A 227,641-nucleotide genomic window follows, 5' to 3' on the forward strand; every position below is an offset into this window, starting at 1 on the left:
CTCATAACCCAGAGGTCGCAGGTTCAAATCCTGTCCCCGCTACTCAGTAGCCCGAAGGCCCGGATCCGGAAACGGATCCGGGCCTTCGGCGTTCCCCCCTCCGTTGCGGGAGTACAGCGAGAAAGGCCCCCGCCGGAGCGGGGGCCCTTCTCGACGTGTCAGGCCGTCGAGCCGTCAGGCGGTCGTCGCGCAGCCCGGGCACAGCCCCCGGTACGTGACCTCCACTCCGGAGATCGTGAAGCCGAAGCGCTCCGTGTCGGGCAGGTCCGCCAGCGGGTCGCCCGCCGGGTGGACGTCCCGGATCGTGCCGCAGCGGCCGCAGACCAGGTGCTGGTGCGGGCGGTGGGCGTTCGGGTCGTACCGCTTGGCGCGCCCGTCGGTGGCGACCTCGATCACCTCGCCGAGCGTCACCATCTCGCCCAGCGTGTTGTAGACGGTCGCGCGCGAGATCTCGGGCAGCTTCGCCACGGCGCGGGCGTGCACCTCGTCGGCGGTCAGGTGTACGTGGTCCCCGTCGAGGACCTCGGCCACGACGCGTCGCTGCGCGGTCATCCGCCAGCCGCGTCCGCGCAGTCGTTCCAACAGGTCACTCATGCGCACCAGCCTAACAGTCGGGGGAGCGTGTTCCCGAACGGGTGTGACTTTGGAAGCTCACTTGACTTAGACAATGTCTATTGTAGGATCGAACCCGGCATTGGCCAAGGCCCCGAACTGGAGCCGGCCGAAGGACAGGACCGCAGGACATGACGCAGGAGGCGCACGTGACGCAGGGACCGCTCACCACGGAGGCCGGAGCGCCGGTCGCCGACAACCAGAACAGCGAGACGGCGGGCGTCGGCGGTCCGGTCCTCGTCCAGGACCAGCTGCTCCTGGAGAAGCTCGCCCACTTCAACCGCGAGCGCATCCCGGAGCGCGTGGTCCACGCGCGCGGTGCGGGCGCCTACGGCACCTTCACGGTGACCGCCGACGTCACGCGCTGGACGCGGGCGAAGTTCCTCTCCGAGGTCGGCAAGCAGACCGAGACCTTCCTGCGCTTCTCCACCGTCGCGGGCAACCTCGGCGCGGCCGACGCCGTCCGTGACCCGCGGGGCTGGGCGCTGAAGTTCTACACCGAAGAGGGCAACTACGACCTCGTCGGCAACAACACCCCGGTCTTCTTCATCAGGGACGCCATCAAGTTCCCCGACTTCATCCACACCCAGAAGCGCGACCCGTACACCGGCTCGCAGGAGGCGGACAACGTCTGGGACTTCTGGAGCCTCTCCCCGGAGTCGACCCACCAGGTCACCTGGCTCTTCGGCGACCGCGGCATCCCCGCCTCGTACCGCCACATGGACGGCTTCGGCTCGCACACGTTCCAGTGGAACAACGAGGCCGGCGAGGTCTTCTGGGTCAAGTACCACTTCAAGACCGACCAGGGCATCAAGAACCTCACCCAGGAGGAGGCCAACCGCCTCGCGGGCGAGGACCCGGACAGCCACCAGCGCGACCTGCGCGAGGCCATCGAGCGCGGCGACTTCCCGACCTGGACCGTGCAGGTCCAGATCATGCCCGCGGCCGACGCGGCGACGTACCGCTTCAACCCGTTCGACCTCACCAAGGTGTGGCCGCACGCGGACTACCCGCCGATCGAGATCGGCAAGCTGGAGCTCAACCGCAACCCGGAGAACATCTTCGCCGAGGTCGAGCAGTCCATCTTCAGCCCCGCGCACTTCGTGCCCGGCATCGGCCCGTCCCCGGACAAGATGCTCCAGGGCCGCCTCTTCGCCTACGGCGACGCGCACCGCTACCGCGTCGGCATCAACGCCGACCACCTGCCGGTGAACCGCCCGCACGCCACCGAGGCGCGCACCCACTCGCGTGACGGCTTCCTCTACGACGGCCGCCACAAGGGCGCGAAGAACTACGAGCCGAACAGCTTCGGCGGCCCGCACCAGATCGACCGGCCGCTCTGGGTCGGCTCCGCCGTCACCGGTGTGACCGGCGACCACGCCGCCCCCGTGCACGCCGAGGACAACGACTTCGTGCAGGCGGGCAACCTCTACCGCCTGATGTCGGAGGACGAGAAGGGCCGGCTGGTCGACAACCTGGCGGGCTTCATCGCCAAGGTGTCGCGCGACGACATCGCCGACCGGGCCATCAACAACTTCCGCCAGGCGGACGGTGACTTCGGCAAGCGGCTGGAGGCCGCGGTCCAGGCCCTGCGCGGCTGACGGCGCTTGTCGTAGGAAAGAGGGCGGGCCGGACCTCCGTGAGGGGGTCCGGCCCGCCCCCGTCGTTCCCGGGCCGGGTGCTACGCGGCCACGCTGTGCCGCGGGACCCAGCAGCGGATGATGTCCCGTACGGAGACCACCCCGACCGGCCCGTGGTCGTCGAGCACGATGAGATGACGGAACCCGCCGCGGGTCATCGCCTCGGCCGCCTCCTCCAGGGACCAGGTGGGCGCCGCGAAGACGACGTCGTGGGTGGTGTGGGCGTCGGCGGTCTCGTGGTCGGGGTTCTGGTCCCTGGCCAGCGAGTTGAGGATGTCGCGCTCGGTCAGGATGCCGAGCCCGGCATCGCTGTCGAGGACGACCGCCGCACCGACGCGCCGCGCCGACATCAGCCGGGCGGCCTGACGGAGTGTGTGGGCGGGGCCGATGGTGAGGACCACCGTGCTCATGGCGTCACGGACGAGCATGGACGGAGCCACCTCCTTGGTGAGCCGCTCAAGGCGAACCGTTCAACGAGAAGCGATTCACAAGTGCACAAGCGGGGGGATCCTCAGCGTGGCACCGCGCCCCGGCGCCCGGCAAGAGGCGTGCGGGGCGCCGTCGGGGGCGCGAGGGGAGCCGCGGAGCGCTCAGGCCCGCGCGTCCTCCTGGTTGAGATAGCTCAGCAGTTCGCCGTGGAGCAGGCCGTTCGAGGCCGCCGCGTTGCCGCTGTGCGGACCGTGCCGACCGTCGAGACCGGTGTACGTTCCGCCCGCCTCCTGCACCACGATCGCCACCGCCGCCATGTCCCACAGCGACAGCTCCGGCTCCGCGCAGATGTCCACCGCACCCTCGGCGACCATCATGTACGGCCAGAAGTCGCCGTACGCCCGGGTCCGCCAACACGCGCGCGTGAGGTCGAGGAACCCCTCCAGCCGGCCCCGCTCCTCCCAGCCGCTCAGCGAGGAGTACGCGAAGGACGCGTCCGCGAGCGAGGCCACCTTCGAGACGCCGATCCGGCGCGCCGAGGCCAGGCTGCGGCCGGTGAACGCGCCGAGCCCCTTCGCCGCCCACCAGCGGCGGCCGAGCGCCGGGGCCGACACCACGCCCACCACCGGCTGGAACCCGGTCTCCCCTGCTTCCATCAGCGCGATCAGGGTCGCCCACACCGGCACCCCGCGCACGTAGTTCTTGGTCCCGTCGATCGGGTCGATCACCCAGCGGCGCGGGCCCGAGCCCTCCACGCCGTACTCCTCGCCCAGGATCGCGTCCCGCGGCCTCGCGCGCTGGAGCTGACCCCTGATCAGCTCCTCCGCGGCCTTGTCGGCCTCGCTCACCGGGGTCATGTCCGGCTTCGTCTCGACCTTCAGGTCCAGCGCCTGGAAGCGGTCCATCGTGGCCGCGTCCGCGGCATCCGCGAGGACATGGGCGAGACGCAGATCATCGTGGTAATCGGCCATGCCCGGCACTCTATCCCCGCCGGGCGGACGCGCCGTCCCGGCCCCTTGACAGTGCGTGTCCGGCTGCCGACGCTGGGCGCTGAACCGTTCCGGCCCGGGAGGCGACCATGCCGACTGCCCGCGAGGCCCTGCTCGACGCCGCGCTCACCGCGCTCGCGCACCGGCCGTGGTCCGCCGTGCGGATGGTGGACGTCGCCGCCGCCGCCCGCGTCTCCCGGCAGACCCTCTACAACGAGTTCGGCAGCAAGGAGGGCCTCGCCCGCGCCCTCGTACGGGCAGAGGCCGACGCCTATCTCCAGGGCGCTCGACGGCTCCTCGCCGCCTCCGCGCCGCCCGAGCGGAACCTCGTCGCCCTCGCCGAGTGGACCGTCGCCCGCGCCGCGGACCGGCCGCTGCTGCGGGCGCTGTTCACCGGCGCCTGGGACGAGCGGCTGCCGCGGCCGCGCCCCGTGCGGCCGGGCGCCAGGCCGGCCCCCGTCCCCGCCCAGCGGCGTGCCGACGAGGGACCGCCCGCACCGGGCGAACTCGTCGCCGCCACCGCCGCCTGCGTGGGGGAGCGCTGGGCCGCGGGGTGCGAGCTCGCCGTACGCCTCGCCCTCAGCCACGTCGTGGCACCGGCGCTGCCGCCGACGGGGGGTCAGTGGGCGGAACCGGAGAGCTGGAGTCCGATGACCCCGGCGATCACCAGGCTGATCGAGACGATCTTGAGCGTGGAGACCACGTCGCCGAGGAAGACCATGCCGTAGATCGCCGTCCCGGTCGCCCCGATCCCGGTCCACACCGCGTACGCCGGACCCACGTCCAGCTTCCGCAGCGCCAGCGTCAGCAGACCGAAGCTGCCCAGCGCGAAGACGGCGAAGGCGATCGTCGGCCAGAGCCGGGTGAAACCGTGCGACAGCTTCAGACAGACCGCGAAGCCGGTCTCCAGCACCCCGGCCACCACCACCAGCAGCCACGCCATCGTCAGTGCCTCCCACGCCCTCGGTGACTGCTTCGTCGCACTTGGTGCGATTATGCCCTTGCCGACCGTGAGCGGGCGTGCACACCGCCGGGCTCAGTCGCCCTCGCGCCGCTCCCGGGTCGCGAGCAGCCGCCGCAGCGAGTACAGCCGCGCGGGATCGGCGTGCCCCTCCGCCACCCAGGCGTCGAGCGCGCACTCCGGCTCGTCGTGGCCGCAGGCGCGCGGACACTTCTCCGTGCCCGGCTCCAGGTCGGGGAAGGCGTGGATGACCCGCGACGGGTCGACGTGGTGGAGCCCGAACGAGCGCACGCCCGGCGTGTCGATGACCCAGCCGTCGACCTCGTCCAGCGGCAGCGCGAGCGCCGAGGTCGTGGTGTGCCGGCCGCGGCCCGTCACCGCGTTCACATGGCCGGTGATCCGGCGCTTGTCCTCCGGCACTAGGGCGTTGACCAGCGTCGTCTTGCCGACGCCCGAGTGCCCGACGAACGCGGTGACCCGCCCGTCCAGGTGCTCCCGCACCCGGTCCGCGGCCCCGCCGTCGTACAGCTCCTCGCGGTTCACCACCACGTGCGGGATGTCCAGGTCGCCGTAGAGCTCCAGGAGCGACGACGACGGCGCCAGGTCCGACTTCGTCATCACCAGGAAGGGTTCGAGACCGCCGTCGTACGCCGCCACGAGGCAGCGGTCGATCAGCCGGGGCCGCGGCTCCGGGTCCGCGAGGGCCGTGACGATCGCCAGTTGGTCGGCGTTGGCCACCACGACCCGCTCGAACGGGTCGTCGTCGTCCGCCGTGCGGCGCAGCACCGAGCTGCGCTCACCGATCCGCACGATCCGCGCCAGCGTGTCCTTCTCGCCCGACAGGTCGCCCACCAGGGAGACCCGGTCACCGACCACGGCGGCCTTGCGGCCCAGCTCCCGCGCCTTCATCGCCATGACGATCCGGTCGTCGACCAGACAGGTCAGCCGGCCCCGGTCCACGGTCAGGACCATGCCCTCGACGGCGTCCTCGTGCTTGGGGCGGATCGTGGTGCGGGGACGGGTGCCCTTGCGGTTGGGCCGCTGGCGGATGTCGTCCTCGTCGGTGTGCTTGCCGTAACGCCGCATGACTCAGACCCCGAGCATTTCGGTCCACATCGTCGGGAAGTCCGGCAAGGTCTTCGCCGTCGTGGCCACGTCCTCGATCTCCACGCCCTCGACCGCGAGCCCGATGATCGCGCCCGCCGTCGCCATCCGGTGGTCGTGGTACGTGTGGAAGACGCCGGCGTGCAGCGGGCGCGGGCGGATGTGGAGACCGTCCTCGGTCTCGGTGACGTCGCCACCCAGCTCGTTGATCTCCTTGGTGAGCGCCGCCAGCCGGTCCGTCTCGTGCAGCCGCAGATGGGCGACGCCGCGCAGGGTCGACGGGGAGTCCGCGAGCGCCGCGACCGCCGCGATGCCCGGGGTCAGCTCGCCGACCTCGCCCAGGTCCACGTCGATGCCGTGGATCCGGCCCGTACCGGTGAAGGTGAGCCCCTCCGCCGTCAGCTCGCAGGAACCACCCATCTCGGTGAAGATCCTCCGCAGCTCGTCACCGGGCTGGGTGGTGCGCTCGGGCCAGTCCGGGACCGTCACCCGGCCGCCGGTCACCAGCGCCGCCGCGAGGAACGGCTGCGCGTTGGACAGGTCCGGCTCCACGACCAGGTCCCGGCCGCGCAGCGCCGAGGAGGCGACCCGCCACACGTCGGGGGCGCCGCCGTGCTCCGGCTCGTCGACCTGCGCGCCGACCGAGCGCAGCATGTCGACGGTCATCCGGATGTGCGGCAGCGAGGGCAGCCTGCCCCCCACGTGCCGCACCTCCACGCCCTGGTTGAAGCGCGGCGCCGAGAGCAGCAGGGCGCTGACGAACTGGGAGGACGAGGAGGCGTCGAGCTCGACCGTGCCGCCGTCCAGACCGCCGGCGCCGTACACGGTCATGGGCAGCGCGCCCCGGTTGTCGTCCTCGACGCGGGCGCCCAGCGCGCGCAGCGCGTCGATCACGCCGCCCAGCGGCCGCTCGTGCGAGCGCGGGTCGCCGTCGAAGCGGACGGGACCGTCGGCGAGGGCGGCGACCGGCGGCAGGAAGCGCATGACCGTGCCCGCGTTGCCGACGTCGACGGAGGCCGGGCCGCGCAGCGGCGACGGGATGATCCGCCAGGCCTCGCCGGTCCCGTCGGGGCCCACGCCCTCCTCGATCCTGACGCCGAGGGTACGGAGCGCCTCGGCCATCAGGAGGGTGTCCCGGGAGCGCAGCGGGCGGCGCAGCCAGCCCGGCTCGCTCGCCAGCGCGGCGAGCACGAGCCCGCGGTTGGTGACCGACTTCGAACCGGGCACGGTGACCGTCGCGTCGACGGCGCCGCGGGCGTACGGGGCGGGCCAGAGGTCGGCGGAGGGGCCGGAGTGCGACGGGTCGGGGTGCGCGGAAGCTGCAGCGGTCATGCCCCTCACTGTACGGGGGCCCCGGAACCGTGGGAGCCAGCGGCGTACGGGGGTGTCAGAACCCCAGGAGCCACCGGGAGCCGCCGATCAGACAGCAGAGCGAGACCGTGTGGAAGAAGGCGAGCCACATCGCCGCGGGCACGTGCGTGAGCCGCGTGAGCTGGTCGGCGTCCGAGTCGGGGGTGTCGCCGTGACGCCGCTTGCCCTGGAGCTCGAAGGGCGGCCGCACCCCGCCGAGCAGCAGGAACCACACCACCGCGTAGGCGAAGACGGCCTGCACCTCGGGGCCGGTCAGCCAGGAGACCAGCAGGAACAGCGCGCCGGTCAGGACGACGGTGAGGACCCCGTACGCGTTGCGGACCATCACCAGCATCGCGAGCAGCAGGCCCGTGGCGACCCACAGCAGCAGGGTCACCAGGCCCGCGCCGAGCAGGGCGGCGCCGCCGAGGCCCAGGAGCGGGGCGGCGGTGTAGCCGGCGGCCAGGGTGAGGACCACGCCGAGACCGGTGGGGCGGCCCCGGGTGACGGTGAGACCGCTGGTGTCCGAGTGCAGCCGGATCGCCTCCAGCCGGCGGCCGCAGACGAGCGCGACCAGTCCGTGGCCGCCCTCGTGGGCGATGGTGATCGCGTTGCGGGCGACGAGCCAGGTGCGGCGGGGCACGGTGACGGCGAGGGCGGCGACCGCGGTGGCGATCACCAGCCACTCGGCCGGTGCGGCCTGCGGGCTGAAGAGGTCCATCGTTCGGGCCGCTCCTCGGGAGGTCGGGGATCGTGGCAGTGTGGCACGTATGTGCGGACGGTATGCAGCGAGTCGGCGCCCCGAGGACCTCGTCGGCCTCTTCGGGGTGGAGAAGTGGGAACCGGAGGAGACCCTGGCCCCGGACTGGAACGTGGCCCCGACGAAGGAGGTCTGGGCGATCCTCGAACGCCCTGTGAAGGACGCGGAATCACGGCGGCCGGTTCGCCAGCTGCGGCCGCTGAAGTGGGGACTCGTCCCCTCCTGGTCCAAGACGCCGGAGGGCGCGGCCCGGATGATCAACGCGCGGGCCGAGACCCTGCACGAGAAGCCCTCCTTCAAGCGCGCCTTCCAGGCCCGCCGCTGCATCCTGCCCGCCGACGGCTACTACGAGTGGGTGACCGGCGCCGCCGAGCGCGACCTGGAGGTCGAGGGCAAGAAGAAGCGGCCCCGCAAGCAGCCGTACTTCGTGACCCCGGCGGACGGCTCCGTCTTCGCGATGGCCGGGATCTACGAGTTCTGGCGCGACCCGAACCTGCCGGACGGGGAACCCGGCGCCTGGTGGGTGACCTGCTCGGTGGTCACCACCGAGGCGGAGGCCGGCCCCCTCGGCGTGGCCCCGGCGGAGGGCCCGCACTCGCTGGCCGACATCCACCCCCGGATGCCGCTGATGCTGACGGAGGACCGCTGGGACGCCTGGCTCGACCCGGCGCGCACCGGCCTCGACGAGCTGCGCGGACTGCTCGCCCCGCCGCCGGGCGGCCTGATGCGGGCCTACCCGGTGCCGACGGCGGTCAGCAACGTACGGAACAACGGCCCCGAGCTGCTGACGGAGCTGTCGGGCCCCGAGGTCGGCACGCTCTTCTGACGCGGCCCGCCGCGACGGCACCCCCCCGGCCGCCGCGACGGCACCCCCCGGCCGCCGCCGCGCGGCCGCTCCGGGCCCGGCGGGCGGCAGGATGGGGACGTGACACAGTACGAGACCGTTCCCACCGACGCCGGTGAGGCCCGCATCACCTGGCACCCCGGCACCACCGCCCGGCCGTGGGCCGTCCTCGCGCTCGGCCACGGCGCGGGCGGCGGCGTCGAGGCCCGCGACCTGAAGGCCCTCGCGGCGGCGCTGCCCGCCCACGGGGTGACCGTGGCGCTCGTCGAACAGCCGTGGCGGGTGGCCGGCAAGAAGGTCGCCCCGGCCCCGAAGACCCTCGACACCGGGTGGCGCGGCCTCTGGCCGGCCCTCGCCCGGCAGGGCCTCCCGGTGATCGCGGGCGGCCGCAGCGCCGGCGCCCGGGTCGCCTGCCGCACCGGCCGCGAGCTGGGCGCCCACGCCGTCCTCGCGCTGAGCTTCCCGCTGCACCCGCCGGGCCGGCCGGAGAAGTCCCGCGCCGACGAGCTGCTCTCGACCGGGCTGCCGACCCTCGTCGTCCAGGGCGGCAACGACCCCTTCGGGCGGCCGGAGGAGTTCCCCGACGGACCCCACGACCTCGTGGAGATCCCGTACGGCGACCACGGCTTCGCCCTTCCCAAGCGGGCCCCGCTCGGCGGCGAGGAGGCGCTCGCGCTGCTCGTCGCGGGCGTCACCGGCTGGCTCGCCGGGCTGCGTTGAGGCGGGCCGCGCCGACGCGGCCGGCCCCGTCGGAGAGGCCGTCCCACCCGGGCGCGGACGCCGTGCGCCGGGTGGGAATGCGGAGCACGGGACCACTGTTGTTCCGAGCGTCGGTGCGAGACCAGAGGAAGCCAAAGGAAGAGGGAGCCGTCGCATGGGTTCGACCATCTGCCCGGAGCGCGCGCAGGGCGCTGACCTCGACTGGACAGTGCTGTCCGCGCCCAAGGCCGCCCGGATTCGGGGGGCGGGCGGAGCGGTTCCTCGTCTATCCTCCGAAACGAGCGGGTCCGCGTTCGGGCCCGCCGCCACGCTGGAGGAGGTGGGTCCGGTCACTGGGACCGACACAGGGACCGACGACGGCCCGCAGGAGACGACCGAGGAGCGCAACGCGCGCTTCGAGCGGGACGCCCTCGGCTACCTCGACCAGATGTACTCGGCCGCGCTGCGCATGACGCGCAACCCCGCGGACGCGGAGGACCTGGTCCAGGAGACCTACGCGAAGGCGTACGGCTCCTTCCACCAGTTCCGTGAGGGCACCAACCTCAAGGCGTGGCTGTACCGCATCCTCACGAACACCTTCATCAACTCGTACCGCAAGAAGCAGCGTGAGCCCCAGCGGAGCGCTGCCGAGGAGATCGAGGACTGGCAGCTCGCCCGCGCCGAGTCGCACATGTCGACCGGCCTGCGCTCCGCCGAGTCCCAGGCGCTCGACCACCTCCCGGACTCCGACGTGAAGGAAGCGCTGCAGGCGATCCCCGAGGAGTTCCGCATCGCCGTCTATCTCGCCGATGTCGAGGGCTTTGCGTACAAGGAGATCGCGGACATCATGGGTACGCCCATCGGTACGGTGATGTCCCGGCTGCACCGGGGCCGCCGCCAGCTGCGCGGCATGCTCGAGGACTACGCCCGCGACCGCGGGCTCGTACCCGCGGGCGCCGGAGAGTCGTCGAACGATCTGAAAGGCTCGGGCTCATGAGCTGCGGAGAGCCGCACGAGACGGACTGCTCGGAGGTCCTGGACCATCTCTACGAGTTCCTCGACCGTGAGATGCCCGACAGCGACTGCACGAAGTTCGAGGTGCACTTCGAGGAGTGCTCCCCGTGCCTGGAGAAGTACGGCCTCGAACAGGCGGTGAAGAAGCTCGTCAAGCGCTGCTGCGGCAGCGACGACGTGCCCACCGACCTGAGGGCCAAGGTCATGGGCCGGATCGACCTGATCCGCTCCGGACACCTGGTGCCGGAGCAGGACCTCACGGCGCCGGAGACCCAGACCCCCGCCACCCAGGAGTAGGCACCCCGGACCCGTCCGGAACACGAGGGCCGTCGCGGCACGACCGCGGCGGCCCCGCGCATTTGTCGGCTTGTATCACCCGATGGTGCGAATCAGCGCCACGCCGCCGCCCGGGACCGCCCCACTCGCTACCGTGACCGGAGTGATGGGCGTCCAGGTCATTCCGCGCGCGGCCCGCGTGTACATCGGCTGCGCCCTGCTCGGCGCCTGCGCGTGCGCGCTGCCCGCGTTACGCCCCGGCGCGCACACCCCCTGGGCGACCGTCGCCCTCCTCGCCGCCCTGTACGCGCTCTGCGAGCTGCCGGCCCGCTGCCCGCTCGTCGGCCGCGCGCTCGGCGGCGCCGTACCCCCGGGCACCGGCTCCTTCTTCCCCGTCCTGCTCGCCGCCGCGCTGCTCCTCGACCCCGCCGCCGCCGCGCTCACCGCCCTGCCCGGCAGCCTCCTCGCCCGCGTCGAGGAACCCCCGGCCGCCCCGCGCCGGGCCTGGCGCGCCGCCGCCACCGCGCTCGCCGTCTGGGCCGCGGCCGCCACCGCCGCCCCGCTGGGCGCCCCCGCCGCCCTCGGCCACGACGGGGCCGCCCCCGACCTGCCGTACGCGCTCCTCCCCGCCGCCGCCTCCGCCCTCGCCTTCTGCCTCGTCCTCACCGCCCTCGACGCGGGCGTCCGCGCCACCGCCGAAGGGCTGCCGCGCGGGGCCGCCCGGCACGGACTCCTCGGCCGCGCCCTCGCCCCGTACGCCGTCCACGGTCTCGCCGGGCTGATGATGGCCGTGCTCTGGCGCAGCTCGTACGGGCCGGTCGCCGCCCTCTTCGTGCTGCTGCCCATGTACATCTCCTGCTGGGTCTTCGCCCAGTACCACCGCGAGCGCGCCGCCCACCAGGCCACCATCCGCGCCCTCGTCCAGGCCGTCGACATCAAGGACCGGTACACCCGCGGCCACAGCGAACGCGTCGGCCACGCCTCCGTCCTGATCGCCCGTGAGCTCGGCATGGCGGAGGAGCGCCTCGACGTCGCCCGCTTCGCCGGGATCCTCCACGACGTCGGCAAACTCGGCGTGCCCACCCGCGTGCTCACCAAGGACGGGCCGCTCACCCCGGAGGAGCGCCGGATCATCGAGCTGCACCCGGAGTACGGCCACGAGATGGTCCGGGGCATCGGCTTCCTCGGCGAGGCCCGCACCGCGATCCTCCACCACCACGAGCGCATGGACGGCAGCGGCTACCCCTACGGGCTGCGCGGCGAGGAGATCCCCGAGTTCGCCCGCGTGGTGGCCGTCGCCGACGCCTTCGACGCCATGACCTCCACCCGCTCCTACAGCCGCGCCCGGCCCGTGCCGACCGCCGTCGCCGAGCTGGAGCGGTGCGCGGGCAGCCAGTTCGACCCCCGGATGGTCGACGCCCTCGTCCGGGCCCTCGACCGCCACGGCTGGCACCCCGCCGTCACCGCCGACGAGACGACCGCGCCGCCCCCGGACCAGGTGCCCCCGCCGCGCGGGCCCCTGCCGTCGGGCCCGCCCCCGGCGAACGCCCCCGCGCCCCCCGGCCCCACCTCCTCGCGGAAGCGCACATGAGGCCCGGCTCCGTCACCGTCGGCGGCCTGTACGCGGCGGCCCTGCTCCTCGGCGCCGCCGCGTTCGGCACCACCCTCTGGCAGGGAGTCGCCGAACCCGGCACCGCCCTCGCCTTCGGCACCCTCGTCGCCCTCGGCGAGCTGTCCCGCTGGTGCACCGCGCCCGACGCCGGATCCCCGCCCGCGCCGGACGGGCCCGGCGACCGGGAACCCGCGCCGCTCGCCGCCGCGGGCGCCCTCGCGTACGCGCTCCTCGGCGCCGACGCGGGCAGCGCCACCACCCACGGCGTCCTGCAGACGGTCGCCGTCGCCGTCGCGGGCGGCCTCGCCGGGATCGTCCCGCACCTCGCCCGCGGCCGGTGGCCCGCCCCCGACCACCTCGCCCGCCGCGTCCTCACCGTCGGCTTCGCCGCCCTCTGCTTCCAGCCCCTCTACAACTCCGGCACCCTCGCCGAACACCTCGGCCGGGGCGCGCTCCACGCCCTCTTCCTGCTGCTCCTGCTCGTCCTCACCGCCCTCTGCGACGCCGTCCTCGCCGCCCTCGTCCTGCGCGCCCGCTCCGGCTACCCGTACGGCCCCCTCCTCCGCGACGAACTGCGCTCCCTGATCGGCATCGGCTCCGCCGTCTGCGCCACCGGCGCCGTCATGGCCCTCGGCGTGGCCGCCGCCGGACTGTGGGCGCTGCCCGTCCTCGCCGTACCGCTCCTGCTCACCCAGGTCTCCTTCCGGCGGTACGCGGCCGTGCGCACCGTCAACCGGCAGACCATCGCCTCCCTCGCCCGGGCCACCGAGATCGCGGGCTGCACCCCGCCCGGCCACGCCCACCGGGTCGCCGCCCTCAGCACCGCCGTCGGCCGCGAGCTCGGCCTCTCAGGGCCCGACCTCACCGTCCTCGAACACGCGGCGCTCATGCACGACATCGGACAGCTCTCCCTCGTCGACCCGGTCGCGGGGGGCGCCACCTCGCTCCTGTCCGCCGAGGAGCAGCGCAGGATCGCCCTCCTCGGCGGCGAGGTCGTCCGCAGGACCGGCGTCCCCGTCGCCGTCGCCGTCGTCGTCGAGCGCCAGGCCGACCCGTACCGCGAGCAGCCGCTGCCCGCCCGGATCGTCCGCGCCGTCAACGCCTACGACGACCTCGCGGGCGCGGGCGAGGGAGCGGGGGCCGCCCTGGCCGCACTCGAACAGCTCCGGCTCGGCACCGCCCGCGACTACCACCCCGAGGTCGTCGAGGGCCTGGCCCGGGTCCTCGCCCGGGGCGGAGCGCCTGGGGTGACCTCGGCCGCCGCTGGGTAACCCATGGGTAATGAGCGCGCGTCCGACCGGGCATGGTTGGATGCGAACAAGAGGGTGAAGCGACCGGCAGGCGGGAATCGTGAGGATCTTCGGGAAGGTACGGCATCGGCCCTCCGCCTCGTGGCGGCAGGCCACCGACCGCGCGTTCACGCTGATCGGCGACGGCCGGTACGAGGACGCGGGCGCGCTGCTGACACGCGCGGCGGATCTGGAGCCCTGGCTCTCGGAGTCCTGGTTCAACCTGGCGCTGCTGCACAAGTTCCGGCACGACTGGGAGCAGGCCAGGGCCGCGGGGCTGCGCGCCGTGGCGCTCCTGGACAAGGAGACCGGCGCCCCCGACTGGTGGAACGTCGGCATCGCCGCCACCGCGCTCCAGGACTGGCCCCTGGCCCGTCGCGCCTGGCAGGCGTACGGCCTGAAGGTCCCCGGGGCCTCCGCGGGCACCGGCGAGCCCGCCGGCATGGAGCTGGGCAGCGCCGCCGTGCGGCTCTCGCCCGAGGGCGAGGCCGAGGTCGTCTGGGGCCGACGGCTCGATCCGGCCAGGATCGAGGTCCTCTCCATCCCGCTGCCGTCCTCCGGCCGCCGCTGGGGCGAGGTCGTCCTCCACGACGGCGTGCCGAACGGCGAGCGGACCACCACGGCCGGCCCCTCCTACCCGGTCTTCGACGAGATCGAGCTGTGGGCCCCGTCGCCCGTCCCCACCTGGGTGGTGCTCCTGGAGGCCGCCACCGAGGCCGACCGGGACGCCCTGGAGCAGCTCGCCGCCGACGCGGGCTTCGCCGCCGAGGACTGGTCGTCCTCCGTGCGGCTGCTCTGCCGCGCCTGCTCGGAGTCGACGATGCCGAGCGCCGAGGGCGAGGGCGAGCACTCCGACCCGCACGACCACAGCGAGCCGGGGCACCCCGGGCCGCTCGGCCACCGCTCGCCCGGCGAGCTGTGGGTGCCGGAGCGGGAGTGCGGGATCGCCGCGCCGGCCGGGCTGGTGCGCGGGCTCCTCGACGGCTGGGTGGCGGACAGCCCCGACAGCCGTGAGTGGCGGGATCTGGAGGAAGTCTGCTGACCGGTGCCCGTAGGCTGTGATCCGACGGAATCGGGTTTTCAGGAAGGCGCGGCCGGACATGGCGCAGCAGGAGACGGACGAGCAGACGCAGATCAACGACGGCTTCGTCGTGGACACGGAGGACTGCGAGGCGCGCGAGCTCGCCCACCGCGAGCGCGGCACCGCGCGTCCGATCACGGTGGTCGGCAACCCGGTCCTGCACCGGGAGTGCAAGGACGTCACCGAGTTCGACGACAAGCTCGCGGCCCTGATCGACGACATGTTCGCCAGCCAGAAGGCCGCCGAGGGCGTGGGCCTCGCCGCCAACCAGATCGGCGTCGACCTCAAGGTCTTCGTCTACGACTGCCCCGACGACGAGGGCGTCCGCCACACCGGCGTCGTGATCAACCCGGTCCTCCAGGAGCTGCCGGCCGACCGCCGCTTCCTCGACGACTCCAACGAGGGCTGCCTCTCGGTCCCCACCGCGTACGCCTCCCTCGCCCGCCCGGACTACGCCGAGGTGCACGGCGTGGACGCCCAGGGCAAGCCGATCAAGGTGCGCGGCACCGGCTACTTCGCCCGCTGCCTCCAGCACGAGACGGACCACCTGTACGGCACGCTGTACATCGACAAGCTCTCCAAGCGCGAGCGCAAGGACGCCCTGCGCCAGATGGAGGAGGGCACCCCGCGCTACGAGACGGTCCCGAACGACTGATCTCCCGCCGGTCCCGGGCGCTCGCTCCCCGGGCGCACGCACGCGGAAGGGCCCCGCACTCCCCCCGGAGCGCGGGGCCCTTCGCCGTACGGTCTAGAAGTCCTCGTCGAGGTCGACCGAACCCTCCACCGCCACCTGGTAGGCGGACGGGCGGCGCTCGAAGAAGTTGGTCAGCTCCTGGACGCCCTGGAGCTCCATGAACGCGAACGGGTTCTCCGAGCCGTAGACGGGCGCGAAGCCCAGCCGCTGGAGGCGCTGGTCGGCGACGCACTGCAGATACGCGCGCATCGACTCGGTGTTCATGCCCGGCAGTCCGTCGCCGCACAGGTCCCGGCCGAACTGGAGCTCCGCCTCGACGGCCTCCTCCAGCATGGCGGTGACCTGCTGCCGCAGCTCGTCGTCGAAGAGCTCGGGCTCCTCCTTGCGGACGGTGTCCACGACCTCGAAGGCGAAGTTCATGTGCATCGTCTCGTCGCGGAACACCCAGTTGGTGCCCGTCGCGAGGCCGTGCAGCAGGCCCCGGGACCGGAACCAGTACACGTACGCGAAGGCGCCGTAGAAGAACAGGCCCTCGATGCAGGCCGCGAAGCAGATCAGGTTCAGCAGGAAGCGGCGGCGGTCGGCCCGCGTCTCCAGGCGGTCGATCTTCTCGACCGAGTCCATCCAGCGGAAGCAGAACTGCGCCTTGTCGCGGATCGAGGGGATGTTCTCGACCGCCGCGAACGCGGCCGCGCGCTCCTCCGGATCGGGCAGGTAGGTGTCGAGCAGCGTCAGGTAGAACTGGACGTGCACGGCCTCCTCGAACAGCTGGCGGCTCAGGTAGAGCCGGGCCTCGGGGGAGTTGATGTGCTTGTAGAGCGTCAGCACGAGGTTGTTCGCCACGATCGAGTCGCCGGTCGCGAAGAACGCGACGAGCCGGCCGATCATGTGCTGCTCACCGGGGGTGAGCCTGGCGAGGTCGGCGACGTCCGAGTGGAGGTCGACCTCCTCCACCGTCCACGTGTTCTTGATCGCGTCCCGGTAGCGCTCGTAGAAGTCCGGGTAGCGCATCGGACGCAGGGTCAGTTCGAACCCCGGGTCGAGGAGGTTCTTGGTCTCGGTGCTCACTGGCAGGCCTCGCAGGACTCGGGGTTCTCAAGGGAGCAGGCGACGGCGTCGGGGTCGGCGGCCTGCTGGGCGGGGACGGGCACGGGGACCGTGGCGGCGCGGGCCGCGCGGGCGATCCGGGTCGCCGGGCGCGAGCGCAGGTAGTACGTCGTCTTCAGGCCCTGCTTCCAGGCGTACGCGTACATCGACGACAGCTTGCCGATCGTCGGCGTCTCCAGGAACAGGTTCAGGGACTGCGACTGGTCGAGGAACGGGGTGCGCGCCGCCGCCATGTCGATCAGGCCGCGCTGCGGGATCTCCCACGCCGTCCGGTACAGCTCCCGCACCTCGGCCGGGACCCAGGTGAAGTCCGCCACCGAGCCGTTGGAGTCGCGCAGCGCCTCCCGGGTCTGCGCGTCCCAGACGCCGAGCCGCTTCAGCTCGTCCACCAGGTACGAGTTGACCTGGAGGAACTCGCCGGAGAGCGTCTCGCGCTTGAACAGGTTGGAGACCTGCGGCTCGATGCACTCGTACACGCCCGCGATCGAGGCGATCGTCGCCGTCGGGGCGATGGCGAGCAGCAGGCTGTTGCGCATGCCGACGGCGGCGATCCGCTCGCGCAGCGCGGCCCAGCGCTCGGGCCAGTTCAGCTCGACGTCGTAGTGGTCGGGGTGCAGCACGCCCCGGGCGGTGCGCGTCTTCTCCCAGGCGGGCAGCGGCCCGTTGCGCTCGGCGAGGTCGGCGGAGGCCTCGTACGCGGCGAGCATGATCCGCTCGGCGATCCGGGTCGACAGGGCGCGCGCCTCGGCCGAGTCGAACGGCAGCCTCAGCCGGAAGAAGACGTCCTGGAGGCCCATCGCGCCCAGACCGACCGGCCGCCAGCGGGCGTTGGAGCGGCCGGCCTGCTCGGTCGGGTAGAAGTTGATGTCGACGACCCGGTCGAGGAAGGTGACGGCGGTCCGGACGGTCTCGTCGAGCCGCTGCCAGTCGATGTCGCCGGTGGCGGTGTCGACGAAGGCACCGAGGTTGACCGAGCCCAGGTTGCACACGGCGGTCTCGCCGTCGTCCGTGACCTCCAGGATCTCCGTGCAGAGGTTGGAGGAGTGGACGGTGTGACCGGGCTCCGCCGTCTGGTTGGCCGTGCGGTTCGAGGCGTCCTTGAAGGTCATCCAGCCGTTGCCGGTCTGGGCCAGGGTCCGCATCATCCGGCCGTACAGGTCCCGGGCCGGCATCGTCCGGCGGGCCAGGCCAGCGGCCTCGGCGGCGCGGTAGGCGGCGTCGAACTCCTCGCCCCACAGGTCGACGAGCTCGGGCACGTCGGCGGGGGAGAACAGCGACCACTCGGCGTCGGCGTTGACCCGGCGCATGAACTCGTCCGGGACCCAGTGCGCCAGGTTGAGGTTGTGGGTGCGCCGCTGGTCCTCGCCCGTGTTGTCGCGCAGCTCCAGGAACTCCTCGATGTCCGCGTGCCAGGTCTCCAGGTAGACGGCGGCCGCGCCCTTGCGGCGGCCGCCCTGGTTCACGGCGGCGACGGAGGCGTCGAGCGTCTTCAGGAACGGCACGATGCCGTTGGAGTGGCCGTTGGTGCCGCGGATCAGCGAACCGCGCGAGCGGATCCGGGAGTAGGACAGGCCGATGCCGCCCGCGTGCTTCGACAGGCGCGCCACCTGGTGGTAGCGGTCGTAGATCGAGTCCAGCTCGTCCAGCGGGGAGTCGAGCAGGTAGCAGGAGGACATCTGCGGGTGGCGGGTGCCCGAGTTGAAGAGCGTGGGGGAGGAGGGCAGGTAGTCGAGCCGGCTCATCAGGCCGTACAGCGCCGTCACCTCCTCCAGGGCCCGCGCGCTGTCGTCCTCCGAGAGACCGGCGGCGACGCGCAGCATGAAGTGCTGCGGGGTCTCGATCACCTTCCGGGTGATCGGGTGGCGCAGCAGGTAGCGCGAGTAGAGGGTGCGCAGTCCGAAGTAGCCGAAGCGGTCGTCGGCGGCCGGGTCGATCGTGGCGTCGAGCCGCTCGGCGTGCCGGACGACGAAGTCGGCGGTGCGGTCGGCGATCAGGCCCTCGCGGTGGCCGACGGCGACGGAGGCGGAGAAGGAGACGGCGCCCTGACCTGCCGCCTCCTCGGCGATGGTGAGGGTGAGGAGCCGGGCGGCGAGCCGGGAGTAGGCGGGGTCCTCGGCGATCAGGCCCGCGGCGGCCTCGGTGGCCAGCTCGCGCAGCTCCGCCGCGTCCGAGGCGGAACTGCGGCCGCGCAGGGCGGCGGCGGCGACCTTGCCGGGGTCGGTGTCGGGGAGATCGGCGGTGAGGTCGGTCAGGGTCCGCAGCAGCGCGGTCCCGGGGCCGTCGCTCTCGATCGCGGTGGCCTCGGCTGCTGCCGGATCGGCGGGCGCGATGGTCACGTGGGGGGCTCTCCCTCGCTCGGCTCGGGGCCGCTGCGGGAGGGAGGCGGGCAGGCGGGCGGGCCGTGGTGCACGGCGGTGCCCGCGTCCACCGGCCCACTCCGCGAGGCCCGGACGTCTGTGGCACCCGGAACGGACGGACCGGGTGCGCCGTCGGCAGGTCCTCGGACTCACTGCGTACGAAAGCGTACGAAGCACACCGTTGCGGGACAGTTCCGGATTCGCGCCGGATTCCCCTGCGTCGACAGCGAGGACGAGCATACATGTGGGGGGCGCCGATCTCGGCACCCCCCACATGTTGTGTCCACGCCCGGCCCGCGGCGCGGCGCGGTCAGTGCGTGTCGGCGCCGATCTTCGGCAGCTCGGTGCTGACCCCGGCGTCACCGGCGTCCGCCGTGTAGTCGGCGGGGGAGGTCTCGTCGACGCCCTCGGGGGCCTTGACGGCCTTGAGGACGAAGGTCAGGACGACCGTGACGAGGACGTTGAGCACGAAGGCGGTGAGACCGATGTAGCCGATCTCGCCGATGCCCGGGATCTCGGCCGAGGAGCCGCCGAAGTGCTTCTGGGTCGGGCTGGCCACGCCGTACGCGGCGGCCGTTCCGTAGATCATGCCGACGGCCCAGCCGGCGAGCAGCGCCCAGCGGTGGAACCAGCGGGTGAAGAGACCGCCGACGAGGGCCGGGAAGGTCTGCAGGATCCAGATGCCGCCGAGCAGCTGGAAGTTGATGGCGACCGTCTTGTCCATGGTGAGGACGAAGGCGAGGGCGCCGACCTTCACCAGGAGCGAGACCAGCTTGGAGACCTTGGTCTCCTGGGCCGGGGTGGCGTCCTTCCTGATGAAGTCCTTGTAGATGTTGCGGGTGAAGAGGTTGGCCGCGGCGATCGACATGATCGCGGCCGGGACGAGGGCGCCGATGCCGATGGCGGCGAAGGCGACGCCCGCGAACCAGTCCGGGAACATGGTCTCGAACAGCTGCGGGATGGCGAGCTGGCCATTCTTCACCTGGATGCCCGCGGCGATGGCCATGAACCCGAGGATCGCGAGGAGCCCGAGCATCAGCGAGTACAGCGGCAGGATCGTGGTGTTGCGGCGGATCACCTCGCGGCTCCTGGAGGACAGGGTGGCCGTGATGGAGTGCGGGTACATGAAGAGCGCGAGCGCGGAGCCGAGCGCCAGCGTCGCGTACGTCCACTGGCTCGCCTCGCCGGGCACCATCGCGCCGCGCGGCTTGCCGGTGGCCTCGTTGGTCTGGGCGAACGCCTCGCCCGCCCGGGAGAAGATCTCGTCGAAGCCGCCGAGCTTGATCGGGATGTAGATGATCGCCACCGCGATGACGATGTAGATCAGCGTGTCCTTGACGAAGGCGATGAGCGCGGGGGCGCGCAGGCCGGAGGAGTACGTGTAGGCCGCGAGGACGCCGAAGGCGATCAGCAGCGGCAGGTCCTTGATGAACCAGTGGGTGTTCTCGCCGCCGCCGACGCCCATCACGTCCAGGACGGCCTGGATGCCGACGAGCTGGAGCGCGATGTAGGGCATGGTGGCGAGGATGCCGGTGAGGGCGACCGCCAGCGACAGGCCCTTGGAGCCGAAGCGGCCCCGGACGAAGTCGGAGGTGGTGACGTACCCGTGCTTGTGCGAGACCGACCACAGGCGCGGCAGGAAGGTGAAGATCAGCGGGTAGACGAGGATCGTGTACGGCACGGCGAAGAAGCCGGCCGCGCCCGCCGCGTAGACGGCCGCCGGGACGGCGACGAAGGTGTACGCGGTGTAGAGGTCGCCGCCGAGCAGGAACCAGGTCACCCAGGTGCCGAACGAACGGCCGCCGAGGCCCCATTCGTCGAGGCTGTGCTCGTTCTCGGCCTTGCGCCAGCGCGAGGCGAGGAAGCCCATGACCGTGACGGCCAGGAAGAAGAAGATGAAGACGGCGAGTGCGACGCCGTTCACGCCGTCCTTCATCGGGCGTCACCGCCCTTGCGGGCGCGCTGGTCGAGCTGCCACAGCTTGTACGCGACCATCGTCAGCGCGGTGGAGATGACGACCCAGAGCATCTGGTACCAGTAGAAGAAGGGAATGCCCGCGAAAAGCGGTTCGACCTTCGCGTAGGAACTCACCCAGAGCATCGCGACGAACGGGGCGAAGAGGCAGAGCGCGATCACGAACCGTATCGGGGTGATCGTGGGCTGCTTTCCTCCTGTCGCTTCTCGTGGCGATTCTTGTGCCGATTCAGACATGGCGGATCCGTCCCCTCGGTGATCACCTCGTAATGCGGAGGAAATCTAGGGGACGGTTCCGCTCTATGGAACCCCCGTCCGGATATCGGACGGCGCGTGTGGTCTTTTGTCGGTGAATGGCGGAGCGGGGTCGGGGCGTTGGATCGACCTGGCCGTCGGGGTGCTCAGCCGTTGGGCCGCTGCAGGCGCGCCACGAACTTGTACCGGTCGCCGCGGTAGACGGACCGCACCCATTCGACCGGCTCGCCCTGGGCGTCCAGCGAGTGACGGGAGAGCATGAGCATCGGCAGGCCCACGTCCGTACCGAGCAGCCCGGCCTCGCGCGGGGTGGCGAGGGAGGTCTCGATGGTCTCCTCGGCCTCCGCGAGGTGGACGTCGTACACCTCGGCGAGCGCCGTGTAGAGGGAGGTGTACTTCACCAGCGAACGGCGCAGCGCGGGGAAGCGCTTGGCCGACAGGTGGGTGGTCTCGATCGCCATCGGCTCGCCGCTGGCGAGGCGCAGCCGCTCGATCCGCAGGACGCGTCCGCCGGTGGTGATGTCGAGCAGTCCCGCGAGGGTGTCGTCGGCGGTGACGTAGCCGATGTCGAGGAGCTGCGAGGTCGGCTCCAGCCCCTGGGCCCGCATGTCCTCGGTGTACGAGGTGAGTTGGAGGGCCTGCGAGACCTTGGGCTTCGCCACGAAGGTGCCCTTGCCCTGGATCCGCTCCAGTCGGCCCTCGACGACCAGCTCCTGGAGCGCCTGGCGCACGGTGGTGCGCGAGGTGTCGAACTCGGCGGCGAGGGTCCGCTCCGGGGGCACCGGGGTGCCGGGCGGCAGGGTCTCCGTCATGTCGAGGAGGTGGCGCTTCAGCCGGTAGTACTTGGGCACGCGCGCGGTGCGGGTGACCGCCCCGCCCTCTGTCTCGCTACCGCCCGCGTCCGTGGCCATGGCCTGCCTTCCCGACTCCTGTGCTGCTGCCGTCACCGGCTCCTCCGTCTGTCGCGGCTCACATGGTGGCACGGACCGGTAACGGGTCGTCGGCCTCCCTCAGGTGTCGGTCCGATAACGGACGCGACAGCCCTTCTTATACACCCTTGACACCCCTAAAGGTCTAGGCCAAGCTCCGGGTACTGGTCTAAACCATTAAAGATCAGGTCCCAGCCCCACGAGCACTACCTGACGTATGTCTTCGCGCGGTGGGCAGGGGTTGCAGGCATCCCTGAGGAGGGTGGCGTGAAGCGCAAGCTCATCGCGGCGATCGGCGTCGCGGGCATGATGGTCTCTATCGCTGCGTGCGGTTCGGACAGCGGCGACAAGGGCGACGGGGGCAAGGCCGAGGGCGGCAGCAAGACGCTGACCGTCTGGGTCATGGACGGATCCGCTCCCGACGCCTGGATGGAGGGCGTCAACAAGGAGTTCGAGGCCAAGCACCCGGGCGTCAAGGTCAAGGTCGAGAAGCAGGTCTGGAACGGCATCCAGGAGAAGGTCACCACCGCCCTCTCCGAGGACACCCCGCCGGACGTCCTGGAGCTCGGCAACACCCAGACCGCGGGCTACGCCGTGACCGGCGGCCTCGCCGACCTCTCCGGCGACAAGGACAAGCTCGGCTACGCCGGCTGGAACAAGGGCATGGTCGCCTCGGCCGAGCTCGACGGCAAGCTCTACTCCGCCCCGTGGTACGCCGCCAACCGCGTCGTCATCTACGACAAGGCCGCCTTCAAGAAGGCCGGCGTCTCCGCCCCGAAGACCCGCGCCGAGTGGATCGACGGCCTGAAGAAGCTCAAGGCCTCCGACCCCAAGTCGCAGCCGATCTACCTGCCCGGCCAGAGCTGGTACGTCCTCGCCGGCTTCATCTGGGACGAGGGCAGCGACCTCGCGGTCAAGGACGGCGACAAGTGGAAGGGCAACCTGTCCTCCCCCGAGGCCGTCAACGCCATGAACTTCTACAAGGAGCTGGCGTCCTACTCCACCGCTCCGAAGGACAAGGACGAGGCGACCCCGCAGCAGTCCACCGACATCATCCCCAAGGGCGGTGTCGCGTCCTGGATCGGTCTCGGCTGGGAGGCCGGCGGCGCGATCGACGCCATCAAGAAGGCCGGCAAGACCGCCGACTTCGGCTACTTCCCGATCCCGGGCAAGACGGCCGACAAGCCGGGCTCCGTCTTCTTCGGCGGCTCCAACCTCGCCATCTCCGAGCGCTCCCAGAACAAGGAGCTCGCCAAGGAGTGGCTGGCCCTCGCCGCTGGCAAGGACCAGATGACCAAGTACGCCGTCGCCACCGAGGGCGCCCTGCTCCCGAACAACGACGCCGCGCAGTTCAAGCCCGCCGCGGGCTCCTTCGCCGAGGCCATGGCCGCGTCCGCCGTCTCCGGCAAGATCACCCCGGTCACCCCGGGCTGGGCGAACGTCGAGACCGCCCCGAACCCGATCAAGGACTACATGACCAAGGTCCTGAAGGGCGAGGACACCAAGGCCGCCGCCGAGGCCGCCGACAAGGTCATCAACGAGCGCATCAACCAGCAGTAGGACCCACAGCCCGGCGGTGCGGCCCGGTCGCACCGGACCGCACCGCCGGCTCCTCAGTTTTCAGCGGCCCGCTCCCCCCGGGCCGCGCTCGGTGGGCGCGGGAGCCCCAGAACCGCGAGGAAGAAGACCATGACCGTGGACTCCCAGGGGACGGCGAACGCCGCTCCTCAGGACGCGCCCGGGAGGGCGGCAGGGACGTCTCAGACCCCCGTGCCGGCCCCTTCCGGAACGAAGGAAGTCCGGCCGAAGGAAGCCCCTCGGCCCTCGCGCGGCAGACGCTCCCTGCCCGGCGGACTGCTGCCGTACCTGCTCGTCGCCCCGGCCCTGCTGTCGATGGCGGTGCTGCTGCTCTACCCGCTGATCCGCAACGTGATCCTCTCCTTCCAGGAACTCAACCGGAAGGAGTTCATCACCCGCGAGACGGTCTGGACCGGCTTCGACAACTACACCGAGCTGCTCGGCGACTCCGAGTTCTGGACCGTCGTCGTCCGCTCCGTCGTCTTCACCGCGGTCAACGTCATCCTGATCATGGCCATCGGCGCCGGCATCGGCCTGCTCCTCGACCGCCTCGGCACGAAGATGCGGCTGCTGCTCTCGCTGGCCCTCGTCTTCGCCTGGGCCATGCCGATCGTCGCCTCCGTGACCGTCTTCCGCTGGCTCTTCGACGAGCAGTTCGGCGTCATGAACTGGGTGATGCGCACGCTCGGCTTCGCCGGCTACGAGCAGCACAACTGGTTCGAGACCGGCTTCTCGACCCTCGTCATCTCGCTGATCCTGCTGGTCTGGGGCTCCGTCCCGTTCGTCGCCCTCAACATGTACGCCGGCCTGACCACCATCGGCACCGAGCTGTACGAGGCGGCCAAGATGGACGGCGCCGGCGGCTGGCGCACCTTCTGGGCCGTGGTCTTCCCGAACCTCAAGCCCTTCTTCATGATCACCACGTTCCTGGAGATCATCTGGATCTTCAAGGCGTTCACGCAGGTCTACGCGATGAACCTCGGCGGCCCCGACCGCGCCTCGGAGACCCTCCCCGTCTTCGCCTACATCGAGGGCGTCGGCCAGTTCCACTACGGCGTCGCCGCGGCCATCTCCGTCCTCACGATCGTGATGCTCGTCGCGATCATGTCCTTCTACTTCCGCCTGATCCTGAAGCAGGAGGATGAGCTGTGAGCAGCACCATCGCCCCCGCCCCGCAGAAGCTGCGCACCCGCAAGAAGCTCACGGCCGGCGCCGTCGTCAAGAACGCCTCCGCGCTCGTCATCGCCGCCGTGTTCGTCTTCCCCGTCTACTGGATGTTCTCGTCCTCGCTGAAGCCGCAGCACGAGATCATGACGAAGGACCCGGTCTTCTTCTTCTCGCCGACCTTCGAGAACTACGGCACCGCCACCGGCGTCGACCTGTTCTGGACCTACGTCCGCAACAGCCTCACCGTCACCGTCGGCGCCGTCCTCCTCGCCCTGCTGGTCGCGCTGGCGGCGAGCTTCGCCCTCGCCCGCATCCGCTTCAAGGGCCGCAAGGGCATGATCCTCGTCGTGATGATGGCCCAGATGGCCCCCTGGGAGGTCATGGTCATCGCGATGTACATGATCTCGCGGGACAACGACATGCTGAACAGCATCCCGATGCTCACCGCGATCTACTTCGTCATGGTCCTGCCCTTCACCATCTGGACCCTGCGCGGCTTCATCGCCGCCGTCCCGGTCGAGCTGGAGGAGGCCGCCCAGATCGACGGCTGCACCCGCGGCCAGGCCTTCCGCAAGGTCATCTTCCCGCTGCTCGCCCCCGGCCTGATGTCGACGTCGATCTTCGGCTTCATCACGGCCTGGAACGAGTTCGCGATGATCCTGATGCTCAACAAGGAGCGGGAGTCGCAGACCCTGACCGTCTGGCTGACGCAGTTCCAGACCGCCTTCGGCAGCGACTGGGGCGCCACCATGGCCGCCTCGACCCTCTTCGCGCTCCCCGTGCTGATCGTCTTCATCTTCGTCCAGCGCAAGGCCGTCGGCGGCATGACCGCCGGCGCGGTGAAGGGATAACGGCGCCCCATGACCACTCTCGTACACGCCTCGGACACGCTCACCCGCGACGCGCTCACGGTCCTCCAGCCCGGCTTCGTCGGCACCACCGCCCCCGACTGGCTGCTCCGCCGCATCGGCGAGGGGCTCTCGTCCGTCGGCCTCTTCGGCCGGAACGTCGTCGGCCCCGACCAGCTCGCCGCGCTCACCGCCCGGCTGCGGGCCGAGCGGGACGACGTCCTCGTCGCCATCGACGAGGAGGGCGGCGACGTCACCCGCCTGGAGGTCCGGGAGGGCTCCTCCTTCCCCGGCAACTACGCGCTGGGCAGCGTCGACGACGTCGAGCTCACCCGGGCCGTCGCCCGCGAGCTGGGCCGCCGCCTGGCCGCCTGCGGGATCGACCTCAACTGGGCCCCCTCGGCCGACGTGAACTCCAACGCCGAGAACCCGGTCATCGGCGTCCGCTCCTTCGGGCCGGACCCGGACCTGGTCGCCCGGCACACCGTGGCGTACGTCGACGGCCTCCAGGGCGTCGGGGTCGCGGCCTGCACCAAGCACTTCCCCGGGCACGGCGACACCAACGTGGACTCCCACGACGCCCTGCCCCGGATCGATGTGGACCTCGCCACACTGCACGCCCGTGAGCTGGTGCCTTTCCGCGCGGCCGTCGCCGCGGGTACCAAAGCGGTCATGAGCGCGCATATTCTTCTCTCCGCGCTCGACCCCCACCGTCCGGCCACCCTGAGCCCGCAGATCCTCACCGGTCTGCTCCGCCAGGAGCTGGGCTTCGAGGGGCTCATCGTCACCGACGGCATGGAGATGCGGGCCGTCGCCGCGACGTACGGCATCGAGCGCGGATCCGTCCTCGCGATCGCCGCGGGCGCCGACGCCATCTGCGTCGGCGGCGGGCTGGCCGACGAGGGCACCGTACTGCGCCTGCGCGACGCGCTGGTCACGGCGGTACGGGCCGGTGAACTGCCCGAGGAGCGGCTGGCGGACGCGGCGGCGCGCGTGCGCGCCCTGGCGTCCTGGACCCAGGCGCACCGGGCCAGGGGGGCCATGACGGTGCCGGGCGTGGCATCACAGGAGGGGACCGCGCCCGGCACCGACATCGGACTCGTCGCCGCCCGCAGGGCCCTCACGGTGACCCGCGGCACGCACCCGCACGAGCCGGTGACCGAGGCCCCCTACGTCGCCTCCTTCACGCCCGTCGCCAACTTCGCCGTCGGCGACGAGACTCCCTGGGGCATCGCCGCCGAGCTGGAGCGGCTGCTGCCCGGCACGGAGACCGGCTCGTACGCCGGGGCATCGGTGAGCGAGGTCCTCGCCGCCGCGGGGGAGCGGCGGATCGTCGCGGTCGTACGGGACGCCCACCGGCACCCGTGGATGGGCGAGGCCCTCGACGGCCTGCTCGCCGCCCGCCCCGACACCGTCGTGGTCGAGATGGGCCTCAACGAGTCGGAGCCCCGCGGCGCCCTGCACATCGCGACGCACGGGGCGGCCCGGGTCTGCGGCCGCGCCGCCGCCGAGGCCGTGGTGGGCACGGCCGGCTGACGACGGGGGCACGGCGGCGGCGCGGCCGACGCCTCCCCGCGGAGCCCGTACCGCCGCTCCCGTACGCGAAGGGGCCCGGCACCTGGATCAGGTGCCGGGCCCCTTCGCCGTCCGCGGGGCGACCGGGAGGATCAGATGCCCTGCCAGGCCGGCTTGTTCGCGTACGTGTGGCGGAAGTAGTCGGCCAGCTTCAGCTTGGACGCGGCGGCCTCGTCGACGACGACCGTGGCGTGCGGGTGCAGCTGGAGCGCGGAGGCCGGCACGAGCGCCGCGACCGGGCCCTCGACGGTCTGGGCGACGGCCTCGGCCTTGCCCTCGCCGGTCGCGAGGAGCACCAGGTGGCGGGCCTCCAGGATGGTGCCGATGCCCTGGGTGATGACGTGGTGCGGCACCTGCTCGATGTCGTCGTCGAAGAAGCGCGCGTTGTCCACGCGGGTCTGCTCGGTGAGCGTCTTGATGCGGGTGCGGGAGGCGAGCGAGGAGCACGGCTCGTTGAAGCCGATGTGCCCGTCGGTGCCGATGCCGAGGATCTGGAGGTCCACGCCTCCGGCGTCGCGCAGCGCCGCGTCGTACGCCTCGCAGGCCGCCTGGACGTCCTCGGCGGAGCCGTCGGGCCCCATGAAGGCTTCCTCGGAGAGCCCGAGGGGCTCCACGACCTGGCGCAGGACGGTGGAGCGGTACGACTCCGGGTGCCCGGCGGGCAGACCCACGTACTCGTCCAGCTGGGCGATGCGGGCCCGGGACGGGTCCACCTCACCGGCGGCGACCTTGGCGACCAGTGCGTCGTAGACGGGGATCGGAGTGGAGCCCGTGGCCACGCCGAGCAGCGCGTCGGGCTTGCGGCGCAGGAGGTCGGCGATGCCGTCCGCGATGAGCTCGCCGCCGGCCCTGGCGTCCTTGACGATGACAACTTCCACGCTGTGCCTGCCGATCTGGTGAGGGGCTGCTGAGTCCGTGGTATAGACCAATCTAAGGGCAAATCTAGCAGAGGAGAGACCCTCGTCCCATGTCGTTCCGCGGTGCGGGACGGCGTCCCGTCCATCGTCGGCCGCCCCTGCCCCACCAGCCACTCGGACCCCTGCGGCCCCTCGGCGGTCGTCTTCCCCGGCATGTCCCCGCCCTGTCCGGCAGGCGTGCGGCGGGGGAGGAAAAGCCCCCGGAAACACCCGCGGGCCGCGGCGCCCGACGGGACCCTCAACCCGTCCGGCACCGCAGCCCGGAGTTGCTCGGCCGGGGGTGTGCGGTCCCACGGCCGTGTGGGAGGTCTCGGCGCAGTCAGGGCAGAGAGCGCCGGGTACCTCGTCCGTCCTCCTGTGCGGGGAGGACGGAGGTTCTGGTGCGTTTCATTGTGGACTAGACCATTCTTGTCTGTCCATCCACAGGAAACGCGCTGTTCCCGGTCCATCCTCCAACACGCAGCCCCGGAGATCCAGGTTCACCGCCCTCGAATTCCGCGGGTACGCTCGCACCGTGCCCTCCATGAACGACCTCGTGCGCCAGCACACCGCCCTGAGCGACTCCGACCTCGAGTGGCTCCACCTGCTGGTTTCGGAGTGGCAGCTGCTCTCCGACCTCTCCTTCGCCGACCTCGTCCTCTGGGTCCCCACCCTCGACGGCACGCGGTACGTCTCCGTCGCCCAGATGCGCCCCAACACCGGGCCGACCTCCTACCAGGACGACATGGTCGGCCATCTGGTCCCGCGCGGCCGCCGGCCGCTCCTCGACGCCGCCCTCGACGAGGGCCGGATCGTCCGGGAGGGCGACCCGGAGTGGCGCGAGGAGGTCCCGGTGCGCGTCGAGTCCATTCCCGTGCGCCGCGAGGGCCGCGTCCTGGGCGTGATCGCCCGGAACACCAACCTGCTCACCGTGCGCACGCCCTCCCGGCTCGAACTGACCTACCTCCAGTCGGCCTCCGACCTCGCCCAGATGATCGCGGCGGGGACGTTCCCCTTCCCGGGCGAGCAGGTCGACATGGACTCCTCGCCGCGCGCCGGCGACGGCCTGGTCCGCCTGGACGCGGAGGGCGTCGTCCAGTACGCCTCGCCCAACGCCCTCTCCGCGTACCACCGCCTCGGCCTCGCCGCCGACCTCGTCGGCCAGCACCTCGGCCAGATCACCGCCGAACTCGCGCCCTCCCGCGGCCCGGTGGACGAGGCCCTGGTCAAGCTGGCCTCCGGCTACGCGCCCCGCGAGTTCGAGGTCGAGGGCAACGGCGGCGTGATCCAGCTGCGCGCCATCCCGCTCAAGCCCAAGGGCACCCGGATCGGCTCCCTGGTCCTGCTCCGCGACGTCACCGAACTGCGTCGGCGCGAGCGCGAGTTGATCACCAAGGACGCCACCATCCGGGAAATCCACCACCGGGTGAAGAACAACCTCCAGACGGTGGCGGCCCTGTTGCGCCTCCAGGCGCGGCGGATGGACTCGGACCGGGGCCGCGAGGCGCTCAACGAGGCGGTGCGACGCGTCGGTTCGATCGCGATCGTGCACGAGACACTCTCGCAGAACCTCGACGAGCGCGTGGAGTTCGACGAGATCGCCGACCGGGTCATCGCGATGGTCGCGGAGATCTCCCCGGGCAAGGTCACCTGCCGCCGCAACGGCCGCTTCGGCATCCTCGACGCCGAGGTCGCCACCCCGCTCTCCATGGTCCTGACCGAGGTGCTGCAGAACGCGCTTGAGCACGCCTTCGCCCCGGCCGAGCACGGCACCGTCGAGGTCACCGCCGTCCGCGGCGAGCCCCGCGCCGACGCCCGGCTCCTCATCACGGTCCAGGACGACGGCTGCGGCCTGCCCGAGGGCTTCGACCCGAAGCGGGCCGGAAACCTCGGCCTCCAGATCGTACGGACGCTGGTGGAGGGGGAGTTGGGCGGCACCTTCGACATGGTGCCGGGCGCCGAGCGCGGGACGAAGGCCGTCCTCGACATTCCCGTACAGCCGCAGAAGTAGCGACGCTCGAGGGGGGCGGGACCCGCCCGGCCCCCCTCGCAGCAGCGAGCCCCGGACCGAAGTGGATCGGTCCGGGGCTCGAATGCTGTGGGTTACTGCTGCGCGCTGCGGCTCGGGGGGCGGTGAGTGCGTACACGGTGTACGCGCCGCGTGCCTCAGGCTGTGCAGGTGGCTCAGGCGCTGGCGTTGCGCGCCCGGTTGCGAGCGGCGCGGCGCTTCATGGCGCGGCGCTCGTCCTCGCTGAGGCCACCCCAGACGCCGGAGTCCTGGCCGGACTCGAGCGCCCACTGCAGGCACTGCTCCATGACGGGGCAGCGGCGGCAGACGGCCTTGGCTTCCTCGATCTGCAGCAGCGCAGGACCGGTGTTGCCGATGGGGAAGAACAGCTCGGGGTCTTCCTCACGACAAACGGCGTTGTGACGCCAGTCCATGGCTGCTACCTCTCTTGGTATTTCGTGCGGGTTGCTTGTGAATGTGAACGCTTTCACGAATCCCCCCGCAAGTGAAGGGCCGACTGCCAGATGAACTGGTGTGGTCCTTGGATTGAGGAGGGGTTCTGGCTCTCAGTGGAGGCCGGTGTTGCGGGCCGTCCCGATCGCCAAGAAGAGACTCGCAAACCTCGGCAGCGGATACAACCCCTTCCGGAAAGTTTTTTTTGATTCCTCGGTGTCGGCTAGGTCACAGCCGTACTTCTAAGGGGTGGATGCCAGCCTAAACGTTCGAGTGAAAGGACTTTGGGCCCTTCCACTCACACAATCACACGCAGTGCACGGCGTACGCCTGTGAACGTCACGCTCGTACGCAGTCCGAGGTGGTCTCCGTCCATCTGCAGCGGGAGGGGAACCTTCGAATGCAAGGTGAAGTCGGTGAGGTCGTGCAGGGACACCGCGTGCTTCCCCCGCGGACCCCGTTCCGGGGTCGAGGTGAGCAGCTGCGTGCCGTACAGGGCCACCGCCGACGTCGAGAGACGGCGCAGCCCGAGCACGTCGAGGGCGGTGTCGAAGGAGGCCTCCGGGGACGCGTACACCGGGCGATTGCCCAGGTAGGTCCAGGGGGAGGTGTTGCAGATTATGGAGAGGACCAGGTCCTCGACCGGCTCGGCGCCGGGGCGCTTCAGGGTGATCGTGCCGTGTCTGCGGTGCGGGTCCCCGAGGAATTGGCGCACCACCTGGCGCAGATAGAGCGCGTGGGTGGATCTCTTGCCGCGCTCCCGCTGCTGTTCGACCCGTCCGATCACGCTCGCGTCGAATCCCAGGCCCGCGCAGAACGTGAACCAGCGCTCCGGGACGGCCTCGTCCTCGGTGCCCGGCGTCCCCGACGCGAGCCCGAGGCTCACTGTCCGTGTCCGTCGTTCACGCAGCGCGTCGAGGAGTGCGCCGGTGGCCTCGACGGCGTCGTTGGGCAGCCCGAGGGCCCGCGCGAAGACGTTCGTCGAGCCGCCGGGGACCACCGCGAGGCCCGGCAGCCGCTCCGGATCGGGGCCCTCGTGCAGCAGCCCGTTGACCACCTCGTTGACCGTGCCGTCCCCGCCGAGGGCGACGACCAGGTCGATGTTGCCCGCCTCGGCGGCCCGCCGCCCCAGGTCGCGGGCGTGCCCCCGGTACTCGGTGGTGACGGCCTCCAGCTTCATCTCGCTCGCGAGGGCGTGGATGAGCACGTCACGGGTGCGGGCACTCGTGGTGGTGGCTGCCGGGTTGACCACGAGAAGTGCGCGCATGAGCGCCAGCGTACCTACCCGGCGGTACCGATCCCAGTCCAGCCCTGCCCGATACCGGCCCGCCACCGGGCCGCCGGGGCCGGGGGCGCCCCGGTTACCCTGCCTCTATGAGCGGTACGGAGCAGACGAGTACGGAACACGGCGGCGGTACGGAGCGGGGGCCCCGCCCCACGCGCCTCGCCGCGGCGGCCGCCGTGGCCGGCACCGAGGCCCTCGGCCTCCTCGCCGGAGGCGCGTACATGCTGGTGAGCAGCCTCACGGACGGCGGCGGCGACCTCACCAGCGGCCTGACCGGCGCGGTGACCCTGCTCGCGCTCGGCCTGATCCCGCTGGCCGCCGCCCGCGGGCTGTGGCGCCGCCGCTCCTGGAGCCGCGGGCCGGCCGTGATCACGCAGATCCTGGCGCTGCCGGTCGCCTGGCAGATGCTCCAGGCGAACAGCGCGATGATCCCGGCGGGCGTCGCCCTCGGTGTCCTCGCCCTCACCGGGCTCGTCCTCCTCGTGAGCCCGGCCACGACCGAGGCGCTCGGCATCCGGCGCCCCGGCCAGGAGGCCTGACCAGGCCGGACGGACCGGACGGACCGGACGGGGCCCGACGGCCGGGGGTTACTCCTCCACCAGGAGCTTCTCCCGCAGCTGCGCGAGCGTCCGGGCGAGCAGCCGGGAGACGTGCATCTGGGAGATGCCGACCTCCTGGGCGATCTGCGACTGGGTCATGTTCCCGAAGAACCGCAGCAGCAGGATGCGCTTCTCGCGCGGCGGCAGGTCCTCCAGGAGCGGCTTGAGGGACTCGCGGTACTCGACCCCCTCCAGCGCCTCGTCCTCCGCGCCCAGCGTGTCCGCGACGGCGGGCGACTCGTCGTCCGTGTCCGGCACGTCCAGGGAGAGCGTCGAGTAGGCGTTGGCTGACTCCAGTCCCTCCAGGACCTCCTCCTCCGAGATCCCGAGCCGCTCGGCCAGCTCGTGGACCGTCGGCGAGCGGCCGTGCTGCTGGGACAGCTCCGCGGTGGCCGTGGTCAGCGAGAGCCGCAGCTCCTGGAGGCGGCGCGGCACCCGGACCGCCCAGCCCTTGTCACGGAAGTGGCGCTTGATCTCGCCGACCACCGTCGGGGTCGCGTACGTCGAGAACTCGACGCCCCGCTCCGGGTCGAAGCGGTCGACCGACTTGATCAGACCGATCGTCGCGACCTGGGTCAGGTCGTCGAGCGGCTCGCCGCGGTTGCGGAAGCGCCGGGCCAGGTGCTCCACGAGCGGCAGGTGCATCCGCACCAGGCGGTTGCGCAGCTCCGCCTTCTCCGGCGAGCCCTCCGGCAGCGCGCGCAGCTCGACGAAGAGCGCGCGGGCACCGCTCCTGTCCTGCGGACCGGCCACGTGCGGCCCGGGGACGGGGCCGCCGTCAGCCCCCTCGCCGGAGCCGGAGTCGGAGTCGGAGTCGGACCGGGGGCCGGAGTCGGAGTGAGAGCCGGAGTCGCGGGAGCCGCCGACGGCGTCCACGACGACCTGGGCCTCGGCGACCGACGTGCCGTCCGGGGCCTCGGGGGCCTGGGTGAGGCCGGGGGTCCCGGCACCCTCGTGGTGCTGCTCGTGCTCGCTCATCTGGTCCGCCTGCTGCTCCGTGGCCACCTCGTGCGGCCGCGCCTGCTGCTCAGGGATGCCGGCCGTCGCGTCCCCGCTCCTCACGCCGGGCCTGGCCCCGCGCCGCGCTGTTTGTACAGGCTGATCGAGACCGTACGGTCGTCCGCCACGGACGACTCCACCTTCCCGGCCAGCGCCGACAGCACCGTCCAGGCGAAGGTGTCCCGTTCGGGCGCCCGGCCGTCGGTCGTCGGGGCGGAGACGGTCACGTCGAGCGAGTCGTCCACCAGCCGGAACACGCAGCTGAGGACGGAGCCCGGCACGGCCTGCTGGAGCAGGATGGCGCAGGCCTCGTCGACCGCGATCCGCAAGTCCTCGATCTCGTCGAGGGTGAAGTCCAAGCGCGCCGCGAGGCCGGCCGTGGCCGTACGCAGCACGGACAGATAGGCACCCGCAGCGGGCAGCCGGACTTCCACGAAGTCCTGGGTCCCGGGCTCGCCTGCGATCTGGGACACCCTCACCTCCAAGGTGGCACAAGCTCAATCGGGGCCCGGGGGACAGGGCCCCCGAACCGGGCGGTACGCAGGGGGTTGCGCGCCGCCGTGACGCTATCGCGATCCATCCTGCCGTGTCGCCGCGATGCCCCCGGCCCCCGGACCGGCCCGTCACCCATGGTAGGCCCATGGGTACGGACAGTGGCCAGGGGTGTGCGGGGACCAAAACCGAGCGACCGGCGGAGGGGTGACGTACCCAACCGTCACGCGCTCGAACCGTCACGCGCTCGAACCGTCACGTGCTCGAACCGTCACGGGCGGGAACCGTCCCCCAGCCGTCAACGCCCGGCCGCGCGCCCCGGGTCAGACGATCGAGCCGTCGACGAAGCACCACCGCCAGGCCTCGCCCGGCTCGAAGGTCCGCATCACCGGGTGCCCGGTCGCGTCGAAGTGCCCGGTCGCGTGCCGCCCCGCCGACGAGTCGCAGCAGCCCACGTGCCCGCAGCTCAGACAGAGCCGCAGCTGGACGGGGTGCGTCCCGTCGGCCAGGCACTCCGGGCAGGTGGCGTTCAGCGGCGCCGGTTCGGGGCGCGGCATTTCGGCAACGTGCGGGCACTCGCTCATGATGGCCAGGTTACGTGGCGGCGGAGGACGGGGACGGGCATGGACGCACTGCAACTGGTGGCACTGGTGGCGGCGAGCGCCGCCGTCGCGGGCCTCGCCCGGAGGACCCCGGTGCCCGCCCCGCTCCTGCTCGTCGCCGTGGGCCTCGTCGCCTCCTCCGTACCCGGCGTGCCCGACTACACGCTCGACCCGCACATCGTGCTGCCGCTGGTCCTGCCGCCGCTCCTCTACACGGCGGCCGTCGAGTCCTCGTACCTCGACCTGCGGGCCAACATCCGGCCGGTCGCCCTGCTCTCCGTCGGGTACGTCCTCTTCGCCACGGTCGCCGTCGGCTGGCTCGCGTACGTCCTCGTCCCCGACCTGCCGCTCACCGCCGCCCTCGTGCTCGGCGCGGTGATCGCCCCGCCGGACGCGGTCGCGGCCACCGCCATCGCCCGCAAGCTCGGCCTCCCCCACCGGATCACCACGATCCTCCAGGGCGAGTCCCTGGTGAACGACGCCACCGCCATCACCGCCTTCAAGGTGGCCCTCGCGGCCGCCGTCGGCGCGGGGGTCAGCTGGGCGGGCGGCATCGGCGAGTTCGCGCTCGCGGCGGTCGGCGGGATCGGCGTCGGCCTGGTCCTCATGCTCCCCATCCACTGGCTCCGCACCCACCTGCGCGACTCGCTCCTCCAGAACACCCTGTCGCTCCTGATCCCCTTCATCGCCTACGCGGCCGCCGAGGAGGTGCACGCCTCCGGTGTCCTCGCCGTCGTCGTGGTCGGACTCTTCCTCGGCCACCGGGCCTGGCAGGTCGACTTCGCGACCCGGCTCCAGGAGGAGGCCGTGTGGAAGATGGTCGCCTTCGTCCTGGAGTCCGCCGTCTTCGCGCTGATCGGCCTCCAACTGCCGTACGTCGTGCAGGGCCTCGGCCAGTACGGCGTCGGCGAGGCCGTCTGGTACGCGTGCGGGGTCTTCGTCGCCGTGGTCGTCGTCCGGTTCGTCTGGGTCTACCCGGCGACCTTCCTGCCCCGCCGGCTCTCCGCGGGCGTCCGCGAGCGCGAGCCCGGCGTGGACTGGCGGGCCCCGCTCGTCGTGGGCTGGGCCGGCATGCGCGGGGTCGTCTCCCTCGCCATCGCCTTCTCCATCCCCGTCGTCACGGACGGCGTGGAGTTCCCGGCCCGCAACCTCGTCCTCTTCCTCACCTTCACCACCGTGATCGGCACCCTCGTCGTCCAGGGCCTCACGCTGCCCCCGCTGATCCGGCGGCTGGGGCTCCCGGGCCGCGACCGGTACGCCGAGACCCTCGCCGAGGCCCAGGCGCAGAGCGAGGCCTCCCGGGCCGCCGAGGAACGCCTCGACGCCCTCCTCGCCGACGAGCGCACCACCCTGCCCCAGCCCCTCGCCGACCGGCTGCGCACGGTGCTCGAACGCCGCCGCAACGCCGTCTGGGAGCGGCTCGGGTCGGTGAACGAGATCACCGGCGAGACCGCCGACGACACCTACCGGCGCCTCGCGCGCGAGATGATCGCAGCGGAGCGCGAGGTCTTCGTACGGCTGCGCGACGAGCGCCGCATCGACGACGAGATGATGCGGACCCTGCTCCGGCGGCTCGACCTGGAGGAGGCCGCGGCCTACCGCGAGTCGGAGGACTGAGCGCGGGGGAGGGGAGTCGGGGCGTCCGGGGCGGGTGCGTCCGGAGCCGGGGCGTCCGGAGCCGGGGCGTCCGGGGCGCCGGTGATCACGGCCGCGATCCGGGTACCCGCCGGGTACGCGCCCTCCTGCGCCAGGTTCACCACTCCGTAGAGCAATTTGGCGACATACAGACGCTCGATGGCGAGTCCGTGCCGCTCCTCGAAGTCCTGTGCGAACGCCTCCAGTTCCGGGGTCGTCCGGGCGTACCCGCCGCAGTGGAACCGCTCGTCCAGGGACCAGTCGCCGCGCGGGCCGCCGAACGCCGCCTCCTGGAGCGCGCGGACCTCGCCGCCGAGGAAGCCGCCCCTGAGCACCGGGATCCCGAGGGCCCGGGCGTCCGTCGGGAGACCGGCCGCGAGGCCCGCCAGGGTGCCGCCGGTGCCGCAGGCGACGGCCACCACGTCCGCCGCCCCCGCGAGTTCCCGCCCGAGCTCCACGCACCCCCGGACGGCGAGGGCGTTGCTGCCGCCCTCGGGGACGACGTACGTCCCCTCGGGGGCCCGCTCCAGGAGTGCGGCCAGCGTGACCGGGTCGTTCTTCGCCCGGTACGTGGCCCGGTCCACGAACTCCAGCCGCATCCCGTCCGCCGCGCACTGCGCCAGGGAGTCGTTGAGCGGGCGCCCGGCCAGTTCGTCGCCGCGCACCACGCCGATCGTGGGGAAGCCGAGCAGCCGGCCCGCGGCGGCGGTGGCCCGCAGGTGGTTGGAGTACGCCCCGCCGAAGGTGAGCACCGGACGCCCCGCCGCCGCCCGGAGGTTGAGGGAGAGCTTGCGCCACTTGTTGCCCGGCAGGTCCGGGTGGATGAGGTCCTCGCGCTTCAGGAACAGCGTGAGCCCGAGCCGGGCGAAGCGCTCGTCCTCCACCGGCTCCAGGGGCGAGGGGAGCCGGGGCCGCAGGCGGGAGAGGTCGAACGCGTTCACCCGGACATTGTGCTGGTCACGCCGGCTTTCAGCGCAGCCGGTCGGCGATCCGGTCGCGCATGGACGCCATGGTGAAGCCCCGCGGGTCCACCTTCCCCGGCTGCCACTCCAGGTGCCCGATGACCGAGCGGTGGGTCCAGCCGTGCGCCCGGCACACGGCCGCCGCGGCCTTGGCGATGGCGTCCAGCTGGACCTTGGGCCACGGGTCCTCGCCGTCGCCGAGGTTCTCGCACTCGAAGCCGTAGAAGTGCCGGTTGCCGTCGGTCGTGGACTCGTTGTCCGGTGGCAGGCGGTGCTCGGCGACGACCGCCCGGAGGACCTCGTCGTCCCCGAGCCCGGCGTGGTTGGCGCGGCCGTAGCCGACGAGGTGGACCGTGCCGTCCTTGGCGATCACGCCGTGGCAGAGGGGCCCGGGCAGCCCCGCGTAGCCGTCCCGGCAGATCTGGACCGTGCGGGCGGTGCCCCGGGTCACGGTGTGGTGGATCATCACGCCGTGCACGGGGCCCCAGGGGCCCTTGTGGTTGCGGTTGTGGGTGGACCAGTCGCCGACCTGGACGACCGAGAGGCCCTCGTCGCGCAGCGCGTCGAGGAACCTGCTCGCCGACATGGGTGTGGCCATGACCGACTCCCTTCGGAGGGGGTGAACCCCCGGAGTGCCGACGGCATCCGGAGTACCTGCTTCCGAGGTACCGGAAGCAGCCGCTCCGCCGCTACGCGTTCGATCCGAGTGCGAGCCGATCCGGACAGCGCCGCGCATGCGCCCCCTGCGGCTCGGCTGTTCGGGGGGAAAGCGGGTGACATGCCCCGAAGATCGTCGAACAGTCCCACCCGATTGTGTAATGGCGCGAGCACTCTCCGTGCTGAAAGGCTTCGTGCACCACGCAGTCCACACGAGGTCCGTACGAGAGGGAGTTCCATGTCCGTTGGCTCGGTTGGCGACGAGGTACTCGCGGAGCGCCGGGCTCCGCGACAGAGTCTCGGCACCGCCGCCGCGCGGAACCTCGCCACGACCACCAAGTCGGCCCCGCAGATGCAGGAGATCACCTCCCGGTGGCTGCTGCGGATGCTGCCGTGGGTCGAGGTGCGGGGCGGCACCTACCGGGTGAACCGCAGGCTCAGCCACTCCGTGGGCGACGGTCGCGTCACCTTCGTCCAGACCGGACAGCGGGTCGCCGTCGTCCCGGCGGAGCTGCGTGAACTCCCCGCCCTGCGCGGGTACGAGGACGAGGGCGCCCTCACGGAACTCGCGGCCCGCTGCACCCAGCGGGAGTACGCCGTCGGTGAGCTCATCACCGCCGCCGGCGAGCCCGCGGACCGCGTCCACCTGCTGGCGCACGGCCGCGTCGAGCAGATCGGCGAGGGGCCGTACGGCGACGAGGCCGTCCTCGGCGTCCTCGCCGACGGCGCCTACTTCGGCGACGCCGCCCTGGTCGGCGCCGATGCCACCTGGGAGTGGAGTGCGCGGGCCGCCACGGCCTGCACGGTCCTGGAACTCACCCGCGCCGACGTGCGCGGCCTCGCCGACCGCGCGGACTCCCTCGCGACCCACCTGGCCGCCGTCGCCGCCCGGCCCGAGCGGCGCACCAACCGCCACGGCGAGGCGGCGATCGACCTCTCCGCGGGGCACGAGGGCGAGGCCGTCGTCCCCCACACGTACGTCGACTACGACGCCTCACCCCGCGAGTACGAGCTGAGCGTCGCCCAGACCGTGCTGAAGGTCCACAGCCGGGTCGCCGACCTCTACAACCAGCCCATGAACCAGACCGAGCAGCAGGTGCGGCTGACGGTCGAGGCGCTCCGCGAGCGCCAGGAGCACGAGCTCGTCAACAACAAGGAGTTCGGCCTCCTCGCCAACTGCGACTACGGCCAGCGGATCCAGCCCCACGACGGCGTCCCCGCCCCGGACGACCTGGACGAGCTGCTCTCCCGCCGCCGGGGGTCCAAGATGCTCCTCGCCCACCCGCGCGCCATCGCCGCCTTCGGGCGCGAGCTGAACAGGCGCGGCCTGGTGCCGGAGACGATCGAGCTCCACGGCACCCGCATCCAGACCTGGCGCGGGGTCCCGATCTTCCCGTGCGACAAGATCCCGGTCTCCGACGCCCGCACCACCTCGATCATCTGCATGCGCACGGGCGAGTCCGACCAGGGCGTGATCGGCCTGCACCAGACCGGCCTGCCGGACGAGATCGAGCCGGGCCTCTCCGTCCGCTTCATGGGCATCGACGAGCAGGCGATCATCTCCTACCTCGTCACGGCCTACTACTCGGCCGCGGTCCTCGTCCCGGACGCCCTCGGCGTCCTGGAGAACGTCGAGGTCAGCCGCTGGAGCTGACCCGAAGCGCCGGGGGTGGGGCCCGAACCCCCCGCTGCCCCCGGCACCCCGGACCGGCCGCCCGGACCGGCCGCCCGGGCCCCGGTCCGCCCGGACCCCGGTCCACCCGACCCCGATCCACCCGGCCCGGCCCGCGCCCGCCCCACACGGCCGCGGGCCGGGCCGGGCCCCACACCCGAAGGACGACACCGTGACCACGACCAGCGCGGACCCCGCCACCGGCAGCCGGGGCGCCGTGACCCTCCTCGACCGCACGCGGACCGCCGTCACCCCCCAACTGCGCGCCACGGTGGAGTCCTTGCCCGCCTCCATACGGCGGGTCGCCATGTACCACTTCGGCTGGGAGGACGCCGACGGCTCCCCGTCCGTCGGGCCGCCCGGCAAGGCCATCCGGCCGGCCCTCGTGCTCGCCGCCACGCGGGCGCTCGGCGCCGACCCGGAGCAGGCCGTCAAGGCGGCCGCCGCCGTCGAACTCGCCCACAACTTCACCCTCCTCCACGACGACATCGTCGACGAGGACCCGACCCGCCGGCACCGGCCCACCGCCTGGACCGTCTTCGGTATCCCGGACGCCCTGATGGCCGGGGACGCGATGAGCGCCCTCGCGCTGCGCATCCTCGCCGAGGACCCGCACCCCGCCTCGGCGGCGGCCGCGGCGCGGCTGGCCGCCTGCGTCATCGAGCTCTGCGCGGGCCAGCAGGCCGACTGCGCCTTCGAACAGCGCGCCCCCGGCGAGGTCTCCCTCGACGAGTGCGTGGCGATGGCCACGGCCAAGACCGGGGCCCTGCTCGGTTGCTCCTGCGCCATCGGCGCGCTCTACGCGGGCGCGGGGGACGAGGAGGTCGCGGCGCTCGACGCGTTCGGCCGGGAGGCGGGGCTCGCCTTCCAGCTCATCGACGACCTGATCGGCATCTGGGGCGACCCGGAGCGGACCGGCAAGCCCGCCGGGGCCGACCTGGCCGCCCGCAAGAAGTCCCTGCCCGTGGTGGCCGCCCTCGCCTCCGGGACCGCGGCCGGGGAGGAGCTGGCCGAGCTCTACTCCCGTACGACGCTGGACGCGCGGGCCGTACGGGCGGCGGCCGACGCGGTCGAGCGGGCCGGGGGCCGGGACTGGGCGCAGGCCCGGGCGGCCGAGCACATGGGCCGGGCCGTCGAGCACCTGGCGCGGGCCGTTCCCGACCTGTCGGCGGCGGAGGACCTGCTCGCGCTCGCCGAGTTCGTGACGCGACGCACCCGCTGAGCGCTGAGCGGCCGCCGTCGACGGCACAGGCGTCACCGGCGTCGCGTCCTCGCGGCGCCGGCCGCACGGTCGCGCGCCTCAGGATTCCGGGACGATCCGCCGGACGACGGTCTCGATGAGCGCGTCCAGGTCCCGTTCGTCGTGCAGCCCGGGCACGGTGAAGTGGTCGAGCAGCAACCCGTTGAGGGCGAAGTAGAGCAGGCGGACCGTGTCGGCGTCGCCCGGCATGTGCGCCTCCAGGTGCAGCCGGATGTTCAGGTCCAGATCGGCCTTGAGCACCTCGGTGAAACGGCTCCGCAGCTCGGGCCGCCGCGTGGCCTCCAGGCGCAGCTCGAAGAGGCCGAGGTAGCAGGCGCGCTGGGCGGCCATGCGGCGCGCGAGCCAGCGCATCAGCTCGACGACCAGCTCGCGGCTGGGCTCCGGCAGCAGGGCGGCGTCGACGGCGCCGGGCTCCGGCGTCAGCCGTACGAAGATCCGGTCGGCGACCTGGGAGAGCAGCCGGTCCCGGTCGCTGAAGTAGTTGGACGAGGTGCCCGTGGGGACCCCCGCCCGGGCGTCGACCGCCCGGAAGGTCAGCCCGCGGGCACCTTCGTCCGCCAGCACCTCGATCGCGGCGTCGAGCAGCGCCGTGCGGCGTTCCGGGTTCCTCGCCACGTGGGCTCCTTCCGTGCTGTACGCGTTCTCCGAAAACTCTTCGAACATAGGCCTTGCGCAACCACTACAACTGAAGCACTATAACTGTCGTGGTTGCGATCGCGGCCACGCCCCGAGACGAAGAGGACCGGTTTGCGCAAGCTCACGTACTACATCGCCTGCTCCATCGACGGCTTCATCGGCGACCCCGACGGCGACGCCACCTCCATGTACAAGTACCTCGACGCCCCGTACATGGAGTACATGAAGGACGAGTACCCCGAGACCGTCCCCACGCAGGGGCGCGAGACCTTCGGGATCGACGGTGCGAACAAGCACTTCGACACCGTGGTGCAGGGGATGAGGTCGTACCAGCTCGCCCTCGACATCGGCGTCACCAGCCCGTACAACCACCTGCGGGAGTTCGTCGCCACCCGTTCGCTGGCCGAGTCGCCCCACCCCAACGTCGAACTGATCGCCGACGACCTCGTCGGCCGGATCCGCGCGCTCAAGGCCGAGGACAGCCCCCTCGGCATCTACCTCTGCGGCGGCTCCCTCGTCGCCGGGGAGCTCATCGAGGAGATCGACGAGCTGGTCATCAAGACCTACCCGCAGGTGTACGGCTCCGGCATGCCGATGTTCGGCGCCGGCTTCGAGCCCCGGGACTTCGAGCTCGGTGCCGTCCGCACCTTCGACAACGGCGTCCTCGTCCGCACGTACACCAGGAAGCGGTGACGAGGGGCGCCCGTGCGCCGGGCGGCCTACCCTGGAGGCATGGGTGACGAGGTGCCCCGCACGCTGCGCGACCCCCGGGCCGAGCCCCACTGCCCGGACTGCGGGCAGCGGCGCGAACTGACCGCCACCCGGCACAAGGTCCTCGGGGCCTGGGTGCCGGAGTGGAAGGTCCAGCCCTGCCACAACCCGGAGTGCGGGCTCTACGAGGGCGGCCACGGCGCGGAAGCCGCCACCTCGCACGCGGAAGCCGCCACCCCGCGCCCGGAGGCGTCTGCCGCGGAGGCCGCCGGCCCGCACACGGAAGCCGCTACCACGCATGTGACCGGCAAGAACGGCGAGAACGGGAGAAGTCCGGCCACAGGGTGACCGGACGCGCGCCGGAGCCGGTCATACCGCTACAGTCCGCGCATGTCATCGGAGTCGACAGAAGTCTGGACCGGCTGGTACCGGGACCGCAGCGGCGCGGAAGCGATCGTCATCACGGCCGACGGGCGGCGCGTGACCACCCGGATCAGGGGGGTCGAGTACGCGGGCACCGGCTTCGCCGCGCTCACCGCGACCGCCCCCGACACAAGCGCCGGCGAGGGCGGCCGGGCCCTCACCGGATGCGTCCTCGAATGGGACCTGCCGCTCCCCGTCGTCCTCGACGGGGACGCCCAGCAGGCCACGCTCAGCTGCCTGCTGACGCTCGGCGAGCGCGCCGACCTCAGCCTCACCCTCCACTACGGGGGCGCCGCCTTCGAGGCCGTCGTCGCCGGGGGCGACTTCGACGAGGCGCTCGCACGGGTGCGGCGCCAGCTGCCGGACGGCGCCGACTTCGGCCGGAGGCTGCTCCAGACCGCCTGACCGTCGGCGCCGCCCGGCATGGTGCCGGGCGGCTCAGCCCTTGAACGCCGAGGCGAGCCCGTACTGCCACAACTGGTCGACACGGGCCCGCTCCCGGGCGTCCGGCTGCGCGTTCTGGCAGGACGTGCCGGGGCCGCCGCCCGACATCAGCTCGCTGCACGGACCGCTGTAGTGGTCCGGCAGGCCCAGCACGTGCCCGGTCTCGTGGGCCGTCACCCGGGTCGAGTTGTAGAGCTGGTTCTGCCGGTAGTCGAGGAAGATGTAGCCGTTGCCGTGCCCGTCCGTGCTCGCGTACGAACCGCGCGAGTCATTGCCCTCGTAGTACCGGAAGTCCGGGTTGCTGCCCTCCACCAGCCGGACGTTCACCACCGAGCTGTTCCATATCTGGGTGGAGCGCGCGATCTGGGTGCGGAAGCTCGGCGCGTTGGCGGCGCTGTAGACGACGGTGACGGCGGTGGCGCCGGGGGTGGCGGCCCGCTTCTTCGCCACCGACTTCACGACGGCCTCGAAGAACGCGCGGTTCGCCTGCGCCTCCTCGGCCGAACCGGCGTACGCCACGGTGGCTTCGGCGCGGGCCACGGCGCCGGTCCCGGCGGACGCGGGCGCCGCGCCGAGGGTGGCGGCGAGACCGAGGCCGAGGGTGGCGGCCAGGGCGGCGGTGAGGACCTTGGGGTGTCGCATGGGGGGCTCCTCCTGTAGGGGTCGGAGAGAGTGTCGGGGGAGCCGGGGCGCGTGGGGATGATGTCACCTGGCGATAGCCCCACCGCATCACCCCTCCGCGAGACCCTCCGCATCCTCCTCGCGCCCCTCCAACTCCCTTGGGAAACAAGGCGAACGGCCCCGTCCGGATGTCTGGTGTGCCACCCGGGCGCCCCCCTACCCTCGGGGCATGGAACTGGAGGTGAGACACCTGCGCGCGCTCTGCGCCATCGCGGACACGGGCAGCCTGCACAAGGCGGCACGCCAACTCGGCATGAGCCAGCCCTCGTTGACCACCCAGCTCCGCCGCATCGAGAACTCGATCGGCGCCCCCCTCTTCTCCCGCGGCCGCACCGGCTGCCTGCCGACGCCCCTCGGCCGCAGCGTGCTCAGCCGGGCCCGCCCCCTGGTCGCCGACATGGCCGCCCTCGTCACCGAGACCCGGGCCGCGGCCACCCGCGCCGGCGGGCCGTCCCTGCGGGTCGGCTCCACCGCCAGCAGGGCGCTCCCCGGCTGGCTGCGCCGCCTGCGCCGACGGCTCCCCGGCACGGACGTCGGGCTGCGCGTGGACGTCTCCGCCCACGCCCTGCTGCGCACGGTCGCCGACGGGCAGCTCGACGTGGCGTTCGTCCACGAGGTGGAGGGCTGCCCCTTACGGGTCCCGGACGGCCTCCAGGAGCGCGTCCTCGTCGCCCGCGAACCGCAGTTCATCTCCCTGGCCCGTCACCACCCGGCCGCGGCCCGCGCCGTCGTGGACCTCGCCGACCTCGCCCGCGACCACTGGATGGTCGACCCCACCGTGGACGGCGAATGGGACGGCCTGCGCCGGGTCCTCGACGCGGCGGGCATCGACCCGCCCGTCCTCCACGGCGACTACCTCACCGCCGCCTCGCTCGTCGCCCTCGGCGAGGCCGTCGCCCCCTGCCAGCCGACCTCCGGCCCGCGGGACGACATGGCCATCCGCCCCCTGCGCGGCGACCCCCTCGCCGTACGGCTCCTGCTGTACGCCCGCCAGGGAGCGCCCCTGGACCGCCTCTACGCGGACCTGGCCGACGCCTACCGCGAGGCGGCCCTGCGCGCGGCCCCGTACCGCGCCTGGCTCCGGAGCCGCGGCCTGGCGGTGCCGTGCATCATGACCCCATGACCACCCCCGAGCCCCCCACCCGCGCCGCCTCCACCGGCACCGATGCGGCCCGCGCCGCCTCCGCCCGCGTCCGTCACGCCCACCCCGAGGACCTGCCGCGCGTCGCCGAACTGGCCGCCGAGCACGCCGCGTACGAGAAGGCGGCGCCCCCGGCACCCGGACTCGCCGCCCGCCTGGAAGCCCTTCTCTTCGGCCCCGCGCCCACGCGCCTGCGCTGCCTGGTCGCCGAGCTCCCCGACGGCCGCCTGGTGGGCTACGCAACCTGCGCCCCCGAACTCTCCACCTGGGACGCCGCCGAGTACCTCCACATGGACTGCCTCTATCTGACCGACCCGGCCCGCGGCCACGGCCTCGGCCCCCTCCTCATGGCCGCGGTCCGCGAGGAGGCCCGGGCACTCGGCCTCACCGAGATCCAGTGGCAGACGCCCACCTGGAACGAGGGCGCCATCCGCTTCTACGACCGCCTGGGCGCCACCTCCAAGGAAAAGCGCCGCTTCAGCCTGCCGTCCCGCCCCGCTCCCCACTGACCGGCCCCGCCCGGCGATCCCGGAAACGGCAACGGCCCGCCCCGGGGTGACCGGGCGGGCCGTGCCGTCGTCCTCAGTCCTGCCGTGGGGCAGGGGGAGAGGGAAGCCTGGGTCAGGCCTTCTTCGTCTCCCAGAAGATGCGGTCGATCTCGGCGATGAGCTCCAGCGCCTTCTCGCCCGTCTTCGGGTCCGTCGACGCCTTGGCGGCCGACAGGGCCTTCAGGGTGTCGTTCACCAGCTGGTTGAGCTCGGGGTACTTCTCGAAGTGCGGGGCCTTGAAGTAGTCGCTCCAGAGCACCGAGACGTGGTGCTTGGCGAGCTCGGCGCGCTGCTCCTTGATGACCGTGGCGCGGGCCCGGAAGTGCGGGTCCTCGTTGGCCTGGTACTTCTCCTGGACAGCCTTGACCGACTCGGCCTCGATGCGGGCCTGGGCGGGGTCGTACACGCCGCAGGGGAGGTCGCAGTGGGCGCTGACCTTGACCTTGGGGGCAAACAGGCGGGAGAGCATTGAGCCGTCCTTCCTCGTGATCGTCTTCTCAAGTGGGAGATTACTCGGTGAGAAGGGTGTTTTCGCGAGCGCCCCCTGGGGCTTAGGCCAAAAGTCCAGGGTCACCATGGGACTCGTGTACGAGTGGACGAAGGGCCGGGAGGTGCCGGAGATGACGGACGCGCGGCGGGCGCGGGTGGCGGAGGGCGGGGCGCCGTTCGGGATCGCCGAGGTGACGGGGGTGTCGATGGTGCCCACGCTGCTGCACGGCGACCGGCTGCTGGTGCACTACGGGGCGCGGCTGCGGGCCGGTTGTGTGGCCGTGCTGCGGCATCCGTTGCAGCAGGACCTGCTCATCGTGAAGCGGCTGGTGGAGCGGCGGGACGGCGGCTGGTGGGTGCTGGGGGACAATCCGGACGCCGAGGGGGACAGCCGGGTCTTCGGGGCCGTACCGCCCGAGCTGGTGCTGGGGCGGGTGCGGGCGCGGTACCGGCCGGTGACGCCCGGGCGTCAGCGGTCGGCCGGGGTGGTGCTCTCCTGGCTGGTCTCGGCCGTCAGGCCCGTGTGGTCCGTCCGCTCGGCCTCCTGGCGCTTGCGGGCGCGGTAGGCGGCGACGTTGGCGCGGGTGGCGCAGCGGTCGGAGCAGTAGCGGCGCGAGCGGTTGGTGGAGGTGTCGAGGTAGGCGTTGCGGCAGGGCGGCGCCTGGCAGAGGCCCAGCCGGTCCGCGCCGTACTCCGTCAGGTGGAAGGCGAGGCCCATCGCCGAGATGGCGGCGTAGCCGGCGGTGGCGTTGGAGGCGTGGTCGGCGAGGTGCATGTGCCAGCGGGGGCGGCCCTCGTCGTCGAGGGTGTCGTGGCCGGAGATCTGGGGGCTGACGGGGAACTCAAGGAGGAGCGAGTTCAGCAGGTCGACGGCGGTGGTGTGGTCGCCCTCGTCGGCGGCGGCGAAGACCGCGCGCAGCCGCGCCCGGACCGAGCGGAAGCGGCTCAGGTCGGCATCGGTCACCCGGCGGGCCATCTGGGAGGCGGAGCCGAAGAGTTCCCTGATCACCTCGACGGAGGTGAGGGAGTCCTTCTTGCGGGCAGGCTCCTCGGTGTTGACCAGACGCACGGCGTAATCCGAGTAATGGGCCAGTTCCACTTGTAGTCCTTACGGCGGCGGGCTAGGGTCGGGCGCGAGGGGGGTAACGGCTGTTCTCCCCCCGAGGGTATTACGAAGAGGGGTAGGTGCACGGCGTTGTACGGAACCGACTGGGCGGCCTGGCAGGAGAGCTGGGACCGTCAGCAGGAGTGGTACATGCCGGACCGCGAGGAGCGGTTCCGCGTGATGCTCGACATGGTCGAGGCGCTCGTCGGACCGAAGCCCCGCGTCCTCGACCTCGCCTGCGGTACGGGAAGTATCACGGACCGGCTCCTCAAGCGGTTCCCGGAGGCCACGAGCACCGGCGTCGACCTCGACCCGGCGCTCCTCGCGATCGCCCGCGGCACCTTCGCGGACGACGAGCGCGTCAGCTTCGTGGCGGCCGACCTCAAGGACCCCGCCTGGCCGGCGCTGCTGCCCCACGACTCGTACGACGCCGTGCTCACGGCCACCGCCCTCCACTGGCTGCACAGCGAACCCCTCGCGGCCCTCTACGGGCAGCTCGGCGGGCTCGTCCGGGAGGGCGGCGTCTTCATGAACGCCGACCACATGATCGACGAGACCACCCCCAGGATCAACGCGGCCGAGCGGGCGCAGCGGCACCTCCGCATGGACCGCGGGAAGGCGGAGGGGGTCCTCGACTGGGCCGACTGGTGGGACCTCGCCGCCAAGGACCCGGTCCTCGCCGAGCCGACCGCCCGCCGCTTCGAGATCTACGGCGAGCACGCCGACGGCGACACGCCCTCGCCGCGCTGGCACGCGGAGACCCTGCGGGCGGCGGGCTTCGGGGAGGCCAGGGCCGTCTGGGCGTCGCCCTCCGACACGCTCCTGCTCGCCGTGAAGTAACCCGGCCCGCCGGTCGTCCGCACGACGCGCGAAGGGGCGGTACGGGCCCGTGCCCGTACCGCCCCTTCCATACGTCCTACAGCACCTTCGAGAGGAACGCCTTCGTCCGGTCGTGCTGCGGGTTGGTGAGGACCTCCCGCGGGTTGCCGGACTCGACGACCACGCCGCCGTCCATGAAGACCAGCGAGTCGCCGACCTCCCGGGCGAAGCCCATCTCGTGCGTCACGACGATCATCGTCATGCCCGACTCGGCCAGGTCGCGCATGACGTCGAGGACGTCGCCGACCAGCTCCGGGTCGAGGGCCGACGTCGGCTCGTCGAAGAGCATCAGCTTCGGCTCCATCGCCAGCGCGCGGGCGATGGCGACGCGCTGCTGCTGGCCGCCGGAGAGCTGCGAGGGGTAGTTCCCCATCTTGTCCCGCAGGCCGACCCGGTCGAGCAGGCGCTCGGCGCGCTCGCGGGCCACGGCCTTCGACTCGCCCTTCACCTGGATCGGCGCCTCCATGACGTTGCCGAGGGCCGTCATGTGGGGGAAGAGGTTGAAGCGCTGGAAGACCATGCCGATGTCCCGGCGCTGGACCGCGACCTCGCTGTCCTTCAGCTCGTAGAGCTTGTCGCCCTTCTGTCGGTAGCCGACCAGCTCGCCGTCGACCGAGAGCCGGCCGCCGTCGATCCGCTCCAGGTGGTTGATGCACCGGAGGAAGGTGGACTTGCCGGAGCCGGACGGGCCGACGAGGCAGAAGACCTCGCCGTTCTGGACCTCGAGGTCGATGCCGCGGAGGATGTGTGCGGCGCCGTACGACTTGTGGACGCCCTCCGCCTTGACCATGGGCTGGCCGGTCATGCCGTTGCCTCCGGGGAACGCTTGAACGTGGTGAGGTTCGTCTTGACCCGCTGCCACGGGGTGGGCGGCAGGTTGCGGGTCGAACCGCGGGCGAAACGGCGCTCCAGGTAGTACTGGCCGACGCTGAAGACGCTGGTCAGGGCCAGGTACCAGAAGGAGGCGACGAAGAGCATCTCCATCACGGCGCCGGCCGTGACGCCGATGTTCGAGGAGGCCCGGAGGAGCTCGGAGTACTGCACGGCCGAGACCAGGGAGGAGGTCTTCAGCATGTTGATGAACTCGTTGCCGGTCGGCGGGACGATCACGCGCATCGCCTGCGGGAGCACGATCCGGCCCATCGTCTTCGTCTGGGACATGCCCAGCGCGTGCGCCGCCTCGGTCTGGCCCTCGTCGACCGACTGGATGCCGGCGCGGACGATCTCCGCCATGTAGGCGCCCTCGTTGAGGCCGAGGCCGAGCAGGGCCACCATGAACGGCGTCATGACGTCCACGGTCTCGTTCTTGTAGATCGGTCCCAGGTCGATGTACTGGAAGATCAGCGACAGGTTGAACCAGACGAGCAGCTGGACGTAGACCGGCGTGCCGCGGAAGAACCAGATGTAGAGCCAGGCGACGGCGCCGGTGACCGGGTTCTTCGAGAGCCGCATGACGGCGAAGAGGATGCCGAGCACGAGGCCGAGCGCCATGGCGGCGACGCTGATGACGATCGTGTTCCACAGACCGCTCAGGACCGAGGTGTCGAACAGCTTGTCCCACACCGTGTCCCAGATGATGTTGCCCTGGGAGAAGGCGTAGAGAAGCCATGCGAGGAGGGCCACGACCACGACGGCGCTGACCCAGCGGCCGTAGTGGCGTACGGGGATCGCCTTGATCGCCTCGTACGGGTTGCCCGAGGGGCCGGACCCGGCCGGAGCGGCGGCCGAGTCCTTGCTGATCTTGTCAGTCATCACGACTGCCCTTCAGTGGTACGAGGAGAGGTCACTTGCCGGCGTTGATCGTGGCCGACTTGACCGCGCTGTCCTCGACGTCCCACTTCTTCAGGACCTCGGCGTAGGTGCCGTCCTTGATGATCGCGTCGAGGGCTTCCTTGACGGCGTCGCGGAGCTGGGTGTTCTCCTTGGAGACGCCGATGCCGAAGAGGCCGACGTCGCTCTGGCTGCCGACGACCTCGAAGTCGTTGCCGCCGCCCGAGGTCTTCGCGATGTACGCGGCGACCGGGTAGTCGTTCAGGTCGGCGACCGCGCCGCCGGCCTTCACGCGGGTCTGGGCCTCGGCGTCCGTGTCGAAGGCCTGGATGGTGAGCTTCTTGGCGCCGCACTTGGCGGCCTGGGCCTTGAAGGTGTCCTCGTAGATCGTGCCGCGCTGGACGGCGACGGTCTTGCCGCAGAGGTCGTCGAGGGAGTTGACGCCCTGCGGGTTGCCCTTCTTGACGAGCAGCGAGACGCCGGAGCTGAAGTAGTCGACGAAGTCGATGCCCTTGCCGATCTTCTTGCCGTTGTCGTCCAGGCCTTCCTGACGCTTCTTGTTGTCCGTCATCGAGGACATGATCAGGTCCTGGCGGCCGGTGTAGATCGAGGTGATCAGACCGTCGAAGGTGCCCGAGACGAACTCGAACTTCACGCCGAGCTGCTTGCCGAGCGCGGCGGCGATGTCGGGGTCCACACCGACGATCTTGCCGCCCTCGGTGAACTCCATCGGGGCGTACGAGGCGTCGGTGCCGACCTTGATGACGCCGGCCTTCTGGATGTCGGCGGGCAGCTTCGAGAACAGCGGGGCGGAGTTGGCGGGGGTGCCGCTCTCCTTGGTCGAGCCGCCCTCCGTCTGGTCGCCACAGGCGGTCAGCAGCATGGAGCCGGCGACCGCGATGGCGGCGACCGCGGCAAGACGGGACGTGCGGGTCTTGGCGACGGTCGTGCAGCGCGCGGAGCGTGCGGTCATGGTCGGGTTCCTCCGGCTTGTGAGGGAGTTGCCAAAGATCGCGTACGCATCTTCGAGTGTCGCGACCTCGTGTGATTACGGCATCTTGCCATTCGGACCGACTCAAACCGACGGCCACGGATGTCAAAATCGGGTAACGGGTGACCCCCGAAACCCGACAGGCCGGTACATCAGGGCAGGATCTTCTTCGGAATCACTTCCCCGCCACCGCAAGATCTGCGGTTGATCTCGCCATTCGGACGAGCGGAACGCGGCCATTCGGGCGCTCCGTGGATCTGTCAGGACATCGATTGACGTGTCGTCCTCCGTCCGAGTCCGCACGCACTGCGTATGAGTCGTGTCACCGAGCGGTTATGGACTCGTCTGCGGTGCCGTCCGTCCGGTAAGAAGGATCCTTACACCCCTCATCCGGGGCTCAGGGCGCGTTGTGCGGCGTGCCCGCGCGGCTGCCAGACACGGCGGCCGCGGGACCCACCCACCCCTCCTCAACCGGGAGCGGCAACCCTCAATGAAGCAGACTTAAGGGGTCAACCCAATGGCAGCGGAGATCGTCAACCCTCACAGCGAGACCGGGACGGAAGGGGCTCCCGAGGAGCCCTTCGATCCTGCCTTCGCCCTCCACCGGGGCGGCAAGATGGCCATTCAGGCCACCGTTCCCCTCCGGGACAAGGACGACCTTTCCCTCGCGTACACGCCCGGCGTCGCCAAGGTGTGCACCGCTATCGCCGAGCAGCCCGAGCTGGTCCACGACTACACCTGGAAGTCCCAGGTCGTCGCGGTCGTCACCGACGGCACGGCCGTCCTCGGCCTCGGCGACATCGGCCCGGAGGCCTCCCTCCCGGTCATGGAGGGGAAGGCCATCCTCTTCAAGCAGTTCGGCGGCGTCGACGCGGTCCCGATCGCGCTCGCGACCACGGACACCGATGAGATCGTCGAGACCGTCGTCCGGCTCGCCCCGTCCTTCGGAGGGGTGAACCTGGAGGACATCTCGGCCCCGCGGTGCTTCGAGATCGAGCGCAAGCTCCAGGAGCGCCTCGACATCCCGGTCTTCCACGACGACCAGCACGGCACCGCCATCGTCACCCTGGCCGCCCTGCGGAACGCGGCGAAGCTGACCGGCCGGACCCTCGGCGACCTGCGCGCGGTCATCTCCGGCGCCGGCGCGGCCGGGGTCGCGATCGCCAAGTTCCTCCTGGAGGCCGGGCTCGGCGACGTCGCCGTCGCCGACCGCAAGGGCATCGTCAGCCGTGACCGCGAGGACCTCACGGACGTCAAGCGCGAGATCGCCGAGCTCACGAACAAGGCGGGCCTCAGCGGCTCCCTGGAGACCGCCCTGGCGGGCGCCGACGTGTTCATCGGCGTCTCCGGCGGCACGGTCCCCGAGGCGGCCGTCGCGGCCATGGCCCCGAACGCCTTCGTGTTCGCCATGGCCAACCCGAACCCGGAGGTCCACCCCGACGTCGCGCACAAGTACGCGGCCGTCGTGGCGACCGGGCGTTCGGACTACCCGAACCAGATCAACAACGTCCTCGCGTTCCCCGGCATCTTCGCCGGTGCGCTCCAGGTCCGGGCCTCCCGGATCACCGAGGGCATGAAGATCGCCGCGGCCAACGCGATCGCGGACGTCGTCGGCGACGAGCTGTCCGCCGACTGCGTGATCCCGTCGCCGTTCGACGAGCGGGTCGCCCCGGCCGTCGCGGCCGCGGTCGCCGCCGCCGCCCGCGCGGAGGGTGTGGCGCGCCGCTGACGCGCCCGAAGCACCGCGAGGGGCCCCGCCCGGCCGCACGGCCCGGGCGGGGCCCCTCGCGTGTGCGGGGGTTTGCGGGTACGAGGGGCGGGGGCGCCGCGCCGGTGGCGGTGGGCGTACGGGGCGGAGGCGCGGGGCCCGGTGCGGCGGTACGTGGACGGGGGCGGGCGCGGAGCCGGTGTGGCGGTAGGTGGACGGCGGCGGGGCGCCGGGTGGGTGGGGCGCGCGTCACAGTGAGGTGTGGTTCCGTCACCGGCCCGCGGGCCCCTAGGGTCGGGGCCATGTTCGCTGCCTATGCCGCCCGAATCGACCGCGACCAGCCCCTGAACGGACTCGAGCTCGGCGAACGCCCCGAGCCCGAGGCGCGTCCCGGCTGGACCACCGTCACCGTCAAGGCCGCCTCGCTGAACCACCACGACCTGTGGTCGCTGCGCGGGGTCGGACTGCCCGAGGAGAAGCTGCCGATGATCCTCGGCTGCGACGCGGCGGGGATCGACGAGGACGGCAACGAGGTCGTGCTGCACTCCGTCATCGGCCAGTCGGGTCACGGCGTCGGGCCGAAGGAGCCCCGCTCGATCCTCACCGAGCACTACCAGGGCACCTTCGCCGAGCGCGTGACCGTCCCGTCCTGGAACGTGCTGCGCAAGCCCAAGGAGCTCTCCTTCGAGGAGGCCGCCTGCCTGCCGACCGCCTGGCTCACCGCGTACCGCATGCTCTTCACCAACGCCGGGGTCCGCCCCGGGGACTCGGTCCTCGTCCAGGGGGCGGGCGGCGGCGTGGCCACCGCCGCGATCGCCCTCGGCCGGGCGGCCGGCCTGCGGGTCTATGCCACGAGCCGCGACGAGGCCAAGCGCAAGCGGGCCGTGGAGCTGGGCGCCGTGGAGGCGTTCGAGCCGGGCGCGCGGCTGCCCCGGCGGGTGGACGCCGTCATTGAGACCGTCGGCGCCGCGACCTGGTCGCACTCGGTGAAGTCCCTGCGGCCCGGCGGCACGCTCGTCATCTCGGGCGCCACGAGCGGCGACCGGCCCTCGCACGCCGAGCTGACCCGGATCTTCTTCCTGGAGCTGAAGGTCGTCGGCTCGACGATGGGCTCCAAGGACGAGCTGGAGGACCTGCTCTCCTTCTGCGCGACCACCGGGCTGCGGCCGGTCATCGACGAGGTGCTGCCGCTGGACCGGGCGCGCGAGGGCTTCGAGAAGATGGCCTCCGGCGAACTCTTCGGGAAGATCGTCCTGAAGACCACCTGACCCACCTCTTGATGACGCATCAGAAGTACTGATGGGATCTCCGGCACGCGAAACGTGAACATCGCTCACCTCGTCGTGCCGGAGGTCTTCCTTGTTGCGAACCACCCTCGCGGCGGCCGCGGTCGCCGCCGCGCTGCTCGCCCCGAACGCCGCCGTCGCCCGCGCGGAGAGCGGCGGCGACGCGATACCCGCCCTCACCGACGCGCGGGGCCGCACGCTCACCCTGCGCGGCTGGAACGTCGAGGACAAGGCCCACCGCGGCGACGCGGCCCTCACCGCGATCACCGAGAAGCACTTCCGTGACATGCGGGCCAGGGGCTTCAACTTCGCACGCCTCCTCGTCTTCTGGGACGACCTCGAACCGGAGCCCGGCCGCTACAGCCAGGAGTACCTGCGGAAGATTGGCCGGATCCTCGACTGGGCCGAGAAGCACGAGGTCATGGTGGTCATCGACGCCCACCAGGACGTGTTCGGCCCCGCCTTCGGCCACCGGGGCGTCCCCGCCTGGGCGACCAGGACCGACGGCCTGCCCTTCACCCCCCGGCCCGACGACTGGTTCTCCGAGTACTTCGAGCCCGCCGTGCAGCGCGCCTTCACCCACCTCTACGAGGACGAGGACCTCCGGCGCGCCCAGGCCCGCATGTGGCGGGTGCTCGCCGAGCGCTTCGACGACCACCCGGCGGTCCTCGGCTACGACCTGATCAACGAGCCCATGGGTGAACTGCGGGAGGGCGAGGACCTCGCCACCGCGGCCCGCCGCATCGAACGGGACCAGCTGACCCCGATGTACAACCGGCTGGCCGACGCCGTCCGCGCGGCCGACCGGGACGCCTGGGTCTTCGTCGAGCCCACCCCGATCGTCGGCGAGGGGGTGCCCACGGGGCTCGGCCGGATCGACGACCCGAAGGTGGTCTACGCCCCGCACTTCTACAACACCGGCATGGAGGCGGGCGCCGACTACGACCCGGCCGCCGGCTGGATCGAGAGCTACGAGCGGGCCGTCACCCAGTACCCGAAGGAGTACGGGGTGCCCGTGGTGGTGGGGGAGTGGGGTCCTCTGAACAACTCCCTTCCGAACATGAACCGCTTCTACCGCGAGGCGATGGCCTCGCTGGGCCGCTACGGCTCCGGCTGGGCCGGGTACGTGTGGTGCTACGGCGGCGGCTACTGCGCGGTCGACGGCTCGGGCGCCTTCCGTACGAACAAGGAGCTCACCGCCGAGCCGTACGCGGAGGCGGTCGCGGGCACGGTCCGCTCCGCCGCGTACGACTCCGGCGCTGGCGTCTACCGCCTCGTGTACGACTCCGCGGGCCGGCGCGGTCCCCGGGTCACCGAGCTCTCCCTGCCGCCCGGCTCCTGGCGCGTGACCGCCCGGGGCCCCGCCCTCGTCCTCCGCGACGGCCCGGGCTCCGCCCGCGTCCTCGCCGCCCCCGGCGCCCGCGTGACGGTCACGGTGACCCGGGGGTAGGGCGCGTGCGGGCGGCCGGGCCGCGGACGGGGCGGGCGTACGGCCTCAGTCTCTGGCGCGGGGGCGCAGCAGGCCGGTGATGTGGCCCGCCGCCGCGGCGAGGTGGCGGCGGGTCTCGGCCAGCTGGTCCTCCGTGACCCCGTGGTCCCGGGCCGCGTCGCGGATCTCGTCGCGGAAGCGGTCGAGGAGGCGGTCGAGGTCACGGGCCGGGTCGCCCGAGCCCTCACCGGGGCGCGCCCACTCCGGAGCCTCCGGGCCGGTCTCCGCGAACGGGTCTTCGGCCGGGGAGGCCTTGGGGTGGGTCGTGCCGGCCACGAGACCGCCCAGCTGGGCCGTGATGTCGGACAGGCCCTCCCAGACGCCCTTGGGCCAGTCGCCCCGCGCGAAGCGGTCCTGCACCTGCTCCTGGACCTGCTGGGCGATCCGCTGGAACTCGCTCGCCTGCCGTCGCGCGGACTGGGCCTCGGCGCGGGCCTGCCGGGCCTGCTCCTTCCACTCCTGCTTGGCCCTGCGCAGCTCCTCCTTGGCGTCGGCGAACGGCGAGCCCTCCGCCGTCCGGGTCCGGTTCGCCGCCGCGCGCATCTCGCTGCGCACCCGGCCGGCCGCGCCCCGCACGTCCTCACGGATCTCCGCCGCGAGCTCCGAGACCGACTCGCGGATCTCCCGCTCCAGGTCGTCCAGTTCGGCGTCGCGGCCGGCCAGCTCGGCGCGGCCCGCGTCGGTGATCGAGTAGACCTTGCGGCCGCCCTCGCTGGCGTGGGTGACGAGCCCCTCGGCCTCCAGCTTGGCGAGGCGCGGATAGACCGTGCCGGCCGAGGGGGCGTAGAGCCCCTGGAAGCGCTCCTCCAGGAGCCTGATCACCTCGTAACCGTGGCGGGGGGCTTCGTCGAGCAGCTTGAGGAGGTAGAGCCGGAGGCGGCCGTGGGCGAAGACGGGCGGCATCTCAGAGCACCTTTCCGGTCGCGGAGGTGGGGGGCGTGGGGGTGGAGGAGGCGGTGTCCTCGTCCGGCTCGGGCCGGCGGAGCAGGGCGATGGAACCGGAGAGCGTGGTCGCCTTCAGGGTGCCCCGGCCGGAGCCGAGGGTGCCCGTGACGGACTTGGCGCCCCACTGTCCGCCCACCCGCAGGTCCTCGAAGGCGTTCGACACGGAGCCGCTCGTCGTGGTCGCCTCGACCCGGGCGTCGGCCGGATGGGGCAGCCGGACGGCGACCTCGCCGGAGACGCTGGTGAGCCGGATGTCCGCAGGGGGGCCGCCCCGCTCGCCCGGGTCGAGGTCGATGACCATGTCCCCGCTGACGGTGTCGGCCCTCACCGAGGCCGACGCGCCCTCGATGACGGTGACGTCCCCCGTCACCGAGTTGATCCGCAGCTCGCCCGTCACGGACTGGGCCGCGAGATTGCCCGAGACGCTCTCGGCGCGGACCGGGCCGGAGAGGCCGACGAGGGTGGTGTCGCCGGTGACGCCGCGCACCTCCGTACGCCCGCGGATGCCGGAGACGACCGCCTCCGCACCGATCACGCCCACCTCGACGTCGACCCCGGCGGGGACGGCGACGGAGACGACGGCGCGGCGGCGGTGGCCCTTGGGGTCGAGCCACTTGAGGAGGCCCTTCCAGTGCAGGTCCTCGTAGCTCACGGTCAGCGTCGAGCCCTCCTGCGACACGATCAGCGGCGGGCCCTCGATCTCGGAGATCTCCACGCGGGCGGAACTCTCGTCCGTCCCCACCACGTTCACCGCGCCGTTGACGACGCGGACCCGCAGGCGCGTCACGGGATCGGCCGGAGCCAGCTTCACCGGCTCGGTGACGGACCACTCTGTCATGGTGCTGACCTCCCGCTTGGACAACGCAACACAACGCAACATATCGCGACTCTCGAGAGACACGATATATCGCGGGATGGCGAAGTCAACCCTGACTCTTCCCTGACAGGGCTCCCCCGATCTGCCTCGAAACGGGACAAACTGACCTAGCGTAGGGCCCATGAACGCGACACCCGGACCGAGCCCCGCAGGGGCGTTGCTGCTCTGTCGTGCCGAACTCCCCGCGGTCCGGCCGCCGGCCCGGCTCCTCGGGGAACGGCTGCTCCTCGCCCCGGCGGGACCCGACTGGAGCGTCCTCGTACCCGAGGGAAGACCCTGGCTCGACGGCGGCGAGCCCGTCGAACGGGTCGTCACCGGCTGGGCCACCGCCCTCGCCGTCTCCGCAGCCACCTGGCCCGTCCTCGCCCTGTGGTGGGACGGCGACCGGGCCGGGATCACCCTCGCCGCCGGCTTCCGCCGCACCGTCGGCTACACCTGGCTCGCGGACGGCACCCCCGTCGGCGAGGACGAGGCCCTGCGCACCTTCGCCGACCGGCTCGGCCTCGACCCGGTCCTCGACGTCCAGGCCCTGGAGCCGCTCGCCGCGCCCGACCCCGACGCCGACGGCCGCGCCCGGCTCCTCGGCGTCGTCGCCGTCCTCGCCCGCACCGGCCTCGCCCTGCCCGCCGGGCTCGCCCCCGGCGGCCCCCCCGACCGGCTCCGTACCGCCGCCCTCGCCCAGGGCGCCGAGGAACTGGAGGGCGCGGGCCGGCGCGACGCCGTACGCGCCGAACTCGACGTGGTGAAACACGGACCCCTCGGCCCGTACCTGCGCGGCCCGAAGGCGCGCGCCCTGGCCGCGGCGCAGCTGGCGGCGGGGGTCCCGCTCCTCGCCTGGGGCCTCGGCCGCCGCAGTGGCGGCTGGGCCACGGCGGGCGCCCTGCTCCTGGCCCACGGCCTCCTCGGCCTCGTCTACGACCGCCTGCGCGAGGACGCCTGACGGGCCGCCGGAGCGGGGTGTTCACACGGGTACGCAGCGGCCCCCGTCACCCCCAAGGGGTGCGGGGGCGCCGACGGTGCGTCCCGCTCGTACCGGGCGGGCCTACGCGTCGTCCTCGTCCTCGTCGTCCAGACGGGCCAGCCAGGTCGCGAGGCGCTCGACCGGCACCTCGAAGTCGGGGTTGAGGTCGACGAACGTCCGCAGCTGCTCGGCGAGCCACTCGAAGGTGACCTCCTCCTCGCCGCGCCGCTTCTCCAGTTCCTCGATGCCACGGTCGGTGAAGTACATGCGATCAGGATAGGCCGTTCCCTTCCGGGCGCTGCCCGTCCCCTGTCGCCCGTCAGTCCCACCGATTAGCCTTCTGGATCCAACATCGCTTCGGGGAGCGGGGGGCCGCTGTGGCACAGGGGATCGCGCGCATTCGGCTGGACGACGGCACGCCCGTGTGGGCCAGGATCAGCGAACCGGAGGAGCTCGGCAGAGGCGGCGGGTTCCAGGACACCGGCGTCCGCGACCGGGTCGTGTCGATGGCCGGCGGGCTCACGGACGTGGTGCGCGGGGTCGTCGGCTCGCTGCGGGCCGGGCTCGACCCGCAGGCCCCCGTCGAGGTCGCCGTCAGCTTCGGGATCGAGCTCTCCGCCCAGTCGGGCAAGGTGATCGGGGTCCTCGCGGACGGGGCGGGCAAGGCGTCCGTCAACGTCACCCTGACCTGGACCGAACCCGGCCCCCGGGAACCCGCGCAGGACGCCGCCCCGGCTGCCGAGGCCACCGCGGCCTCCGCCGCCGCAGCCGCCGAGGCCGCCGCGCCCGCCGACGGCCCCGACATCGGTCCGCAGCGGCGCCCGGTGGCCGACGGGACGGCATGAGCGCCTTCGACGCTCTCGTGCGCCCCGCACTCGTACGCATCGCCGCGCCCGGCGACGGGTATGACCCGCACGGCGACCGGTACTGGGGCACCGGCTTCTTCATCGCCCCCGGCTGGGTGCTGACCTGCGCCCATGTCGTGGCCGAGGGGGGAAGCGCGGTGTGGAGGAGCGAACCGGCCGTCGGCATCACCTGGGACGACGGCACGACGGCGCGCGAGGCCGTCGGCACGGTCGTGCTCGCCCTGCCGCGCCCCGAGGGGACCGACGACCGCACCGGCTTCTGGGGCTTCCCCGACGTCGCGCTCGTCCGCGTGCCCGGCACCCGAACGGCCTCCTGCGTACGGCTCGCCGAGCGCCCCTTCGTACCGCCCGGCGACGTGAGCCTGCACGGCTGGTCACGGGAGACCGGGGAGCTCGACGTCCGGCAGGTCCACGGCAAGCTCATCGGGCGGAGCGGACAGGCGTACGTCACGGACGACGTCATGCCCGTCGAGGGCTGCTCCGGCGGGCCCGTCGTCGACCTCGCCCAGGGAGCCGTCATCGGCGTCAGCAAGGGGCGCGGACGCGACGGCGGCGCCGTCGTGCCCGTCACCGCCCTGCGCCGCCTCCACGACCTGCCCGGCGGGGAGGCGATGGGCGAGGCGCTGCGCGCCCACGACCGCCACCACCTCGCGCGCTACCGCTCCCTCGACGACCGGCCCGACTGGACCCGCGTCCAGCGGCGGTTCGCCGCCGTCGCCGGGACGGAGGGCGTGAGCCCCGGGACGCGCACCCACCTCTACGGCAGGCTCGCCGAACTCCCCGCGCCCACCGCGCCCGGCGAGGTCATGGACCTCGTCGACCAGGTCAAGGCGTGGATCCGCGACGACGACCTGCCCGACGCCCTGGAGCACGACCCCCGGACGTGGAGCGAGGGCGCGGGGCTCCTGCGCGGACTGCGCGCCGCCGGCCAGGAGCACTCCCGCACGCTCGACCTGGACGCCCTCCTCCTGTACGCGGCCCACGTCGTCCGGCACGTCTCCGCGCGGTACGGCGAGCGCGCCGACACGGCCGGGCTCTCCCGCTGGATCGTCGACGAGTCGGGCGACGCCGACCGCCATCTGCGCCGCGCGATCGACCGGCTCCTCAGTCCGGGCCGGCACGCCGGCGCCACCGTGCGCGAACCCCGGGCGCGCGCCGACGTCCTCCTGGAGATCGACACCCCGCGCTGGGGCAACCTCTACCCGTGGCGGGTCAAGCTCCTCCTGAACGGCACCACGGTCAGCCCGCTGCACGACGACGACCGGGGCGTCGAGCGCGCCCGGCTCAAGGAGACCCTGCGCGAACCGCTCGCGGACGCCCTGCGGCGCGGCGACAGCGGCCCCCACCTGGCCGCCGTCGAGGCCGTGCTGCCCCGCGAGCTGTTCGACGAACCGCTCGACACCTGGCAGGTCGAGGCCCCGCTCGACCCCGACGACCCCTGGGCGGCCACGCTCGGCCAGCGCCGGATCGTGGTCGTCCGCGACGCCCGCCGCCACGACAGGGAGCCCGCGCCCGAGTGGCGCGAGCGCTGGGAGGCCGCGGTGAACGGGCCGTTGCGCGTGGCGCCGCTGCGCGCCGAGGTGCCCGGCGCGGGCGCGGACGCCCACACCGCGCGTGTGCGCCGGGAGACCTGGGCGGCGGCCTACGACCGGCTCCGCGAGGTCGAGGGCGGGACCGTCCCCGTCTACTGCGGCCACGTCGGCAGCGGGGACGGGCTGATGGCGATGAACGCGGCGCTCGCCGCCGGGCACCCGCTCGCCCTCTGGCGGACCGGCGCGCACGACCACGACGACTGCCTGGAACTCCACGAGCGGGCCGAGGAGCTGCTGAAGAAGGCCCTGACGGCGGAGGGGCTGCGCAACCCCGTCCGCTCCCTGCGCACCCGGGCGCAGGACCGTGCGGCGGGGCCGGAGACGCGGGCCGCCTACGCCTGGGCCGAGTCCATCGCCCTCCTGTACGACCCGCCCGACCGGCCGCCGCACGGCGGGCGCCTCGAAGTCCCGCCCCTGCTCGGCGAGGGGGACCTGTGAGGCGGCCCCGCCGCGCCGCGCCCGCGCCGCCGGGCGCGCCCCGGCCACCGGGAGCGCCCCGGCCCGGTACGTCCGCCGCCCCCACGCCTCGTACACCCCCGTCCCGTACGCCCGTTCCCGCCCCCGCCTCCGTCGCCACATTCGTCCCGTCCCGCACGTCCCGCGTGCGCGTGCAGGCGGGCCGGTGGGGGCCGGGGCTCGGGGGCGGGAACGGGCGTACGGTCGACGGGACCGCCAACGACACCGCAGCCAAAAGGAGTTCACCGTGAACGATTGGCGGATCTACCGTGGTGCCGGGCTTCCGCACGACGAGATACAGCGGCTGCCCGCCCCGCCCCCCTGGCGCGACTTCTCCGCGGGCGGCGCCGACGACACCCTGGCCGGTTCCGACCGGCGGCTCGGCGTGCGCCGCAGGCTCGTCCAGAACCACCACCCGCGGCCCGCCGAGACCGACGCCGTCAACGCCGCGCTGTACCTGCGCCGCCCGCTCCTCGTGACCGGGAACCCCGGCACCGGAAAGTCCACCCTCGCGCACGCCGTCGCCCACGAGCTGCGGCTCGGCCGGGTGCTGAAGTGGCCCATCGTCAGCCGGTCGACGCTGCAGGACGGCCTCTACCGCTACGACGCCATCGGCCGCCTCCAGGACGTCCAGCTGGAGCGCGCCCTGCCGGGAGCGCCCGCCTCCGCCGCCGCGACGCCCGCCGGCATCGGCTCGTACATCCGGCTCGGCCCGCTCGGCACCGCGCTGCTCCCCGCCGAGCAGCCCCGCGTCCTGCTCATCGACGAGCTCGACAAGTGCGACCTCGACCTGCCGAACGACCTGCTGAACGCCTTGGAGGAGGGCGAGTTCGCCATTCCGGAGCTGGAGCGCATCGCCGACCGGGAGCCCGTCGTCGAGGTGCTCACCGACGACGGCCGCAAGGTCGCCGTGCAGGGCGGCCGGGTCCGCTGCACGACCTTCCCGTTCATCGTCCTCACCTCCAACGGCGAACGCGACTTCCCCGCCGCCCTGCTGCGCCGCTGCATCCGCCTGGAGCTCGAACCGCCCGGCGAGGAACAGCTCGGCGCCATGATCGCCGCCCACCTGGGGGCGGAGGCGGCGGCCGGCGAGGGCGAACAGGGGCTCGTCCAGCGCTTCCTGAACCGCGAACCCGGCGAGGTCATCGCCACCGACCAGCTGCTCAACGCGCTCTATCTGACCCAGCACACCTCCCGCGCCGAGCGGGTGACCCGGGAACGCATCGCGGACATGCTCATGCAGCCGCTCGATCAGCCGAGGTGAGGGCCGGATGCACCGGCATCTGGAGGAGCTGACCCGCAGACTGCGGGCCGGGGGCCAGGACCCGACGGCGGAGGACGTCGCGGACGCCCTCTGGCTCGCCCAGTGGCTGCCCGGCCGGTCCTCGGAGTCCCCGGAGGCGGACCCGCCGCCGGGGGCCGACGGCACCTTGGAGGGGCGCGATCCGGCCCGTGCCGGGGGCGAGGGCGAGCGGGACGAGGACGGCGTACGGGACGGGGGAAGCGGCGGTTCCCGCGAGGACGCGGCCGCGACCCTCACCACCCCCGGCGCCGCACCCGGAAGCCGCGAGTCCGTCTCCCTCCACATGAGGGCCGCGCTCACCGCCCGGCAGACGGGAGCGGCCACCCCGTCCGGCACCAGCACCCCCGGCACCGGCTCCGACGAGCGCGAGAGCCCCCGGGCCCGGCGCGGCGAGCGCGGCGCGAGCCTGCCCGTGCGCGCCCCCGGCGCCAACGCCCTCCCCGGCCTCCTCGACCTCCAGAAGGCCCTGCGCCCCCTGCGCGACTACGCCCTCGTCCCGCGCCGCCCCGACGACGGCGTCCTCGACGAGGAGGCCACCGCCGAGCGCAGCGCCACCGCCGGCGTCCTCACCCCCGTCCTGCGTCCCGCGCGGGGCCTGCGCCCCGACATCCAGCTCCTCATGGACACCGGCCCCGCCATGCTCGTCTGGAGCCGCATGGTCGAGGAGCTGCGCCAGGCCTGCCAGCAGTCCGGCGCCTTCCGCGACGTCCAGGTCCACCACCTGTACGACACGGGCGAAGGGCCCCCGCTCGTCACCACCACCTCAGGCGCCGACGGCAGGCCCCGGCTCCGCCCCGTCAACCAGCTCCACGACCCCACCGGCCGCCGCCTGACGCTCGTCGTCAGCGACTGCGTCGGCCCCCTCTGGCAGCGCGGCGCCGCCCAGCGGTTCCTGCGCCAGTGGCCCCGCCGCTCCCCGCTCGCCCTCGTCCAGCCCCTGCCGCCGCGCCTCTGGCCCCGCACCGCGCTCCCCGCCGAACCCGGCACCTTCCAGCGCCCCGCCGCCCCCGGCGGCCACACCCTCTTCCGCTCCGACGACGAACCGTGGGCCGCCCCCGACCCCGCCCGCCGGGCCGTCCCCGTCCTGACCCCCACCCCCGAGGCCTTCGCCTCCTGGGCCCGTCTGCACACCGGACACGGCGGCGGCTCCGTGCGCGGCTGGGCCGCGTGGCTCACCCCCGACCCGGCGGGCGCCCGCCCGGCCGGGCCGCCGCGCGCCCCCCGTGGCGACGAGGAACTGCTCCGGGCCTTCCGCGCCGGCGCCTCCCACGGCGCCCTCCACCTCGCCGTCCACCTGGCGGCCGCCCCGCTCACCCTGCCCGTCATGCAGCTCGTCCAGCGCGCGATGCTCCCCGACACGGGCCCGATGGAGCTGGCCGAGGTGCTCCTGAGCGGCCTGCTTCGCCGGCTGCCCGGCCCGACCCCGTACCCCTGCTTCACCTATCCGCCAGGCATCCAGCAGCACTTCCTCGCCTCCCTCGACCCCGGCGCCGCCGCCCTCGTCCTCAAGCACTGCTCCGCCTACGTGGAGCGGAACTTCGGCCAGGGCATGCGGAACTTCCCCGCCCTCGCCGCGGCCCGGCTCGCCGGTCAGGACACGGCCGCCGCCGACGCGCCGGTACGGCACGCGGGGGAGGGCCGCGGCGGGCGGGGCGTGACCGCCGTCCCCGAGGAGACCGACGGGCACCTCGTCCCCGAGAGCGCCGAGACCGAGCTCTTCGCCCGCATCCCCGCGCGCGTGCTGCGCTTCTACCACCCCGACCTCATCACCCCCGACCCGCTCACCGAGGCCCGCCGCCTCCTCGCCCAGGGGCGCGGCGACTCCGACCCCGCGCTCCTCGCGGGCGCCCGCGAACGGGCCGAGGCGGCCCTCCCCGACGAACCCGTCGAGGCCCGCATCCTCCTCGCCCGCATCCTGTACGCGGAGGCCGGCACCGCCGCCGCCCGGCGCACCGACCGGCGCCGCGAGCTGCTCACCCGCGCCGCCGACATCCTCGGGTACGCCGGAGAGCTGGCCCGCCCCGGCGACGACGCCTGGGCCGAGGCGCGGCTCGAACTCGCCGTCGTCCACCACGCGCTGTGGCGGGACAGCGACGAGCCCCGGCACCTCGACGCCGCCCTCGCGGCCCTCGCCGAGCCCGTCGGACGCTGGCCCGACACGGCCCGCCACACCCTCCACCTGCGGCGCGGACGGCTGCTCCTGGCGCGCGGGGACGGACCGGCGGCGGCCGAGGAGCTCACCGCCGCGCTCGCCGTACGGGAGAGCGCCGCCGCCCTCCTCGACCTGGCCGAGGCGCTCCGGCTCGCCGACGAGGAGCCCGGCCGGATCGGCCCCGTGCTCGACCGCGCCGAGCCCCTCATCGGCGACACGCCCGCCCTGCGGCTCCGCTTCACCACGGCCCGCGCCCGGCTGTACGACGCGGTGGGCGACGGGGCCGCGGCGGACGCGGCGTACGAGGAGGCGACCCTGCTCGCGCCCGCCGAGAGCGAGCAGCGCGGCCTGACCCTGCTGGCCTGGGGCCAGTCGCTGCTCGGCCGCGCCGCCGACGGCTCGGGCACGGCGCCCGTCGACCGGGCCGAAGGGGTGCTGCGCGAGGCGCTCACCCGGCTTCCGGCCGGTGCCCCCGACCGGGCCAGGGCGCGCACCCTGATCGGCAGCGTGCTCGCGCTCCGCTTCCACCGGGCCGGGTTCCTGCCCGACCTCTTCGAGAGCCGCCACCTCCTCGAACAGGCCGTCCGCGGCGCCCAGGAACCGGCCGCCCGCGCCGAGGCGTGGCTGCAACTGGGACGCGTGCGACTCGAGTTGTCCGAGGTCGCAAGGGACGGCCTGATCGGCGCCGCCCTCACCGCCTACCGCAACGCCGAGGAGGACGCCCGCACCGCGCACGGCGACGCCCCCGGCTCGGTGACCGGGGCGCGCGCCCTGCACGCGCAGGGCGCGGTGCTGCTCCTGATGGGCCGCAGGGAGGCCGCGCGGACCGCGCTCACCGCGGCCGCCGAGCGCTGGCGGAGGCTGACCGGCCATCTGGTGGAGGTGGACCGGGCGGACGTCGAGCGGACCGGCCGGCTCCTCGCCGAGGCGGAGCGGACGCCCGGCGGCCCGGCGGAGCGGGACCGGGCGGGGATCGCGCCGCCCTGGTGGGCCTGGCGTGACTCGGGCGGATGACTTGGGCGGATGACACGGGCGAGTGACCCGTACATGACCTTACGGACGAACGGCTTGATAACGGGGGCGCACATGGGCGCAGTTGAATCGAATGGGTTTCCGGTCTTCGGCCATCGGGAAGAACCGCAGCGCCGCTACGACCGTGGGGGACAGGCGCCGGTGAGGAGGAGCCGAGAGTGTTCGAGCACACGGGGTGGGCGACCGGCGTCGGCCGGGGCGCCGTCGGACCTCCGCATCTGCCCGCTCTCGCGGCCGTCGACCTGCGGACCCTGCGCGTCACGGACGACGCGGCCCTCGGCGAGGCCGTCGAGCGCGTCCTGCGCCGCCCCGCCGACCTCATCGCCTCCTGGCCCGAGGACACCTCGGCCGGCTGAGCGACCCCCGTCCCCGCACCCTGCGGCCGCCGCCACCCGGACCACCGCCCGCCGCGGTGCGGAAACCCGACCCACCCCGGGCACGGCTGCCGTCGCCGCCCGGACCGCCCGGCAGGCAGCCACCACCCCGCCCCGCGCCAGACGCCGCCGCGCCCGACTCCGGGCGAGGAGCCGGGAGTGATCGCCGGGCCGCCGCGGGCCGAGGCGTTCGCCGCGCTGGCCGCCACCCGGCCCGCGCCGGCCGGGGCCGCCTTCCTGCGGGCCGGACTGCACGCCCGCCGGCTCCTGTTGCTCAAGGCCCTCCTCGTCCGCGTCCGCCGCGACCGGGACGCCGTCGACGCCGACACCCTGCGCGGCTTCGAGCGCGCCTGGAACCTCCTCGAGCGGACCGAGCGGCGCCGCCCCGCGCTCGTGCGCGACGTCCTCGACTACCCCACCACCGGCGCCTGGCTGGCCGCCGCGCTCACCGCGCCCCCCGGCCCCGCCCTCGACCGCCACCTCGCCCGCCTCGACCTGGTCGCCGCCACCGCCGCCGTACGGGCGGGGCGGCCGCTCGACCTGCTGACCCCGGCACCCGACGGGGTCCTGTCGCTGCCCGGCGTCGGCTCGGTCCTGCTGCCCCCCGGCCCCGCACGCATCACCTCGCGCGCCCGGGTCGTCCGCGTCCGGGCCGAGGGCGCGCCCGGCGCCCCCGCCGCCCTGCTGCGGGTCCTCGACGACCGCACCGGGGCCGTCGGCGGCAGCGGACCCGGCTGGCACGCACTGCGCTCCCTGCCCGGCGGCGCCGCCCGCCTCGAGGACCTGGACCCCTACCGGGTTCCGCCCGGCGGCGTCGGGACCCCCGCGCGCGTGGCCGCCGACCGGGCCGACGTCGACCCCGCCGCCTGGGCGCGGCACTGGCGCGCCGCCCGCGAGCTGCTGCGGCGCACCGACCCGGCGCGGGCCGCCGAGGTCGGGCGGACCGTCGACGCGCTCGTACCGCTGCGCCCGCAGGGACGCCGCTCCGTCGGCGCCACCCTCAGCGCCGCCCCCGGCGCCGTCCTGATGACCCCCTCGGCCGGGGCCTGCGACATGGCGGAGACCCTCGTCCACGAACTCCACCACAGCAAGCTCTCCACCCTCCACGAACTCGTCCCGCTCTACCGGGCGGAGACCACCGGGCTCTACCGCGTGGGCTGGCGCGCCGACGAGCGGCCGGTCGCCGGAGTCCTCCAAGGCGCCTACGCGCACCTGGCGCTGGCCGACCTGTGGCGGCGGGCGGTGGACGCCCCGGGTGCGCCCCGGCCGTGGCGCTCGCGCGCCGCGCAGCAGTTCGACCATGTCCACGATCAGGTGGGCGAGGCGCTCGCGATGCTGCTTGAATCCGATGAACTGACCAACGCCGGGAAGGAGTTCGCCCGGCACATGAGGCGGGTCCATGCGAGCCTCGGCACGAGCCCCCGGGCATGTGGGTAACACTGTGCCCACGGCACATGACACTGCGTTGCGCGCGAGCGGGACGGGAGACGTACAGATGGCGGAACAGCGGTCGGGCGGAGGCGCGGAGAGCCACGGCGGCAGGGCCGCGCCCCCTCACGTCCTCGTGGTCTTCCCCGGATACCACCGGCCCTGGGCGGCCTGGCTCCACCAGCGCCTCGAAGCCCACGGCGTGCGCGCCACGCTCCAGCGCTGGGACCCGCCCCGCGAGGTCCCCCTGGAGGACTCCCTCGGCGACCTCCTCCTCGCCCGCGGCCAGGTCCTCCTCGTCCTCAACGACTGGTTCTTCGAACTCGGCCCCCGCCCCGCCGGCGAATGGAACGACGTCCTGCGCGGCTTCGTCGCCGCCAACGCCGACCGGTTCGCCGCCGTCAACCTCACCAACCGCACCCTGCTGCCCGCCACCGCCGTCCTGGAACCCGTCAGCCTCTGGGGAGTCGGCGAGGAGGAGGCCGAGGCCCGGCTGCTCGCCCGGCTCGGGATCGAACCCCGCCGCACCGCCGGCCGCCGCATCCCCGCGGGCGCCGCCGCCCGCTACCCGGACACGCCGCCCGAGATCTGGGGCGACGTCCCCCGCCGCAACCCCCGCTTCACCGGCCGCGACGACCTCCTCACCGAGCTCCAGGAACGGCTCATGGACGCCGAGCGCGGCAACGCCGCCTGCACCCTGCTCGGCATGTCCGGCATCGGCAAGACCCAGATCGCCGCCGAGTACGCCCACCGCTTCAGCCCCGACTACGACGTCATCTGGTGGGTCAGCTCCGACGACCGCAACGTCCAGCGCGACCGCTTCGGCGAACTCGCCGTCGAACTCGCCCTGCCCACCGGCAACGAGCCCGGCGAACGGATCCGCGCCGTCCGCGAGGCCCTCCGCCGCGGCGACCCGCACAGCCGCTGGCTCGTCGTCTTCGACGGCTGGGACGCCACCGAGGGCATCGACGTCATGCTGCCGCAGGGCCCCGGCCACGTCCTCATCACCTCCCGCAACCGCGCCTGGCGCGAGCACACCGACGTCCTCGAAGTCCCCAGCTTCGACCGCTCGGAGTCCACCGGCTACCTGATGCGCCGCGCCCCGCACATCAGCGCGGGCGAGGCCGACGAGGTCGCCGCCGAGTTCGGAGACGTACCCCTGCCGCTCGTCCAGGCCGCCGCCTGGCTCGGCGAGTCCGGTATGGAGGCCCCCGAGTACCTCCGCATGGTCCGCGAGGGACGGCTCTCCACCGTCGACGAGCCCGGCGCGGGCGACGGCATGCCCAACGCCTCCCTCACCTCCTGGTCGATACTGATCAACCGGCTCCGCCGCGCCCAGCCGCAGACCATCGACATCCTCAGCCTCTGCGCCTCCTTCGCCCCCGGCCGCATCCCGCTCGGCATCGTCCGCGCCTACCCCCAGGCCCCCCTCCCCGACGACCTGCGCTGGATGACCACCGACCTGCCGGCCTGGACCCGCGCCCTCGACACCCTCGTCAACTACTCGGTCCTGACCCGCGAGACCCGCGGACCCGTCACCGGCGACGACGCGGGCCCCCACCAGGAGTCGATCCACATGCACCGGCTGGTGCACGACATCGTCTCCCGCCTCACGGACGGCGAGCACCGCGACGCCCACCGCAAGGCCGTCCGCGTCCTCCTCGCCGAGGCCGACCCCGGCAACCCGGCCGACAGCCGCCAGTGGCCCCGCTACTCCGAACTCCTGCCGCACCTGGAGCCCTCCGGCGCCCTGCGCAGCACCGACCCGCGCATCCAGGTCGCCGTCCTCAACTGCCTGCGCTACTGCGAGCGCAGCGGCGAGTACAAGGCCGGGATGCGCCTCGGCCGCCGCATCCGCGAGCAGTGGACCGCCTTCATGGACCCGCTCGCCCCCCACATGCAGCAACTGACCACCCTCGAAGGCGACATCATGCGCCGGTACGGGCGGTTCCGCGAGGCGTACGACCTCGACCTCGCCCAGCGCGACCGGCTCGCCGCCGCCGCCACGCGGGACCCGCTCGGCGAGCTCCAGACCAACATCTCCATCGCCCGCGACCTGCGCTTCCTCGGCCAGTACCGGGAGTCGGAGGAGCTCCAGCGCGACGTCCTCGCCAAGGCCAGGAACCTCCTCGGCGAAGCCCAGTCCCTCACCCTGGGCGCCCGCCACAACCTCGGCGTCGTCCTGCGCATGCTCGGCCGCTACCAGGAGGCGTACGAGCAGGACGTCGACACCCTGTCCCGCTGCGAGGCCGCGCTGCCGCCCCGTCACGGCTCCACCCTCAACTCCAACAACGCCGTCGCGCAGGACCTCCGGCTCCTCGGCCGCTACCGCGAGGCCCTCGGCCGCCAGGAAGCCAACGTCAAGCTCCACGTGTCGGTCCTCGGGCCCCAGCACCTCCACACCCTCTACGCCCGCAGTCAGCTCGCGCTCTGCCGCCGCCGCGAGGGAGGCGGCCAGCAGGACATCGGCGCCATGATGGCCGGCGTCCTCGAACACCTCGAACAGGCCTACGGGCGCGACCACTACGTCACCCTGTCCGCCGTCACCAACTACGCCAACTTCCTGCGCGAACACGGCGACCTCGACCTCGCGCGCACGCTGATCACCGAGGCGGAGGCCGGCTACCGGGCCCTCCTCGGCCCCGCCCACCCCGTCTCCACCGGCGTCCTCGCCAACAGCGCCCTCGTCATGCAGGCGTCCGGCGAACGGACCGCGGCCATGACCATGCTGGAGTCCGCGCTCGCCGGACTGACCGCCACCCTCGGCCCCGACCATCCGTGGGTCCTCGGCTGCGCCCTCAACGCCACCGCCGCCCGCAACTTCAACGGCCGGGTGGCCGACGCCGCCGAACTCAGCCGCGACACCCTCCGCAGGGCCCGCCACGTCATGGGCCACGAGCACCCGCTGACCCTCTCCTGTCAGGTCGCGCTCGCCACCGACCTGCGCGGCCTGCGCGAGAACGAGGAGGCCGCGAAGCTGGAGGAGGACGCCCTGCTCACCCTCACCCGCACGCTCGGCGTCCAGCACCCGCACACCCTGGCGGCGCGCCAGCGCAACCGCCCGTACTGGGACTTCGAAGCCAACCTCTGAGCCGTACGGACCCCTGGGCGCGGGCCCCGGAGCCGTACGGGACGCGGAACGCCGGAGGCCCGGCACCCCCTCGGGGTGCCGGGCCTCCGCACGCGGTACGGGGTCAGGCGTCGAAGACCTCGTTGACCAGCTGCTGCTGCTCCGCCTGGTGGCGCTTGGCCGAGCCGACCGCCGGGGAGGAGGAGTGCGGACGCGAGATCCTGCGCAGGCGCTCGCCCGCCGGGATGTCCGCGCCGACCGCCAGGTCGAGGTGGTCGATCAGGTTGAGCGCGATGAACGGCCAGGCACCCTGGTTCGCCGGCTCCTCCTGCGCCCAGATGTACTTCGCGGCGTTCGGGTACTTGGCGATCTCGGCCTGCAGCTCGGCACCCGGCAGCGGGTACAGGCGCTCCAGACGGATGATCGCGGTCTCCTTGTCACCGCGCTTCTGCCGCTCGGCCTCCAGGTCGTAGTAGACCTTGCCGGCGCAGAAGACGACCTTGCGGACGTCGGCCGCGTCGACCGTCGAGTCGCCGATCACCGGGCGGAAGCCGCCGGTGGTGAACTCCTCCACCGAGGAGGCCGCGGCCTTCAGGCGCAGCATCGACTTCGGGGTGAAGACGATGAGCGGCTTGTGGTGCGGGTTGTGCACCTGCCAGCGCAGGAGGTGGAAGTAGTTCGACGGCAGCGTCGGCATGGCGACCGTCATGTTGTCCTGGGCGCACATCTGGAGGAAGCGCTCGGGGCGCGCGGACGAGTGGTCCGGGCCCTGGCCCTCGTAGCCGTGCGGCAGGAGCAGCGTGACGCCGGAGGTCTGGCCCCACTTCTGCTCGGCGGAGGAGATGAACTCGTCGACGACGGTCTGCGCGCCGTTGACGAAGTCGCCGAACTGGGCCTCCCAGACGACCAGGGAGTCCGGGCGGGCCAGCGAGTAGCCGTACTCGAAGCCCATCGCCGCGTACTCGCTGAGCAGCGAGTCGTAGACGTTGTAGTGGGCCTGGTCCTCGGTCAGGTAGAGCAGCGGCGTGTAGTCCTCGCCGGTCTCCTGGTCCACGAGCACCGCGTGGCGCTGCCCGAAGGTGCCGCGGCGGGAGTCCTGGCCCGACAGGCGGACCGGGGTGCCCTCCATCAGCAGGGAGCCGATGGCGAGGGTCTCGCCGAAGCCCCAGTCGATGGTGCCGTCGTCGATGGAGGCGGCACGGCGCTGCATCTGCGGCAGCAGACGCGGGTGGACCGTGATCCGCTCCGGGACGTTGACCTGCGACTCGGCGATCCGCTTCACGACCTCCTGGGAGACCGCGGTGGTGACGGCGACCGGGAACTCGGCCTGCGCGTCCGGCACGGTGGCGGACGCCGGGGCGGCGGTGGCCTCACGGACCTCCGCGAACACCTTCTCCAGCTGGCCCTGGAAGTCCTGGAGCGCCTGCTCCGCCTCTTCGAGGGTGATGTCGCCGCGACCGATGAGCGACTCGGTGTAGAGCTTGCGCACCGAGCGCTTCTTGTCGATCAGGTTGTACATCTGCGGGTTGGTGAACTGCGGGTTGTCGCCCTCGTTGTGACCGCGGCGGCGGTAGCAGATGAGGTCGATGACGACGTCCTTGTTGAACGTCTGGCGGAACTCGAAGGCGAGCCGCGCGACGCGGACGACGGCCTCCGGGTCGTCGCCGTTCACGTGGAAGATCGGCGCCTCGATCATGCGGGCCACGTCGGTCGCGTACATCGAGGAACGCGACGACTCCGGGGCGGCGGTGAAGCCGACCTGGTTGTTGATGACGATGTGGACCGTGCCGCCCGTGCGGTAGCCGCGCAGCTGCGACATGTTCAGGGTCTCGGCCACGACGCCCTGGCCCGCGAAGGCCGCGTCGCCGTGCAGGGCGACCGGCAGGACGGTGAAGTCCGTGCCGCCCTTGTTGATGATGTCCTGCTTGGCGCGGACGACGCCCTCCAGGACCGGGTCGACCGCCTCCAGGTGGGAGGGGTTGGCGACCAGGGAGACCTTGATCTCCTCGCCGTCGAGGCCGGTGAAGATGCCCTCGGCGCCCAGGTGGTACTTGACGTCGCCGGAGCCGTGCATCGACTTCGGGTCGAGGTTGCCCTCGAACTCGCGGAAGATCTGCGCGTACGACTTGCCGACGATGTTCGCGAGGACGTTGAGGCGGCCGCGGTGGGCCATGCCGATGACGACCTCGTCGAGGCGCGACTCGGCGGCCGAGTCGATGACCGCGTCGAGCAGCGGGATGACGGACTCGCCGCCCTCCAGGGAGAAGCGCTTCTGGCCGACGTACTTCGTCTGCAGGAAGGTCTCGAAGGCCTCCGCCGCGTTCAGGCGGCGCAGGATGCGCAGCTGCTCCTCGCGCTCCACGCGGGCGTGCGGGCGCTCCACGCGGTCCTGGATCCACTTGCGCTGCTTCGGGTCCTGGATGTGCATGAACTCGATGCCGGTGGTGCGGCAGTACGAGTCGCGGAGCACGCCGAGGATGTCGCGGAGCTTCATCATCGACTTGCCGGCGAAGCCGCCGACCGCGAACTCTCGCTCCAGGTCCCACAGGGTGAGGCCGTGCTCGGTGATGTCCAGGTCGGGGTGCTTGCGCTGCTTGTACTCCAGCGGGTCGGTGTCGGCCATGACGTGGCCGCGGACCCGGTAGGAGTGGATCAGCTCGAAGACGCGGGCGGCCTTCGTGACGTCGTCGTCGTGCGAGGCGTCGATGTCCTTGAGCCAGCGGACCGGCTCGTAGGGGATGCGCAGCGACTTGAAGACGTCGTCGTAGAAGCCGTCCTCGCCGAGGAGGAAGTTGGCGACGATGCGCAGGAACTCGCCGGAGGCGGCGCCCTGGATGACCCGGTGGTCGTAGGTCGAGGTCAGGGTCATGACCTTGGAGATGCCCAGCTTGTTCAGGGTGTCCTGGGAGGTGCCCTGGAACTCGGCCGGGTAGTCCATCGAGCCGACGCCCATGATGACCGACTGACCGGGCATCAGACGCGGCACGGAGTGGACGGTGCCGAGGCCGCCGGGGTTGGTCAGGGAGACCGTGACGCCGGAGAAGTCCTCCATCGTCAGCTTGCCCACGCGGGCGCGCTTGACGATGTCCTCGTACGCCTGCCAGAACTCGAAGAAGTTGAGCGTCTCGGCCTTCTTGATGCCCGCGACGACGAGCTGGCGGTCGCCGTTCGGCTTCACCAGGTCGATGGCGAGACCGAAGTTGACGTGCTCCGGCTTGACCAGGGTCGGCTTGCCGTCCTTCTCCGCGAAGGAGTAGTTCATCGACGGCATGGCCTTGATCGCCTGCACCATCGCGTAGCCGATGAGGTGCGTGAAGGAGATCTTCCCGCCCCGGGCGCGCTTCAGGTGGTTGTTGATGACGATCCGGTTGTCGAAGAGCAGCTTCACCGGGACGGCGCGGACGGACGTGGCCGTCGGCATCTCCAGCGAGAGGTTCATGTTCTTCGCGACCGCGGCGGCGGGGCCGCGCAGCGTGACCAGCTCGGGGCCCGCGGGGGCCTCGGTGGCGGGCGCGGCGGCCGGCTTGGCCTGGGCGGGAGCCGGGGCCGGGGCGGCCTTCGCGGCGGCGGGCGCCGCGGCGGGCTTCGCCGGAGCGGGAGCCGGAGCCGGGGCGGCGGCGGCCGGGGCGGCGGCCGGGGCGGGCACGGCGGCCGGAGCGGCAGGCGCGGCCTGTGCGGGGCCCGTCTGCGTCACGGCCGGTGCGGCGCTCTGAGTGGGAGCCTGGGCGGCCGGGGTCTCCGACGCTCCGGGCTTGTAGTCGGCGAAGAAGTCCCACCAGGCACGATCGACCGAATTCGGGTCCTGGAGGTACTGCTGGTAGATCTCGTCGACGAGCCACTCATTGGCACCGAAGGCGGTCGCGGGGCTCTTGCCCGCCCCGTCTTGGTCGGTCGGGGAGCTCGGGGTACTGGGGGACTGAGACGACACGGCGGCAACCGCCCTCTTCCGCTTCACAAGGTGATGGACAGCGGAAATAAAGGCTACGCCTGTCCGGCCGGGAGGTGCAGGCCAGGCACTCCAACGTCGCGCAAGTCACACTTGACGAGGTGTTTCGGAGCTGTGAATGGCGGGAAACAACCCTGGTTTCGCGGCTGTGAGGGTACGGAAAAGCGCGGCTACGGCCCCCTTCGGCCGCATCCCTGATCACGTCCTGCCTACCTGCACGCAGAACGTGCGCTTCCGGTTCGAACCCTACGTCAATCCCGCAGGGGAAGGCTGCCCGGAAGAGTGACGCGTATGCGGCACCCGCGTGAAGATTCGGCCACTCCGATCCCGCCACCGTGCAGATCCACGGCCCAGCGGGCGATGGCCAGCCCCAGCCCCGTGCCGCCGTCGCTCCCCGGCCCCGCCTGGTTCGGCACCGCGCCCCGGTTGAAGCGCTGGAAGACCGTGTCCCGCTCCGACTCCGGAATGCCGGGGCCCTCGTCCTCCACCACCAGCTCCAGCGAGTCCGGATACGGGCCGCGCCGGGCGAGCACCGTCACCCGGCCGTGCGGCGGCGAGTGCTTCACGGCGTTGTCGATCAGGTTCGCCATCACCTGGTGCAGCCGCTCCGGGTCCGCGTGCGCGGTCAGCTCGGGCGGCGACACGTCCAGGTGCAGATGCACGTCCGTCCGCCGGTGCAGCCCCGAGGTGGACGAGAGCCCGCGCTGGGACGCGGCGAGGTTCGCCTCCCGCAGCACGCCCGAGAGGTACGGCCAGACCTCGAAACGGCGCGCCCTGAGCGTGACGACACCGTTGTCCAGGCGCGACAGGTCCAGCAGCGTCTCCACCAGCCGGCCGAGCCGCTCCGTCTGTTTCAGCGCCGAGCGCATGGTCTCGGGATCGGCCTCGGACACCCCGTCCACCACGTTCTCCAGCACGGCCCTGAGCGCGGCGATCGGCGTGCGCAGCTCGTGCGAGACGTTCGCCACCAGCTCCTTGCGGTGCCGGTCGACGGCCTCCAGGTCGTCCGCCATGCGGTTGATCGTCGAGGCGAGGGCCCCGAGCTCGTCACGGCGGTCCGCGCCCCGCACCCGGCGGCTGAAGTCGCCGCGCGAGATCGACCCCGCCACCGTGGTCATCTCGTCGAGCGGCGCCGTCAGGGACTGCGCCACGAACTGGGTGATCAGCAGGGTCGCGATCATCGCGAAGATCGTGATGTACCGGAACTCGGTGGAGGTCCGGATCGCGACCAGGGCCAGGCAGGAGGTCAGCAGGACCGCCCCGACGACCAGGGCGCCCAGCTTGGTCTTGATCGAGATCACGAGCCGGCGCCGCCGCCCGGAGGCCGGCGCGCCGCCGCTCCTCGTCCTCCCGCCCCGTCCGCCCCGTCCGCCCCGTCCGCCCGGCCGCCTCACGGTGCGGGGGTCTCCAGCGCGTACCCGACGCCGTGGACCGTACGGATGCGCTCGGCGCCGATCTTCCGGCGCAGCGCCTTGATGTGCGAGTCCACGGTCCGGGTGCCGGAGGCGTCCGCCCAGTCCCACACCTCGGCGAGGAGCTGCTCGCGGGAGAGGACCGCGCGCGGGGTGTTCGCCAGGCAGACCAGCAGGTCGAACTCGGTCGGCGTCAGGTGCACGTCCTCGGACCGCACGCGCACCCGGCGCTGCGCGTGGTCGATCTCCAGCTCGCCCAGGCGCAGGATGCCGCTGCGCGGGGTGACCGCCGCGAGGGCGGCCCGCTCCACGCGGCGCAGCAGCACGTGCACCCGGGCGGCGAGCTCGCGCATCGAGAACGGCTTCGTCATGTAGTCGTCCGCGCCGACGCCGAGGCCGACCAGCATGTCCGTCTCGTCGTCACGCGCGGTGAGCATCAGGACGGGAACCGGGCGCTGCGCCTGGACCCGGCGGCAGACCTCCAGGCCGTCGAAGCCGGGGAGCATGACGTCCAGGACCATCAGGTCCGGCTGCCAGGCCTCGGCGGCGTCCACGGCCGCCGGGCCGTCGGTGGCGGTCTGCACGAGGAAGCCCTCGGCGCGCAGGCGGGCGGAGATGGCTTCCACGATCGTGGTGTCGTCCTCGACGACGAGCACCCTCCGCTGGGCCCCCGGAGTGGCCGCACCCTGGTGAGTGGTGTGTGTCTGCTCCATTGCCCCGCCTCGCGTCGCCGATGTCGGTGCAGCAGCCTAGAGGTACCGGCCGCGTCCCGGCTACGCAGGCCGGACGGCGAGGTGGACCACGTCGGGGACGCCCCGGGCAACCGGGACCTCTTCGGTCCGTACCCCGCTGAATCCGGCATTCCGCAATGACTCTTCGAAATCGGCGGAGGGCCGGGCCGACCAGACGGCGAGCACGCCGCCGGGGTTCAGCCGCTCCATGCAGGCGGCCAACCCCTCGGCCCCGTAGAGGGATTCGTTGTCCCTGGTGACCGTCCAGTCCGGGCCGTTGTCGATGTCCAGACAGAGCGCGTCGTAGTGGTCGGGGGAGGTGCGGAGGTACTCCACGAGGTCCGTGTGCAGGATCACGGTCCGCTCGTCGGCGAGCGCCGCCCCGGAGATCGCGGCCAGCGGTCCCTGCCGGTGCCAGTCGACGATGGCCTCCTCGCGCTCGGCGACGACGATCCGCCCCCAGCGCCGGTCGAGCGCGGCGTGCGCCAGCGAGAAGCCGACCCCGAGGCCGCCGATGAGCAGCGAGGCCCCCGGCCGGGCCGCCTCGGGCAGCGCGGCCATCGCGGCGTCCACGAGCAGCCGCTCCGAGCGCCCGTCGGAGGTGTCCATCAGGAACGTGCCGTTGGCGATGATCTCGAAGTGGTCGGCGCGCCTGCGCAGCACCACCTCTCCGTACGGTCCCTCGCGGCGGTCGAGGGTGACGGGGCTGGACATCAGGTTGCACTCCGCTCTCGTCTCGGCAGCTGGGCTCCCATCCTGGCGGGGGGACGCGGGCCGGGACAAACGGGTTGCGGGGCGCGCGGCGGTCACGGGGAGGTCGGCGGGCCGCCTTCCGGGAGGGCGTCGAGGACGCGCCGGAGGGCGGGCGGGACGGAGCCGTCCCGGGCGATCACGAGGCGGTCGCCGTACGTGACGGCGTACTGGAACCCGTCGCGGACCGGCTCGTCGGCCGGGCGGTCGGGCACGCGCGCGAACGCCGGGTCCTCCAGGGCGGCGCGCAGGGCCGCCGTCCCGGCGGGCGCGACCCGGCCGGTCTTCCGGTCGGGGCGGCCGGGGGAGGAGAGCGTCCAGGTGCCGTCGTGGCGGACGACGAGCGTGTTGCGGACGCCCGCGAAGCCGCCGGTGACGGTGACCTCGACGAGGACGTCCTCGCTCCGGGGCGCGTCGGTGGCGGTGGCCGGGGGCGTCGGGGTGGCCGTCCCGGACGGGCTCGCGGCCGTCGGTGTCGGGACCGGCCCCGTCCGGGAGGTGCTCGGGCTCGGGCTCGCGGGGGGTGCTTCCTGGGCCGCCTCCCCGCAGCCGGCGGACCCGGCCGTCAGGGCCGCCGAGAGGAGCAGGACGCCGATCCACCGTCCCCGTACCGCATGCGTCATGGACCGAGCATGCACCTCCGCGAGGCTCTCCGCAGCGGGACGCTCAGTTCTCCGCCCGGACGATTCCGGTGATCCGGCAGCGGTAGCGCCAGTCGAGCGAGCCGTAGAGCGCGAGGCCGTCGCTGGTCGCCGCGAGGATCCCGGTGGTGGCGCCGGCCCGCGCGGCGGCCGCCTCCAGGGTGCGCATGACGTGGGCGCCGAGGCCGCGCCGCCGGTGGGCGGGGTCGGTCTCGATCTGGTCGGCGACGGCGGTGGCGCCGGTCGGGGCGATCTGCCCGCGCGCGGCGAGGGTCCCGTCGGGGGCGAGGACGCGGACCCGGACGACGCCGTCGCGCACCTCGGTCGTCGAGGCGTACCCCTCGGGCGGGGCCGGGCGGGCGCCCGCGGCGAGCGGCTTGGTCATCATGAAGCCGGGGTCGTCGGGGACCGTCCAGTCGGCGGTGATCCAGGGCGCGACCTCCTCCGGCGGGGCCATCACCTTGAGCCAGGCGTACGGCTCGGTGATCGCGGCGCACAGGTGCCCCACGGAGGCCGCGTCCGGGTGGGGCAGCACGTGGCGGAAGACGTGCCGGGGCTGTCCGACCGCGATGCGGTAGCCCCAGGGGCGGGGCTCGGCGGGCGGGGTGCCCCGGGAGGCCGTCCAGCCCGCGACCCAGGCCGAAGTAATAGCTGAAATATCCATGTAGCTATTACATCCACAGGTGGGCGCCGCAGGGAGAAGTGATCGCTCAGAGCGAACAGGCCCGGGGGAACAATCCTCGGCTCACGTGCATTGAGTCGGTACAGCTCAACTTGACTGCCGAAGGGGAGATCATGGCTTCTGAGTCCATGGCGTCCGCGCCGCTGACACTGCCCGTGCTGCCGCTCGACGACGAGGTCGTGCTGCCCGGCATGGTCGTGCCGCTGGACCTGTCCGACAACGAGGTGCGGGCCGCCGTCGAGGCCGCGCAGGCCGCCGCCCGTCCCGGCGCGGGGAAGCCCCGCGTGCTGCTCGTGCCCCGCGTCGACGGCACCTACGCCGCCACCGGCGTCCTCGGCACCGTCGAGCAGGTCGGCCGCCTCGCCGACGGCGACCCCGGCGCCCTCGTGCGCGGTCGCGGGCGGGTGCGGATCGGCGCCGGGACCACCGGCCCCGGCGGCGCGCTCTGGGTGGAGGGGAGCGCGGTCGAGGAGACCGTGCCCGACCCGCTGCCCGGCTCCGTCGCCGAGCTGGTCAAGGAGTACAAGGCGCTCGCCACCAGCTGGCTCAGGAAGCGCGGCGCCTGGCAGGTCGTCGACCGCGTCCAGCAGATCGAGGGCGTCGGCGCCCTCGCCGACAACTCCGGCTACTCTCCCTTCCTCTCCGTCGAGCAGAAGGTCGCGCTCCTGGAGACCGCCGACCCGGTCGCCCGCCTCAAGCTCGCCACCGCCCAGCTCCGCGAGCACCTCGCCGAGCAGGAGGTCGCCGAGACCATCGCCAAGGACGTCCAGGAGGGCGTCGACAAGCAGCAGCGCGAGTTCCTGCTCCGCCGCCAGCTCGACGCCGTCCGCAAGGAGCTGCGCGAGCTGAACGGCGAGTCGGAGGGTGACGAGTCCGACGACTACCGCGCCCGGGTGGAGGCCGCCGACCTGCCCGAGAAGGTGCGCGAGGCCGCCCTCAAGGAGGTCGAGAAGCTGGAGCGGTCCAGCGACCAGTCCCCGGAGGGCTCCTGGATCCGCACCTGGCTCGACACCGTCCTCGAACTGCCCTGGAACGAGCGGACCGAGGACCGGTACGACATCCCGGGCGCCCAGGCGGTCTTGGACGCCGAGCACGCGGGCCTGGAGGACGTGAAGGAGCGCATCACCGAGTACCTGGCGGTGCGCAAGCGGCGCGCCGAGCGCGGCCTCGGGGTCGTCGGCGGCCGTCGCGGCGGCGCGGTCCTCGCGCTCGTCGGCCCGCCCGGCGTCGGCAAGACCTCGCTCGGCGAGTCCGTCGCCCACGCCATGGGCCGGAAGTTCGTGCGGGTCGCCCTCGGCGGCGTACGGGACGAGGCGGAGATCCGCGGCCACCGGCGCACCTACGTGGGCGCGCTGCCCGGCCGGATCGTGCGGGCGATCAAGGAGGCCGGGTCCATGAACCCGGTGGTCCTCCTGGACGAGATCGACAAGGTCGGCTCCGACTTCCGGGGCGACCCGGCGGCGGCGCTCCTCGAAGTCCTCGACCCGGCGCAGAACCACACCTTCCGCGACCACTACCTGGAGGTCGAGCTCGACCTCTCCGACGTGGTCTTCCTCGCCACCGCCAACGTCCTGGAGGCGATCCCGGAGGCCCTGCTCGACCGCATGGAGCTGGTCAGGCTCGACGGCTACACCGAGGACGAGAAGGTCGTCATCGCCCGAGACCACCTGCTGCCGAGGCAGCTGGAGCGGGCTGGCCTGGAGTCCGGCGAGGTCGTCCTGGAGGAGGCGTCGCTGCGGAAGCTGGCCGGGGAGTACACCCGCGAGGCCGGGGTCCGCACCCTGGAGCGGTCGATCGCCCGGCTGCTGCGCAAGGTCGCGGCCCAGCACGAACTGGGCGACCGGGAGCTGCCGTTCACGGTCGGCCCCGACGACCTGCGGGAGCTGATCGGCCGGCCGCACCACGTGCCGGAGTCCGCGCAGGACCCCGCCGAGCGGCGGACGGCGGTGCCCGGTGTCGCCACCGGCCTCGCCGTGACCGGCGCGGGCGGCGACGTCCTCTTCGTGGAGGCGTCCCTGGCCGACCCGGAGACCGGTGCGGCCGGGCTGACCCTCACCGGTCAGCTGGGCGACGTCATGAAGGAGTCCGCGCAGATCGCGCTCTCCTTCCTCCGCTCGCACGGCGCGGAGCTGGAGCTGCCCGTCACCGGCCTGAAGGACCGGGGCGTGCACATCCACTTCCCGGCGGGCGCGGTCCCGAAGGACGGTCCGAGCGCGGGCATCACGATGACGACCGCGCTGGCCTCGCTCCTGAGCGGCCGCCAGGTCCGCACGGACGTGGCCATGACCGGCGAGGTCTCCCTCACCGGGCGGGTCCTGCCCATCGGCGGCGTGAAGCAGAAGCTGCTCGCCGCGCACCGGGCGGGCATCACCACGGTGGTGATCCCCAAGCGGAACGAGGCGGACCTGGACGACGTCCCGGCCGAGATCCTGGAGAAGCTGGAGGTCCACCCGGTGACGGACGTCCGGCAGGTCCTGGAGATCGCCCTGTCCCCGGCGGAGGTGCCGGTGGGCGCGGCGGCCTGACGTTCCTCGCGCGCTCACGGCGGCGGGGCGCCTTCCTCACGGAGGGCGCCCCGCCGCCGTCGTGCGAATGCCTAGAGAGTGGGGCGGCGGCGGCCCAGGAGGAGGGTGCCACCGCCGAAGGCGGCCAGGGCGGCCCCGCCCGCGAGGGCGAGGGGCAGCGGGGAGCCGGGGGCCTCGGCGCCCTCCGAGGAGAGGACCGGGGGCCGCTCGTCGCCGCCGTGCCCGGCGTGGCTCACGGTGGAGAGCTCCGTGCCCGCCGCGATCTCGGCCTCGCTCGGCGCCTCGGCGGCCTCGGCGGCCTCGGCGGCCCCGGCGGCCCCGGTCGCCGAGGCACCGCCGAAGGTGACGTCCGAGCAGCTGTAGAACGCCTCGGGGCTGTCGCTGCGCTGCCAGACCTTGTAGACGACGTGACGGCCGGTGCGGGCCGGCAGGGTGCCCGTGAAGGCGTAGTGGCCGTCGGTGGCGGTGCGGGTCGTGGCGTACACGGCGACGGGGGTCGCGTCGAGGTCCGACCACTTCAGGGGCTGCGTGGGGTCGTAGCCCTGCTTGGTGAGGTAGACGGTCATGGTGCCCTGGTGCGGCGCGGTGACCCGGACCCTGAAGTCGAAGGAGCCCGCGGCGACCGGCGTCGCCGGCCAGTCGGTCCTGGCCCAGTCCAGGGCACGGTACTTCTCGCGGTTGGCCGAGCAGAGCCTGCCGTCGGGGATGAGCGCCCGGTGCTTGCCGTCCGCGTGGGCGATGTTGACCTCGTTCCAGTCGTACAGCGGCTGGGTTCCGGAGTCGGCGACGAGGTCCTTGCAGACCTGGGAGTCGGGGGACTCGGGCCCCTCGGCGTAACAGGCGGCGATCCGGCTGACGGGGTTGAAGACGGCTCCGTGGGCGCTCGCGGCGGTGGGCGTGAGGGCGACGAGCGCGGTGGCCGCGGACAGGGCGGCGACGCCGGCGGCGGTGCGGCGGTGGGACCTCATGGGCGGGCTCTCTCTCGTGCGTGGGGGAGTACGGGACGAGCGGTGAGGACAACGGGCGGCGCGGGCAGGGGAGTTGAGCCCGGGTCCGACCGCCGTAGAGCCTCGCATTGGTCCATACCAATGGGCAAGGGGGTGGGTGGAAAAAGCCGCGCGGCGCCCGCCCGGGTGCCGCCGCACCCGGGAGACCGCCGCACGGGGACGGAGGGCCTCAGCCGTTCGCGAGCGCCTGGACCCGCGAGTAGTCGCCGTTGAAGTGGTTGTGGTCGCCGACCGTCGGGCCCGTCGACGTGTACTGCCACATCGTGTAGTACGGCCAGCCCGCCGGGAGTTCGCCGACCTCGGAGGCGTACCGCGCGATCCACAGCGGGTTGGTGGTGGCGAAGCCGGAGTAGTTGCCGGTGCACTGCTTCCACCAGCTCGTGGCGGTGTAGATCACCGGGTCGCGGCCGGTGCGGTACTTATAGCGGTTCACGAAGTCCCGGATCCAGGCGACCATCCCGGACTGCGTCTTGCCGTAGCAGGTCGCGCCGTACGGGTTCCACTCCATGTCGAGCGCGCCGGGCAGGGTCTTGCCGTCCCTCGACCAGCCGCCGCCGTTGTTCACGAAGTAGTCGGCCTGGGCCGCGCCCGACGCGGTGTCCGGGGTGGCGAAGTGGTACGTGCCCCGGATCATGCCGACGTCGTACGAGCCGTTGTACTGCTGCGTGAAGTACGTGTTCTTGTAGTACGTGCCCTCCGTGGCCTTGACGTAGGCCCACCGGACGCCGCTGTTCCACAGCGTGGACCAGGCCACGTTCCCCTGGTGGCCGGAGACGTCCACGCCCTCCGTCTGGACGGCCTGGACCGAGACGCCGCCGGGCCTTCCGCCCTGGCCGTCGTGCTTGATCACACCCATGCCCATGTACGCGGAGCCGCGGGCGGGGGCGGCGGAGGGAGCGGCGGCGGACCCGGTGCCGGCCGTGCCGGCCGCGCCTGCCGGGGAGGAGAGGGCGAGGGGCAGGAGGAGGGCCAGGGTCGCGAGCGCGGCGCCGGCGAGGGACTTTCCGGATCTGTGCACGGACATTGCGTGCCTCCGAAAGGCTCGGTGGGGAGTCGATGAGGAGTCGGCGGGGAGCGTGACCGGCAGTCCTGGTGTGGACATGTCAGCAACGACGACGCTACGCACGTAGACCCGTCCGTGGAAGAGGGGCCGGGTGCCGCCGTTGGTCTACTCCTGCGAAATACTGGGGGAGCTGCGGCGATGGCCGCGCCCGGAAGAAACTTTCAGCGACCGGAAAGCGCGCGAGGGGTGCTGACGTGCACGGAAGCGGTACGGGGAGGGAAGGCGGGGCCGGCACCGGAAGTGGTGTGGACCGTGAGTTCCTCGCCCTCGAACGCGAACTGGCGGTCTTCCTGCGGCGCGCCCGCGCCCAGTCCGGCGAGATGGCCCGCGAGGTCCACCCCGAACTGGAGCCCGCCGCCTACGGACTCTTCGTCCGCCTCGACGAGGCGGGACCCCAGCGCGCCACCGAACTCTCCGCGTACTTCGGCGTCGGCAAGGCGACCATGAGCCGCCAGCTCCGTGCCCTGGAGCAGCTCGGCCTCGTCGCCCGCGATCCGGACCCCGCCGACGGCCGCGCCTCGCTCGTCCGGCTCACCGAGGAGGGCCGGAACCGCTTCCGGCACGTCCGCGACGCCCGCCGGGAGCGCTACGTCCGCAAGCTCGTCGCCTGGGATCGGGCCGAGGTCGCCGAGCTGGCCCGGCTCCTCCACCAGTTCAACGTGCGCTCCGAGGGCTGACGGGCCGGGCGGGACCGGGCGACCGGGGGCCGCCGGGCCGCACCGGCCCCTCACAGCTCGACGTACACCGCCGTCGCGTCGTCGTGCGGCTTCCCGCGCCGCTCCCCGCGCACCGGAGCGCCCTCCGCCTCCAGGTCGCGGACCCGGCGCAGCAGCCCGTACGCCCCCTCCTTCCGCAGCACCCCGACGCAGTCGCCCCAGTCGCCCGCGCCGAACCGCTCCACCCAGCGGCTCGCCCCGTCGCTCAGCGCCGCCAGCGACCGGACCCGCGCCCTCGGGGTCGTACCGGTCACCGCCCGCTCCGCGACCGCCGGGTCGGCGGCCGCCGTGAAGAAGCCGCCCTCCCGGTTCCGCAGCCGGTCCGTCGCCGCCACCGAGCGCAGCACCTCGTCCGGCACCCGGTCGAGCCGGTCGTCGAGCACCGCCCGTACGCTCCCGTCCGGGGCCTCCAGGAGGAGCGCCGCGTCCGACAGGACGAGATGCTCGACGACGCGGTCGTCCCACCGCGCGAAGGCCACCGTCGCCTGGGGCGTGCGCACGTGAGAAAGGTCACAGGTCCCGCGGTGGGCGTCCGCGGTGCGCCGGATTGCCGCCGCCAGGATCCCGGTGAGCGGCATCTCGGGCCGGGAAGCGGACAGTTCGGTCAAAGCCCCGCCCAGTCGGGCGGTGAACCACGGGACCGTGTGCACACAACCGTCATCACCGACGGGCGGAGTGACGCCGTCGAGCACGACGACCGTCCCTCCCCGGCCCGAGACGGGCAGGGCAGCGGCTGCCCAGTCCTCGTTGGGGCGTTCGGGACTGCCGGGAAGGGTGGCCACCTCGCTGCGCATGCCGTCCAGTGTGCCCGGGCCGGAACGGCCCCTTCACGACACCTCCCCACAGCCGGAAAAGGCCTGTACCAACCCCGCGCGCGCGAGACGCGGGGCGGAAGCGGCGGCTCCGGCCGACTGCGGGCGGGCATACTGCCAAAGCCCGCGCGGAAGATCCAACCGGGGCCCCCGCGCGGCCCGTCCCGCGCGCGGCCGCGAGTTGTTCGCCAACTCATGAGTGTTGTTCACTCGTTCGGGTGGCGGTGCGGCCGATGCGCGCCCCCTACCCAGAAGCGCTGGAATGGTCGGAAGCCGTACCAGGGGTGGGGGCGCTCCATGTGACCGGTCGTCACCTCTGCTTTGTGGGCGGACGAGTCAAGAATGCGAGCACCGGTGCAGAAGAAGCGGCCTCGGAGCAAGAACGGCACGGGCAGCCAGTCTCCCGTCGACCCGTCGGCCACCGCCGTCCCCGCAGGAGCCGCCGTTCCCGCAGGACCCGCTGCCCCCGCAGGGCCCACGGGCCGTGCCAAGCGCGTCCGCAACCGGCTCGTCGCCGGCGTCGCCCTCGTCGGCGTCACCGTCCTCGCCGCCGGAGCCCCCGCGGTCCTCGCCGCCTCCGCCGACCTCACCGAGTCCCAGCGGCTCGTCACCCTCGCCGAACTCGACCGGCAGGCCGTCACCCTCGCGCACTCCCTCGCCGACGAGCGCGACGAGGTCGTCGCCTACATCGCCGCGGGCCGTGACGACCAGCCCGGCGACAGCAAGGACAAGCGGCAGATCACCAGCGCCCGTTCGGCCCGCGTCGACCGGCAGATGGACGAGATCCGGCCCGCCGCCCCCGCCGAACTCCGCCGTGACCTCGCCGGCGTCCCCTCCGTCCGGCGTGCCGCGCTCACCGGCAAGGGCACCGCCCTGGAGGCCCACAAGGCGTACACCGACGTCATCGGCAAGCTCCAGGCCCTCGCCGACGAGCTCGCCGAGAAGACCCCGGCCCGCGCCTCCGACGCCGCCCTCACCGAGGCCACCCGCGCCCCCGCCGCCCTCGGCCGCGCCGTCGAGCAGGCCTCCGCCACCCGCGGCCTCCTCCTCGCCGCGCTCGCCGTCCCGCAGCCCGAGCCCACCGGCGACGTCCGCTACGACCCCGAGACCGACAGCTACGTCCCCGAGGAACCCGAGGGCGCCGCCGAGGCGAACCGCGCCCGCGACGCCCTCACCGCCGCCGCCCAGCAGGCCCGCGTCCGTGAACTCGCCGCCCTCGGCGACTTCGACCAGTCGGCCGGCACCGTCGCGCGCGACTCCCTCGCCGCCACCGTCGCCGGACCCGAGGTCAAGACCGCCGAGCGCTCCCTCGCCGCCCTCACCGACCAGCCGAAGCTGTCCGAGGCCGAGCGCGAGACCGCCCCCGCCTCCCTGGAGGCCGCGCTCTCCGCCCGCATCGAGCAGATGCGCGGGGTCGAGTCCGCCCTCTCCACCGAGCGGGTCGAGCGGATCGCCGCCCTGCGCGACGACGACGTCACCGCCCTCGAACTGCGCATCGCCTTCCTCGGCGGCTGCCTGCTCGTCGCGATCGGCATCTCCACCTACGTCGCCCGCACGCTCACCCGGCCGCTCGCCGTGCTCCGCATCGGCGCCGCCCGGCTCGCCGCCGCGCCCGAGCCGCACACCGAGGAACCGGTCCGCTTCACCGGCCGCAACGACGAGTTCACCCAGGTCGTGCGCTCCCTCAACACGCTCAGGGCCAAGCTCGCCGGGCACGCCGCCCAGAGCGAGCGGCTCGCCGCGGAGAACGACGACCTGGCCGCCACGAAGGAGGCCGTGGGCGCCGAACTCGCCGCCCAGCGCGCCGACCTCCAGGGCCGGGTCGCGCTCCTCACCGCCGACCTGGAGCGGCTGCGCGGCACCGTCCAGCACACCTTCGTGAACCTCTCCCTGCGCAGCCTCGGCCTCGTCGAGCGACAGCTCGGCGTCATCGAGAAGCTGGAGGAGCGCGAGCAGGACCCGGACCGCCTCGCCACCCTCTTCAAGCTCGACCACATGGCGACCGTCATGCGTCGCCACAGCGAGAACCTCCTGGTCCTCGCCGGGCACGAGCACGGCCACGGCCACGCGGGACCGGTCCCGCTGGTCGACGTGCTGCGCGCCGCCGTCAGCGAGATCGAGCGGTACGAGCGGGTCACCATCCAGTCCCTGCCGCCGCACGCCCAGATCGCGGGCTTCGCCGCCGACGACCTGAGCCACCTCGTCGCCGAACTCCTGGAGAACGCCACGGCGTTCTCGCCGCCGGACGCCGAGGTCCAGCTCTCCGGCTGGCTCCTGGAGAGCGGCGAGGTGATGCTCTCCGTCCAGGACTCCGGCATCGGCGTCGCCCCCGCCCGCCTCACCGACCTCAACGCGCGCCTCGCCGAGGCCGACCCGGAGGCCTTCGACGGCGAGGGGCTCGGCATGCGCGTCGTCGCCGTCCTCGCCGCCCGCCACGGGGTCCGCGTCCAGCTGCGGGACCAGCAGCAGGGCGGCACCGCGGCCGTCGTCGTCCTGCCGCTGCCCCTGCTGCCGACCGCCCCGCCGACGGCCGTGCCCGATCCCGTACGGGTCGGGGGCACCGCGCCCTCGATCCAGCTGCCCGGCTCGGTCGCGGAGGCCAACTCCAACACGCTGCCGTCCCGCACCCGGGACCCGCTCGTGGACGCCGCGGAGCGCGCGTTCCAGGCGGCGGAACAGGAGCAGGAGCAGGAGCGCGGGCAGGAGCAGGAGCGCGGGCAGGAGCAGGCCCCGACGGCCCCCGCCCCCGGCACCGAGCCCGCCCCCGCCCCCGCCCCCGAGCCCGTCGTCGGGTCCGTCTCCGAGACGACCCTCCAGGTCCGGCTGCCCGACCCGCCGCCGGAGCCCGACGCCCACGCCCGCGCCGCCGAGGAGCCGTACGAGCGGCTCCCCGAGGAGCCGGTCACCGCACGGGCTCCCGAAGCACCCGCGGCGCCCGAAGCGCCCGCCGTACCCGCGCCGCCCGCGGCACCCGCCCCGGCCTCTGACCCGGCCGTACCCGGGCCGCGCCCCGCCCAGTGGGAGCGCGTCACCGACAAGGGCCTGCCCAAGCGCACCCCGCAGGTCGTCCGCCAGCCCGAGGCGCCGAAGACCCCCCGTCAGGGCGGCGTCGACGCCGAGGCCCTGCGCCGTCGGCTCGGCGGGTTCCACCAGGGTGCGAAGGAGGGCCGCCGGGACGTGGCGGCCGAGATAGCCGGAAGCACCGCACGTACAGGGGAGAACACGGGGGACACCGTCGAGGAGGCACACAGTTGACCGCGACCGGAACATTCGGACTGAGCACGGAAGCCCGCAACCTGCAATGGCTGCTGGGCAATCTCGTCGAGGAGGTGCCCGGCGTCCGCTCGGTCGCCGTCGTCTCCTCCGACGGACTGCTGCTGCTCTCCTCCGACCCGGCAGTCCAGCAGGAGACGGCCGCCGACGACGCGGGCCGTGCCGCGGGGCCGCGCGGCTCCAGCGCCGACCTGGCCACCATCGTCTCGGGCATCGGCAGCCTGACCGTCGGCGCCGCCCGCCTGATGGACGGCGGCGGGGTCAAGCAGACGATGGTCGCGATGGAGGACAGCAGCGTCCTCGTCATGTCGATCAGCGACGGCTCCCTGCTCGGCGTGCACGCCACGCCCGACTGCGACATGAGCGTCGTGGCGTACCACATGGCCCTGTTCGTGGGCCGTGCCGGACACGTACTCACCCCCGAAGTCCGCAGCGAGCTGCGCAAGTCGATGGAGAGCACCCAGTGACGGCCATGTCCGCCGACTCCGCCTTCAAGCTGCCGGTACGCGGAGAGGGGCGCCGCCCCGCGCGCGTGCGCCCCTACTCGCTCACCGGCGGCCGCACCCGCTTCGGCCACGTCCTGCTCGTCGAGACCTTCGTCGCCGCCCTGGAGGCGCCGGCCACCCGCAAGGTCCTGACGGACGGCGGGCCGGCCGCCCGCGGGCTGATGCCCGAGATGCGGGCCATCGTCGAGATCTGCCGCCGGATGCGGACCGTCGCGGAGATCTCGGCGCTCCTGAAGATGCCGTTGGGAGTCGTCCGGGTGCTGCTCAGCGACCTGGCCGACCAGGGAAAGATCCGTGTGTACGGGACCGGTCACGGCACCGGCCAGCCCGATCGCGCGCTCCTCGAAAGGGTGCTGAGTGGACTCCGTCGTCTCTGACGCCACCGCCGTCTCCGAATCCCCGGTGGACCTTCCGGCGGACGCCCCGTCGGACTCCCGGTCGATCGCCGGGATCCCCGCCCAGCCGCACCCGGAACCGCGCGAACCGGACGCCGAGGACGGCGCCCAGGACTGGCAGCTCGACCACACCCGGGCCCCGATAGCCACGAAGATCGTGGTCGCGGGCGGCTTCGGCGTGGGCAAGACCACCTTCGTCCGCGCGGTCTCGGAGATCACCCCGCTCCAGACCGAGGCGCTGATGACCCGGGCGAGCGAGGACACCGACGACCTCACGGCCACGCCGGACAAGCTCACCACCACCGTGGCGATGGACTTCGGCCGGATCACGCTCGACAACGACCTGGTCCTGTACGTCTTCGGCACGCCCGGCCAGCAGCGTTTCTGGTTCATGTGGGACGACCTGGTGCGCGGCGCGATCGGGGCGATCGTGCTCGCCGACACCCGGCGGCTCACCGACTGCTTCCCGGCCCTGGACTACTTCGAGAGCTGCGGGATCCCCTACATCGTGGCCGTCAACCACTTCGAGGGAACCGAGCGGTTCGAGCCGGAGGACGTCAGGGAGGCCCTGACGGTGCCCCCGGGCGTCCCCGTGGTGATCATGGACGCGCGCAAGCGCTACAGCGTCGTCGAGACCCTGCTCTCCATGGTCGCCCACGCGCTCGAAGCGACCCCCGAATAGCCTCCCCCCGCACGCACGTCACGCCAGGAGCCCCGCCCATGCGGAAGATACTCATAGTCGGCGCCGGCCAGTCCGGCCTCCAGCTCGCCCTCGGACTCCAGTCGAAGGGGTACGAGGTCACCCTCATGTCGAACCGGACGGCGGACGAGATCCGCTCCGGTCGCGTCATGTCCACCCAGTGCATGTTCGACACCGCCCTCCAGCACGAGCGCGACCTCGGCCTCGGCTTCTGGGAGTCCCAGGCCCCGCGCATCGAGGGCCTCGGCGTCTCCGTCGCCGCCCCCGACGCGAGCCGCGCGGTCGACTGGGTCGGCACGCTCAACGGGTACGCCCAGTCCGTCGACCAGCGCGTGAAGATGGCCGGCTGGATGGAGACCTTCGCCCAGCGCGGCGGCCAGCTCGTCATCCACGGCGCCGCCGTCGGCGACCTCGACTACTTCTCGCGCAGCTACGACCTGGTCCTCGTCGCCGCGGGCAAGGGCGAGCTGGTCTCCATGTTCGGCCGGGACGCCGAGCGTTCCCCGTACGCCGAGCCGCAGCGCGCCCTGGCCGTCGCCTACGTCCACGGCCTCGGCCCGCGCCCCGAGCACCCCGACTTCGACGCGGTCCGCTGCAACCTCGTGCCGGGCGTCGGCGAGCTCTTCGTCATGCCGACCCTGACCACCGGCGGCCGCGCCGACATCCTCTTCTGGGAGGGGATCCCCGGCGGCCCCCTCGACGTCTTCCAGGGCGTCAAGGACCCGTCCGAGCACCTCGCGCTGACGCTGGAGCTCATGGAGACGTACACCCCCTGGGAGTACGCGCGGGCCACCAAGGTCGAACTCACCGACGCGGGCGGCACCCTCGCCGGCCGGTACGCGCCGACCGTCCGGAACCCGATCGGCCGCCTCCCCGGCGGCGGACTCGTCCTCGGCGTCGCCGACGTCGTCGTCGCCAACGACCCGATCACCGGACAGGGCTCCAACTCGGCGTCCAAGTGCGCCGCCGCGTACCTCGCCGCGATCGTCGAGCACGGCGACCGGCCCTTCGACGAGGAGTGGATGCGGTCCGCGTTCGACCGCTACTGGCAGACGGCCCAGCACGTCACCAAGTGGACGAACGCCATGCTCGCCCCGCCGCCGGAGCACGTCCTCAACCTCATCGGCGCGGCCGGCCAACTCCAGCCCGTCGCCGACCGCATCGCGAACGGCTTCAACGACCCGGCCGACTTCGAGAACTTCTTCTTCGACCCGGAGAAGGCCTCGGCCTACCTGGCCTCGGTCACCGCCGCCTGACGGACGCCGACTTCCGGGCGGGCCGGAGCGGATGACACCGCTCCGGCCCCGGACCTCCGGTCGCTCGCGTAAGCTCGGGCGGTCCGTCGGTCGGGTGGGGCGAGGAGTGGAAGTGACCAGTACGCGCAGGCTGTTCCTGGGGGCGTTCACGGCGGGGGCCGTGACGGTGGTCGCCGGTTCGGGGACCGCGTCGGCGGCCGAGGAGGCCGAGCAGGCCGGCCAGGCCGAGGGGGACGTGACGTATCCGGGCGAGGTGCGGGCCCGCAACTTCCGCACCGAGGGCGGCACGACCTCGACGTTCAGGACCGTCTCCACGACGGCGACGTCGAAGCTGCACGCCCTGACCGTGCACCAGGACGGGGTGGCGGGCGACGGCGTCGCCCTCAACGTCACCTCCGCCAACCCGTACGACTCGGCGATGTACCTGTCGGGGACGGAGAAGAACCGGGGCACGCTCAAGATCCTGCACCGGGGCCACGCCGACGCCTCCGACGCGGGAGCCGCGGCGATCTCCGTCTACCTGGACACGGACGGCGTCACCGACGGGTCCGGCGGCACCGCCGCCCAGGGCATCTACGTCACCCAGAGCACCGGCCCCACCAAGGGCAACCTCCTCACGCTGCGGAACAACGGCGTGGACGACTTCGTCGTGAAGGGCTCCGGCGCGGTCGGCGTCGGCCTCGCGATCGGCGCGACCCCGCGCGGCCGCGTCGAGATCGCCCAGCGCACCTCCCTCATTGGCCTGCTCATGCAGGCCAACGAGGACGCCAACAGCCGCCTGGTCGAGATCCGCGACCGCACGGGCACCGCGAAGCTGCGCGTGCTCAACAGCGGCGCCCTGGCCGTCCACAACGCCATGTTCGGCGTCACGAGCGGGGAGGCGTACGGCGGCGGCGACGGCGTCATCGGCATCCGCAACGCCACCACCGTCCCCACCGCGAACCCGGCGAACGGCGGCGTCCTCTACGCCGAGGGAGGCGTCCTCAAGTGGCGCGGCCCCTCCGGCGCCGTGACCGAGATCGGAGGGGCCTGACCGTGGAACTCACCCCCGAGCAGCTCGTGTCGGAGTTCCAGGACGCCGTCATGGAGCTGTACTTCGCCCGCAAGCGCATCGCCCTCCTGGAGGCCGAGAACGCGGCCCTGCGGGAACATCTGGCCCGCCCCGGGGAACCGGCGCCCGCCACCCCGGAGGGCTGACGGCAAAAACCCGGTCGAGCCGGAGGGGCGTGCCGGGCGATGATGCCGGCATGCCCCTCAAGGAAACCCTCGCCCGTGTGGACGCCGATCTGGCCGCGGGACGGGTGCCCGCGGCGCGCCAGCGCCTGCGCGGACTCGTCGGCTCCTACCCCTGGGACCTGACCCTGCGCCGCCGCCTCGGTGAGGTCTACCGGCTGTACGGCGAGCCCGCGGAGGCGGGCCGCTGGACGTACCTCGACGAGGACCGGTCGCCGGACGAGGCCGCAGCGTTCGAGGCGCGGTACCCCTCCGCCCGCCGACGCATGAAGGCCCTGGCCTGGCGGGGCCCCGAGGCGCTCGCGGCGACGCCCTTCGCGGAGCGGCAGCTGGCCCGGGTGCGGGCCGCGTGCTCCGCGGAGGTCGGCCGGCCGCTGGAGTGGGGCGACCCGATCCCTTTCGAGGACGACGACGACCACGAGCAGCCGGCCGGCGGCCGCTTCTCGGGCGTGGTGGCGGGGGCCGGATGCTTCCTCGGGTCCCTCGTGATGATCGGGATCTGGGTGAGGGGGCTCGTCGCCCTCTGGGACTGACCGGCGCTCACGCCGCTCCGCCGCCCCGTGGTCACCGGTGGTCGTACCCCTCGTCGGAACCGTCCCTCGCCCCCGGCGGCAGCTCCGGGGGCGTGTACGCGGCCAGCGCCTCGCCGTCCGGGTCCGGGCGGACGGCGCCGAGCAGCGGGTTGGCGGCCACGGGGGAGACCTTCACCCGGCCGCCGGGGCGCGGTGCCTGCACGACCAGGCCCTCCCCGAGGTAGAGCGCCACGTGCGTGGCGCCGGGGAAGTAGACCACCAGGTCGCCGGGGCGCAGCTCGGAGAGCGGCACCCGGGGCAGCTCCGCCCACTGCTCCTGGCTCGTGCGCGGGATCGTGCGGCCCGCCGCCGCCCACGCCCGCTGGGTGAGCCCCGAGCAGTCGTACGACTCCGGGCCCTCGGCGCCCCACTCGTACGGCTTGCCCAGCTGTTCCACGGCGAAGCGCAAGGCCTCCCCGCCCGCCCGTGACGGGGTGCGGAGGCCGTCGAGGACCCCCGAGTCGAGCAGCTCGCGCTGGGCCCCGGCGGTCTGGGTCCGCTCCAGTTCGGTGAGGCGGGCGAGCTGCCGGGGGCTCAGGGAGGCGAGCAGCCGCTCGACCTCGCGCAGCCGGGCCGTGACCGCGTCCCGCTGCGTGCGCCGCGTGGCCGCGAGGGACTGCTGCTTGTCCAGCGCCTTGCGGGAGGCGCTCGCGAGGGCGCCGGCCCGGCGCTCGGCCTCCTTCAGCCGGGTGACGGTGCCGAGCCGCTCGCGCGCCGCACGGGCCATCAGGTGCGCCTGGTCCAGGGCGGCCTGCGGATCGGGGGCGAGGAGCAGCCGCAGGTACGAGGAGAGTTCGGTCCTGCCCCGGTACTGCTCTCTGGCGAGCAGCCCGATCTCGGCGCGGCTGCGGGCGAGCGCCGTCCGGGTGGCGGTGAGCTCGGCGCTGACCTTCCTGGTGTCGGCGGCCTGGACCTTCAGGGCCTCCTCGGTGGCGTTGTACCGCTCGGTGGCCTCCTCGGCCTGCTGGTAGAGCGTCCGCAGCCGGGTGAGCAGCGCGCCGACGGAGTCGCCGCCGGGCGGCGCCAGGGCGGCGGCGTCGTCCTCCCCGCCCCCGGGCTCCGCGGTCTCCGGCACGGAGGACTCCGCCACCGCCCCCGCGGAGTCCGGGCCGACCGGTTCCGGTGCCGGGTCCGCCGGGCCGGCCGGTTCCCGGGTCGGGTCGGCCCAGGCGATCGGGGCCTCGGCCGGCGGGTCGACGGCCGGGGCCGCCGGTGTCCCGGCGGCCTCGGCCGTCCCCAGCGCCGTCGTCGCGGCGAGCACCCCCGTGCAGACCGTGCGCAGCAGCCTTCGCGACACGTCACCACCTCCACCGGGATGATGACGCCTCACTTCATCCGATTACCGTACGAACCGGGGCGCGCCCCGTCCTCTCACCCGTTCGGCTTGGACCAGGGCCACTTCAGCTCGCGCCGCTCGCGGCCCTCGGGGGCGTACACGTAGACCCAGCCCCGCTGGAGCCCGAGCCGCTTCGTGTACCCCGCGGGCTCCCGGCGGTAGGCGTAGAGCGTCGGCGGGCGCCCGTCGTGGGCCGGCACGGGCACCTCGTACCACTTCGGCGGGTGTCCGGTCGGACCCACGAGGACCGGCAGGACCCGGCCGTCCAGCGGACCGCCGCGAAAGGGGGTGTTCTCGCTTCTCACCCCTCCAGTCTCTCCCGGCCGCCCCCGCCCCACAGCAGATGGGCGGCCTCCCCGGCCAGCGGGACCACCGCGCGGGCCAGGCCCGCCACCGGACCGTCGGGCCGCTCCTGGGCGAGGAGGCGCCTCGCCGCCTCCGCCGTCTCGGCGTCCCGGGCCGAACTCGCCGCGAGCAGCGCGACGAGGTGGTCCACCAGCCAGTCGCGCAGCTCCGCCGCAGGCGGCTGCTTGCCCTCGTCGAGCCAGATCAGCGAGGCCGCCTCCACCGCCGCGATCCAGGTCCGCACCAGCATCCCGAGCAGCGGCCCCGGCCGCTCCACGTCCAGGTGGAGGAAGATCTGCTCGGCGCCCGCCCGGCGCACCTCGTCCACGATCGCGGTCGCCCGCGAGGTCTCCGCGACGCTGCCGCCCCGCAGCAGCGCGCTGAACCCGGCGTCGTGGGTGTCGACGAACGCCAGGTAGCGGTCGAGGACCCGGCCGAGCCGCTCGGTGGCCGGCCCGACGGGCGGCTCGCTGAAGCACCGGTTCAGCGCGTCGGCGGAGGAGCGCAGGGCGGCCTCGTACAGCTGCTGCTTGCCGCCCGGGAAGTAGCGGTAGACGAGCGGCCGCGAGACCCCCGCCGCCTCGGCGACGTCGTCGAGGGAGACGTCCTCGGGCGTGCGGTGCGCGAAGAGCTCCTGCGCCGCTTCGAGGAGCTGGCCGCGCCGCTCCTCGACGCTGAGCCGACGGTAGGCGGGGGAGGCGGCGCTCGTCATGTCCGCAGCGTATCTCCGGCCGGGGCGTCACTCCCTTGCGTCCGACTTGTTGACGTTCCGTCTACCAACGTGTGAGCCTGCTGGAACACGGCGGAAGGAGTTGCGGTGTCGACGTTCGACCTCTACGCGAACGCCCCCGGCGAGCCCGTCTGGGAGGTCCCCGCCACCGGAGCGGCCAGGTTCGGCTGGGAGTACGACGAGGGCCGCGACCGCCTGCTCGCCCTCTACCAGAAGGGCAAGGACAAGCAGTGGGACGGCGCCCTGCGGATCGACTGGGACGTCGAGGTGGATCCGTACGACCCGCTCGGCACCCCCGACGAGGCCATGACGGTCCACGGCACCCGCCACTGGGCCAAGCTGACCGAGAAGGACAAGGGCGACCTGCGCCGGCACTACGCCTCCTGGCAGTTCAGCCAGTTCCTCCACGGCGAGCAGGGCGCCATGATCTGCGCCGCCCGGATCGTCGAGTCCGTCCCCGACCTGGACGCCAAGCTCTACTCGGCCACCCAGACCATGGACGAGGCCCGGCACGCCGAGGTCTACGGCCGCTTCCTGCACGAGAAGATCGGGATGCTCTACCCGGTCAACGACGACCTCCGGGGCCTGCTCGGCGACACCCTGCGCGACTCCCGCTGGGACATGCCCTACCTCGGCATGCAGGTCCTCATCGAGGGCCTCGCCCTGGCCGCCTTCGGCATGATCCGCGACACCACGAACAAGCCGCTGCCCCGGCAGATCCTCGCGTACGTGATGCAGGACGAGGCCCGGCACGTGGCCTTCGGCCGGATGGCGCTGCGCGACTACTACAAACAGCTCACGGACGCCGAACTGCGCGAGCGCGAGGAGTTCGTCATCGAGGGCTGCCACCTGATGCGCGACCGGCTGCGCGGGGTCGAGGTCCTGGAGAACTTCGGCATCCCGCGCCGGGAGGCGGAGGCGATGACGGAGGAGAGCGAGTTCCTGCACCTCTTCCGCAAGCTCCTCTTCAGCCGGATCGTGCCCTGTGTGAAGGACATCGGCCTGTGGGGCGAGCGCCTCCAGAAGGCCTATCTGGACATGGGGGTCTTCGACCTCGGCGACTCCAGCCTGGACCTGCTGATGACGCAGGACGAGGAGATCGCGGAGCGGCTCGACGCCGAGCGGTTCGCGGCGGAGGAGGCCGGGCGCGTCGCCGAGGTGCGGGCGGCCGTCGCCCGGGGCGCTGCGGACGAGGGCGCGCCCTCCCCCGCGACCCCTTAGCTCCGGGCCTCCGCCTCCAGGCGGAGCGCCTCCTCCATCACCGCCCGGGCGATCGGCGCCGCGCTGCCGCCGCCGCTGATGTCGGTCCGGGAGGCCTCCGCGTCCTCGACGACCACGGCGACCGCGACGGCCGGCTGCGCCGAGTCCGCCGCCTGCGCCCAGGCGATGAACCAGGCGTAGGGGGTGCCCGTGTTCCCGAACCCGTGCTGCGCGGTGCCGGTCTTGCCGCCGACCACGGCGCCCGGGATCGCCGCCTTCGTGCCCGTGCCCTCCTCCACCGCCTTCACCATCAGCCGCTGGAGCTGGAGCGCCGTCGACGGGGTCATCGCCCGCCGGTAGCTCTGCCGGCCGGTCCGCTCCACGGTCGTGCCGCCGGACGTCGTCGTCCGGTCGACCAGATACGGCTGGGCGATCTCCCCGTGGTTGGCGACGGCCGCCGCCACCAGCGCCATCTGGAGCGGGGTCGCCGTCGTGTCGAACTGCCCGATCGACGACAGCGCCAGCTGGTCCGGGCTCATCTCCCGGTCGAAGTTGGACTTCGCCACCCAGGACGGCACCCGAAGCCCCGTGTCGTTGAAGCCGAAGCGCTCCACCGCCTCGACCATCCCCGCCAGGCCGACGTCCACCCCCAGACCGGCCATCACCGTGTTGCACGACCACTGGACGGCGTACGCGAGGGACGCGTCCCCGCAGCCCTTCGCCTCGTTCGGGAGCACCTGCCGGGTGCCGGGCAGCACGAAGGGGTCCGGGGTGTCGGTCGGCGCGTCCACGTCCCGTACGACCCCGGCGTCCAGGGCCGCCGCGGCCGTCACGATCTTGAAGGTCGAGCCCGGCGGGTACGTCTGGCGCAGCGCCCGGTTCAGCATGGGCTGGTTCGGCGAGGTGGTGAGCCGCCGCCAGGCCTCCTTGACCTCCCGGCCCGTTCCCGACAGCACCCCCGGGTCGTACGAGGGCGAGCTGACGAGCGCCAGGAGGCGGCCGCTGGCCGGCTCGACCGCGACCACCGCGCCCCGCTTGCCGTCGAGGCCCTTGTAGGCCGCCTGCTGCATCGAGGCGCGGACGGTCGTCACGACGTCCCCGCCCGGCCGGCGGCCCCGGCTGAGGTCGTCCCAGAGCGGCAGCGGGGCCAGCATCGGGTCCGTCCCGGAGAGGAGGTCGTCCTCGGCGTGCTCGACGAGCGTCGTGCCGTACGTCTGGGAGGCGTAGCCGGTCACCGGGGCGTACAGCGGCCCCTGACGGTAGGTCCGCTCCCAGCGGAGCTGCTGGCGGCTGTCCCGCGAGCCGGTCACCGGCTTGCCGTCGACGACGATCTCGCCGCGCGGCTGGGCGTACCGGCTGATCGCGATCCGCCGGTTGGCCGGGTCGTCGTCGAGCTCCTCGGCCTCGAAGAGCATCACCCGGGCCGCGTTGACGAGCAGCGCGACGAGGAGGACGAGACAGAGTCCGGCGGCACGCCGGATGTAGCGGATCACCGGACGCCCTCGCCGACCCTGGCGAGTTCGCCCGTGTCGGCCGCCTCGGGCTGCGGCGCGCGGGCCGAGTCGCTGACCCGGATGAGCAGGGCCACGATCACCCAGTTGGTCACCACGGACGAACCTCCCTGGGCCAGGAACGGCATGGCCATGCCGGTCAGCGGGATCAGTCCCATCACCCCGCCCGCGATGACGAAGACCTGGAGCGCCACGATCGAGGCGAGGCCGATCGCGAGCAGACGGCCGAAGGGGTCGCGCAGCGAGAGGCCGGCCCGGTAGCCGCGGGCGACGAGCAGCGCGTAGAGCAGGAAGAGCGCGGTGAGGCCGACGAGTCCGAGCTCCTCGCCCGCCGTGGCGAGGATGAAGTCGGACTTGGTGGCGAAGCCGATGAGGACCGAGTGGCCGAGGCCGAGGCCGGTCCCGAGCATGCCCCCGGCGGCGAACGCGAAGAGGGACTGCGCGAGCTGCCCCGGGCCGTCGCCCGCCCGGATCGAGGCGAAGGGGTCGAGCCAGTCCTCCACCCGGCTGTGCACGTGGGGTTCGACGGAGCCGATGAGGAACGCCCCGGCGGAGGCGAGGACCAGGCCGATCGCGATCCAGCCGGTCCGGCCCGTCGCCACGTACAGCATGATCACGAAGAGGCCGAAGAAGAGCAGCGAGGTGCCGAGGTCGCGTTCCAGGACGAGGACGCCGACGCTGAGGAGCCAGATCGCCACGATCGGCCCGAGCACCCGCCAGGTGGGGAACTGGAACCTCCAGATCCGGCGGCCGGTGTACGCGAGCGCGTTGCGGTTGGCGGCGAGGTACGCGGCGAAGAAGACCGCCAGCAGGATCTTGGCGAACTCGCCCGGCTGGAAGGAGAGCCCGCCGACCCGGATCCAGATCCTGGCGCCGTTCACCGCCGGGAAGAAGATCGGCAGGATCATCAGGGCGAGGGCGGCGGCCACCGACACGTACGCGTACCCCTGGAGGACGCGGTGGTCGCGGAGCAGCAGCACGACGACGATGAAGAGCGCCACCCCGAGCGTCGACCACACCAGCTGCGTCGCCGCCGCCTGGTCCCTGGGCGTCTCCAGGTCGAGGCGGTAGATGAGCACCAGGCCGAGCCCGTTGAGCAGCACGGCGATCGGCAGCAGCAGCGGATCGGCGTAGGGGGCGCGGAAGCGGACCGCGAGGTGGGCGACGAGCGCGAGGAGCCCGAGACCGGCGCCGTACCGCAGGGCGTCGGGCGGCACGGCGCCGCTGCGGGCGAGGCCGACCTCGGCGTATCCGCAGACGGAGAGCAGGACCGCGCCCACGAGGAGGGAGAGTTCGACGCCCCGGCGTTTGGGGTGACGGATCCCGGGCGGGGGCGCGTCCGGGATCCGGGGTGAGGTCATGGTCGGCAAATTAGCAAGCCGTATGCCCTATGTCCCTTTTGTGTGACGGTGTGCCGTCCCGGCTCCGGCGTCAGGTCTCCGGGGCCGCGGTCGTCGGGCCTGCGAAGGCCGGCGTCAGGACTCCGGTGTCAGGTTTCCTGGGGCGCGGGCTCCGGGAGCGCGCTCTCCGGCAGGCGCAGCCGGGCCTCCGCGCCACCGCCGTCCTCCCGGTTCGCGAAGACCAGCGCGGCGCCGATCACCTCCGCCTGCCCCACCGCGATCGTCAGCCCGAGGCCGTGCCCCTTGCCGCCGCTCTCCGTGCGGAACCGCTGCGGCCCCGACTCCAGGAGGTACGCCGGATAGCCCGGCCCGTGGTCCCGCACCGTCACCACCGGCCCGTCCACCGTCAGCACCACCGGCGGGGCGCCGTGCTTGTGCGCGTTGGCCACCAGATTGCCGAGGACCCGTTCGAGCCGCCGCCGGTCGGTCTCCACCGTCGCGTCCCGGACGATCCGCACCTCGGTCTCCGCGCCCGACGCCCGCAGCCCCCGCACCACCCGCTCCGCCAGCGGGCCGAGCTCGTGCACCGCCAGGTCCACGGTCTCGTTGCGGGCGTCGAGGCGCGAGATCTCCAGGAGGTCCTCGGTCAGCCCGCGCATCGCCCGCACCCTGTCCCGTACGAGCTCCGACGGCCGCCCCTCCGGCAGCAGTTCGGCGGCGGCCGACAGGCCCGTCAGGGGCGTGCGCAGCTCGTGCGCCACGTCGGCGGTGAACCGCTGCTCGCTCTGGAGCTTGCGCTGGAGCGAGGAGGCCATCGTGTCGAGCGCCCCGGAGACCGTCGCCACCTCGTCCTGCGGGCGCGTGGGGTCCTTCGTCCGCGGGTCGTCGACGCGCGCGTCCAGGTCGCCCGCGCTGATCCGGCGGGCCACCTGCGCGGTCACGTGCAGCCGCCGCGTCACCCGTGTGACGGCGAACGCGCCGAGGAGCAGGGTCACCGCGATCGCCGGCAGCGAGGAGCCGACGATCGAGCGGTCAAGGGCGTCGATCGCCTCGCGGTTCTGCGTGTAGTCGACGCGTACGGCGAGGGCGCGGCCGTCCGCCGGGCCCGCCGCCCACATCGTCGGCCGCCCCCCGGAGTCGGCGACCGTCGTGCCCCGCTCGCCGCGGACCGCGAGCGCCCGCAGGGAGGCGGGGAGATCCGGCGGGTCGATCCCGGCGAAGCGGGGCAGCGGCTCGCCCGCCTCGTACAGGCGGCTCACCTCCGTGAGCCGGGTCAGCGCCTGCGCGCGGGAGTCCTCCACCGTCCGGCCCGTCACCGACACGTGCACGAGGACGCCGAGCAGCGCGGCGAGGGCGCAGCACATGACCGTGATGAAGACCGCGGCCTTCCAGGTGAGCGTCGCCGTCCAGGCGGGCGGCCTCACCCGCCTCACGGCGTCGGCCCCGGCGGGACGCCCCCCGGCGGCAGCGTGACCGGCGCCTCTGGGGGCGCCGGCGCGGTGCTCGGGCTCGCCGGGCCGGGGCTCGCCGGGCCCGGGTTCGGGGGCGTGGGGCTCACCAGGCGGGGCGCGGGCACGGTCGCGGGCCCCGGCCCGGACGGCCGGATGCGGACGATCTCGTCCCGCGTCGGCAGCATGCTGCCCTGCCGCTCGTCCCAGGACCAGGCGGTGCGGTACTCGTACCCCGGGATGCCGGCCGAACCGACCCGCAGGATCAGGTCCCGGCCCGCCAGCTCCACGCTGATGACCTGGTCGACCGTGGACATGATCCGGGTGAGCCCGCCGTGCTCGGCGAGGTAGACGCGGACGCCGACCTGCTGCTCCGGCATGCGGATGCCCACGATCAGCTCGTCCCGGCCGTTGCCGGTGAGGTCGCGGTAGTACGGCCGCAGCACCGGGCAGGCCGCCGTCCGGCCCGTGCCGCACGCCTCGATCGCCCGCGCCGTCTCCGCGTACATGCCGTCCCGGCCGCTGTGCGCGTCCGGGTGCGCCCGCACCTCGGCGCGGACGACGGCCACCGGGTCCACCCGGCGCACGTCGTTGTCCGCGACCGTGATCCCGGGGACCCGCTCGTTGTCCGTCTCGCCGTAGTCGAACGGCGGATCCGTCGCGGGCGGCAGGTCGGGCCACAGTCGCACGGGTCCCACGGCCGCCGGCGTCGGCCCCGCGCTGCGCAGCCCGCCCTCGCCCGCACCGCACCCGGCGAGGGCCGCGAGCCCGCCGAGGACCACCACCGAGGCGGCGACGGCGGCGGTGGCCGCGCCGGCGGCGAACGGGAAGGCGCGGGCTCTCACACGGCTCCTCGGGAACACGGGTCGCAGGACACGGGGCGCGGGGGCCGGACGGTCCCTTCCTCATGACCTTATGCGGAGAGAAGTCCCCTTTGCCCGCGTACGGCTCCCGTCCCTAGTACCAGCCCTGCTCCATCCGGGTCAGCGCCGCCCGGCAGAGGGTGAGGAGCTTCTCGTCGTCGTGGATGTCGTGGCTGCCCGACGCGCCCTCCCGGGCGTTGTGGCGCCGCCGCCGGGTCAGCTCCGTGAGGACCACCAGCTGGGCCTCGACCGCCGCCGGGCCCATCTCCGCCAGGCACTCGGCGATGTCCACGCGCGCGTGACGGTTCTCCTCCCAGGCCGCGAGCAGCACGGGCAGCGTCGTCGCCGTCTCGCCCGCCACCCGCCACAGGGCCGCCGCCGCGCGGACGCGCACCCACAGGTCCCGCGAGGACAGGCCGGGCCGCAGGGTCGGGGCGGCGGCCGCCGCCGCCGGGCCGATCTCGCTCAGCGCCCGGGCGGCCGTGCACCAGTCGGCGCTCGGCGTGCCCGGCCGCAGCCACCGCTCCAGCGCCGGCAGCGCCTCCCCGAGGTCCCCTTCGGCCGCCCACAACGCCCGCGCCGCCGTCGTGGCGACCGCGGCCGACTCGGCGGCCAGGTGTCTTCGCAGATCCGGCACGGCCGTCCCCGCCGCCGGGCCGAAGGCCGCGAGCGTGCGCAGCGCCGCCTCCCACACCCAGTCGCGCCGGTTCGGCGGCGCCCCGCGCAGCACCCTCAGCACCTCCGGCAGGGCCTGGCTGCCCCGGACCGCGCCCAGCGCGTGCAGCAGGGGCGCCGCCCGGTCGTAGAGCCGCTCGTCGAGCTCGATCTGCGCCAGCCGGTAGCGCAGCAGCGGGGCGAGCCCCCCGGCGGCGGGCCCGAGCCCGTCGACGGCGTACAGCAGGTCCCGCGGCACCTCGCCCTCCTCCAGGGCGCGCGCGAGCAGCGGTACGGCGCGGGCGTCACCCGCCCGGGCCAGCGCGAGCAGCACCCCGCCCCGGCCGCCCCGCCCCGGCCCGTGGCCGTACGCGGAGGGGGCCGGGGGCGCGGACTCGGCGGCCCCCAGGCGGGAGGCGAGGGCGTCGGTGGCCGGGGCGCCCAGCTCGAAGAGGCGCTCCAGTAAGGACGTCGCCGCGTCCCGCACCCGGGGCTCGGGATCGTGGAGCTGGTCCGCGACCAGGCGGACCACCTCCTCGTACCGCCCGCGCCAGACCCGTATCAATCCGCCGCACAGCCAGATCGCGTCCGCACGCTGCCAGCGGTCGGGGCTGCGCAGCTGCGCCACGATCAGCGCGATCCGGTCCTCGACCCGGTCGTCGAGCGCGGTGTGCAGGGTGCGCAGCAGCTCCTCGGTCCAGGGAGCCGGGCGGCCGGTGGTGTGCTCGCCGAGGAGCTCGCGGACCTGGCCGACGAGCGTCGGCGTCGCCGTGGCCCGCGGCTCGACGGGGGCGGCCGGCTCGTACGGGACGGTCCTGATCTCCTCCAGGAGCTCCGTCACCCGGCCCACCACGTCCTCCGGGATCGCGGCGGGCACGCAGCGCGCCACCTGCGCGAGCGCGGCGAGGCGCAGCCCGGGGGAGTGGGCGACGCGCGAGAGCCAGTCGAGCCAGTCGACGGTCTCGGCGCGCAGCGAGGCGTGCCGCAGGGCGATCCGCCCGACGGCGGCGACGAGGGCGAGGAGCACCTCCGTGTTCCGCTCCACGGTGAGCCGCTCGCGCAGCAGGGACAGGACGTGCACCGGGTCGGGGTGGAGCGAGGCGAGCGCGCAGGGCGCGGCGAGCCGCACCTCGGGGTCCGGGTCCGAGAGCAGCCCCAGGAAGACGTCGGCGCCGGCGGCGACGGCGGCCGACGCCATCGCGTAGTTGGCGGCGGGAATGAACTCCTCGTCGTCCGGGTCGAGTTCGTCCAGTTCCTCGTCGTCGTCGAGCTCGATCCCACCGATGCTCGTGAGCAGTTCGACGAGGGAGCCCCGGTCCGGGACGGCCGGGTCCGCGACGAGTTCGAGGAGGAAGGGGATGCAGGCGAGGGTGGAGTCGTAGACGTCGCCCTGGTGATGCACCGCGCCGTACATGCCGTCGAGGGCGGTCTCCCGCTCGGCGGGGTCGGCGGAGGCCAGTCCGCGGAGCAGCGTCGGAACATCGTCGGCGGGGCCGTACGCATGCCCCAGCGAGGCCCAGTCGACCTCCTCGATCCCCGTCAGCATTGCCGGCCGCCTTCCCCGTGAGCGCTGTACCAGGGAGCAAGTGTGCACCACGGTACGGTGGACAACCCCTTACTGAACGTATCCGCCGTGCGCGGGGCCTCCGTTGCGCTCTGTTTGCGCCATGTGCGGTCAGCAGCACGGCAGTTGCGCACGGTGACGAACGCGGGCCGGGGGCGCCGGGCCTCAGGCGTCACCCCTGACGCGTACGTACGCGGGCGTCCCGTGCCGCCCCGAGACCTGCCGCAGCTCCACCGGCAGCGGCCGGTCGAGCAGCCGCACCGGGCCGTGCTCGGGATCGGTCACCAGCTCCCCGAGCCGGCCGCGCACCGACTCCGCGACCTCCCGGGACTGCGCCGGGGTCAGCCGGGGCGAGGTCGGGACGGTGCTCCCGTCCGGCAGGCGCACGAGCAGCGCCCGCGGCCGGTCCGGCGGGCCGACCAGGCCGAGCAGCATCCCGTCGAGGGTGTCGGCGTGCCGGACCTTCCGCCAGGCCCAGGTGCCGCCCGGGCGGTACGGCGAGCCCAGCGCCTTGGCGACGATCCCCTCCACGCCCGCGGCCCGCAGCTCCCGGAACCACTCCCGCGCGGTCGCCTCGTCCGAGGTGGCCAGCACCCGCTGGAGCGGCGGCTCGGCGTCCCGCAGCACCGCCCCGAGCAGCTCCCAGCGGTCCCGCAGCGGCAGCGCCCGCAGGTCGCGGCCGGGCATCGCGAGGAGGTCGAAGGCGATGTACGAGACGGGGACGCCGGTCCGGGCCCGGTCGGCGCGGGAGCGGAGCAGGTCGGTGAAGCTGAGCCGCCCGTCCCGGTAGGCGCACAGCTCGCCGTCGAGCACGGTGCCGGGCGGCAGCTGCGCGGCCAGCGGGCCGGTGATCTCGGGGAACTCGGGCGCGAGGTCGCGGTGGGAGCGGGACTGGAGGACGACCCGGCCCCCGTCGAGGACGAAGGCGAGGGCGCGGAAGCCGTCGAGCTTGAGGGAGTACTGGAGGTCGTGGGGCGGGGCGGCCTGCGGGGGGATCGCGTCGGCGGACCGGGGCCGCATCACCTCCACGGGCGGCAGCAGCACGGCGCCCGTCCCCCCGGTGGCAGCGCTCCCACCCGTCCCGCTCACGGCACCGCTCCGGCCCGGTCGGGCGCGAAGAGGGGGGCCATCAGCTCCCCGTACCGCTCCAGACGTGGCGCGATGTCGTCCATGAGCAGGACCAGGTCCCCGGGCGCCGCGCAGGCCTCGACCTCCTCCCAGGTGACGGGCGCCGAGGCGGTCGGCCGGGTCCGGGCCCGCAGGGTGTAGGGCGTCGCGGTGGTCTTGGCGGCGGCGTTCTGGCTGTGGTCCACGAACACCTTGCCGGGCCGCAGCGCCTTGGCCATCCGGTGCACGACGAGCCCGGGCAGCTCCGCCTCCGCCTCGACGGCGAGCCGCTTCGCGTACGCCGAGACCCGCGCGGACGGCGTCGGCTCCACCGGGACCAGCAGGTGCAGCCCCTTGGAGCCGGAGGTCTTGGCGAACGCCTCCAGGCCGTCCTCGGCGAGCCGCTCCCGCAGGTGCAGCGCCACCCGGCAGCAGTCGACGACCGTCGCGGGCGCCCCGGGGTCGAGGTCGAACACGAGCCGGTCGGCGACGGCGGGGCCTGCGGCCCGCCACTGGGGCGTGTGGAACTCCACCACCAGGTTCGCGGCCCACATCAGGGAGGCCAGGTCCTCGATCACGACCTGCCGTGCCCCGGGGTCCTCGGAGCGCGGCACGGGGGCGGTGTTCACCCAGGCGGGCGTGCCGGGCGGCGGGTTCTTGGAGAAGAACAGCTGCCCCTCGGGGCCGTCCGGATAGCGCAGGAAGGAGACCGGCCGGTCGCGCAGGTGCGGCAGGATCGCGGTCCCGATGGTGGCGTAGTAGTGCAGCACCTCTCCCTTCGTGGTGCCGGTGGCCGGGTGGATCACCTTGTCGAGGTTGCTCAGCGGGAGGCGCCGCCCCTCCACCTCCGTGATGGGCGTCATACGATGAGAATCCCACGATTCCCGTGCAAACGGTGCGAATGGTGCAGGCAGTGTAAGCGGCGTGAACGGTGTGAAGGGAACGAAACGTGCGATCCATCTGGAACGGCGCCATCTCCTTCGGTCTGGTCAGCATCCCGATCAAGCTGGTCAACGCCACCGAGAGCCGGTCCGTCTCCTTCCGCCAGGTCCACACCGAGGACGGCGGCCGCGTCCGCTACAAGAAGGTGTGCGAGCTCGACGGCGCCGAGGTCTCGCAGGCGGAGATCGGCAAGGCCTACGAGGACGCCGACGGGACCATGATCCCGATCACCGACGAGGACCTGGCGTCGCTTCCGCTGCCCACCGCCAAGACGATCGAGATCGTCGCCTTCGTCGCGGCGGGCGAGATCGACCCGCTCCAGATGGACACCGCCTACTACCTCTCGGCGAACGGCGTGCCCGCCGCCAAGCCGTACACCCTGCTCCGCGAGGCGCTCAAGCGCAGCGACAAGGTGGCGGTCGCGAAGTTCGCCCTGCGGGGCCGGGAGCGCCTGGGGATGCTCCGGGTCGTCGACGACGTGATCGCGATGCACGGCCTGCTCTGGCCTGACGAGATCCGCGCCCCCGAGGGCGTGGCGCCGGAGACGCCGGTGAGCGTCCGGGAGGCCGAACTCGACCTGGCGGACGCCCTGATGGCCACCCTCGGCGACGTCGACATCACCACCCTGCACGACGACTACCGCGACGCCGTGGAGGAGATGATCGCGGCGAAGGCGGAGGGCGGTGCGGGCGTGGCCCCGCCGGAGCCGGGCGAGGACCGTGGCGGCGGCAAGGTGATCGACCTGATGGCGGCCCTGGAGAGCAGTGTGCGCGCGGCGAAGGAGGCCCGTGGCGAGGCGCCCGCCGAGGGCGACGTCGGGTCGGCGGAGCCGGGGCGGTCGGGGGAGCCGGCGGAGGTCACGGAGCTGAAGCCGCGCGGCCGGGCGTCCTCGGCGCGGGCGCCGAAGGAGACCGGGGCCAGGAAGTCCACGGCCCGTACCGCCGCGAAGGCGGAGGCGCCGGCGGCCCGGAAGTCCACGTCGAAGGAGACGGCGAAGTCGGCGGCCGGGAAGAAGGCGGCGGCGAAGTCGACCACCAAGTCCACCGCCAAGTCCACGGCGAAGTCGGCGACCGGGAAGACGGCCGCCTCGAAGAGGTCCGCCGCCAAGGAGACGCCGGCGAAGAAGGCCGCGGCGAAGAAGGCGGCCCCGCGCAAGCGCTCGGCCTGACGAGGGGGCGGGGGCGAGGGGCCGGGGACACGGGGGCCCGGGGGGCGAGGATGGCCTGAAGGGGCGCCAAGTCGCCGCATAGCGGACGTCTTTGGCCGTCCTTCGGACAACAGCTGGTCAAATTTCTGTCGGATACCTGTCAAACGGGAACCTTCGCTGGCACGCTCTCAGCCGCGCCACCCCCCTCACCCCCCCCACGCGTTTTCAGCGAAGGAGCCCGCGTGACCCGCCAGCAGTCCTCGCACCGCCGCACCACCGCCCGCGCAGCAGCCCTCATCGCCTCGGCCGCCATGGTCGTCGTCGGCGTCCAGACCGGATCCGCCAGCGCCAAGGCCGAAGCCGACGTCCGCGTCGACGCCGCCGCCCAGCGCGAGGCGGGCGCCACCGCCCTCGTCCTCACCGGGGCCCAGCGCGCCGCCGCGATCCGCGAGGCCCAGGCCGGCGCCCCGGCCACCGCCGCGGCCATCGGCCTCTCCGACCGGGAGAAGCTGGTCGTCCGGGACGTCCTCAAGGACGCCGACGGCACCGTCCACACGCGCTACGAGCGCACCTACGAGGGCCTCCCCGTCCTCGGCGGCGACCTCGTCGTCCACCAGAAGGCCTCGGGCGCCCGCTCCACCACCAAGGCCACCCACGCCCGCATATCCGTGCCCGGCACGGCCGCCGCCGTCACCTCCGCCGCCGCGGGCAGGGCCGCCCTCGCCTCCGGCGACAACACCGCCGAGGCCCCCTCCTCGACCCGCAAGGTCGTCTGGGCCGCCACCGGCAAGCCGGCCCTGGCCTGGGAGACGATCGTCACCGGCGTCCAGCACGACGGCACCCCGAGCGAGCGCCACGTGATCACCGACGCCACCACCGGCAAGGAGCTGTACGCCTACGAGGCGATCGAGACGGGCACCGGCCACACCCAGTACAGCGGCTCCGTGACCCTCGGCACCTCCCCGTCGTACACCCTCACCGACGCCCTGCGCGGCGGCCACAAGACGTACGACCTGGCCGGCGGCACCACCGGCACCGGCACCCTCTTCACCAACTCCACGGACGTCTGGGGCAACGGCCTGGCGACGAACCGCGAGACCGCCGCCGCCGACGCCCACTACGGCGCCGCGCTCACCTGGGACTTCTACAAGAACGAGCTCGGCCGCAACGGCATCCGCGGAGACGGCGTCGCCGCCTACTCGCGCGTCCACTACGGCAACGCGTACGTCAACGCCTTCTGGTCCGACTCCTGCTTCTGCATGACGTACGGCGACGGCGCCAACAACACCAGGCCCCTCACGTCCATCGACGTCGCCGGCCACGAGATGACCCACGGCCTCACCGCCGCCACCGCGAACCTCCGCTACAGCCGGGAGTCCGGCGGTCTCAACGAGGCCACCTCCGACATCCTCGGCACCTCCGTCGAGTTCTACGCCGGCAACGCCTCCGACGCGGGCGACTACCTCATCGGCGAGAAGATCGACATCCGCGGCAACGGCACCCCGCTGCGCTACATGGACCGCCCGAGCCGCGACGGCAGCTCCGCCGACTACTGGTCCACCAAGGTCGCCCGCCTCGACGTCCACCACTCCTCGGGCCCGGCCAACCACTTCTTCTTCCTGCTCGCCGAGGGCAGCGGCGCCCGGACCGTCAACGGCGTCGCCTACGACTCGCCGACCGCCAACGGCTCCACCCTCACCGGAATCGGCCGCACCGCGGCCTACAAGATCTGGTACAAGGCCCTCTCCACCTACATGACCTCGTCCACCACCTACGCCGGCGCCCGCACGGCCACCCTCTCCGCGGCCGCCGACCTCTACGGCGCCGGCAGCGCCGAGCACACCGCCGTCGCCGCCGCCTGGGCCGCCGTCAACGTCAACTAGTCCCGGACGGCCGACGGCCGACGGCCCACCGCCGACGACCCGACGACCGGGGCTGGCTCGAAAGCGCCGCCCCGGTCGTCACTTGTCGTAACATCACGCTCACTCGAAGTGGTCAAGGGTGAACGTGAGTGGGTGGAACAGTGGCCAGGCGACGAGCGGTCCTCAAGGGGGCCCTGACGGCATCCGGCATCGCGGTCGGGGCCTGGGTCGGCGCTTCCGGCTGGGTGGTGCCGGGCCGCAAGGAGTACACCACCGCCGTGGAACTGCGGTGGCTCGGCGTGTCCGGCTGGGAGATCGTCATCGACGGGCGGCGCAGCCTGCTCTTCGACCCCTACATCAGCCGCGTCCCCTGCACCGACGAGAAGGGGGCGCTCGACCCGGGGATGCCCCTGCGGCCCGACCGCGAGGCCGTGGAGAAGGTGGCGGAGCGGCACCTCGCCGGAGCGCCCGAACTCATCATGGTCAGCCACGGGCACTTCGACCACGTGACGGACGTGCCCCAGCTCCTCGCCCGGCCCGCCTGGGCCTCCGCGCGCATCAGGACCGTGTGCGACGAGACCGTGCGGCACCTGCTGGCGGCCATGGACACCCCGGAGCGCCGCGTCGAGGACGTCATCCAGGTCAAGGGCGGCGAGTTCCTCCAGTTCGACGGGTACACCGTGGAGGTCTTCCGGAGCCTGCACAGCCAGACGGCCGACCACGGCTACTTCGCGCCGGGACGGCGGGTCGAGCCGCCCGCGCGGCCGACGACGATCGGCGACCTCGTCGAGGGCGACACCCTCGCCTACCAGGTGTCCGTCGAGGGCGGGCCGTCGATCCTGCTCATGGGCGCCACCAACTTCGTCGAACGCGAACTGGCCGGGATCCGGCCCGACGTCGCCCTGATCCCGATGACCTCGCACGCCGCGGTCCACCGGTACGTCGGACGGCTGCTCACGACCCTCGGCAACCCGCCGCTGCTCGTGCCCTGCCACCACGACGACATGACCACCCCGCTGGCCGACGAACCGGCCCGGCTCGCCGCCTCCGTCAGCTCCTCGGCGGCCGACGAGCTGACCAGGGCCGCCCCGGCCGGCTCCCGGGTCGTCGCCCCGCGGCACCTGCAACCGATCGCCCTGAGCGCGGCGCCGTCCAGTGCGGCGCCGTCCCGTCCGGCGCCCTGAGTCCGGCGCCCCGACCCCGGACGGACCACGCGGGGCCGGTCCGCCGACCGGCCCCGCGCGCCCTCACCCGCGGGGGGAGAAGGAGATGACGTCCCCGGCGCGCTCCTCGCCGGTGGGCAGCTGGCCGTACGAGTCGGTACGGATGTAGACGCGGTGCAGCCAGCGGTCGTGGCCGTCCCACTTCGGCGTGAACGGCGTACGCGCGTGCGTCGTACGGAAGTTGTCGATGATCAGCAGATCACCCGGGGTGAGCGTGACGGCCTCCGTCACGTCGTCCAGGGCCTTCGACAGCTTCGCCACGGCCTCCTGGTCGGCCGGCTCCTGCGGGTGCAGCAGCTCCCGGTCGTAGCCGAGCAGCGGGTCCTCGGCCGGGCCGTACAGCGGCTTGACGCGGGCGATGTCACCCGGGTCCTCCTCGCCGCCGCGGAAGGCCACGTCCACGGAGCAGGGCATCGGACGCTCGTAGAGGTGCGCGATCGTCTCCGCGTCCAGGAGCTTCAGCGCCTTGCGGATCGAGCCCACCAGCGTCTGCGCCCGGCCCTCGTGGTCCTGGCGCGAGCACGCCAGCATCACGTAGTTCGGCTGGAGCACGTGGTACGCCATCTCCGTGTGGAACTCCAGCAGCGTCTCGCTGGTCTCCGAGGAGAGGTGGTGGGCGCCGGGCGACGGGTAGACATCGTGGTAGACGGTGCCGCTGCGCAGCTCGGCGTAGCCGGTGTGCAGGCCCAGCCGGCGGCCGAAGACGCCGAGCAGGCCCTCCATGGTGAGCCGCCGCCGGTCGACCGGGGCGGGCGTGCTGGTCGGCGTCGCCGGAAGGTCGAAGTCCGGCTCGACGGGCAGACCGCGGAAGACGAGGTAACCGTCCTCGTTCCCCGCGACGTTGAACTCGTCGAGCGCCGCCGCGATCTCCTTCGGGAGGTCGGCCGACAGCGCCCCGGCCACCTCCAGGAACGAGTAGAGATCGCGGCGGGGTATCTCCGGCAGCCGCTGGACGAGCGCGCGGAGCTGATCCGCGTGCGCGCTGGCGTCGATGATCGCCATCAGGTGTTCTCCTTGTCCTTCACGTGCAGTCGGGCGTACTGGTACAGCAGTTCCGCGCCCACCTCGGTCGCCAGAACCGAGGTGATCCCGGCGTGGTCGTAGAGCGGCGACACCTCCATCACGTCCATCGCGACGAGATTGAGGTCACCGACGCTGCGCAGGAGCGAGAGGATCTCGCGGGAGGTCGGACCGCCGGGGGCGGGCGTGCCGGTGCCCGGCGCGAACGCAGGGTCGAAGACGTCGACGTCCACCGACACGTAGACCGGGTGGTCGCCGATCTTCCGCCGGATCAGGGCCGCGGTGGCGGGCACCCCCAGGTCGGCGAACTCGTCCGACGTCACCACGCGCACCCCGTGCGAGCGGGGGTAGTCCAGCGAGTCGGGCCGCGGGTTGTGGCCGCGGATGCCGAGCTGGACCATGTGGTCCGCGGCGATGATCCCCTCTTCGATGCCGTGCCGGAACGGCGTCCCGTGGTGGTACTCGCCGCCGATCATCGCCGGGTTGGTGTCCGAGTGCGCGTCCAGGTGCAGCACCGCCACCGGACCGTGCTGCGCCGCCACGGCCCGCAGCCCCGCGAGGGTGAGCGAGTGGTCGCCGCCCAGCATCAGGAAGGCCGCGTTGTCGGCGAGGATGCTCGTCAGCCGGCTCTGCGCGGTCGCCATCGCCGCCTGCTGGTTGAACGGGGTCAGGTCGATGTCCCCGGCGTCCACGCACTTGATCAGGTCGAAGACGCCCGGTCCCCGGTCGATGCCGACCCCGTGGATGAGCCCCGACTCGCAGCGGATCGCCTGCGGACCGAACCGCGCCCCCGGCCGGTAGCTCGTCCCGCCGTCGTACGGCGCGCCGATCACCACCACGTCGTAGCCCTTCGGGCTCGGGTTGTGGGCCAGGCGCATGAACGTCGGGATCTGGGCGTAGCGAGGGGAGAAGCTCGAGTTGATCTGACCGCTCACCGGCCCTCCTTACGGGTGTCGATACGGATGCGGGCCGCGGCTTCCCGGGCCTTGCCGAGCGCCCGTTCCGCGGTCTCGGCGTGGGCGTAGGCGAAGCCGACGGAGGCCGAGTTGTCGAGGCGCGTCGCGACGCTGTCCCCGACGGCGGCGTGCGGGATCACCCGGACCCCCGCGGCCTCCGCCTCCTCGATCCCGTGGATGCCGGTCAGCACGCCCGGCTCCTCCGGGAAGAGGACGACGACGGCGGCGCCGCCCGTCCGCCCCTGCCCCGGGCTGCCGGGGGCGACCGGCAGCCCGAGCGCGAGGAGCTTGGCGTCCAGGTGCGGATTGGTGCCGCACACGTCCGCGACCATCGTCGAGATCATGTGCGCGGGCAGCCGCGTGTTGACCTCGACGATCCGCGGGCCGTCGGCGGTGAGCATGACCTCGGTGTGGGCCGGGCCCTGCCGGTAGCCGATCGCGGTCAGCACCCGGTCCACGCAGCCGAACAGCTCCTCCAGGGCGGCCGGTTCGAGGGCGACGGGGAAGGAGTGCGCCTCCTCCAGCATCGTCGCCCCGTGCAGCTCCTTGGAGGTGACCCCGAAGAAGTGCGTGCGGCCCTCGACCGTCATCGACTCCACGGAGACCTCGACGCCCTCCACGTACTCCTCGAAGAGCACGTGGCCGGGCCGGGGCTGGCCGCGCAGCGAGGCGCGGACGGCGTTCAGCTCCCGCCAGGCCGCCAGCGCCTCCTCCCGGGTGCGGCACTTGCGCACCCCGTAGCTGATCGCCTCCGACGGCGGCTTGGCGATGCACGGCAGCCCCACGTGGTGGACCGCCTCGTCCAGCTCCTCCAGGGTGGTGACCAGACGCCAGCGCACATTGGCCGGGTCGTCGCCGAGCGCCTCCCGCAGCAGGTGCTTGTGGTTCGCCGCACGGACCGCGTCGAGGCCCTGGGAGGGCAGGCCGAGGTGCTCGGCCGCCCGCGCCGTGGCCTCGGTGTGGTAGTCGGAGAACGACAGGACGCCGTCGACCAGCGGCTTCCCGTCGTCGTCCGTGACGGCGTCGACGATCGCCCGCCAGTCGTGGGTGTCGACGTGCAGGACCCGGTCGACCTTTCCCAGCGGATGCTCGGCGAAGGGCCGGCCCGACGTGTACCACTCCTCGCCCTGGACGAGCAGCCAGATCTCGCAGCCGTGGTCGCGGGCCGCGTGGATCCCGTCGTAGAAGGCGTCGTGCAGCATCGACTCGACCAGCGCCAGCCGCCTGCCCGCGAAACCGCCGAGATCGGTCATGCGGACACCGCCTTCGCGGCCTTCTCCACCACGTCCGGCAGGCTCACCTCGTCCGGCTCCTCGCCGCCCACCACGATCCGGTCGAACAGCTCCTGCACCACCGCCGTCTTGGCGGCCCCGACCTGCGCCTCCGGCACGCCCGCCTCGCGGACGAGCAGCGTGAAGCCCGAGGTCGTACCGGAGCCCTCGTGGACGCCCAGCTTCGGCCGGACGACCGTCTCGTGCGGCAGGACGTCGCCCATCGCCGCGCGCAGGACCCACTTGTCCCGCCCGTAGCGCCGCTTCAGACCCGCTTCCAGGGTCGTCAGCAGCTCCAGGACGTCACGGTCCCAGTAGGGGTGGGTCGACCAGTGGCCGGACGCCGTCGACAGCACCGGACTCATCTCGTTGAGGCCGTCGAAGGTGTCCATGTCGAAGGCGACCACGGTGTCGAGCTGCGGCAGCCGGTCCTCCCGGTGCATGCCGCCGAGCGGGATGTCCGCCCCGTAGCCGGTGAGCACGCGGCGCGCCGGGCCGTCGAGCCGCCGGTACAGCGCGGTGAGCGGCAGCAGGTACTCCAGGACGTCGGCGTCCAGGGACTCCGCCGCGTGCACGGTGTGCGGCAGCTGCGCGAGCAGCTCCGAGGTGGGGATGGTGATCTCCCGGTGCCGCGAGTTGAGGTGCTCGGCGACCACCCGGGCCTGCGGGAACTCGTTGGACCGGTCCGTGCCCATGGACAGCGTGTCGATGCCGCCGGGCACGGCCGCGTCCGCGAGCGCCGCGACACCGGAGGAGTCGATGCCGCCGGAGAGCACCACCAGCGGCGGGGCGGCGGGGGAGAGCCGGCGGGCGACCGCCTTCTCCAGCTCGCTCCGCACGGCCTCGACCGCGCTCTCCTCGCTCATGATCCGGCGCGACACGGGCGGCACCCAGGTGCGGTGCGTCCGGGCCGTGCCGTCCTCGGTGTCGATCTCCAGGACCGAACCCGCGGGCACCTGGTGGAGCCCGGGGAGCCGGCGGACGCGCCGCGCCCCGCCGGCCGGGAACCCGAGGTCGCCCTGGTGCGCGGGCGCGGCCAGGACCTTCGCCTCGGTCGCGGCGAGGACCTGCCCGGCGGACCTGCGGGTGTAGAGCGGGACGGAGCCCGCGTGGTCGGTGGCGAGCAGGACGCGCCCGCCGTCGGCGACGAACGCGGCGAAGCGCCCGTTGAGGAGCCGGAACGCGTGGAGCCCGTACCGCTCCACGAGACCGAGGACGCGGTCGGCGTCCGAGGCCGCGGCCCGCTCCAGGACCGTGTCGATCTCGTCGCGGTTGTAGATCTCACCCGCGAGGACGGCGACGGCGTCCCCCTCCACCGCGTACGCGCCGGAGGCGTCGTCACCGGGGTGGACGAGGGTGAAGCGGACGGACTGGGAACGCAGCCGTGCGGAGGAGGAGCTCTGCCGGCCGCGCGTGGCGAATCGGGGTGCCTGCGGGTCCTGGCCCCCGCCTGTACGGGCGGAGGCCAGGAAGCCGAAGGCAGCCGGGAGTGGCTGCTCAGTCATGTCAGATCTTCAGCGCTCCGAAGCCGGCGGAGGTGAAGTCGTAGCTGACCGGGACCTCGATCAGGTACGGACGGCCGAGCGCGGCACCCTTGCGCAGCGCGGCGAGCAGGCCCTCGCGGGTGCTGACGCGCTCCGCCTCGACACCGTTGGCCTGGGCGAGCAGGACGAAGTCCACGGCGCCCTTGCCGGAGTTGTCCGGGCCGAACTTGATGGCCGGGTCGTGCGACCGGGCGTGGCCGATGTTCTGGTACAGCTCGATCAGACCGTTGGTGTCGTTGTTGACGACGACGGTGACGATCGGCAGGTTCAGGCGGGCGATGGTCTCCAGGTCCGAGGAGTTGGAGTGGAAGCCGCCGTCGCCGGCGATCAGGAAGGTCGGCTCGTCCGGGCGGGCCATCTGCGCGCCGATCGCGGCCGGGATGCCGTAGCCGAAGCTGGAGCAGCCGGCCGAGGTGAGGAAGCCGAAGGGCTGGTCGGCGCGGGCGAAGAGCACGCCGTAGTGACGGAAGAAGCCGATGTCGGAGACGATCGTGCCCCGGCCGGAGCCCGCGGTCTCCTCCATGACCGTGTTCATGGAGTCCATCACCTGGTGGACGCGCATGCCGTCCTGGTACTCCTCCGGGTCCGCCAGGAACTCCCGGATGCGCTCGCGCAGCGGGGTGATGTCGTGGCGGTCCTTGGCCGCGACCTCGCGGGTGGCGGCGTCCAGGTGCTCGACGAAGGCGCGGACGTCGGTGACGACGTCGACCGTCGGCGCGTAGATGCGCGGGACCGGGTTGAAGGTCGGGGAGACGCGGACGGTCTTCTTCTCGATGCCGCGGCTCCACATCGAGGGCCGCAGGTCCTCGGCGTAGTCGTAGCCGAGGGTCAGGACGACGTCGGCGCGGCCGAACAGGGTCTCCAGGGCCGGGAAGCCGAGGATGCCGTCCATGTAACCGGTGACCGCGCCGTAGTTGAGCTCGTGGTCCTGCGGCAGGACGCCCTTGGCTATGTAGGTGGTGATGACCGGGATGTTGAGGCGCTCGGCGAGGGCGCGGATCGGCTCGACCGCACCGGCGCGGATGGCGGCGGCGCCGACCACGAAGACCGGGTTGCTGGCGTCGCGGACCAGGGCGGCGGCCTCGTCGGCGTACTCCTCCCAGCCGGGCTGGGTGGCGCCCACGGGACGCTTCGGGGTACGGGCCGGGGCGTAGGTGGCCTCCGGGTCGATGCCCTCGCCGGAACCGAGGAGGTCCACGGGCAGCGAGATGAAGGAGGGGCCGACGGGCTCGCTCATCGCGTTGGCGATGGCGGAGTCGACGAGGTCGATGATCTCCTTCGGGCGCTCCAGCTCGACCGCGTACTTCGACATCGGCTCGGCGATCTTCACCAGGTCGAGGCACTGGTGGGTGTCGTTCGGGAAGATGTCGTGCGACTCGGACTGGGCCGCCATCGCGATGACCGGCGAGCGGTCGAGGATGCTGGTGGCCATGCCGGTGGACAGGTTCGTCATGCCGGGACCGAGGGTCGCCCAGCAGGCGGCGGGGCGGCCGGTGATGCGGGCGAGGACGTCGGCGGCGACGCCGGCCGTGAACTCGTGGCGGGTCAGGACGAAGTCGATGCCCTCCTCCTCGTCGAAGAGGATCGAGGCGGCCTCGCGGCCGACGACACCGAACACCTTGTCGATGCCGTGCTCCTTGAGGCGCTTCAGGAGGAGGTGGGCGGTCGTCGTGCTGGTGGCTGCGCCTGCAGTGGATACTCGGGACATGGGTGGAGGCATCTCCTGTTCGGGTTTCCGGCGGACAGCACCACCATGGAGGGGCGTTCTCTCCGGTCACTCTCCGCGCAGTATCGGAGAGCCCGCGAAGAGGTCCCGGAGAGCGCCCGGAGAGCGGGGACGCGGAGTATTGCCGCGTGACTGTGGACATCGAATGCTGGAATACGCCGGAAGAAGCCCGGTCGGCCGGCTGGGACGCCCTGCTGGGCCCGGAGGACTTCTTCCTCACGCCGCCCTGGATGCGGGTGCTCCACGATTCCGCCGGGGCCTGGATGCGGTACTTCACGGCCCACGAGGGCGCAGGTGACGCGGTCGGCCGCACCGCCGACTCCGCCGGTGCCGCGGCTCGCCACGACGGGCCGCCGCCCGTCGCCGCCGTGCCCGTCGTCCTCGCCACCACCGCCTCGCCCTGGGCGCTCGGCCGCACGGACCTGCTGATCCGGCACGCCGTCGCCGAAGGCATGGACGGCGCCGCCGAGTTGACCGAGGCCCTCGGCGGCGACGCGGCCCTCGACGCGCTGATGCCCTCGATGATGGCGGGCGGCCGGCACCTCGGCCGCACCCGGCTGCTCACCGGCCCCGCGGCCGACCCCGACGCCGTCCACGCCCTGCTCGACCGCGTCGAGGAACGGGCCCGCGAGGAGGGCTGCCGCTCGGCCGCCCTGCCGTACGTCGACGCCTCCGACGCGCTCGTCCGCGAGGTCCTGGCCGAGCGCGGCTACCGCCACTGCGTCTCCGGCGAGTTCGCCTCCCTCACCCACCCCGGCAAGGGGTTCATGGACTACGCCATGAGCCTGCCGTCCCGCCGCTCCCGCCGGGTACGGTCCGAGCGCCGCCACGTCGAGGCCTCCCCGGTCGAGATCGACCTCGCACCCCTCCGCGAGGAGGACGTGCCGCGCCTCGCCGCCCTGGAGACCGAGCTGTTCGGCAAGTACGGCATGACGGGCTGGGACCCCAAGAGGTCGGAGGCGGTCCTCTCGGCCGCCCACCACCACCTCGGCGAGAAGGCGCTCGTCTCCAAGGCGGTCCTCGACGGCCGGATCATCGGGTTCGGCCTCGTCCTCTCCCACGGGACGGACTGGTTCGCGCACCGGGCCGGCTTCGACTACGAGGCCCAGGGCAAGCTGCCCCTCTATTACGAACTGCTCTACTACACCCTCGCCGACAAGGCCCCCGAACACGGGGTGACCAGGGTGCACTACGGGATCGGGTCGACCGACGCCAAGGTCTCGCGCGGCTGCGCGCTGTCCCGCCAATACCTCTACGTGAAGGAGCTCTAGTGGTGTGGAACGCCGCCGTCGGCAGCATGTGGAACCCCTCGACCGAACGCGGCGGCCGGCTCCGCATGGTCGCCTCCGCCGACGTCGACTCCCTCGACCCGGCACGTACCTACTACGTCTGGTCCTGGCTGCTGCAACGCGCCATGCACCGCACCCTCATGGCGTTCGCCACCGACCCCACCGAGGCCCGGGTCGTCCCCGACCTCGCGACGGGCCCCGGCGAGGTCTCCGACTCCGGGCTCACCTGGACGTACCGCATCCGGCCCGACGCCCGGTTCGAGACCGGCGAGGAGATCTTCGCCCGCGACATCGCCTACGGCATCGAGCGGGTCTTCGCCCAGGCCGAGCTGCCCGGCGGCCCCACCTACCTCCTCGACCTCCTCGACCACGACGGCTACCGGGGCCCGTACGACGGCGGCGGCCGCTGCCCGGCGATCAGCTGCCCGGACGACTACACCCTCGTCTTCCGGCTGCGCCGCCCCTTCGCCGACTTCGACTTCCTGATGGCCCAGCCCAACACCGCGCCCGTCCCCGCCCACCAGGACCGGCGCGCGCGGTACGGCGAGGGGCCCGTCTGCTCCGGGCCGTACCGCATCGCCCGCTACGAGCCCGGCTCCCTGCTCCACCTGACCCGCAACCGCTGGTGGGACCGCGACACCGACGCCGTGCGCCCCGCCCTCGTCGACGAGATGACGGTCGACTTCGGCGTGGAGGTCGACGAGCTCGACCGGCGGCTGCTCGCGGGGGAGTACCACGTGGACACCGAGGGCCGCGGCATCCAGCACGCCGGCCGGGACCGTATCCTCGCCGACGAGACGCTCCGGGCCCGCGCCGACAACCCGGCCACCGGCTTCCTCCAGTACATCACCGTGCAGACCGCCGTCCCGCCCTTCGACAACGTCCACGCCCGCCGGGCCGTCTTCTACGCGGCCGACAAGGCCGCCCTCCTGGAGGCCCGCGGCGGCGACGGCGTCGGCGGCTCGCTCGCCACCTCGCTCTTCCCGCCCAACCTCACCTCCCACACCGGCTCCGACCGCTACCCCTCCGGGCCCGACCTCACCGGCGACCTCGACGCGGCCCGCGCCGAACTCGCCGCCGCGGGGCTGCCCGACGGCTTCGCCACCGTCATCGGCACCCAGCCCGGCAAGTTCGAACTGGTCGCCCGCACGCTCGCCGCGAGCCTCGCCCGCGTCGGCATCGACGCCACCGTCGAGGTCCTCGACACCGCCTCCTACTACCGGGACGGGCTCGGCAACCCGGCCACCGTGCGCAAGCTCGGCCTCGGCCTGGGCGTCACCGACTGGGGAGCCGACTACCCCACCGAGTACGGCTTCCTCGCCCCGCTCGTCGACGGGCGCCAGATCAAGGAGTCCGGCGGCAACTTCAACTTCGCCGAACTCGACGACCCGGTCGTCCGCGGCCTCATCGACGAGGCCATGGCCGCCCGTGACGCCGGGGAGCGCGGCCGGATCTGGCGGCAGGTGGAGCGGACCGTGATGGACCGGGCCGTGATGCTGCCCATGGCCCACGACCGCACCCTGCACTACCGCAACCCCGACGTCACCAACGTGTACGTGCACCCCGCGTTCGGGCTCTACGACGTCCAGGCGATGGGAGTTGCCCGGTGACCTTGACGTTCGTCCCCGTGGGGCCCGCGGAGGCGGGCCCCGCCGACGATGTCTTCGACCTGCGCGTCCTCGCGCACAAGACCGACGTCCCGCAGCTCCCCGCGCCCTGCCGGGACGACTTCGACGGCTCCGTGCGCGTCCCCCCGCCCGCCACGGTCGTGGAGGAGTGGGCGGGGTACGACGAGGAGCACCGCTGCGTCGTCACCGTACGGCTCGAGTTCCCCGTCGAGGAGAACCTCGACACCTGCCTGGCGCCCGTCCTCGTCGTCCACCCGGCTCACCGCCGCCGCGGCCTCGGGCGCCGGGCCGTCGCCTTCGCGAGCGAGCGCGCCGCCGCCCGTGACCGCTCGCGCGTGGTCGTCGTCGCCGACGCCGGCCCGGAGGCGCTCGAAGACCCGTCCGGCACCGAGGCCCCCGACGGGGCCGTGGCCCCCGACGGGCCCGTGTCCTCCGGGAGTACGCCCGGCACCGAGGCCCCGATCGGTGCGGAGCCCCCCGGCCGTACACCCGGCACCGACGCCCCGTCCGGCGCCCTGCCCCCCGGCCGTACACCCGGCACCGACGCCCCGTCCGGCGCCGTGCCCCCCGGTCGTACCACCGCCGGCACCGCGGCCGTCTTCCCCGCCGCGCTCGCCGCCGCCGCCCTCGGCGCGCGGCTCCTCGTGCGCCTCGTCCACCTGCGCCTCGCCGTCGCCGACGCGCCCGCCCCGGAACCCGTGGGCGAGGGGCTCGCCGTCCGCCACTGGGGCTCCACCATCCCCGACGACCTCGTCCACGAGGCCGCCCGGCTGGAGGCCACCCTCACGCGGGACGCTCCCACCGGCGACCTCGGCTGGGAACCGCAGCCCGCCCGGGTCGGCCGGATCCGCGACTTCGAGCGGATGCGGATCGCCCGCGGCCGCCGCGCCCACCAGTGCGGCATCGTCGAGGAGGCCACCGGCCGCATGGTCGCCTGGACCGCCCTGTCGATGACCGGGTCCCACCCGGACAACGCCCTCCAGGCCGTCACCGTCGTCGACCCCGGGTACCGGGGCCGCGGGCTCGGCCGTCTCGTCAAGACGCGCAACCTCGCCCGCTGCCGGGCCGCCGAGCCGGAGCTCGCGCACGTCGACACCTGGAACGCGGAGGCCAACACCCACATGCGGCGCGTCAACGCCGCGTTCGGGTTCCGGGCGGCGGGCGTGCGCGTGATGTGGGAGATCTCCGTTCCGTGAACGGCACCTTCACCCGGCTCCTCGTCTCCCACCTCTCCTCCCACCTCGGCTACCGCGTCGCCCACACCGTCTTCCCGCTGACCGCCCTCACCGTCGCCGGTGGCACGGCCGCCCAGGCCGCCCTCCTCATGGGCGTCCAGACCGCGGGCTTCCTCCTCGTCGGGCTGCCCGCCGGCGCCTGGGTGGACCGGTGGCGGAAGGTGCCCGTGATGGTCACCGCCGACGCCGTACGCGCCGCCGTCTGCCTCGGCCTCGCCCTCGTCTGGGCCCTCGGCACCGTGCGGATGGGCCACCTCTACGCGGCGGCGCTCGTCGCCGGAGTCGCCTCCGTCTTCTTCGACGTGGCCGCCCAGACCGTGCTGCCCTCCCTGGTGCCCAGGGAGCGGGTGGTGTCGGCGAACGCCAGGATGATGGGCGCCGAGTCGGTCGCCACCGTCGCGGGCCCCGTCGTCGCGGGAGCCCTCGCGGTGGCCGCCGCGCCCCTGGGGTTCGCGCTGGCGGGCGGCGTGTTCCTGGTCTCCGCCGGATGCCTCCTCGGCGTACGGGCCGAGGCGGCCGGGGCCACGGGCCGCGGCGTGTACGCGGACGTCGTCGAGGGCGTCCGGTTCATCGCCGGCCGCCGGGTGCTGCGGCGCATCGCCACCGCCACCGGCCTGTTCAACCTCGCCTGGTCGGCGACCATGTCCCTGCTCCTCGCCGTCGTGCTGGACCACGGGGCGGGGGAGACCGCGGCGGGCGTCGTGGTCGCCTGCTTCGGCGCCGGAGGGATCGTCGGGGCCGCCGTGGTGAGGCGGTTCACGGCGGGGCTCGGCCGCTCCCGGGCGATCACCGCGGCCCTCGCCGTACCGGCCCCGTTCACCGTGCTCGCCGGGCTCACCGGACGGGTGCCGCTCTGGCTGACCGGCCTCGCCCTGTTCGGGGTGGGCGCCTCCGCCGTGATGTACAACGTCACCCAGCTGTCGCTCCGCCAGCAGATCACCCCGCCCGAGCTGCTCGGCCGCGTCAACGCCACCATGCGCTTCCTCGTCTGGGGCATGATCCCGCTCGGCGCCGCCCTCGCCTCCGCCGGGACCCGCGTCGTCGGAGCCACCGCGGTGACCGCCCTGGCGGGCACCGCGGGCGCGTTCGTCTGGCTCGTCCTCGTACGCCTCGGCGCCGACGACGAGGAGGAGGCGCCCGAGCCCGTACCGGACGGAACCCGCACGGAGCGGTCGCGCCGCTGAGCGCCGCGGGCACCGGGGCGCCGCACCGCCGCAGCATCGCGGCGCCCCGGAGTTCCGCTCCGGTCCGGAAAGAGAAGGCGGAGACCGCCAGGAGAGGGCGAAATCCTACGGTGGTCGGGCCGTTGGCCGGGGCGCGCGTCTCCTCGGGCTCCTCGGCCGGCGGCTCCGTTTCACGACCACGACCCAAGGAATCTCACCAGATGCGTTTACGTCGCATGCTCCGGGCCGCCCGCGTCCCGGTGACCTGCGCCGTCGCCTCGGCGGTAGCGTTCGGCACCGTCTCACAGGCCACGGCCCTCACCCCACCCGACCCCGGAGCCCGCGCGGGCTCCGGCTGGACGAGCCCCCCGCAGCCCACCGCCCCCCAGGACGACCTGGGCAACAAGGACCGTGTCCCCGCCGAGCAGCGGGCCAAGGTCCTCGGCCCCGACCACACCAAGTCCCCGGACAAGGCGTGGACCACGATCGGTGACGCCACCGGCTTCCACGTGCTGATCGCCGACGAGGCGGCCGGGTACGAGTGGAAGACCGCGGCCACCCTCCTGGAGCCGGGCTTCCCCGACACCGACACCTGGATCGGCAACGCCTGCGTCACCGAGTCCGGCAAGCGGGCGCTCGTCGCCTACGCGCCCCGCACCTTCACCAACAAGCCCGACCTGATGGCGCGCGGTGCCTTCACGGCCACCGTCGACCTCACCACCGGCGAGGTCGTCAAGCTCCCGCACCAGGCCAGCCTCGCGTACTTCTCGCCCGGCTGCGGCGAGGGCGAGCAGGCCGTCCTCACGCAGCTCTCCGACGAGAAGACCACGCCCGGCGTCAGCGAGACCCGCCTGATCGGCGTGGACGTGCGCACCGGCAAGACCTCGGCCCCGATCAAGCTCAAGGGCCAGATCACCTCCGCCGTCCCCACCCAGCGTGGCATCGTCGCGGCGGCCGGCAACTCGATCGTCCGGGTCGGCGCCAACGGCACCACCGAGCACCTGGTCACCACGGACAACGTGCCGTTCAACCTCTCCGTGACCGCCGAGGGCGGCCTCGCCTACCTCGACCGCCAGCACACGAAGACGCCCGCGGCCGGTCCGCGCACGGCGGCGGCCGAGGGCCAGGACATCGTCAGGTCCACCTCCAAGGTGAAGTACCTGGCCCCGTCCGGCGGCAAGCCGAAGACCCTCGCCGAGGGCGGGCTCGTCGACTTCGACCTCGTCCGCGCGGCCAACGGCACCACGGTCGTCACCGGCAAGGCGAAGACGGTCGGCACCCTGCCCGGCAGCATCCGCAACCCCGGCGGCATCGACAAGGACGCCGTCGTCTCCACCACCGGCCGCTCCGCGGTCAACGTGGCCTGGGCGGACGGCAAGGACCACCGCATCCGCGCGGAGGAGTACGACACCTTCCGCACCGCCAAGATCCGCCTGCACCACCTGCCGACCGGCAACAAGCCGGTGATGGAGGCGACCCCGGACCTCGGCCTCGGCGGCTCCGCCGAGGGCTCCGAGAGCTCCCCGGCCCTCGCCCGGTCCGGCGCCGCCCCGGCGGCCGGGACCACGGCCCCGAAGGCCTCGACGGCCCCGAAGGCGTCCACGCTGGGCGCCGCCGGCGCCGCCGACGCCTCCTGGACGTCCATCGCCGAGCCGGAGTCCGTCCGCACCTGCTCCGTCGAGCGCGGCAACCCGCAGAAGCAGGCCTTCCAGCCCAAGCCCCGCCAGATCGAGTGGGCCGTCGACCGTGCCATCGAGAACACCCTCGACAAGCACGTCTACCGGTCGGCCAACTGGAAGAACATGGGCATGGGCGGCTACGCCCCGCAGGCCCTCGTCGGCGGTCTCACGCCGCTGACCGGCGGCGGCCGCATCCCCGCCCAGGTGTTCCTCGGCATCACCGCCCAGGAATCGAACATGTGGCAGGCCACCCGCTTCGCCGCCCCCGGCACCACCGCCAACAGCCTGATCGGCAACTACTACGGCATCAAGCACGACGCCCACGGCGGCACCAGCGACCCGTGGCTGATCAACTGGAAGGCCGCCGACTGCGGTTACGGCATCACGCAGGTCACCGACGGCATGCGCCTGCCGAACAAGCCGTACGAGGACGGCACCATCAAGCCCTCGAAGCCGCGCGCGTACCAGGAGGCCGTGGCGCTGGACTACACCGCGAACGTCGCGGCCGGCGTCAACATCCTCGCCGAGAAGTGGAACCAGACCCGCGCCGCCGGAATGATCGTCAACAACGGTGACCCGAAGGGCCTGGAGAACTGGTTCTTCGCCCTCTGGGCCTACAACTCCGGTTTCTACCCGCAGTCCCAGGCGAGCACCAACGGCGGCGCGTGGGGCGTCGGCTGGGCCAACAACCCGGCCAACCCCACGTACAAGGTGAACCGCACCCCGTTCCTGGAGAACTCCGCGGGCGGCGACGACTACAGCCACGCGGCGAAGCCGCAGTTCTGGCCGTACCCGGAGAAGGTCCTCGGCTGGGCGGCCCGTCCGCTGGAGGCCCTGGAGGAGCCGGGCAAGATGGTCCACGGCTACCGCCCCGCGTGGTGGACCACCACCTACAACCGGACGACCGTCAAGCCCCCGGCCGACCTGTTCTGCACCTCCGCCAACCAGTGCGACCCCAGCAAGATCAAGGACGGCGCCACCAACGACTCCCCGGCCACCGGCCCCTGTCAGCGGACCGACTTCCGCTGCTGGTGGAACACCTCGGTGACCTGGAAGCAGTGCCAGCTCGACCAGTGCGGCAAGGAACTCTTCCGCTTCAACGACACCTATCCCGAAGAGGCCGACGGCAACCCGCACCTGCCCCGCTGCAGCTCCGGACTCCCGTCCGGCACGGTCGTCGTCGACAACGTCAACACCGGCACCCCGCTCGCCGGAAGTGACGCCAGGCGCTGCTGGTCCAGCGCCATCAGCGGCGGCTCCTTCGGCTTCACCTTCGCCACCGACTCCGGTCGGATGGACACCCACCAGCTGAGCGCCGGCTACGGCAACCACATGTGGTTCAGCACCACCCGCAAGGAGGGGTCGGCCGACGCGAGCCGCATGAAGGTCACCGGCACCTGGATCGCCCCGGCGTCCGTCCAGGGCTGGTACCGCGTCCTCGTCCACATGCCGAGCATCGCCGCCCGCTCCCAGCAGGCGAAGTACACGGTGAACGGCGCGACCTCGACGTCGAAGAACCGCGTCCAGCCGCAGCGCATCCGCTCCAACGAGTGGCGTTCGCTCGGCACGTTCCAGTTCACCGGCCAGGCCTCGGTCTCCCTCTCCAACGTCACGCAGGAGGACGGCCGCGACATCGCCTGGGACGCCGTCGCGTTCCAGCCCGTGGGCTCCAAGCCGACGCACATCGTCGGCATGGGCGACTCCTTCGCCTCCGGCGAGGGTGCCACCGGTGAGGGCGGCGGTGACTACTTCCAGGAGACCGACTGGAAGGAGACCGTCGGCGACAGCGAGGTCGGCAACGGCTGCCACCGCTCCAAGAACGCGTGGATCCGCCAGGCGACCCTGCCGGGCTTCTCCGAGTCGGTCGGCTCCATCACCGACCGGTACGGCACGAGCGTCGACCTCTCCTTCATCGCCTGCTCCGGCGCCCGTACGTACAACCTCTGGGCCGGCGGACGCACGCAGTACGGCAACGGCCTCGCCCAGATGGACCTCGGCTACCTCGACCAGAACACCAGCCTGGTCACCGTCGCCATCGGCGGCAACGACTCGCTCTTCACCCCCGTGGTCGAGGAGTGCGTCTACGCGGCCGGCCTGAAGCTCTGCCAGGACGCGGAGTTCGAGAAGGTCAACCCGGACACGGGCGAGAAGACCGGTGAGATGACCGGTCCGCTCAAGAACTTCATGCCCGGGTGGATCACCAACGAGGTCAAGCCGCGCATCATCCGCGTGCTCAACGAGATCAAGACCCGCGCCCCGAACGCCAAGGTCGTCCTCGTCGGCTACCCGGCGCTCCTCAGCGCCAACGGCCAGTGCATCCCCGGCATCGGTACGGAGGAGGCGCCGTGGCTCAACGACGAGCTCGCCCCGCACCTGGCCACGGAGATGGGCAACGCCGCCGCGGCCACCGGAGCGCGGTTCGTCAACCCGGGCCCCGACTTCGCCGGCAAGGCGATCTGCGGTGACCCGGAGAGCATCAACGGCATCGTGCTGTCCGGCAAGGCGGAGTACGACAACGGCGGCGTCCTGCCGTCGATGAAGTCCTTCCACCCGAAGATCAGCGGCGCCCGGCTCTACGCGAACGCCCTCCAGCGGGTGCTGGCCCAGCCGTAAGGTCGGTCCGGCACACGCGGTAAAGAACCACCGCAGCGAGGAACCACCGCAGCACGGAACCGCCGCTGCAAGGAACCACCTGACACCGGGCCCCCGTCACGCTCCTCGTGGCGGGGGCCCACCCTCCTCCCCGGGACCCGCCATGCGCTCCGTACGCCACGCCAAAGCCGCCGCCGTCACCGTGCTCGCCGCCGCGGCCTGCCACGCCGTCCTCTCCACGGGCCTCTCCTGGGCCCGCGACCAGGAGCACGGCAGCCCCGACTCCTGGGCGGCCCTGCCCGGCTTCGCCGGGACCGTCCTGGTCACCTGGATCCTGATGCCCCTGCTGCTGTGGGGCGGCATGCGGCTCCTCGGCGAGCGCGGCACCGCCCCGCTCCTCCTGGCCTGCGGGGTGCTGTGGGCCGCCCTGACCCTGCTGTACGTCGACGACGTCGACCGGCCCTCGGGCATGATGCCGGTCCCGGCGCTGGTCCTGTTCGTGGTGGCGGGGGCGCTGGCCGGCGGACTCGGCTCCCGGCGCGGCGACGACGCGTAGGGCCCCGGCGGAACCGTCCGCCGGGGCCCTGCGCGCATCCGTGCTCGGTCAGGTCGTGAGCCCGGTCAGGTCGTGTACTCGGCGTTCAGCTTCACGTACCCCTCGGTCAGGTCGCAGCCGTACACCGTGAAGGCGCCGTCCGCGATCCCGAGGTCGATGCCGATGACCACCTCGTCGTTGGCCCGCAGGTAGTCGGCGACCACCGTGCGCCGCTCCCCCTCGTCCGCCCGCGGCGGATAGACCTCGACCTCGCCGAACCGCACCTTCACCAGCTCCGGCTCGATGTCCGTGTCGTCCTGGCACTTGCCGATCGCCATCACGACCCGGCCCCAGTTCGGGTCCGCGCCGTGCACGGCCGTCTTCACCAGCGGCGAGTTCACGACCGTCTTGCCGACCCGCTTCGCCTGCGCCGTGTCGCGGGCGCCGGACACCTCCACCTGGATCAGCTTCGAGGCGCCCTCGCCGTCCGAGGCGATCATCTTCACCAGGCTCAGCGCCACCTCGTGCAGCGCCCCGGTGAACTCGTCCGCGTCGACCGGACCGGCCAGGCCGTTGGCGAAGATCACGGCCGTGTCGGAGGTCGAGGTGTCGGTGTCGATCGACACCGCGTTGAACGTGACGTCCATGACCTTCTTGAAGGTGCTCCGCAGGGCGTCCTGCTCGATCTCCGCGTCGGTGACGAAGAAGACGAGGAGCGTGGCCATGTCCGGCTCCAGCATCCCCACCCCCTTCGCGATGCCGGTGAGGGTGGCGTCGCCGACCCTGACCGAGACGCACTTGGGGAGGGTGTCGGTCGTCATGATGGCCCGCGCGGCGGTGCCCATGTCGGCCGGACCCCCCGCCCCGGGGGGCGGGGGCCAGGAGAGGCCGGTGAGGTGGCCGGTGATGGAGTCCATCGGGTACTGGCGCCCGATCACGCCCGTGGAGGCGATGAGCAGGTCCTCCGGCTCGGCCCCGCAGGCGCGCGCCGCGAGGTCCCGGACCGTCGCGGCGTTGGCCGCGCCCTCGGCGCCCGTCGCCACGTTCGCGTTCCGGGCGACGACGACCACGCCGCGGGCCCGGCCGTCGGCGGCGGCCTCGCGGGAGAGCCGCACCGAGGGGCCGGCGAAGCGGGACTGGGTGAAGACGGCCGCCACCTGCGCGGGGACGTCGGAGACGATCATGCACAGGTCGTCACGGCCGTCGTCGAGGACGCCGACGGGAGCGGTGTGGACGGTGAAGCCTTGCGGGACTGCGGGCGACATGAAAAAACCTTCCATGAGGCGAATAGGTATGCAGCGAAGTCCAGAATAAGGGCGGGGCCGGTCCAAGGGAAACGGGGGATTCCCGGACCGGCCCCGCGTCGAAGGGCGACGCCGTCACCGACGGCGCGCCGTGGCTGGTGGCGCGCCGCTGTGCCCGGACGCGCCGAGGCCGGCGGCGCGCCGCTGTGTGCGCCGCGCGCCGTGGCTCGTCGTGCGGCTATCCGCCGAGCGCGCCCTCCCGGGTGCGGCGCCCGGCGATGACCAGGTTCTGGTGGAGCACGGCGTGCATCGTCTCGCGCAGCTGCTTGCCGGGCCGGATGCCGATCTGCTCGATCAGCACCTCCTTCGCCTGGTGGTACACGTCCAGCGCGTCGGCCTGCCGCCCCACCGCGTAGTACGCGTGCATGAGCGACACCCGCAGGTCCTCCCGGAGCGGCTCGCTCGCGATGAGGTGCTCCAGCTGCGAGATGGCCTCGTCGTACCGCCCGAGGAGCACGCCCAGGTGGGCGCGGATCTCCAGGGCGGCGGTCCGCTCCCCGTCGAAGACCGCGGCCCGGTGGCGCAGGATGGGCGTGGCCACGTCGGAGAGCGCCGGCCCCTTCCACAGGGCGAGCGCCGCGTCCAGGTGGAGTGCGGCGTCCTCGTGCCGCTCGGCCGCCATTAAGCCGCGCACCTCGCGGATCATGGCGCGGAAGGCGAACAGGTCGACGTGGTGCGCGGGGATGTCGAGCTGATAGCCGTTGTGGTGGGAGGCGAGGACGTCACGGCCGACGCCCGCCTCCTCCAGGGCCGTACGGATCATCCACACGCTGTTCTGTATCTGCCCGGCCACGGTCTTCGGCGGATCGGACCCCCACGAGTCCTCGATGATCACGTCCTTGGACACCACCTGCCCGGGCTGCAGCGCGAGGGTGGCGAGGAACTTCACCTGCCGCTGGCCCTGGATGGGCACGCGTCTGCCGTCGTGCCAGACGGTGACCGGCCCCAACAGTTCGATGGTGACATGTGCTGCCATGCTGACTCCCCCAGATAGGCATCCCCGCGCACCTCATGAACCACGCGATCGATCGGATGCGCGGATGCGGTTCACTCCGTGATGATCAAGAACGGTGACTCGGTCGGATCTGCTCTGCTCAGTCCGCGACGCCCATGACCGCATAGTCATACATGCCATAGGCCTGCGACATGCGGATGTTAGTCACCCGGTCGGCCCGGTAGATGACCGACTTGACGTACATGTACGGGCACATGACCGCCTCGTCCATCGCGGCCCGGTCGACGGAGGCCCAGATCCCGGCCCGTACGTCGGCGTCGAGCATGCGGGCGCCGCTGTCGAGCAGGGTGTCGACCCGCGTAGAGGCCAGCTCGCCCAGGTTCTGGTTGCCCGCCGACTTGATGGCCCGCGAGTCGCAGATCTGCTGGAGGTAGCCGAAGCCGTCGGGGAAGTCGGCCGCCCAGCCGAACATCACGATCCCGATGCCGTGCTCGCGGAGGTACTCCGGGACGCCGGCGACCTTGTTGAAGTACTCGCCGGAGCTGAACGGCACGACCTCCGCCCGGATGCCGACGCGGGCCAGGCCCGCCGAGAGGGCGAGCGCCGCGTTGTACTCCTTGCGCCGGTCCCGGCGAGCGGCGATCTTCGTCTCGAAGCCGTCCGGGAACCCCGCGAGCTCCAGCTCGCGCCGGGCCGCCTCGACGTCCCCGGTCGCGTCCGGGCCGACCGGGTAGCGGTCGTACGGGGCGTATCCGCGGATGCTGGGCGGCAGCAGCGTGGTGGCGATGTCGCCGGAGGGCTCGCCGCCGTACGCGGCGCGCATGGCCTGCTTGTCCGTGGCGTACTGCACCGCGCGGCGGGCGTGCACGTCCGCGAGCGGCCCGATCCGGGAGTTGATGCAGTACAGCCAGACGAAGCCGGTGTGCGGGTTGTCGACCCGCTCCCGCAGCTCCGGGTCGGCGAGCAGCCGGTCCTGGGTCTCGGGCTGGACCCCGACGCCGGCCAGGTCGATGTCGGCCTCCCCGGTCAGGAGCAGCCGGTCGACCTCCTCGCCGGAGACACCGAGGGTGACGGTGACCTCGTCGGGCAGGGCGGTGCGGATCGGGTCGGTCGCCGCGTCCCAGTACGGGTTGCGCTCCAGGCGCAGGACCTTGCCGCGGACGTACTCGGCCGTGCGGTACGGACCGCAGGCGTCGGGTCCGGGGCGCTCCTCGGGGTACGTGTCGAGGGCGGCCCGGACCGGGATGGTGGTCGGCAGGGCCGCGAGGTAGTCGAAGCCGGCGAACGGTTCGCGCAGCCGGAAGACGACCGTGTGCGGGTCGGGGGCCTCGACGCCCTCCGGACCGGTGAGGTACTGCGCGAAGTACTGCGGTCCGCCGCGGACGACGCCTGACTCCGCCCCGTACACCTCCTGGGGGAAGTTGGCCCGCAGCACCGCGTACCGGACGTCCGCCGAGGTGACGGGGGTGCCGTCGTCGAAGAGCACGCCGCGCCGGAGCCGGTAGGTCCAGGTGCGGCCCTCGTCCGAGACCTCGCCGAGCGCCTCGGCGAGGTCGGGGACGAGCTCGGGGGTGCCGGAGTCGCCGTTGACGTAGCCCACCAGGGGCCGGCCGAGGAGCCGGATGAAGTTCCAGGTGTAGGCGTAGTAGGTGTCGGCGGGGTCCAGGGAGTCGAAATCGTCGGTCCGGGTCAGCCGGAGCGTTCCGCCCCGGTGGGTGGAGGGGTTGAACGTTCCTTCTGTCACGACGGCGTTGAACGGCACGGATCGTCCTGTCCTAGGAGTGGAGGCTTCGCAGGAACCGGGCAGCCACGGGTCCGGCGTCCTTGCCGCCCGACCCGCCGTCCTCGATGATCACGGCCCAGGCGAGGTCCATGTCCTCCTGGTAACCGATCATCCAGGCATGCGTCTGCGGCGGATTCGCCGCACCGTACTCGGCGGTGCCCGTCTTGGCGTGCGGGCTGCCGGGGATGTCCTTGAGGGCCCAGCCGGCGCCGTACGTCACGGTGGCGCGCGACATGTCGCGCAGCGCCGCGACCACGTCGGCGGGCAGCTTCGGCGCGGTGGCCCTCTTCTTCACGTGGTCGGGCACGAGGACGGGCTGCTTGAACTCGCCCTCCTTGATCGTGGCGGCGACGGCGGCCATGTTCAGGGGAGAGGCGAGCACGCGGCCCTGGCCGATGGTGGAGGCGGCCAGCTCGTTGTCCGACTCGGGCACGGGCACCGAGCCGTCGTACGAGACGGCGCCGATGTCCCACTCCTCGCCGATGCCGTAGTAGCGGGCGGTGTCCTTGAGGACCGGGCCGGCCACCTGGGCGCGCTCACCGACGAAGAAGGTGTTGCACGACTTGGCGAAGGAGTCGCGGAAGGTCGAGCCGGCGGGCAGCTCGAACTGCTTCTGGTTCTCGAACTGCTGGCCGTTGACGTGCTGGAACTTCGGGCAGTCGGCCTTCTCGTCCGGCTTCACGCCCTTCATCAGGAGGGCGGTCGCGGTCACGGCCTTGAAGGTCGAGCCCGGGGGATAGCGCCCCTCCAGGGCCCGGTTCATGCCGCCGGGCCGGTTCGCGGCGGCCAGGATGTGGCCGTTCGTCGGGTCGACGGCGACGAGGGAGACGTTCTTGTCCGTGCCCTGCAGCGCCTCGGCGGCCGCCTCCTGGACCTTCGGGTCGATCGTCGTGCGCACGTCCTCGCCGGGCTTCGTCCCGGCCTTGGTCACCGCCTCGACCTCCTGGCCGGAGTTGCGGTCGACCACGACGACGGAGCGGGGGTGCTCGGCGTTGCCGGACAGCACCTTGTCGTACCGCGCCTCCAGGCCCGAGACGCCCTTGCCGTTCTCGTCGACGTTGCCGACGAGCGAGGGGGCGGTCAGCTCGCGGCCGTGCTTGTCGAGGACGGTGCCGCGGCTGTCGTTGGACTTCAGGGCGAGGGTCTGGCCCGGCTCCATCTTGGGATAGATCACTGGAGTGGAGAATTCCACTTTCCATTGACCGCTCTTGAGCGCATTCGCCGAGGACTCGTAGGTGAGCGAGCCGGCCGAGGGGATATCCATACGGACGGTGAAGGGAACCTGAACCTTTCCACCGTCGGCCTTGCGGGCCTTGTCGAGGGCCGCCGTGATCGTCGTCTTCGTCGGCTTCAGGTTGGTCATGACGGACTTCACGAGAGATTCGGCGTTCTTCGGCGAATCCGTCAGGTTCCCGGCCTCGGTGGGCTTGTTCGCGGCCCACGCGTCGAGGAACTTCTGTACCTGCGCGGTGGCTTCCCGGACGTCCTTGTCGGGTTCGTCCGAAGCCGCCAGCGACGTGTACCCCCAGTACCCTAAGCCGCCCAGTACGGAGAGGGTGACGACCGTGCCGACAATCGGCTTCACCCGGCTGCGCCGGCGCCGAGTGCCGTAGTTGCTGTAGCGAGACATGGCCATGAGTTTAGGCCGTTCCCGTCGCGGATCGGCCCGTGTTCGCAGGCTCGTTGGCGGGCTCGCCGTGCTGTCGTGTCCCGTCGGGACGGTGTCCGGCCCACTCGCTCCCGCGCCGTCGGTTATCGCGTATCAAAACATTCCCTGTGTGGAGATGCGGTGAACAGTAACGTCCGAGGTCAGGAGGTCCGCGCGCCCCGCGGATGACCGGGGACCACCCTAGGTTCCGTTTCTCTTCTGGATCTCTCCGCCCGCTCTCGACGAGCCATACGGGAGGGTTCCGCACGGTCCGGCGCATTCACCTCTCGCGCAATGCGTGGAACATGGCAAGAACCGCTGTCCGCGCCGCGGGGACAGGTCGGCGGAATTCACTCCGTCCCGCATCCGAAGCATCGAGCCAACGATTTGGCCGAATCCTTCTCGTCCCCTGATCGGATCGCACGTAGTGTTTCACGCCATGTGCGGACAACCCCGAATACGCGGCCCCGGCGCATTACTCCCCCCGGTGGCGCCCCGGCCCTCCCGCGCCCACGCGGAGAGCGCTCCCACGCCGTCCGCCCCGCACCACGCCCTCGACCAGGCTCTCCGTGGGACGACCCCTCTCCCGGCAGGCCCCGGAGCCGGCCGCGACGGCGTCGAGGACCACGTCCGCACCCAGGCCCTCCGGAGCCGCCGCGACCCTACGAGTACCGGCCATCCCCGACGCCTCGCCCACCCCCCGAGGCTCCGGCGCGGCGGACGTCCGCCCCGGGCCGGCGCGACGGGCAGACGGCCGGAACGCGCACCGTGGACCGCGGGCGCCCGCCCCCGCCGGGGCCCCAACTCGCCCCCGTATCAACGGAATCAGCCAATCGGCCCGCAGCCAAAGACTCCATTGACACGCCCCTTGCGCCTTACGTCTACTTCTCCACGCACAGTTCGAACGGAAGTCGACGCGCGTCACCACGTGAAGGATCCCAGGATGTTCACAGAGGACACAGACGGCAGACCCCGACCCGTTCACATCGCTCTGTTAGGTTCGCTCGACGTCAGGGTCGGACCGGAGCGCGTGAGCGTGCAGGGCCACCGCCAGCGAGGCGTCCTGGCCGCCTTGGCCCTCCAGGCCGGGCGCGTCGTGACCACCGACCACCTGATCAGGGCCGTCTGGTACGACAGGCCCCCCCGCACCGCCATGGGCCAGGTGCACACCGGCGTCTGGATGCTCCGGACCGCCCTCGTCAACGCCGGCGGCCCCGCGGACGCGCTGCGCTCCTGCGCCACCGGCTACCGCCTCGACGCCGACCTGTGCTCCGTCGACGTGACGTACTTCCGCACGCGGATCGCCGAGGCCCGCACCCTGCAACGGCTGGGCCGGCTCGACGAAGCGGTGCGGCTCGTGCGCTCGGCCCAGGAGCTGTGGCGCGGCCCCGCCCTCGCGGACATCACCCACCAGGGCCTGCGCGGATGGTCCACCCGCCTCGAGGAAGAACACGTCGCCGCGCTGCAGTACCGGACGTCCCTCGAACTCCAGCTCGGACGCCACGAGGAGCTCATCCCCGACCTGTTCGAATGGGCCGGCCACTACCCCCTGCGGGAGAGCCTCCACGCCGACCTCATGCTCGCCCTCTACCGCTCCGGCCGGCAGGCGGACGCACTCCAGGTCTTCCACGGCGTACGGCAGACCCTCGCCGACGAGGTCGGCATCGACCCGGGACCCGGCCTGCGCACCCTCGCCCAGGCGATCCTCCGCCAGGACACCGCCCTCACGGGGTCGGCCCCCCACCACACACCGTCGTCATACCGAGGAGATCTGCTGTGAGTACGGGGCCCACCACCGACGACAGCGCACGCGTGCCCGCCGCGGGCGCCGAGCCGCCCAAGCGCGCCCAGAGCATCCCCCGGGGCAAGGGGGTCGGCTGGTTCGGCGCGGCCGCCCTCGTCAACGCCGTCGGCACCGGCTTCTTCTACCCCTACCAGCTGCTCTTCTTCGTCGCCGTCACCGACCTCTCCCTCACCACCGTCGGCGCCGGTCTGACGGCGGCCACCCTGATCGCCCTTCCCGCCGTCTTCCTGGTGGGGCGGCTCGTGGACCGCTGGGGACCCAGGACCGTCCTCATCCTCGCCGCGCTCGTCCGCGCCGCCGTCTTCGTCGGCTACCTCTTCATCCACAACCTCGCGACCTTCGTCGCCCTCGCGGTCGTCGCGGCGGTCGCCCAGCGCGCCGAGCAGATATCCATGCCGGTCCAGGCCGCCGCGACCGCCCCCGAGAAGGAGGTCGGCCTCTGGCTCGCCCTGACCCGGGTCACCTTCAACCTCGGCATGGGCTTCGGCGGTCTGCTGGCCGGCCTCGTCTTCGTGGGCGCCGAGGACGGCTCGGGCTACGTCGCGATGGGTCTGCTCAACGCCGGCAGCTTCGCCCTCGCGGCCCTGCTGTACCTCCCGCTGCCGGCGGTGCGCTCCGCCCACTCCCAGAAGAAGACGGCCGGCACCGGCCGCCCGTGGCGCGACGCGCTGTTCCTCAAGCTCGCGCTGGTGAACTTCCTCCTCATCACCGTCATCGTCGCCACCGAGGCCGGGCTCCCGGTCTACCTCATCGAGGAACTGAAGGCCCCCACCTGGACGGTCGGCCTGGTCTTCGCCGTCAACACCGTCCTGATGGTCCTGTTCCAACTCCCCATCACCGGCCGGGTCGAAGGCCGCGCCCCCCTGCGCGTCATCGCCCTGGGCAGCGTGATGCACGCCGCCCTGCTCGCGGTCCTCGGCCTGGCGGGAGTGCTCTCCTTCGCCATGCTGCTCCCGCTGATGCTCCTCGGCGTGACGATCTACACGGTGGGCGAGATCCTCGCCACCCAGGCACTCTCGGTCCTCCTGGTCAAACTGGCCCCCGAACACGAACTCGGCGTCTACCAGGCCTTCAACCAGGTCCTCGTCGGCCTCTCCCTGGCCGTCGTCCCCCTCCTGGTCACCTTCTTCCTCACCCACGCCCCCGCGGGCCTCTGGTGGCTCCTCGCCGCCTCGACGGTGGCCCTCTCCCTGGCGATGCTCCGCCTCCACCACACCTCGGCGGCAGCCCTGACCGGCCCACCGGCGTCCTGACACGCGGCCTCGCGAGGGCCCCGGCCGGCGGTGGTCGACGACCGGTCCTGACCGTCCCGTCGCCGAACGCATCGCGCGACGACTCCGGCAGGGCGCCGGGCGAAAGCCCGGCGCCCACCCGGAGACCTACCAGTCCACCGCCCGGTTCCTGAAGCCCTGGTTGGCGCCGTAGTGGCAGTCCCACAGCCGCGCGCGGGCACCCGGCTGCGTGCTCCAGTCGGCTATCTCCAGGCACTTGCCGTACACGTACGCGTGGTCCATGTAGAGGATGCCGTCACCGCCGAAGAAGTTCTGGTTGAGGCCGTAGTGGCAGTCCCACTGGTTGGCGGTCGCCCCGTTGTTGCGCGCCCAGCCGCCGATCTCCAGGCACTTGTTGCTGTTGACGTTGACGTAGTAGGACGACCCGGCGAGGTTGTCCGACCGCCAGAAGCGGTGCCACTTCTGATTGGCGCCACCGGTGCAGGGCCACTGGCGGACGGCCGCGCCGTTCGCCGTGCTCCAGTCAGCCACCTCGAGACACTGACCGGAGTGGTCCACGCGGATCTCGACGGTGCCGAGGTACGTGAAGGTGGGCTCGGCGGCCTGGGCCGGAGCGGCCGCGACGCCGAAGGTGAGGCCGAGGGATGCGGCAAGAACGAGCAGGCCGCGGCGGGCGCGGACGAGCGGGTTGAACTTCATGATCCTCTGCAATCAAGAAAGGTCTCGGCCTGCGGCCGAAAAGACTTGTCATGATCGCATAAGTACCCACGGCAACTCCGCGCGCTGGCAAGCCATGTGAGGGGGCAGCCGGAATCCTCCCCTCCGAATCGCCGACTGTGGGGAGGATGCGGCGTGCATGGGCTGCCGACGGGTGCCCTCCGTCCGGACGCGGCCTCGCCACGCTCGATCGCGTCGAAGTAGCCACCCAACCGCATGCCGCCGAGGGCAGCGTCCACCCTCGCGCAACCTGCTCCGGCCAGCGGAGCCGGATCAAGGGCTGGAGGAAGTCAGGCAGAGAGCACGGCCGAGCTCACTCGCCTCTCATCCGCGATCAGTGACAAAGCGCTGGCAGGGGCGGCCGCGTGCGCGCTGCCATCTGTGCTGGTGCGGAGGGGAACCTGCGCGACGGTGTTCGTACGCGGCCGGTCGCGTGATCGAAGCACCTTCGCTTCGAGATGCTCCGCCGCAGAAAATCAGCGTTTGTCCTACGCGGATCGGCCGGAGGCATCACGATATACGAACGACCGTGAGAGGCCACACATGACTACCACTCTTGCCAAGGGCGGCAACACTGCCTTGTCTGCCGCGGTTTGCCGCGTCACCCTTACCTCATCGACTACAGGCATCGATGTGTCTGCTGTTCTGCTCGGGCAGGACGGCAAGGTGCGGAGCGATGACGATCTGGTTTTCTACAACCACTCGTCGCAGGACGGGATCGCGCTGCACGGGCAGACAATCGTCGTGGATCTGAGCGTGGTCCCGGCGGCAGTCGACCGCATCGCCGTTGTCGCCAGCATCGACCCCGACCTGCAAGCTACACACTTCGACACGAGTAATACCCCCCAAGCGCTCATTGAGTGCGGGAACGCGCGGGTCACATTTGCGCCGCCGCCGCTCGTAGACGGGGAGACGGTGGCGGTCCTGGTTGAGCTCTACCGAAGAGATGGCAGTTGGAAGGTAAGAGCGGTCGGCCAGGGATGGGATACAGGGCTGGCAGGTCTGGCCTCGGACTTCGGCATCGTTGTGGATGACCCAGGACCGTCCCCGGTCCGGCCCCCGTCCGTGTCGGCGCCCCCGGAGACGCAACGCATGGCCACTGCTCCGCCGCCCCCTGCCTACGCACCGCGGGTGTCGCCGGCCTCGCCGACGACACCGGTTCGCCCTCTCGTTCCGCTGGGCAAAGTCGCCCTCACCAAGGCCGGGCAGGCGACAATTGGCATGCACAAAGGCGACCCGAGCCTCATCGTGACGGCCACACTTGAGTGGAACGGCGGAAGCGCGTCCCGAAGGCGAGCCGGTGCTGACCTCGACCTGTACGCCCTTTATGTCCCCGGGAGGCTGGTCACACCCCCTGGAAAGCGTCCGAACAAATCGGACGAGGCCGTCTACTACCGAGAGCTCGGGTCGCCTGTCGCGCCGCCGTATATCGCTTTGGACGGCGACTCCAGGGTGCCGGGTCGTGAGACGATCACGATCCGTCGTCCAGATCTCCAGGGCTACGTCCTTCTGTGTGCTTACAGTGCGGTGGAGAACGGGGCCGGATCGTTCAAATCTTATGGCGCTCGGGCGGTTGTCTCTGACGGGCGGGGATCCAGCATCACGGTGCCACTTTTCAACAATCGCAACTTGTCCTATTGGGTCGCAATAGCATTGATTGACTTCACCGTTCCAGGCGGTGCTCAGATCCGGCATGTGGAGAAGTACAGCGGCAACCACGTCGAGGCCCGCCCAACTCTGTACTCGAATGGAAATTTCCGAATGAGTACCGGCAAGGTCGAGTTCAAAACAAGGTAGTCGGCTTCCGGGGACCACGACCCTTCGTCTTCGAGGTCCCGCAGCGTGCGCTGGATCGTCGCCCGCGCGAATCCATAGCGCTCCGACAGTTCCTCGTGCGACGGCAACTTCTTGCCCATTGGGGAGTTCCCCGAAGATCCGCTGACCTCTGTTCGCCGGCAGAGGCCGAAGGTCTCCAACGAAGTGGATCCGCGGGTTGTCGCGAACCCTGAGCAAGCCCCGTCACTCCTCCACGCTGTCTCGTACGTTGGTGGCTACCGTCGGGCTCGCGGCCGACACACGGTCGGACTGTTCGCCGAATGCACTTCGGGGGCTTTCGGCCTGCGGAAGTGGTCGGTCTTGCCGAGCCGGATCTCACCCTCCCCGCTTCCGGCTGGGGGAACCGCGCTCCTTGACCGGACCTGCCCCAGCGTGGGGCGTGGACGGAGCTGCTGCGCGAGTACGAGTGAGCGTTGCCTGACAACCTGCGCGCCAAGGCCCCTGGACCTGTCTGGGGGTCTTCTGCGTTCCCCTCCCCGTCTAGAACAGGGGCAGTCCACCCTGCCGGCCAGTTCGTCGCGTATCGGGGATGTGGGTAGATGTCCGAGCCGTCGTACACGCACCACTGACGGCCCAGCCACTCGCACTCGGGAACGGATCCTTCCCAGTCGTCGGTGCAGCGGTCTGCCCATTCGCGGCCCACGAGAACGGGCCGCGTCAGGATCCCGTCCGCGGTGTCCTGGACGCGCAGGACCATGCCGACATCGTTGATCCCCGGGTTGCCCCGCGGACCGTACGACACGTTGTGAGTACCTGAGGAATGAAGGTCCAGGACTGTCTCCTGAAGTACGGCAGGCACGCGGCCAGTCAGCTCCAGCCCCTCCAGAGTCACACGCGGTCCGTGGGCAGCGTCGGCAGCCACGCAGAAGAGCCGGCCGGTGCCCTCGAAGTATGCGTAGACAGCGGGCACCGCTGGATGGAAGCCGAGCTGGAGGCCGTAGATCTCCGGGTAGAAGGGCTCGGCGGAGAATCTGCTCAACTCAACGGCTTCCGGAAGAGCGGCCCGGGCCTCGTCGGCGGACATGCCGAAGCGCAGCGGACCAACGCTCTCCAGCGGGGTCAGCACCCACACCGGTCGAACCGGCTCCGCCGCAGTCTCTACGGCTCCCGAACCCATCTGTTGCTCCCCCTCGTTCGTCACCCCAGTCCCGGCCCTGACCTGCGCCGACACCCCACGGCCCAGGCCGCGAATAGGCCGCGGCCCCTGTCATACGGTCGCCCACCCCGGCATACGCCTGCATATACAACAAGACCCCGCGCTCAGCGTTTTCGCTGATCACGGGGTCTTTTGGCACTTCCTGCGAAGTGCCCCCGGCAGGATTCGAACCTGCGCACACGGCTCCGGAGGGCATGGTTTCATGGAGCCACATAGCCACCTTGACCTGCACGCTCTTGTCTTCTGAGTGGAGGGTGGGGCGATCTCACTCGCTACTCACTCGGGAGTGGCCCATGGGCACCGTGGCTTCATGGCTGAGGACGACTCTCAGCCCGAACCCTTCAATGTCCTGAATAACCGATCAAGGTCGGGCAGGCCTTGGACGATCCTCCGCGGCTGCCTCGGCAGTGGCCGGAGTGTATTTCTTCCCGGTATCTGGGGAGCGAGATGCGGCGGTAGCCCGCTCGCTCCAGGACCGCGGTAGAGGTGATTCTGGAGGGGGCGCTCATGTCTCCACTGTCAGTCACCGATCGATGAGACCAGCTCGCTAGGGGAGAGCGGTGGCCCAATGCTCCATCGCCTTTTCGGCCAGGTAGCGGACCATCCTGAGATCTGAAGCCAAGTCGCGTGCCTCTCGGCTGTGAATTCCCAACAACGGTGTCTTCCTCCTGCCTCCACCTTCCTTCATGTGAACGATGCGGTTGCGGATTCCATAAACCCGTGAAGACACATCTGTGCGGTAGTCCTGGCTGGGGAGTAGAGCACCCGAGCCATCATGGTCGAGGGCAGTCACATGCTGGATAATAAGCGGGTCGCTCAGTGTTGAGAATAGATCTTTGTCGCCCAGGAAGTTGACAATCTCTTTCTGTGTGACCGCCAGGTTGATCACTGCATCGAGCTGACTCTGTTCGAGCCTCATGCTGGAATTCTGGCGAGGGAAAGGCGAACTAGCCTCGGACTCCTTCGCAACTTGCTGGGCGCTGACCTCATGAGCGGTGGCCTTGGGCATGTAGAACTCAAGTACCTGGTAGTACTTCAAGAACCGCTCGACAGGGTGGCGGCCGAGCGAGTTTCCTGCGCCGTAGAGTTCGGCGGGCTCCGAGTCGTACCGCTTCTGCGGGAAGCGAACCCGAGCCGAGTAAGAGGGTCCCCGCCTGCTTCCCAGCCTGTAGCCGTCGTTCCAAAGCCGCAAGGAGGCTCCTGCTCTGGCGAGGCCGAAGAGGTACGAAGTTCCGTACGCGACTAGCTTCTCCTGTGCCTCCTCAGCGTCCGAGGCTGTGACACCGGAGAACTTCAGGCTTGGCGCGAGCCCGCGTCTATGCCCGGTGCTGTATAGCAACGACAGGTCACGAGGAACGGATACGAGGCTTAGAGCAAAGCCAGAGCCATCTGAGGCGGATACAGGGAAAGCTCCCTCAGATGCGAGCCAGCCGAACAGATCAGATCGGGCGCCATCTGCTAGATTTTCGAGTCGGACACGGCCCTTTTGCCGTGGAAAGAGGCGTCGCATGATCAGGTGGTGAAACTCATCGAAATCGCCCAGAAGTCGAGCCATGATTACCCTGTCCTGCGGAAACCAGACAGCCTGCCGCGTCGGCATGGGAACAGCGGAGTCGACGAGACGCTCGAAGTGCGGCAGTTGCGCGGCTGATCGCAACCGGATGCGCAAATCATCCGCGCCGAATACCACTAGCGCAGGGTTGCGCCAGCGCCTTCCATCCCACTTCTGAGTATCGTCCCATTCGACACGCACATCACCGCGTCGGGACGCCAGCTTCTTCAGGCGTTCGACCGCCTCCCGGTAAGTGGGCTGAGGCGGTTCGTACTGCTCATCGTCGAAGTCATCCCAGGGGTCCTCGACGTACTGATCCATGTCGTCCATACAAGCCTCTCTGGTTGTGGCCTGACCAGCGCGAAACTGCTGCCAGGGGCATCGTAGGGAGAGAGCCGTCGCCTCCAGGCCTGTTTCGCGGGGAAAGCAGGGAAGGGTGCGCACCGATCTACAGGGAGTCCCGTGCTGCACTGTGGCCATCCGGCCTCATGGGGGAGTCATGCCGGCTCGGCTGTTTCGTCTCCGAGGCCACGAGTTGCAACCTAGGTGAGCACCTTTTGGGTCATATGGGGTTGATCGGGCATATGGGTGCTGCTGAAGCTCTCGCCTCATGGGCGGGCCTGCTCCGCGGTGGGGAGGGTTCACTTGACGATTGCCCCTCTGTGACTCGCCGGCGCCACTAGGCTGCGACCGTGGAGCATGACGAGACACCTCAGACGGGTGACGCAGATGGCGCAGGGCGCCGAGGCATCTTCGACGGTTTTTCTGGCTTTGCCACTCCGACGGTCGATGATTGGAAGGCAGTTCTGCGCAATGGGCTCGTGGTTGTTGATACCAACGTCCTGCTCAACCTCTACCGCTATAACCAGGATGCGCGAGCTTCGCTGATGGCTGCCCTACAGAACCTCGGATCATGTCTGTGGGTTCCGCATCAGGTCATGGACGAGTTCTGGCGTGGCCGTGAAGGCGCCATCGATGATCCACGAAAGCAGCTCGAAGATTCTGAGGTTGCACTCAAGAAGGGGCTGCAGGGCTCGTTGGAGGGTCTGCGGCGGTGGGCCAACCGCGTCTCCCTGGACCGGTCGCAAATAGTGCAGCTTGAAGCGACGCTCACAGCTGCTTGTGATGAGGTTATCGCCAAAATGGCCGATGTTGTTGACATCGGCGAACAGGAGATGGCGAAAGACACCTCCAAAGACAAAGTGGTTGCCGCGCTTGCCGCGCTGCTCGATGGAAAGGTTGGAGCCCCACTAGAGGGCAAGGCCCTGTCTGAAGCTATTGCCGAGGGTAAGCGGCGGGTGAATAATAAGGTACCACCCGGCTATATGGATAAATCCAAGGCGTCCCGAGGGGATGATTCAGAAGTAGGTGACTATCTCGTATGGCTACAGCTCATCTTGGAGGCTAAGGAAAGAGGTGTGGATGTCCTCCTGGTGACTGGTGACGTAAAGGAGGACTGGTGGCGTACGCGTAACAAGATTCCTCTCGGCCCCCGGAACGAACTCGCGGAGGAACTTCTGCGTGAGACGGGTACACGGTTGTACATGTTGCGGCCCGAAGGTCTCCTTTCCTATGCGAGAGATTTCCTGGAGGTTGAGGTTACTGAGGACTCTCTCCAGAATGTCGAGATGGTGGATGCTCAATCAACGTCCGATGCGGTATTCAGTGATCTGGTAGATCTCGTAGAGGTCGATCCGTCCGGTGCCGTCTTGGGCGCGTGGCGTGAAGTTGAGTATGCCGTGGAGAGGGCGTTTCCGAGTTACGTTAAGCAAGGGCCGCGCTTCTCCGCTTCGATGCGCCTGAAGGCCCTGCATAGCCACCCTGGCGTCTCGCCGGATCTCGTGAGGTCCGTTCGGGAGCTTCAGGAGATCAGGAATAACCTTGTGCATTCGAGTGAGTATGAACTGACTCAGGAAGGTGCACGGACTTTTGTGGACAGGGCTAAGGGAATCGTCGACGCCCTGGCTTTGGCTGCGGCCCCTCGTTTTCAGTCCGCGCGATTTGAACGGGCTGTGTATGATGCGATTCAAAGATTCGGTTTTAGTGCCGAGGTCCCCACCGGAGCGGGGCGTGAATATGACATCGCGGTAAGCGATGCATCGAGCCCTGATTTGTGTGCCTACGTTCACGTTAGGTATCTGTCTGGCGGAGAATTCTCTGCGAGGCGTTTGCGTGAAGAGGCGGGAATGTTGGCTTCGGCGCCTTCTGGAGTTGCCTCGCTAATTGTTGTAACCAATGCAGAGTTGAGCAATCGTGCTCGTGAATTTAATTCGAGCATCGATTCGTCTTCGGGTATCGATGGGCGCCGCATGGAGATCGTGCAATGGAAGGGGGCGGAAGATGATCCATTGCTGATGCGTGCCATTGGGAGGGCGATGCGCAAGGCTGGACCTTCCGGAGCAGAATGAATGTTAACCGAGGAGAGTCATTGGTAAGTCGCAACCCGCGCGGAACCTACATGGTGATCTCGGGGCATCTCAAGGACCGTATCAATAGTGGAGATATCCTTGAGGCGCTACCATCGGAAGCTCAGTTGCAACAGGTCTATGGCGTCTCACGTAATACGGTCCGCCGGGCTCTGAAGTTGCTTGCGGCTGAAGGGGTTATTGAATCCGCTCCGGGTTCCGGTTGGCGCTTGGTGCAGGCGAGTGATCGGCGGAGTCTTGACGAGCGGATGGTCGAATTGATAATCGAGGACGCTCTTGGTGTCGGGGATTCGTACCCATCAGAAGCCAAGCTATGTGAGCGTTTCGGTGCTTCTCGTACGGCCGTGCGTCGCGTTCTTGCACAGATGGAAGGAAGCGGCTTGCTCGACACCGTTGCCGGGAAGGGGCGGACAGTGCGCGCTCTCCCGGCGTCGTCCGGGCAGCCGTAGCCTGGCGTCCATGGGGCTTACTGAGTGGGCGTACTCGCTCTCCGAATCGATGTTGTCCGAGCCGCTGCCGCGTCGTTGGGCACACTCCCTCGGCGTGGCCAAGCGGGCTCGGTCCCTGAGCCCGATCCTCGGCGCCGACGCCGAGCTGCTGGAGGCCGCGGCCGTTCTGCATGACGTCGGGTACTCGCCGACCATCGCGACCACCGGCTTCCACCCGCTCGACGGGGCCCGGTTCCTTCGGGAGCAAGAGGGCGCCGACGAGCGGGTGGTGCGGCTCGTGGCGCATCACTCCTGTGCGCTCCTGGAGGCCGAGGAGCGAGGGCTCCGGCATGAGCTTGAGACGGAGTTCGAGCTTGAGCGGCCCGAGCTGGTGGACGCGCTGATCGTCTCTGACATGACGACGACGCCCGACGGCGGGCATACCACCCCGGTCGCCCGGCTGGACGAGATCGTCCAGCGGTACGGCCCGGACACGATCGTGGGACGGTTCATTCAGCGCGCGGCGCCCGAGATCTACGCCGCCAACGAGCGGGTGGAGCGCCGTATGGCCGCTGCCGCGGCCGGCGCTCAGCCGAGGTAGGGCTCCCGTCGCGACTCGTCCAGGCCGTGCCGGATGCGCAGCCTCATGGACGGGTGGATGTCCAGGTCATCGAGGTCCGCTGGGTTCACCCAGCGGACCTCCTTCGATTCGCTGCTCGTGCGGAGGGATCCACCGACCGGGTGGGCCCGGAAGCAGATGGAGAACTGCTGGCGGACCTCTCCGTCGTCGTACGCCAAGACGTGGTCCGGGTCTGTGTAGAGGCCGACGATGTTGTCCACCTCCACTTCGATCCCCGTCTCCTCCCTGACCTCGCGGACCGCGGTGTCGCCAATTCGCTCGCCGATGTCGTGGCCCCCACCTGGAAGAGCCCACAGGTCGTTGTCGGTCTTGTGGATGAGGAGGAGCCGCCCCTCGTCGTCGCGTACGACGACCGTCACGGACGGCACCACCGAGTTGGCCTTTGGAGCGGTGGGGTCACGGAAGTAGTCGATCCGGCTCATGCGTCTGAGCCTCCCAGGTCAGTGGGTGAGGTGATGGGGCGGGCGCTCTCCCAGACTCGTTCGATGCTCTCGGCGTAAGCGTCGAAGAGCTCGCCGCCGGCCACCCGCTGGATGTGCAACACCGGCGCCATGTACGCGCCAACGCCGTACAGGTGCCCGTTCGCGAGTATCTGGTCATCCGCGCGATAGAGGGAGTTGTAGAGCGTGGTGGAGTGGAGGCGGAACTCCACGCCGGGGAGTCCGAAGAGTGGCGCATAGTTGACCAGGGCATTTCGGATCTTGCCTGCCATGGCCCCGCCGATCCCCTCGTCGGCTCCGCGCACTGCCACCGCAGCTGAGTCGGGGTCGCCGAGCATGAACCGGACCGGGATGCCGGCGGCTGACTTCTCCTTGACGACCTGGTGGAAGGCCGCGTCCTCGGTGAGCCAGAACCCCGAGTAGACCAAGACGTCGAAGGACCGCTGAGCGCTGGCGTAGAGCTGCGTCCAGAGCCGATTCGGCACGACCGAGCGGTGGGGGTAGAGCTTGATCAGCTCGGCGTTGCCCGCCTCGGTGACCTCTGCAGACGTCCGCTCCTCAGGCCATAAGTAAGACATCTCGCGCTGAAGGAGCGAGGCCGTCGCGTACTTGAATCGGCGGTACGGCTGGCGCTTGGGGTCGTTGATCCAGCGCTCGACTGTCTTCGCCGACACCCCGAGCCGCTCGGCGACCTGATCGAGCGTCATGCCGCTCTCGATGATGGCGCCGCGCAGTCGTTCGTTGGCCATGCCGCACTCTCCCACCCGCGGGACGACTTGGGACGACTTCACCGTAGCCAAGTCGTCCCGCAGCCGTACATGTGTGGAGTCCAGCGTCTGCCCTGATCAGGCCAAGCTTGAGGCATCGAGCGGGGCGGGTTCACGAACTCCTTGAAAACCAAGGGACTTGACGACCCCAGCCCGTCTCTCCATGATGAGGAACAGGTAATACATGTACCCCGTCGGGCTTCGGCTCGAAGGAGGTGCCGTCTACAAGCACAGGGCGGGGACGCTGCAATCCCGCTAAAGGCCAGGTGGAACAGGGCTTCGGCCCGTACTGGCGAGGTGGCCCGGTGACCGCGAGCAACGGCCGGAGGGTGGGGACACAGGTCCCCCTTGCAGTGCTTCATCCGATCCAACCGACCGAGAGGGTCCCATGCATCGACGAAGACTCTGGGCGTCGCCCGTGCTCGACCAGTACGGCGACCACGCCCACCGCGTCCCCTGATCCGCCGCTTCGACGCACCGGGATAGCCGGTGACTCGCGGACGTCAGGTCACCTGCGCAGCGGTTGCTGCGGCCGGTTGCCTCCCTCGCCCGTCCGGGCCCCGCGCGGGGTGCCGTACGGGCGAGGCAGGGGGAGCCGGAGAGATTCCGACCCCGCCGCGCTGGGGTGGCTGCCTCTCACCTCGGACCGAGGCCACCCAGCGCCCCTTCGACAAGTTCAGGAGCGATCAGCCATGCGTACATTCATCGGCGGCCATCAGGCCGTCAGCGCCAACGACTTCGTGGAACTCGCCCTCGGCACCCCGGTGGAACTGTGGCTCGGGGTGGAGGGCGAGAGCGAGGAGGAGCGCGCGGCCCGTCTGGACGCGGCGCGGGACATCCTCGCGGACAACCCGAACCTGCCGGACGAGGTGAGCCGAGTCGCCGCCGAGGCGATCGAGGCGTTCGCGCCGGAGCTGTTCAACGTCCTCCCGCTGGTACGGCCGGCGGCCCGCCGCTCCCGTTCCCGGAAGGGGGCGGCGGCATGAGCGCTCGGGTGCCCTGGGGCCCGGAGCTGGTTCTCGTCTGGCTCGGCTCGCTGATCGCGTTGGGCAGTGCCGCGGGCGCTGTTGCGGTCCATCAGGCGTGGCTGTTCGCCGCGGCGGTTCTCGGGTTCATCGTCCAGAACATCGGTTGGGCGGTTCGGAACCGCAAGCTCTTCGGTGGTGTGCGATGACGACCGTGATCACCAACGAGCGGTCGGCGGTTCCGCCGCTGACGCGTCCGGAGATGGGCCTCGCCGGTATCGGCGCGCTCGCCGCGGCCGGCGTCGGAGCCCTCGGGCTCATCTCCTCCTTCGACGCCGTGTCGGCCGCCGCGCTGCGGTGGGGCTTCGGCGAGCCGTGGATGCTGCCGGTCGGCATCGACGTGGCCATTCCGGTGTTCACCGTGGCCAACCTCCTGCTGATTCGGATGGACATGGCCCTCGCGTGGGTGCGGTTCGTGCCCTGGGTCCTCACCCTGATCACCTGCGGCCTGAACGTGGCCGCCGGGCACGGCATGTGGGCCAAGCTCGCCCACGGCACGATGCCGCTGCTGTGGGTGGTGTTCTCCGAGATCGGCGCCCATATCTACGCCGTACGGATCGGGGCCGCGACCGGCCGCCGGATGGACGAGATCCGGGCCTCGCGGTGGCTGCTCGCCTTCCCCTCCACCTTCTCGCTGTGGCGCCGGATGACCCTCTGGGAGATCACCTCCTACGCCGATGCGCTCTCCCGTGAGAAGGAGCGGCAGCTCGCCCGCGCCGACCTGCGCGAGACCTACGGATGGCGGTGGCGGTCGAAGACCCCGCGCCGTGAGCGTGTCCTCCTGAGGCTCGGGGAGCTTGCCCCCGACGGGGCCGTAGAGGAGCCGGAGCAGGAGCCCGCCGTGCCGCCGCCGGCCGAGGAGCAGGACGAGCGGAAGCCGCGCAAGCGCACCACCCGCCCGAAGCCCAAGGGAGCGAAGCCGCCGCGTTCGGCGGCGGAGTTGCTGGCCGAGGCCCGCGAGCTAACTGCCGACTGGCCGCTGGCAGGGATCAATGCCGAGGCGATCCGGACCGCGCTGCACTGCTCGGCAGCCAACTCCCGCGTACTGCGGGACGAGTTGCTCGCTGAGCGGGCCAGCCGCCCGGATCTCCACTCCGTCGACACGAACGACGCCAGCGACACGGACGAGTCTGCCGACACGGCCGAGGAGGTCGCCGCATGAACACCCTCGCCACGATCCTCGCCGCGACCGGCCCGCTCGCGGCCGGATGGTCCGGCCACGTGCTGTGGCTGCGCCGTCGGCTCCGCACCGCCCGCCGCGACCCGCTGACCGGGCTGCGGACCCGCGAGGGCTTCACCCGCCGGGCCGCCGCGCTCCTGCGCGACGACAGGGCGGTGGTCGTCCTCGCGGACGTCGACCACTTCAAGCAGATCAACGACCGCCACGGTCACGCGGCCGGCGACGCCCTCTTGAAGGCCACCGCCGACCGGCTCGCCCACCACGTCGGCCCGAACGGTGTCGCTGGGCGCCTCGGCGGCGACGAGTTCGCGGCCGTCGTCCTGGACACTGACGGCACGGTCGCCGATCTCCTCGCCGTTCTTCACGGGGTACTGGCCCGTCCCGCCGACAAGGCCAACCCGCACGTGGCCACCACGGTGTCCCTCGGCTGGGTCCGCGCCGCCGACTTCCCCGGCGAAGACCTCTCCGCGCTCCTCGGCCGGGCCGATGAGGCCATGTACGCGGCCAAGCAGAGCCGCGCCGGGATCAAGGGGGCCCGGCTGGGTCGGCTGCTCTCGGCGGTCACCGGCCGCCGGTCGGGACGCCGAGGTGCCCCGACCGGGGCACCGGCGGTGGGGGCGGCGGCATGACGCCGGGCCCGCTCGCCGCCGCCGACCTCTTCCACACCGTGATGGAGGCCGCACAGCACCGCTGCCAGTGCGCCGGCGCATGCGGACAGCCCCACACGAAGGGCGAGGGGCGCTGCACCCGCGAGCACGGCCGCCACGCGGGCAAGCACAGCGGTCCAATCCGCCTCATGGCCGCCGCGGCCGACCCGCTGACCACCGAGCTCGCCGCCGCGGCCCTGCCCGCGAGCGAGCTGCGCGCCTGGTGCCCGCCCTGCTTCACCGCCGCCCGCCGGGCAGCCCAGCGCACCGCCGCGGCGCCCGGCGACGACCAGGGCGGCCTGTTCGACCTGTGAGCCACGGGGGCCGGTCACGACCGACCAAAGCAGCGGCTGGACCCCGCCATCCCTCCCGAGAGAAGGAAGAGTCTCAGTGAAGCACCCCGACGACGAGAACGACTTTTTCGACCGACTCGAAGCCGACATGGCCACTACCGGGTCGCCCGACTCCGGGGCCGACGTGGTCGACCTCGACAAGGCCCGATCCGCCCGCACCGAGTCGGCCAACTCCACCGCCGACGCGTCGCCCGACTCCCACACGGACGAGTCGGCCGACGAGTCGGGCGACCCGTCGGCCCGCCGGTTGGTCGACGGTCCGGCGCTCGCCGGGCCCGGATACCTCGGCCGACTCGCGGGCGCGAAGCGGCGACGGATCGTCCCCGCGTGGCTGCGGTCGACGGCCGAACTCAAGACCGCCGCCCGCTGGGTCGCCAGCCACTACGCCCACCTCGCCGGGTACCACGCGCTCCGCTCCCCGGTCTACGCCGGACGCCTCGCCCTCCAGGCCCCCCGGGGCGCGGCGAAGTTCGTCGGCGGCACGATGCGCTGGGTCGCCGACCGCGAGGGAGAGCCCGTCCGACTCGCCGCCGTCCGGCGCGAGGACGCGGCGGAGTACCTCAAGCTGTCACGGCAGCGCGACGGCCGGGTCCGACTGCGGACCCTGGTCGCCACCCTCGCCGCACTCGTCGGCATGGGCACCGCGCTCGCCCTCTACGTCCTCGCCCCCGGCTGGCTCCAGGTCGTCTCGGTCGGCACGCTGCTGCTCGCCCTCGGGTCGGCCGGCGGCCAGGCCGACGCCCCGGTCATCAACCGGGCGGTGGAGGTCACCAAGGCGCCCAAGCTCACCAGCGACATCGTCCTGCGCGCGCTGGGGGCGCTCGGTATCCCGGCGATCAACCAGGCACAGGGCAAGGGCCGGGACGGGTTCACGTTCACCGCTCCGATCACCCGCGACGGGCCCGGCTGGCGTGCGGAGGGAGACCTCCCGTACGGCGTCACCGTTACGGACGTGATCGAGCGCCGGGACAAGCTCGCGTCCGGACTGCGCCGCCCGCTGGGCTGCGTCTGGCCCGAGGCCGTCCCGGAGGAGCACACCGGGCACCTGGTGCTGTGGGTCGGCGACCAGGACATGTCGACCGCGCGGAAGCCCGTGTGGCCGCTGCTCAAGAGCGGGGCCACGGACCTGTTCAAGCCGGTCGCCTTCGGCACCGACCAGCGCGGACGCTGGGTGGAGATGACGCTCATGTACATCGCGGCCGTCATCGGCGCGATCCCCCGCATGGGCAAGACGTTCCTCCTGCGCCTGCTGCTCCTGATCGCCGCCCTCGACCCGCGGGCCGAGCTGCACACCTACGACCTCAAGGGCACCGGCGACCTCGACCCGGTCGGCGAGCGCGTCTCGCACCGCCACCGCGCCGGGGACGACGACGAGGACATCGAGTACGCCCTCGCCGACCTGCGGGAACTGCGGGACGAGCTGCGGCGCCGGGCGAAGATGATCCGCTCCCTGCCCCGGGACATCTGCCCGGAGTCGAAGGTCACCAGCGAGCTGGCGAACATGAAGAACCTGGGGCTTCACCCGATCGTCGTCGGCGTGGACGAGTGCCAGGTGTGGTTCGAGCACCCCAAGCACGGGGCGGAGTTCGAGGAGATCTGCACCGACCTGGTCAAGCGCGGCCCGGCCACCGGCATCGTGCTGCTGCTCGCCACCCAGCGGCCCGACGCCAAGGCCCTGCCGACCGGCATCAGCGCGAACGCGTCGGCCCGGTTCTGCCTCAAGGTCATGGGCCAGCTGGAGAACGACATGGTCCTGGGCACGTCCTCGTACAAGCGAGGCGTGCGGGCCACGATGTTCTCCTGGAAGGACAAGGGCATCCACTACTTCGTCGGCGAAGGAGCGGACGCCCGGATCGTCTCCTCCGTCTACGTCGATGCCCCCACCGCCGAGACCATCGGCCTGCGGGCGCGCAAGCTCCGCGAACAGGCCGGCACCCTCTCCGGCCATGCGCTGGGGGAGTCGTTCGAGACCGCCGAGACCAGCGCGTACGACCTGCTGCGCGACATCCTCGCCGTTGTCCCCGCCGAAGAGCCCAAGGTCTGGTCCGAAGTCGTCGTGGCCCGGCTCGCCGAGCTGCGCCCCGACGTCTACGGCGGCTGGGACCCCGAGGGGCTGGCCGCCGCTCTCAAGCCGCACGGCATCTCCACCACCCAGGTATGGGGCAAGACCGAGGGCGGCAAGGGCGCCAACCGGCGCGGCATCGAGCGCTCCCGCATCTCCGCTGCCATCACGGAACGTGACGGAAAGCGGGACGCGAGCTAACGCGGATCGCCGCTAGGCCTAGCAGCAAGCCCCGCTAGGTCTAGCGGCACCGCTAGCACCCAATACCGCTTCTGATCAGCACGCTAGTTCCTAGCGGGCTGACCTGCGCATACCCGGAAAACCGCCGGAGAGGCCCCCGATGACCCCCTTCCTCGCCGCTAGCGCACTCCTGCTCGCCATCACGCTCGGTTACTCCGCCCTGTGTGCGGCCTCGCCGTTCGGCAACTGCCGCAAGTGCAACGGACTCGGCTTCGCCCTCACGACGGACCGCAAGGGCAAGCCCAAGCGCGGCAAGACCTGCCGCCGCTGCAAGGGCCATGGCATCCGCATCCGCGTCGGCCGCCACCTGTTCAACATCGCCGCCCGCGTCCACCGCGACGGCACCCGCTGACCTCGCAACGACAGGAGCCTGACATGAACTTCGAAATCTCCGCCGTCCTGCTCTTCGGCGCCGCGTCCGCCTTCGCCGTCAAGAGCAAGTCCTCCGGGGCCGGCGCCGCCATCGTGCTCTTCCTCTTCGGGTTCTTCGCCGCCGGAACCGGCGCGTACGAGCCGATCGCCAACCTCGTCCAGTCCTCCGCCACGGCCCTCTCCGACCTCGCCAACTAGCCGAAGGAGCAAGCGATGAACGAGCCGATTACCGTCCCGCACTGGCTCACCACGGCCATGCCGAAGGTGGCCCCCGCCCTCGCCACGTCCACGGTCCTTGTCATCGGCCGGATCTGGAACGCCAACGGCGCCGAACACTCCATCGGCAACGCCATCCTGATGGTCGTCCTCGCCGCAGGAGCGGCCACGGCCGGCGCCTTCGCCACGGCCGGTCACCGCGGGGACAGCACCCTCGCCGGAGCCGCGTTCGCGACCTCGGGCGGCCTCGCCTTCGCTGGGGTCGCCGGATACGCCGACGGACTGTCCCTCCCGCTCCTGCTGTGGGTCCTCGCCACCGCCGTCGCCTACGGCCTGGCCGCCCGCTACTGGCGCACCGACCGCCGCGAGACCACCGCCTACGAGCGCCGCACCGTCGAGCGGCGCGAGGACCACGCCCACATCGAGCGCGTGGAAGCCCTGCGCGCCGGAGCCCAGATCGAGGCCGCCCGCACCGGCGCCTTCTACGCCGAGCAGCTCGCCACCGCCCTGCTCACGCGCGCCACCCTGCCCGGCTTCGACCCGCAGGCCCTCACCCGCGCCGGACTGCCCGAACTCCCTGCCACCGAGAACACCAAGGAGCACTGACCCATGTTCGAGATCCGCGTCATCTGCGACCCCGACGACACCGAGCAGGTGACCGCCGTGCTCGGCGGTGCCTTCACCACGGGCGCCGTACGCCAGTACGCCACCCGTGACGGCAAGCGCGAGCGTCTCTACCTCACCGCCGACTTGCGGGCCGAGCGGTGGCCGACGCCCGAGGAGGCATACGCGCTCGCCCCGAGCATCATCAGCGAGGTCGGCTGGACCGCCAGCACCGCGGCCGACAAGCCGTTCGGCAAGGGCCTCGGCCGCGAGTTCTGGCTCCGCAAGGCCGCGCTCCTGGACCGCATCGCGCTGGGCGACGAGAGCGAGCGCATACGCACCGACGCGGCGGAGATGGCTACCGCGGCGGCCCGCCGCCTCATGGACACCGACGACGCCACGGTCATCTGCGACCCGCGCGCCTACGTCCGCCAGCAGTACGAGCGGTGGCTCAAGCAGAAGTAGCTGTGCCCGGGGCGGTCGCCTCTCACCACAAGACCGCGACCGCCCCGGCTCTCCGTCCCTTCGACAGAAACAGGAGAAACCCCAGCATGACACCTGAGCCCGCCCATGGGCAGTACGCCCCCGTGGTGCCGCTGCACAGCGCGCCAGGAGGCACGGAGCGGATGGCACCGCACGACCGGGAAGCCGAACAGGCCGTCGTCGGCGCGCTCATGCTCGCGCCCGGCGTCATCGGCGACGTGAACGGCTCGATGGACCCGGCCGACCACTACGTGCCCGCCCACGAGACGATCCACCGCGCGATCCTCGCCCTGCACGCCCAGGGACAGCCCGTCGACCCGATCACCCTCGGGCACCACCTGGAGCAGACCGGCGAACTCGTCCGCGCGGGCGGCCGGCCCTACCTCCACACCCTCATCCAGGCCGTGCCCTCCACGGCCAACGCCACCTACTACGCCGAGATCGTCCACGACCTCGCCCGGCGCCGCCGGAGCATCGAGGTCGGCACCCGCATCGTCCAGGCCGGCATGTCGGCCGAGGCCACCGAGGACGACCTCCGCGAGGCCCTCGCGCTCGGCGCCGCGACCGTCCCGGCCGCATGGCCCGAGCCGATCCCGCTGGACCGGCAGCCGAAGCTGCCGCCGTTCCCCGTCCACGCCCTCCCCGGCTGGGTCTCGGACTTCGTCGTCGCGCTCGCCGAGGAGACCCAGACCCCGGTGGACCTCGCGGGCGCCCTCGCCCTCTCCGTCCTCGCGACCGCGGCCGGCGGCCGGGCCGTCGTCCAGGTGCGCGGGCGGTGGCGCGAGCCCACGAACCTCTTCGTCGTCGTCGCCCTCGGCCCGGCCAACCGCAAGTCCGCCGTCTTCGCCGCCATGACCGCCCCGCTCTACGAGGCGGAGAACACGCTCGTGGAGGGCTCCAACCTCACGATCGTGGAGGCCGAGGTCACCGCCCGCATGGCCCGCGAGGCCGCCGACAAGGCCGCCGCTCAAGCGGCCAAGGCCGAGGGTCCCGAGCGGGACAACCTGGTGGCCGAGGCGATCGGCCTCGCCCAGACCGCCGAGTCCCTGACCGTTCCGCCGCGCCCGCGGCTCCTCGCCGACGACGCCACCCCCGAGACCGTCACCACCCTGCTTGCCGAGCAGGGAGGCAGGCTCGCGGTCATGTCCGCCGAGGGTGGCATCTTCGACATCATCGCCGGGCGGTACTCCGGCGTGCCCAACATGGAGGTCTTCCTCAAGGGCCACGCCGGCGACCGGTTGCGCGTCGACCGCCGGACCCGCCAGGAGTTCATCGAGGCGCCCGCGCTCACCATGGGCCTCGCAGTTCAGCCCAGTGTCCTGGAGGACATAGGCAAGAACCGCGGCTTCGATGGCCGCGGGCTGCTTGCCCGCTTCCTGTACTGCCTGCCGGAATCCCTGGTCGGCTACCGGAAGATCGACCCGGACCCCGTTCCGCCCGCCATTGGTGCGACGTACGAGCGGAACGTCTTCGCCCTCACGCTCAAGCTCGCGGACTGGACCGACCCCCGAGTGGTCCAAGTGGGCCCCGAAGCCGATGCCGCCCTCAAGGCGTACGGAGAGCGCCTGGAGCCGCAGCTCCGCACCAAGGGCGGGCGTCTCGGGCACATCGGGAAGTGGGCCGGGAAGCTCGTGGGCGCCGCGGCCCGCATCGCCGGTCTGCTCCACCTCGCCGAGCACATCGACGGCGGCACCAACGCCCCGATCAGTGCCACCACGATGGGCGCGGCGATCGAACTGGCCGACTACTTCGCCGCCCACGCCCTGACCGTCTTCGACCTCATGGGCGCCGACGCCACTCTGGCTCGCGCCCGGAGCTTGCTGTCCGTCCTGGAGGACAACGGCTGGGAGAGCGTCAGCCGCCGGGACCTCTTCGCCAAGCTCTCCCGTTCCGAGTTCCCCACGATCGCTGAACTGGAGCCCGCCGCTGCCGTCTTGGAGGAGCACGGATACCTCCGCAGCGAGACCCCGCCCCGCACCGGCAAACGAGGTCGCCCGCCGGCGCCCCGATACCTGATTCACCCGAGCGTCCGCGAGCCGAAGGCGTGAGCCTCCCCACCCGCCTTCGCATGGGCCCCCGCCGCACAAACCGCAGAATCCGCAGAAACCCCCGGGCGGCCGTGCCCACCTGCGGAAACGGCCCGTCGGCCCGGCAGCCGCAAAAATCCGCGAAACCGCCGCACAAATCCCGTCGCCGGTCACGCGACGCTCGGCCCTCGGTGCCGCCGTCCATTTCTGCGGCGATTCTCGCGATTTTTGCGGCAGCCACCCGCGCACCCCAAACGCCGCAGGTCAGAGCCCGGATTCGCAGGTTTTTGCGGATTCTGCGGTTTTTGCGGCACCCCGCCCTGTCTTCGGTAGCCAGTCGAGGAGGACCCGTGTCCGCGACGCGTGACGAGATGCTCACGATCCCCCAGGTCGTGAAGGAGATCGGAGTGCCCCGAGCCACCTTCTACCGGTGGCGTCAGCTCAAGAAGGGCCCGAAAGCCATCAAGCTCCCGAACGGCGCGGTCCGCATCCGCCGCTCGGATCTGGAGCGCTGGATCGAGACCCTGGAGGAAGTCGCGTGACCTACCGCAAGACCAGCACCACCCCGGGCGCCCGCAACAGCGGGCGCCCGCCCGTTTCAGGGGACCTGACCCTCTCCACGGACGTACGGGTCTGGAAGGTCAACCAGGTGCGGAGCAAGAAGGCGCCGTATCAGATCCGCTGGACGGTCGCCGGAAAAGTGAAGGCCGCCAGCTTCGCCACCGTGGCCCTCGCGGAGAGCCGCCGGTCCGAGCTGTGGCAGGCGATGCGGAAGGGCGAGGCGTTCGACGTGGCGTCCGGCCTTCCGGAGTCGGAACTCCGGGCGGCTGCCGCGAAGGAGAAAGAGAAGCCCGATCCGTCGTGGTGGGACTTCAGCCGCGAGTACATGGCGAGCCGGTGGCGTACGGCGGCGGCGAAGACCCGTGAGGGGCTGGCCGACAGCCTGGCCACGGTGGCGCTCGCGATGGTGGAGGGCGGTAAGAAGGAGCCCACGCCGGAGGAGACGCGGCTCGCGATGCGATGGGCGGTCGTACCGGCGCATCAGGACGAGGAGCCGCCGCCGGAACTCGTGGCGGCGTGCGCTTGGCTCCGGACCCGGTCGTTGCCGCTCTCGGCTCTTGCCGACCCCAAGGTGGTGCGGGACGTCCAGTACCGGCTCTCGTTCAAGCTGGACGACACCCCGGCGGCGGGGGAGACCTACAAGCGCCGGCGCCGCGGGTTCAACACGGCCATGGAGTACGCCATTGAGTGCGGGTACCTGGAGGAGAACCCGCTCGCGGGAGTGAAGCGCGCGGGGTCCACCAAGGGCGACGTCGTGGACCCCCGAGTCCTGGTCAACGCCGTCCAGGGTGAGCAGCTCCTCACGGCCGTCTCTTACGTGGGCTCCGTTCACCGGAACCGCGGACGCCGACTCGTCGCCTTCTTCGCCTGCCAGATGTACGCGGCGATGCGGCCGGCCGAGGCGGTGGGGCTCAGGATGAAGGACTGCTACCTCCCCGAGAAGGGATGGGGGACGCTCACCCTCAAGGAGACCCGGCCGGTGTCCGGCAAGCGATGGACGGACTCGGGCCAGCGCCACGACAAGCGCGGGCTCAAGTCCCGGGAGCTCAAGGCAGACCGCCCCGTCCCGATCCCCCCGACGCTCGTCGCCATACTCCGCGCGCACATAGCGGAGTTCGGAACGGCGAAGGACGGCCGGCTCTTCGCCAACGAGCGCGGCGCCGTACTCGGAACGTCCAGCTACTGGAGGGTCTGGCAGGAGGCCCGGCCGATCGCCCTCCCGCCAGACAAGGTGGAATCCCCGCTCGCCCACCGACCGTACGACCTGCGGCACACCTGCATCACGAACTGGCTGAACGCGGGCGTCCCCGTTGCCGAGGTGGCCCGCCGGGCGGGTAACTCGCCGGAGGTCATTCACCGTCGTTACGAGGGGTGCATCGACGGCCACGAGGAGCTGAACAACAGGAAGATCGAGCAGGCGATGGGCTGGGTCGACGGCTCATAGGTCAAGAAGCGTCTAGCAGCCCGCAGCCCGCAGCCCGCAGCCCTAGAGTTCGTAGCACGATCATGATGGGGTGGAAGCTCCATGCCCCGGACATGGCAAGCCGAGACGTTTCACGGAGATCGTGTTACGAACTCATGGGAGCTGTGCGGTAATAGCTCTCGTGGATCAGAACTCGCTGCGGAAGCTCGTAGAGGGCCAGCTCCTCCGGTTGGAGGGCAACACCTTCCAGGACTGCATGGATCGGCTCGGCTTGGAGCTGTATCCCGGCGACTACCAACCTGTACGGGCAGCCGGACCGAAGGGCGACACCAAGAACGACGGCTACTGTCCGAAGGCTCGGGTGTTCTTCGCTGCCCACGCCACGCGTGGCGAGCGGATCGATAAGACCAAGGCGAAGATCCGCGGGGACCTGGAGGGCTGCCTCAAGGAGCACCGTGACGTGAGGGTATGGCGCTTCCTTACCAACGACACCATGCCAGGTGAAGTCGACCAGTTCATCGACAATGAGCTGCGTCCGCTGTACCCGAGCGTAGCCATCGAGGTGTGGGGACTGAAGACCCTTGCTGCCGAAGTGAGCAAGCTAAAGCGGGAACAGGTCGACAGGATCATCGACGTCGTCACAGTGGAGGAGCCAGAATTTGAGGTCGTAGTACTCAGTCACATAAAGACGGGGCGCGATCTCTGGCCGATCCTCTCTGGTTGCCCTGGATGGTTGCCGCACGAGGAGCCCGACGACTGTACTGACGAGGAACAGGATCTCATTGATGGGATCATTCAAACCTTCCGGGACTGGAGCGACATCTCGTCAGACATCGAGTTTTCTCGCTCCTCGGTGCGAGATGCGCAGCGGAGCATCACTGCCAACCTGAACGAGCTTGCCCGGAACGGGCTTTGCCTTTGTGCCGGATCGAAAGACGACTACCCGCTGACTGGCGGCCCGTCGCCGTTTTTGGGGACCGTGGCAATTTTCAGGATCTGCCGCCTCTCGGGTGAAGGATGATCATTACTGTCGAGGGTCGACTCCGTGCCCTCTATCCGGCTTAAGCGGAAGCGTAGTTGTCTCGCAAGGGCATGGCTTGCTGGCCGTGCCCAAGTTCCGTCAATCTCTGGTTTTAGTAGCAACAGAAAGATGATCATGGGTGAGATCTGGGTAACCATGGGCGGCACGAACAATGCGGCCAGGTTGGAACTCAAGTCAGTGCATGGCACCAGCGGGCTTGGCGTGATGCAACTCCGCTTCCAGTTCGAAGCGTCCTGTCGGCATGACGCGTCAGCGCAACGGCCGATGTGGCTTGAGGGCAAGGTGCACGCCGTCGGTCTGGGTACGTCCAGCGGGTACCTGGGTCGGCTGGCGGTTGAGTCCTCGCCGGTCACCCTGCACAGCCTTGCCGCGACGACAACGTTTGTCCTCGTTGCCGATCTCGACCACCGGCAAGTCCAGATCATCGAGGAGCACCGCACGGGTGGAGTGAAGTTCAACCTTGAGGTCACCGGCACGGCGATGGCAGACGGCAATCTTGAACGGATTGGCGTCGGCACCATCGAGTGCGAGGTCAACCAGAGCAACTGGGTCGCGATCCTTGAACAGATGCAGTACCGCCGTCTGCTCCTGATTGAGCTGGACGCGCCAGACTCTGGCCGGTCGACAGAGTTCGCCGCAGCCCTGGACTACTACCGGGACGCCGAGCAGCAGTACATCAAGCAGGAGTGGCGACTGACGGTCGAAGCGCTTCGTCAGACGCTCGCGGCGCTCGTCGGCAAGAAGGCCGAAGATGAGGACGGGGCGGCGGACGTCGCAGCGGCAGCCAAGGCGCTCCGCAAGGAGTCCAGAGAGGTAGACACCGGTTATCCGCCGCGTGCCGAGCAGGTACGGCTCGCCCTCAAGTTCATGTGTGATTTGGGGGCGCACCCGGAGGCAGCCGAGACAACGAAGGCTGATGCGTACTCGGCCCTCCTGATGGTCGGCGGCCTCCTGCACGGTTGGCAGCCGGCGAAGGCCCGCATTACAGCGCAGCCGTCGGCTGAGGAGAACGAGCCGCTTCGGGCCGCGGCGGCCCGCGTCTGAACCTTGCAATGCATTGATGCGCGCTGCTCGGCGTCGAGCGGGGCGCGGGCGACTGGGGGGGAGTGACGAGCGATGCCACTCGCCACTCACTCGCGATCAGTGACACACAACGACAGAGACCCGGACTCAGTGGGACTGAGTCCGGGTCTCTGTGTTTGGCACTTCAGCAGGTCAGCGGCTTGATCACGCTGTCCGAGCTGGAGTGCCCCCGGCAGGATTCGAACCTGCGCACACGGCTCCGGAGGCCGTTGCTCTATCCCCTGAGCTACGGGGGCGTTCGTCGCGCTCTGTGGCGACGGGTAGAACCCTACCAGCTCCGGGGGCGTGCCTGTGAACAGGTATTTCCGGGGCGTCACCGGGGGGTGCGTCGCTCGCGTGGGTCGGAAGTGGGGAAAACCCGGACGCAGCCCCTCGGGGGGTCCTACTCTCGTTCGTGTGTCAGGCATGTCCGGTCGGGTGCTCGTTGTCGACGACAACAAGGTGATCCGGCAGTTGATCAGGGTCAATCTCGAACTCGAGGGGTTCGAGGTCGTGACCGCGGCCGATGGTGCCGAGTGTCTGGATGTCGTGCATCGGCTCTGTCCCGATGTCGTCACCCTCGATGTCGTCATGCCCGGGCTCGACGGGATCAGGACGGCCGAGCGGCTGCGCGCCGATCCGCGGACCAGTCATCTGCCGGTGGCGATCATCAGCGCCTGCGAGGAGGGCGAGGTGACGGCCGACGTCGACGCGTTCCTCGCGAAGCCCTTCGAGCCCGCCGAGCTGGTGCAGGTCGTGCGGCAGTTGATGCACCGCGAGCGGCGGGAGCCGCGCGAGGAGCGCGACGAGCGTGACGGGGCCGCGCCGGACGGTAAAGAGGAGCCGCCCGCCGCCGACGGGCGGCAGCAGGTGCGGCGCGCGCGGAGTGCCCGCGGGGTCGTCTGACCCCAGCCGCCGGTCCGGGACCCGCCCCCCCCGCGTGCCCGCATGGCGAAACCGGTTCGCGTTCCGACCCCCCTCCTCCCCTACGCTTGTCCCGTGACCCCCGCGGACCTCTCCCTCACCGTGCTGCACGCCGTGCGCCGCGCGGTCGACGAGGGTGCGCTGCGGGTCGACGTGCCCCAGCGCGTCAAGGTCGAGCGCGCCCGGCCCGGCGGCACCGGGGAGTACGCCAGCAGCGTCGCCCTCGGCCTCGCCCGGGCGGCCGGGCGCAGCGCCCTCGACGTCGCCGGGATCCTGCGCGAGCGGCTGCGGGACGATCCCGCGCTCCGGGCCGTCGACATCACCGGGCCCGGGTTCCTGAACTTCACGCTACGGCGCGACGCGGGCGGCGACCTCGTCCGTACGGTCCTGGCCGCCGGCACCTCGTACGGGCACGGCGCCGCCCTCGCCGGGACCGCCGTCCGCCTCGCCGAGCCGGGGGAGGCGCGGGCCCGTCTCGTGACCGCGACCGTGGCGCGGCTGCTGCGCGCCCAGGGCGCCGACGCCCTGATCGGAAACGGCGACAACCAGGCCGGCCCGAAGGCCCCCCAGCACCAGGCCCCCCAGCACCAGCCCCCCCAGCACCAGGCCCCCGGCCACCCCACCCCCGAGCGCATCCACGTCCACCCCGGCGCCTACGAGCCCGAGCGCCTCGGAGTCGACGCCGCCCGGTGGGCGCTCCTTCGGGCCGCGCCGCACGACCGGCCCCTCGACGGGGCCGGGCTTCTCGTGCAGCACGAGCGCAATCCGCTCTTCCGCGTCCGGTACGCGCACTCCCGGGCCCGCAGGCTGCTCGTCAACGCCGCGCAGCTCGGCTTCACCCCCGCGTACGAAACCGACGTCGACGCACCCGAACTCCTCGGCGCCCTCGGCGACCACCCCCTCGTCCTCCTCGCCGCCGCCCGCCACCGCGCCCCCGACCGGGTCGCCCGGCACCTGGAAGCCACCGCCGACGCGCTGCTCGCGTTCCAGCACACCGTTCTGCCGCTCGGCGACGAGAAACCCTCGGCCGCCCACCGTTCCCGGCTGGCGCTCGCCGAAGCCGCCGGGACGGTGCTCGCCGGTGGCCTGTCCCTGCTCGGCATCAGCGCACCCGACCTGATCTGAAAGACGCAGACCATGAGCCGTTCCGCCCACCCCGCCGGGCCCCGTCACGCCGACGTCCTGCCCGAGGGGCACTACTCCGCCCCGCCCGCCGACCTCAACGTCCTCGACCCCAAGGTCTGGGCGCGGACCGTCGCCCGCGACGAGCGCGGGGTCGCGACCGTCGGCGGGATCGCGGTCGACGCGCTCGCCGAGGAGTTCGGCACGCCCGCCTACTTCCTCGACGAGACCGACTTCCGGGCCCGCTGCCGCGCCTGGGCCGAGGCCTTCGGCGGCGACGCCGACGTCTTCTACGCGGGCAAGGCGTTCCTGTCCCGCGCGATCGTCCGGTGGCTGCACGAGGAGGGGCTGAACCTCGACGTCTGCTCCGGCGGCGAGCTCACCACCGCCCTCTCCGCGGGCATGCCGGCCGAGCGGATCGCCTTCCACGGCAACAACAAGTCCGAGGAGGAGATCACCAAGGCCGTCGAGGCCGGGGTCGGTCGCATCGTCCTCGACTCCTTCCAGGAGATCGTCCGCGTCGCGCACGTCGCCCAGTCCCTCGGCAAGCGCCAGCGCGTCCAGATCCGGGTGACCGTCGGCGTCGAGGCGCACACGCACGAGTTCATCGCCACCGCCCACGAGGACCAGAAGTTCGGCATCGCGCTGGCCGGGGGACAGGCGGCCGAGGCCGTGCGGCGGGCGCTGAAGCTCGACGGTCTCGAGCTCATCGGGATCCACTCGCACATCGGCTCCCAGATCTTCGACATGGCCGGCTTCGAGGTGTCCGCCCGCCGCGTCGTGCAGCTGCTCGCCGAGGTGCGGGACGAGCACGGCGTCGAGCTGCCCGAGATCGACCTCGGCGGCGGCCTCGGCATCGCGTACACCTCGGAGGACGACCCGCGCGAACCGCACGAGATCGCCAAGGCGCTCCACGAGATCGTGACGCGCGAGTGCGAGGCCGCGGGCCTGCGCACGCCCCGCATCTCCGTCGAGCCCGGGCGCGCCATCGTCGGCCCCACCGCCTTCACCCTCTACCGGGTCGGCACGATCAAGCCGCTGGACGGGCTGCGGACGTACGTGAGCGTCGACGGCGGCATGTCGGACAACATCCGCACCGCGCTGTACGACGCCGAGTACAGCGTCGCGCTGGTCTCGCGGACCAGCGACGCCGAGCCGATGCTCTCCCGCGTCGTCGGCAAGCACTGCGAGAGCGGCGACATCGTCGTACGGGACGCGTTCCTGCCGTCCGACCTGGCGCCCGGCGACCTGATCGCCGTGCCGGCCACCGGCGCGTACTGCCGCTCCATGGCCAGCAACTACAACCACGCCCTGCGGCCGCCCGTCATCGCCGTCCGGGACGGCGAGGCGCGCGTGATCGTCCGGCGCGAGACGGAGGAAGATCTCCTGCGTCTCGACGTCGGCTGATGAAATAGTCGAGTGATGAAATAGATGTCTCAGGATCCGGACGGAGGGCGGAATACCCCGTCCGGTGAGTGAGACTGGTTCCACCGTAGAGATACGACGACGAAGTAGTACGAGAAACGAGGTCGGATGATGCGTACGCGTCCGCTGAAGGTGGCGCTGCTGGGCTGTGGAGTGGTCGGCTCAGAGGTGGCGCGCATCATGACGACGCACGCCGACGACCTCGCCGCGCGCATCGGCGCGCCGGTCGAGCTCGCCGGCGTGGCGGTCCGCCGTCCCGACAAGGTCCGCGGCGGCGTCCCCGCCGAGCTGATCACCACCGACGCGACCGCCCTCGTCAAACGCGGGGACATCGACGTCGTCGTCGAGGTCATCGGCGGGATCGAGCCGGCCCGCTCCCTCATCACCACCGCCTTCGAGCACGGCGCCTCCGTCGTCTCGGCCAACAAGGCGCTGCTCGCCCAGGACGGCGCCACCCTCTACGCCGCCGCCGAGCAGCACGGCCAGGACCTCTACTACGAGGCGGCCGTCGCCGGCGCCATCCCGCTCATCCGGCCGCTGCGCGAATCCCTCGCCGGCGACAAGATCAACCGCGTGATGGGCATCGTCAACGGCACGACGAACTTCATCCTCGACAAGATGGACACCTCCGGGGCGGGCTACTCCGAGGCCCTGGACGAGGCCACCGCCCTCGGGTACGCGGAGGCCGACCCGACCGCCGACGTCGAGGGCTTCGACGCCGCGGCCAAGGCCGCCATCCTCGCCGGGATCGCCTTCCACACGCGCGTGCGCCTCGACGACGTCTACCGCGAGGGCATGACCGAGGTCACCGCCGCCGACTTCGCCTCCGCCAAGCAGATGGGCTGCACCATCAAGCTGCTCGCGATCTGCGAGCGGGCCGCCGACGGCGAGTCCGTCACCGCGCGCGTGCACCCCGCGATGATCCCGCTCAGCCACCCGCTCGCCTCCGTCCGCGAGGCGTACAACGCCGTCTTCGTCGAGGCGGAGGCCGCCGGGCGGCTCATGTTCTACGGTCCGGGCGCCGGCGGTTCGCCGACCGCCTCTGCCGTACTCGGCGACCTCGTCGCCGTCTGCCGCAACCGTCTCAACGAGGCGACGGGCCCCGGCGAGTCCGCGTACACCCGACTGCCCGTGAGCCCCATGGGCGACGTGGTGACGCGGTACCACATCAGTCTCGACGTGGCCGACAAGCCGGGCGTCCTCGCCCAGGTCGCGACGGTCTTCGCCGAGCACGGCGTATCCATCGATACGGTGCGCCAGCAGGGCAAGGACGGCGAGGCTTCGCTCGTCGTCGTCACCCACCGCGCGCCCGACGCCGCCCTCTCCGGGACCGTCGAGGCGCTGCGCAAGCTCGACACCGTGCGCGGTGTCGCCAGCATCATGCGTGTTGAAGGGGAGTAAGGACCCATGACGACCAAGGGCACCCACCAGTGGCGCGGCATCATCGAGGAGTACCGGGACCGCCTTCCGGTCACGGACACGACGCCGGTCGTCACGCTCCGTGAGGGCGGTACGCCGCTCGTCCCCGCTCAGGTGCTCTCCGAGCGCACGGGCTGCGAGGTGCACCTCAAGGTCGAGGGCGCCAACCCCACCGGCTCCTTCAAGGACCGGGGCATGACGATGGCCATCACCAGGGCCAAGGAGGAGGGCGCGCAGGCCGTCATCTGCGCGTCCACCGGCAACACCTCGGCCTCCGCCGCGGCCTACGCCGTGCGGGCCGGGATGGTCTCCGCCGTCCTCGTGCCCCAGGGCAAGATCGCGCTCGGCAAGATGGGCCAGGCCCTCGTGCACGGCGCGAAGATCCTCCAGGTCGACGGCAACTTCGACGACTGCCTGGACCTGGCCCGCGCGCTCTCGGACAACTACCCGGTCGCGCTGGTCAATTCGGTCAACCCGGTCCGCATCGAGGGCCAGAAGACCGCCGCGTTCGAGATCGTCGACATGCTCGGCGACGCCCCCGACATCCACGTCCTGCCGGTCGGCAACGCGGGCAACATCACGGCGTACTGGAAGGGGTACGGCGAGTACGCCGCGGACGGCCTCGCCACCCGCCGCCCCCGCATGTGGGGCTTCCAGGCCTCCGGCTCCGCCCCGCTCGTGCGCGGCGAGGTCGTCAAGGACCCGTCGACGATCGCCACGGCGATCCGCATCGGCAACCCGGCCTCCTGGGACTACGCGATCGCCGCGCGCGACGAGTCGGGCGGTTTCATCGACGAGGTGACGGACCGTGAGATCCTGCGCGCCTACCGTCTGTTGGCGGCGCAGGAGGGCGTCTTCGTGGAGCCCGCATCGGCCGCCTCGGTCGCCGGTCTGCTGAAGGCCGCCGAGCAGGGCAAGGTCGATCCCGGCCAGACCATTGTCTGCACCGTGACCGGCAACGGCCTCAAGGACCCCGACTGGGCCGTGGCCGGCGCCCCGCAGCCGGTGACCGTCCCGGTCGACGCCGCGGCCGCCGCCGAGCGCCTCGGTCTGGCCTGATCCGGTCCCCCGGGCGGGGGAGCGGACCTGATCGAAACCCGATCAGGAACGTACATAGGCGCACAGGTTGGCGCGCGACACGCATCGTGCGCCTCCTGTGCGCCCTATGTCGCCACAGAACCTTCCTTCGATAGGCTGTACCGAACCCGCCCCGCCACACATGCGCGGTGGCCTTGCCGTTGTCGCCTTCGCGGCCGAAACGGTCCCCCGGGTTCCCGTACTTCTCTTGAAACACCGTTGCCGCAATCAAGGAGAGTCATCGAGCGATGGCCGGTCCAGCGTTCCGCGCCGCCGCCGTACGGGTGCGCGTTCCCGCCACCAGCGCCAATCTCGGCCCGGGCTTCGACGCCTTCGGCCTGTCGCTGGGGCTTTACGACGACGTGGTCGTCCGGGTCGCCGACTCCGGGCTGCACGTCGACATCGCCGGCGAGGGCGCCGAGACGCTCCCGCGCGACGAGAGCCACCTGCTCGTACGCTCCCTGCGCACGGCCTTCGACCTGCTCGGCGGACAGCCGCGCGGCCTCGAGGTCGTCTGCGCCAACCGCATCCCGCACGGCCGCGGCCTCGGCTCCTCCTCCGCCGCCATCTGCGCCGGCATCGTCGCCGCCCGCGCCGTGACCATAGGCGGCGACGCGAAGCTCGACGAGGCCGCGCTCCTGGAGCTCGCGACCGAGATCGAGGGCCACCCCGACAACGTCGCCGCCTGTCTGCTCGGCGGCTTCACGCTCGCCTGGACCGAGGCCGGCGCCGCGCGCGCGATCAGGATGGACCCCTCGGATTCCATCGTTCCGGTGGTTTTCGTCCCCGGAAAGCCCGTCCTGACCGAGACCGCCCGCGGCCTGCTCCCGCGCACCGTCCCGCACGTGGACGCCGCGGCGAACGCCGGGCGCGCCGCCCTCCTCGTCGAGGCCCTGACCCGCCGCCCCGAGCTGCTGCTCGCGGCCACCGAGGACCGGCTGCACCAGGAGTACCGGGCCCCCGCGATGCCGGAGAGCATCGCCCTCGTGAACCGGCTGCGTGCGGACGGCGTCCCCGCGGTCATCTCCGGCGCGGGCCCCACGGTCCTCGCGCTGGCCGAACACGGGACGGCCGACAAGGTCGCCCTCCTCGCGGGCGAGGGGTGGGCCGCGAACAGGCTCGACCTCGACGCCCCGGGCGCGAGTGTGTTGCCGCTGGCGCCCTAGCGGGCGCGGTGTTCCGGACGCCGGGCAGCGTCCGGACGCGTGATTGCCGGTGATGGAGAGGGGGAATGTTTGTTGGAGCCGGTAGTGTTAACCTCAAGTCTGCACCCGACCTCTTTGTGGAGCGGTGCGGAGTGTCCCCATCAGGGACCACCCATTCTTCCGGGAGCCTCCCCAACTGCCTGAGCAGCCTGCCTGAGCAGTTTCGAGCACGCTCCGGAACCGGCACGACACCCCTCGCTCTTCTTTCGGTCGAGGGCCGAGCAGGGGGCGCTCGGGCCGGATCACAGCACGTTCTCTTCCGCCGCACCCGGCGGTACCACCGCCCCGGACACGGTCCATCAACCAGGACCCTGCCGGACAGCACAACCGGTCGCCGAGCCAGAAGGCCGACGTCCGCTCCAGGGAAGGACCCTTCGTGAGCGACACCACCGATCTGATGGGCGTGACTGCCGACAACAGTGTCGACACCACCGCGCCCGCCGCAGGTGCTGCCACCGGCGGCACCGCACGGCGCCGCCGCTCCGGCACCGGCCTCGAGGGCATGGTCCTGGCCGAGCTGCAGCAGGTCGCGTCCGGCCTCGGCATCAGGGGCACCGCGCGGATGCGCAAGAGCCAGCTGATCGAGGTCATCAAGGAGGCGCAGGCAGGAGGAGGCTCCGCCGCCCCCGCCAAGGCCGCCGACGCCGCCGAGACCAAGCCGAAGCGTCGCGCCACCTCCAAGGCCCGCACGGGCGAGTCCGCCGAGGCCGCCGCGCCGAAGGCGGAGAAGGCCGAGCAGGCCGTCGCCCAGCAGCAGATCGACATTCCGGGCCAGCCGGCCGCCGACGACGCTCCGGCCGGTGAGCGCCGCCGTCGTCGCGCCACCGCCCCCGCCGGTTCGCCGGAGGGCGAGGCCAAGGCGGAGACCGCCCAGGCCGTGAAGACCGAGGCGCGCACCGAGGCCCGTACGGAGCCCAAGGCCGAGGCGCAGGCCGACGCCCGGGCCGAGGCCGCCGCCGACGCCGCCGAGGGCCGTGGCCGCCGTGACCGCGGCGAGCGCGGGGACCGGGGCGAGCGCGGTGACCGCCGTGAGCGCCGCGACCGTCAGCGCGACCGCGGCAAGGGCGACGAGCAGCAGGGCGGTGGCCAGGGCGGCCAGCGCCAGCGTCAGGGCCAGGGCCAGGGCCAGAGCCAGGGTCAGCAGGGCGGCCAGCAGGCCGGTCCGCAGGACGACGGTTACGACGACGAGGCGGGCGGCCGGCGCGGCCGTCGCGGCCGCTACCGCGACCGCCGCGGCCGTCGCGGGCGCGACGAGTTCGCCGCCGGCGAGCCGCAGGTCTCCGACGACGACGTCCTGATCCCGGTCGCGGGCATCCTGGACATCCTCGACAACTACGCGTTCATCCGGACCTCCGGCTACCTGCCCGGCCCGAACGACGTGTACGTCTCCCTCGCCCAGGTCCGCAAGAACGGCCTGCGCAAGGGCGACCACATCACGGGCGCCGTCCGGCAGCCCAAGGAGGGCGAGCGCCGCGAGAAGTTCAACGCGCTGGTCCGCCTCGACTCCGCCAACGGCATGGCCGCCGACTCCGGCCGCGGCCGCCCGGAGTTCAACAAGCTGACCCCGCTCTACCCGCAGGACCGTCTCCGTCTGGAGACCGACCCGGGCGTGCTGACCACGCGGATCATCGACCTCGTGTCGCCGATCGGCAAGGGCCAGCGCGGTCTGATCGTGGCCCCGCCGAAGACCGGCAAGACCATGATCATGCAGGCGATCGCCAACGCGATCACCCACAACAACCCCGAGTGCCACCTAATGGTCGTCCTGGTCGACGAGCGTCCGGAAGAGGTCACCGACATGCAGCGGTCGGTCAAGGGCGAGGTCATCTCCTCGACCTTCGACCGCCCGGCCGAGGACCACACCACCGTCGCCGAGCTGGCCATCGAGCGCGCCAAGCGCCTCGTGGAGCTCGGTCACGACGTGGTCGTCCTGCTCGACTCCATCACCCGTCTGGGCCGCGCGTACAACCTCGCGGCGCCCGCCTCCGGCCGCATCCTGTCCGGTGGTGTCGACTCGACCGCGCTCTACCCGCCGAAGCGCTTCTTCGGTGCCGCGCGCAACATCGAGGACGGCGGCTCGCTGACCATCCTGGCCACCGCGCTGGTCGACACCGGCTCGCGCATGGACGAGGTGATCTTCGAGGAGTTCAAGGGCACCGGCAACATGGAGCTCAAGCTCGACCGGAAGCTCGCCGACAAGCGCATCTTCCCGGCCGTCGACGTCGACGCCTCGGGCACGCGCAAGGAGGAGATCCTCCTCGGCAGCGAGGAGCTCGCCGTCACCTGGAAGCTGCGCCGCGTGCTCCACGCGCTCGACCAGCAGCAGGCGATCGAGCTGCTCCTCGACAAGATGAAGCAGACGAAGTCGAACGGCGAGTTCCTCATGCAGATCCAGAAGACGACGCCCGGAGCGAACAACGACTGACGTGAGACCCGCGTCACACCACGGAGGGTCGGCCCCAGGGCCGTAACCCCTTCGTGACCTGCGAGAACCAACGCGCCCACCGTGCCCCGCACGGTGGGCGCGCCGCGTTCCCCGGCCCCGCCCCACAGGTCCGTATGCAACCCTTTCGGCCGCTTCGCCGTCACAGAAGGTGAACCGAGGGCCCGAGGGAAGACGATGACCGAGCAGACAACGAGCCGACGCACCGCCGACGGCCGCCGCGGCCGCCGCCGCAAACCGCCCGTCCGGCGACGCCGCGGCCCCGCCGTACTCGTCTCGGGCGCCTTCGCCGCCCTGCTGCTCACCGGCGGCGGACTCGGCTACGCGTACGTCAGGCTCGACGGCAACATCCAGGGCGTCGACATCAACACCCAGCTCGGCGGCGACCGCCCCGCCGACGTCGACAACGGCTCCATGGACATCCTCGTCCTCGGCTCCGACTCCCGCGCCGGCGACAACGGCGCCTACGGCGAGGACGAGGGCGGCGCCCGCTCCGACACCGCGATGGTCGTCCACGTTTACGAGGGCCACACGAAGGCGAGCGTCGTCTCCATACCCCGCGACACCCTCGTCACCCGCCCGCGCTGCACCGACGCCAGGGGCACGGCCGTCCCCGGCGAACGACGGGCCATGTTCAACACCGCGTACGAGGTCGGCGGCCCCGCCTGCGCCGTCAAGACCGTCGAGTCGATGTCCGGCATCCGCATGGACCACTACATCGAGGTCGACTTCACCGGCTTCAACAAGCTCATCGACGAACTCGGCGGCGTGGAGATCACCACCACCGCGCCCATCAGGGACTCCAAGAGCCACCTCGACCTCGCCCCGGGCACCCACACCCTCGACGGCGAGCAGTCCCTCGGCCTCGTCCGCACCCGCAAGAGCGTCGGCGACGGCAGCGACCTCGGCCGCATCCAGCTCCAGCAGGCCTTCATGAAGGCCTTCGTCCAGCAGGTCAAGGAGGTCGGCGTCCTCACCGACCCCACCAAGCTGTACGGCCTCGCGGACGCCGCCACCAAGGCCGTCACCCCGGACTCGGAACTCGACTCCGTCCAGGAACTCCTCGGCTTCGCCAAGGGCCTCGCCGGCATCGACGCCCGGCACATCCACATGGTCACGCTGCCGGTCGCGTACGACCCCCGGGACCCGAACCGCGTCGTCCCCCTGGAGGCCCAGGCCCGGCAGGTGTGGACCGCCCTCGGGGCCGACCGCCCGATTCCCGCCTCGGCGACCCGGGACGCCGCCACGGGCAAGGCCGGCGGAGTCGTACGGTAACGGCGGAATACTTCCGGCCCCACCCCGGTTTGGGGAGATGCGGCCGGTCCTGGCAGACTGGTACGTCGGCCCCGGTTCACGTCAGCCGCAACCCGCGGTGGCGACCCGGCGCCCTCCCGAAACTAGGAGACACCTTGAAGCGCGAGATCCACCCCGAGTACGTCGAGACCCAGGTCAGCTGCACCTGTGGCGCGTCGTTCACCACCCGTAGCACCCTGACCGAGGGCACCATCCGTGCCGAGGTCTGCTCCGAGTGCCACCCGTTCTACACGGGCAAGCAGAAGATCCTCGACACCGGCGGCCGCGTCGCCCGCTTCGAGGCCCGCTTCGGCAAGGCCGCCGGCTCCGCCAAGAAGTAGCGAGCCCCTGCGCCGGTCACCGGTCGCCCCCGCGCGGGCGGCCGGGACCGGCGCTTTGGCGTCCCCGTAGCAACTGACGAAAACCAGGAGCCCCCGATGTTCGAGGCGGTCGAGGAACTGGTCGGCGAACACGCCGACCTCGAGAAGAAGCTCGCCGACCCTTCGGTCCACGCCGACCAGGCGAACGCGCGCAAGCTGAACAAGCGGTACGCGGAGCTGACCCCGATCGTCGCCACCTACCGCTCCTGGAAGCAGACCGGTGACGACATCGAGACCGCCCGCGAGCTGGCCCACGACGACCCCGACTTCGCCGCCGAGGTGAAGGAGCTGGAGAAGCAGCGCGAGGAGCTCACCGAGAAGCTCCGCCTGCTCCTGGTCCCGCGCGACCCCAGCGACGACAAGGACGTCATCCTGGAGATCAAGGCCGGCGCCGGCGGCGACGAGTCCGCGCTCTTCGCCGGCGACCTGCTCCGCATGTACCTCCGGTACGCCGAGCGCGTCGGCTGGAAGACCGAGATCATCGACGCCACCGAGTCCGAGCTCGGCGGCTACAAGGACGTCCAGGTCGCCGTCAAGACCAAGGGCGGCAACGGCGCCACCGAGCCCGGCCAGGGCGTCTGGGCACGCCTGAAGTACGAGGGCGGAGTGCACCGCGTGCAGCGCGTCCCCGCCACCGAGTCGCAGGGCCGCATCCACACCTCCGCCGCGGGCGTGCTCGTCACCCCCGAGGCCGAGGAGGTCGAGGTCGAGATCCACGCCAACGACCTGCGCATCGACGTCTACCGCTCGTCCGGCCCCGGCGGCCAGTCCGTCAACACGACCGACTCCGCCGTCCGCATCACCCACCTGCCGACCGGCATCGTCGCCTCCTGCCAGAACGAGAAGAGCCAGCTCCAGAACAAGGAGCAGGCCATGCGCATCCTCCGTTCCCGGCTGCTCGCCGCCGCCCAGGAGAAGGCCGAGGCCGAGGCCGCCGACGCCCGCCGCAGCCAGGTCCGCACCGTCGACCGCTCCGAGAAGATCCGGACGTACAACTTCCCGGAGAACCGCATCTCGGACCACCGCGTCGGCTTCAAGGCGTACAACCTCGACCAGGTCCTCGACGGCGAACTGGACCCGGTGATTCAGGCCTGCGTCGACGCCGACTCGGCGGCGAAGCTCGCCGCGGCGTAAGGCCCACCCCCTCCCCAGCCCCCCGCACCACCCCGCACCACGGAGGACCAGCGTGAACCTGCTGCTTGCCGAGGTGGCCCAGGCCACCCAGCGGCTGGCCGACGCCGGCGTTCCCTCACCGCGTTTCGACGCCGAGGAGCTCGCCGCGTTCGTGCACGGTGTGAAGCGGGGGGAGCTGCACAACGTCAAGGACACGGACTTCGACGCCCGTTACTGGGAGGCCGTCGCCCGCCGCGAGGCCCGCGAGCCGCTCCAGCACATCACCGGCCGCGCCTTCTTCCGCTACCTGGAGCTCCAGGTGGGGCCCGGCGTCTTCGTGCCGCGCCCCGAGACCGAGTCGGTCGTCGGCTGGGCCATAGACGCCGTACGCGCCATGGACGTCGTCGAACCCCTCATCGTCGACCTGTGCACCGGCTCCGGGGCCATCGCCCTCGCCATGGCGCAGGAGGTGCCGCGCTCGCGCGTGCACGCCGTCGAGCTCTCCGAGGACGCCCTCGTGTGGACCCGGAAGAACGCCGAGGGCTCCCGCGTCACCGTCCACCAGGGCGACGCGCTGACCGCGCTCCCCGAACTGGACGGCCAGGTCGACCTGGTCATCTCCAACCCGCCGTACATCCCGCTCACCGAATGGGAGTACGTCGCCCCCGAGGCCCGTGACCACGACCCCGGGATGGCCCTCTTCTCCGGCGAGGACGGCCTCGACACCATCCGGGGCATCGAGCGCACCGCGCACCGGCTGCTGCGCCCCGGCGGCCTCGTCGTCATCGAGCACGCCGACACCCAGGGCGGGCAGGTGCCGTGGATCTTCAACGAGGAGGCCGGCTGGGCGGACGCCGCCGACCACCCCGACCTGAACAACCGGCCGCGTTTCGCGACCGCCCGCAAGGCGATGCCATGACACACCCCGTCCACGAGGAGGAGCGCGACTGATGGCACGGCGATACGACTGCAACGAGGCGACCGACCGAGTCACCGGCCTGCGCGAAGCCGCGTCCGCGGTCCGCCGCGGCGAGCTGGTCGTGCTGCCCACCGACACCGTGTACGGGCTCGGTGCGGACGCCTTCAGCAGCGAGGCGGTCGCGGACCTGCTGGCCGCCAAGGGACGCGGGCGCACCATGCCCACGCCCGTGCTCATCGGCTCCCCGAACACCCTCCACGGCCTCGTCACGGACTTCTCCGAGCAGGCCTGGGAACTCGTCGACGCCTTCTGGCCCGGCGCCCTGACCCTCGTCGCGCGGCACCAGCCGTCCCTCCAGTGGGACCTCGGCGACACCCGCGGCACCGTCGCCATCCGCATGCCGCTGCACCCGGTCGCCATCGAGCTGCTCACCGAGGTCGGCCCGATGGCCGTCTCCTCGGCCAACCTCACCGGGCACCCGGCGCCGGAGGACTGCGACGCCGCCCAGCAGATGCTCGGCGACGCCGTCTCCGTCTACCTCGACGGCGGTCCGACGCCCGGCATCGTCCCCTCGTCCATCGTCGACGTGACCGGCAAGGTCCCGGTGCTGCTGCGCCAGGGCGCGCTGACGGCGGAGGAGCTCCGGAAGGTCGTACCCGACCTCGAGGTGGCCAGTTGACCGCCCCTGAGGGGCGTGGCATAGCGGGGTTCGACGACGGCAACACCTTCCGCATCCTCCACGTCAGCACCGGCAACGTCTGCCGCTCGCCGATCACCGAGCGGCTGACCCGCCATGCCCTGGGCGAGCGCCTGGGCGAGGGGCTCGGCGCCGGCCTGATCGTGGAGAGCGCGGGCACCTGGGGCCACGAGGGCGCCCCGATGGAGGCCAACGCGGAACTGGTCCTCGCCGACTTCGGCGCGGACCACACCGGCTTCGTGGGCCGCGAGCTCCTCGACGAGCACGTCATCCGCGCGGACCTGGTCCTCACCGCGACCCGCGACCACCGCGCCCAGGTCATCTCCATGGGCCATTCGGCGGGCCTGCGCACCTTCACCCTGAAGGAGTTCACCCGCCTGGTCCGCGCGATCGACCCGGCCACGCTGCCGGACCCCCGGGAGGGCGTGGTCGAACGCGCCCGCGCCCTGGTCCGCGCCGCCGCGGCTCTACGCGGGTGGCTCCTCGCCCCCTCCGCCGAGGCGGACGAGGTCAACGACCCGTACGGAGCCCCGATCACCTTTTTCCGCTCGATCGGCGACGAGATCAACGACGCGCTGGACCCGGTGGTGACGGCCCTGACGGGCGTTCCGGCCAAGCGCTGAGTTCCGGGACCGGCCAAGCGCTGTCGACCCGGCCCGGGGGCCGGTCCGGGTGCGTGCTGGGCGGGCGGGGCGGGGGTGTGCTGCCTACATTGGTGCTGACACCCCTCCACGCCCGGAGCCAGCCATGTCCGTCACCGCGCCACTCGATGAGGTACTCGACGTCCTGCGCCGGCAGGACCCGGAGATCGCCGACGTGCTGCTCGGCGAAGCGCGGCGGCAGGCGGACAGCCTGCAGCTGATCGCCGCCGAGAACTTCACCTCGCCCGCCGTGCTCGCGGCCCTCGGTTCGCCGCTCGCCAACAAGTACGCGGAGGGGTACCCCGGCGCCCGGCACCACGGGGGCTGCGAGTTCGCCGACGCCGCGGAGCGGATCGCCGTGGAGCGGGCCACCGCGCTCTTCGGGGCCGAGCACGCGAACGTCCAGGCGCACTCCGGCTCCTCGGCCGTCCTGGCGGCCTACGCGGCCCTCCTGAGGCCCGGGGACACCGTCCTGGCCATGGGCCTGAACCACGGCGGGCACCTCACGCACGGCTCGCCCGCGAACTTCTCGGGCCGCTGGTTCGACTTCGTGCCGTACGGCGTGGACGCCGAGACCGGGCTCGTCGACTACGAGCAGGTCGCCGCCCTGGCCCGGCACCACCGCCCCAAGGCGATCGTCTGCGGCTCCATCTCCTACCCCCGCCACCTCGACTACGCGGTCTTCCGGGAGATCGCCGACGAGGTCGGCGCGTACCTCATCGCGGACGCCGCCCACCCCATCGGCCTCGTCGCCGGGGGAGCGGCGCCCAACCCCGTCCCGTACGCGGACGTGGTGTGCGCGACCACCCACAAGGTGCTGCGCGGCCCGCGCGGCGGCCTGGTCCTGTGCGGCGAGGAGCTCGCGGGCCGGGTCGACCGCGCCGTGTTCCCGTTCACGCAGGGCGGCGCCCAGATGCACACGATCGCCGCCAAGGCGGTGGCCTTCGGCGAGGCGTCCACCCCGGCGTTCACCGCGTACGCCCATCAGGTGGTCGCACACGCCGGGGTCCTCGCCGCCGCGCTCGCCGAGGAGGGGTTCCTCGTCACCACGGGCGGCACCGACACCCACCTCATCACCGCCGACCCGGCGCCCCTCGGCGTCGACGGCCGCACCGCCCGCGCCCGGCTCGCCGCCGCCGGGATGGTGCTCGACACCTGCGCCCTGCCGTACGGGGACGGGCGCGGCATCCGGCTCGGCACGGCCGCCCTGACCACCCAGGGCATGGGGCCGACGGAGATGACGAGAATTGCCGCACTGTTCACCGCCGCGTTGCGGGACGACCCCGAGGAGACGGCCCGGGTACGGGCGGACGTACGGGAGCTGACCGCCCGATTTCCCCCGTATGGGCGCTGACGGAGGGCCCGGCGGAACCGTTCGGGTGGCCCGTATGTCTCAAACCACATGGACGGCACGGCTAGGGTGTGGGGCTGAGATGGCCAGCGATTCCTGTGGGGCAGCCCGTGCGTGATTACCTGCTGACGCTCTGTGTCACGGCCGCGGTGACCTATCTGCTCACCGGTCCGGTGCGGAAGTTCGCCATCGCGACCGGGGCGATGCCGGAGATCCGCGCCCGCGACGTACACCGAGAACCGACTCCGCGGCTCGGTGGCATCGCCATGTTCTTCGGGCTCTGCGCGGGACTGCTCGTCGCCGACCACCTCCAGAACCTCAACAGCGTCTTCGAGCAGTCGAACGAGCCGCGCGCGCTCCTCTCGGGCGCCGCGCTGATCTGGCTGATCGGCGTCCTGGACGACAAGTTCGAGCTGGACGCGCTGATCAAGCTGGGCGCGCAGATGATCTCGGCGGGCGTGATGGTCGTCCAGGGTCTGACGATCCTGTGGCTGCCCATCCCGGGCGTCGGCACGGTCGCCCTGACCCAGGGACAGGGCACGCTGCTCACGGTCGCCCTGGTGGTCCTCACCATCAACGCCGTCAACTTCGTCGACGGCCTCGACGGTCTCGCCGCCGGCATGGTCTGCATCGCGGCCGGCGCCTTCTTCCTGTACGCGTACCGGCTCTGGTACGGCTACACGATCGAGGCGGCCGCCCCCGCGACGCTCTTCGCCGCCATCCTCATGGGCATGTGCCTGGGCTTCCTGCCGCACAACATGCACCCGGCGCGGATCTTCATGGGCGACTCGGGCTCGATGCTGATCGGTCTGATCCTGGCCGCCTCCGCCATCTCCATCACGGGCCAGGTCGACCCGGACACCCTCAAGATCTTCGAGGGGTCGACGCGGCAGGCCACGCACGCCGCCCTGCCGGTCTTCATCCCGCTGGTGCTGCCGCTCACGATCATCGCGATCCCGATGGCGGACCTGGTCCTGGCGATCGTGCGCCGCACGTGGAAGGGGCAGTCGCCGTTCGCGGCGGACCGCGGGCACCTGCACCACCGGCTCCTGGAGATCGGGCACTCGCACAGCCGGGCCGTCCTGATCATGTACTTCTGGTCGGCGCTGATCGCCTTCGGGACCCTGGCGTACTCCGTGCACTCGACGTCGATGTGGATCGTCCTCGGGGTCACGGGGCTGAGCGCGGTCGGGCTCGTGCTGCTCCTGCTGCCGCGGTTCACGCCGCGGGCGCCGCGCTGGGCCGAGTCGTTCGTGCCGCCCCGCTACCGCCGCCGCAAGGTGGCGCCGCCGCCCGAGCCGGCACCGGCCGCGACGGCTCCGGCGGTGGAGGAGGAGCGCGTTCCGGTGCCCGCGGGCCTCAACGGGGCGACCGCCATCGGCAACCGCGCGCGCTTCACCGACCGGCGGAAGGCCGGAACGCCGAGTTGACGAAAGCCGCGTCGGCGGCCAATAGCAGACACGTCGCCTCGGCGTCCTGCACACACGCGCGCTGTAACCCTCATGTGTGACAGTTGGCACACCCTCTGGGTAAAGACCTATTCAAATAGTTTGTGATACGGTTCACGAGACCCGGCGACAGTGCCGAAAGACCGTAGTGCGACGGTCTGTTGGCCCCGAGACCCACCTCGGACCGGGCTTACGCTCGTCCATGACGACACCATCGCCCCCTCCAGAGCAAGCGGAGACACCGCCATGCCGTCGAACGACGCACGCATCCTCCTGCACACCGCCGTACCCACCGCAGCCGTCGGCGTCGTCGCCACGGTCATCAGCGGGGTGGTCGCCGGTGGCAAGGGTGCGATCGGCGCCGTCGTCGGCACGCTGGTCGTGATCCTCTTCATGGGCATCGGGCAGGTGGTCCTGCAGCGGACGGCGAAGTCGCTTCCGCACCTCTTCCAGGCCATGGGGCTGCTGCTCTACACGGCCCAGCTGCTGGTGCTCTTCATCTTCCTGGCCTTGCTCAAGAACACCACGCTGTTCGATTTCAAGGCCTTCGCCTTCACGCTGCTCGCGACGACCGTGGTGTGGGTCGCCGCACAGGCCCGGGCCTACATGAAGGCCAAGATCACGTACGTCGACCCCGGAAACACGGGGCCGAAGTCGTGAAGGGTAGGGCCGGGATAAAGGCGCGTTCGGCTTCCTGCTATCGTCCGGTGCCAACTGCGGCACTGCGGGCGCGGGCATCCGAAGCGGCGCCTGTCCCAGCGCGAGGCTCGATGCCGAACCGCCGCCCCCTTATCCGTAAGACCAGTCCAGTGCCGACCCGCGGCTGCGTGCCGCGCCGACACAACGAGGTTGCCGAACCTATGCGCCACGCTGAAGGAGCCCGCGGTGAGTGCTGACAAGACGCTTGCCTTCGACCCGGATTGCCACATCTTCAGTGGATGCGGCTTCCCGGCGCCGGGCCTGCACACGTTCATGTACGAGCCCATCGCCACGGTGGCCGGCATCGAGATCACCAAGCCGATGCTGCTCGCCGTCCTGGGCTCCATCGTGGTCGTCGGGTTCTTCTGGGCTGCCTTCCGCAAGCCCAAGCTGGTCCCCGGCAAGCTGCAGATGGTCGGCGAGGCCGGTTACGACTTCGTGCGCCGCGGCATCGTCTACGAGATCATCGGCAAGAAGGACGGCGAGAAGTACGTCCCCTTCATGGTGTCGCTGTTCTTCTTCGTCTGGATCATGAACCTCTGGTCGATCATTCCGCTCGCCCAGTTCCCGGTCACCTCGCTGATCGCCTTCCCGGCCGGTCTCGCGCTGATCGTGTACGTCATGTGGATCTCGCTCACCTTCCGCAAGCACGGCTTCGTGGGCGGCTGGAAGAACATCGTCGGTTACGACAAGTCCCTCGGTGCGATCCTCCCGATGGTCGTCGTCCTCGAGTTCTTCTCCAACCTGATCATCCGGCCCTTCACGCACGCGGTCCGACTGTTCGCGAACATGTTCGCCGGTCACCTGCTCATCGTGATGTTCTCGCTGGCCACCTGGTACCTCATGAACGGCCTCGGCTTCGTCTACGCCGGCGCCTCCTTCGTGATGGTCCTCGTGATGACCGGCTTCGAGCTCTTCATCCAGGCCGTCCAGGCGTACGTCTTCGTGCTCCTGGCCTGCAGCTACGTCCAGGGCGCGCTCTCCGAGCACCACTGAGTCCGACCCCGGACGTAGTTCCACCCCCGAACCAGCAGACGTCCGGTGGCCAACCCCCACCGGGTCATTGAAAGAGAAGGAAGTAACGGCATGTCCGCTGCTCTCGACATGGTCAACCTCGCCGCCGGTGCCAAGGAGAACGTCGTCGGCAACGTCGCCTCCATCGGCTACGGCCTCGCGGCCATCGGCCCCGGCGTCGGCGTCGGCATCATCTTCGGTAACGGTACGCAGGCGCTCGCCCGTCAGCCCGAGGCCGCCGGTCTGATCCGCACCAACCAGATCATGGGCTTCGCCTTCTGTGAGGCGCTCGCGCTCATCGGCATCGTCATGGGCTTCGTCTACCAGTAAGCCGGACCGACTGCCCGAATCTTTTTACGGAAGGCACTGATGTGAACGCTCTGCTTCTTGCGCAGGGTGAAGAGGCGCAGCCGCCTCTCATCCCGCATCTCGACGAGCTCGTCATCGGCCTGATCGCCTTCGTCATCGTCTTCGGCTTCCTCGCCAAGAAGCTCCTCCCGAACATCAACAAGGTTCTGGACGAGCGTCGCGAGGCCATCGAGGGCGGCATCGAGAAGGCCGAGTCGGCCCAGATCGAGGCCAAGAGCGTGCTGGAGCAGTACAAGGCCCAGCTCGCCGAGGCCCGCCACGAGGCCGCGCGTCTTCGCCAGGAGGCGACGGAGCAGGGCACCGCGATCATCCAGGAGATGAAGGCGGAAGGCCAGCGCCAGCGCGAGGAGATCATCGCCGCCGGCCACGCTCAGATCGAGGCCGACCGCAAGGCCGCCTCGGCGTCGCTGCGCCAGGACGTGGGCAAGCTCGCCACCGACCTGGCCGGCAAGCTGGTCGGCGAGTCCCTCGAGGACATCGCCCGCCAGAGCCGTACGATCGACCGCTTCCTCGACGAGCTCGAGGAGAAGGCAGAGGCCGTCCGATGAACGGAGCGAGCCGCGAGGCACTGGCCGCCGCACGCGAGTCCCTCGACGCGCTGACCGACAACACCTCGGTCGACGCGACGAAGCTCGCGAACGAGCTGGCCGCCGTCACCGCGCTGCTCGACCGCGAGGTGTCGCTGCGCCGGGTCCTGACCGACCCCGCGCAGTCGGGTGAGGCCAAGGCCGCGCTCGCGCAGCGACTCCTGAGCGGTCAGGTGGGCGGCGAGACCGTCGACCTGGTCTCCGGAATGGTCCGCTCCCGCTGGTCGCGTTCGCGCGACCTGGTCGACGCGACCGAGGAGCTGGCGAACACGGCAGACCTCACCGCGGCGCAGAAGGCGGGCGCCCTCGACTCCGTCGAGGACGAGCTGTTCCGGTTCGGCCGGATCGTGTCCTCCAGCCCCGAGCTCCGCTCGGCGCTGACGGACAAGACCGCCACGGCCACCGCCAAGGGCGAGCTGCTCCGCAGCCTGCTCGGCGGCAAGGCCCACGCCACCACCGAGCGCCTGATCGTCCGGCTGGTGACCCAGCCCCGGGGACGTAGCCTGGAAGCGGGACTCGAGTCCCTCTCCAAGCTCGCCGCGGAGCGCCGGAACCGGATGGTCGCGGTCGTCACCTCGGCGGTGCCGCTGTCCGACGCGCAGAAGCAGCGTCTCGGAGCCGTACTGGCGAAGCTGTACGGCCGCGAGATGCACCTGAACCTGGACGTGGACCCCTCGGTCCTCGGCGGGATCAGCGTGCGGGTCGGCGACGAGGTCATCAACGGGACCATCGCGGAGCGCCTCGACGAGGCGACCCGTCGACTGGCCGGCTGACGGCAGCAGCCGGCAACACAACAAAGCATCACCAGCGGCCCGGTTGGGCCGTGCAGAGATTGCAGAAGATTCCTGGGGGTCGGCCCCCAGACCCCTTAAGAAACTTCGGGCCCAACAAGGAGAGCAGGGAACCCAGATGGCGGAGCTCACGATCCGGCCGGAGGAGATCCGGGACGCGCTGGAGAACTTCGTCCAGTCGTACCAGCCGGACGCGGCCTCGCGCGAGGAGGTCGGCACGGTCAGCCTGGCCGGCGACGGTATCGCGAAGGTCGAGGGTCTTCCCTCGGCCATGGCGAACGAGCTGCTGAAGTTCGAGGACGGCACCCTCGGTCTTGCGCTGAACCTCGAAGAGCGCGAGATCGGTGCGATCGTTCTCGGCGAGTTCAGCGGCATCGAGGAGGGACAGTCGGTGCAGCGCACCGGCGAGGTCCTCTCCGTCGGTGTCGGTGAGGGCTACCTGGGTCGCGTCGTCGACCCGCTCGGTAACCCGATCGACGGTCTCGGCGAGATCGCGACCGAGGGCCGCCGCGCCCTCGAGCTGCAGGCGCCCGGCGTCATGCAGCGCAAGTCGGTCCACGAGCCGATGGAGACCGGCTACAAGGCCGTCGACGCCATGACCCCGGTCGGCCGTGGTCAGCGTCAGCTGATCATCGGTGACCGCCAGACGGGCAAGACCGCCCTGGCCGTCGACACGATCATCAACCAGCGCGACAACTGGCGCTCGGGCGACGTGAACAAGCAGGTCCGCTGCATCTACGTCGCCGTCGGCCAGAAGGGCTCCACCATCGCGTCCGTGCGCGGCGCGCTGGAGGAGGCCGGTGCGCTCGAGTACACGACGATCGTCGCCGCCCCGGCGTCCGACCCGGCCGGCTTCAAGTACCTGGCGCCGTACACCGGCTCGGCCATCGGCCAGCACTGGATGTACCAGGGCAAGCACGTCCTGATCGTCTTCGACGACCTGTCGAAGCAGGCCGACGCGTACCGCGCCGTGTCGCTGCTGCTGCGCCGCCCGCCGGGCCGTGAGGCCTACCCGGGTGACGTCTTCTACCTGCACTCCCGTCTGCTCGAGCGCTGCGCCAAGCTCTCGGACGACATGGGTGCCGGTTCCATGACCGGTCTGCCGATCGTCGAGACGAAGGCCAACGACGTCTCGGCGTTCATCCCGACCAACGTCATCTCCATCACCGACGGCCAGTGCTTCCTGGAGTCCGACCTGTTCAACGCCGGCCAGCGTCCGGCCCTGAACGTCGGTATCTCGGTCTCCCGAGTCGGTGGCTCCGCCCAGCACCCGGCCATGAAGCAGATCGCCGGTCGCCTCCGCGTGGACCTCGCCCAGTTCCGTGAGCTGGAGGCGTTCGCCGCCTTCGGTTCCGACCTGGACGCGGCCTCGAAGGCGCAGCTGGAGCGCGGTCAGCGGATGGTCGAGCTGCTCAAGCAGGCTCAGTACCAGCCGATGCCCACGGAGAACCAGGTCGTCTCGGTCTGGGCCGGCACCACCGGCAAGATGGACGACGTCCCGGTCGCCGACATCCGTCGCTTCGAGGCCGAGCTCCTGGCGTACCTGCGTCAGAGCCACTCCGGTCTCATGACCTCCATCCGTGAGGGCAAGAAGATGTCGGACGACACCCTGACGGCCGTCGCCGACGCCATCGCGGAGTTCAAGAAGCAGTTCGAGACCTCTGACGGCAAGCTGCTCGGCGAGGACGCTCCTGCCGCCGTCAACGTCTCGAAGTGACGACGGAAGGGACCTGACTCATGGGAGCGCAGCTCCGGGTCTACAAGCGTCGCATCAAATCCGTCACCGCGACGAAGAAGATCACCAAGGCGATGGAGATGATCGCCGCCTCGCGTGTCGTCAAGGCGCAGCGCAAGGTGCAGGCGTCGACTCCGTACGCGACCGAGCTGACCCGCGCGGTCACCGCGGTGGCCACGGGTGCGAACGACAAGCACCCGCTGACCACCGAGGCGGAGAACCCAAGCCGTGCCGCTGTCCTGCTCCTCTCGAGCGACCGCGGTCTGGCCGGTGCCTTCAACTCCAACGCCATCAAGGCGGCGGAGCAGCTGATCAAGAAGCTGGAGGGCGAGGGCCGGGCGGTCGACATCTACGTCGTCGGTCGCCGTGGCATCGCGCACTTCAACTTCCGTGAGCGCGCGCTGGCCGACACGTGGGCGGGCTTCACGGACGAGCCCACCTACGCGGACGCCAAGAAGATCGCGGCACCGCTGATCGAGGCGATCGAGAAGGACACGGCCGAGGGTGGTGTGGACGAGCTCCACATCGTCTACACCGAGTTCGTCTCGATGATGACCCAGACGGCGGTCGAGGCCCGGCTGCTGCCCCTGAGCCTCGACGAGGTGGCGAAGGAGGCCGGCGAGCCGGAGACCCTCCGCCCGCTGTACGACTTCGAGCCGTCGGCGGAGGACGTCCTCGACGCCCTTCTGCCGCGCTACGTCGAGAGCCGGATCTACAACGCGCTGCTCCAGTCGGCTGCCTCCAAGCACGCCGCCACGCGTCGCGCGATGAAGTCGGCCACCGACAACGCGGGTGAGCTCATCACGACCCTCACCCGACTTGCCAACGCGGCCCGCCAGGCCGAAATCACCCAGGAAATCAGCGAGATCGTCGGTGGCTCCGCAGCCCTGGCCGACGCGACCGCGGGGAGTGACAAGTAATGACGACCACTGTTGAGACGGCCGCCGCCACGGGCCGCGTCGCCCGGGTCATCGGCCCGGTCGTCGACGTGGAGTTCCCCGTCGACGCGATGCCGGAGATCTACAACGCGCTGAACGTCGAGGTGCCGGACCCGTCCGGTGAGGGCACCAAGACGCTGACCCTCGAGGTCGCGCAGCACCTCGGTGACGGCATGGTCCGCACCATCTCGATGCAGCCCACCGACGGTCTGGTCCGCCAGGCCCCCGTGGTGGACACCGGCGACGGCATCACGGTGCCGGTCGGCGACGTCACCAAGGGGCGCGTGTTCAACACGCTGGGCCAGATCCTGAACGAGCCCGAGGCGGAGGCGGAGGTCGGCGAGCGCTGGTCCATCCACCGCAAGGCCCCGGCGTTCGACCAGCTCGAGTCGAAGACCGAGATGTTCGAGACCGGCCTCAAGGTCGTCGACCTTCTCACCCCGTACGTCAAGGGTGGAAAGATCGGTCTGTTCGGTGGTGCCGGTGTCGGCAAGACCGTTCTGATCCAGGAAATGATCATGCGTGTGGCGAAGCTGCACGAGGGTGTTTCCGTCTTCGCCGGCGTGGGTGAGCGCACCCGTGAGGGCAACGACCTCATCGCCGAGATGGAGGACTCGGGCGTTCTCGACAAGACCGCCCTGGTCTTCGGCCAGATGGACGAGCCCCCGGGCACCCGTCTCCGTGTGGCCCTCGCCGGTCTGACCATGGCGGAGTACTTCCGCGATGTGCAGAAGCAGGACGTGCTGTTCTTCATCGACAACATCTTCCGCTTCACGCAGGCCGGTTCCGAGGTGTCGACCCTGCTCGGCCGCATGCCCTCCGCGGTGGGTTACCAGCCGAACCTGGCCGACGAGATGGGTCTCCTGCAGGAGCGCATCACCTCGACCCGTGGTCACTCGATCACCTCGATGCAGGCGATCTACGTCCCCGCCGACGACCTCACCGACCCGGCGCCGGCGACCACCTTCGCCCACCTCGACGCGACGACGGTTCTCTCCCGTCCGATCTCCGAGAAGGGCATCTACCCGGCCGTGGACCCGCTGGACTCCACGTCCCGGATCCTGGACCCGCGCTACATCGCGCAGGACCACTACGACGCCGCCACGCGCGTCAAGGGAATCCTGCAGAAGTACAAGGACCTCCAGGACATCATCGCGATCCTCGGCATCGACGAGCTCAGCGAGGAGGACAAGCTCGTCGTCCACCGCGCGCGTCGCGTCGAGCGCTTCCTGTCGCAGAACACCCACGCGGCGAAGCAGTTCACCGGTGTGGACGGTTCGGACGTTCCGCTGGACGAGTCGATCGCCGCGTTCAACGCGATCTGCGACGGCGAGTTCGACCACTTCCCGGAGCAGGCCTTCTTCATGTGTGGTGGTCTCGAGGACCTCAAGAAGAACGCCAAGGAGCTCGGCGTCTCCTGAGCCCCGTGCTCTCCTGAGAGGGGGCGGGATCCGTCCCGCCCCCTCTCCACGCCCCAGTAGAATTGACCCCAACACCCGGCACGACCGCCGGGTGGTGACCCGAGGAGCCACCCTTGGCTGCTGAGCTGCACGTCGAGCTGGTCGCCGCGGACCGGAGTGTCTGGTCCGGCGAGGCCACCCTGGTCATCGCGCGTACCACCTCCGGCGACATCGGCGTCATGCCCGGCCACCAGCCGCTGCTCGGTGTGCTGGAGTCGGGCCCGGTGACCATCCGTACGAGCGAGGGCGCGACCGTCGTCGCCGCCGTCCACGGCGGATTCATCTCGTTCGCCGACGACAAGCTGTCTCTGCTCGCGGAGATCGCCGAGCTGGCGGACGAGATCGACGCCCAGCGCGCCGAGCGCGCGCTGGAGCGTGCGAAGACGGAGTCGGACGCCGCCGCCGAGCGGCGCGCCGAGGTCCGGCTGCGCGCGGTAGCGGTCCGCTGACGGTCCGCGCCGAGAGTAGTGCCCTCAGCCGCGGCACGGCTGGTTCGTCCAGACCGTGCCGCGGCTGAGGCGATGCAGATGCAGGTGGTATTCGGTTCTGCCGGCGGCGCCGGCTACGGGACTCAGCGAGGAGGTCGGTGAAGATGTTCCTCGCTCTGCTCGTGTGCGGCCTGGTCGTCGCACTGGTGGTGATCGGGCTCTTCGTCTTCGGCTTGCGCCGCAGACTGATCCAGCGCGCCGGCGGCACCTTCGACTGTTCCCTGCGCTGGAACGTCCCCGACGAGCCGGACACCACCGGCAAGGGCTGGGTGTACGGCGTCGCCCGCTACAGCGGCGACGAGATCGCCTGGTTCCGTGTCTTCTCGTACTCGCCGCGTCCGCGCCGGGTCCTGGAGCGCTCGGCCATCGTGGCCCTGGAGCGCCGGATGCCGGAGGGCGAGGAGGAGCTCGCGCTGCTCTCCGACGCGGTGATCCAGCCGTGCATGTACGAGGGCGTGCGGCTCGAACTCGCGATGAGCGAGGACGCCAGGACCGGGTTCATGGCCTGGCTGGAGGCCGCGCCCCCCGGCCAGCGGGTGAACGTCGCCTGACGCGCGCGTCGGGCACGAGGAAGCGGGGACGGCGTGCTGCGCCGTCCCCGCTCCGTCGTGCCGGGGTTAGTTCAGACCGCTGTTGATGGCGCCGACCAGCTCGCCGTTGGAGGTGTCACCGCTGAACTCCCAGAAGAACGCTCCGCCGAGGCCCTGGTTCTTGGCCCAGCTCATCTTCGAGTTCACGGTGGCGGGGGTGTCGTAGCTCCACCAGTTGGTGCCGCAGTGGGCGTAGGCGGTGCCGGCGACGGTGCCGTTGGCCGGGCAGGAGTTCTTGAGGACCTTGTAGTCCTCGATGCCCTGCTCGTACGTGCCGGCCGCCGGGCCGGTGGCCGTGCCGCCGGGGGCGGACTGGGTGACGCCGGTCCAGCCGCGGCCGTAGAAGCCGATGCCGAGCAGCAGCTTGTTGGCGGGGACGCCCTTCGCCTTGAACTTGGCGATCGCCTCGGCGGAGTTGAAGCCCGCCTGGGGGATGCCGGCGTACGAGGTGAGCGGGGAGTGCGGGGCCGTCGGGCCCTTCGCCGCCCAGGCGCCGAAGAAGTCGTACGTCATCACGTTGAACCAGTCCATGTACGGCGCGGCGCCCGCGTAGTCGGCGGCGTCGATCTTGCCGCCGGCGGACGCGTCGGCCGTGACGGCCGCGGTGACGAGGTTGTTGGCGCCGAACTTGGCGCGCATGGCCTGCATCATGTTCTTGAAGGCGGCGGGGCCGCTGGTGTCGCAGGACAGGCCGCAGGCGTTCGGGTACTCCCAGTCGAGGTCGATGCCGTCGAAGACGTCGGCCCAGCGCGGGTCCTCGACCAGGTCGTAACAGGACTGGGCGAAGGCGGTCGGGTTCTGGACGGCCTGGCCGAAGCCGCCGGACCAGGTCCAGCCGCCGAAGGACCAGAGGATCTTGATGTGCGGGTAGGCCTTCTTCAGCTTGCGGAGCTGGTTGAAGTTGCCGCGCAGCGGCTGGTCCCAGGTGTCGGCGACGCCGTCGACGGACTGGTCGGCGGTGTAGGCCTTGTCGTAGTCGGCGTAGGCGTCACCGATGGTGCACTTGCCGCCGGTGACGTTGCCGAAGGCGTAGTTGATGTGGGTGATCTTGGACGCGGAGCCCGAGGTCACGATGTTCTTCACGTGGTAGTTGCGGCCGTAGACGCCCCAGTTGGTGAAGTAGCCCATCTTCACCGTGCTGCCGGGCTGCGGGTTGCCGCCGCCCCCGCCCGTGGTGCGGACGGCGACGCTGCCGCTCGCCGGGCCCGTCTGGTCGGCGGTGTCGCGGGCGACGACCGTGTAGGTGTAGTCGGTGCCCGCGGTGAGGCCGGTGTTGGTGTACGTCAGGCCGGTGACGGTGGCGACGGTCGTGCCGTCCCGCTTCACGTCGTAGTTCTTGACGCCCTTGTCGTCCGTGGCGGCGGTCCAGGTCAGCTTGACCGAGGTGTCGGTGACGGACGAGGCGACGGGGGTGCCGGGGGCGGAGGGCGCGTTGTCGCCGGGCTGGGTGGAGCCGTCGCAGGAGGCGCCGTTCACCTTGCAGCCGGACGGGGAGCCGGAGCCCGTGCCGTTGAAGCCGAAGGAGATGGTGGCGCCGGGGGCGAGGGTGCCGTTCCAGCCGACGTTCTTGGCGGTCCAGTGGGTGCCGGAGCTGGTGACGGTGGCGTCCCAGGCCGAGGTGACGGCGGTTCCGGAGGGGAAGTCCCACTCGACGGTCCAGGACGAGAGGGTGGTGGTGCCGGTGTTCTTCACCGTCCACCTGCCCTCGAAGCCGCTGCCCCAGTCGGAGGCCTTGGTGTACGTGGCGGTGGCCGAGGTGGCGGCCTCCGCGGGTGCCGCGAGGCCGACCATGGCGGCCAGCGGCAGGATCAGCGCGGTCAGTCCGGCGGCGGCCCGGGCTCTGAAGCCGGTTCTGCGCGTCGGTGCTTGAGTGCTCAACGGTGCTCCTCAAGGTGCGGACGGTCAAAGTGGGGGTGGTCCGTGGAGAGATGCGCGCGCCCCGCGAGCGTAGGAAGGTCTGGACCAATCGTCAAGAGGTCCAGACCTTAGTCGCCGTTCGGCCCTCAGGCCCCCAACTCCCTGGCGAGCACCGCCGCTTGCACCCTGCTCCGCAGTCCCAGCTTCCCCAGCACCTTGCTGACGTGCGTCTTCACCGTCGCCTCCGCCATGTCCAGGCGCACCGCGATCTCCGCGTTCGCCAGCCCCTCGCCCAGCGCCGACAGCACCTCCCGCTCCCGGGGCGTCAGCGCGGACAGCACCGCCGGATCCGCCCGCGGGGCCGGACGGCTCGGCGCGGCGAACTCGGCGATGAGCCGCCGCGTCACCGCGGGGGCGATCAGCCCCTCGCCGCGCGCCACCGTCCGTACCGCCTCGATCAGCTCCCGCGCGTCCGCGTTCTTCAACAGGAAGCCCGCCGCCCCCGCCCGCAGCGCCCCGAACACGTACGCGTCGAGGTCGAAGGTGGTCAGCACCAGGACGTCCGCGAGCCCCTCCGCGACCACGAGCCCCGTCGCCGTCACCCCGTCCATCCGGGGCATCTGCACATCCATGAGCACCAGGTCGGGACGGAGCCGGCGGGCCAGCTCCACTGCCTCCTCCCCGTCCGCAGCCTCCCCGACGACCTCGATGTCCGGGGCGCTCCCCAGGATCAGGACGAGGCCGGCGCGCACCGCGCTCTGGTCCTCGGCCACCAACACCCGCACCGTCACGAACGCTCCTCGTCCCTCGTCTCCATGGGCAGCTCCGCCCGGACCCGCCACCGCTTCCCGCCCCGCCCGTCCTGCCCGCCGCCCCCGTCCTGCCCGCCGCCCCCGTCCCGCCCGCCGTCCCCGGCCCGCCCCTGCCGCCCGTCTTCTCCGTCCTCCTCGCCGGACACCGGGCCGGCCTCGAAGACCCCGCCGAGCAGCGCGACCCGCTCCCGCATGCCCACGAGCCCGGCCCCGGACCCCGGCGCCGTCGGGCCCGGCCGCTCCCCGTACGGGCTGCTCACCCGTACGGACAGGACGTCCGCCCCGCCCGCGAGCGTCACCCGGACCTCGCCGGGCGCCGCGTGCTTGAGCGCGTTCGTCAGCGACTCCTGCACGATCCTGTACGCGGCCAGCTCCACCGGGGCCGGCAGGGGCCCCGCCGACTCCCGGACGTCGTCGAGCACGAAGACCAGGCCGCTCGGGCCGCCGTTCGCCGCCGCCTGCGCGACCAGCGCGTCCAGACCGGCGAGGGTGGGCGCGGCGGCCGGTTCCGTGTCCGCGCCGCTGTCCCTGAGCAGCCCGATCAGCCGGCGCATCTCGGCGAGGCCCGCCACGCTGTTCTCCCGGATCACCGTCAGCGCCTGCCGGGTCGTGCCCGGATCGTCGATCGACAGCGCGGCCGTCGAGTGGATCGCGATCGCGGACAGGTGGTTCGCCACCATGTCGTGCAGCTCGCGCGCCATCCTCGCCCGCTCGGCGGCCACCGCCTGGGCGCGGTCCATCTCGGCGAGCAGCGCCGTCTGCTCGGCGCGCAGGGTGGCCGCCTCCGCCGTCTGCCGGTGGCTGCGGACGATCGCGCCCGTCACCGCCGGCAGGAAGCAGATCATGCCGGTGAGCATGCCGACGAGGAGCGCGACGGCGTTCTGCCACCAGATCAGGAGCACCACCGTCGTGGCGACGGTGAACAGGCCCGTCGTGTAGGGGACGCGCCGCGCCTGGCCCGGGGTGCCGTACACGACCGCCGCGTAGACGAGGTCCGTGAACATCAGCACCGTGGCGAGATTGCCGTTGGTGAACTGGTCACCGACGATCGCGGCGGTGCCGACGAGCAGGGCGGTCCGGGGGGCGGTGCGGCGCACGGCCTCCATGGCGGCCGTCACCACCAGGGGGACCAGCGTCACCCAGCGCGGCCCGATGAGCTGGTCGCCCTTCAGGAACAGCCCGAAGGACCACAGCAGCAGCCCGCCGGCCAGACCCGCGCCGGCGATGAGCAGATCGGTCCGGGGGAGGCGGGGCGGTCGGGGCAGTCGGGGGCGGCGCGGGGGACGGGTGGGACGGGGGAGGGGCACGTACCCATCCAACACGTCGTTCCGGGCCCGGACCTCGACGTCCGGGCCGATCCGGGCCGATCCGTGCCTCCGTCGAAGGATGTAGACGAGGTTCGTCACCGGCGACGACGAACCGGCCGCGATCGCACGCGACGCTGAGGAGGAAGCGAAAGGGGAACCGCTGTGATCGTCACGCTGATCGTTGTCTGCGAGGTGGGCTTCTGGGTCCTGCTGGCCGCCGGCCTCACCGCCCGCTACCTGCTGAAGAGGCCGAAGCTGGGCATGGCACTGCTGCTGTGCGAACCGCTCCTGGAGGTCCTGCTCCTCGTCGCCACGGCGATCGACCTCAAGAACGGGGCCGAGCCCAGCTGGCGGCACGGACTCGCCGCCGTCTACATCGGCTACACCGTGGGCCACGGCCACCGCACCGTGAAGTGGCTCGACGGCCACGCCGCCCACCGCCTCGGCGGCGGCCCGCCGCCCGCGAAGCCGCCGCGGTACGGCATGGCCCGCGCCCACCACGAGGGACGGATCTGGCTCGGCTCGGTGGTGGCGGCCTCCGTCGCCTCCGGCCTCCTGCTCGCCGCGACCTGGTACGTCGGCGGCGACGGCGACACCTCACGGCTGGAGGCCTCGATCGCGGGCGTCTGGCGGGCGGTCGGCATCCACGGTCTGATCGCGCTCAGCTACGCGATCTGGCCGAAGAAGGCCCCGGAGGCGACCCCGAACACGGCCCCGGAGCCGGCCCCGCGACCGGCCGCGCAGCCGGCGCCGGAACCGGCCCGGGAGACGGTCCCCTCGGAGACCGACCGGTCAGCGCTCGCCGCCGGGGACCCAGAGGACGTCCCCGACCTCCTTGTTCGCCACCCGCGCAAGGATGAAGAGCAGGTCTGAGAGCCGGTTGAGGTACGTCGCCGTCAGCGGGTTCATCGTCTCGGCGTGGACCTCCAGGGCCGCCCACGTCGAGCGCTCCGCCCGCCGGACCACCGTGCACGCCTGGTGCAGCAGGGCAGCGCCGGGCGTGCCGCCGGGCAGGATGAAGGAGCGCAGCTTCTCCAGCTGCTCCAGGAAGCGGTCGCAGTCCGCCTCCAGCTTGTCGACGTAGTTCTGTTCGACGCGCAGCGGCGGGAACTCCGGGTTCTCCACGACGGGGGTCGCCAGGTCCGCGCCGACGTCGAACAGGTCGTTCTGGACGCGGACGAGGACCTTGACGACCTCATCGTCCAGCTGCCCGAGGGCGATGGCCGTGCCGATGACGGCGTTGGCCTCGTTGGCGTCGGCGTAGGCCGAGATCCGCAGATCCGTCTTGGCGGTCCTGCTCATGTCGCCGAGGGCGGTCGTGCCCTTGTCGCCGGTGCGGGTGTAGATGCGCGTCAGATTGACCATGGGCCCAGCCTAGTGAGGGCGGCGCCCGGTGGACGGCGCGTGTGCCCACCGTCACGGCCCGCAGCGACGGCCTCCGAGGAGGTCCGGCGGCCTATCGTGAGTGTGACGTCCGTCAAAGAGGGCGTGACGCGCATTACTTCGCGGTCACATGGCGGCCCGCGACCGCTAATCTCCGCCGAGGAGCCAGAAGTGAACAGGCGTTGAGGGGTGGAAGATCGTGGCCAGGAAGCTCGCCGTCATCGGGGCCGGACTCATGGGATCCGGCATCGCGCAGGTCTCGGCCCAGGCAGGCTGGGACGTCGTCCTGCGTGACGTCACCGACGCCGCCCTCACCCGGGGCACGGACGGCATCAAGGCGTCGTACGACCGGTTCGTCGCCAAGGGCAAGCTGGACGCGGCCGACGCGGAGGCCGCCCTCGGCCGGATCACCGCCACGACCGACCTGGAGGCCGTCGCCGACGCCGACGTCGTCGTGGAGGCCGTCTTCGAGAACCTCGACGTCAAGCACGAGATCTTCCGCTCGCTCGACAAGATCGTCAAGGACGGCGCCGTCCTCGCCTCCAACACCTCCGCCATCCCGATCACCAAGATCGCCGCGGTGACCGAGCGCCCGGAGGCCGTCGTCGGCGTCCACTTCTTCTCGCCGGTGCCGATGATGCAGCTCGTCGAGCTGGTCCGCGGCTACAAGACGAGCGACGCCACCCTCGCCACCGCCCGCGCCTTCGCCGAGTCCGTCGGCAAGACCTGCATCGTCGTCAACCGCGACGTCGCGGGCTTCGTCACCACCCGCCTCATCTCCGCCCTCGTCGTCGAGGCCGCCAAGCTGTACGAGTCGGGCGTCGCGACGGCCGAGGACATCGACGTCGCCTGCAAGCTCGGCTTCGGCCACGCCATGGGCCCGCTCGCCACCGCCGACCTCACCGGCATCGACATCCTGGTCAACGCCACGAACAACATCTACACCGAGAGCCAGGACGAGAAGTTCGCGCCGCCGGAGCTGATGCGCCGGATGGTGGACGCGGGTGACATCGGCCGCAAGAGCGGGCAGGGCTTCTACAAGTACTGAGCACGCACCACCACCCCATGTCACTCCGTGGGGTGAATTCCGGCATCGGTTCGCTGACAAGGCGCAACGCTTCTGCTGTCCCGGCAGTCAGTTGTTGCGTAGACGGAGCACTCTCGGGGAGCGCATATGCACATCAGGGGCGACCACGCCGAGCTGGTCGTCGGGGGCCGCCTCGACGTCCGGAGCGCGGCGGACGCCCGTACGGTCCTGCACTCGGCCGTCGACGACGGAGTCGGCGATCTGGTGCTCGACCTGACCGGCCTCGACTCGTGGGACGCGACCGGCCTCGGCGTCATCATGGGCGCCCACCGGCGGGCGGGCCGCTGCGGCCGGCGGCTCGTCCTGCGCGGGGTGCCGCCCCAGATGCAGCGGCTGCTCGTCGCGACCCGGCTCCACCGCATCCTCGCCATCGAGGGCGGCCTCGCCATGGAGTCGCTGCCCCGGGTGTGAGCCGGTCGGCGCCGCCGGGCCGGTCCGCCGCACGGTGGTGACCGGAGCCCGAAAGTCCGGTGCCACCGGAGTCGGGGAGTCCGGCGGGGCGCGCGGGCCCGGGGCGGCTGTGAAGCAGCTGTGTGAAACAGGCGTCACGCTCAATCCTCACAAGACCATGACGTCTTGGTCTCTGCGGCACCCCGGCTGTTCCCGGCCGCCGGACGACCGTCTAGGGTTCGCCCGTCTGCACACCATCGACGGACCCACCCGGCGGGCTCCGCACACCGCTCTTGGGGGCTTTGACCATGGACCCGATACACCGGGGACCGGACGAGTCCGGTCACGACACCGCGGCCGAGGACGCCCACCCCGCCCCGTCCGCCGCCGTGCCCGAACGCACCCCCGCGTCCCCCGCCCGGGCCCGCGTCGTCAGCATCGTCTCCGGTGACCTCCTCCTCACCGTCAACCCCGTCGACGGCAGCGAGATCGAACCCTGCCCGCCCGGCCGCGAACCCGAGACGCCCCGCCGCCGCACGCCCGAGGAGCGCGCCGAGGCCGCCCGCGCCGCGACGCCGCCCCCGCCGCCCGGCCCCGCCGCCCCCCAACTGCCCCTCCTCGAACGCGACGAGCCCCGCCGCCGCCTCGCCGAGATCCTGGGCCGCGGCCGCTCCGTCCGCCTCACAGGCCCCGCGGGCTCCGGCCGCACCGCCCTCCTCGACGCCGTCGCCGCCGACTGCGCCGACCTCGCCCCCGAGGGCGTCGTCCGGCTCTCCGGCCACCACCGCACGCCCGCCGAACTCCTCCACGAGCTCTTCGCCGCCGTCCGGTACGCCCCCGGCCACCGCCCCGACCGCACCACGCTCCCCGCGCGGCTCCGCGACATCGGCGCCGTGGTCGTCGTCGACGACCTGGAGTTCGGCGGCGCGGCCCTCGACGAACTCCTCGGCGCCGCCCCCGAGTGCGCCTTCCTCCTCGCCGCCGGGCCCGAGGTCCCCGCGCCGTCCGCCGACTCCGCCGTCGAGGAGGTCGCCCTCACCGGCCTCGGCCGCGCCGCCTCCCTGAAGCTCCTGGAGGCCGCCGTCGGCCGCACCCTCACCGACGAGGAGGCCAACTGGGCGGGCGACCTCTGGTTCGAGTCCGAGGGACTGCCGCTGCGCTTCGTCCAGGCCGGCGCCCTGCTCCGGCAGCGCGACCGACTCCGCGTGACCCCGGCCGAGTTCGACGCCTTCGGCGCCCTGGAGGAGGCCTTCGGACCGCAGGCCACGGGCCAGGGGGCGCGCACCGCCGCCGCCGTGGCCGCCGCGGCGGCGTTCGACGGCGTCGAGGACCCCGACGTCGAACTCCGCGAGGTGCCGCTGCCCACGCTCGGCGAGGGCGCCGCCCCCGCCGCCCTCCTCGCCTCCCGCCTCAGCCGCTCCGCGCAGGCCGCCCTCCGCTTCGCCGTCGCCCTCGGCGGCGAGGTCCCTCACCAGGCCCACCTGCCGGCCCTCGTCGGCGACACCCACGCCGACGCCGCCCTCGGCGAACTGCGGGCCTGCGGACTCCTCAGCCCGGTCGGCCCCCGCTACCGGCTCGCCGCAGGCGTCCTCACCCAGCTCCTCGCCCACGGGTACGAGCACGGCGCCGCCGACCGCGTCCACACCGTCGCCCAGCACTACGCCTGGTGGGCCGGTCACCCCTCCGTCACCCCCGAGCGCGCCGCCGCCGAGTCCGACGCCCTGCTCGCCTCCCTCACCGCGCTCGTCGCCGCCACCGACGAGGAGCACCGCGCCACCGCCGTCCTCCTCGCCCGCGCCGCCGCCCCCGCCTTCGCCGCCGGACTCCACTGGGGCGCCTGGGAGCGGGCCCTGCGCGCCGGCCAGGAGGCCGCCCGGCTCGCCGGGGACGTCGCCGAGGAGGCGTACTTCCACCACGAGCTCGGCGTCCTCGCCATCTGCGCGGGAAACCTGGAGCGGGCCCGCGCCGAGCTGGAGGCCTCCATCGGCCTGCGCGGCGCCCTCGCCGACAAGCGCGGCACGGTCGCCGGCCGCCGCGCGCTCGCCCTCGTCGCCGACCTCGCCGGGGAGCACACGCCCGTCACCGCCGCGCCCCGCGCCGAGGAGCCCGTCTCCCCGCCCCGCGGCACCCCGGCCCTGCGCCGCCCGACGGCCGCCCTCCCGGCCGGACCCGCGGGCGCGCCCGTACCCCCGCCCGTACCGGCCCAGGGGAAACCGAAGCCGCGGGTTCCGGCCTTTCCCGACTTCGCCGACCAGGGCCCGACGCTCATCACCCGCCCCGACACCGTCCCCGCGGCGGACGGCGGCCGCCCGAGCCTGAAGAACGGCATCCTCACCGGCGCCCGGCGCAACCTCGCCGCCGTCGGCGCGGGCGCCCTCCTGGTCGCCGTCCTCGGCACCGTCGTCACCATCGGCGCCACCTCAGGCAACGGCGACGACCCGGCCCCCCGGCACGTCACCTCCGACAGCACCGGCGACGGGAGCGGCGACGACGCTTCCGGCTCCGACGAGCCGCCCACCGAGGGCGAGGCGGGGGAGACCGGCGAGCCCGGCGAGACCGGCGAGCCCACCAGCTCGGGATCACCGAGCCCCTCCGGCTCCGACAGCGCCTCGCCGTCGTCCTCGACCGACCCCGGCCCGTCCGGCTCCGCCTCGCCCTCGGACGGCGGCCCGAGCGGCACCACCGGAGCCCCGACCCCGACGACGACCCCGTCGACCGGCGGCACCACGACCCGGCCGACCGGGCCGCGCCCCACGCCGACGCGTACGACGACGACGCCCACGGCGTCGCCGACGACCAGCCCGTCCGCCACTACGCCGACTCCGCCCACGCCCACGCCGACGCCGCCGACGACCCCGCCGACCACCAGCGGGGCCCCCGCCACCTCCGCCTCCTCCACGCTCGGGCTGCCGTCCGCCTCCGACAGCCCCAGCGCCTCGGAGTCCACCGCCTGAGCGGCCGGGCCCCGACCGGCAAGGGGACGGCCCCGGGCGCGTTCGTCGCACCCGGGGCCGTCCCCGTACCGCCGCGGCCGTCCCGTCTAGAACAGCCGCAGCTTGTCGTCCTCGATGCCCCGCAGCGCGTCGTAGTCGAGCACCACGCAGTCGATGCCGCGGTCCGTCGCCAGCACGCGCGCCTGCGGCTTGATCTCCTGCGCCGCGAAGACGCCCTTCACCGGAGCGAGGTGCGGGTCGCGGTTGAGCAGCTCCAGATAGCGGGTCAGCTGCTCGACGCCGTCGATCTCGCCGCGGCGCTTGATCTCCACCGCGACCGTCGCGCCGTCGGAGTTCCGGCAGAGGATGTCCACCGGGCCGATCGCCGTCGGGTACTCGCGCCGGATCAGCGAGTAGCCCTCGCCGAGCGTCTCGATGCGGTCGGCGAGCAGTTCCTGGAGATGGGCCTCCACGCCGTCCTTGATCAGACCCGGGTCCACACCCAGTTCGTGCGAGGAGTCGTGGAGGATCTCCTCCATCGTGATGATCAGTTTCTCGCCCGCTTTGTTGATCACGGTCCAGACGCCGGCGTCCCCGTCCGCACCCTCCTTCAGGGTGCACGGCGGGGACATCCAGTTGAGCGGTTTGTACGCCCGGTCGTCCGCGTGGATGGAGACGCTCCCGTCGGCCTTGATCAGGATCAGACGGGGTGCGGAGGGCAGGTGGGCCGTGAGCCGGCCCGCGTAGTCCACGGAGCAGCGGGCAATGACGAGACGCATGGTCCGCAACGCTACAAGACGGGCGCTCTTCTTCGCGATTCGGGCATCGTCGTGCGCCGAACACCCGTTGTATATCGGCCGGTTGTGTTCGCATTCTCCTGGTGCCGCCAGGACTGCGCGCTTACCGTGGAAGCTGGAGGTCGTCGTCCGTGCACGCTGCGTGGCGTACGTCGGTCTTCGTCCCTGCCCGCACCGACCCCGTCCGCGGGGTCGCGAGAGGAGAACCCATGTCGCTCGACGTCTCACCGGCCCTTTTGGAACAGGCCGAGCGAGGCGAGGTCGACGAAGCCGACTTCGTCGACTGCGTCCGGACCTCCCTGCCCTTCGCATGGGAGATGATCAGTTCTCTGGTGGCCCAGCTGAAGGTCGACGGCGGAGAGTTCGCCGACAACCAGACGCCGCCGCCGAATGAGCAGGCACGTGGTCAGCTGCTGCGCGCGCTCGCGAGCGATGCCATCCGTGGCTCGCTGGAGCGGCACTTCGGGGTGCGCCTCGCATTCCAGAACTGCCACCGGGTGGCGGTCTTCCCGCTGGACCCCTCGGCCGACGAGCGGCTCGCCCGTTTCACGTCCGTACGGGGCCAGCTGCTCAACCAGTCGCCGGAACTGCGCGACTGCTGAGACCGCGACCGCGAGACATGGTGCTGCCGCTCCGCATCGCGGGAGACGCGAACGGTGCGTGTCGACGCGCATCGCCGCGGAGAGATGCCGGAGCGGCGGCACGGCCCCGGCCGTACCGCCGCCACCCCCCTGAGCTCCCGCCGTGCCCCGCGGGCGTCCACGTCCCGCCGGGCCCTCAGACCAGCAGCGGCAGCACCTCGGCGCCCAGGCGCCGTACGTTCTCCTCGGTGACCGCGAGGTCGCCGGAGCCCTCCGCGAGGAGGGCGAAGCGCGTGATGCCCGTACGCTCGGCGGTCGCCGCGAGCCGGTCGGCCGCCAGCCGGGGCGTGCCCACCGGGTGCAGTCCGCACAGCAGCTCCGTGTACGCCAGGGGGTCCCGCATCGCCCGGTGCCGGCCGTCCACCGTCACATGGGCGTCGAGCCCCTGCTTCAGCCACCCCGGCATCGCCTTCACCAGCGACTCGGCCGCGTCGGCCGTTCGGTCCGCGAGCTGGGCCACCCCGGCCGAGACGTGCCCGGCGGCGACCGCGGCGATCTCGTCCGGATTCCGCCCCGCCTCACGGGCGCACCGCGTCCACGCCGCCACCATCTCCGCCTTCTCCTCGTCGCCGCAGTGCATTCCGAGCAGCATCGGCAGGCCGCGCTCGGCCGCGAGCCGCACGCTCCTCGGCGACGTGCAGGCCACCACGACCTCGGGGCCGGCGGGACCGTCGATCAGCTCGTCGGGCCGGGGCACCACGGGCACCTCGCGGAAAGCGAATCGTTCCCCCTGGGCCCCGACGCGGGGCTCGGTGAGCCAGCGGAGCAGCAGGTCGAGCGATTCGGGAAAGCCGTTCTCGTACGCGGCGAGCCCCGCACCGAAGACCTCCAGGTCCACCCAGGGGCCGCCGCGGCCGACGCCGAGCGTGAACCGGCCGCCCGAGGTGAGGTGCAGCAGCGCCGCCTGCTCGCCGAGCGACACCGGGTGCACGGTCGGCAGGACGCTCACCGCCGTCCCGACCCGCAGCCGGCGGGTGCGGCCGAGCAGCATCGCCGCCAGCGTCACGGCCGAGGGGCAGACCCCGTACGGAACGAAGTGGTGCTCGGCGAGCCAGACCGAGTCGAGCCCCGCCTCCTCGGCGACCTCGGCGGTCCGCACCGCCCGGTGCAGCGCCTCGCCCTGTCCCTGTCCCGGGAACTGTGCGGCCAGAACGAACGTACCCACGCGCATCGCCTTCTGCCTCCTCGTCGGCCGACGCGTATCTCCCCTCGCACCGGCAACAACGTCTGACACGTGCCAAAGGCAACGGCCGTTCATGAAGTTCTTGCGATTTTCGGCTAAGCCGTCCCGGGCGGGGCCCGGCGCACCGGGTCGCGGCCCGTAGGCTGGAGGGAACGGTCCGTGTTCCCCCCCCGACCCTGTGAGGTGTCCCGTGTCCCCGCGTCACAACCGCTCCCGCGGCGGTGCCAAGCCCGAGCGGCAGGACGACCACGGCGACCGGTACGGCGGCGCGCAGCGCACCGAGACCTGGCAGGGCGAGGAGTGGTTCGTCCGGCTCGTCGCCGGAGCGAGCGCACCGGGCAAGCGCTACCGCTGCCCAGGCTGCGACCAGGAGATCCCCTCCGGCGCCCCGCACGTGGTGGCCTGGCCCGAGTACGGGGGAGTGGACGACCGGCGCCACTGGCACAAGGCCTGCTGGAACGCGAAGGACCGCCGCACCAGCAGGGTGCAGCGGTCCCGCAACGCGCCTCGCCACTGAGGCCCGGGTCCCCGGAGCGGTCCGGGGCCGCTCGGCGTCAGACGTCCCGGCTGTTGAGGAGGGAGAAGGCGCCCGCGAGGGCCGCGGCCACCACGCCCAGCAGGATGAAGAGCGGCTCCCAGCCCGCCGGCCCCGAGTCGCCGAACGGCGGACGGCTGCTGTAGAGCGCGATCATCTGCGACGGGATGGCGTACGTGAACAGCCAGTCCTGGAGTGACTTCAGCGCCTCCGCGAACATGAACATGGCCGCCACCAGCGGCAGCAGCAGCACGCCGATCATCACCGTGATCGCGCCCGCGGAGTGGCGGATGACCGTGCCGATCGCCATCGACAGCAGGCCGAGCAGCGCCAGGTAGGCGCCCGCGCCGACGGTCGCCCGCAGCCACTCGGACGCCGTGGGCTCCGCCGCGTCGACCATGGCGACCTGGGCCGCCGCGACGATCGCCGCGATCACCGTGGTGATCGAGAAGACCAGCAGGAAGAAGACGATCGCCTTCGCCGTGAGCACCCGGGCCCGGCTCGGGCAGGCCGTCAGGGTCGTACGGATCATGCCCGTGCCGTACTCGGACGCGATCGTCAGCACGCCGAGCGTGATCACGCAGATCGAGGCGGGCAGCATGCCGAAGAAGCCGAAGCCGAGCGCCGACTCCTCGCCCATCGGTGCCTCTGCGGTGGAGGCGATCGCCGCGACGCCCAGCCCGATGCCGAGCATCAGCAGGATCATCACCCCCAACGTCCACATCGTCGAACGCACCGAACGGATCTTCGTCCACTCGGAGGCCAGCGCGTCACCGAGGTGCGCCCGGCGGACCGGGATGGGGGAGACGTAGCCCTGCGGGGCGTGGTGGAACGGGGCGGGGGCGGTCATCGGGCGTCCTTGGGGGTGTCGCTCGGCTGCTGCGGGGAGGCGTACGGGTTCTGTCCGGGCGGCGGCGGGGCGTACCAGCCCTGCTGCGGCACCTCGGGCGCCATCGGCTGCTGCGGCGGCAGCCCGTACCCCGGCTGGCCCGGCTGCACGGGCGGCTGGAGGTGGGCGAGCCGGTCGTCGGTGGAGCGGTAGTCCACGGCGCCCTGCGTCAGGCGCATGTACGCCTCCTCCAGGGACGCCTGGTGCGGCGAGAGCTCCCACAGCCGCACGTCCGCGCCGTGCGCCAGGTCGCTGATCCTCGGCAGCGGCAGCCCGGTCACCCGCAGCGCCCCGTCCGGCTCGGACAGCACCTGGCCGCCCGCCTCCGTGAGCGCCGCCGTCAGCTTCTCGCGCTGACCCGGCTCCGTCTCCGGCGTCCGCACCCGGGCGAAGTCCGCGGAGTTCGCCGAGATGAAGTCCTTGACCGGCATGTCGGAGAGCAGCTGGCCGCGGCCGATCACGATGAGGTGGTCGGCCGTGAGCGCCATCTCGCTCATCAGGTGGCTGGAGACGAAGACCGTACGGCCCTCGGCGGCCAGCTTCTTCATCAGGTTCCGCACCCAGAGGATGCCCTCGGGGTCCAGGCCGTTGACCGGCTCGTCGAAGAGCAGCACCTGCGGGTCGCCGAGGAGCGCCGCCGCGATGCCGAGCCGCTGGCCCATGCCGAGCGAGAAGCCGTTCGACCGGCGCTTGGCGACGTCCTGGAGACCGACCACGCCGAGCACCTCGTCGACCCGCTGGGCCGGGATGCCGGCCAGCTGCGCCAGCGACAGGAGGTGGCTGCGCGCGCTCCGCCCGCCGTGCACCGCCTTGGCGTCGAGGAGCGCGCCGACCTGGCGGGGCGCGTTCGGCAGCTGCCGGAACGGGTGGCCGCCGATGGTGACGTGCCCCGCGGTCGGCCGGTCGAGGCCGAGGATCATGCGCATGGTCGTCGACTTGCCGGAGCCGTTCGGCCCCAGGAACCCGGTGACCACGCCGGGCCTCACCTGGAAGGAAAGGTTGTACACGGCCGTCTTGGCGCCGTAGCGCTTCGTCAGGCCGACTGCCTCGATCATTCTCCAGCCCCATCGACAGGTCGGTCGCATCCATGTCGGGGCGTGGCGGCCGTCGGCCGGAGCCCCCCGTATGACGTAGGAGCTTATCCAGCCATTGACGGTTCCGGCGAAGCGGTAAAAGAAGTTCAGGGAAGGATCAGGGGCGTTTCCCGGGGTGCGCCGGGGCCGCCCCCGAGAAAAACGGAATCAGGCGTCCCGCTTCTTCAGGACCAGATAACCGCCGACGAGCGAGGCCGCCACCCACAGCACCATGATCCCGAGCCCGCCCCAGGGACCGTACGGCGCCTTCTCCGAGCCCAGCGCGTCCGGTACCACCTGCATGATCTTCGAGCCGGCCTGGTCGGGGAAGTACCGGGCCACCTCCTTGGCCTTCGGCACCGCGGACAGGATCTGCGAGACCAGGAAGAAGAACGGCACCAGGATGCCGAGCGACAGCATCGAGGAGCGCAGCATCGTCGCCACGCCCATCGAGAAGACCGCGATCAGACCCATGTAGAGCCCGCCGCCGACCACCGCGCGCAGCACGTTGTCCGCGCCGATCGTCGTCCGGTGCTCCCCGAGCAGCGCCTGACCGAGGAAGAACGACAGGAAGCTCGTCGCGAGGCCGACGACCAGCGCCAGCGTCCCCGCGACCGCGATCTTCGAGAAGAGGAACGTCGCCCGCTGCGGCACCGCCGCGAGGGAGGTGCGGATCATCCCCGACGAGTACTCGGTGCCGACCACCAGGACGCCGAACACCACCATCGCCAGCTGGCCGAGCACCATCCCCGAGAAGCTCACGAACGTCGGGTCGAAGGTGGCCCGCTCCAGCTCGGAGAGGTCGCCGAAGGTCGACCTCAGCAGCGCGGACAGCGCCGCGCCCATCGCCACCGTCACCAGGAAGGCGCTCGCCAGGGTCCAGATCGTCGACGCGACCGACCGGATCTTCGTCCACTCCGACCGGAGGACCGCGGACACCGCTGCCATCGTTCAGGCTCCCTCGACGTTCTCGCCGGACGTGCTGCCCCACCGCGGCCCCGCGGCGACCCCGCCCCGCCCCGCCGCGCCCCCCACGTCCGTGCCGTGCGCGTGGTACTCCACCGCCCCCGCCGTCATCCGCATGAACGCCTCCTCCAGGGAGGCGCGCTGGGCGCTCAGCTCGTGCAGCACCAGCCGGTGCCCGGCGGCCAGTTCGCCCAGCTCATCGGTGGTCGCCCCGTCGACCTCCAGGGAGCCGTCGCCCGCCTCCACGACCGTGAAGCCGCCCGCGTACAGGGCGTCCCGCAGCTGCTCCCGCTGCGGCGAGCGCAGCTGTACATAACTCCGGGAATTCCGCTGGATGAAATCGGCCATCGTCGTGTCCGCGAGCAGCTTTCCCTGCCCGATCACGATCAGATGATCAGCCGTCAGCGCCATTTCACTCATGAGATGGCTGGAAACGAAGATCGTCCGGCCCTCCGCGGCGAGCGCCTTCATCAGATTGCGGATCCAGTGAATTCCCTCGGGGTCCAGACCATTGACGGGTTCGTCGAACATGAGGATCTCCGGATCACCGAGCAGCGCGGAGGCGATTCCGAGCCGCTGCCCCATGCCGAGCGAGAAACCCTTCGACTTCTTCCGCGCGACCGCCGTCAGACCCACCAGGTCGAGCACCTCGCCCACCCGCCGCTCCGGGATGCGGTTCGACTGGGCGAGACAGAGCAGGTTGTTGTACGCGGAGCGGCCGCCGTGCATCGCCTTGGCGTCCAGCAGCGCCCCGATGTACTTCAGCGGCTCGTCCAGCTCGCGGTAGTGCCGGCCGTCGATCCGGACCGTCCCGCTGGTCGGGTTGTCCAGGTCGAGCATCATGCGCATCGTCGTCGACTTGCCCGCCCCGTTCGGCCCGAGGAAGCCGGTGATCATGCCCGGCCGGACCTGGAAGGAGAGGCGGTCCACCGCCGTCCTCGCCCCGAACCTCTTCGTCAGGCCATCGAGCTCGATCATGCGCACCAACCTAAGGGCACGCGAAACCCCCCGCCACCGGAGTGACGGGGGGCCGTGCCGCGGGGCGTCCGCGGGTGACCGGGCCTCAGCGGGGGACCGGCCTCAGCGCGTGACCGGGCCTCAGCGCGTGACCGGGCCTCAGCGGGTCTGCTGGGCCGGGACGCCGGCCGTGCGCTCGTCGTCGATCGGCGAACCGGCCGCGGCGACCGCGGCACCCGTGAGGGTCGCCAGCATCTCGCGGACGTTGGTCAGCTGCGCGTTGATCGAGTCGCGGCGGTTCGTCAGCGCCGCGAGCTCGCGCTCCGATTCCGAGCGGATCCGGTCGGCCTTGGCGTTCGCGTCGGCCACGATGTCCTCGGCCTGGCGCTGCGCGGTCTCCACCGTCTGACGGGCCCGGCGCTCCGCGTCCGTCCGCAGCTTCTCGGCCTCCAGGCGGAGCTGCTCCGCGCGGTGCTCGATCTCCGCGAGGCGCTTCTCGGCCTTGGCCTGACGCGAGGCCAGGTCGCGCTCCGACTGCTCCCGGCGCTTGGCCAGGTTGGTCTCGAAGTCCGCGGCGGCCTGGGCGGCCTTGGCGCGGGTCTCCTCGAAGAGGGCGTCCGCCTCCTCGCGCTTCGACTGCGCGTCCTTCTGGGCCTCGGCGCGCAGCGAGTTGGCCTCGCCCTGCGCCTTCTCCACGATCCGGACGCCCTCGTCCTCCGCCTTCGCCTTGCGCTCCGCCGCGAACGACTCCGCGTCGTTGCGCACCTGCTGGGCGGCCGACTCGGCCAGCTCGCGGTGCTGCTCGGCGGCCCGACGGGCCTCCTCGCGCAGGTCCTTCGCCTCCTCCTCGGCAAGGCGGAGGATCTTCTCGACGCGCGCGCCGAGGCCGGCGTACGACGGCTCGGCATCGCTCACCTGCGCCTGGGCGTTCTGCGTCTCGAGGTGGAGTTCCTCGATGCGCTTCTCCAGAGAGGTGATTCGGGCCAGAGCACTGTCACGGTCGGCGACGAGCTTGGTAATGCGGTCGTCCACCTGACCGCGGTCGTAACCACGCCGCACGAGCTCGAAGCCGAAGGGGGAGGAAGTGTCGCTCATGGGGTTCCTGTCGAATGAGACCGGTGAGGTGTTAGAGGGAATCCTAGGGGTCGAAGCGGCGTGTCATCGAGCGTATGCCCGTTTGATCGGGAGAATGTCCAGCCTTTTGAGTGGCTAGCCGTCCTGGGACTTGCCACTCGAACGAGTGGACCCCGCGGATGCCCCGGCCTTGGCGCCCACCGAGCCCGAGGACTTCGTCGCCGACGGCGTCTCGAAAGACTCCAACGCCTCCAGTACGTCCTGGACACGGGAGATCTCGGCATTGATGTCCTTGCGGCGGCGCGTCAGCACCTCCAGCTCCCGCGTGCCCTCCTCGACGAGCCGCGCGGCCTCGGCCTCCGCCTCCGCCTTCACCTTCTCCGCCTCGGCGATGAGCGAGGCCTTCTTCTGCTCGGCCTCCTTCAGGAGCGCGTCGGCCTTCCTGACCGCCGCGATCCGGACCTTGCTCGCCTCCGAACTCGCTTCCGACACCAGCTCCTTGGCCTTCTCCTCGGCCTCGGCCCGCTGCTCCTCCGCGGCCTTCACCAGCTTGTCGACCCGCTCGCCGGCCGTCTTCATCTGCTCGGCCGTCTCGCGCCGCGCCCGGTCGTGCAGCTCCTCGATCTCGCCCTCGATCCGGCCCCGCAGCTCCTCGGCCCGCTCCCTTATGGCGGTCGCGTCGCTGCGCGCTCCGACCAGCAGCTCGTCCGCGTCCGTACGGGCCTTCTCGACCAGCGAGTTGCCCTCCACGGTCGCCTCCGCGACGATCCGCTCGGCCTCCTTGCGGGCCGCACCGACCATCGTGTCCGCCTGCGACTCCGCCTCGGTGGTGGCGCGCAGCGCCTCCTCCCGGGCCTTGGAGATGAGCTGGTCGGCCTGCTCGGCCGCGTCGGAACGCTTCCGCGCCCCGGCCTCGCGCGCCTCGTCGAGCGTCCGGTCCGCCTCGGCGCGGGCCTCCGCCCGCATCTGCTCGGCCGCGGCGGCGGCCTCCGCCTTCACCTTCTCCGACGCGGTACGGATGCGCTCCGCGTCCCGCAGCGCCTCGGCGATCGCCTCGTTGCCCTCGGCCCGCAGCCGCTCGGCCTCCTCGGCGGCGGCACCGACGGTCCGCTCGGCCTCGGAACGGGCGTCCGCCGTGACCGAGTCGGCCAGCTCCCCGGCCTCCTCCGTGATCCGGCCGGCCTCGGCCGTCGCCTCCGCGACGAGCGCGTCGGCCTGCTCGGCGGCGTCGGTACGCCGCTTGTCGGCGGCCTGCCGCGCCTCGTCGAGGATCCGCTCCGCGTCCGCGAGGGCCGCGGTGCGCAGCGCCTCGGCGTGTGCCTCGCCGTCCGCCCTGACCTGCTCGGCCAGCGCGAGCGTCTCCGCCGCCTCGGCCGCGATCCGCTCGGCCTCGGCGGTCGCCTCGCCGACGAGGGTGTCGGCCTGCTCGGCCGCGTCGGTACGCCGCTTGTCGGCGGCCTGCCGCGCCTCGTCGAGGACCTGCTCGCCCTCGGCGCGGGCCTCCGCCCGCAGCGCCTCCGCCTGCGCCTCGCCGTCGGCCCTCGCCTGCTCGGCGAGCCGGTGCAGCTCGGCCGCCTCGGCGGCGATCCGCTCCGCCTCCGCGCGGGCCCCGCCCACCGTCGACTCGGCGCGCTCGGCCGCCTCCGACCGGATGCGGTTCGCGTCCTCGCGGGCGTCGGCGCGGGTGCGGGCCGCGTCCTGCTCGGCCGAGGCCAGCGAGTCCGTCACCTCCGTCCGTACCCGCTGGGCGTACTCGGCGGTGTCCGCGCGCAGCTTCTCCGACTCGGCGATCGCGTCCGCGACCGTCCGCTCGGCCAGTGCCTTCGCCGCCTCCGACTCCTCCTGGGCGCGCTCCCGGACCCGGGCCGCGTCCGCCGAGGCCCGCTCCCGCTCCTCGTACGCGTCGGCGCGGACCCGGTCCGCCTCCTCCTGCGCCTCCGTGCGCGTGCGCTCGGCCGCGTGCTCGGCGGCGGACCGCAGCCCGGTGATCTCCTCCTCGGCCTGCTCCCGCAGACCGGCCACCGAGTCCCGCACCTCCTGGGCGGTGTGCTCGGCCGCGGCGACCATCTCGGTCGCGCGCGCGTCCGCCTCCTCGACCAGGCGGTGCGCCTCGGCCTGCGCCTCCTCGACCCGCTTGCGGGCGGCGGCGAGCAGCTCCTCCGACTGCTCGCGGGCGACCTCGCGCTCCCGGCCCGCCTCGGACCGCGCCGACTCCAGGGTCTCCTCGGCCTCCCGGCGCCGCCGGTTGGCCTCCTCCTGCGCGGCGGCGAGCGCCTCGGCGGCCTCGGCGGCGACCCGCTCGGCCGCCGAGGCGGCCTCGGCCCGCACCCGGTCGGCCGTCTCCTGGGCCTCCGACCGGAGCCGCTCGGCCTCCTCGGCGGCCTCCGTGCGCAGCCGTACCGCCGCCGACTCGGCCTCGGTACGGGCGGTGGCGGCGTCCGACGCGGCCTCGGCGCGCAGCCGCTCGGCCTCCTGCTCGGCCTGCTCCTGGAGCGTACGGATGCGCTCGGCGGCCTCGGTCCGCTGCCGCTCCGTGTCCTCGGCGGCCTCGCGCCGCATCTGCTCGCTCTCGGCGCGCGCCTCGGCCAGCTCCTCGCCCGCGGCCGTCAGCTTGGTCTCGGCCTCCGTGTGGAGCCGGGTCAGCTCGGCGGCGGCCTCCGCGCGGCGGGCCTCCGCGGCCCGCTCGGCGTCGGCGCGCAGCTCGGCCGCGGCCTTCTCGGCGGCGTCCTTGACGGACTCGGCCTGCTCCTCGGCCTCGGCGCGCAGCCGCTCCGCCTCGGCGCGGGTGCGCTCCAGGGTCTCCTCGGCCTGGGCGCGGAGCGTCTGGGCCCGCTCCATCGCCTCCGACTTGACCCGCTCGCTCTCGGCGCCGGCCTTGGCGCGCAGCTCGTCGGCGTCCGTACGGGCCTTGGTGAGCAGTTCCTCGGCGGTCCTGGCCGCCTCCTCGATCTGCTGGACGGCCTCGCGGCGGGCCTCGCCGCGGATGCGCTCGCCCTCGTCGATCGCCTCGGCGCGCAGCTGCTCGGCCTCGCCGCGCAGCCGGCGTGCCTCCTCCTGCAGCTCGACCGTCTTGGCCCGGTACTCCTTGGTGTCGTCCTTCGCCGAGCCGAGCAGCTCGTCGGCCTGCTCCTCGGCCTGGGTGCGGAGCCGGTCGGCCTCGGTCTCGGCCTCGCGGCGGATCCGCTCGGCCTCCTCGGAGGCCTTGCGGGTGGTCTCGCGGGCGTCCTCGGAGGCCTTGGTGAGGATCTCCTCGGCGTTCCGCGCGGCCTTGGCGAGGGCGGCGGCGGAGTCCTCGGCGGCGGCCGACAGGGCCTTCTCCGAGGCCTCGGTGACCAGCTTCTCGGCGTGGGCGGTGGCCTCGCGGAGCTTCTCCTCGGCCTCCGCCTTGAGGGCCTCGGCCTCCTTGGTGGCCTCGCCGACGAGCCGGGCGATCTCCGTCTTGGCGGTCCGGGTGCGCTGCTCGTTGACGGACTCGGCGGAGGCGAGCTGCCGGGCGGCCGCCTCCTTGGCCTCGGTGAGGGTCTTCTCGGCCTCGGCGCGGGCCTGCCGGAGCCTCTCCTCGGCCTCCTGCATCCGCTGCTCGGCGGCGCGGGAGACCTCGGTGGCCTGGCGGCGGGCCTGGTCGGTCTCGGCGGTCGTGGTCGAGCGCAGCTGCTCGGCGTGGCTCGTGGCCTCCTGGGCCTGGGTGGAGGCGGCGGCGATGAGCCGCTCGGCGTCCTTGCGGGCGCGCAGCAGAATCGCTTCGGCCTCGGCGCGGGCGGCCTGGGCCTCGGCGCCGACGCGCCGGCTTGTCTCCTCGGCGAGGCGGGCGGCCTCGGCGCGGGCGGCGGCGAGCGACTGCTCGGCCTCCGCGCGGGACTCCTCCATCAGCCGGCGGGCCTGGGACTCGGTACGGGCGCGCAGCTGCTCGGCCCAGGCGACGTTCTCGTTGACGTGCGCCTCGACGGTCTGGCGGCGCTCGTTCAGCTCCTGGTCGAGCTGCTGGCGGCGCTGCACGGCCTCGTTGTGCAGTTCGGCCTGGAGCCGCGCCTGGTGCTCCGCGTGCTCCTGGAGGATGCGCTGGGTCTGGGCGCGGGCGTCGCGCAGCTCGCGCTCGGCGTCCTGGCGGAGCTGTTCGGCCTGCGCCTGGGCGTTGCGCAGCAGCTGCTCGGCCTGGTATCCGATGTCCGCGCTGTCGTACGCGGGCCGGGACGCGATGGCTCGGCGCGCCTCGTGGAGCTTGGCCCGCAGGACCTCGACCTGGTAACCGAGGTCCTCGGCGTGCTGGACGGCCTTCTCGCGCTCGGTCTTCAGCCGGTCCATCTCGGCTTCGAACCTGGCGAGATGGTCGTCTTCAGCTCGGTGGCTCTCCTGGCGTTCGTAGCCCCGCACTGCGCGGTCCCATCCTTCCCCGAGCTCTCCGAGCATGGGGAGACCCCAACCCTGCTCGCACTCCAACGAGCCCGTCCCCTCGGCCGAGGACGGACCCCCGGGGAATCGTGGCAGATCGGACGACCCCGACATCCCGACTTCGGTGCCGCACGGAGCGGCCCCGACCGGCCCCGGCCCGGAGTCGCCCACTCTACCGGGCCAGGAATCCGGAGGTCAGTGCTCCACTGAGGAGTGGTCAGCCGACGGCTCGGCGGAGGTGACCAGTTCGGTGAGGACGCCGTGGCAGTCCTTGGGGTGCAGGAAGGTGATCCGGGAGCCCATGGAGCCGATCCGCGGCTCGTCGTAGAGGACGCGCACGCCCTTGGAGCGGACGGCCTCGGCGTCGCCGTCGACGTCCGCCGTGCCGAAGGCGATGTGGTGCACGCCCTCGCCGTTCTTCGCCAGCCACTTGCCCACCGCGGAGTCCTCGCGGGTGGGCTCCAGGAGCTGGAGGTAGGAGGCTCCGCCGTCGTCGGTGGAGTTGATCTTGAGCATGGCCTCGCGGACGCCCTGCTCCTCGTTGACCTCGGAGTGGAAGACCTCGAAACCGTACGTGGCACGGTAGAACTCGACGGTCTTGTCCAGGTCGAAGCAGGCGATCCCGATGTGGTCGATACGCGTCAGCATTTCTCCAGTGCACCGCCGGTGCGCCGGTTACGCAACGTGCGCGCCGTCACACCGTCCGGCCGGTGACCGGGTGCGTCGGCCGTCAGTACATTGGCGGTAAACCCTCGTTCACTTCTCATCCCAAGGGGCTGTGCCTCATGTCTGGAACGACCGGTACCACCTCAGTGATCGTCGCGGGCGCCCGCACGCCCATGGGTCGCCTGCTCGGCTCGCTCAAGTCCTTCTCGGGCGCGGACCTCGGCGGTTTCGCGATCAAGGCCGCCCTCGACCGCGCGGGCATCGGCGGAGACCAGGTGCAGTACGTGATCATGGGCCAGGTGCTCCAGGCGGGCGCCGGGCAGATCCCCGCCCGCCAGGCCGCCGTCAAGGCCGGCATCCCCATGAGCGTCCCGGCCCTCACCATCAACAAGGTGTGTCTGTCCGGCCTCGACGCCATCGCCCTCGCCGACCAGCTCATCCGCGCGGGTGAGTTCGACGTCGTCGTCGCCGGCGGCCAGGAGTCGATGACCAACGCGCCGCACCTGCTGCCGAAGTCCCGCGAGGGCTACAAGTACGGCGCGATCGAGATGCTCGACGCGATGGCGTACGACGGCCTCACCGACTCCTTCGAGGGCATCGCCATGGGCGAGTCCACCGAGAAGCACAACACGCGCCTCGGCATCGGCCGCGAGGTGCAGGACGAGCTCGCCGCCCTCTCGCACCAGCGCGCCGCCGCCGCCCAGAAGAACGGCATCTTCGAGGCCGAGATCACCCCGGTCGAGATCCCGCAGCGCAAGGGCGAGCCCGTCGTCTTCGCGAAGGACGAGGGCATCCGCGCCGAGACCACCGCCGAGTCCCTCGGCAAGCTCCGCCCGGCCTTCGCCAAGGACGGCACGATCACCGCGGGCACGGCCTCGCAGATCTCCGACGGCGCCGCCGCCGTGGTCGTCATGAGCAAGGCCAAGGCGCAGGAGCTGGGCCTGGAGTGGATCGCCGAGATCGGCGCCCACGGCAACGTCGCGGGCCCCGACAACTCCCTCCAGTCGCAGCCGTCCAACGCGATCCTGCACGCCCTCAAGAAGGAGGGCCTGACCGTCGAGGACCTCGACCTGATCGAGATCAACGAGGCCTTCGCCGCCGTCTCGCACCAGTCCATGAAGGACCTGGGCGTGTCGCCGGAAAAGGTGAACGTCAACGGCGGCGCCATCGCCCTCGGCCACCCGATCGGCATGTCCGGCGCCCGCCTGGTGCTCCACCTCGCCCTGGAGCTGAAGCGGCGCGGCGGCGGCGTCGGCGCGGCCGCCCTGTGCGGTGGTGGCGGCCAGGGCGACGCGCTGATCGTGCGCGTGGCCGGCAAGTAAGACAACCGACCGAGGAGCAGCGCAGATGGTGGATGTCCCCGAGCTCGTCGCCCAGGCGCGGGAGGGCAGGCCGCGGGCCGTGGCCCGGCTGATCTCGCTGGTGGAGGGGGCCTCGCCCCAGCTGCGCGAGGTGATGGCGGCGCTGGCCCCGCTCACGGGCGGCGCCTACGTGGTGGGTCTGACGGGTTCGCCGGGCGTGGGCAAGTCCACCTCGACCTCCGCACTGGTCTCCGCGTACCGCAGGGCGGGCAGGCGGGTCGGCGTCCTGGCCGTCGACCCGTCGTCCCCGTTCAGCGGGGGCGCGCTCCTCGGTGACCGGGTCCGGATGTCCGAGCACGCCTCGGACCCGGGCGTGTACATCCGCTCGATGGCCACCCGCGGCCATCTGGGCGGTCTGGCCTGGTCCGCCCCGCAGGCGATCCGCGTCCTCGACGCGGCCGGCTGCGAGGTGATCCTGGTCGAGACGGTCGGCGTCGGCCAGTCGGAGGTGGAGATCGCCTCCCAGGCCGACACCTCGGTCGTCCTGCTCGCGCCCGGCATGGGCGACGGCATCCAGGCCGCGAAGGCGGGCATCCTGGAGATCGGCGACGTGTACGTGGTGAACAAGGCGGACCGGGACGGGGCCGACGCCACCGCCCGGGAGCTGAACCACATGCTGGGCCTCGGCGAGGCGCGCGCGGCGGGCGACTGGCGGCCGCCGATCGTGAAGACGGTCGCGGCGCGCGGCGAGGGCGTCGACGAGGTCGTGGAGGCCCTGGAGAAGCACCGGGCCTGGATGGAGGAGCACGGGGTGCTGGCGGAGCGCCGCCGGGCCCGTGCGGCGCGCGAGGTCGAGACGATCACGATCACGGCCCTGCGGGAGCGGATCGGCGATCTGCGCGGCGACCGGCGGCTCGACGCCCTCGCGGAGCGGATCACCGCGGGCGAGCTCGACCCGTACGCGGCCTCGGACGAGCTGGTCGCGAGCCTGACGGGCAACTGACCCGGCGCGGCGGTCCGCGCACGCGAGAGGGGCCTCCCCGGTACCGGCCGGGGAGGCCCCTCTCGTCGTGGCGCAACGCCGTACGGGCCCCGCCCTACGGCTTGCCGCGGCGGCCGCGCAGCTGTTCGGCGACCGGCTTGAGCGAGGCGTGGAGGCCGCCGAGGGCCTCGTCGCCGATCTGGTCGATGAAGTGCTTGCGCACCGACTCGACGTGGTGCGGGGCGACGCGGCGCATGGTCTCCATGCCCGCGTCCGTCAGGACGGCGTAGAGGCCGCGCCGGTCCGACTCGCAGTTGACGCGCTGGACGAGGCCGGCGTTCTCCATCCGCGTGATCTGGTGGGAGAGCCGGCTCTTGGACTGCAGCGTGGCCGCCGCGAGGTCGCTCATCCGCAGGCGTCGCTCCGCCGACTCCGAGAGGTTCACGAGGATCTCGTAGTCGTTCATCGTCAGGCCGAAGGGCTGGAGGTCCTTCTCCAGCTGGTACGTCAGCATTCTGTTGACGTCCAGGAAGGTGCGCCAGGCGCACTGCTCGGCGTCGCTGAGCCAGGGGGTGGCCGTCTCGGTCTCCATATATGGATTCTACCTAAGAAGTTGAATTCTTGACGAAATCTGGGAGTGTGACACGGGGCACCCGCGGCCCCGACGCAGGTGCAGGCGTTCGACGGGCGTCACACTCCGCAGATTACCGTTCACAGCCCGAAGCGACGCTGGAGGTCACCGAGCTGTCCGGGAAGGCGCGGTACCGAGCCTAGGGGACCCTGGCCGGAACCGTGCGCTCCATGGCCTCCGGGAACCCCCGCCTCCGCCGGCACCCCACCGATGCTCCGGTCCGGCATCAGCAGCTCCGTCGACTGCAGCAGCACCGTCCCCGCCCCGACGAACTCGAACTGGTGCTCCTCGCCCGAGGTGCCCCCGATGCCGGTCAGCGCCCGCACCCCGCCCATCACACCCGTCATGTAGCCGTGGTCGTAGTGGTGGCACGGGGAGGGGCAGTCCGCCCAGCCGACCAGCGCCTGCGGGTCCACCCGCAGTGGGGGCTCCATGAAGACCACCGGGCCGTTCGACGCCGCCACGAACTTCCCCGTGCCGATCAGCGTCACGAAGCCCGGCACGATCGACTGCTTCAGCGCCAGCGTCGGCTGGTACGCCAGCAGGTTCCCCGAGCGGATCGTCAGGTTGCCGTCGTCCAGGTCGTACGAGTTCACGTCGAACGCCCGGTCCGCGAGCAGCATCTTCCCGCTGCCCTCCGCCACCACCCAGTCGCCGGCGTGCAGCGGCGAGTGGAACGACGTCCGCACCAGCCGGTCGAGCCGGCCGTGACCGATGCCGTTGAAGTCGATCCGCCCGTAGTAGGCGATCATCTTCCCCTTCTGCAGGAACCACTGGGAGCCCTTGAGCTCCACGCAGAAGGTGTACGGGTTCACGTTGTCGTCCGACGGCAGGGTCGTCGGATCGTGGATGACCGGGGTGCTCACAGCTTCTCCTCCGAGGCCTGGACGTACACCGCTCCGCGGCCGCTCAGCTCCAGCTGGAACGCCTCGCCCGAGCCGCGGCCCACCATGTCGCGCCAGCCCAGCGCGGTGGAGAGCTTGTTCCGCACGTCGCCGTGGTGGGCCACGTACGCCTGCGGGTCCACGTGGACCGGACGGTCCGGGGTGATCGGCAGTTCGACGACTCCGCCGTGCGCCATGACGGCCACCGAGCCGTGGCCCCTGAGCGTCGTCGTGAAGAGGCCCTGGCCGGTGACCTGGCCGCGCACCATGCCCATGACGCCGCCCCGGGAGCCCAGGAACATCGTGCCCTGCTCCAGGGTGCCGTCGAAGGCGAGGAGCCGGTCCGCCTCCACGTACAGGGTGTCGCCGGTGAGGGCGATGACCTGGATGTGGTGGCCGCCGTGACCGAACATCACGGTGCCGCTGCCCTCGACCGTCATCAGCGGGGTCGCCTCGCCCGCCACCCGGCGGCCGATCATCGACATCAGGCCGCCCTGGCCGCCCGCCATGTTCGGCGTGAAAGTGACGTCGCCCCGGTAGGCCAGCATCGCGCCACGCTGGCTGAAGAGGCGCTGCCCGGGGATCAGGGTCGCCTCGACCATCTTCGAGTTGATCTCGCGGAACGGCATCAGACGTCGCCCCCGATGGTGTTGCGCTCGCTCGGCTGCACGTACACGAGCCCGTCGCCCTCGAAGCGGATCTGGAAGGCCTCGCCGCCGCCCTCGCCCATCAGGGTGCGGAAGGTCACACCCGACTGGAAGTGCTGCTGGAGGTTGCCCTGGTGGGCGATGTACGCGCCGGGGTCGACCTGGAGCGGGTACTGCGGGGTCACCCGGAGCACCACCGCCGGGCCGTCGGACATGATCGCCGCCTGGCCCGTGCCCTCGACGGTCGTCGTGAAGAGGCCGTTCCCGGTGGCCCCGCCGCGCAGACCCGTGAAGGTGGTGCCCGTGCGCAGCCCGGCGTCGGTGCAGAGCAGATTGCTCGCCTCGACCCAGAGCTTGTCGCCGTGCAGCGCGACGAGGTTGATCTCGGAGGCCCGGTCGGCGAACCAGCAGGTCCCCTGGCCGCGTACCTCCATCACCTCCATCTGCTCACCCGTGAGCCGGCGGGTGACCATGCCCCGCAGGCCCTCACCGCCGCCACTCATCTTCTTGAACGCCATCTGGCCGTCATAGGCGACCATCGAGCCGTTCTTCGCCTTGACGGCGTCGCCGGTCATCGAGACGGCGAGCACCTTGCTGCCTTGGAGTCGGAACGTTGCCACCCCAGGAAGGTACTGGCCCCCCGGATAAAGAGACAGCAAAGTCGGCGTGCACAATGTACGGGCCCGCCCTTGTGCATCCGTTCACAAGATCGAACGAAGGTGACCCCCTCCGTGGACATCAAGACCGCTTCCTCCCTCCACCGGCTCCGGCTCGTCTCCGCGCCCGAGGCCGTCTCGTTCCTGCTCCTGCTGGTCTGCTCGGTGCTGAAGCGGACCACGGACTTCAACGCGGTGCCGGTCATGGGCGCGGTCCACGGCGCGCTGTTCGTCCTCTACGTCCTCTTCTGGCTCGACGCCTGGAACCGCACCAAGTGGAGCTTCGGCACCGCCGCCCTCTACTTCGTCCTCTCCGTCCTGCCGTTCGGCGGCTTCTACGCGGAGCGGAAGCTGAAGCGCGAGGCCGCCGACGCCGTCATCGCCTCCCGCGCGCGGGCGGAGCGGGCCGAGGGCGCGGTGAAGGCGTGATCGTCGCGTTCTCGGTGACCCCGCTCGGCGTGGGGGAGGAGGTCGGCGCGTACGTGGCCGACGCCGTCCGCGTCGTCCGCGAGTCCGGCCTGCCGAACCGCACCGACGCCATGTTCACCTCGGTCGAGGGCGAGTGGGACGAGGTCATGGACGTCGTCAAGCGGGCCGTCGCCGCCGTCGAGGCACGCGCGCCGCGCGTCTCCCTCGTCCTCAAGGCCGACATCCGCCCCGGTGTGACCGACGGCCTGACCTCCAAGGTCGAGACGGTCGAGCGCCACCTCGGCGCCTGACCCCCTCCTGCGCCGACCCGCGAGGCGCTCCGCGCGCCCCTCACGAAGCCCCCGGCCCCGCCGCCGGGGGCTTTTGCGCACCCCGGGTGCGAGCGGCCGCCCAAGATCGGCTACCGTGCTCCTTGAGCAGTCGCTCAAAACTGCGGAAGGTCCCGGTCGTCGCCGGGCTCCGGTGACTCCACGGGGGAGCGCCACCGGGCCACGGCGACGACCGGTCCGCGGGGCCGGGGGGTACGGGCCGGGGGGTACGGCCGGGGCACGGGCAAGCCGGGGGTACGGGCATGGGCCGGGACACCAAGGAGAAGCTGCTCGACGGCGCCCTGCGCACCCTCGTCGAGCAGGGCGTCGCCAAGGCCTCCGCCCGCGCCGTCGCCACCGCCGCCGGAGTCAACCAGGCCCTCGTCTTCTACCACTTCGGCTCCGTCGACGAGCTGCTCGCCGCCGCCTGCCGCCGCGGCGCCGAACAGCGGGTCGCCCGCCACCGTGCACGGCTCCAGGCGGTCACCAGCCTCTCCGAGCTCCTCGCCTTCGGGCGCGAGATGCACACCGAGGAGCGGGACGCCGGCCACGTCGCCGTCCTCGGCCAGCTGCTCGCCGGGGCGCAGGACCACCCGGTGCTCGGCCGGGCCACCGCCGACGGGCTCGACCTCTGGGTCGTCGAGATCGAGCGGGTCCTCACCCGGGTCCTCGCCGGAACCCCGCTCGACGGCCTCGCCGACCCGGCCGGGCTCGCCCGCGCGGTCGCCGCCTCCTTCGTCGGCCTCGAACTGTACGAGGGCGTCGACCCGGACGGGGCCTCCGCCGCCCTCGGGGCGCTGGAACAGCTCGCGGCGCTGATGGCCGCCCTGGAGGAGCTGAACCCGGTCGCCCGAAAGGCCGTCACCTACGCCCTGCGCCGTACCCGCTAAAAACGCTCACTCGGACGACTCCAGTCGACACGCCGTTGGTTGTCCCCTTTTGTTGGGGTATCGACCCGTTCGACGACAGCTGGAGGCACCGTGCGGCCGGGAGGCTACGACTACGACACCTACAGCCGACTCGCCGGTCCCCTCACGGAGCCGGATCCGGCGGCGTACAAGGTGCAGTACCGGAGTCTGCTCGCGAAGGAGCCGCACCGCATACGCGCCGTCCTCCTCATGGGCCTCGCGCCGGTCCTCTCGGCGGTGCTCCTCGCCTATCTCGTCTGGCCCACCCACTGGACCGTCCGCGAGGGCGGCGACCTCTGGCTCGTCCGCTTCGACAAGGTCATGCTCGTGTCGATCGGCCTCATCTGCTTCTTCATGCTGGTGAACGTCGCCTCGATCGCCCACGCCACGATGGTCGCCCGTGACCCGATACCCGTCCGCCCCGAGCCCGGCACCCGCGTCGCCTTCCTCACCACCTACGTACCGGGCAAGGAACCCCTCACCATGGTCCGCGGCACCCTGGAGGGCGCCGTCCGGCTGCGGCACGACGGGCTCCTGGACGTCTGGCTCCTCGACGAGGGCGACTCGCCCGAGGCCAAGGCGCTCTGCGCCGAACTCGGCGTCCGCCACTTCACCCGCGCTGGCGTCCCCGAGTGGAACCGCCCCAAGGGCCCCCACCGCGCCAGGACCAAACACGGCAACTACAACGCATGGATCGCGCGCTACGGCGACGACTACGACTTCTTCGCCTCCGTCGACACCGACCACGTCCCGCTCCCCAACTTCCTGGAGCGGACGCTCGGCTACTTCCGCGACCCCGACACCGCCTTCGTCGTCGGACCGCAGGTCTACGGCAACTACGCCGGCGCCGTCACCAAGGCCGCCGAGTCGCAGCAGTTCCTCTTCCACGCCCTCATCCAGCGCGCCGGGAACCGCTACCACGCCCCCATGTTCGTCGGCACCAACAACGTCGTCCGCATCGCCGCCGTCCAGCAGATCGGCGGCCTGTACGACTCCATCACCGAGGACATGGCCACCGGGTTCGAACTGCACCGCACCAAGAACCCGGGCACCGGCCACTACTGGCGCTCCGTCTACACCCCCGACGTCCTCGCCGTCGGCGAGGGCCCGGTCTCCTGGACCGACTTCTTCACCCAGCAGCTGCGCTGGTCCCGGGGCACGTACGAGACCATCCTCAAGCAGTACTGGAAGGCGCCCTTCCGCACCCCGCCCGGCCGCTTCCTCAACTACAGCCTGATGCTCGTCTACTACCCCATGACGGCCGTCAACTGGCTCCTCGGCATCCTCAGCTGCGTCCTCTACCTGTGGCTCGGCGCCTCCGGCACCCAGGTCTCCTCCCAGATCTGGCTCATGATCTACAGCGACGCCGTCGCCCTCCAGATCGGCCTCTACCTCTGGAACCGGCGCCACAACGTCTCCCCGCACGAACCCGAGGGCTCCGGCGGCCTCGCCGGCATGGCGATGTCCGCGCTCTCCGCGCCCATCTACCTCAAGTCCCTCGGCTCCGCCGTCCTGCGCACCCGGGGGCGCTTCGTCGTCACCCCCAAGGGCGGCGCCGCCAGCCCCGACCGCGTCCTCACCTTCCGCATCCACCTCTCCTGGGCGGCGGTCCTCCTCGTCTCCCTCGCCGCCTCCGTGTACCTCGACCACACCCACGCGGCCATGCGCACCTGGGCCGTCCTCGCCCTCCTCGTCTCCCTCGCCCCCGTCTCCGTCTGGGCCTGGACGACCAGGCGGGACCGCCGCCTGCTGCGGCTGCGCGACCACGCCCGCGCCAGGGCCCGCGCCCGCGGCCGCGCCGACGCCCGCGAGGGGGTCGAGGTCATCACGGCCGCCGCGCCGCACCCGCCCGCCCCGGCGGCCCCCGCCCCCACGACGACCGGAGGGAACTGAGCCATGGCCTACCGGCCGTCGAAGGAATTCAGGAAGACCCTGCTCGGCAGCGGCGCGGTCCTCGTCCTCGCCGCCCTCAACGCGCCCGCGGCCCTCTCCTTCGCCGAGGAGCGCTACCACGCGTACAAGATCGCCCAGCCCGGCTACAAGAAGGCGTACGGCTCCTGGGCCCAGGTCGACGTCCCGCCCGAGTACCGCGTCAACGCCATCCACGCGGCCCTGTTGCGCACCGGCAAGGTGCTGCTCATCGCGGGCTCGGGCAACAGCCAGAAGAACTTCGACGCGGGGACCTTCGAGACCGTGCTCTGGGACCCGGTGAAGAACACCTTCAAGAAGATCCCCACCCCCGAGGACTTCTTCTGCTCCGGCCACACCCAGCTCCCCGACGGCCGCCTCCTCGTCGCGGGCGGCACCGCCCGTTACGAGATCCTCGACGGCGAGGTCAAGAAGGCCGGCGGCGGCATGCGCGTCAAGAACGAGAGCCCCGACAAGGAGGTGAAGCTGAAGAAGGGCACCGTCTTCCGGTCGCCCTCCGGGGTCGAGTACGTCTCCAAGTTCGACGTCACCGTCCCCAGGGCGAAGCGCGAGTTCGAGATCTCGTACTTCAAGAGCGGCCAGATGAAGCCCTGGCAGACCAAGGTCACCGCCGCCGAGGCGCGGGTCTTCGTCGAGGCCAGGAAGGAGGGCCCGCAGGCCCTCACCACGGAGGCCGCGCAGTACGAGGTCGTCGGCCTGAAGGGCGAGGACGCCGACAACGTCTACGGCCTTGCGCAGAAGCTCACCACCGAGAAGCAGGACTTCCAGGGCATCAGAGGCGCCTACGAGTTCGACCCGAAGGCCGAGAAGTACGTCCCGGTCGCCCCCATGAAGGACGCCCGCTGGTACCCGACCCTCGTCACCCTCCAGGACGGCAGGGTCCTCGCCGTCTCCGGCCTCAACGACGTCGGCGACGTCGTCCCCGGTGACAACGAGATCTACGACCCCGCGACGAAGAAGTGGTCCAAGGGGCCCTTCCGCTACTTCCCCACCTACCCCTCCCTCTTCCTCACCAAGGGCGGCACGCTCCTCTACACCGGCTCCAACGCCGGCTACGGACCCGCCGAGAAGGGCCGGGAACCGGGCCTGTGGGACCTGCGGAAGAACACCTTCACCAAGCTGTCCGGGCTCACCGACCCCGACCAGCTGGAGACCTCCGCGTCCGTGATCCTGCCCCCCGCCCAGGACCAGAAGGTCATGGTCCTCGGCGGCGGCGGCGTCGGGGAGTCGCCCAAGTCCACCGCCCGCACCTCGATCGTCGACCTGTCGAAGGACAGCCCCGTCTTCACCGACGGCCCGCGCCTGCCGCAGGGCACCCGCTACCTCAGCAGCGTCCTGCTCCCCGACGACACCGTCTTCACCACCGGCGGCTCCGAGGACTACCGCGGCCGCGGCGGCAGCGACGTCCTCAAGGCCCAGTTCTACGACCCGAGGACCAACGCCTTCACGGAGGCGGCGGAGCCCACCGTCGGCCGCAACTACCACTCCGAGGCGCTGCTGCTGCCCGACGGCCGGGTCGCCACCTTCGGCTCCGACCCGCTCTTCGACGACAAGGACAACACCAAGCTCGGCACCTTCGAGCAGCGCATCGAGGTCTTCACCCCGCCCTACCTCCACCGGGCGGGCGCGCGCCGGCCCGTCCTGGGGGAGGGGCCGCAGGAGCTCGACCAGAACGGCCGGGCCACCTTCAAGACGCGGGACGCCGACCGGATCGCCGCGGCCCGCCTGATGCGACCGAGCGCCGTCACGCACACCACGGACGTGGAACAGCGCTCGATCGAACTGGACCTGACGAAGGGGCAGGACGGCGTCACGGTCACCGTCGACGTGCCGGACGACCGGACCCTCGTACCGCCCGGCTGGTACATGCTCTTCGTCACCGACCGCGACGGCATCCCGTCCGAGGCGAAATGGCTCCAGGTGCGCTGAGCCGCCGGGGCCGGCGGGCGCCCGTGCCCGACTCAGGACTTCCCGGGCTCAGGACTCCCCGGGCTCAGGACTCCGCGCGCCGGGCCAGGCCCAGGGCGTAGTCCGGCCACCACGTCCCGGCGGCCGGGCCGCCCCGGCACGGGCCGTCGGAGTCGCCGGGACGCTTGATCCACAGGTACGCGTCGACCAGCGCGTCCCCCGTCCGGTCCGTCGGCGGCACCCCGAGGGACCGGCCCGGCGGATTGCACCAGGCCTCCGCCCCGTCGCCCGGGAAGGGCCCGGCGCCGTTCCGGCTCGTGTCCACCGTGAAGTGGACGCCGCCGAGCAGCCCCGACAGCGTCGCGCCGAACGCCCGCACCGTCTCGTTCGTCTGGAAGTTGGAGACGTTCAGCGAGAAGCCGTCCGCGCGCGCCACCCCCGCCCGCCGCAGCGGCTCCACCAGCTTGCCCGGGTCGTCGATCCACGCCGGGTTGCCCGCGTCCAGGTAGACCCGGACGCGCGGCTGCCGCTTCAGCCGCACGATCGCCTCCGAGAGCAGCTGGTACCGCTCGTCGTGGTACTGCGCCGGCGTGCAGCCGTCCACGATGTGCGGCACCGCGTCCGGCTCCAGCACGACGATCGCCGAGGCGTCCCCGACGGCGGAGGCGAAGGCCTCGATCCAGTCGCGGTACCCCTGCGCGTCGTGCGCGCCGCCCGCCGAGTACATCCCGCAGTCCCGGTGCGGGATGTTGTACGCCACGAAGACGGCCGTCCGGTCCTCGGCCGCCGCGCCCCGGACCGCCCGCGTGATCTCCGGTACGGGATCGTCGCCGGCGGGCCAGTCCGCGACCGGCCGCTCGGAGATCCGCTTCAGGACCTTCGCGTCCTCGGTCCTGCCCTCCGCCTCGTACTGCCGCACCTGCCGGGCCGCGTCGCTCTCCGGGTCGACCCAGAACGGCGAGCCGCTCGCCGGAGCGGCCGACTCGCCGCGCGCGGACGGTGGCCCCACCGGCGTCCTCGCCGGCTCGTCGGAGGAGCAGCCGCCGAGCAGCAGCGCGGAGGCGAGGGCGAGGGCGGCGGTGGTGACGGAACGGCGGTGCATCCGGCCCCCAGGGCGGGTACGGAACGGTACGGAAGGACGGCACGATCGTCACGAAGCGTGACGGGCCCGGCCATCGTGACATATGCGTCCATCGGTGACCGGCTGCGACACCGCCGGGGCGACGCCGGGCGGCGCCCGCGCGTACGGGTGCGGGCGACCGAGGGGCGAGACGGGGCTGACCGCCATGTGACCAGTGGGTAAGGTCGACGCGTGCCGAAGCCGCTCAGTCTCCCCTTCGACCCCATCGCCCGCGCCGACGAACTCTGGCAGAAGCGGTGGGGCCCGGTCCCGTCGATGGCCGCGATCACCTCGATCATGCGGGCCCACCAGATCCTGCTCGCCGAGGTCGACGCGGTCGTCAAGCCGTACGGGCTGACCTTCGCGCGCTACGAGGCCCTCGTGCTGCTGACCTTCTCCAAGGCGGGCGAGCTGCCGATGTCGAAGATCGGCGAGCGGCTGATGGTCCACCCCACCTCGGTGACGAACACGGTGGACCGCCTGGTCACGGCCGGCCTGGTCGCCAAGCGCCCCAACCCCAACGACGGCCGCGGCACCCTCGCCTCGATCACCGACAAGGGCCGCGAGGTCGTCGAGTCCGCCACCCGCGACCTGATGGAGATGGACTTCGGCCTCGGCGCGTACGACGCCGAGGAGTGCGCCGAGATCTTCGCGATGCTGCGGCCGCTGCGGGTCGCCGCGCACGACTTCGACGAGTCCTGACCCGCCCGAAGATCGCCCGGAACGTGCCGTTACGCTCGACGTCATGAAATCCAGCGTGCTGACCCGCTACCGCGTCATGGCGTACGTGACCGCCGTCATGCTGCTCGTGCTCTGCACGTGCATGGTCTTCAAGTACGGGTTCGACATGGGCGAGGACGTGACCTTCGCGGTCTCCCAGGCCCACGGCGTCCTCTACATCATCTACCTGATCTTCGCCTTCGACCTGGGCTCCAAGGCGAAGTGGCCCTTCGGCAAGCTCCTGTGGGTGCTGCTCTCCGGGACCATTCCGTTCGCCGCCTTCTTCGTCGAACGCAAGGTCGTCGCCGAGACGCTTCCGCTGGTCAGCGGCGCGCAGGCACAGCCCGTCAAGGCCTGACACACGGCTCCACCCCCACCCCCGCACACATGTGCGGGGGTTTGCCATCGACATTTACTAGGACGTCCTAGTAAATTCGGAGGCATGGACGCTGACGCCATCGAGGAAGGCCGCCGTCGCTGGCAGGCCCGTTACGATAAGGCCCGCAAGCGCGACGCCGACTTCACCACGCTCTCCGGGGACCCCGTCGAGCCGGTCTACGGGCCCCGGCCCGGGGACACGTACGAGGGGTTCGAGCGCATCGGGTGGCCGGGCGAGTACCCCTTCACCCGCGGCCTCCACCCCACCGGCTACCGCGGCCGGACCTGGACCATCCGCCAGTTCGCGGGCTTCGGCAACGCCGAGCAGACGAACGAGCGCTACAAGATGATCCTGGCCGCCGGCGGCGGCGGCCTCTCCGTCGCCTTCGACATGCCCACCCTCATGGGCCGCGACTCCGACGACCCCCGCTCCCTCGGCGAGGTCGGCCACTGCGGCGTCGCCATCGACTCCGCCGCCGACATGGAGGTCCTCTTCAAGGACATCCCGCTCGGCGACGTCACCACGTCGATGACGATCTCCGGCCCCGCCGTGCCCGTCTTCTGCATGTACCTGGTCGCCGCCGAGCGCCAGGGCGTCGACCCCGGCGTCCTCAACGGCACGCTCCAGACCGACATCTTCAAGGAGTACATCGCGCAGAAGGAGTGGCTCTTCGAGCCCGAGCCCCACCTGCGCCTCATCGGCGACCTGATGGAGCACTGCGCGGCGAACATCCCCGCGTACAAGCCGCTCTCGGTCTCCGGCTACCACATCCGCGAGGCCGGGGCCACGGCCGCGCAGGAGCTCGCCTACACCCTCGCCGACGGCTTCGGCTACGTCGAGCTGGGCCTCTCCCGCGGCCTCGACGTCGACGTCTTCGCCCCCGGCCTCTCCTTCTTCTTCGACGCGCACCTCGACTTCTTCGAGGAGATCGCGAAGTTCCGCGCCGCCCGCCGCATCTGGGCCCGCTGGATGAAGGAGGTGTACGGCGCGAAGACCGACAAGGCGCAGTGGCTCCGCTTCCACACCCAGACCGCCGGTGTCTCCCTCACCGCCCAGCAGCCCTACAACAACGTCGTGCGCACCGCGGTCGAGGCCCTCTCCGCCGTCCTCGGCGGCACCAACTCCCTCCACACCAACGCCCTCGACGAGACCCTCGCCCTCCCCAGCGAGCAGGCCGCCGAGATCGCCCTGCGCACCCAGCAGGTGCTGATGGAGGAGACCGGCGTCGCCAACGTCGCCGACCCGCTGGGCGGCTCCTGGTACGTCGAGCAGCTCACCGACCGCATCGAGGCCGACGCCGAGAAGATCTTCGACCAGATCAAGGAGCGCGGCCGCCGCGCCCACCCGGACGGGCAGCACCCCATCGGCCCGATCACCAGCGGCATCCTGCGCGGTATCGAGGACGGCTGGTTCACCGGCGAGATCGCCGAGTCCGCCTTCCGCTACCAGCAGTCCCTGGAGAAGGGCGACAAGCGGGTCGTCGGCGTCAACGTCCACCACGGCTCCGTCACCGGGGACCTGGAGATCCTGCGGGTCAGCCACGAGGTCGAGTGGGAGCAGGTCCGCGTCCTCGGCGAGCGCAAGGGCCGCCGGGACGACGCCAGGGTCCGCGCCTCCCTCGACGCGATGCTGGCGGCGGCGCGGGACGGCTCGAACATGATCGGTCCGATGCTGGAGGCCGTACGGGCCGAGGCCACGCTCGGCGAGATCTGCGACGCCCTCCGCGACGAGTGGGGCGTCTACACCGAGCCCCCGGGCTTCTAGGTCGTTTCTTTCGGATCAGGCCGGATCAGCGGCGCGGTGCCGGGCGTCGGGAGCCCGGCAAGATCCGGAAGAGACGGCCTAGCCCCCGCGAGGAACGAACACAGGGGCGGTACGGGTCTCCCCGTACCGCCCCTGCCCGCGTACGCGCAGGGCGCCGAGGTGACTTACTTCGCGGCCGTGCCGAGCACCTTCGTCGGCGTGATCCGCACCACCACCCGGACCTTCTCCGGCGGCAGCTCCAGGTACTCCTGGCCGGCGCCCTCGCCCTCGTACTGCTCCGCGAGCGCGACGGCGAGCGCCCGGCCCTCGTCCTCGACGACCGTCGCCGTGCCCCGCACCTCCGCGTACAGCAGCGAGTCGTGGCGGTCGTGCACGGTGAGGCTGACGCGCGGGTCCGCCTCGATGTTCTTGATCTTGCGGCGGCCGGCCTGGCTGGAGATCAGCAGCTCGTCGCCGTCCCGGCCGACCCACACCACCGAGGTCTGGGGGGAGCCGTCGGGCTGGATCGTGGCCAGCACGGCCGGATTGACGTCGTCGAGCAACGCGCGCACGGAGGCGCTCAGTTCCATGGTCACGCCCGCCACGCTAGCCGAGCGCGCCCACCGCGCCCAGACCGCCGACGAGGAGCGCGGAGAGCCGGCCCACCCACGCGGGGTCCACCGGCTCCGCGCTCACCAGGGAGCGGTGCACGACCGCGCCCGCCACCACGTCGAAGATCATGTCGTCGATGGCGTCCACGGTCACCGGGTCGCGGTCCGCGGGGAGTTCGCCCCGCTCCTGCGCCCGGCGCCGGCCGTCCAGGACCAGCCGCTTCTGGCGGTCGACGATCGAGGAGCGGATGCGCGCGCGCAGCGGCTCGTCGCGGGTCGACTCGGCGACCACCGCCATCAGGGCGGTCTTGGTCTCCGGGCGTTCGAGGAGGGCGGCGAACTGGAGGACGACGTGCTCGATGTCGGCCTGGAGGGAACCCAGGTCCGGCAGTTCGAGTTCGTCGAAGAGGACGGCGACGGCGTCGACCACGAGTTCGTTCTTGTTGGCCCACCGGCGGTAGAGGGTCGTCTTCGCAACCCCGGCGCGGGCGGCGACGTCCCCCATCGTGAGCTTGGACCAGCCGAGGTCGACCAGGGCGGCGCGGGTCGCCTCCAGGATGGCGGTGTCCGCCTCGGTGGAGCGGGGGCGACCGGTGCGGCTGGTGCGGGGGCTGGTGCGGCTACACATGGACGTCGACCATACCCGTCGGTAGGTGGGGGTCCAGAGGCGCGTGATGTGAGGCACTTCACCGCCGGGACCTCCCCCCGGAGCACGCGGCGCAGTTACGCTACGACTCGTAGCGAAAGGCTCTGAGCGGCCCGAGCGACAACCACAGTGCCGGGTGGGGACCCGGCGCACACCACCGGTGCGCACCAGCGGAAACGGCGCCGCGACGCACCAACGGCTCGACACGCGCCCTCGGCGGAGGGCGCGGTTCAGCCATGACGTACCGCACTCGCGCGCGGAAGGGGGAGGATGGGACCATGCAGCCCCGAAACATGTCCATGAGCGGCGTCGTCGACCTCGCCGCGGTGAAGGCGGCCGGAGAGGCCAAGGCGAAGGCGGAGCAGGCGCGCGCCGAGGCGGCCCGCCAGGGCGGGACCGCGGCCGTGCCGCCGTCCGCCCTCGTGATCGACGTCGACGAGGCGGGCTTCGAGCGCGATGTGCTCCAGCGCTCCGCCGAGGTCCCGGTCGTCCTCGACTTCTGGGCCGAGTGGTGCGAGCCCTGCAAGCAGCTCGGCCCGCTCCTTGAGCGGCTCGCCGTTGAGTACAACGGCCGCTTCCTGCTCGCGAAGATCGACGTCGACGCCAACCAGATGCTGATGCAGCAGTTCGGCATCCAGGGAATTCCGGCCGTTTTCGCGGTGGTCGCCGGCCAGGCACTGCCGCTCTTCCAGGGCGCCGTGCCCGAGGCCCAGATCCGCGAGACCCTCGACCAGCTGATCCAGATCGGCGAGGAGCGCTTCGGCCTCACCGGCATCGCCGTCGACCCGGACGCCGACGGCTCGGCCCCGGCGCCGCGCCAGGCCGGTCCGTACGACGCCCTCCTGGAGGCGGCCATGTCCGCGCTCGACGCGGGTGACCTGGCCGGCGCCGTCCAGGCGTACAAGAACGTGCTCGTCGACGACCCCGGTCACCCCGAGGCCAGGCTCGGCCTCGCCCAGGCCGAACTCCTCACCCGGGTGCAGGGCCTGGACGCGGGTGTCGTCCGCAAGAACGCCGCCGAGAACCCGGCCGACGTCTCCGCGCAGATCGCCGCCGCCGACCTCGACCTGGTGGGCGGACACGTCCAGGACGCCTTCGGCCGGCTCATCGAGACCGTGCGCCGTACGGCCGGCGAGGAGCGGGACGCGGCACGGCTGCGGCTCCTGGAGCTGTTCGAGGTGATCGGCGCCGACGACCCGCGCGTGACGGCGGCCCGTCAGGGTCTCGCCCGGGTCCTCTTCTGACCCTGTCGGGAGCCGCCTGAGGCCCGCCGGATCGTCGGACGATGTGGCGACGGAGTGACAGAACGCGGCCGCGCTTTACCAAATCTTGGTAATGCGCGGCTGCTGTTACTTGCAGTAAATCGAACCTCGGATTCTGTCCGCATTCATCCGTTCATCTCCTGATATCCCGTGCGACGGCACCCCACCCTGCGTACGCGTTCGGTGCCGCCCCGCCATGGCGCGGTTATCCACCCGTTACCAGTGAGTAACGAACCCTCTTGTGCGGGGGGCCCGAATGGACCACGATCGGCCACGCTCGGTCCGAACCGCACGAGCCCGGCGACCACCGGGATCACGGCGAGGGTCCCCACCGGGCGGACCGGCGCCCCGGCACCGGTCGTGGACAGGGGGGTTCCTGCTCCCACCGGGCAGGGCCTGTCCAATCGGGCCGCGCGCACCGCGCGGCCGTGGTTGTCGCTCGGGGGTGATCGCCGGTGATCGGGACGCACGACGTGCCGACTGATGCCTCGGCGCTCTCCTTCCCGAGGACGTAGCTCTTCTCCCATCCCGGGACGGGCCCCGGGCCCGTCCGGAGATGTACGTCCGAGAAGGAGGATTCTCATGAAGTCCCAGGTTCGTGGCGGAACCAGATGGAAGCGTTTCGCCGTCGTCATGGTCCCGAGCTTGGCCGCGACGGCTGCGATCGGTGTGGGCCTGGCGCAGGGCGCGCTCGCCGCGTCCTTCGCGATCTCCGGCCAGGAGTTCAAGGTCACGACCGACAAGCTCGAGGGCGAGGAGTTCGTCCAGTACGGCAGCGTCGCCAAGGGCAACAAGCTGGACGGCACGCCGTTCGGTGCCCCGGTCGCCGTCTCCGGCTTCGACTCGGCCAAGATCACCAACATGTGCCAGTCGGTCGTGACGCCGGTTCCGGGCCTCGGTGACATCACCCTCCGCCTGGAGGCGGGCGGCGCGGCCGCGAAGAGCGGCAAGGACGAGGACAAGGTCCTCGCCGAGGAGCTGTACCTCGACGTCTCCTACCTCGAGGCCGACGCCAAGTTCGAGAAGATCGACATCGGTGTCGCGGCGGGCAAGCTCCCGAAGTACGACGGCGGGCAGGGCATCCAGCCCGGCACCGAGGCCAAGGAGTTCGGCTTCGCCCAGCGTGCCGACAGCGTCGAGCTGACCGGGGTCAAGCAGAAGGCGTGGGCCACCACGGCCGCCACCTTCAAGCTCCCCGACCTGAAGCTGTCCCTGCACCGGGGCACCGACAAGGAGTGCTTCCAGGGCTGACCGGCCCTGAGGGTACGGGCCGCCCCGGTGGTCCGTACCCGCTCCCGGGGTCCGTCCCCGCTCCCGGGGCCTGTCCCCGCCTCTACTTTTTCTCAGCAACACCGCTTCCAGGGAGCTGTTTCCATGAGCGCCGAGATTTCCGCCTCCCGCGAAGTCCCCAAGGAGAACCGGTTCAAGGCCTGGCGGCAGACCCGGCCCTTCTGGGCGGGGCTGTTCACCATCCTCGGTGGCATTCCGATCGCCTACCTCCCGTACGGGGACATGCGACTCGGCAACATCACCCTCGCCATGAAGACGACCGCCGGAGCCGGAGCGCTGATCATCGGCGTCCTGCTCATCACGCTCGGGCTGACCATGTGGTTCCAGCCCATCGTGCGGGTCTTCGCGGGTATCGCCTCGATCGTCCTGGGCCTGGTCTCCATCCCGGTGTCGAACTTCGGCGGTTTGCTCATCGGCTTCCTGCTCGCCCTGGTCGGCGGCGGCATGTCCGTGGCCTGGGCCCCCGCCCCACCGGTCGAGGAGACCGGCGAAGCGGAGCACGACGGTGAGCCCACAGCCTACGACGAGGCCGGGTACGACTCCGGCGCCGAGACCGGGCTCGCGCTGACGGCCGGCGTCCCGGAGCAGCGCGGGGCGCAGGAGCCGGCGACCGAAACGACGATCGACGCCAACGGCGGGAGGAACAGTGCGGGGTGACGAGACTCAGTCGGCGCTCGCGAAGGGACCGCGGCACGCGGCCCCGCGCAAGACGCTGCTGAACAGGATCCAGGGCCCGGCGGGCAAGGCGATGGCGCTGGCCGCCATGCCGACCGCCGTGTTCGTGGGCATGGGCCTCGCGCCCAGTCCCGCCCTCGCCGACGAGAAGGACTTCCCCTTCGCCCCCGGCCCGTGCGTGACGCGCTCCGACGAGCCCACGCCGGAGGAGACGACCACCCCCACGGCCGAGCCGACGCGCGGCGCCGAGCCGACCGCCACCGCCACGCCGGCGGACTCCGCCACCCCGTCCGCGAACCCCTCCTCGACCACGGATCCGACCACGGCCCCGACGCCGACGGCGACCCCGTCCGCGACGGCCACCGGCGAGGCCGCCCCCCAGCAGGCCACCGGGCCGCAGGCGCCGGCCGCCACGCCGAGCCCCTCCGCCACTCCGACGCCCACCCCGTCGAAGAACCCCCTCGACCCGCTGGGCGTGGGCGACGCCCTGAAGGACCTCTTCGACGGCCCGGACGCCGAGCCGACGGCGCCGACGGCCGCGCCGACGACCGCGGCCCCGACGAGCGCGCCCACCGCCCCGAAGCCGACCACCACCGCCGGCACGACGGCGGACAAGGCGACGGACACGCCGGTGGACACGGCGGTCGACACCGTGGACAAGGCGGTCGACAGGACGAAGGCCGCCATCGAGGACGCCGCCGAGAAGGCGGGCGCCACCGTCGAGGAGCTCCCCGAGAGCGCCAAGGGCCTCGACGCCAAGAAGGACGAGGACATACCCGAGGGCGCCAAGCCCCGCTTCCCCTGCCCCGAGCCGGACCCGGCGGCCCTCGCGGCGGCCGAACTGGAGCCCGGGATCCCGCTGCTGCCGGACGCGCCCTGGCGCCTGGAGAGCACGAAGCTCACGCTGACCGGTCTGAAGTACCACGGCATCGTCGAGGTGAAGACCTACAGCGGCAAGATCAAGAAGGCGCTGAAGTTCACCGCGACCACGGTGAAGATCAAGGACCTCCACCAGCTGACGGAGCACTCCGAGGGCCGCACGGCCCACGTCCGCTCCGCCAAGGGCACGGAGTCGACCATCACCGAGGGCACGGTCACGATGTACACGGAGGAGCTGAAGGGCAACCTCTTCGGCATCATCCCCGTCACCTTCAGCCCGGCGACCCCGCCCCCGCTGGACGTCCCGCTCGCGATCTTCACGGACGTGACGGTCAAGCAGGCCGGCCAGTTCGGCGGCACCCTCCGCATCGAGGGCCTGCGGAACACGATCGAACCGAACTGACCCTCCTACGCCCGGTGGGCCGCACCCCGCGAAGGGGTGCGGCCCACCGGGCGTTCAGGAGGGTGCGGCGGCGTCAGACGCGTTCGCCGCTGCCGAGGTGGTGGACGCGGACCATGTTCGTCGTGCC

General features: G+C 72.0%; 206 protein-coding genes, 1 tRNA gene, 1 pseudogene and 1 riboswitch (1 of these 209 cut by a window edge). Of the genes and pseudogenes, 123 read left to right on the forward strand and 85 right to left on the reverse strand.

From position 1 onward, the window contains the following. Nucleotides 1-174: 174 nt before the first annotated feature. Nucleotides 175-594, reverse strand: a complete 420-nt coding sequence (locus ACWDVG_RS07335; protein ID WP_451697025.1) for a Fur family transcriptional regulator — start codon at nt 592-594, stop codon at nt 175-177. Between the two features lie 167 nt (nt 595-761). On the opposite strand from ACWDVG_RS07335, the gene ACWDVG_RS07340 reads away from it, so the two are divergent. Beyond that, a complete protein-coding gene (locus ACWDVG_RS07340; protein WP_451697027.1) occupies nt 762-2,213 on the forward strand; it encodes a catalase in 1,452 nt (483 codons plus the stop codon). A gap of 80 nt (nt 2,214-2,293) precedes the next feature. On the opposite strand, the gene ACWDVG_RS07345 is transcribed toward ACWDVG_RS07340, so the two are convergent. Both ACWDVG_RS07345 and hisN read right to left on the reverse strand, forming a co-directional pair. Next, a complete protein-coding gene (locus tag ACWDVG_RS07345; RefSeq protein WP_451697029.1) occupies nt 2,294-2,680 on the reverse strand; it encodes a CBS domain-containing protein in 387 nt (128 codons plus the stop codon). Between the two features lie 162 nt (nt 2,681-2,842). Continuing rightward, entirely contained in the window at nt 2,843-3,652 is an 810-nt protein-coding gene (gene hisN, locus ACWDVG_RS07350) for a histidinol-phosphatase (RefSeq protein ID WP_451697031.1), read from the reverse strand. Between the two features lie 107 nt (nt 3,653-3,759). Between hisN and ACWDVG_RS07355 the strand changes: the two genes are divergently transcribed. Beyond that, a complete protein-coding gene (locus tag ACWDVG_RS07355; RefSeq protein WP_451697033.1) occupies nt 3,760-4,398 on the forward strand; it encodes a TetR/AcrR family transcriptional regulator in 639 nt (212 codons plus the stop codon). Here the strand turns inward: ACWDVG_RS07355 and ACWDVG_RS07360 are convergent. The 4 genes from ACWDVG_RS07360 to ACWDVG_RS07375 form a co-directional block, all read right to left on the reverse strand. Beyond that, the gene (locus ACWDVG_RS07360) at nt 4,290-4,613 is read right to left on the reverse strand and encodes a DMT family transporter (protein WP_451697035.1); all 324 of its coding nucleotides are present in this window, start codon (nt 4,611-4,613) and stop codon (nt 4,290-4,292) included. The genes ACWDVG_RS07355 and ACWDVG_RS07360 overlap by 109 nt on opposite strands. Before the next feature lie 93 nt (nt 4,614-4,706). After that, on the reverse strand, nt 4,707-5,717 hold the full coding sequence (gene rsgA / locus ACWDVG_RS07365; protein WP_451697037.1) for a ribosome small subunit-dependent GTPase A: 1,011 nt from the start codon (nt 5,715-5,717) through the stop codon (nt 4,707-4,709). A gap of 3 nt (nt 5,718-5,720) precedes the next feature. Continuing rightward, a complete protein-coding gene (gene aroA, locus ACWDVG_RS07370) occupies nt 5,721-7,067 on the reverse strand; it encodes a 3-phosphoshikimate 1-carboxyvinyltransferase (protein WP_451697039.1) in 1,347 nt (448 codons plus the stop codon). 55 nt (nt 7,068-7,122) lie between these two features. Continuing rightward, nucleotides 7,123-7,806, reverse strand: a complete 684-nt coding sequence (locus tag ACWDVG_RS07375; protein ID WP_451697040.1) for a M50 family metallopeptidase — start codon at nt 7,804-7,806, stop codon at nt 7,123-7,125. A gap of 49 nt (nt 7,807-7,855) precedes the next feature. Between ACWDVG_RS07375 and ACWDVG_RS07380 the strand changes: the two genes are divergently transcribed. The 8 genes from ACWDVG_RS07380 to def all read left to right on the forward strand — a co-directional run bounded on the left by ACWDVG_RS07380 (nt 7,856) and on the right by def (nt 15,315). Next, complete coding sequence (locus tag ACWDVG_RS07380) at nt 7,856-8,671, forward strand: SOS response-associated peptidase (RefSeq protein WP_451697042.1); 816 nt, start codon at nt 7,856-7,858, stop codon at nt 8,669-8,671. A 99-nt stretch (nt 8,672-8,770) separates the two neighbouring features. Beyond that, nucleotides 8,771-9,409 (forward strand): alpha/beta hydrolase family protein, encoded by a 639-nt coding sequence (locus tag ACWDVG_RS07385; protein WP_451697044.1) that lies wholly within the window; start codon nt 8,771-8,773, stop codon nt 9,407-9,409. Between the two features lie 319 nt (nt 9,410-9,728). After that, nucleotides 9,729-10,385: a sigma-70 family RNA polymerase sigma factor gene (locus tag ACWDVG_RS07390; protein ID WP_451697046.1), complete on the forward strand. Its 657-nt coding sequence runs from the start codon at nt 9,729-9,731 to the stop codon at nt 10,383-10,385. Further along, nucleotides 10,382-10,699, forward strand: a complete 318-nt coding sequence (gene rsrA / locus ACWDVG_RS07395) for a mycothiol system anti-sigma-R factor (RefSeq protein ID WP_451697048.1) — start codon at nt 10,382-10,384, stop codon at nt 10,697-10,699. Before ACWDVG_RS07390 ends, rsrA begins: the two co-directional genes overlap by 4 nt. A 145-nt stretch (nt 10,700-10,844) precedes the next feature. Next, nucleotides 10,845-12,269 carry an HD-GYP domain-containing protein gene (locus ACWDVG_RS07400; RefSeq protein WP_451697408.1) on the forward strand — a complete coding sequence of 475 codons (1,425 nt, stop codon included), beginning with the start codon at nt 10,845-10,847 and terminating at the stop codon, nt 12,267-12,269. After that, nucleotides 12,266-13,561 (forward strand): HD domain-containing protein, encoded by a 1,296-nt coding sequence (locus ACWDVG_RS07405; RefSeq protein WP_451697050.1) that lies wholly within the window; start codon nt 12,266-12,268, stop codon nt 13,559-13,561. Before ACWDVG_RS07400 ends, ACWDVG_RS07405 begins: the two co-directional genes overlap by 4 nt. 79 nt (nt 13,562-13,640) lie before the next feature. Beyond that, nucleotides 13,641-14,621, forward strand: a complete 981-nt coding sequence (locus ACWDVG_RS07410; RefSeq protein ID WP_451697052.1) for a tetratricopeptide repeat protein — start codon at nt 13,641-13,643, stop codon at nt 14,619-14,621. 58 nt (nt 14,622-14,679) lie between these two features. Then, nucleotides 14,680-15,315 carry a peptide deformylase gene (gene def, locus ACWDVG_RS07415; protein ID WP_451697054.1) on the forward strand — a complete coding sequence of 212 codons (636 nt, stop codon included), beginning with the start codon at nt 14,680-14,682 and terminating at the stop codon, nt 15,313-15,315. A gap of 93 nt (nt 15,316-15,408) precedes the next feature. On the opposite strand, the gene ACWDVG_RS07420 is transcribed toward def, so the two are convergent. The 5 genes from ACWDVG_RS07420 to ACWDVG_RS07440 all read right to left on the reverse strand — a co-directional run bounded on the left by ACWDVG_RS07420 (nt 15,409) and on the right by ACWDVG_RS07440 (nt 21,958). Beyond that, nucleotides 15,409-16,365: a ribonucleotide-diphosphate reductase subunit beta gene (locus ACWDVG_RS07420; RefSeq protein ID WP_451697410.1), complete on the reverse strand. Its 957-nt coding sequence runs from the start codon at nt 16,363-16,365 to the stop codon at nt 15,409-15,411. Nucleotides 16,366-16,418: 53 nt separating this feature from the next. Further along, entirely contained in the window at nt 16,419-18,797 is a 2,379-nt protein-coding gene (locus ACWDVG_RS07425) for a ribonucleoside-diphosphate reductase subunit alpha (protein WP_451697057.1), read from the reverse strand. 138 nt (nt 18,798-18,935) lie between these two features. Further along, a riboswitch (cobalamin riboswitch) is annotated at nt 18,936-19,064 on the reverse strand. 64 nt (nt 19,065-19,128) lie between these two features. Continuing rightward, entirely contained in the window at nt 19,129-20,754 is a 1,626-nt protein-coding gene (gene mctP / locus ACWDVG_RS07430; RefSeq protein ID WP_451697059.1) for a monocarboxylate uptake permease MctP, read from the reverse strand. Next, entirely contained in the window at nt 20,751-21,029 is a 279-nt protein-coding gene (locus ACWDVG_RS07435) for a DUF3311 domain-containing protein (protein ID WP_451697061.1), read from the reverse strand. Before ACWDVG_RS07435 ends, mctP begins: the two co-directional genes overlap by 4 nt. Before the next feature lie 164 nt (nt 21,030-21,193). Beyond that, nucleotides 21,194-21,958, reverse strand: a complete 765-nt coding sequence (locus ACWDVG_RS07440; RefSeq protein ID WP_451697412.1) for a GntR family transcriptional regulator — start codon at nt 21,956-21,958, stop codon at nt 21,194-21,196. Between the two features lie 285 nt (nt 21,959-22,243). Between ACWDVG_RS07440 and ACWDVG_RS07445 the strand changes: the two genes are divergently transcribed. The 4 genes from ACWDVG_RS07445 (at nt 22,244) to ACWDVG_RS07460 (ending at nt 27,105) form a co-directional block, all read left to right on the forward strand. Further along, a complete protein-coding gene (locus ACWDVG_RS07445) occupies nt 22,244-23,536 on the forward strand; it encodes an extracellular solute-binding protein (RefSeq protein WP_451697063.1) in 1,293 nt (430 codons plus the stop codon). Between the two features lie 129 nt (nt 23,537-23,665). Further along, nucleotides 23,666-24,706 carry a carbohydrate ABC transporter permease gene (locus ACWDVG_RS07450; protein ID WP_451697065.1) on the forward strand — a complete coding sequence of 347 codons (1,041 nt, stop codon included), beginning with the start codon at nt 23,666-23,668 and terminating at the stop codon, nt 24,704-24,706. Continuing rightward, the gene (locus ACWDVG_RS07455) at nt 24,703-25,572 is read left to right on the forward strand and encodes a carbohydrate ABC transporter permease (RefSeq protein WP_451697067.1); all 870 of its coding nucleotides are present in this window, start codon (nt 24,703-24,705) and stop codon (nt 25,570-25,572) included. The genes ACWDVG_RS07450 and ACWDVG_RS07455 overlap by 4 nt, the downstream gene beginning before the upstream one ends. Nucleotides 25,573-25,581: 9 nt before the next feature. Further along, complete coding sequence (locus ACWDVG_RS07460) at nt 25,582-27,105, forward strand: glycoside hydrolase family 3 protein (RefSeq protein WP_451697069.1); 1,524 nt, start codon at nt 25,582-25,584, stop codon at nt 27,103-27,105. Nucleotides 27,106-27,236: 131 nt separating this feature from the next. On the opposite strand, the gene nagB is transcribed toward ACWDVG_RS07460, so the two are convergent. Then, nucleotides 27,237-28,022, reverse strand: coding sequence for a glucosamine-6-phosphate deaminase (nagB, locus tag ACWDVG_RS07465; RefSeq protein WP_451697071.1), 786 nt, complete (start codon nt 28,020-28,022; stop codon nt 27,237-27,239). A 562-nt stretch (nt 28,023-28,584) separates the two neighbouring features. Between nagB and ACWDVG_RS07470 the strand changes: the two genes are divergently transcribed. After that, nucleotides 28,585-30,051, forward strand: coding sequence for a sensor histidine kinase (locus ACWDVG_RS07470; RefSeq protein ID WP_451697073.1), 1,467 nt, complete (start codon nt 28,585-28,587; stop codon nt 30,049-30,051). 173 nt (nt 30,052-30,224) lie between these two features. On the opposite strand, the gene ACWDVG_RS07475 is transcribed toward ACWDVG_RS07470, so the two are convergent. Beyond that, the gene (locus ACWDVG_RS07475; protein ID WP_003953983.1) at nt 30,225-30,482 is read right to left on the reverse strand and encodes a WhiB family transcriptional regulator; all 258 of its coding nucleotides are present in this window, start codon (nt 30,480-30,482) and stop codon (nt 30,225-30,227) included. Between the two features lie 317 nt (nt 30,483-30,799). Beyond that, nucleotides 30,800-31,768: a diacylglycerol/lipid kinase family protein gene (locus tag ACWDVG_RS07480; RefSeq protein WP_451697075.1), complete on the reverse strand. Its 969-nt coding sequence runs from the start codon at nt 31,766-31,768 to the stop codon at nt 30,800-30,802. Between the two features lie 107 nt (nt 31,769-31,875). On the opposite strand from ACWDVG_RS07480, the gene ACWDVG_RS07485 reads away from it, so the two are divergent. Continuing rightward, nucleotides 31,876-32,325, forward strand: coding sequence for a hypothetical protein (locus tag ACWDVG_RS07485; RefSeq protein ID WP_451697077.1), 450 nt, complete (start codon nt 31,876-31,878; stop codon nt 32,323-32,325). Between the two features lie 48 nt (nt 32,326-32,373). On the opposite strand, the gene ACWDVG_RS07490 is transcribed toward ACWDVG_RS07485, so the two are convergent. The 3 genes from ACWDVG_RS07490 to ACWDVG_RS07500 form a co-directional block, all read right to left on the reverse strand. After that, nucleotides 32,374-33,447, reverse strand: coding sequence for an RNA polymerase sigma factor SigF (locus ACWDVG_RS07490; protein WP_451697078.1), 1,074 nt, complete (start codon nt 33,445-33,447; stop codon nt 32,374-32,376). Next, the gene (locus tag ACWDVG_RS07495) at nt 33,444-33,857 is read right to left on the reverse strand and encodes an ATP-binding protein (RefSeq protein WP_019889334.1); all 414 of its coding nucleotides are present in this window, start codon (nt 33,855-33,857) and stop codon (nt 33,444-33,446) included. Before ACWDVG_RS07495 ends, ACWDVG_RS07490 begins: the two co-directional genes overlap by 4 nt. A gap of 342 nt (nt 33,858-34,199) precedes the next feature. After that, nucleotides 34,200-34,460, reverse strand: coding sequence for a UBP-type zinc finger domain-containing protein (locus ACWDVG_RS07500; protein WP_451697080.1), 261 nt, complete (start codon nt 34,458-34,460; stop codon nt 34,200-34,202). A gap of 39 nt (nt 34,461-34,499) precedes the next feature. On the opposite strand from ACWDVG_RS07500, the gene ACWDVG_RS07505 reads away from it, so the two are divergent. Further along, nucleotides 34,500-36,095, forward strand: a complete 1,596-nt coding sequence (locus ACWDVG_RS07505) for a Na+/H+ antiporter (protein WP_451697082.1) — start codon at nt 34,500-34,502, stop codon at nt 36,093-36,095. On the opposite strand, the gene ACWDVG_RS07510 is transcribed toward ACWDVG_RS07505, so the two are convergent. Beyond that, the gene (locus ACWDVG_RS07510; RefSeq protein WP_451697084.1) at nt 36,074-37,054 is read right to left on the reverse strand and encodes a 1-aminocyclopropane-1-carboxylate deaminase/D-cysteine desulfhydrase; all 981 of its coding nucleotides are present in this window, start codon (nt 37,052-37,054) and stop codon (nt 36,074-36,076) included. The genes ACWDVG_RS07505 and ACWDVG_RS07510 overlap by 22 nt on opposite strands. A gap of 28 nt (nt 37,055-37,082) precedes the next feature. Then, the gene (locus tag ACWDVG_RS07515; protein WP_451697086.1) at nt 37,083-37,673 is read right to left on the reverse strand and encodes an N-acetylmuramoyl-L-alanine amidase; all 591 of its coding nucleotides are present in this window, start codon (nt 37,671-37,673) and stop codon (nt 37,083-37,085) included. Nucleotides 37,674-37,970: 297 nt separating this feature from the next. On the opposite strand from ACWDVG_RS07515, the gene ACWDVG_RS07520 reads away from it, so the two are divergent. Both ACWDVG_RS07520 and ACWDVG_RS07525 read left to right on the forward strand, forming a co-directional pair. Further along, complete coding sequence (locus ACWDVG_RS07520; protein ID WP_451697088.1) at nt 37,971-39,386, forward strand: family 2B encapsulin nanocompartment shell protein; 1,416 nt, start codon at nt 37,971-37,973, stop codon at nt 39,384-39,386. A 190-nt stretch (nt 39,387-39,576) separates the two neighbouring features. Beyond that, nucleotides 39,577-40,626, forward strand: a complete 1,050-nt coding sequence (locus ACWDVG_RS07525) for a family 2 encapsulin nanocompartment cargo protein polyprenyl transferase (protein WP_451697089.1) — start codon at nt 39,577-39,579, stop codon at nt 40,624-40,626. A gap of 78 nt (nt 40,627-40,704) precedes the next feature. Here the strand turns inward: ACWDVG_RS07525 and ACWDVG_RS07530 are convergent, their stop codons facing one another. Continuing rightward, nucleotides 40,705-41,280 (reverse strand): TetR/AcrR family transcriptional regulator, encoded by a 576-nt coding sequence (locus ACWDVG_RS07530; protein WP_451697091.1) that lies wholly within the window; start codon nt 41,278-41,280, stop codon nt 40,705-40,707. A gap of 132 nt (nt 41,281-41,412) precedes the next feature. On the opposite strand from ACWDVG_RS07530, the gene ACWDVG_RS07535 reads away from it, so the two are divergent. The 3 genes from ACWDVG_RS07535 to ACWDVG_RS07545 are packed head-to-tail and all read left to right on the forward strand — an operon-like array spanning nt 41,413 to nt 42,840. Next, nucleotides 41,413-41,994, forward strand: a complete 582-nt coding sequence (locus ACWDVG_RS07535; protein WP_451697093.1) for a dihydrofolate reductase family protein — start codon at nt 41,413-41,415, stop codon at nt 41,992-41,994. 39 nt (nt 41,995-42,033) lie between these two features. Next, nucleotides 42,034-42,360, forward strand: coding sequence for a hypothetical protein (locus ACWDVG_RS07540; RefSeq protein ID WP_451697095.1), 327 nt, complete (start codon nt 42,034-42,036; stop codon nt 42,358-42,360). A gap of 42 nt (nt 42,361-42,402) precedes the next feature. Beyond that, complete coding sequence (locus ACWDVG_RS07545; RefSeq protein WP_451697097.1) at nt 42,403-42,840, forward strand: DUF6304 family protein; 438 nt, start codon at nt 42,403-42,405, stop codon at nt 42,838-42,840. 33 nt (nt 42,841-42,873) lie between these two features. Here ACWDVG_RS07545 and snpA read toward each other — a convergent pair whose 3' ends face one another. After that, entirely contained in the window at nt 42,874-43,521 is a 648-nt protein-coding gene (snpA, locus tag ACWDVG_RS07550; protein WP_451697099.1) for a snapalysin, read from the reverse strand. Nucleotides 43,522-43,729: 208 nt separating this feature from the next. Here snpA and ACWDVG_RS07555 point away from each other — a divergent pair, with 208 nt between their 5' ends. Further along, nucleotides 43,730-44,683 (forward strand): LysR family transcriptional regulator, encoded by a 954-nt coding sequence (locus tag ACWDVG_RS07555; RefSeq protein ID WP_451697101.1) that lies wholly within the window; start codon nt 43,730-43,732, stop codon nt 44,681-44,683. Then, a complete protein-coding gene (locus ACWDVG_RS07560; RefSeq protein WP_451697103.1) occupies nt 44,680-45,210 on the forward strand; it encodes an N-acetyltransferase family protein in 531 nt (176 codons plus the stop codon). Before ACWDVG_RS07555 ends, ACWDVG_RS07560 begins: the two co-directional genes overlap by 4 nt. 112 nt (nt 45,211-45,322) lie before the next feature. Here the strand turns inward: ACWDVG_RS07560 and sodN are convergent, their stop codons facing one another. After that, nucleotides 45,323-45,718 (reverse strand): superoxide dismutase, Ni, encoded by a 396-nt coding sequence (gene sodN / locus ACWDVG_RS07565; RefSeq protein ID WP_030207400.1) that lies wholly within the window; start codon nt 45,716-45,718, stop codon nt 45,323-45,325. Nucleotides 45,719-45,869: 151 nt separating this feature from the next. Between sodN and sodX the strand changes: the two genes are divergently transcribed. Next, nucleotides 45,870-46,304, forward strand: a complete 435-nt coding sequence (gene sodX / locus ACWDVG_RS07570) for a nickel-type superoxide dismutase maturation protease (protein WP_451697414.1) — start codon at nt 45,870-45,872, stop codon at nt 46,302-46,304. Here sodX and ACWDVG_RS07575 read toward each other — a convergent pair. Continuing rightward, complete coding sequence (locus ACWDVG_RS07575) at nt 46,208-46,837, reverse strand: CGNR zinc finger domain-containing protein (RefSeq protein WP_451697105.1); 630 nt, start codon at nt 46,835-46,837, stop codon at nt 46,208-46,210. The genes sodX and ACWDVG_RS07575 overlap by 97 nt on opposite strands. A 156-nt stretch (nt 46,838-46,993) precedes the next feature. Between ACWDVG_RS07575 and ACWDVG_RS07580 the strand changes: the two genes are divergently transcribed. Further along, complete coding sequence (locus ACWDVG_RS07580; protein ID WP_451697415.1) at nt 46,994-47,683, forward strand: class I SAM-dependent methyltransferase; 690 nt, start codon at nt 46,994-46,996, stop codon at nt 47,681-47,683. Nucleotides 47,684-47,759: 76 nt separating this feature from the next. On the opposite strand, the gene ACWDVG_RS07585 is transcribed toward ACWDVG_RS07580, so the two are convergent. The 3 genes from ACWDVG_RS07585 to ACWDVG_RS07595 are packed head-to-tail and all read right to left on the reverse strand — an operon-like array spanning nt 47,760 to nt 50,465. Continuing rightward, a complete protein-coding gene (locus ACWDVG_RS07585; protein WP_451697107.1) occupies nt 47,760-48,527 on the reverse strand; it encodes an amino acid ABC transporter ATP-binding protein in 768 nt (255 codons plus the stop codon). Then, nucleotides 48,524-49,474: an amino acid ABC transporter permease gene (locus ACWDVG_RS07590; protein WP_451697109.1), complete on the reverse strand. Its 951-nt coding sequence runs from the start codon at nt 49,472-49,474 to the stop codon at nt 48,524-48,526. Before ACWDVG_RS07590 ends, ACWDVG_RS07585 begins: the two co-directional genes overlap by 4 nt. Nucleotides 49,475-49,505: 31 nt before the next feature. Then, entirely contained in the window at nt 49,506-50,465 is a 960-nt protein-coding gene (locus ACWDVG_RS07595; RefSeq protein WP_451697110.1) for an ABC transporter substrate-binding protein, read from the reverse strand. A 535-nt stretch (nt 50,466-51,000) separates the two neighbouring features. Here ACWDVG_RS07595 and ACWDVG_RS07600 point away from each other — a divergent pair. From ACWDVG_RS07600 to ACWDVG_RS07610, 3 genes are all read left to right on the forward strand, one after another. After that, nucleotides 51,001-52,212 carry an NAD(P)-dependent malic enzyme gene (locus ACWDVG_RS07600; RefSeq protein WP_451697111.1) on the forward strand — a complete coding sequence of 404 codons (1,212 nt, stop codon included), beginning with the start codon at nt 51,001-51,003 and terminating at the stop codon, nt 52,210-52,212. 281 nt (nt 52,213-52,493) lie between these two features. Next, nucleotides 52,494-53,459 (forward strand): zinc-binding dehydrogenase, encoded by a 966-nt coding sequence (locus ACWDVG_RS07605; RefSeq protein WP_451697113.1) that lies wholly within the window; start codon nt 52,494-52,496, stop codon nt 53,457-53,459. Nucleotides 53,460-53,550: 91 nt separating this feature from the next. Continuing rightward, nucleotides 53,551-54,927 (forward strand): cellulase family glycosylhydrolase, encoded by a 1,377-nt coding sequence (locus ACWDVG_RS07610; protein WP_451697114.1) that lies wholly within the window; start codon nt 53,551-53,553, stop codon nt 54,925-54,927. Between the two features lie 45 nt (nt 54,928-54,972). On the opposite strand, the gene ACWDVG_RS07615 is transcribed toward ACWDVG_RS07610, so the two are convergent. Both ACWDVG_RS07615 and ACWDVG_RS07620 read right to left on the reverse strand, forming a co-directional pair. Then, nucleotides 54,973-55,869 (reverse strand): helix-turn-helix transcriptional regulator, encoded by an 897-nt coding sequence (locus ACWDVG_RS07615; RefSeq protein ID WP_451697116.1) that lies wholly within the window; start codon nt 55,867-55,869, stop codon nt 54,973-54,975. 1 nt (nt 55,870) lies between these two features. After that, on the reverse strand, nt 55,871-56,749 hold the full coding sequence (locus ACWDVG_RS07620) for a DUF4097 family beta strand repeat-containing protein (RefSeq protein ID WP_451697118.1): 879 nt from the start codon (nt 56,747-56,749) through the stop codon (nt 55,871-55,873). A 160-nt stretch (nt 56,750-56,909) separates the two neighbouring features. Between ACWDVG_RS07620 and ACWDVG_RS07625 the strand changes: the two genes are divergently transcribed. Then, complete coding sequence (locus ACWDVG_RS07625) at nt 56,910-57,728, forward strand: hypothetical protein (RefSeq protein WP_451697120.1); 819 nt, start codon at nt 56,910-56,912, stop codon at nt 57,726-57,728. A 102-nt stretch (nt 57,729-57,830) separates the two neighbouring features. Here ACWDVG_RS07625 and ACWDVG_RS07630 read toward each other — a convergent pair whose 3' ends face one another. Further along, entirely contained in the window at nt 57,831-58,016 is a 186-nt protein-coding gene (locus tag ACWDVG_RS07630) for a DUF6104 family protein (protein WP_037620917.1), read from the reverse strand. Between the two features lie 110 nt (nt 58,017-58,126). On the opposite strand from ACWDVG_RS07630, the gene ACWDVG_RS07635 reads away from it, so the two are divergent. From ACWDVG_RS07635 to fxsT, 7 genes are all read left to right on the forward strand, one after another. Next, nucleotides 58,127-58,594, forward strand: coding sequence for a CU044_2847 family protein (locus ACWDVG_RS07635; protein WP_451697122.1), 468 nt, complete (start codon nt 58,127-58,129; stop codon nt 58,592-58,594). Then, nucleotides 58,591-60,645 carry a VMAP-C domain-containing protein gene (locus ACWDVG_RS07640; RefSeq protein ID WP_451697124.1) on the forward strand — a complete coding sequence of 685 codons (2,055 nt, stop codon included), beginning with the start codon at nt 58,591-58,593 and terminating at the stop codon, nt 60,643-60,645. Before ACWDVG_RS07635 ends, ACWDVG_RS07640 begins: the two co-directional genes overlap by 4 nt. 265 nt (nt 60,646-60,910) lie before the next feature. Then, nucleotides 60,911-61,927, forward strand: a complete 1,017-nt coding sequence (locus tag ACWDVG_RS07645) for an AAA family ATPase (RefSeq protein WP_451697126.1) — start codon at nt 60,911-60,913, stop codon at nt 61,925-61,927. A gap of 7 nt (nt 61,928-61,934) precedes the next feature. Beyond that, the gene (locus ACWDVG_RS07650) at nt 61,935-65,132 is read left to right on the forward strand and encodes an SAV_2336 N-terminal domain-related protein (protein ID WP_451697129.1); all 3,198 of its coding nucleotides are present in this window, start codon (nt 61,935-61,937) and stop codon (nt 65,130-65,132) included. 176 nt (nt 65,133-65,308) lie between these two features. Then, nucleotides 65,309-65,506: a hypothetical protein gene (locus ACWDVG_RS07655; RefSeq protein ID WP_451697131.1), complete on the forward strand. Its 198-nt coding sequence runs from the start codon at nt 65,309-65,311 to the stop codon at nt 65,504-65,506. Nucleotides 65,507-65,683: 177 nt separating this feature from the next. Beyond that, nucleotides 65,684-66,961, forward strand: a complete 1,278-nt coding sequence (locus tag ACWDVG_RS07660; protein ID WP_451697133.1) for an aKG-HExxH-type peptide beta-hydroxylase — start codon at nt 65,684-65,686, stop codon at nt 66,959-66,961. 58 nt (nt 66,962-67,019) lie between these two features. Continuing rightward, complete coding sequence (gene fxsT / locus ACWDVG_RS07665; RefSeq protein WP_451697135.1) at nt 67,020-70,043, forward strand: FxSxx-COOH system tetratricopeptide repeat protein; 3,024 nt, start codon at nt 67,020-67,022, stop codon at nt 70,041-70,043. A 103-nt stretch (nt 70,044-70,146) separates the two neighbouring features. Here fxsT and ACWDVG_RS07670 read toward each other — a convergent pair whose 3' ends face one another. The 6 genes from ACWDVG_RS07670 to ACWDVG_RS07695 form a co-directional block, all read right to left on the reverse strand. After that, entirely contained in the window at nt 70,147-73,950 is a 3,804-nt protein-coding gene (locus ACWDVG_RS07670; protein ID WP_451697137.1) for a multifunctional oxoglutarate decarboxylase/oxoglutarate dehydrogenase thiamine pyrophosphate-binding subunit/dihydrolipoyllysine-residue succinyltransferase subunit, read from the reverse strand. A gap of 269 nt (nt 73,951-74,219) precedes the next feature. Further along, nucleotides 74,220-75,269: a HAMP domain-containing sensor histidine kinase gene (locus tag ACWDVG_RS07675; protein WP_451697139.1), complete on the reverse strand. Its 1,050-nt coding sequence runs from the start codon at nt 75,267-75,269 to the stop codon at nt 74,220-74,222. Nucleotides 75,270-75,358: 89 nt separating this feature from the next. Beyond that, complete coding sequence (locus tag ACWDVG_RS07680; protein ID WP_451697141.1) at nt 75,359-76,093, reverse strand: response regulator transcription factor; 735 nt, start codon at nt 76,091-76,093, stop codon at nt 75,359-75,361. Between the two features lie 60 nt (nt 76,094-76,153). Further along, nucleotides 76,154-76,825 carry a spermidine synthase gene (locus ACWDVG_RS07685; RefSeq protein WP_451697142.1) on the reverse strand — a complete coding sequence of 224 codons (672 nt, stop codon included), beginning with the start codon at nt 76,823-76,825 and terminating at the stop codon, nt 76,154-76,156. A gap of 92 nt (nt 76,826-76,917) precedes the next feature. Then, nucleotides 76,918-77,484: a hypothetical protein gene (locus ACWDVG_RS07690; RefSeq protein ID WP_451697144.1), complete on the reverse strand. Its 567-nt coding sequence runs from the start codon at nt 77,482-77,484 to the stop codon at nt 76,918-76,920. A gap of 43 nt (nt 77,485-77,527) precedes the next feature. Then, the gene (locus ACWDVG_RS07695; protein ID WP_451697146.1) at nt 77,528-78,166 is read right to left on the reverse strand and encodes a GNAT family N-acetyltransferase; all 639 of its coding nucleotides are present in this window, start codon (nt 78,164-78,166) and stop codon (nt 77,528-77,530) included. 131 nt (nt 78,167-78,297) lie between these two features. Between ACWDVG_RS07695 and lon the strand changes: the two genes are divergently transcribed. Then, entirely contained in the window at nt 78,298-80,709 is a 2,412-nt protein-coding gene (gene lon, locus ACWDVG_RS07700) for an endopeptidase La (RefSeq protein ID WP_451697147.1), read from the forward strand. Nucleotides 80,710-80,780: 71 nt separating this feature from the next. Here the strand turns inward: lon and ACWDVG_RS07705 are convergent, their stop codons facing one another. Together ACWDVG_RS07705 and ACWDVG_RS07710 are read right to left on the reverse strand one after the other, a co-directional pair. After that, a complete protein-coding gene (locus tag ACWDVG_RS07705; RefSeq protein ID WP_451697149.1) occupies nt 80,781-81,677 on the reverse strand; it encodes a lytic polysaccharide monooxygenase auxiliary activity family 9 protein in 897 nt (298 codons plus the stop codon). A 208-nt stretch (nt 81,678-81,885) separates the two neighbouring features. Further along, on the reverse strand, nt 81,886-82,740 hold the full coding sequence (locus tag ACWDVG_RS07710; RefSeq protein WP_451697151.1) for a lysozyme: 855 nt from the start codon (nt 82,738-82,740) through the stop codon (nt 81,886-81,888). Between the two features lie 233 nt (nt 82,741-82,973). On the opposite strand from ACWDVG_RS07710, the gene ACWDVG_RS07715 reads away from it, so the two are divergent. After that, complete coding sequence (locus ACWDVG_RS07715) at nt 82,974-83,456, forward strand: MarR family winged helix-turn-helix transcriptional regulator (RefSeq protein ID WP_451697153.1); 483 nt, start codon at nt 82,974-82,976, stop codon at nt 83,454-83,456. Nucleotides 83,457-83,506: 50 nt separating this feature from the next. Here the strand turns inward: ACWDVG_RS07715 and ACWDVG_RS07720 are convergent, their stop codons facing one another. Further along, the gene (locus tag ACWDVG_RS07720; protein ID WP_451697155.1) at nt 83,507-84,289 is read right to left on the reverse strand and encodes a hypothetical protein; all 783 of its coding nucleotides are present in this window, start codon (nt 84,287-84,289) and stop codon (nt 83,507-83,509) included. A 360-nt stretch (nt 84,290-84,649) separates the two neighbouring features. Here ACWDVG_RS07720 and ACWDVG_RS07725 point away from each other — a divergent pair, with 360 nt between their 5' ends. From ACWDVG_RS07725 to ACWDVG_RS07760, 8 genes are all read left to right on the forward strand, one after another. Further along, nucleotides 84,650-87,562, forward strand: coding sequence for a nitrate- and nitrite sensing domain-containing protein (locus ACWDVG_RS07725; protein ID WP_451697156.1), 2,913 nt, complete (start codon nt 84,650-84,652; stop codon nt 87,560-87,562). After that, nucleotides 87,559-88,047, forward strand: coding sequence for a roadblock/LC7 domain-containing protein (locus tag ACWDVG_RS07730; RefSeq protein ID WP_451697158.1), 489 nt, complete (start codon nt 87,559-87,561; stop codon nt 88,045-88,047). Before ACWDVG_RS07725 ends, ACWDVG_RS07730 begins: the two co-directional genes overlap by 4 nt. Nucleotides 88,048-88,052: 5 nt before the next feature. Further along, nucleotides 88,053-88,463: a DUF742 domain-containing protein gene (locus ACWDVG_RS07735; protein WP_451697417.1), complete on the forward strand. Its 411-nt coding sequence runs from the start codon at nt 88,053-88,055 to the stop codon at nt 88,461-88,463. A gap of 73 nt (nt 88,464-88,536) precedes the next feature. Continuing rightward, nucleotides 88,537-89,163 carry a GTP-binding protein gene (locus tag ACWDVG_RS07740; RefSeq protein ID WP_451697418.1) on the forward strand — a complete coding sequence of 209 codons (627 nt, stop codon included), beginning with the start codon at nt 88,537-88,539 and terminating at the stop codon, nt 89,161-89,163. Between the two features lie 38 nt (nt 89,164-89,201). Then, nucleotides 89,202-90,437, forward strand: coding sequence for a styrene monooxygenase/indole monooxygenase family protein (locus ACWDVG_RS07745; RefSeq protein ID WP_451697160.1), 1,236 nt, complete (start codon nt 89,202-89,204; stop codon nt 90,435-90,437). A 112-nt stretch (nt 90,438-90,549) separates the two neighbouring features. Further along, a complete protein-coding gene (locus ACWDVG_RS07750) occupies nt 90,550-91,470 on the forward strand; it encodes a hyaluronoglucosaminidase (RefSeq protein ID WP_451697162.1) in 921 nt (306 codons plus the stop codon). A 2-nt stretch (nt 91,471-91,472) separates the two neighbouring features. Next, nucleotides 91,473-91,634, forward strand: a complete 162-nt coding sequence (locus tag ACWDVG_RS07755) for a hypothetical protein (protein ID WP_451697164.1) — start codon at nt 91,473-91,475, stop codon at nt 91,632-91,634. A gap of 50 nt (nt 91,635-91,684) precedes the next feature. After that, the gene (locus ACWDVG_RS07760) at nt 91,685-92,203 is read left to right on the forward strand and encodes a DUF6584 family protein (RefSeq protein ID WP_451697165.1); all 519 of its coding nucleotides are present in this window, start codon (nt 91,685-91,687) and stop codon (nt 92,201-92,203) included. Between the two features lie 31 nt (nt 92,204-92,234). Here ACWDVG_RS07760 and ACWDVG_RS07765 read toward each other — a convergent pair whose 3' ends face one another. From ACWDVG_RS07765 to ACWDVG_RS07775, 3 genes are all read right to left on the reverse strand, one after another. Next, nucleotides 92,235-93,539, reverse strand: coding sequence for an NlpC/P60 family protein (locus ACWDVG_RS07765; protein WP_451697167.1), 1,305 nt, complete (start codon nt 93,537-93,539; stop codon nt 92,235-92,237). Nucleotides 93,540-93,613: 74 nt separating this feature from the next. Then, entirely contained in the window at nt 93,614-93,883 is a 270-nt protein-coding gene (locus ACWDVG_RS07770; RefSeq protein ID WP_451697169.1) for a hypothetical protein, read from the reverse strand. Next, the gene (locus ACWDVG_RS07775; protein WP_451697171.1) at nt 93,880-94,635 is read right to left on the reverse strand and encodes a TetR/AcrR family transcriptional regulator; all 756 of its coding nucleotides are present in this window, start codon (nt 94,633-94,635) and stop codon (nt 93,880-93,882) included. Before ACWDVG_RS07775 ends, ACWDVG_RS07770 begins: the two co-directional genes overlap by 4 nt. Nucleotides 94,636-94,740: 105 nt before the next feature. Here ACWDVG_RS07775 and ACWDVG_RS07780 point away from each other — a divergent pair, with 105 nt between their 5' ends. Continuing rightward, a complete protein-coding gene (locus tag ACWDVG_RS07780) occupies nt 94,741-95,874 on the forward strand; it encodes a ferritin-like domain-containing protein (protein ID WP_451697173.1) in 1,134 nt (377 codons plus the stop codon). Here ACWDVG_RS07780 and ACWDVG_RS07785 read toward each other — a convergent pair. The 7 genes from ACWDVG_RS07785 to ligD form a co-directional block, all read right to left on the reverse strand. Next, on the reverse strand, nt 95,871-97,346 hold the full coding sequence (locus ACWDVG_RS07785) for a penicillin-binding transpeptidase domain-containing protein (protein WP_451697175.1): 1,476 nt from the start codon (nt 97,344-97,346) through the stop codon (nt 95,871-95,873). The two genes, ACWDVG_RS07780 and ACWDVG_RS07785, sit on opposite strands and share 4 nt — an antisense overlap. Next, the gene (locus tag ACWDVG_RS07790) at nt 97,343-98,725 is read right to left on the reverse strand and encodes an FtsW/RodA/SpoVE family cell cycle protein (RefSeq protein WP_451697177.1); all 1,383 of its coding nucleotides are present in this window, start codon (nt 98,723-98,725) and stop codon (nt 97,343-97,345) included. The genes ACWDVG_RS07785 and ACWDVG_RS07790 overlap by 4 nt, the downstream gene beginning before the upstream one ends. A 128-nt stretch (nt 98,726-98,853) precedes the next feature. Next, nucleotides 98,854-100,137, reverse strand: coding sequence for an ATP-binding protein (locus tag ACWDVG_RS07795; RefSeq protein WP_451697179.1), 1,284 nt, complete (start codon nt 100,135-100,137; stop codon nt 98,854-98,856). Continuing rightward, nucleotides 100,134-100,997, reverse strand: coding sequence for a hypothetical protein (locus ACWDVG_RS07800; RefSeq protein WP_451697181.1), 864 nt, complete (start codon nt 100,995-100,997; stop codon nt 100,134-100,136). Before ACWDVG_RS07800 ends, ACWDVG_RS07795 begins: the two co-directional genes overlap by 4 nt. Before the next feature lie 112 nt (nt 100,998-101,109). After that, nucleotides 101,110-103,215, reverse strand: coding sequence for a PBS lyase (locus ACWDVG_RS07805; protein WP_451697183.1), 2,106 nt, complete (start codon nt 103,213-103,215; stop codon nt 101,110-101,112). 183 nt (nt 103,216-103,398) lie between these two features. Further along, nucleotides 103,399-104,277 carry an ATP-dependent DNA ligase gene (locus tag ACWDVG_RS07810; protein ID WP_451697185.1) on the reverse strand — a complete coding sequence of 293 codons (879 nt, stop codon included), beginning with the start codon at nt 104,275-104,277 and terminating at the stop codon, nt 103,399-103,401. Nucleotides 104,278-104,318: 41 nt separating this feature from the next. Then, the gene (gene ligD / locus ACWDVG_RS07815; RefSeq protein WP_451697187.1) at nt 104,319-105,203 is read right to left on the reverse strand and encodes a non-homologous end-joining DNA ligase; all 885 of its coding nucleotides are present in this window, start codon (nt 105,201-105,203) and stop codon (nt 104,319-104,321) included. A gap of 86 nt (nt 105,204-105,289) precedes the next feature. On the opposite strand from ligD, the gene ku reads away from it, so the two are divergent. From ku to ACWDVG_RS07830, 3 genes are all read left to right on the forward strand, one after another. Continuing rightward, nucleotides 105,290-106,450: a non-homologous end joining protein Ku gene (gene ku, locus ACWDVG_RS07820; protein ID WP_451697189.1), complete on the forward strand. Its 1,161-nt coding sequence runs from the start codon at nt 105,290-105,292 to the stop codon at nt 106,448-106,450. A 221-nt stretch (nt 106,451-106,671) separates the two neighbouring features. Further along, nucleotides 106,672-108,312: a M4 family metallopeptidase gene (locus ACWDVG_RS07825; protein WP_451697191.1), complete on the forward strand. Its 1,641-nt coding sequence runs from the start codon at nt 106,672-106,674 to the stop codon at nt 108,310-108,312. 128 nt (nt 108,313-108,440) lie between these two features. Continuing rightward, nucleotides 108,441-109,475: an MBL fold metallo-hydrolase gene (locus ACWDVG_RS07830; RefSeq protein ID WP_451697193.1), complete on the forward strand. Its 1,035-nt coding sequence runs from the start codon at nt 108,441-108,443 to the stop codon at nt 109,473-109,475. Between the two features lie 63 nt (nt 109,476-109,538). On the opposite strand, the gene cs1 is transcribed toward ACWDVG_RS07830, so the two are convergent. Genes cs1 through ACWDVG_RS07855 form a run of 5 tightly spaced genes read right to left on the reverse strand, consistent with a single transcriptional unit; the run spans nt 109,539 to nt 116,013 of the window. After that, entirely contained in the window at nt 109,539-110,516 is a 978-nt protein-coding gene (gene cs1 / locus ACWDVG_RS07835; protein ID WP_451697195.1) for a clavaminate synthase Cs1, read from the reverse strand. Then, entirely contained in the window at nt 110,516-111,412 is an 897-nt protein-coding gene (gene speB / locus ACWDVG_RS07840; RefSeq protein ID WP_451697419.1) for an agmatinase, read from the reverse strand. The genes cs1 and speB overlap by 1 nt, the downstream gene beginning before the upstream one ends. 53 nt (nt 111,413-111,465) lie before the next feature. Beyond that, nucleotides 111,466-112,743 (reverse strand): ATP-grasp domain-containing protein, encoded by a 1,278-nt coding sequence (locus ACWDVG_RS07845; RefSeq protein ID WP_451697197.1) that lies wholly within the window; start codon nt 112,741-112,743, stop codon nt 111,466-111,468. Then, the gene (locus ACWDVG_RS07850) at nt 112,740-114,266 is read right to left on the reverse strand and encodes an asparagine synthase-related protein (RefSeq protein WP_451697199.1); all 1,527 of its coding nucleotides are present in this window, start codon (nt 114,264-114,266) and stop codon (nt 112,740-112,742) included. The genes ACWDVG_RS07845 and ACWDVG_RS07850 overlap by 4 nt, the downstream gene beginning before the upstream one ends. Nucleotide 114,267: 1 nt before the next feature. After that, the gene (locus tag ACWDVG_RS07855) at nt 114,268-116,013 is read right to left on the reverse strand and encodes a thiamine pyrophosphate-binding protein (RefSeq protein ID WP_451697201.1); all 1,746 of its coding nucleotides are present in this window, start codon (nt 116,011-116,013) and stop codon (nt 114,268-114,270) included. A gap of 146 nt (nt 116,014-116,159) precedes the next feature. On the opposite strand from ACWDVG_RS07855, the gene ACWDVG_RS07860 reads away from it, so the two are divergent. The 6 genes from ACWDVG_RS07860 to ACWDVG_RS07885 all read left to right on the forward strand — a co-directional run bounded on the left by ACWDVG_RS07860 (nt 116,160) and on the right by ACWDVG_RS07885 (nt 126,173). Then, nucleotides 116,160-117,302 (forward strand): GNAT family N-acetyltransferase, encoded by a 1,143-nt coding sequence (locus ACWDVG_RS07860; RefSeq protein ID WP_451697202.1) that lies wholly within the window; start codon nt 116,160-116,162, stop codon nt 117,300-117,302. After that, the gene (locus tag ACWDVG_RS07865; protein ID WP_451697204.1) at nt 117,302-118,930 is read left to right on the forward strand and encodes an ABC transporter substrate-binding protein; all 1,629 of its coding nucleotides are present in this window, start codon (nt 117,302-117,304) and stop codon (nt 118,928-118,930) included. Before ACWDVG_RS07860 ends, ACWDVG_RS07865 begins: the two co-directional genes overlap by 1 nt. Then, nucleotides 118,927-120,144: a GNAT family N-acetyltransferase gene (locus ACWDVG_RS07870; RefSeq protein WP_451697206.1), complete on the forward strand. Its 1,218-nt coding sequence runs from the start codon at nt 118,927-118,929 to the stop codon at nt 120,142-120,144. The genes ACWDVG_RS07865 and ACWDVG_RS07870 overlap by 4 nt, the downstream gene beginning before the upstream one ends. Further along, nucleotides 120,141-121,367: an MFS transporter gene (locus tag ACWDVG_RS07875; protein WP_451697208.1), complete on the forward strand. Its 1,227-nt coding sequence runs from the start codon at nt 120,141-120,143 to the stop codon at nt 121,365-121,367. Before ACWDVG_RS07870 ends, ACWDVG_RS07875 begins: the two co-directional genes overlap by 4 nt. Nucleotides 121,368-121,567: 200 nt before the next feature. Continuing rightward, entirely contained in the window at nt 121,568-125,638 is a 4,071-nt protein-coding gene (locus ACWDVG_RS07880) for a golvesin C-terminal-like domain-containing protein (RefSeq protein WP_451697210.1), read from the forward strand. A 142-nt stretch (nt 125,639-125,780) separates the two neighbouring features. Then, the gene (locus ACWDVG_RS07885; RefSeq protein ID WP_451697211.1) at nt 125,781-126,173 is read left to right on the forward strand and encodes a hypothetical protein; all 393 of its coding nucleotides are present in this window, start codon (nt 125,781-125,783) and stop codon (nt 126,171-126,173) included. Between the two features lie 65 nt (nt 126,174-126,238). On the opposite strand, the gene argJ is transcribed toward ACWDVG_RS07885, so the two are convergent. The 4 genes from argJ to ACWDVG_RS07905 form a co-directional block, all read right to left on the reverse strand. Then, the gene (gene argJ / locus ACWDVG_RS07890; protein WP_451697213.1) at nt 126,239-127,417 is read right to left on the reverse strand and encodes a bifunctional glutamate N-acetyltransferase/amino-acid acetyltransferase ArgJ; all 1,179 of its coding nucleotides are present in this window, start codon (nt 127,415-127,417) and stop codon (nt 126,239-126,241) included. A gap of 217 nt (nt 127,418-127,634) precedes the next feature. Continuing rightward, nucleotides 127,635-128,432, reverse strand: a complete 798-nt coding sequence (locus ACWDVG_RS07895) for an AfsR/SARP family transcriptional regulator (RefSeq protein ID WP_451697215.1) — start codon at nt 128,430-128,432, stop codon at nt 127,635-127,637. 118 nt (nt 128,433-128,550) lie between these two features. After that, nucleotides 128,551-130,155 (reverse strand): ABC transporter substrate-binding protein, encoded by a 1,605-nt coding sequence (locus ACWDVG_RS07900; RefSeq protein ID WP_451697217.1) that lies wholly within the window; start codon nt 130,153-130,155, stop codon nt 128,551-128,553. A gap of 31 nt (nt 130,156-130,186) precedes the next feature. Then, nucleotides 130,187-131,824, reverse strand: a complete 1,638-nt coding sequence (locus ACWDVG_RS07905; protein WP_451697219.1) for a penicillin-binding transpeptidase domain-containing protein — start codon at nt 131,822-131,824, stop codon at nt 130,187-130,189. 1,048 nt (nt 131,825-132,872) lie between these two features. On the opposite strand from ACWDVG_RS07905, the gene ACWDVG_RS07910 reads away from it, so the two are divergent. Continuing rightward, a complete protein-coding gene (locus tag ACWDVG_RS07910; RefSeq protein WP_451697221.1) occupies nt 132,873-133,622 on the forward strand; it encodes an AfsR/SARP family transcriptional regulator in 750 nt (249 codons plus the stop codon). Continuing rightward, on the forward strand, nt 133,619-134,899 hold the full coding sequence (locus ACWDVG_RS07915; protein ID WP_451697223.1) for an MFS transporter: 1,281 nt from the start codon (nt 133,619-133,621) through the stop codon (nt 134,897-134,899). The genes ACWDVG_RS07910 and ACWDVG_RS07915 overlap by 4 nt, the downstream gene beginning before the upstream one ends. A gap of 126 nt (nt 134,900-135,025) precedes the next feature. Here the strand turns inward: ACWDVG_RS07915 and ACWDVG_RS07920 are convergent, their stop codons facing one another. After that, nucleotides 135,026-135,577 (reverse strand): RICIN domain-containing protein, encoded by a 552-nt coding sequence (locus tag ACWDVG_RS07920; protein WP_451697224.1) that lies wholly within the window; start codon nt 135,575-135,577, stop codon nt 135,026-135,028. 561 nt (nt 135,578-136,138) lie between these two features. On the opposite strand from ACWDVG_RS07920, the gene ACWDVG_RS07925 reads away from it, so the two are divergent. Next, nucleotides 136,139-137,392: a TerD family protein gene (locus ACWDVG_RS07925; RefSeq protein WP_451697226.1), complete on the forward strand. Its 1,254-nt coding sequence runs from the start codon at nt 136,139-136,141 to the stop codon at nt 137,390-137,392. Nucleotides 137,393-137,466: 74 nt separating this feature from the next. On the opposite strand, the pseudogene ACWDVG_RS07930 reads toward ACWDVG_RS07925, so the two are convergent. Together ACWDVG_RS07930 and ACWDVG_RS07935 are read right to left on the reverse strand one after the other, a co-directional pair. Then, nucleotides 137,467-137,511, reverse strand: a pseudogene (locus ACWDVG_RS07930) (hypothetical protein); the annotation flags it as partial. A gap of 1,623 nt (nt 137,512-139,134) precedes the next feature. Beyond that, nucleotides 139,135-140,469 carry a hypothetical protein gene (locus ACWDVG_RS07935; protein ID WP_451697227.1) on the reverse strand — a complete coding sequence of 445 codons (1,335 nt, stop codon included), beginning with the start codon at nt 140,467-140,469 and terminating at the stop codon, nt 139,135-139,137. Nucleotides 140,470-140,831: 362 nt separating this feature from the next. Here ACWDVG_RS07935 and ACWDVG_RS07940 point away from each other — a divergent pair, with 362 nt between their 5' ends. From ACWDVG_RS07940 to ACWDVG_RS07950, 3 genes are read left to right on the forward strand one after another with little or no spacing between them, the layout of a single operon-like run. Beyond that, nucleotides 140,832-142,547, forward strand: a complete 1,716-nt coding sequence (locus tag ACWDVG_RS07940) for a PIN-like domain-containing protein (protein ID WP_451697229.1) — start codon at nt 140,832-140,834, stop codon at nt 142,545-142,547. A 50-nt stretch (nt 142,548-142,597) separates the two neighbouring features. Beyond that, nucleotides 142,598-143,014 (forward strand): GntR family transcriptional regulator, encoded by a 417-nt coding sequence (locus ACWDVG_RS07945; protein WP_451697231.1) that lies wholly within the window; start codon nt 142,598-142,600, stop codon nt 143,012-143,014. Nucleotides 143,015-143,024: 10 nt separating this feature from the next. Beyond that, complete coding sequence (locus ACWDVG_RS07950) at nt 143,025-143,594, forward strand: HD domain-containing protein (protein WP_451697233.1); 570 nt, start codon at nt 143,025-143,027, stop codon at nt 143,592-143,594. Here the strand turns inward: ACWDVG_RS07950 and ACWDVG_RS07955 are convergent. Beyond that, nucleotides 143,582-144,055, reverse strand: coding sequence for an NUDIX hydrolase (locus tag ACWDVG_RS07955; protein WP_352059856.1), 474 nt, complete (start codon nt 144,053-144,055; stop codon nt 143,582-143,584). The two genes, ACWDVG_RS07950 and ACWDVG_RS07955, sit on opposite strands and share 13 nt — an antisense overlap. Then, a complete protein-coding gene (locus ACWDVG_RS07960) occupies nt 144,052-144,822 on the reverse strand; it encodes a helix-turn-helix domain-containing protein (RefSeq protein ID WP_451697235.1) in 771 nt (256 codons plus the stop codon). The genes ACWDVG_RS07955 and ACWDVG_RS07960 overlap by 4 nt, the downstream gene beginning before the upstream one ends. Nucleotides 144,823-145,532: 710 nt before the next feature. Between ACWDVG_RS07960 and ACWDVG_RS07965 the strand changes: the two genes are divergently transcribed. The 15 genes from ACWDVG_RS07965 to ACWDVG_RS08035 all read left to right on the forward strand — a co-directional run bounded on the left by ACWDVG_RS07965 (nt 145,533) and on the right by ACWDVG_RS08035 (nt 158,118). Beyond that, the gene (locus tag ACWDVG_RS07965) at nt 145,533-145,826 is read left to right on the forward strand and encodes a hypothetical protein (RefSeq protein ID WP_391769450.1); all 294 of its coding nucleotides are present in this window, start codon (nt 145,533-145,535) and stop codon (nt 145,824-145,826) included. Next, entirely contained in the window at nt 145,823-146,014 is a 192-nt protein-coding gene (locus ACWDVG_RS07970) for a hypothetical protein (protein ID WP_351841438.1), read from the forward strand. The genes ACWDVG_RS07965 and ACWDVG_RS07970 overlap by 4 nt, the downstream gene beginning before the upstream one ends. Further along, the gene (locus ACWDVG_RS07975; protein WP_451697238.1) at nt 146,011-147,027 is read left to right on the forward strand and encodes a DUF2637 domain-containing protein; all 1,017 of its coding nucleotides are present in this window, start codon (nt 146,011-146,013) and stop codon (nt 147,025-147,027) included. Before ACWDVG_RS07970 ends, ACWDVG_RS07975 begins: the two co-directional genes overlap by 4 nt. Continuing rightward, a complete protein-coding gene (locus ACWDVG_RS07980; protein WP_451697240.1) occupies nt 147,024-147,674 on the forward strand; it encodes a GGDEF domain-containing protein in 651 nt (216 codons plus the stop codon). Before ACWDVG_RS07975 ends, ACWDVG_RS07980 begins: the two co-directional genes overlap by 4 nt. Beyond that, a complete protein-coding gene (locus ACWDVG_RS07985) occupies nt 147,671-148,006 on the forward strand; it encodes a hypothetical protein (protein WP_451697241.1) in 336 nt (111 codons plus the stop codon). The genes ACWDVG_RS07980 and ACWDVG_RS07985 overlap by 4 nt, the downstream gene beginning before the upstream one ends. Before the next feature lie 76 nt (nt 148,007-148,082). Continuing rightward, the gene (locus tag ACWDVG_RS07990; RefSeq protein WP_451697243.1) at nt 148,083-150,308 is read left to right on the forward strand and encodes a cell division protein FtsK; all 2,226 of its coding nucleotides are present in this window, start codon (nt 148,083-148,085) and stop codon (nt 150,306-150,308) included. A 139-nt stretch (nt 150,309-150,447) separates the two neighbouring features. Continuing rightward, nucleotides 150,448-150,699 carry a hypothetical protein gene (locus ACWDVG_RS07995; protein ID WP_386639563.1) on the forward strand — a complete coding sequence of 84 codons (252 nt, stop codon included), beginning with the start codon at nt 150,448-150,450 and terminating at the stop codon, nt 150,697-150,699. Nucleotides 150,700-150,722: 23 nt separating this feature from the next. Continuing rightward, nucleotides 150,723-150,917 (forward strand): hypothetical protein, encoded by a 195-nt coding sequence (locus tag ACWDVG_RS08000; RefSeq protein ID WP_033206753.1) that lies wholly within the window; start codon nt 150,723-150,725, stop codon nt 150,915-150,917. A gap of 15 nt (nt 150,918-150,932) precedes the next feature. Next, the gene (locus ACWDVG_RS08005) at nt 150,933-151,541 is read left to right on the forward strand and encodes a hypothetical protein (RefSeq protein WP_451697246.1); all 609 of its coding nucleotides are present in this window, start codon (nt 150,933-150,935) and stop codon (nt 151,539-151,541) included. Between the two features lie 3 nt (nt 151,542-151,544). After that, a complete protein-coding gene (locus tag ACWDVG_RS08010) occupies nt 151,545-152,003 on the forward strand; it encodes a hypothetical protein (protein ID WP_451697248.1) in 459 nt (152 codons plus the stop codon). A gap of 86 nt (nt 152,004-152,089) precedes the next feature. Further along, a complete protein-coding gene (locus tag ACWDVG_RS08015) occupies nt 152,090-154,069 on the forward strand; it encodes a DUF3987 domain-containing protein (protein WP_451697250.1) in 1,980 nt (659 codons plus the stop codon). 329 nt (nt 154,070-154,398) lie between these two features. Next, nucleotides 154,399-154,590 (forward strand): helix-turn-helix transcriptional regulator, encoded by a 192-nt coding sequence (locus tag ACWDVG_RS08020; protein WP_451697252.1) that lies wholly within the window; start codon nt 154,399-154,401, stop codon nt 154,588-154,590. Next, on the forward strand, nt 154,587-156,053 hold the full coding sequence (locus tag ACWDVG_RS08025) for a tyrosine-type recombinase/integrase (protein ID WP_451697254.1): 1,467 nt from the start codon (nt 154,587-154,589) through the stop codon (nt 156,051-156,053). Before ACWDVG_RS08020 ends, ACWDVG_RS08025 begins: the two co-directional genes overlap by 4 nt. Nucleotides 156,054-156,213: 160 nt before the next feature. Then, nucleotides 156,214-157,053 carry a hypothetical protein gene (locus ACWDVG_RS08030; protein WP_451697256.1) on the forward strand — a complete coding sequence of 280 codons (840 nt, stop codon included), beginning with the start codon at nt 156,214-156,216 and terminating at the stop codon, nt 157,051-157,053. A gap of 129 nt (nt 157,054-157,182) precedes the next feature. Further along, a complete protein-coding gene (locus tag ACWDVG_RS08035) occupies nt 157,183-158,118 on the forward strand; it encodes a hypothetical protein (RefSeq protein ID WP_451697258.1) in 936 nt (311 codons plus the stop codon). A gap of 203 nt (nt 158,119-158,321) precedes the next feature. Here the strand turns inward: ACWDVG_RS08035 and ACWDVG_RS08040 are convergent. Further along, nucleotides 158,322-158,393: transfer RNA gene (locus ACWDVG_RS08040), tRNA-Arg, on the reverse strand. A gap of 169 nt (nt 158,394-158,562) precedes the next feature. Between ACWDVG_RS08040 and ACWDVG_RS08045 the strand changes: the two genes are divergently transcribed. The 25 genes from ACWDVG_RS08045 (at nt 158,563) to ACWDVG_RS08165 (ending at nt 184,225) form a co-directional block, all read left to right on the forward strand. Next, nucleotides 158,563-159,042, forward strand: coding sequence for a response regulator (locus ACWDVG_RS08045; RefSeq protein ID WP_451697421.1), 480 nt, complete (start codon nt 158,563-158,565; stop codon nt 159,040-159,042). 93 nt (nt 159,043-159,135) lie between these two features. Continuing rightward, on the forward strand, nt 159,136-160,185 hold the full coding sequence (gene nrtL / locus ACWDVG_RS08050) for an ArgS-related anticodon-binding protein NrtL (RefSeq protein WP_451697259.1): 1,050 nt from the start codon (nt 159,136-159,138) through the stop codon (nt 160,183-160,185). Nucleotides 160,186-160,197: 12 nt separating this feature from the next. After that, nucleotides 160,198-161,589 carry a diaminopimelate decarboxylase gene (gene lysA, locus ACWDVG_RS08055; RefSeq protein ID WP_451697262.1) on the forward strand — a complete coding sequence of 464 codons (1,392 nt, stop codon included), beginning with the start codon at nt 160,198-160,200 and terminating at the stop codon, nt 161,587-161,589. Between the two features lie 126 nt (nt 161,590-161,715). Further along, entirely contained in the window at nt 161,716-163,008 is a 1,293-nt protein-coding gene (locus ACWDVG_RS08060; RefSeq protein ID WP_451697265.1) for a homoserine dehydrogenase, read from the forward strand. Between the two features lie 6 nt (nt 163,009-163,014). Next, nucleotides 163,015-164,085, forward strand: coding sequence for a threonine synthase (gene thrC, locus ACWDVG_RS08065; RefSeq protein WP_451697267.1), 1,071 nt, complete (start codon nt 163,015-163,017; stop codon nt 164,083-164,085). 266 nt (nt 164,086-164,351) lie between these two features. Continuing rightward, on the forward strand, nt 164,352-165,269 hold the full coding sequence (gene thrB, locus ACWDVG_RS08070; RefSeq protein WP_451697269.1) for a homoserine kinase: 918 nt from the start codon (nt 164,352-164,354) through the stop codon (nt 165,267-165,269). Between the two features lie 415 nt (nt 165,270-165,684). Continuing rightward, nucleotides 165,685-167,733, forward strand: a complete 2,049-nt coding sequence (gene rho / locus ACWDVG_RS08075) for a transcription termination factor Rho (protein WP_451697271.1) — start codon at nt 165,685-165,687, stop codon at nt 167,731-167,733. A gap of 195 nt (nt 167,734-167,928) precedes the next feature. Next, complete coding sequence (locus ACWDVG_RS08080) at nt 167,929-169,026, forward strand: LCP family protein (protein ID WP_451697273.1); 1,098 nt, start codon at nt 167,929-167,931, stop codon at nt 169,024-169,026. A gap of 134 nt (nt 169,027-169,160) precedes the next feature. Then, a complete protein-coding gene (gene rpmE / locus ACWDVG_RS08085; protein ID WP_030761597.1) occupies nt 169,161-169,385 on the forward strand; it encodes a 50S ribosomal protein L31 in 225 nt (74 codons plus the stop codon). Nucleotides 169,386-169,481: 96 nt separating this feature from the next. Then, complete coding sequence (prfA, locus tag ACWDVG_RS08090) at nt 169,482-170,558, forward strand: peptide chain release factor 1 (protein ID WP_451697275.1); 1,077 nt, start codon at nt 169,482-169,484, stop codon at nt 170,556-170,558. 52 nt (nt 170,559-170,610) lie between these two features. Further along, complete coding sequence (prmC, locus tag ACWDVG_RS08095; RefSeq protein WP_451697277.1) at nt 170,611-171,456, forward strand: peptide chain release factor N(5)-glutamine methyltransferase; 846 nt, start codon at nt 170,611-170,613, stop codon at nt 171,454-171,456. 31 nt (nt 171,457-171,487) lie between these two features. Then, entirely contained in the window at nt 171,488-172,135 is a 648-nt protein-coding gene (locus tag ACWDVG_RS08100) for an L-threonylcarbamoyladenylate synthase (protein ID WP_451697278.1), read from the forward strand. Next, nucleotides 172,132-172,776, forward strand: a complete 645-nt coding sequence (locus ACWDVG_RS08105) for an arsenate reductase/protein-tyrosine-phosphatase family protein (protein ID WP_451697280.1) — start codon at nt 172,132-172,134, stop codon at nt 172,774-172,776. The genes ACWDVG_RS08100 and ACWDVG_RS08105 overlap by 4 nt, the downstream gene beginning before the upstream one ends. A 124-nt stretch (nt 172,777-172,900) precedes the next feature. Beyond that, on the forward strand, nt 172,901-174,148 hold the full coding sequence (locus tag ACWDVG_RS08110) for a serine hydroxymethyltransferase (RefSeq protein ID WP_451697282.1): 1,248 nt from the start codon (nt 172,901-172,903) through the stop codon (nt 174,146-174,148). Nucleotides 174,149-174,255: 107 nt separating this feature from the next. Beyond that, a complete protein-coding gene (locus ACWDVG_RS08115) occupies nt 174,256-175,575 on the forward strand; it encodes an MraY family glycosyltransferase (protein WP_451697284.1) in 1,320 nt (439 codons plus the stop codon). A 264-nt stretch (nt 175,576-175,839) separates the two neighbouring features. After that, nucleotides 175,840-176,253 (forward strand): hypothetical protein, encoded by a 414-nt coding sequence (locus ACWDVG_RS08120; protein ID WP_451697285.1) that lies wholly within the window; start codon nt 175,840-175,842, stop codon nt 176,251-176,253. A 225-nt stretch (nt 176,254-176,478) separates the two neighbouring features. Next, nucleotides 176,479-177,288, forward strand: coding sequence for a F0F1 ATP synthase subunit A (gene atpB / locus ACWDVG_RS08125; protein WP_451697287.1), 810 nt, complete (start codon nt 176,479-176,481; stop codon nt 177,286-177,288). Between the two features lie 90 nt (nt 177,289-177,378). Then, nucleotides 177,379-177,636, forward strand: coding sequence for an ATP synthase F0 subunit C (atpE, locus tag ACWDVG_RS08130; protein WP_093874070.1), 258 nt, complete (start codon nt 177,379-177,381; stop codon nt 177,634-177,636). A 41-nt stretch (nt 177,637-177,677) separates the two neighbouring features. Next, nucleotides 177,678-178,223, forward strand: a complete 546-nt coding sequence (locus ACWDVG_RS08135; protein WP_451697289.1) for a F0F1 ATP synthase subunit B — start codon at nt 177,678-177,680, stop codon at nt 178,221-178,223. Next, nucleotides 178,220-179,035, forward strand: coding sequence for a F0F1 ATP synthase subunit delta (locus tag ACWDVG_RS08140; protein WP_451697291.1), 816 nt, complete (start codon nt 178,220-178,222; stop codon nt 179,033-179,035). Before ACWDVG_RS08135 ends, ACWDVG_RS08140 begins: the two co-directional genes overlap by 4 nt. 136 nt (nt 179,036-179,171) lie before the next feature. Then, nucleotides 179,172-180,770, forward strand: a complete 1,599-nt coding sequence (atpA, locus tag ACWDVG_RS08145; RefSeq protein WP_451697293.1) for a F0F1 ATP synthase subunit alpha — start codon at nt 179,172-179,174, stop codon at nt 180,768-180,770. 20 nt (nt 180,771-180,790) lie between these two features. After that, nucleotides 180,791-181,708, forward strand: coding sequence for a F0F1 ATP synthase subunit gamma (locus ACWDVG_RS08150; protein ID WP_451697295.1), 918 nt, complete (start codon nt 180,791-180,793; stop codon nt 181,706-181,708). Continuing rightward, entirely contained in the window at nt 181,708-183,147 is a 1,440-nt protein-coding gene (gene atpD, locus ACWDVG_RS08155) for a F0F1 ATP synthase subunit beta (RefSeq protein ID WP_451697297.1), read from the forward strand. The genes ACWDVG_RS08150 and atpD overlap by 1 nt, the downstream gene beginning before the upstream one ends. A gap of 113 nt (nt 183,148-183,260) precedes the next feature. After that, on the forward strand, nt 183,261-183,635 hold the full coding sequence (locus ACWDVG_RS08160) for a F0F1 ATP synthase subunit epsilon (protein WP_451697299.1): 375 nt from the start codon (nt 183,261-183,263) through the stop codon (nt 183,633-183,635). A 143-nt stretch (nt 183,636-183,778) separates the two neighbouring features. Beyond that, nucleotides 183,779-184,225 carry a DUF2550 domain-containing protein gene (locus tag ACWDVG_RS08165; RefSeq protein WP_451697301.1) on the forward strand — a complete coding sequence of 149 codons (447 nt, stop codon included), beginning with the start codon at nt 183,779-183,781 and terminating at the stop codon, nt 184,223-184,225. Nucleotides 184,226-184,291: 66 nt separating this feature from the next. Here the strand turns inward: ACWDVG_RS08165 and ACWDVG_RS08170 are convergent, their stop codons facing one another. From ACWDVG_RS08170 to ACWDVG_RS08180, 3 genes are all read right to left on the reverse strand, one after another. Continuing rightward, nucleotides 184,292-186,142, reverse strand: coding sequence for a glycosyl hydrolase family 18 protein (locus ACWDVG_RS08170; protein WP_451697303.1), 1,851 nt, complete (start codon nt 186,140-186,142; stop codon nt 184,292-184,294). A gap of 125 nt (nt 186,143-186,267) precedes the next feature. Beyond that, nucleotides 186,268-186,912 (reverse strand): response regulator, encoded by a 645-nt coding sequence (locus ACWDVG_RS08175; RefSeq protein ID WP_451697304.1) that lies wholly within the window; start codon nt 186,910-186,912, stop codon nt 186,268-186,270. After that, the gene (locus tag ACWDVG_RS08180; RefSeq protein ID WP_451697306.1) at nt 186,909-188,240 is read right to left on the reverse strand and encodes a sensor histidine kinase; all 1,332 of its coding nucleotides are present in this window, start codon (nt 188,238-188,240) and stop codon (nt 186,909-186,911) included. Before ACWDVG_RS08180 ends, ACWDVG_RS08175 begins: the two co-directional genes overlap by 4 nt. Before the next feature lie 162 nt (nt 188,241-188,402). On the opposite strand from ACWDVG_RS08180, the gene ACWDVG_RS08185 reads away from it, so the two are divergent. Beyond that, the gene (locus tag ACWDVG_RS08185) at nt 188,403-189,113 is read left to right on the forward strand and encodes a hypothetical protein (RefSeq protein ID WP_451697308.1); all 711 of its coding nucleotides are present in this window, start codon (nt 188,403-188,405) and stop codon (nt 189,111-189,113) included. Here ACWDVG_RS08185 and ACWDVG_RS08190 read toward each other — a convergent pair. Further along, nucleotides 189,033-189,605: a cob(I)yrinic acid a,c-diamide adenosyltransferase gene (locus ACWDVG_RS08190; RefSeq protein ID WP_451697309.1), complete on the reverse strand. Its 573-nt coding sequence runs from the start codon at nt 189,603-189,605 to the stop codon at nt 189,033-189,035. The two genes, ACWDVG_RS08185 and ACWDVG_RS08190, sit on opposite strands and share 81 nt — an antisense overlap. A 217-nt stretch (nt 189,606-189,822) precedes the next feature. On the opposite strand from ACWDVG_RS08190, the gene ACWDVG_RS08195 reads away from it, so the two are divergent. The 3 genes from ACWDVG_RS08195 (at nt 189,823) to ACWDVG_RS08205 (ending at nt 194,054) form a co-directional block, all read left to right on the forward strand. Further along, on the forward strand, nt 189,823-190,671 hold the full coding sequence (locus tag ACWDVG_RS08195; protein WP_451697311.1) for a 3-hydroxyacyl-CoA dehydrogenase family protein: 849 nt from the start codon (nt 189,823-189,825) through the stop codon (nt 190,669-190,671). Nucleotides 190,672-190,797: 126 nt separating this feature from the next. Continuing rightward, nucleotides 190,798-191,121 (forward strand): STAS domain-containing protein, encoded by a 324-nt coding sequence (locus tag ACWDVG_RS08200; RefSeq protein WP_309050267.1) that lies wholly within the window; start codon nt 190,798-190,800, stop codon nt 191,119-191,121. Nucleotides 191,122-191,408: 287 nt separating this feature from the next. After that, nucleotides 191,409-194,054 (forward strand): ATP-binding protein, encoded by a 2,646-nt coding sequence (locus ACWDVG_RS08205; RefSeq protein ID WP_451697314.1) that lies wholly within the window; start codon nt 191,409-191,411, stop codon nt 194,052-194,054. 86 nt (nt 194,055-194,140) lie between these two features. Here the strand turns inward: ACWDVG_RS08205 and nucS are convergent, their stop codons facing one another. Beyond that, nucleotides 194,141-194,812 carry an endonuclease NucS gene (nucS, locus tag ACWDVG_RS08210; RefSeq protein WP_451697316.1) on the reverse strand — a complete coding sequence of 224 codons (672 nt, stop codon included), beginning with the start codon at nt 194,810-194,812 and terminating at the stop codon, nt 194,141-194,143. Between the two features lie 227 nt (nt 194,813-195,039). On the opposite strand from nucS, the gene ACWDVG_RS08215 reads away from it, so the two are divergent. Further along, the gene (locus ACWDVG_RS08215) at nt 195,040-195,432 is read left to right on the forward strand and encodes an SCO5389 family protein (protein WP_451697318.1); all 393 of its coding nucleotides are present in this window, start codon (nt 195,040-195,042) and stop codon (nt 195,430-195,432) included. 175 nt (nt 195,433-195,607) lie between these two features. Here ACWDVG_RS08215 and ACWDVG_RS08220 read toward each other — a convergent pair whose 3' ends face one another. Beyond that, complete coding sequence (locus ACWDVG_RS08220; protein WP_451697319.1) at nt 195,608-196,642, reverse strand: LLM class flavin-dependent oxidoreductase; 1,035 nt, start codon at nt 196,640-196,642, stop codon at nt 195,608-195,610. Nucleotides 196,643-196,844: 202 nt separating this feature from the next. Between ACWDVG_RS08220 and ACWDVG_RS08225 the strand changes: the two genes are divergently transcribed. After that, nucleotides 196,845-197,171 (forward strand): ATP/GTP-binding protein, encoded by a 327-nt coding sequence (locus ACWDVG_RS08225; protein WP_451697321.1) that lies wholly within the window; start codon nt 196,845-196,847, stop codon nt 197,169-197,171. Between the two features lie 37 nt (nt 197,172-197,208). On the opposite strand, the gene ACWDVG_RS08230 is transcribed toward ACWDVG_RS08225, so the two are convergent. The 7 genes from ACWDVG_RS08230 to mce form a co-directional block, all read right to left on the reverse strand. Beyond that, on the reverse strand, nt 197,209-198,039 hold the full coding sequence (locus tag ACWDVG_RS08230) for an ABC transporter permease (protein WP_451697323.1): 831 nt from the start codon (nt 198,037-198,039) through the stop codon (nt 197,209-197,211). Continuing rightward, nucleotides 198,036-199,133, reverse strand: a complete 1,098-nt coding sequence (locus tag ACWDVG_RS08235; RefSeq protein ID WP_451697325.1) for an ATP-binding cassette domain-containing protein — start codon at nt 199,131-199,133, stop codon at nt 198,036-198,038. Before ACWDVG_RS08235 ends, ACWDVG_RS08230 begins: the two co-directional genes overlap by 4 nt. Nucleotides 199,134-199,319: 186 nt before the next feature. Continuing rightward, nucleotides 199,320-200,099 (reverse strand): ABC transporter permease subunit, encoded by a 780-nt coding sequence (locus ACWDVG_RS08240; RefSeq protein ID WP_451697327.1) that lies wholly within the window; start codon nt 200,097-200,099, stop codon nt 199,320-199,322. A gap of 3 nt (nt 200,100-200,102) precedes the next feature. Further along, nucleotides 200,103-201,095 carry an ABC transporter ATP-binding protein gene (locus ACWDVG_RS08245; RefSeq protein WP_451697329.1) on the reverse strand — a complete coding sequence of 331 codons (993 nt, stop codon included), beginning with the start codon at nt 201,093-201,095 and terminating at the stop codon, nt 200,103-200,105. Nucleotides 201,096-201,233: 138 nt separating this feature from the next. Continuing rightward, the gene (locus tag ACWDVG_RS08250) at nt 201,234-202,169 is read right to left on the reverse strand and encodes a cellulose-binding protein (protein WP_451697331.1); all 936 of its coding nucleotides are present in this window, start codon (nt 202,167-202,169) and stop codon (nt 201,234-201,236) included. Between the two features lie 114 nt (nt 202,170-202,283). Then, complete coding sequence (gene scy / locus ACWDVG_RS08255; RefSeq protein ID WP_451697333.1) at nt 202,284-206,519, reverse strand: polarized growth protein Scy; 4,236 nt, start codon at nt 206,517-206,519, stop codon at nt 202,284-202,286. A 213-nt stretch (nt 206,520-206,732) separates the two neighbouring features. After that, nucleotides 206,733-207,185: a methylmalonyl-CoA epimerase gene (gene mce / locus ACWDVG_RS08260; RefSeq protein WP_451697335.1), complete on the reverse strand. Its 453-nt coding sequence runs from the start codon at nt 207,183-207,185 to the stop codon at nt 206,733-206,735. Nucleotides 207,186-207,322: 137 nt separating this feature from the next. On the opposite strand from mce, the gene ACWDVG_RS08265 reads away from it, so the two are divergent. Both ACWDVG_RS08265 and meaB read left to right on the forward strand, forming a co-directional pair. Then, on the forward strand, nt 207,323-208,525 hold the full coding sequence (locus ACWDVG_RS08265) for an acetyl-CoA C-acetyltransferase (RefSeq protein ID WP_451697337.1): 1,203 nt from the start codon (nt 207,323-207,325) through the stop codon (nt 208,523-208,525). Nucleotides 208,526-208,550: 25 nt separating this feature from the next. Then, complete coding sequence (meaB, locus tag ACWDVG_RS08270) at nt 208,551-209,507, forward strand: methylmalonyl Co-A mutase-associated GTPase MeaB (protein WP_451697339.1); 957 nt, start codon at nt 208,551-208,553, stop codon at nt 209,505-209,507. A gap of 94 nt (nt 209,508-209,601) precedes the next feature. Here meaB and ACWDVG_RS08275 read toward each other — a convergent pair whose 3' ends face one another. The 4 genes from ACWDVG_RS08275 to ACWDVG_RS08290 form a co-directional block, all read right to left on the reverse strand. After that, nucleotides 209,602-210,078 carry a MarR family winged helix-turn-helix transcriptional regulator gene (locus ACWDVG_RS08275; protein ID WP_451697341.1) on the reverse strand — a complete coding sequence of 159 codons (477 nt, stop codon included), beginning with the start codon at nt 210,076-210,078 and terminating at the stop codon, nt 209,602-209,604. A gap of 119 nt (nt 210,079-210,197) precedes the next feature. After that, a complete protein-coding gene (locus ACWDVG_RS08280; protein WP_451697343.1) occupies nt 210,198-210,983 on the reverse strand; it encodes an AIM24 family protein in 786 nt (261 codons plus the stop codon). Further along, a complete protein-coding gene (locus ACWDVG_RS08285; RefSeq protein WP_451697345.1) occupies nt 210,980-211,630 on the reverse strand; it encodes an AIM24 family protein in 651 nt (216 codons plus the stop codon). The genes ACWDVG_RS08280 and ACWDVG_RS08285 overlap by 4 nt, the downstream gene beginning before the upstream one ends. Continuing rightward, on the reverse strand, nt 211,630-212,268 hold the full coding sequence (locus tag ACWDVG_RS08290; RefSeq protein WP_329283137.1) for an AIM24 family protein: 639 nt from the start codon (nt 212,266-212,268) through the stop codon (nt 211,630-211,632). The genes ACWDVG_RS08285 and ACWDVG_RS08290 overlap by 1 nt, the downstream gene beginning before the upstream one ends. A gap of 111 nt (nt 212,269-212,379) precedes the next feature. On the opposite strand from ACWDVG_RS08290, the gene ACWDVG_RS08295 reads away from it, so the two are divergent. The 5 genes from ACWDVG_RS08295 (at nt 212,380) to ACWDVG_RS08315 (ending at nt 217,807) form a co-directional block, all read left to right on the forward strand. Next, nucleotides 212,380-212,733, forward strand: coding sequence for a DUF3817 domain-containing protein (locus ACWDVG_RS08295; RefSeq protein ID WP_451697347.1), 354 nt, complete (start codon nt 212,380-212,382; stop codon nt 212,731-212,733). Continuing rightward, a complete protein-coding gene (locus ACWDVG_RS08300; RefSeq protein ID WP_451697349.1) occupies nt 212,730-213,023 on the forward strand; it encodes an MTH1187 family thiamine-binding protein in 294 nt (97 codons plus the stop codon). Before ACWDVG_RS08295 ends, ACWDVG_RS08300 begins: the two co-directional genes overlap by 4 nt. A 281-nt stretch (nt 213,024-213,304) precedes the next feature. Continuing rightward, a complete protein-coding gene (locus ACWDVG_RS08305; protein ID WP_451697351.1) occupies nt 213,305-213,931 on the forward strand; it encodes a TetR/AcrR family transcriptional regulator in 627 nt (208 codons plus the stop codon). Between the two features lie 90 nt (nt 213,932-214,021). Further along, nucleotides 214,022-215,842 (forward strand): glycosyltransferase family 2 protein, encoded by a 1,821-nt coding sequence (locus ACWDVG_RS08310; RefSeq protein ID WP_451697353.1) that lies wholly within the window; start codon nt 214,022-214,024, stop codon nt 215,840-215,842. Nucleotides 215,843-215,845: 3 nt separating this feature from the next. After that, nucleotides 215,846-217,807 carry a galactose oxidase-like domain-containing protein gene (locus ACWDVG_RS08315; protein ID WP_451697355.1) on the forward strand — a complete coding sequence of 654 codons (1,962 nt, stop codon included), beginning with the start codon at nt 215,846-215,848 and terminating at the stop codon, nt 217,805-217,807. A gap of 64 nt (nt 217,808-217,871) precedes the next feature. Here the strand turns inward: ACWDVG_RS08315 and ACWDVG_RS08320 are convergent, their stop codons facing one another. Further along, complete coding sequence (locus ACWDVG_RS08320) at nt 217,872-218,888, reverse strand: glycoside hydrolase family 6 protein (protein ID WP_451697357.1); 1,017 nt, start codon at nt 218,886-218,888, stop codon at nt 217,872-217,874. 210 nt (nt 218,889-219,098) lie between these two features. On the opposite strand from ACWDVG_RS08320, the gene ACWDVG_RS08325 reads away from it, so the two are divergent. The 3 genes from ACWDVG_RS08325 (at nt 219,099) to ACWDVG_RS08335 (ending at nt 221,769) form a co-directional block, all read left to right on the forward strand. Further along, entirely contained in the window at nt 219,099-219,608 is a 510-nt protein-coding gene (locus ACWDVG_RS08325) for a MarR family winged helix-turn-helix transcriptional regulator (protein ID WP_451697359.1), read from the forward strand. 43 nt (nt 219,609-219,651) lie between these two features. Next, nucleotides 219,652-219,984 carry a DUF3817 domain-containing protein gene (locus ACWDVG_RS08330; protein ID WP_451697360.1) on the forward strand — a complete coding sequence of 111 codons (333 nt, stop codon included), beginning with the start codon at nt 219,652-219,654 and terminating at the stop codon, nt 219,982-219,984. A gap of 84 nt (nt 219,985-220,068) precedes the next feature. Next, nucleotides 220,069-221,769 carry an acyl-CoA mutase large subunit family protein gene (locus ACWDVG_RS08335; RefSeq protein ID WP_451697362.1) on the forward strand — a complete coding sequence of 567 codons (1,701 nt, stop codon included), beginning with the start codon at nt 220,069-220,071 and terminating at the stop codon, nt 221,767-221,769. A 164-nt stretch (nt 221,770-221,933) separates the two neighbouring features. Here ACWDVG_RS08335 and ACWDVG_RS08340 read toward each other — a convergent pair whose 3' ends face one another. Together ACWDVG_RS08340 and ACWDVG_RS08345 are read right to left on the reverse strand one after the other, a co-directional pair. Beyond that, complete coding sequence (locus ACWDVG_RS08340) at nt 221,934-222,338, reverse strand: PPOX class F420-dependent oxidoreductase (RefSeq protein ID WP_451697423.1); 405 nt, start codon at nt 222,336-222,338, stop codon at nt 221,934-221,936. A 16-nt stretch (nt 222,339-222,354) separates the two neighbouring features. Beyond that, the gene (locus ACWDVG_RS08345) at nt 222,355-222,987 is read right to left on the reverse strand and encodes a TetR/AcrR family transcriptional regulator (protein ID WP_451697364.1); all 633 of its coding nucleotides are present in this window, start codon (nt 222,985-222,987) and stop codon (nt 222,355-222,357) included. A gap of 296 nt (nt 222,988-223,283) precedes the next feature. Between ACWDVG_RS08345 and ACWDVG_RS08350 the strand changes: the two genes are divergently transcribed. The 4 genes from ACWDVG_RS08350 to ACWDVG_RS08365 all read left to right on the forward strand — a co-directional run bounded on the left by ACWDVG_RS08350 (nt 223,284) and on the right by ACWDVG_RS08365 (nt 227,514). Then, nucleotides 223,284-224,249 (forward strand): tetratricopeptide repeat protein, encoded by a 966-nt coding sequence (locus ACWDVG_RS08350; RefSeq protein ID WP_451697365.1) that lies wholly within the window; start codon nt 223,284-223,286, stop codon nt 224,247-224,249. 600 nt (nt 224,250-224,849) lie between these two features. Next, entirely contained in the window at nt 224,850-225,518 is a 669-nt protein-coding gene (locus ACWDVG_RS08355; RefSeq protein ID WP_451697367.1) for a DUF6230 family protein, read from the forward strand. A gap of 123 nt (nt 225,519-225,641) precedes the next feature. Beyond that, nucleotides 225,642-226,214: a DUF6114 domain-containing protein gene (locus tag ACWDVG_RS08360; RefSeq protein ID WP_451697368.1), complete on the forward strand. Its 573-nt coding sequence runs from the start codon at nt 225,642-225,644 to the stop codon at nt 226,212-226,214. After that, entirely contained in the window at nt 226,204-227,514 is a 1,311-nt protein-coding gene (locus tag ACWDVG_RS08365) for a hypothetical protein (protein WP_451697369.1), read from the forward strand. The genes ACWDVG_RS08360 and ACWDVG_RS08365 overlap by 11 nt, the downstream gene beginning before the upstream one ends. Nucleotides 227,515-227,587: 73 nt before the next feature. Here the strand turns inward: ACWDVG_RS08365 and pyk are convergent, their stop codons facing one another. Beyond that, on the reverse strand, nt 227,588-227,641 hold the end of the coding sequence (pyk, locus tag ACWDVG_RS08370) for a pyruvate kinase (protein WP_451697371.1). It continues 1,377 nt past the right edge of the window; the window shows 54 of its 1,431 coding nt (coding positions 1,378-1,431); its start codon lies beyond the right edge, outside the window; the stop codon is at nt 227,588-227,590.

It is taken from the genome of Streptomyces sp. NPDC003327 (assembly GCF_053589515.1).

Excerpts from the sequence above, each read along its gene's own strand:
- ACWDVG_RS07335 (WP_451697025.1), bottom strand. The coding sequence starts at position 594 with ATGAGTGACCTGTTGGAACGACTGCGCGGACGCGGCTGGCGGATGACC.
- ACWDVG_RS07345 (WP_451697029.1), bottom strand. The coding sequence starts at position 2,680 with ATGCTCGTCCGTGACGCCATGAGCACGGTGGTCCTCACCATCGGCCCC.
- hisN (WP_451697031.1), bottom strand. The coding sequence starts at position 3,652 with ATGGCCGATTACCACGATGATCTGCGTCTCGCCCATGTCCTCGCGGAT.
- ACWDVG_RS07355 (WP_451697033.1), top strand. The coding sequence starts at position 3,760 with ATGCCGACTGCCCGCGAGGCCCTGCTCGACGCCGCGCTCACCGCGCTC.
- ACWDVG_RS07360 (WP_451697035.1), bottom strand. The coding sequence starts at position 4,613 with ATGGCGTGGCTGCTGGTGGTGGTGGCCGGGGTGCTGGAGACCGGCTTC.
- rsgA (WP_451697037.1), bottom strand. The coding sequence starts at position 5,717 with ATGCGGCGTTACGGCAAGCACACCGACGAGGACGACATCCGCCAGCGG.
- aroA (WP_451697039.1), bottom strand. The coding sequence starts at position 7,067 with ATGACCGCTGCAGCTTCCGCGCACCCCGACCCGTCGCACTCCGGCCCC.
- ACWDVG_RS07375 (WP_451697040.1), bottom strand. The coding sequence starts at position 7,806 with ATGGACCTCTTCAGCCCGCAGGCCGCACCGGCCGAGTGGCTGGTGATC.
- ACWDVG_RS07380 (WP_451697042.1), top strand. The coding sequence starts at position 7,856 with ATGTGCGGACGGTATGCAGCGAGTCGGCGCCCCGAGGACCTCGTCGGC.
- rsrA (WP_451697048.1), top strand. The coding sequence starts at position 10,382 with ATGAGCTGCGGAGAGCCGCACGAGACGGACTGCTCGGAGGTCCTGGAC.
- ACWDVG_RS07400 (WP_451697408.1), top strand. The coding sequence starts at position 10,845 with ATGGGCGTCCAGGTCATTCCGCGCGCGGCCCGCGTGTACATCGGCTGC.
- ACWDVG_RS07405 (WP_451697050.1), top strand. The coding sequence starts at position 12,266 with ATGAGGCCCGGCTCCGTCACCGTCGGCGGCCTGTACGCGGCGGCCCTG.
- def (WP_451697054.1), top strand. The coding sequence starts at position 14,680 with ATGGCGCAGCAGGAGACGGACGAGCAGACGCAGATCAACGACGGCTTC.
- ACWDVG_RS07420 (WP_451697410.1), bottom strand. The coding sequence starts at position 16,365 with ATGCGCTACCCGGACTTCTACGAGCGCTACCGGGACGCGATCAAGAAC.
- mctP (WP_451697059.1), bottom strand. The coding sequence starts at position 20,754 with ATGAAGGACGGCGTGAACGGCGTCGCACTCGCCGTCTTCATCTTCTTC.
- ACWDVG_RS07435 (WP_451697061.1), bottom strand. The coding sequence starts at position 21,029 with ATGTCTGAATCGGCACAAGAATCGCCACGAGAAGCGACAGGAGGAAAG.
- ACWDVG_RS07440 (WP_451697412.1), bottom strand. The coding sequence starts at position 21,958 with ATGGCCACGGACGCGGGCGGTAGCGAGACAGAGGGCGGGGCGGTCACC.
- ACWDVG_RS07450 (WP_451697065.1), top strand. The coding sequence starts at position 23,666 with ATGACCGTGGACTCCCAGGGGACGGCGAACGCCGCTCCTCAGGACGCG.
- ACWDVG_RS07460 (WP_451697069.1), top strand. The coding sequence starts at position 25,582 with ATGACCACTCTCGTACACGCCTCGGACACGCTCACCCGCGACGCGCTC.
- ACWDVG_RS07470 (WP_451697073.1), top strand. The coding sequence starts at position 28,585 with ATGAACGACCTCGTGCGCCAGCACACCGCCCTGAGCGACTCCGACCTC.
- ACWDVG_RS07475 (WP_003953983.1), bottom strand. The coding sequence starts at position 30,482 with ATGGACTGGCGTCACAACGCCGTTTGTCGTGAGGAAGACCCCGAGCTG.
- ACWDVG_RS07480 (WP_451697075.1), bottom strand. The coding sequence starts at position 31,768 with ATGCGCGCACTTCTCGTGGTCAACCCGGCAGCCACCACCACGAGTGCC.
- ACWDVG_RS07485 (WP_451697077.1), top strand. The coding sequence starts at position 31,876 with ATGAGCGGTACGGAGCAGACGAGTACGGAACACGGCGGCGGTACGGAG.
- ACWDVG_RS07500 (WP_451697080.1), bottom strand. The coding sequence starts at position 34,460 with ATGAGCGAGTGCCCGCACGTTGCCGAAATGCCGCGCCCCGAACCGGCG.
- ACWDVG_RS07505 (WP_451697082.1), top strand. The coding sequence starts at position 34,500 with ATGGACGCACTGCAACTGGTGGCACTGGTGGCGGCGAGCGCCGCCGTC.
- ACWDVG_RS07515 (WP_451697086.1), bottom strand. The coding sequence starts at position 37,673 with ATGGCCACACCCATGTCGGCGAGCAGGTTCCTCGACGCGCTGCGCGAC.
- ACWDVG_RS07520 (WP_451697088.1), top strand. The coding sequence starts at position 37,971 with ATGTCCGTTGGCTCGGTTGGCGACGAGGTACTCGCGGAGCGCCGGGCT.
- ACWDVG_RS07540 (WP_451697095.1), top strand. The coding sequence starts at position 42,034 with ATGGGTGACGAGGTGCCCCGCACGCTGCGCGACCCCCGGGCCGAGCCC.
- ACWDVG_RS07545 (WP_451697097.1), top strand. The coding sequence starts at position 42,403 with ATGTCATCGGAGTCGACAGAAGTCTGGACCGGCTGGTACCGGGACCGC.
- snpA (WP_451697099.1), bottom strand. The coding sequence starts at position 43,521 with ATGCGACACCCCAAGGTCCTCACCGCCGCCCTGGCCGCCACCCTCGGC.
- ACWDVG_RS07555 (WP_451697101.1), top strand. The coding sequence starts at position 43,730 with ATGGAACTGGAGGTGAGACACCTGCGCGCGCTCTGCGCCATCGCGGAC.
- ACWDVG_RS07560 (WP_451697103.1), top strand. The coding sequence starts at position 44,680 with ATGACCACCCCCGAGCCCCCCACCCGCGCCGCCTCCACCGGCACCGAT.
- sodN (WP_030207400.1), bottom strand. The coding sequence starts at position 45,718 with ATGCTCTCCCGCCTGTTTGCCCCCAAGGTCAAGGTCAGCGCCCACTGC.
- sodX (WP_451697414.1), top strand. The coding sequence starts at position 45,870 with ATGACGGACGCGCGGCGGGCGCGGGTGGCGGAGGGCGGGGCGCCGTTC.
- ACWDVG_RS07580 (WP_451697415.1), top strand. The coding sequence starts at position 46,994 with ATGCCGGACCGCGAGGAGCGGTTCCGCGTGATGCTCGACATGGTCGAG.
- ACWDVG_RS07585 (WP_451697107.1), bottom strand. The coding sequence starts at position 48,527 with ATGACCGGCCAGCCCATGGTCAAGGCGGAGGGCGTCCACAAGTCGTAC.
- ACWDVG_RS07590 (WP_451697109.1), bottom strand. The coding sequence starts at position 49,474 with ATGACTGACAAGATCAGCAAGGACTCGGCCGCCGCTCCGGCCGGGTCC.
- ACWDVG_RS07595 (WP_451697110.1), bottom strand. The coding sequence starts at position 50,465 with ATGACCGCACGCTCCGCGCGCTGCACGACCGTCGCCAAGACCCGCACG.
- ACWDVG_RS07600 (WP_451697111.1), top strand. The coding sequence starts at position 51,001 with ATGGCAGCGGAGATCGTCAACCCTCACAGCGAGACCGGGACGGAAGGG.
- ACWDVG_RS07605 (WP_451697113.1), top strand. The coding sequence starts at position 52,494 with ATGTTCGCTGCCTATGCCGCCCGAATCGACCGCGACCAGCCCCTGAAC.
- ACWDVG_RS07615 (WP_451697116.1), bottom strand. The coding sequence starts at position 55,869 with ATGCCGCCCGTCTTCGCCCACGGCCGCCTCCGGCTCTACCTCCTCAAG.
- ACWDVG_RS07620 (WP_451697118.1), bottom strand. The coding sequence starts at position 56,749 with ATGACAGAGTGGTCCGTCACCGAGCCGGTGAAGCTGGCTCCGGCCGAT.
- ACWDVG_RS07625 (WP_451697120.1), top strand. The coding sequence starts at position 56,910 with ATGAACGCGACACCCGGACCGAGCCCCGCAGGGGCGTTGCTGCTCTGT.
- ACWDVG_RS07630 (WP_037620917.1), bottom strand. The coding sequence starts at position 58,016 with ATGTACTTCACCGACCGTGGCATCGAGGAACTGGAGAAGCGGCGCGGC.
- ACWDVG_RS07640 (WP_451697124.1), top strand. The coding sequence starts at position 58,591 with ATGAGCGCCTTCGACGCTCTCGTGCGCCCCGCACTCGTACGCATCGCC.
- ACWDVG_RS07650 (WP_451697129.1), top strand. The coding sequence starts at position 61,935 with ATGCACCGGCATCTGGAGGAGCTGACCCGCAGACTGCGGGCCGGGGGC.
- fxsT (WP_451697135.1), top strand. The coding sequence starts at position 67,020 with ATGGCGGAACAGCGGTCGGGCGGAGGCGCGGAGAGCCACGGCGGCAGG.
- ACWDVG_RS07680 (WP_451697141.1), bottom strand. The coding sequence starts at position 76,093 with ATGGAGCAGACACACACCACTCACCAGGGTGCGGCCACTCCGGGGGCC.
- ACWDVG_RS07685 (WP_451697142.1), bottom strand. The coding sequence starts at position 76,825 with ATGTCCAGCCCCGTCACCCTCGACCGCCGCGAGGGACCGTACGGAGAG.
- ACWDVG_RS07690 (WP_451697144.1), bottom strand. The coding sequence starts at position 77,484 with ATGACGCATGCGGTACGGGGACGGTGGATCGGCGTCCTGCTCCTCTCG.
- ACWDVG_RS07695 (WP_451697146.1), bottom strand. The coding sequence starts at position 78,166 with ATGGATATTTCAGCTATTACTTCGGCCTGGGTCGCGGGCTGGACGGCC.
- lon (WP_451697147.1), top strand. The coding sequence starts at position 78,298 with ATGGCTTCTGAGTCCATGGCGTCCGCGCCGCTGACACTGCCCGTGCTG.
- ACWDVG_RS07705 (WP_451697149.1), bottom strand. The coding sequence starts at position 81,677 with ATGAGGTCCCACCGCCGCACCGCCGCCGGCGTCGCCGCCCTGTCCGCG.
- ACWDVG_RS07710 (WP_451697151.1), bottom strand. The coding sequence starts at position 82,740 with ATGTCCGTGCACAGATCCGGAAAGTCCCTCGCCGGCGCCGCGCTCGCG.
- ACWDVG_RS07720 (WP_451697155.1), bottom strand. The coding sequence starts at position 84,289 with ATGCGCAGCGAGGTGGCCACCCTTCCCGGCAGTCCCGAACGCCCCAAC.
- ACWDVG_RS07725 (WP_451697156.1), top strand. The coding sequence starts at position 84,650 with ATGCGAGCACCGGTGCAGAAGAAGCGGCCTCGGAGCAAGAACGGCACG.
- ACWDVG_RS07735 (WP_451697417.1), top strand. The coding sequence starts at position 88,053 with ATGTCCGCCGACTCCGCCTTCAAGCTGCCGGTACGCGGAGAGGGGCGC.
- ACWDVG_RS07745 (WP_451697160.1), top strand. The coding sequence starts at position 89,202 with ATGCGGAAGATACTCATAGTCGGCGCCGGCCAGTCCGGCCTCCAGCTC.
- ACWDVG_RS07760 (WP_451697165.1), top strand. The coding sequence starts at position 91,685 with ATGCCCCTCAAGGAAACCCTCGCCCGTGTGGACGCCGATCTGGCCGCG.
- ACWDVG_RS07775 (WP_451697171.1), bottom strand. The coding sequence starts at position 94,635 with ATGACGAGCGCCGCCTCCCCCGCCTACCGTCGGCTCAGCGTCGAGGAG.
- ACWDVG_RS07790 (WP_451697177.1), bottom strand. The coding sequence starts at position 98,725 with ATGACCTCACCCCGGATCCCGGACGCGCCCCCGCCCGGGATCCGTCAC.
- ACWDVG_RS07805 (WP_451697183.1), bottom strand. The coding sequence starts at position 103,215 with ATGCTGACGGGGATCGAGGAGGTCGACTGGGCCTCGCTGGGGCATGCG.
- ligD (WP_451697187.1), bottom strand. The coding sequence starts at position 105,203 with ATGACGCCCATCACGGAGGTGGAGGGGCGGCGCCTCCCGCTGAGCAAC.
- cs1 (WP_451697195.1), bottom strand. The coding sequence starts at position 110,516 with ATGGCGATCATCGACGCCAGCGCGCACGCGGATCAGCTCCGCGCGCTC.
- speB (WP_451697419.1), bottom strand. The coding sequence starts at position 111,412 with ATGCGCCTGGCCCACAACCCGAGCCCGAAGGGCTACGACGTGGTGGTG.
- ACWDVG_RS07845 (WP_451697197.1), bottom strand. The coding sequence starts at position 112,743 with ATGACCGATCTCGGCGGTTTCGCGGGCAGGCGGCTGGCGCTGGTCGAG.
- ACWDVG_RS07850 (WP_451697199.1), bottom strand. The coding sequence starts at position 114,266 with ATGACTGAGCAGCCACTCCCGGCTGCCTTCGGCTTCCTGGCCTCCGCC.
- ACWDVG_RS07855 (WP_451697201.1), bottom strand. The coding sequence starts at position 116,013 with ATGTCCCGAGTATCCACTGCAGGCGCAGCCACCAGCACGACGACCGCC.
- ACWDVG_RS07880 (WP_451697210.1), top strand. The coding sequence starts at position 121,568 with ATGCGTTTACGTCGCATGCTCCGGGCCGCCCGCGTCCCGGTGACCTGC.
- ACWDVG_RS07885 (WP_451697211.1), top strand. The coding sequence starts at position 125,781 with ATGCGCTCCGTACGCCACGCCAAAGCCGCCGCCGTCACCGTGCTCGCC.
- argJ (WP_451697213.1), bottom strand. The coding sequence starts at position 127,417 with ATGTCGCCCGCAGTCCCGCAAGGCTTCACCGTCCACACCGCTCCCGTC.
- ACWDVG_RS07895 (WP_451697215.1), bottom strand. The coding sequence starts at position 128,432 with ATGGCAGCACATGTCACCATCGAACTGTTGGGGCCGGTCACCGTCTGG.
- ACWDVG_RS07905 (WP_451697219.1), bottom strand. The coding sequence starts at position 131,824 with ATGTCTCGCTACAGCAACTACGGCACTCGGCGCCGGCGCAGCCGGGTG.
- ACWDVG_RS07920 (WP_451697224.1), bottom strand. The coding sequence starts at position 135,577 with ATGAAGTTCAACCCGCTCGTCCGCGCCCGCCGCGGCCTGCTCGTTCTT.
- ACWDVG_RS07925 (WP_451697226.1), top strand. The coding sequence starts at position 136,139 with ATGACTACCACTCTTGCCAAGGGCGGCAACACTGCCTTGTCTGCCGCG.
- ACWDVG_RS07935 (WP_451697227.1), bottom strand. The coding sequence starts at position 140,469 with ATGGACGACATGGATCAGTACGTCGAGGACCCCTGGGATGACTTCGAC.
- ACWDVG_RS07945 (WP_451697231.1), top strand. The coding sequence starts at position 142,598 with ATGGTGATCTCGGGGCATCTCAAGGACCGTATCAATAGTGGAGATATC.
- ACWDVG_RS07950 (WP_451697233.1), top strand. The coding sequence starts at position 143,025 with ATGGGGCTTACTGAGTGGGCGTACTCGCTCTCCGAATCGATGTTGTCC.
- ACWDVG_RS07955 (WP_352059856.1), bottom strand. The coding sequence starts at position 144,055 with ATGAGCCGGATCGACTACTTCCGTGACCCCACCGCTCCAAAGGCCAAC.
- ACWDVG_RS07960 (WP_451697235.1), bottom strand. The coding sequence starts at position 144,822 with ATGGCCAACGAACGACTGCGCGGCGCCATCATCGAGAGCGGCATGACG.
- ACWDVG_RS07965 (WP_391769450.1), top strand. The coding sequence starts at position 145,533 with ATGCGTACATTCATCGGCGGCCATCAGGCCGTCAGCGCCAACGACTTC.
- ACWDVG_RS07970 (WP_351841438.1), top strand. The coding sequence starts at position 145,823 with ATGAGCGCTCGGGTGCCCTGGGGCCCGGAGCTGGTTCTCGTCTGGCTC.
- ACWDVG_RS07975 (WP_451697238.1), top strand. The coding sequence starts at position 146,011 with ATGACGACCGTGATCACCAACGAGCGGTCGGCGGTTCCGCCGCTGACG.
- ACWDVG_RS07980 (WP_451697240.1), top strand. The coding sequence starts at position 147,024 with ATGAACACCCTCGCCACGATCCTCGCCGCGACCGGCCCGCTCGCGGCC.
- ACWDVG_RS07985 (WP_451697241.1), top strand. The coding sequence starts at position 147,671 with ATGACGCCGGGCCCGCTCGCCGCCGCCGACCTCTTCCACACCGTGATG.
- ACWDVG_RS07995 (WP_386639563.1), top strand. The coding sequence starts at position 150,448 with ATGACCCCCTTCCTCGCCGCTAGCGCACTCCTGCTCGCCATCACGCTC.
- ACWDVG_RS08000 (WP_033206753.1), top strand. The coding sequence starts at position 150,723 with ATGAACTTCGAAATCTCCGCCGTCCTGCTCTTCGGCGCCGCGTCCGCC.
- ACWDVG_RS08005 (WP_451697246.1), top strand. The coding sequence starts at position 150,933 with ATGAACGAGCCGATTACCGTCCCGCACTGGCTCACCACGGCCATGCCG.
- ACWDVG_RS08010 (WP_451697248.1), top strand. The coding sequence starts at position 151,545 with ATGTTCGAGATCCGCGTCATCTGCGACCCCGACGACACCGAGCAGGTG.
- ACWDVG_RS08015 (WP_451697250.1), top strand. The coding sequence starts at position 152,090 with ATGACACCTGAGCCCGCCCATGGGCAGTACGCCCCCGTGGTGCCGCTG.
- ACWDVG_RS08035 (WP_451697258.1), top strand. The coding sequence starts at position 157,183 with ATGATCATGGGTGAGATCTGGGTAACCATGGGCGGCACGAACAATGCG.
- ACWDVG_RS08045 (WP_451697421.1), top strand. The coding sequence starts at position 158,563 with ATGTCCGGTCGGGTGCTCGTTGTCGACGACAACAAGGTGATCCGGCAG.
- lysA (WP_451697262.1), top strand. The coding sequence starts at position 160,198 with ATGAGCCGTTCCGCCCACCCCGCCGGGCCCCGTCACGCCGACGTCCTG.
- ACWDVG_RS08060 (WP_451697265.1), top strand. The coding sequence starts at position 161,716 with ATGATGCGTACGCGTCCGCTGAAGGTGGCGCTGCTGGGCTGTGGAGTG.
- thrC (WP_451697267.1), top strand. The coding sequence starts at position 163,015 with ATGACGACCAAGGGCACCCACCAGTGGCGCGGCATCATCGAGGAGTAC.
- thrB (WP_451697269.1), top strand. The coding sequence starts at position 164,352 with ATGGCCGGTCCAGCGTTCCGCGCCGCCGCCGTACGGGTGCGCGTTCCC.
- ACWDVG_RS08080 (WP_451697273.1), top strand. The coding sequence starts at position 167,929 with ATGACCGAGCAGACAACGAGCCGACGCACCGCCGACGGCCGCCGCGGC.
- prfA (WP_451697275.1), top strand. The coding sequence starts at position 169,482 with ATGTTCGAGGCGGTCGAGGAACTGGTCGGCGAACACGCCGACCTCGAG.
- ACWDVG_RS08100 (WP_451697278.1), top strand. The coding sequence starts at position 171,488 with ATGGCACGGCGATACGACTGCAACGAGGCGACCGACCGAGTCACCGGC.
- ACWDVG_RS08110 (WP_451697282.1), top strand. The coding sequence starts at position 172,901 with ATGTCCGTCACCGCGCCACTCGATGAGGTACTCGACGTCCTGCGCCGG.
- ACWDVG_RS08120 (WP_451697285.1), top strand. The coding sequence starts at position 175,840 with ATGCCGTCGAACGACGCACGCATCCTCCTGCACACCGCCGTACCCACC.
- atpE (WP_093874070.1), top strand. The coding sequence starts at position 177,379 with ATGTCCGCTGCTCTCGACATGGTCAACCTCGCCGCCGGTGCCAAGGAG.
- ACWDVG_RS08140 (WP_451697291.1), top strand. The coding sequence starts at position 178,220 with ATGAACGGAGCGAGCCGCGAGGCACTGGCCGCCGCACGCGAGTCCCTC.
- atpA (WP_451697293.1), top strand. The coding sequence starts at position 179,172 with ATGGCGGAGCTCACGATCCGGCCGGAGGAGATCCGGGACGCGCTGGAG.
- ACWDVG_RS08150 (WP_451697295.1), top strand. The coding sequence starts at position 180,791 with ATGGGAGCGCAGCTCCGGGTCTACAAGCGTCGCATCAAATCCGTCACC.
- atpD (WP_451697297.1), top strand. The coding sequence starts at position 181,708 with ATGACGACCACTGTTGAGACGGCCGCCGCCACGGGCCGCGTCGCCCGG.
- ACWDVG_RS08165 (WP_451697301.1), top strand. The coding sequence starts at position 183,779 with ATGTTCCTCGCTCTGCTCGTGTGCGGCCTGGTCGTCGCACTGGTGGTG.
- ACWDVG_RS08190 (WP_451697309.1), bottom strand. The coding sequence starts at position 189,605 with ATGGTCAATCTGACGCGCATCTACACCCGCACCGGCGACAAGGGCACG.
- ACWDVG_RS08200 (WP_309050267.1), top strand. The coding sequence starts at position 190,798 with ATGCACATCAGGGGCGACCACGCCGAGCTGGTCGTCGGGGGCCGCCTC.
- ACWDVG_RS08205 (WP_451697314.1), top strand. The coding sequence starts at position 191,409 with ATGGACCCGATACACCGGGGACCGGACGAGTCCGGTCACGACACCGCG.
- nucS (WP_451697316.1), bottom strand. The coding sequence starts at position 194,812 with ATGCGTCTCGTCATTGCCCGCTGCTCCGTGGACTACGCGGGCCGGCTC.
- ACWDVG_RS08215 (WP_451697318.1), top strand. The coding sequence starts at position 195,040 with ATGTCGCTCGACGTCTCACCGGCCCTTTTGGAACAGGCCGAGCGAGGC.
- ACWDVG_RS08220 (WP_451697319.1), bottom strand. The coding sequence starts at position 196,642 with ATGCGCGTGGGTACGTTCGTTCTGGCCGCACAGTTCCCGGGACAGGGA.
- ACWDVG_RS08230 (WP_451697323.1), bottom strand. The coding sequence starts at position 198,039 with ATGACCGCCCCCGCCCCGTTCCACCACGCCCCGCAGGGCTACGTCTCC.
- ACWDVG_RS08235 (WP_451697325.1), bottom strand. The coding sequence starts at position 199,133 with ATGATCGAGGCAGTCGGCCTGACGAAGCGCTACGGCGCCAAGACGGCC.
- ACWDVG_RS08240 (WP_451697327.1), bottom strand. The coding sequence starts at position 200,099 with ATGGCAGCGGTGTCCGCGGTCCTCCGGTCGGAGTGGACGAAGATCCGG.
- ACWDVG_RS08245 (WP_451697329.1), bottom strand. The coding sequence starts at position 201,095 with ATGATCGAGCTCGATGGCCTGACGAAGAGGTTCGGGGCGAGGACGGCG.
- ACWDVG_RS08250 (WP_451697331.1), bottom strand. The coding sequence starts at position 202,169 with ATGAGCGACACTTCCTCCCCCTTCGGCTTCGAGCTCGTGCGGCGTGGT.
- mce (WP_451697335.1), bottom strand. The coding sequence starts at position 207,185 with ATGCTGACGCGTATCGACCACATCGGGATCGCCTGCTTCGACCTGGAC.
- ACWDVG_RS08265 (WP_451697337.1), top strand. The coding sequence starts at position 207,323 with ATGTCTGGAACGACCGGTACCACCTCAGTGATCGTCGCGGGCGCCCGC.
- meaB (WP_451697339.1), top strand. The coding sequence starts at position 208,551 with ATGGTGGATGTCCCCGAGCTCGTCGCCCAGGCGCGGGAGGGCAGGCCG.
- ACWDVG_RS08275 (WP_451697341.1), bottom strand. The coding sequence starts at position 210,078 with ATGGAGACCGAGACGGCCACCCCCTGGCTCAGCGACGCCGAGCAGTGC.
- ACWDVG_RS08285 (WP_451697345.1), bottom strand. The coding sequence starts at position 211,630 with ATGCCGTTCCGCGAGATCAACTCGAAGATGGTCGAGGCGACCCTGATC.
- ACWDVG_RS08305 (WP_451697351.1), top strand. The coding sequence starts at position 213,305 with ATGGGCCGGGACACCAAGGAGAAGCTGCTCGACGGCGCCCTGCGCACC.
- ACWDVG_RS08315 (WP_451697355.1), top strand. The coding sequence starts at position 215,846 with ATGGCCTACCGGCCGTCGAAGGAATTCAGGAAGACCCTGCTCGGCAGC.
- ACWDVG_RS08320 (WP_451697357.1), bottom strand. The coding sequence starts at position 218,888 with ATGCACCGCCGTTCCGTCACCACCGCCGCCCTCGCCCTCGCCTCCGCG.
- ACWDVG_RS08330 (WP_451697360.1), top strand. The coding sequence starts at position 219,652 with ATGAAATCCAGCGTGCTGACCCGCTACCGCGTCATGGCGTACGTGACC.
- ACWDVG_RS08335 (WP_451697362.1), top strand. The coding sequence starts at position 220,069 with ATGGACGCTGACGCCATCGAGGAAGGCCGCCGTCGCTGGCAGGCCCGT.
- ACWDVG_RS08340 (WP_451697423.1), bottom strand. The coding sequence starts at position 222,338 with ATGGAACTGAGCGCCTCCGTGCGCGCGTTGCTCGACGACGTCAATCCG.
- ACWDVG_RS08345 (WP_451697364.1), bottom strand. The coding sequence starts at position 222,987 with ATGTGTAGCCGCACCAGCCCCCGCACCAGCCGCACCGGTCGCCCCCGC.
- ACWDVG_RS08350 (WP_451697365.1), top strand. The coding sequence starts at position 223,284 with ATGCAGCCCCGAAACATGTCCATGAGCGGCGTCGTCGACCTCGCCGCG.
- ACWDVG_RS08355 (WP_451697367.1), top strand. The coding sequence starts at position 224,850 with ATGAAGTCCCAGGTTCGTGGCGGAACCAGATGGAAGCGTTTCGCCGTC.
- ACWDVG_RS08360 (WP_451697368.1), top strand. The coding sequence starts at position 225,642 with ATGAGCGCCGAGATTTCCGCCTCCCGCGAAGTCCCCAAGGAGAACCGG.